The sequence below is a fragment of the Pseudomonas donghuensis genome (assembly GCF_000696345.2).
In the GTDB taxonomy this organism is placed as follows: domain Bacteria; phylum Pseudomonadota; class Gammaproteobacteria; order Pseudomonadales; family Pseudomonadaceae; genus Aquipseudomonas; species Aquipseudomonas donghuensis.
The window spans coordinates 4121061-4346472 of sequence record NZ_CP071706.1 but is presented as its reverse complement, the minus strand read 5'-3'; the positions used below and the strand labels follow the sequence as shown (position 1 = coordinate 4346472).

Annotated in this window: 211 protein-coding genes, 13 tRNA genes and 1 pseudogene (2 of these 225 only partly in view); 139 read left to right on the top strand and 86 right to left on the bottom strand. The window is 61.7% G+C overall.

Annotation, left to right across the window (positions count from 1 at the left end):
* On the top strand, positions 1–481 hold the 3' end of the coding sequence (locus BV82_RS20215; RefSeq protein WP_010224257.1) for a TDT family transporter. 665 nt of this gene lie to the left of the window's left edge; only the last 481 of its 1146 coding nucleotides appear in the window; its start codon lies off the left edge, out of view; it ends in the stop codon at positions 479–481.
* Between the two features lie 79 nt (positions 482–560).
* The gene (locus BV82_RS20210) at positions 561–2441 is read left to right on the top strand and encodes an MFS transporter (protein WP_036996576.1); all 1881 of its coding nucleotides are present in this window, start codon (positions 561–563) and stop codon (positions 2439–2441) included.
* Positions 2442–2456: 15 nt separating this feature from the next.
* On the opposite strand, the gene sugE is transcribed toward BV82_RS20210, so the two are convergent.
* Both sugE and rdgC read right to left on the bottom strand, forming a co-directional pair.
* Positions 2457–2774 (bottom strand): quaternary ammonium compound efflux SMR transporter SugE, encoded by a 318-nt coding sequence (gene sugE / locus BV82_RS20205; RefSeq protein WP_010224254.1) that lies wholly within the window; start codon positions 2772–2774, stop codon positions 2457–2459.
* Positions 2775–2949: 175 nt separating this feature from the next.
* Positions 2950–3870: a recombination-associated protein RdgC gene (rdgC, locus tag BV82_RS20200; protein ID WP_010224252.1), complete on the bottom strand. Its 921-nt coding sequence runs from the start codon at positions 3868–3870 to the stop codon at positions 2950–2952.
* 159 nt (positions 3871–4029) lie between these two features.
* On the opposite strand from rdgC, the gene BV82_RS20195 reads away from it, so the two are divergent.
* From BV82_RS20195 to BV82_RS20185, 3 genes are all read left to right on the top strand, one after another.
* Positions 4030–4105 (top strand) — tRNA-Val (locus BV82_RS20195).
* A gap of 16 nt (positions 4106–4121) precedes the next feature.
* Positions 4122–4198: transfer RNA gene (locus tag BV82_RS20190), tRNA-Asp, on the top strand.
* 157 nt (positions 4199–4355) lie between these two features.
* Complete coding sequence (locus BV82_RS20185) at positions 4356–6047, top strand: molecular chaperone HscC (protein ID WP_026001395.1); 1692 nt, start codon at positions 4356–4358, stop codon at positions 6045–6047.
* Here BV82_RS20185 and BV82_RS20180 read toward each other — a convergent pair.
* The 3 genes from BV82_RS20180 to map form a co-directional block, all read right to left on the bottom strand.
* Positions 6041–8731, bottom strand: a complete 2691-nt coding sequence (locus BV82_RS20180; protein ID WP_036996574.1) for a DUF805 domain-containing protein — start codon at positions 8729–8731, stop codon at positions 6041–6043. The genes BV82_RS20185 and BV82_RS20180 overlap by 7 nt on opposite strands.
* Positions 8728–9426, bottom strand: a complete 699-nt coding sequence (locus BV82_RS20175; protein WP_010224245.1) for a DUF1266 domain-containing protein — start codon at positions 9424–9426, stop codon at positions 8728–8730. Before BV82_RS20175 ends, BV82_RS20180 begins: the two co-directional genes overlap by 4 nt.
* 99 nt (positions 9427–9525) lie before the next feature.
* Entirely contained in the window at positions 9526–10314 is a 789-nt protein-coding gene (map, locus tag BV82_RS20170) for a type I methionyl aminopeptidase (protein WP_010224243.1), read from the bottom strand.
* Positions 10315–10611: 297 nt separating this feature from the next.
* Here map and BV82_RS20165 point away from each other — a divergent pair, with 297 nt between their 5' ends.
* The 4 genes from BV82_RS20165 (at position 10612) to pcaQ (ending at position 18655) form a co-directional block, all read left to right on the top strand.
* Positions 10612–14397, top strand: a complete 3786-nt coding sequence (locus BV82_RS20165) for a bifunctional nitrate reductase/sulfite reductase flavoprotein subunit alpha (RefSeq protein ID WP_036996573.1) — start codon at positions 10612–10614, stop codon at positions 14395–14397.
* Positions 14398–14672: 275 nt separating this feature from the next.
* Positions 14673–17231: a nitrite reductase large subunit NirB gene (gene nirB / locus BV82_RS20160; RefSeq protein WP_036996571.1), complete on the top strand. Its 2559-nt coding sequence runs from the start codon at positions 14673–14675 to the stop codon at positions 17229–17231.
* Positions 17231–17596, top strand: coding sequence for a nitrite reductase small subunit NirD (gene nirD / locus BV82_RS20155; protein WP_010224236.1), 366 nt, complete (start codon positions 17231–17233; stop codon positions 17594–17596). The genes nirB and nirD overlap by 1 nt, the downstream gene beginning before the upstream one ends.
* A gap of 126 nt (positions 17597–17722) precedes the next feature.
* Complete coding sequence (gene pcaQ / locus BV82_RS20150) at positions 17723–18655, top strand: pca operon transcription factor PcaQ (RefSeq protein ID WP_036996570.1); 933 nt, start codon at positions 17723–17725, stop codon at positions 18653–18655.
* On the opposite strand, the gene BV82_RS20145 is transcribed toward pcaQ, so the two are convergent.
* The 11 genes from BV82_RS20145 to BV82_RS20095 form a co-directional block, all read right to left on the bottom strand.
* Positions 18646–19995, bottom strand: coding sequence for a TolC family outer membrane protein (locus tag BV82_RS20145; protein ID WP_036996568.1), 1350 nt, complete (start codon positions 19993–19995; stop codon positions 18646–18648). The two genes, pcaQ and BV82_RS20145, sit on opposite strands and share 10 nt — an antisense overlap.
* Positions 19959–21533 (bottom strand): DHA2 family efflux MFS transporter permease subunit, encoded by a 1575-nt coding sequence (locus BV82_RS20140; RefSeq protein ID WP_036996567.1) that lies wholly within the window; start codon positions 21531–21533, stop codon positions 19959–19961. Before BV82_RS20140 ends, BV82_RS20145 begins: the two co-directional genes overlap by 37 nt.
* The gene (locus BV82_RS20135) at positions 21530–22594 is read right to left on the bottom strand and encodes an HlyD family secretion protein (protein ID WP_010224228.1); all 1065 of its coding nucleotides are present in this window, start codon (positions 22592–22594) and stop codon (positions 21530–21532) included. Before BV82_RS20135 ends, BV82_RS20140 begins: the two co-directional genes overlap by 4 nt.
* Positions 22595–22674: 80 nt before the next feature.
* On the bottom strand, positions 22675–23478 hold the full coding sequence (locus tag BV82_RS20130; RefSeq protein ID WP_010224226.1) for a DUF3050 domain-containing protein: 804 nt from the start codon (positions 23476–23478) through the stop codon (positions 22675–22677).
* Positions 23479–23510: 32 nt separating this feature from the next.
* A complete protein-coding gene (locus BV82_RS20125) occupies positions 23511–24503 on the bottom strand; it encodes a fatty acid desaturase family protein (protein WP_010224225.1) in 993 nt (330 codons plus the stop codon).
* Positions 24504–24513: 10 nt separating this feature from the next.
* The gene (locus BV82_RS20120) at positions 24514–25332 is read right to left on the bottom strand and encodes an SDR family NAD(P)-dependent oxidoreductase (RefSeq protein WP_223253828.1); all 819 of its coding nucleotides are present in this window, start codon (positions 25330–25332) and stop codon (positions 24514–24516) included.
* Positions 25333–25337: 5 nt separating this feature from the next.
* Positions 25338–26483, bottom strand: a complete 1146-nt coding sequence (locus BV82_RS20115; RefSeq protein WP_036996611.1) for an acyl-CoA dehydrogenase family protein — start codon at positions 26481–26483, stop codon at positions 25338–25340.
* Between the two features lie 5 nt (positions 26484–26488).
* A complete protein-coding gene (locus tag BV82_RS20110; RefSeq protein ID WP_036996566.1) occupies positions 26489–26932 on the bottom strand; it encodes a type II toxin-antitoxin system RatA family toxin in 444 nt (147 codons plus the stop codon).
* Positions 26929–28200, bottom strand: coding sequence for an aspartate aminotransferase family protein (locus tag BV82_RS20105; RefSeq protein WP_010224221.1), 1272 nt, complete (start codon positions 28198–28200; stop codon positions 26929–26931). The genes BV82_RS20110 and BV82_RS20105 overlap by 4 nt, the downstream gene beginning before the upstream one ends.
* Positions 28201–29274: an SDR family oxidoreductase gene (locus tag BV82_RS20100; RefSeq protein ID WP_010224220.1), complete on the bottom strand. Its 1074-nt coding sequence runs from the start codon at positions 29272–29274 to the stop codon at positions 28201–28203. It lies immediately after the preceding gene.
* 205 nt (positions 29275–29479) lie between these two features.
* The gene (locus BV82_RS20095; RefSeq protein ID WP_010224218.1) at positions 29480–30211 is read right to left on the bottom strand and encodes a helix-turn-helix domain-containing protein; all 732 of its coding nucleotides are present in this window, start codon (positions 30209–30211) and stop codon (positions 29480–29482) included.
* A gap of 330 nt (positions 30212–30541) precedes the next feature.
* On the opposite strand from BV82_RS20095, the gene BV82_RS20090 reads away from it, so the two are divergent.
* The 4 genes from BV82_RS20090 (at position 30542) to BV82_RS20075 (ending at position 32796) form a co-directional block, all read left to right on the top strand.
* Positions 30542–31270, top strand: a complete 729-nt coding sequence (locus tag BV82_RS20090) for a BamJ family beta-barrel-assembly machinery protein (protein WP_010224217.1) — start codon at positions 30542–30544, stop codon at positions 31268–31270.
* A 280-nt stretch (positions 31271–31550) separates the two neighbouring features.
* Positions 31551–31991 (top strand): YkvA family protein, encoded by a 441-nt coding sequence (locus BV82_RS20085; RefSeq protein ID WP_010224215.1) that lies wholly within the window; start codon positions 31551–31553, stop codon positions 31989–31991.
* Positions 31992–32089: 98 nt separating this feature from the next.
* Positions 32090–32428: a helix-turn-helix domain-containing protein gene (locus BV82_RS20080; RefSeq protein WP_010224213.1), complete on the top strand. Its 339-nt coding sequence runs from the start codon at positions 32090–32092 to the stop codon at positions 32426–32428.
* Positions 32425–32796 (top strand): hypothetical protein, encoded by a 372-nt coding sequence (locus BV82_RS20075; protein WP_010224211.1) that lies wholly within the window; start codon positions 32425–32427, stop codon positions 32794–32796. Before BV82_RS20080 ends, BV82_RS20075 begins: the two co-directional genes overlap by 4 nt.
* Here BV82_RS20075 and BV82_RS20070 read toward each other — a convergent pair.
* Both BV82_RS20070 and BV82_RS20065 read right to left on the bottom strand, forming a co-directional pair.
* Positions 32772–34550, bottom strand: coding sequence for a bifunctional diguanylate cyclase/phosphodiesterase (locus BV82_RS20070; RefSeq protein WP_036996565.1), 1779 nt, complete (start codon positions 34548–34550; stop codon positions 32772–32774). The genes BV82_RS20075 and BV82_RS20070 overlap by 25 nt on opposite strands.
* Positions 34551–34675: 125 nt before the next feature.
* Positions 34676–36763: a carboxy terminal-processing peptidase gene (locus BV82_RS20065; protein WP_010224208.1), complete on the bottom strand. Its 2088-nt coding sequence runs from the start codon at positions 36761–36763 to the stop codon at positions 34676–34678.
* 140 nt (positions 36764–36903) lie between these two features.
* Here BV82_RS20065 and BV82_RS20060 point away from each other — a divergent pair, with 140 nt between their 5' ends.
* The gene (locus BV82_RS20060; RefSeq protein WP_036996564.1) at positions 36904–37866 is read left to right on the top strand and encodes an NAD(P)H-quinone oxidoreductase; all 963 of its coding nucleotides are present in this window, start codon (positions 36904–36906) and stop codon (positions 37864–37866) included.
* 80 nt (positions 37867–37946) lie between these two features.
* On the opposite strand, the gene BV82_RS20055 is transcribed toward BV82_RS20060, so the two are convergent.
* From BV82_RS20055 to BV82_RS20030, 6 genes are all read right to left on the bottom strand, one after another.
* A complete protein-coding gene (locus tag BV82_RS20055; protein WP_036996563.1) occupies positions 37947–38600 on the bottom strand; it encodes an HAD family hydrolase in 654 nt (217 codons plus the stop codon).
* A 25-nt stretch (positions 38601–38625) separates the two neighbouring features.
* Positions 38626–39615 (bottom strand): ABC transporter ATP-binding protein, encoded by a 990-nt coding sequence (locus BV82_RS20050; protein ID WP_010224205.1) that lies wholly within the window; start codon positions 39613–39615, stop codon positions 38626–38628.
* Between the two features lies 1 nt (position 39616).
* Positions 39617–40414: an ABC transporter permease gene (locus BV82_RS20045; RefSeq protein ID WP_010224204.1), complete on the bottom strand. Its 798-nt coding sequence runs from the start codon at positions 40412–40414 to the stop codon at positions 39617–39619.
* Positions 40401–41234: an ABC transporter permease gene (locus BV82_RS20040; protein ID WP_162471133.1), complete on the bottom strand. Its 834-nt coding sequence runs from the start codon at positions 41232–41234 to the stop codon at positions 40401–40403. The genes BV82_RS20045 and BV82_RS20040 overlap by 14 nt, the downstream gene beginning before the upstream one ends.
* Before the next feature lie 5 nt (positions 41235–41239).
* Positions 41240–42046, bottom strand: coding sequence for an alkaline phosphatase family protein (locus BV82_RS20035; RefSeq protein ID WP_010224202.1), 807 nt, complete (start codon positions 42044–42046; stop codon positions 41240–41242).
* 132 nt (positions 42047–42178) lie between these two features.
* Entirely contained in the window at positions 42179–43243 is a 1065-nt protein-coding gene (locus tag BV82_RS20030) for an ABC transporter substrate-binding protein (RefSeq protein ID WP_010224201.1), read from the bottom strand.
* A gap of 293 nt (positions 43244–43536) precedes the next feature.
* Between BV82_RS20030 and phnR the strand changes: the two genes are divergently transcribed.
* Positions 43537–44250 (top strand): phosphonate utilization transcriptional regulator PhnR, encoded by a 714-nt coding sequence (gene phnR / locus BV82_RS20025; protein ID WP_010224200.1) that lies wholly within the window; start codon positions 43537–43539, stop codon positions 44248–44250.
* Here the strand turns inward: phnR and BV82_RS20020 are convergent.
* The 7 genes from BV82_RS20020 to minC form a co-directional block, all read right to left on the bottom strand.
* Entirely contained in the window at positions 44247–46406 is a 2160-nt protein-coding gene (locus tag BV82_RS20020; RefSeq protein WP_010224198.1) for a mechanosensitive ion channel family protein, read from the bottom strand. The genes phnR and BV82_RS20020 overlap by 4 nt on opposite strands.
* Positions 46407–46454: 48 nt before the next feature.
* Positions 46455–46619, bottom strand: a complete 165-nt coding sequence (locus BV82_RS20015) for a hypothetical protein (protein WP_010224196.1) — start codon at positions 46617–46619, stop codon at positions 46455–46457.
* A gap of 162 nt (positions 46620–46781) precedes the next feature.
* Entirely contained in the window at positions 46782–48071 is a 1290-nt protein-coding gene (locus BV82_RS20010; protein WP_010224194.1) for a M18 family aminopeptidase, read from the bottom strand.
* Positions 48072–48192: 121 nt separating this feature from the next.
* Positions 48193–48828 carry an RluA family pseudouridine synthase gene (locus tag BV82_RS20005; protein WP_036996562.1) on the bottom strand — a complete coding sequence of 212 codons (636 nt, stop codon included), beginning with the start codon at positions 48826–48828 and terminating at the stop codon, positions 48193–48195.
* Positions 48829–48936: 108 nt separating this feature from the next.
* Positions 48937–49191 (bottom strand): cell division topological specificity factor MinE, encoded by a 255-nt coding sequence (gene minE / locus BV82_RS20000; protein WP_010224188.1) that lies wholly within the window; start codon positions 49189–49191, stop codon positions 48937–48939.
* Positions 49192–49194: 3 nt separating this feature from the next.
* The gene (minD, locus tag BV82_RS19995; RefSeq protein WP_010224187.1) at positions 49195–50007 is read right to left on the bottom strand and encodes a septum site-determining protein MinD; all 813 of its coding nucleotides are present in this window, start codon (positions 50005–50007) and stop codon (positions 49195–49197) included.
* A 97-nt stretch (positions 50008–50104) separates the two neighbouring features.
* Positions 50105–50854, bottom strand: a complete 750-nt coding sequence (gene minC, locus BV82_RS19990) for a septum site-determining protein MinC (protein ID WP_010224186.1) — start codon at positions 50852–50854, stop codon at positions 50105–50107.
* A gap of 121 nt (positions 50855–50975) precedes the next feature.
* Between minC and BV82_RS19985 the strand changes: the two genes are divergently transcribed.
* The gene (locus BV82_RS19985) at positions 50976–51908 is read left to right on the top strand and encodes a lipid A biosynthesis lauroyl acyltransferase (RefSeq protein ID WP_010224185.1); all 933 of its coding nucleotides are present in this window, start codon (positions 50976–50978) and stop codon (positions 51906–51908) included.
* Between the two features lie 103 nt (positions 51909–52011).
* A complete protein-coding gene (locus BV82_RS19980) occupies positions 52012–53172 on the top strand; it encodes a patatin-like phospholipase family protein (protein ID WP_010224184.1) in 1161 nt (386 codons plus the stop codon).
* Positions 53173–53178: 6 nt separating this feature from the next.
* Here the strand turns inward: BV82_RS19980 and BV82_RS19975 are convergent, their stop codons facing one another.
* Complete coding sequence (locus tag BV82_RS19975) at positions 53179–53937, bottom strand: MlaA family lipoprotein (protein WP_302184141.1); 759 nt, start codon at positions 53935–53937, stop codon at positions 53179–53181.
* A 37-nt stretch (positions 53938–53974) separates the two neighbouring features.
* Entirely contained in the window at positions 53975–55273 is a 1299-nt protein-coding gene (locus BV82_RS19970) for a hypothetical protein (RefSeq protein ID WP_010224181.1), read from the bottom strand.
* 241 nt (positions 55274–55514) lie between these two features.
* Between BV82_RS19970 and BV82_RS19965 the strand changes: the two genes are divergently transcribed.
* Positions 55515–55877, top strand: a complete 363-nt coding sequence (locus tag BV82_RS19965) for a hypothetical protein (RefSeq protein WP_010224179.1) — start codon at positions 55515–55517, stop codon at positions 55875–55877.
* A gap of 91 nt (positions 55878–55968) precedes the next feature.
* On the opposite strand, the gene BV82_RS19960 is transcribed toward BV82_RS19965, so the two are convergent.
* Complete coding sequence (locus BV82_RS19960; RefSeq protein ID WP_036996560.1) at positions 55969–57525, bottom strand: glycoside hydrolase family 17 protein; 1557 nt, start codon at positions 57523–57525, stop codon at positions 55969–55971.
* A gap of 224 nt (positions 57526–57749) precedes the next feature.
* Here BV82_RS19960 and BV82_RS19955 point away from each other — a divergent pair, with 224 nt between their 5' ends.
* The 3 genes from BV82_RS19955 to BV82_RS19945 all read left to right on the top strand — a co-directional run bounded on the left by BV82_RS19955 (position 57750) and on the right by BV82_RS19945 (position 60757).
* A complete protein-coding gene (locus BV82_RS19955; protein WP_010224175.1) occupies positions 57750–58598 on the top strand; it encodes a glycine betaine ABC transporter substrate-binding protein in 849 nt (282 codons plus the stop codon).
* A gap of 192 nt (positions 58599–58790) precedes the next feature.
* Positions 58791–59102, top strand: a complete 312-nt coding sequence (locus BV82_RS19950; RefSeq protein ID WP_010224173.1) for a DUF485 domain-containing protein — start codon at positions 58791–58793, stop codon at positions 59100–59102.
* A complete protein-coding gene (locus BV82_RS19945; RefSeq protein WP_010224171.1) occupies positions 59099–60757 on the top strand; it encodes a cation acetate symporter in 1659 nt (552 codons plus the stop codon). The genes BV82_RS19950 and BV82_RS19945 overlap by 4 nt, the downstream gene beginning before the upstream one ends.
* Positions 60758–60885: 128 nt before the next feature.
* On the opposite strand, the gene BV82_RS19940 is transcribed toward BV82_RS19945, so the two are convergent.
* On the bottom strand, positions 60886–61038 hold the full coding sequence (locus BV82_RS19940; protein WP_010224169.1) for a DUF3309 family protein: 153 nt from the start codon (positions 61036–61038) through the stop codon (positions 60886–60888).
* Between the two features lie 242 nt (positions 61039–61280).
* Here BV82_RS19940 and BV82_RS19935 point away from each other — a divergent pair, with 242 nt between their 5' ends.
* The 3 genes from BV82_RS19935 to csrA all read left to right on the top strand — a co-directional run bounded on the left by BV82_RS19935 (position 61281) and on the right by csrA (position 62806).
* The gene (locus tag BV82_RS19935; protein ID WP_010224167.1) at positions 61281–62096 is read left to right on the top strand and encodes an SDR family oxidoreductase; all 816 of its coding nucleotides are present in this window, start codon (positions 61281–61283) and stop codon (positions 62094–62096) included.
* A gap of 53 nt (positions 62097–62149) precedes the next feature.
* Positions 62150–62482 carry a YnfA family protein gene (locus tag BV82_RS19930; protein ID WP_036996559.1) on the top strand — a complete coding sequence of 111 codons (333 nt, stop codon included), beginning with the start codon at positions 62150–62152 and terminating at the stop codon, positions 62480–62482.
* A 135-nt stretch (positions 62483–62617) separates the two neighbouring features.
* Positions 62618–62806, top strand: coding sequence for a carbon storage regulator CsrA (gene csrA / locus BV82_RS19925; protein WP_010224165.1), 189 nt, complete (start codon positions 62618–62620; stop codon positions 62804–62806).
* Between the two features lies 1 nt (position 62807).
* On the opposite strand, the gene BV82_RS19920 is transcribed toward csrA, so the two are convergent.
* Positions 62808–63035 (bottom strand): YheU family protein, encoded by a 228-nt coding sequence (locus BV82_RS19920; protein WP_010224164.1) that lies wholly within the window; start codon positions 63033–63035, stop codon positions 62808–62810.
* A 131-nt stretch (positions 63036–63166) separates the two neighbouring features.
* Positions 63167–65182: a bifunctional tRNA (5-methylaminomethyl-2-thiouridine)(34)-methyltransferase MnmC2/FAD-dependent 5-carboxymethylaminomethyl-2-thiouridine(34) oxidoreductase MnmC1 gene (gene mnmC / locus BV82_RS19915; protein WP_159389024.1), complete on the bottom strand. Its 2016-nt coding sequence runs from the start codon at positions 65180–65182 to the stop codon at positions 63167–63169.
* 135 nt (positions 65183–65317) lie between these two features.
* Here mnmC and pap point away from each other — a divergent pair, with 135 nt between their 5' ends.
* Both pap and BV82_RS19905 read left to right on the top strand, forming a co-directional pair.
* Positions 65318–66811 (top strand): polyphosphate:AMP phosphotransferase, encoded by a 1494-nt coding sequence (pap, locus tag BV82_RS19910; protein WP_010224162.1) that lies wholly within the window; start codon positions 65318–65320, stop codon positions 66809–66811.
* 209 nt (positions 66812–67020) lie between these two features.
* Positions 67021–67977: a DMT family transporter gene (locus tag BV82_RS19905; RefSeq protein WP_010224161.1), complete on the top strand. Its 957-nt coding sequence runs from the start codon at positions 67021–67023 to the stop codon at positions 67975–67977.
* Between the two features lies 1 nt (position 67978).
* Here BV82_RS19905 and BV82_RS19900 read toward each other — a convergent pair whose 3' ends face one another.
* Positions 67979–69373 carry a class II fumarate hydratase gene (locus BV82_RS19900; protein ID WP_036996558.1) on the bottom strand — a complete coding sequence of 465 codons (1395 nt, stop codon included), beginning with the start codon at positions 69371–69373 and terminating at the stop codon, positions 67979–67981.
* 157 nt (positions 69374–69530) lie between these two features.
* Here BV82_RS19900 and BV82_RS19895 point away from each other — a divergent pair, with 157 nt between their 5' ends.
* The 7 genes from BV82_RS19895 (at position 69531) to BV82_RS19865 (ending at position 77269) form a co-directional block, all read left to right on the top strand.
* Positions 69531–70052: a DUF2059 domain-containing protein gene (locus BV82_RS19895; protein WP_010224157.1), complete on the top strand. Its 522-nt coding sequence runs from the start codon at positions 69531–69533 to the stop codon at positions 70050–70052.
* A 15-nt stretch (positions 70053–70067) separates the two neighbouring features.
* Positions 70068–70367, top strand: coding sequence for a BolA family protein (locus BV82_RS19890; RefSeq protein ID WP_010224156.1), 300 nt, complete (start codon positions 70068–70070; stop codon positions 70365–70367).
* A 109-nt stretch (positions 70368–70476) separates the two neighbouring features.
* The gene (gene trhO / locus BV82_RS19885; RefSeq protein ID WP_010224155.1) at positions 70477–71415 is read left to right on the top strand and encodes an oxygen-dependent tRNA uridine(34) hydroxylase TrhO; all 939 of its coding nucleotides are present in this window, start codon (positions 70477–70479) and stop codon (positions 71413–71415) included.
* A 3-nt stretch (positions 71416–71418) separates the two neighbouring features.
* Complete coding sequence (locus BV82_RS19880; RefSeq protein WP_010224154.1) at positions 71419–72051, top strand: DsbA family protein; 633 nt, start codon at positions 71419–71421, stop codon at positions 72049–72051.
* On the top strand, positions 72044–73876 hold the full coding sequence (locus BV82_RS19875; protein WP_010224153.1) for an ABC transporter ATP-binding protein: 1833 nt from the start codon (positions 72044–72046) through the stop codon (positions 73874–73876). Before BV82_RS19880 ends, BV82_RS19875 begins: the two co-directional genes overlap by 8 nt.
* Before the next feature lie 105 nt (positions 73877–73981).
* Positions 73982–76438: an EAL domain-containing protein gene (locus BV82_RS19870; protein ID WP_036996557.1), complete on the top strand. Its 2457-nt coding sequence runs from the start codon at positions 73982–73984 to the stop codon at positions 76436–76438.
* A gap of 36 nt (positions 76439–76474) precedes the next feature.
* Positions 76475–77269, top strand: coding sequence for an iron-containing redox enzyme family protein (locus BV82_RS19865; protein WP_036996556.1), 795 nt, complete (start codon positions 76475–76477; stop codon positions 77267–77269).
* Positions 77270–77271: 2 nt separating this feature from the next.
* Here the strand turns inward: BV82_RS19865 and BV82_RS19860 are convergent, their stop codons facing one another.
* The 4 genes from BV82_RS19860 to BV82_RS19845 form a co-directional block, all read right to left on the bottom strand.
* Complete coding sequence (locus BV82_RS19860) at positions 77272–78012, bottom strand: YciK family oxidoreductase (protein ID WP_010224149.1); 741 nt, start codon at positions 78010–78012, stop codon at positions 77272–77274.
* Positions 78013–78110: 98 nt separating this feature from the next.
* Positions 78111–78782, bottom strand: coding sequence for an N-acetylmuramic acid 6-phosphate phosphatase MupP (gene mupP / locus BV82_RS19855; protein WP_036996555.1), 672 nt, complete (start codon positions 78780–78782; stop codon positions 78111–78113).
* A 2-nt stretch (positions 78783–78784) separates the two neighbouring features.
* A complete protein-coding gene (gene ubiG / locus BV82_RS19850; protein WP_036996554.1) occupies positions 78785–79483 on the bottom strand; it encodes a bifunctional 2-polyprenyl-6-hydroxyphenol methylase/3-demethylubiquinol 3-O-methyltransferase UbiG in 699 nt (232 codons plus the stop codon).
* 61 nt (positions 79484–79544) lie between these two features.
* Positions 79545–80876, bottom strand: coding sequence for a TRZ/ATZ family hydrolase (locus tag BV82_RS19845; protein WP_036996553.1), 1332 nt, complete (start codon positions 80874–80876; stop codon positions 79545–79547).
* Positions 80877–80984: 108 nt separating this feature from the next.
* On the opposite strand from BV82_RS19845, the gene mtnA reads away from it, so the two are divergent.
* From mtnA to BV82_RS19750, 19 genes are all read left to right on the top strand, one after another.
* Positions 80985–82061 carry an S-methyl-5-thioribose-1-phosphate isomerase gene (mtnA, locus tag BV82_RS19840; RefSeq protein ID WP_010224145.1) on the top strand — a complete coding sequence of 359 codons (1077 nt, stop codon included), beginning with the start codon at positions 80985–80987 and terminating at the stop codon, positions 82059–82061.
* A 278-nt stretch (positions 82062–82339) separates the two neighbouring features.
* On the top strand, positions 82340–84979 hold the full coding sequence (gyrA, locus tag BV82_RS19835; protein ID WP_010224144.1) for a DNA gyrase subunit A: 2640 nt from the start codon (positions 82340–82342) through the stop codon (positions 84977–84979).
* Positions 84980–85080: 101 nt separating this feature from the next.
* Entirely contained in the window at positions 85081–86166 is a 1086-nt protein-coding gene (gene serC / locus BV82_RS19830; protein ID WP_010224142.1) for a 3-phosphoserine/phosphohydroxythreonine transaminase, read from the top strand.
* Entirely contained in the window at positions 86166–87260 is a 1095-nt protein-coding gene (gene pheA / locus BV82_RS19825; RefSeq protein WP_010224140.1) for a prephenate dehydratase, read from the top strand. Before serC ends, pheA begins: the two co-directional genes overlap by 1 nt.
* A gap of 77 nt (positions 87261–87337) precedes the next feature.
* Entirely contained in the window at positions 87338–89545 is a 2208-nt protein-coding gene (locus tag BV82_RS19820) for a bifunctional prephenate dehydrogenase/3-phosphoshikimate 1-carboxyvinyltransferase (RefSeq protein WP_036996610.1), read from the top strand.
* Positions 89542–90228, top strand: coding sequence for a (d)CMP kinase (gene cmk, locus BV82_RS19815; protein WP_036996552.1), 687 nt, complete (start codon positions 89542–89544; stop codon positions 90226–90228). The genes BV82_RS19820 and cmk overlap by 4 nt, the downstream gene beginning before the upstream one ends.
* Before the next feature lie 125 nt (positions 90229–90353).
* Positions 90354–92033 carry a 30S ribosomal protein S1 gene (gene rpsA / locus BV82_RS19810; protein ID WP_010224136.1) on the top strand — a complete coding sequence of 560 codons (1680 nt, stop codon included), beginning with the start codon at positions 90354–90356 and terminating at the stop codon, positions 92031–92033.
* Between the two features lie 245 nt (positions 92034–92278).
* Positions 92279–92596: an integration host factor subunit beta gene (gene ihfB, locus BV82_RS19805; RefSeq protein WP_036996551.1), complete on the top strand. Its 318-nt coding sequence runs from the start codon at positions 92279–92281 to the stop codon at positions 92594–92596.
* Complete coding sequence (locus tag BV82_RS19800) at positions 92589–92837, top strand: lipopolysaccharide assembly protein LapA domain-containing protein (RefSeq protein WP_036996550.1); 249 nt, start codon at positions 92589–92591, stop codon at positions 92835–92837. Before ihfB ends, BV82_RS19800 begins: the two co-directional genes overlap by 8 nt.
* A gap of 576 nt (positions 92838–93413) precedes the next feature.
* Entirely contained in the window at positions 93414–94472 is a 1059-nt protein-coding gene (locus BV82_RS19795; RefSeq protein ID WP_036996549.1) for a Wzz/FepE/Etk N-terminal domain-containing protein, read from the top strand.
* 181 nt (positions 94473–94653) lie between these two features.
* Positions 94654–96012 carry a Wzz/FepE/Etk N-terminal domain-containing protein gene (locus BV82_RS19790; RefSeq protein ID WP_081839703.1) on the top strand — a complete coding sequence of 453 codons (1359 nt, stop codon included), beginning with the start codon at positions 94654–94656 and terminating at the stop codon, positions 96010–96012.
* Positions 96013–96288: 276 nt separating this feature from the next.
* Entirely contained in the window at positions 96289–97362 is a 1074-nt protein-coding gene (gene wecB, locus BV82_RS19785; protein WP_051636808.1) for a non-hydrolyzing UDP-N-acetylglucosamine 2-epimerase, read from the top strand.
* Positions 97363–97379: 17 nt separating this feature from the next.
* Positions 97380–98615 (top strand): oligosaccharide flippase family protein, encoded by a 1236-nt coding sequence (locus tag BV82_RS19780; RefSeq protein ID WP_036996547.1) that lies wholly within the window; start codon positions 97380–97382, stop codon positions 98613–98615.
* Between the two features lie 84 nt (positions 98616–98699).
* Positions 98700–99854 carry a glycosyltransferase gene (locus BV82_RS19775; protein ID WP_081839701.1) on the top strand — a complete coding sequence of 385 codons (1155 nt, stop codon included), beginning with the start codon at positions 98700–98702 and terminating at the stop codon, positions 99852–99854.
* Entirely contained in the window at positions 99851–101038 is a 1188-nt protein-coding gene (locus BV82_RS19770; RefSeq protein ID WP_036996544.1) for an O-antigen ligase family protein, read from the top strand. Before BV82_RS19775 ends, BV82_RS19770 begins: the two co-directional genes overlap by 4 nt.
* Positions 101039–101099: 61 nt before the next feature.
* Positions 101100–102194: an acyltransferase family protein gene (locus BV82_RS19765; RefSeq protein WP_036996542.1), complete on the top strand. Its 1095-nt coding sequence runs from the start codon at positions 101100–101102 to the stop codon at positions 102192–102194.
* Between the two features lie 84 nt (positions 102195–102278).
* On the top strand, positions 102279–103196 hold the full coding sequence (locus BV82_RS19760) for a glycosyltransferase family 2 protein (RefSeq protein WP_036996608.1): 918 nt from the start codon (positions 102279–102281) through the stop codon (positions 103194–103196).
* A gap of 606 nt (positions 103197–103802) precedes the next feature.
* Positions 103803–105182, top strand: coding sequence for an undecaprenyl-phosphate glucose phosphotransferase (locus tag BV82_RS19755; protein WP_036996607.1), 1380 nt, complete (start codon positions 103803–103805; stop codon positions 105180–105182).
* A 26-nt stretch (positions 105183–105208) separates the two neighbouring features.
* Positions 105209–106474 carry an O-antigen ligase family protein gene (locus tag BV82_RS19750; protein ID WP_036996541.1) on the top strand — a complete coding sequence of 422 codons (1266 nt, stop codon included), beginning with the start codon at positions 105209–105211 and terminating at the stop codon, positions 106472–106474.
* Positions 106475–106527: 53 nt separating this feature from the next.
* Here the strand turns inward: BV82_RS19750 and BV82_RS19745 are convergent, their stop codons facing one another.
* Positions 106528–108222 carry an LTA synthase family protein gene (locus BV82_RS19745; RefSeq protein WP_145997612.1) on the bottom strand — a complete coding sequence of 565 codons (1695 nt, stop codon included), beginning with the start codon at positions 108220–108222 and terminating at the stop codon, positions 106528–106530.
* A gap of 154 nt (positions 108223–108376) precedes the next feature.
* Entirely contained in the window at positions 108377–108970 is a 594-nt protein-coding gene (locus BV82_RS19740) for a hypothetical protein (protein WP_036996539.1), read from the bottom strand.
* Positions 108971–109387: 417 nt separating this feature from the next.
* Here BV82_RS19740 and BV82_RS19735 point away from each other — a divergent pair, with 417 nt between their 5' ends.
* Positions 109388–109708 carry a ComEA family DNA-binding protein gene (locus tag BV82_RS19735; RefSeq protein ID WP_036996538.1) on the top strand — a complete coding sequence of 107 codons (321 nt, stop codon included), beginning with the start codon at positions 109388–109390 and terminating at the stop codon, positions 109706–109708.
* Between the two features lie 89 nt (positions 109709–109797).
* Here the strand turns inward: BV82_RS19735 and BV82_RS19730 are convergent, their stop codons facing one another.
* Positions 109798–109965 carry a DUF2897 family protein gene (locus BV82_RS19730; RefSeq protein ID WP_010224101.1) on the bottom strand — a complete coding sequence of 56 codons (168 nt, stop codon included), beginning with the start codon at positions 109963–109965 and terminating at the stop codon, positions 109798–109800.
* A gap of 179 nt (positions 109966–110144) precedes the next feature.
* Here BV82_RS19730 and pyrF point away from each other — a divergent pair, with 179 nt between their 5' ends.
* Entirely contained in the window at positions 110145–110846 is a 702-nt protein-coding gene (pyrF, locus tag BV82_RS19725) for an orotidine-5'-phosphate decarboxylase (RefSeq protein ID WP_010224100.1), read from the top strand.
* Here the strand turns inward: pyrF and BV82_RS19720 are convergent.
* Positions 110836–111840: an NADP-dependent oxidoreductase gene (locus BV82_RS19720; protein WP_036996536.1), complete on the bottom strand. Its 1005-nt coding sequence runs from the start codon at positions 111838–111840 to the stop codon at positions 110836–110838. The genes pyrF and BV82_RS19720 overlap by 11 nt on opposite strands.
* Before the next feature lie 230 nt (positions 111841–112070).
* Here BV82_RS19720 and BV82_RS19715 point away from each other — a divergent pair, with 230 nt between their 5' ends.
* A complete protein-coding gene (locus BV82_RS19715) occupies positions 112071–112832 on the top strand; it encodes an SDR family oxidoreductase (protein ID WP_036996535.1) in 762 nt (253 codons plus the stop codon).
* Here the strand turns inward: BV82_RS19715 and BV82_RS19710 are convergent.
* Positions 112825–113994, bottom strand: a complete 1170-nt coding sequence (locus BV82_RS19710) for an MFS transporter (RefSeq protein WP_010224096.1) — start codon at positions 113992–113994, stop codon at positions 112825–112827. The two genes, BV82_RS19715 and BV82_RS19710, sit on opposite strands and share 8 nt — an antisense overlap.
* Before the next feature lie 112 nt (positions 113995–114106).
* On the opposite strand from BV82_RS19710, the gene BV82_RS19705 reads away from it, so the two are divergent.
* The 3 genes and pseudogenes from BV82_RS19705 (at position 114107) to BV82_RS26785 (ending at position 117560) form a co-directional block, all read left to right on the top strand.
* Entirely contained in the window at positions 114107–115504 is a 1398-nt protein-coding gene (locus BV82_RS19705) for an aminotransferase-like domain-containing protein (RefSeq protein ID WP_036996534.1), read from the top strand.
* Positions 115434–116699 (top strand): annotated as a pseudogene (locus BV82_RS26790) (HAMP domain-containing protein); the annotation flags it as partial. The gene BV82_RS19705 and the pseudogene BV82_RS26790, both read left to right, overlap by 71 nt.
* The gene (locus tag BV82_RS26785; protein ID WP_374045282.1) at positions 116679–117560 is read left to right on the top strand and encodes a methyl-accepting chemotaxis protein; all 882 of its coding nucleotides are present in this window, start codon (positions 116679–116681) and stop codon (positions 117558–117560) included. The pseudogene BV82_RS26790 and the gene BV82_RS26785, both read left to right, overlap by 21 nt.
* Positions 117561–117577: 17 nt before the next feature.
* Here BV82_RS26785 and BV82_RS19695 read toward each other — a convergent pair whose 3' ends face one another.
* Entirely contained in the window at positions 117578–118765 is a 1188-nt protein-coding gene (locus BV82_RS19695) for a benzoate/H(+) symporter BenE family transporter (protein ID WP_010224092.1), read from the bottom strand.
* Between the two features lie 147 nt (positions 118766–118912).
* On the opposite strand from BV82_RS19695, the gene BV82_RS19690 reads away from it, so the two are divergent.
* Positions 118913–119515, top strand: a complete 603-nt coding sequence (locus BV82_RS19690) for a glutathione S-transferase family protein (protein ID WP_010224090.1) — start codon at positions 118913–118915, stop codon at positions 119513–119515.
* Positions 119516–119519: 4 nt separating this feature from the next.
* On the opposite strand, the gene BV82_RS19685 is transcribed toward BV82_RS19690, so the two are convergent.
* From BV82_RS19685 to BV82_RS19665, 5 genes are all read right to left on the bottom strand, one after another.
* Positions 119520–119888, bottom strand: coding sequence for a glutathione S-transferase N-terminal domain-containing protein (locus BV82_RS19685; protein WP_010224089.1), 369 nt, complete (start codon positions 119886–119888; stop codon positions 119520–119522).
* 59 nt (positions 119889–119947) lie between these two features.
* Positions 119948–120493, bottom strand: coding sequence for a GTP cyclohydrolase I FolE (gene folE, locus BV82_RS19680; RefSeq protein WP_010224088.1), 546 nt, complete (start codon positions 120491–120493; stop codon positions 119948–119950).
* A gap of 70 nt (positions 120494–120563) precedes the next feature.
* Complete coding sequence (locus BV82_RS19675; protein WP_010224087.1) at positions 120564–121121, bottom strand: Smr/MutS family protein; 558 nt, start codon at positions 121119–121121, stop codon at positions 120564–120566.
* A gap of 52 nt (positions 121122–121173) precedes the next feature.
* Positions 121174–121494 (bottom strand): hypothetical protein, encoded by a 321-nt coding sequence (locus BV82_RS19670; protein WP_010224086.1) that lies wholly within the window; start codon positions 121492–121494, stop codon positions 121174–121176.
* 76 nt (positions 121495–121570) lie between these two features.
* Positions 121571–122161 (bottom strand): cysteine hydrolase family protein, encoded by a 591-nt coding sequence (locus BV82_RS19665; RefSeq protein WP_010224084.1) that lies wholly within the window; start codon positions 122159–122161, stop codon positions 121571–121573.
* Between the two features lie 189 nt (positions 122162–122350).
* Between BV82_RS19665 and prmB the strand changes: the two genes are divergently transcribed.
* Entirely contained in the window at positions 122351–123259 is a 909-nt protein-coding gene (gene prmB / locus BV82_RS19660) for a 50S ribosomal protein L3 N(5)-glutamine methyltransferase (protein ID WP_010224082.1), read from the top strand.
* 84 nt (positions 123260–123343) lie between these two features.
* On the opposite strand, the gene BV82_RS19655 is transcribed toward prmB, so the two are convergent.
* Together BV82_RS19655 and BV82_RS19650 are read right to left on the bottom strand one after the other, a co-directional pair.
* Positions 123344–124141, bottom strand: coding sequence for a hypothetical protein (locus BV82_RS19655; protein ID WP_010224080.1), 798 nt, complete (start codon positions 124139–124141; stop codon positions 123344–123346).
* Positions 124142–124247: 106 nt separating this feature from the next.
* Positions 124248–125210: an alpha/beta hydrolase gene (locus BV82_RS19650; protein WP_010224078.1), complete on the bottom strand. Its 963-nt coding sequence runs from the start codon at positions 125208–125210 to the stop codon at positions 124248–124250.
* A 133-nt stretch (positions 125211–125343) separates the two neighbouring features.
* Here BV82_RS19650 and aroC point away from each other — a divergent pair, with 133 nt between their 5' ends.
* Genes aroC through BV82_RS19635 form a run of 3 tightly spaced genes read left to right on the top strand, consistent with a single transcriptional unit; the run spans position 125344 to position 128184 of the window.
* Positions 125344–126435, top strand: coding sequence for a chorismate synthase (gene aroC / locus BV82_RS19645; RefSeq protein ID WP_010224075.1), 1092 nt, complete (start codon positions 125344–125346; stop codon positions 126433–126435).
* A gap of 38 nt (positions 126436–126473) precedes the next feature.
* A complete protein-coding gene (locus BV82_RS19640; protein ID WP_036996533.1) occupies positions 126474–127622 on the top strand; it encodes an MFS transporter in 1149 nt (382 codons plus the stop codon).
* 43 nt (positions 127623–127665) lie between these two features.
* Positions 127666–128184, top strand: a complete 519-nt coding sequence (locus BV82_RS19635; protein WP_036996532.1) for a 1,2-dihydroxy-3-keto-5-methylthiopentene dioxygenase — start codon at positions 127666–127668, stop codon at positions 128182–128184.
* A gap of 78 nt (positions 128185–128262) precedes the next feature.
* On the opposite strand, the gene BV82_RS19630 is transcribed toward BV82_RS19635, so the two are convergent.
* Entirely contained in the window at positions 128263–128535 is a 273-nt protein-coding gene (locus BV82_RS19630; RefSeq protein ID WP_010226363.1) for a DUF3509 domain-containing protein, read from the bottom strand.
* A 274-nt stretch (positions 128536–128809) separates the two neighbouring features.
* On the opposite strand from BV82_RS19630, the gene BV82_RS19625 reads away from it, so the two are divergent.
* Together BV82_RS19625 and BV82_RS19620 are read left to right on the top strand one after the other, a co-directional pair.
* Positions 128810–129334 carry an ankyrin repeat domain-containing protein gene (locus tag BV82_RS19625; RefSeq protein WP_036996531.1) on the top strand — a complete coding sequence of 175 codons (525 nt, stop codon included), beginning with the start codon at positions 128810–128812 and terminating at the stop codon, positions 129332–129334.
* A 59-nt stretch (positions 129335–129393) separates the two neighbouring features.
* Entirely contained in the window at positions 129394–129924 is a 531-nt protein-coding gene (locus BV82_RS19620; RefSeq protein ID WP_010226361.1) for a hypothetical protein, read from the top strand.
* On the opposite strand, the gene BV82_RS19615 is transcribed toward BV82_RS19620, so the two are convergent.
* On the bottom strand, positions 129921–130862 hold the full coding sequence (locus BV82_RS19615; RefSeq protein WP_026001503.1) for a ZIP family metal transporter: 942 nt from the start codon (positions 130860–130862) through the stop codon (positions 129921–129923). The genes BV82_RS19620 and BV82_RS19615 overlap by 4 nt on opposite strands.
* Positions 130863–130989: 127 nt before the next feature.
* On the opposite strand from BV82_RS19615, the gene BV82_RS19610 reads away from it, so the two are divergent.
* Positions 130990–131181, top strand: coding sequence for a PLDc N-terminal domain-containing protein (locus BV82_RS19610; protein ID WP_010226359.1), 192 nt, complete (start codon positions 130990–130992; stop codon positions 131179–131181).
* Positions 131182–131224: 43 nt separating this feature from the next.
* Here the strand turns inward: BV82_RS19610 and BV82_RS19605 are convergent, their stop codons facing one another.
* On the bottom strand, positions 131225–131698 hold the full coding sequence (locus tag BV82_RS19605) for a methylated-DNA--[protein]-cysteine S-methyltransferase (protein WP_036996530.1): 474 nt from the start codon (positions 131696–131698) through the stop codon (positions 131225–131227).
* A gap of 185 nt (positions 131699–131883) precedes the next feature.
* Here BV82_RS19605 and BV82_RS19600 point away from each other — a divergent pair, with 185 nt between their 5' ends.
* The 7 genes from BV82_RS19600 (at position 131884) to BV82_RS19570 (ending at position 139628) form a co-directional block, all read left to right on the top strand.
* Positions 131884–133968, top strand: a complete 2085-nt coding sequence (locus BV82_RS19600; protein ID WP_036996529.1) for an LTA synthase family protein — start codon at positions 131884–131886, stop codon at positions 133966–133968.
* A 128-nt stretch (positions 133969–134096) separates the two neighbouring features.
* A complete protein-coding gene (locus BV82_RS19595; RefSeq protein ID WP_036996528.1) occupies positions 134097–135431 on the top strand; it encodes a T6SS immunity protein Tli4 family protein in 1335 nt (444 codons plus the stop codon).
* A gap of 73 nt (positions 135432–135504) precedes the next feature.
* Positions 135505–135741 (top strand): hypothetical protein, encoded by a 237-nt coding sequence (locus tag BV82_RS19590; protein WP_010226352.1) that lies wholly within the window; start codon positions 135505–135507, stop codon positions 135739–135741.
* Between the two features lie 186 nt (positions 135742–135927).
* Positions 135928–136260 carry a ribonuclease E inhibitor RraB gene (locus tag BV82_RS19585; protein WP_010226349.1) on the top strand — a complete coding sequence of 111 codons (333 nt, stop codon included), beginning with the start codon at positions 135928–135930 and terminating at the stop codon, positions 136258–136260.
* A gap of 210 nt (positions 136261–136470) precedes the next feature.
* Positions 136471–137880 (top strand): circularly permuted type 2 ATP-grasp protein, encoded by a 1410-nt coding sequence (locus BV82_RS19580; RefSeq protein ID WP_036996527.1) that lies wholly within the window; start codon positions 136471–136473, stop codon positions 137878–137880.
* Between the two features lie 3 nt (positions 137881–137883).
* The gene (locus BV82_RS19575; RefSeq protein ID WP_010226344.1) at positions 137884–138834 is read left to right on the top strand and encodes an alpha-E domain-containing protein; all 951 of its coding nucleotides are present in this window, start codon (positions 137884–137886) and stop codon (positions 138832–138834) included.
* Positions 138831–139628 carry a transglutaminase family protein gene (locus BV82_RS19570; RefSeq protein WP_010226342.1) on the top strand — a complete coding sequence of 266 codons (798 nt, stop codon included), beginning with the start codon at positions 138831–138833 and terminating at the stop codon, positions 139626–139628. The genes BV82_RS19575 and BV82_RS19570 overlap by 4 nt, the downstream gene beginning before the upstream one ends.
* Before the next feature lie 3 nt (positions 139629–139631).
* Here BV82_RS19570 and BV82_RS19565 read toward each other — a convergent pair whose 3' ends face one another.
* Positions 139632–140432, bottom strand: a complete 801-nt coding sequence (locus BV82_RS19565) for a cytochrome c (RefSeq protein WP_036996526.1) — start codon at positions 140430–140432, stop codon at positions 139632–139634.
* 549 nt (positions 140433–140981) lie between these two features.
* Here BV82_RS19565 and BV82_RS19560 point away from each other — a divergent pair.
* Entirely contained in the window at positions 140982–141710 is a 729-nt protein-coding gene (locus BV82_RS19560; protein ID WP_010226339.1) for an amidotransferase, read from the top strand.
* A 9-nt stretch (positions 141711–141719) separates the two neighbouring features.
* Here BV82_RS19560 and BV82_RS19555 read toward each other — a convergent pair whose 3' ends face one another.
* From BV82_RS19555 to BV82_RS19545, 3 genes are all read right to left on the bottom strand, one after another.
* A complete protein-coding gene (locus BV82_RS19555; protein WP_010226338.1) occupies positions 141720–142691 on the bottom strand; it encodes a magnesium and cobalt transport protein CorA in 972 nt (323 codons plus the stop codon).
* Positions 142692–142756: 65 nt separating this feature from the next.
* Positions 142757–143479 carry a lysophospholipid acyltransferase family protein gene (locus BV82_RS19550; protein WP_036996525.1) on the bottom strand — a complete coding sequence of 241 codons (723 nt, stop codon included), beginning with the start codon at positions 143477–143479 and terminating at the stop codon, positions 142757–142759.
* Positions 143480–143601: 122 nt separating this feature from the next.
* On the bottom strand, positions 143602–144291 hold the full coding sequence (locus BV82_RS19545; RefSeq protein WP_010226334.1) for a crotonase/enoyl-CoA hydratase family protein: 690 nt from the start codon (positions 144289–144291) through the stop codon (positions 143602–143604).
* A 290-nt stretch (positions 144292–144581) separates the two neighbouring features.
* Here BV82_RS19545 and BV82_RS19540 point away from each other — a divergent pair.
* Together BV82_RS19540 and BV82_RS19535 are read left to right on the top strand one after the other, a co-directional pair.
* Positions 144582–144671 (top strand) — tRNA-Ser (locus tag BV82_RS19540).
* 71 nt (positions 144672–144742) lie between these two features.
* Positions 144743–145258, top strand: a complete 516-nt coding sequence (locus BV82_RS19535) for a DUF6630 family protein (protein WP_010226332.1) — start codon at positions 144743–144745, stop codon at positions 145256–145258.
* Between the two features lie 495 nt (positions 145259–145753).
* Here BV82_RS19535 and BV82_RS19530 read toward each other — a convergent pair whose 3' ends face one another.
* On the bottom strand, positions 145754–147910 hold the full coding sequence (locus BV82_RS19530) for a TonB-dependent siderophore receptor (protein WP_036996514.1): 2157 nt from the start codon (positions 147908–147910) through the stop codon (positions 145754–145756).
* Positions 147911–148133: 223 nt separating this feature from the next.
* On the bottom strand, positions 148134–148514 hold the full coding sequence (locus BV82_RS19525) for a hypothetical protein (RefSeq protein WP_010226328.1): 381 nt from the start codon (positions 148512–148514) through the stop codon (positions 148134–148136).
* 460 nt (positions 148515–148974) lie between these two features.
* On the opposite strand from BV82_RS19525, the gene BV82_RS19520 reads away from it, so the two are divergent.
* From BV82_RS19520 to BV82_RS19500, 5 genes are read left to right on the top strand one after another with little or no spacing between them, the layout of a single operon-like run.
* On the top strand, positions 148975–150438 hold the full coding sequence (locus BV82_RS19520) for a serralysin family metalloprotease (protein ID WP_010226325.1): 1464 nt from the start codon (positions 148975–148977) through the stop codon (positions 150436–150438).
* Positions 150439–150495: 57 nt separating this feature from the next.
* Positions 150496–150873: an AprI/Inh family metalloprotease inhibitor gene (locus tag BV82_RS19515; protein ID WP_036996512.1), complete on the top strand. Its 378-nt coding sequence runs from the start codon at positions 150496–150498 to the stop codon at positions 150871–150873.
* A gap of 46 nt (positions 150874–150919) precedes the next feature.
* Complete coding sequence (locus BV82_RS19510) at positions 150920–152662, top strand: type I secretion system permease/ATPase (protein ID WP_036996511.1); 1743 nt, start codon at positions 150920–150922, stop codon at positions 152660–152662.
* Entirely contained in the window at positions 152659–153957 is a 1299-nt protein-coding gene (locus BV82_RS19505; RefSeq protein WP_010226317.1) for an HlyD family type I secretion periplasmic adaptor subunit, read from the top strand. Before BV82_RS19510 ends, BV82_RS19505 begins: the two co-directional genes overlap by 4 nt.
* Positions 153958–153969: 12 nt before the next feature.
* Entirely contained in the window at positions 153970–155310 is a 1341-nt protein-coding gene (locus BV82_RS19500) for a TolC family outer membrane protein (protein WP_374045219.1), read from the top strand.
* Here BV82_RS19500 and BV82_RS19495 read toward each other — a convergent pair.
* On the bottom strand, positions 155307–156500 hold the full coding sequence (locus BV82_RS19495; RefSeq protein ID WP_036996509.1) for an MFS transporter: 1194 nt from the start codon (positions 156498–156500) through the stop codon (positions 155307–155309). The two genes, BV82_RS19500 and BV82_RS19495, sit on opposite strands and share 4 nt — an antisense overlap.
* Positions 156501–156606: 106 nt before the next feature.
* On the opposite strand from BV82_RS19495, the gene BV82_RS19490 reads away from it, so the two are divergent.
* Positions 156607–157494: a LysR family transcriptional regulator gene (locus BV82_RS19490; RefSeq protein WP_010226314.1), complete on the top strand. Its 888-nt coding sequence runs from the start codon at positions 156607–156609 to the stop codon at positions 157492–157494.
* 6 nt (positions 157495–157500) lie between these two features.
* On the opposite strand, the gene BV82_RS19485 is transcribed toward BV82_RS19490, so the two are convergent.
* The gene (locus BV82_RS19485; protein WP_036996507.1) at positions 157501–158250 is read right to left on the bottom strand and encodes a 3-oxoacyl-ACP reductase family protein; all 750 of its coding nucleotides are present in this window, start codon (positions 158248–158250) and stop codon (positions 157501–157503) included.
* Between the two features lie 117 nt (positions 158251–158367).
* Here BV82_RS19485 and BV82_RS19480 point away from each other — a divergent pair, with 117 nt between their 5' ends.
* Positions 158368–159306, top strand: coding sequence for a LysR family transcriptional regulator (locus tag BV82_RS19480; protein ID WP_026001500.1), 939 nt, complete (start codon positions 158368–158370; stop codon positions 159304–159306).
* Between the two features lie 137 nt (positions 159307–159443).
* On the opposite strand, the gene BV82_RS19475 is transcribed toward BV82_RS19480, so the two are convergent.
* Together BV82_RS19475 and BV82_RS19470 are read right to left on the bottom strand one after the other, a co-directional pair.
* Positions 159444–159926 (bottom strand): elongation factor GreAB, encoded by a 483-nt coding sequence (locus tag BV82_RS19475; RefSeq protein WP_010226311.1) that lies wholly within the window; start codon positions 159924–159926, stop codon positions 159444–159446.
* 4 nt (positions 159927–159930) lie between these two features.
* Positions 159931–160317 (bottom strand): hypothetical protein, encoded by a 387-nt coding sequence (locus BV82_RS19470; protein ID WP_010226309.1) that lies wholly within the window; start codon positions 160315–160317, stop codon positions 159931–159933.
* 122 nt (positions 160318–160439) lie between these two features.
* Here BV82_RS19470 and earP point away from each other — a divergent pair, with 122 nt between their 5' ends.
* Together earP and efp are read left to right on the top strand one after the other, a co-directional pair.
* Entirely contained in the window at positions 160440–161573 is a 1134-nt protein-coding gene (gene earP / locus BV82_RS19465; RefSeq protein ID WP_036996506.1) for an elongation factor P maturation arginine rhamnosyltransferase EarP, read from the top strand.
* 48 nt (positions 161574–161621) lie between these two features.
* Positions 161622–162191, top strand: coding sequence for an elongation factor P (gene efp, locus BV82_RS19460; protein ID WP_010226307.1), 570 nt, complete (start codon positions 161622–161624; stop codon positions 162189–162191).
* Between the two features lie 61 nt (positions 162192–162252).
* Here efp and BV82_RS19455 read toward each other — a convergent pair whose 3' ends face one another.
* From BV82_RS19455 to BV82_RS19445, 3 genes are all read right to left on the bottom strand, one after another.
* Positions 162253–162681, bottom strand: a complete 429-nt coding sequence (locus BV82_RS19455) for an organic hydroperoxide resistance protein (protein WP_010226306.1) — start codon at positions 162679–162681, stop codon at positions 162253–162255.
* 126 nt (positions 162682–162807) lie between these two features.
* Positions 162808–163269 (bottom strand): MarR family winged helix-turn-helix transcriptional regulator, encoded by a 462-nt coding sequence (locus tag BV82_RS19450; RefSeq protein WP_010226305.1) that lies wholly within the window; start codon positions 163267–163269, stop codon positions 162808–162810.
* Between the two features lie 56 nt (positions 163270–163325).
* Positions 163326–164282: a LysR family transcriptional regulator gene (locus BV82_RS19445; protein WP_010226304.1), complete on the bottom strand. Its 957-nt coding sequence runs from the start codon at positions 164280–164282 to the stop codon at positions 163326–163328.
* Between the two features lie 109 nt (positions 164283–164391).
* Between BV82_RS19445 and BV82_RS19440 the strand changes: the two genes are divergently transcribed.
* A complete protein-coding gene (locus BV82_RS19440; RefSeq protein WP_010226303.1) occupies positions 164392–165141 on the top strand; it encodes a sulfite exporter TauE/SafE family protein in 750 nt (249 codons plus the stop codon).
* On the opposite strand, the gene BV82_RS19435 is transcribed toward BV82_RS19440, so the two are convergent.
* Positions 165131–165985: a LysR family transcriptional regulator gene (locus BV82_RS19435; protein WP_010226302.1), complete on the bottom strand. Its 855-nt coding sequence runs from the start codon at positions 165983–165985 to the stop codon at positions 165131–165133. The two genes, BV82_RS19440 and BV82_RS19435, sit on opposite strands and share 11 nt — an antisense overlap.
* Before the next feature lie 97 nt (positions 165986–166082).
* On the opposite strand from BV82_RS19435, the gene BV82_RS19430 reads away from it, so the two are divergent.
* Both BV82_RS19430 and BV82_RS19425 read left to right on the top strand, forming a co-directional pair.
* Complete coding sequence (locus tag BV82_RS19430; protein WP_010226301.1) at positions 166083–166313, top strand: DUF1127 domain-containing protein; 231 nt, start codon at positions 166083–166085, stop codon at positions 166311–166313.
* Positions 166314–166371: 58 nt separating this feature from the next.
* Positions 166372–167613 (top strand): winged helix-turn-helix domain-containing protein, encoded by a 1242-nt coding sequence (locus BV82_RS19425; protein WP_036996505.1) that lies wholly within the window; start codon positions 166372–166374, stop codon positions 167611–167613.
* Here the strand turns inward: BV82_RS19425 and BV82_RS19420 are convergent.
* A complete protein-coding gene (locus BV82_RS19420; RefSeq protein WP_036996504.1) occupies positions 167594–168940 on the bottom strand; it encodes a class II 3-deoxy-7-phosphoheptulonate synthase in 1347 nt (448 codons plus the stop codon). The genes BV82_RS19425 and BV82_RS19420 overlap by 20 nt on opposite strands.
* A gap of 129 nt (positions 168941–169069) precedes the next feature.
* Between BV82_RS19420 and BV82_RS19415 the strand changes: the two genes are divergently transcribed.
* On the top strand, positions 169070–169825 hold the full coding sequence (locus BV82_RS19415; RefSeq protein WP_010226296.1) for a spermidine synthase: 756 nt from the start codon (positions 169070–169072) through the stop codon (positions 169823–169825).
* 356 nt (positions 169826–170181) lie between these two features.
* A complete protein-coding gene (locus tag BV82_RS19410; protein ID WP_036996503.1) occupies positions 170182–171843 on the top strand; it encodes a DEAD/DEAH box helicase in 1662 nt (553 codons plus the stop codon).
* Positions 171844–171992: 149 nt separating this feature from the next.
* On the opposite strand, the gene BV82_RS19405 is transcribed toward BV82_RS19410, so the two are convergent.
* Positions 171993–172760 carry a DODA-type extradiol aromatic ring-opening family dioxygenase gene (locus BV82_RS19405; protein ID WP_036996502.1) on the bottom strand — a complete coding sequence of 256 codons (768 nt, stop codon included), beginning with the start codon at positions 172758–172760 and terminating at the stop codon, positions 171993–171995.
* Between the two features lie 104 nt (positions 172761–172864).
* On the opposite strand from BV82_RS19405, the gene BV82_RS19400 reads away from it, so the two are divergent.
* On the top strand, positions 172865–173515 hold the full coding sequence (locus tag BV82_RS19400; protein WP_036996501.1) for a thiopurine S-methyltransferase: 651 nt from the start codon (positions 172865–172867) through the stop codon (positions 173513–173515).
* Positions 173516–173563: 48 nt separating this feature from the next.
* Here the strand turns inward: BV82_RS19400 and htpX are convergent, their stop codons facing one another.
* Together htpX and BV82_RS19390 are read right to left on the bottom strand one after the other, a co-directional pair.
* Positions 173564–174451, bottom strand: coding sequence for a protease HtpX (gene htpX / locus BV82_RS19395; RefSeq protein ID WP_036996500.1), 888 nt, complete (start codon positions 174449–174451; stop codon positions 173564–173566).
* A gap of 225 nt (positions 174452–174676) precedes the next feature.
* On the bottom strand, positions 174677–175888 hold the full coding sequence (locus BV82_RS19390) for a pyridoxal phosphate-dependent aminotransferase (protein WP_010226289.1): 1212 nt from the start codon (positions 175886–175888) through the stop codon (positions 174677–174679).
* A 167-nt stretch (positions 175889–176055) separates the two neighbouring features.
* On the opposite strand from BV82_RS19390, the gene msrB reads away from it, so the two are divergent.
* Entirely contained in the window at positions 176056–176448 is a 393-nt protein-coding gene (gene msrB / locus BV82_RS19385; RefSeq protein WP_036996498.1) for a peptide-methionine (R)-S-oxide reductase MsrB, read from the top strand.
* A 16-nt stretch (positions 176449–176464) separates the two neighbouring features.
* Positions 176465–176950: a glutathione peroxidase gene (locus BV82_RS19380; protein ID WP_036996497.1), complete on the top strand. Its 486-nt coding sequence runs from the start codon at positions 176465–176467 to the stop codon at positions 176948–176950.
* On the opposite strand, the gene BV82_RS19375 is transcribed toward BV82_RS19380, so the two are convergent.
* Positions 176943–179303 carry a response regulator gene (locus tag BV82_RS19375; protein WP_174242302.1) on the bottom strand — a complete coding sequence of 787 codons (2361 nt, stop codon included), beginning with the start codon at positions 179301–179303 and terminating at the stop codon, positions 176943–176945. The genes BV82_RS19380 and BV82_RS19375 overlap by 8 nt on opposite strands.
* A gap of 82 nt (positions 179304–179385) precedes the next feature.
* Here BV82_RS19375 and BV82_RS19370 point away from each other — a divergent pair, with 82 nt between their 5' ends.
* Positions 179386–180276, top strand: coding sequence for an ATP-binding protein (locus BV82_RS19370; RefSeq protein ID WP_010226285.1), 891 nt, complete (start codon positions 179386–179388; stop codon positions 180274–180276).
* Positions 180273–180755: a GAF domain-containing protein gene (locus BV82_RS19365; RefSeq protein ID WP_010226283.1), complete on the top strand. Its 483-nt coding sequence runs from the start codon at positions 180273–180275 to the stop codon at positions 180753–180755. Before BV82_RS19370 ends, BV82_RS19365 begins: the two co-directional genes overlap by 4 nt.
* A 103-nt stretch (positions 180756–180858) precedes the next feature.
* Here the strand turns inward: BV82_RS19365 and BV82_RS19360 are convergent, their stop codons facing one another.
* Positions 180859–181626, bottom strand: a complete 768-nt coding sequence (locus BV82_RS19360) for a hypothetical protein (RefSeq protein WP_010226281.1) — start codon at positions 181624–181626, stop codon at positions 180859–180861.
* Between the two features lie 336 nt (positions 181627–181962).
* Here BV82_RS19360 and BV82_RS19355 point away from each other — a divergent pair.
* The 5 genes from BV82_RS19355 (at position 181963) to BV82_RS19335 (ending at position 182543) form a co-directional block, all read left to right on the top strand.
* Positions 181963–182038: transfer RNA gene (locus BV82_RS19355), tRNA-Glu, on the top strand.
* Positions 182039–182040: 2 nt separating this feature from the next.
* A tRNA-Gly gene (locus tag BV82_RS19350) sits at positions 182041–182116 on the top strand.
* A gap of 103 nt (positions 182117–182219) precedes the next feature.
* Positions 182220–182295, top strand: a tRNA-Glu gene (locus tag BV82_RS19345).
* A gap of 5 nt (positions 182296–182300) precedes the next feature.
* Positions 182301–182376: transfer RNA gene (locus BV82_RS19340), tRNA-Gly, on the top strand.
* 91 nt (positions 182377–182467) lie between these two features.
* Positions 182468–182543: transfer RNA gene (locus BV82_RS19335), tRNA-Gly, on the top strand.
* 103 nt (positions 182544–182646) lie between these two features.
* On the opposite strand, the gene BV82_RS19330 is transcribed toward BV82_RS19335, so the two are convergent.
* Together BV82_RS19330 and BV82_RS19325 are read right to left on the bottom strand one after the other, a co-directional pair.
* Positions 182647–183054, bottom strand: a complete 408-nt coding sequence (locus tag BV82_RS19330; protein WP_010223202.1) for a PA2817 family protein — start codon at positions 183052–183054, stop codon at positions 182647–182649.
* A gap of 68 nt (positions 183055–183122) precedes the next feature.
* Positions 183123–185570, bottom strand: a complete 2448-nt coding sequence (locus tag BV82_RS19325) for an acyl-CoA dehydrogenase (protein ID WP_010223203.1) — start codon at positions 185568–185570, stop codon at positions 183123–183125.
* Positions 185571–185754: 184 nt separating this feature from the next.
* Here BV82_RS19325 and BV82_RS19320 point away from each other — a divergent pair, with 184 nt between their 5' ends.
* From BV82_RS19320 to BV82_RS19310, 3 genes are all read left to right on the top strand, one after another.
* Positions 185755–186378, top strand: coding sequence for a glutathione S-transferase (locus BV82_RS19320; RefSeq protein WP_010223204.1), 624 nt, complete (start codon positions 185755–185757; stop codon positions 186376–186378).
* Between the two features lie 154 nt (positions 186379–186532).
* Positions 186533–187465, top strand: coding sequence for an ABC transporter ATP-binding protein (locus tag BV82_RS19315; RefSeq protein ID WP_010223205.1), 933 nt, complete (start codon positions 186533–186535; stop codon positions 187463–187465).
* A complete protein-coding gene (locus BV82_RS19310) occupies positions 187462–188241 on the top strand; it encodes an ABC transporter permease (protein WP_010223206.1) in 780 nt (259 codons plus the stop codon). The genes BV82_RS19315 and BV82_RS19310 overlap by 4 nt, the downstream gene beginning before the upstream one ends.
* Here BV82_RS19310 and BV82_RS19305 read toward each other — a convergent pair.
* Positions 188209–188751, bottom strand: a complete 543-nt coding sequence (locus tag BV82_RS19305; protein ID WP_010223207.1) for a DUF2062 domain-containing protein — start codon at positions 188749–188751, stop codon at positions 188209–188211. The genes BV82_RS19310 and BV82_RS19305 overlap by 33 nt on opposite strands.
* 143 nt (positions 188752–188894) lie before the next feature.
* Between BV82_RS19305 and BV82_RS19300 the strand changes: the two genes are divergently transcribed.
* The 8 genes from BV82_RS19300 (at position 188895) to murB (ending at position 195725) form a co-directional block, all read left to right on the top strand.
* Positions 188895–191117, top strand: a complete 2223-nt coding sequence (locus BV82_RS19300) for a DNA internalization-related competence protein ComEC/Rec2 (RefSeq protein WP_036996494.1) — start codon at positions 188895–188897, stop codon at positions 191115–191117.
* Between the two features lie 70 nt (positions 191118–191187).
* Positions 191188–191823 carry a MotA/TolQ/ExbB proton channel family protein gene (locus BV82_RS19295; RefSeq protein WP_010223209.1) on the top strand — a complete coding sequence of 212 codons (636 nt, stop codon included), beginning with the start codon at positions 191188–191190 and terminating at the stop codon, positions 191821–191823.
* Complete coding sequence (locus BV82_RS19290; RefSeq protein WP_010223210.1) at positions 191820–192251, top strand: ExbD/TolR family protein; 432 nt, start codon at positions 191820–191822, stop codon at positions 192249–192251. Before BV82_RS19295 ends, BV82_RS19290 begins: the two co-directional genes overlap by 4 nt.
* Positions 192251–193261 (top strand): tetraacyldisaccharide 4'-kinase, encoded by a 1011-nt coding sequence (gene lpxK / locus BV82_RS19285; RefSeq protein ID WP_036996493.1) that lies wholly within the window; start codon positions 192251–192253, stop codon positions 193259–193261. Before BV82_RS19290 ends, lpxK begins: the two co-directional genes overlap by 1 nt.
* A 37-nt stretch (positions 193262–193298) precedes the next feature.
* Entirely contained in the window at positions 193299–193484 is a 186-nt protein-coding gene (locus BV82_RS19280; protein WP_003247142.1) for a Trm112 family protein, read from the top strand.
* Positions 193481–194245 (top strand): 3-deoxy-manno-octulosonate cytidylyltransferase, encoded by a 765-nt coding sequence (gene kdsB, locus BV82_RS19275; protein WP_036996492.1) that lies wholly within the window; start codon positions 193481–193483, stop codon positions 194243–194245. Before BV82_RS19280 ends, kdsB begins: the two co-directional genes overlap by 4 nt.
* Positions 194245–194709 (top strand): low molecular weight protein-tyrosine-phosphatase, encoded by a 465-nt coding sequence (locus BV82_RS19270; RefSeq protein WP_010223213.1) that lies wholly within the window; start codon positions 194245–194247, stop codon positions 194707–194709. Before kdsB ends, BV82_RS19270 begins: the two co-directional genes overlap by 1 nt.
* The gene (murB, locus tag BV82_RS19265; protein WP_010223214.1) at positions 194706–195725 is read left to right on the top strand and encodes a UDP-N-acetylmuramate dehydrogenase; all 1020 of its coding nucleotides are present in this window, start codon (positions 194706–194708) and stop codon (positions 195723–195725) included. Before BV82_RS19270 ends, murB begins: the two co-directional genes overlap by 4 nt.
* 171 nt (positions 195726–195896) lie before the next feature.
* Here the strand turns inward: murB and rne are convergent, their stop codons facing one another.
* Positions 195897–199064 carry a ribonuclease E gene (rne, locus tag BV82_RS19260; RefSeq protein WP_244993526.1) on the bottom strand — a complete coding sequence of 1056 codons (3168 nt, stop codon included), beginning with the start codon at positions 199062–199064 and terminating at the stop codon, positions 195897–195899.
* Between the two features lie 744 nt (positions 199065–199808).
* On the opposite strand from rne, the gene rluC reads away from it, so the two are divergent.
* The 3 genes from rluC to BV82_RS19245 are packed head-to-tail and all read left to right on the top strand — an operon-like array spanning position 199809 to position 202423.
* Positions 199809–200765 carry a 23S rRNA pseudouridine(955/2504/2580) synthase RluC gene (rluC, locus tag BV82_RS19255; RefSeq protein ID WP_010223216.1) on the top strand — a complete coding sequence of 319 codons (957 nt, stop codon included), beginning with the start codon at positions 199809–199811 and terminating at the stop codon, positions 200763–200765.
* Positions 200755–201447: an HAD family hydrolase gene (locus tag BV82_RS19250; RefSeq protein WP_036996489.1), complete on the top strand. Its 693-nt coding sequence runs from the start codon at positions 200755–200757 to the stop codon at positions 201445–201447. The genes rluC and BV82_RS19250 overlap by 11 nt, the downstream gene beginning before the upstream one ends.
* Positions 201440–202423 carry a S49 family peptidase gene (locus BV82_RS19245; RefSeq protein WP_036996488.1) on the top strand — a complete coding sequence of 328 codons (984 nt, stop codon included), beginning with the start codon at positions 201440–201442 and terminating at the stop codon, positions 202421–202423. Before BV82_RS19250 ends, BV82_RS19245 begins: the two co-directional genes overlap by 8 nt.
* 57 nt (positions 202424–202480) lie before the next feature.
* On the opposite strand, the gene BV82_RS19240 is transcribed toward BV82_RS19245, so the two are convergent.
* Positions 202481–203059: a Maf family protein gene (locus BV82_RS19240; protein WP_036996486.1), complete on the bottom strand. Its 579-nt coding sequence runs from the start codon at positions 203057–203059 to the stop codon at positions 202481–202483.
* Positions 203060–203154: 95 nt separating this feature from the next.
* On the opposite strand from BV82_RS19240, the gene BV82_RS19235 reads away from it, so the two are divergent.
* The 12 genes from BV82_RS19235 to BV82_RS19180 all read left to right on the top strand — a co-directional run bounded on the left by BV82_RS19235 (position 203155) and on the right by BV82_RS19180 (position 212920).
* Positions 203155–203682: a YceD family protein gene (locus BV82_RS19235; protein ID WP_010223220.1), complete on the top strand. Its 528-nt coding sequence runs from the start codon at positions 203155–203157 to the stop codon at positions 203680–203682.
* Positions 203683–203695: 13 nt separating this feature from the next.
* Entirely contained in the window at positions 203696–203878 is a 183-nt protein-coding gene (gene rpmF, locus BV82_RS19230; protein ID WP_010223221.1) for a 50S ribosomal protein L32, read from the top strand.
* A gap of 3 nt (positions 203879–203881) precedes the next feature.
* Positions 203882–204892 carry a phosphate acyltransferase PlsX gene (gene plsX / locus BV82_RS19225; RefSeq protein ID WP_081492797.1) on the top strand — a complete coding sequence of 337 codons (1011 nt, stop codon included), beginning with the start codon at positions 203882–203884 and terminating at the stop codon, positions 204890–204892.
* 129 nt (positions 204893–205021) lie between these two features.
* Positions 205022–205960 (top strand): ACP S-malonyltransferase, encoded by a 939-nt coding sequence (gene fabD / locus BV82_RS19220; protein WP_026001331.1) that lies wholly within the window; start codon positions 205022–205024, stop codon positions 205958–205960.
* A gap of 16 nt (positions 205961–205976) precedes the next feature.
* Positions 205977–206717 (top strand): 3-oxoacyl-ACP reductase FabG, encoded by a 741-nt coding sequence (fabG, locus tag BV82_RS19215; protein WP_010223224.1) that lies wholly within the window; start codon positions 205977–205979, stop codon positions 206715–206717.
* A gap of 196 nt (positions 206718–206913) precedes the next feature.
* The gene (gene acpP / locus BV82_RS19210) at positions 206914–207150 is read left to right on the top strand and encodes an acyl carrier protein (protein WP_010223225.1); all 237 of its coding nucleotides are present in this window, start codon (positions 206914–206916) and stop codon (positions 207148–207150) included.
* Between the two features lie 104 nt (positions 207151–207254).
* Positions 207255–208499 (top strand): beta-ketoacyl-ACP synthase II, encoded by a 1245-nt coding sequence (gene fabF, locus BV82_RS19205; protein WP_036996485.1) that lies wholly within the window; start codon positions 207255–207257, stop codon positions 208497–208499.
* Entirely contained in the window at positions 208499–209314 is an 816-nt protein-coding gene (gene pabC / locus BV82_RS19200) for an aminodeoxychorismate lyase (RefSeq protein WP_010223228.1), read from the top strand. The genes fabF and pabC overlap by 1 nt, the downstream gene beginning before the upstream one ends.
* Positions 209315–209317: 3 nt before the next feature.
* On the top strand, positions 209318–210463 hold the full coding sequence (mltG, locus tag BV82_RS19195; RefSeq protein WP_036996484.1) for an endolytic transglycosylase MltG: 1146 nt from the start codon (positions 209318–209320) through the stop codon (positions 210461–210463).
* Between the two features lie 19 nt (positions 210464–210482).
* Positions 210483–211115 carry a dTMP kinase gene (gene tmk, locus BV82_RS19190; protein ID WP_036996483.1) on the top strand — a complete coding sequence of 211 codons (633 nt, stop codon included), beginning with the start codon at positions 210483–210485 and terminating at the stop codon, positions 211113–211115.
* A complete protein-coding gene (locus BV82_RS19185) occupies positions 211108–212094 on the top strand; it encodes a DNA polymerase III subunit delta' (RefSeq protein ID WP_036996482.1) in 987 nt (328 codons plus the stop codon). The genes tmk and BV82_RS19185 overlap by 8 nt, the downstream gene beginning before the upstream one ends.
* A 43-nt stretch (positions 212095–212137) precedes the next feature.
* Positions 212138–212920, top strand: a complete 783-nt coding sequence (locus tag BV82_RS19180) for a TatD family hydrolase (RefSeq protein WP_036996481.1) — start codon at positions 212138–212140, stop codon at positions 212918–212920.
* Positions 212921–213151: 231 nt separating this feature from the next.
* On the opposite strand, the gene BV82_RS19175 is transcribed toward BV82_RS19180, so the two are convergent.
* Positions 213152–214285 carry an aminotransferase class V-fold PLP-dependent enzyme gene (locus BV82_RS19175; protein WP_036996480.1) on the bottom strand — a complete coding sequence of 378 codons (1134 nt, stop codon included), beginning with the start codon at positions 214283–214285 and terminating at the stop codon, positions 213152–213154.
* A 72-nt stretch (positions 214286–214357) separates the two neighbouring features.
* Here BV82_RS19175 and BV82_RS19170 point away from each other — a divergent pair, with 72 nt between their 5' ends.
* The 4 genes from BV82_RS19170 (at position 214358) to BV82_RS19155 (ending at position 217356) form a co-directional block, all read left to right on the top strand.
* Complete coding sequence (locus BV82_RS19170) at positions 214358–214996, top strand: TetR/AcrR family transcriptional regulator (RefSeq protein WP_010223234.1); 639 nt, start codon at positions 214358–214360, stop codon at positions 214994–214996.
* Positions 214997–215123: 127 nt separating this feature from the next.
* On the top strand, positions 215124–216092 hold the full coding sequence (locus BV82_RS19165) for a GTP 3',8-cyclase MoaA (RefSeq protein WP_036996479.1): 969 nt from the start codon (positions 215124–215126) through the stop codon (positions 216090–216092).
* Between the two features lie 66 nt (positions 216093–216158).
* Positions 216159–216764 (top strand): DUF4823 domain-containing protein, encoded by a 606-nt coding sequence (locus BV82_RS19160; RefSeq protein ID WP_036996478.1) that lies wholly within the window; start codon positions 216159–216161, stop codon positions 216762–216764.
* A 10-nt stretch (positions 216765–216774) separates the two neighbouring features.
* Positions 216775–217356: a DUF1285 domain-containing protein gene (locus tag BV82_RS19155; RefSeq protein WP_010223237.1), complete on the top strand. Its 582-nt coding sequence runs from the start codon at positions 216775–216777 to the stop codon at positions 217354–217356.
* A gap of 104 nt (positions 217357–217460) precedes the next feature.
* On the opposite strand, the gene BV82_RS19150 is transcribed toward BV82_RS19155, so the two are convergent.
* Both BV82_RS19150 and BV82_RS19145 read right to left on the bottom strand, forming a co-directional pair.
* Positions 217461–217536: transfer RNA gene (locus tag BV82_RS19150), tRNA-Asn, on the bottom strand.
* Between the two features lie 62 nt (positions 217537–217598).
* Positions 217599–218795, bottom strand: a complete 1197-nt coding sequence (locus BV82_RS19145) for an amino acid aminotransferase (RefSeq protein ID WP_010223238.1) — start codon at positions 218793–218795, stop codon at positions 217599–217601.
* Positions 218796–219103: 308 nt separating this feature from the next.
* Between BV82_RS19145 and uvrB the strand changes: the two genes are divergently transcribed.
* The 9 genes from uvrB to BV82_RS19100 form a co-directional block, all read left to right on the top strand.
* Complete coding sequence (gene uvrB, locus BV82_RS19140; RefSeq protein ID WP_010223239.1) at positions 219104–221119, top strand: excinuclease ABC subunit UvrB; 2016 nt, start codon at positions 219104–219106, stop codon at positions 221117–221119.
* Between the two features lie 87 nt (positions 221120–221206).
* Positions 221207–222688 carry a glutamate--tRNA ligase gene (gene gltX / locus BV82_RS19135; RefSeq protein ID WP_036996477.1) on the top strand — a complete coding sequence of 494 codons (1482 nt, stop codon included), beginning with the start codon at positions 221207–221209 and terminating at the stop codon, positions 222686–222688.
* Positions 222689–223011: 323 nt separating this feature from the next.
* Positions 223012–223087: transfer RNA gene (locus BV82_RS19130), tRNA-Ala, on the top strand.
* A gap of 79 nt (positions 223088–223166) precedes the next feature.
* A tRNA-Glu gene (locus tag BV82_RS19125) sits at positions 223167–223242 on the top strand.
* 53 nt (positions 223243–223295) lie between these two features.
* Positions 223296–223371: transfer RNA gene (locus tag BV82_RS19120), tRNA-Ala, on the top strand.
* Between the two features lie 44 nt (positions 223372–223415).
* A tRNA-Glu gene (locus BV82_RS19115) sits at positions 223416–223491 on the top strand.
* Positions 223492–223671: 180 nt separating this feature from the next.
* Positions 223672–224211, top strand: coding sequence for a TetR/AcrR family transcriptional regulator (locus tag BV82_RS19110; RefSeq protein WP_036996476.1), 540 nt, complete (start codon positions 223672–223674; stop codon positions 224209–224211).
* A gap of 28 nt (positions 224212–224239) precedes the next feature.
* Entirely contained in the window at positions 224240–225073 is an 834-nt protein-coding gene (locus BV82_RS19105) for an alpha/beta fold hydrolase (protein ID WP_036996475.1), read from the top strand.
* Positions 225074–225117: 44 nt separating this feature from the next.
* Positions 225118–225412 carry the 5' portion of an acyl-CoA thioesterase gene (locus BV82_RS19100; protein WP_036996474.1) on the top strand. Its footprint extends 146 nt past the window's final position, so 295 of the gene's 441 nt are visible here — the first part of the coding sequence; its start codon is at positions 225118–225120; its stop codon lies off the right edge, out of view.

Here is a 225412-nt window from a genome sequence, read left to right as displayed (position 1 = left end):
GGCCCTGCACAAGCTGCCGCAGGCCAACATGGCGGCGTCGAGCTGGCTGGCCCTGGGGCCGATCGGTACCGGTGCCCTGGGCATGCTTCTGCTCGGCGCCGATGCCCCGGCGATTTTCGCCGCCAATGGCCTCGGCAGCCTCGGTGAAATCGCCCGTGGCCTGGGCCTGATTGCCGGGATCGTGCTGTGGGGCGCGGGCCTGTGGTGGTTGCTTACCGCAGTGCTGATCACCCTGCGCTACATCCGCCATGGCATGCCGTTCAACCTCGGCTGGTGGGGCTTTACCTTCCCGCTGGGGGTGTACACCCTGGCCACCCTGAAACTGGCGGCCTGGCTGGGCCTGGGTTTCTTCCATGAGCTGGGCATGCTGCTGGTGGTGGCCCTGGCCACACTGTGGCTGCTGGTCACCGCCCTGACCCTGCGCGGCGCCTGGCATGGCGAGCTGTTCGTGTCGCCGTGCATTGCCGGCCTGAACAAGTAGATTGCATTTACCTGGGTGTTTGTGGCTTTGTGCGGCCTGCGCGTATCCAATAACAAAGCCTCACTCAGGTACACGGACGATGAGTCAATCTTCACAATTCAGCCTGCTTGGCAAACGGCGCTTTTTGCCGTTCTTCGTCACCCAGTCGCTGGGTGCGTTCAACGACAACCTGTTCAAGCAGTCGGTCATCCTGCTGTTTCTCTACAAGATCGCCAGCCCCCACGGCCAGGACACTGCCATCTGGGTCAACGCCTGCGCCTTGATGTTCATCCTGCCGTTCTTCCTGTTCTCGGCGCTGGCCGGGCAGTTCGGTGAGAAGTACGCCAAGGACGCGCTGATCCGCGTGATCAAGCTGGCCGAGATCGCGATCATGGCGGTCGGTGCCATTGGCATCATGACCCAGATACCCTTGCTGATGCTCCTGGCGTTGTTCGGCATGGGCACCCACTCGGCCATGTTCGGCCCGGTGAAGTACTCGATCATGCCCCAGGCCCTGCGCGAGGAAGAGCTGGTCGGCGGCAACGGCCTGGTGGAAATGGGCACCTTCCTGGCGATCCTCGCCGGTACTATTTGTGCCGGGGTACTGATGTCCAGCGCCGATTACGGCGTCTGGGCGTCATCGGCGGTGGTGCTGGTGGCGCTGCTGGGCTACCTGGCCAGTCGTGGCATTCCGCGCGCCGCAGCTTCTACGCCGGAGCTGAAAATCAACTGGAACATCGCCAACCAGACCCTGGCCACCCTGCGCATGGGCCTCAAGCAGACGCCTGCGGTGTCGCGCTCGATCGTCGGCAACTCGTGGTTCTGGTTCATTGGCGCGGTATACCTGACGCAAATCCCCGGTTACGCCCAGCAATGGCTGCACGGCGACGAGACCGTGGTGACCCTGATCCTTACCCTGTTCTCGGTGGGCATCGCCGTCGGTTCGCTGTTGTGCGAGCGCATGAGCGGGCACAAGGTGGAAATCGGCCTGGTGCCGTTCGGCTCCTTCGGCCTGAGCCTGTTCGGCCTGCTCTGGTGGTGGCACTCCGGCGAGATCCCGCCGGCGGCCGCGCCGTACGACTGGCTGGCGGTACTGGGCATCGCCCAGGCCTGGTGGGTGCTGGGGTCGATTCTCGGCCTGGGTGTGTTCGGCGGCTTCTATATCGTGCCGCTGTATGCACTGATCCAGTCGCGCACCCCGCAAGACCAGCGTTCGCGGGTGATTGCCGCCAACAACATCCTTAACGCACTGTTCATGGTGGTCTCGGCGATCTTCAGCGTGGTGCTGCTGAGCTTTTTGGAACTGAGCATTCCGCAGCTGTTCCTGGTGGTGTCGCTGCTCAACATCGCGGTGAATTTCTATATCTTCCGCATCGTCCCCGAGTTCACCATGCGTTTCATGATCTGGCTGCTCAGCCATTCCATGTACCGCGTCGAGCACCGTGACCTGCAGCAGATTCCTGATCAGGGCGCAGCACTGTTGGTCTGCAACCACGTGTCGTTCGTCGATGCGTTGCTGATCGGTGGCGCGGTGCGCCGGCCGATTCGCTTTGTCATGTACTACAAGATCTACCGCTTGCCGGTGCTCAACTTCATCTTCCGTACCGCCGGGGCGATTCCGATTGCCGGGCGCAGTGAAGATATCGAGACCTACGAGCGGGCGTTCAAGCAGATTGCCGCTTACCTGGCTGACGGTGAACTGGTGTGCATCTTCCCCGAGGGCAAGCTGACCAGCGACGGTGAAATCGACGAGTTCAAGGGCGGCCTCAGCCGGATCATCGAGCAGACACCGGTGCCAGTGATTCCGATGGCGTTGCAGGGCCTGTGGGGGAGTTTCTTCAGCCGCGATCCGGCCAAGGGCTTCTTTCGCCGCTTGTGGTCGCGGGTGACCCTGGTGGCCGGTTCTGCCGTCCCGGTGGAAGCGGCAGAGCCGGCAATGCTGCGTGAGCGGGTCAGCGCACTGCGCGGCGACTCACTCTGAAGCGGCGGGGCAGGGTCAGCTGGTGCTGACCTTGAGCCCGACCAGGCCGCAGATGATCAGCGCCACGCTGACCAGCCGTACCAGGGCCATGGATTCACCGAACAGGATGATCCCGGCGATCACCGTGCCGACTGCGCCGACGCCGGTCCAGATTGCGTAGGCAGTGCCCAGCGGCAGTTCTTTCATGGCCAGGCCCAGCAGGCCGAGGCTGATGACCATCGCGGCAACGGTCAGTACGGTGGGCAGGGGGCGGGAAAAGCCGTCGGTGTACTTCAGACCGACGGCCCAGCCGACTTCGAACAGGCCGGCGAAAAACAGGATGATCCAGGACATGCAGAGTCTCCATCAAGTGATGGGGCCGTCCCCGGAATGGTCACGCGGTGCGTCGTGAGGCCGTCCTCACAGGGGGCATAAGCTATCAGCTGCAAGCGACAAGCTGCAAGCAAAGGCAGCGCGTGTGGCTGTTGCTCTTTCTTGCAGCTTGAAGCTTGCAGCTTGCAGCTTGAAGTCAGATCCCCTGCGGGATTTCTTCTCCTCCCAACGCCTCGAACAGCGCCGGCAGGAACTCGCCAAAGGTCAGCATCATCAGGGTGAAGCTGGCATCGAGCTGGCCCAGGGCCTCGTCGCCGCCGTCTTCTTCAGCCTGGTCCTGCAGCAGCTCTTCAAAGCGCAGGCGCTTGATGACCATCTTGTCGTCGAGCACGAACGACAGTTTGTCCTGCCAGGCCAGCGACAGTTGCGTCACGACCTTACCGGTGCCCAGGTGCAACTGGATCTCGTCGCTGGTCAGGTCCTGGCGCTTGCAACGGACGATGCCGCCGTCTTCGTGGGTGTCGCGCAGCTCGCACTCATCCAGTACATAGAAGTCAGGCGCGGCCTGCTGGGTCTTGACCCAGTCGGTCATGGTCGCGCTCGGGGCGATCTTCACGGTCACCGGGCGCACCGGCAGCGAGCCGATGACTTCACGCAGGGTCGACAGCAGGTCTTCGGCACGCTTGGCGCTGGCCGAATTGACCAGGATCAGGCCTTGCTTGGGGGCGATGGCGGCGAAGATCATCGAGCGACGAATAAAGGCGCGCGGCAGGAAGGCCTGGATGATCTCGTCCTTGATCTGGTCGCGCTCCTTCTTATAGACCTTGCGCATCTGCTCGGCTTCGATCTCGTCGATCTTCTCCTTGACCGCATCGCGCACCACGCTGCCCGGCAGAATGCGTTCTTCTTTACGTGCGGCGATCAGCAGGAAGTCACCGCTGACATGCACCAGCGGTGCGTCTTCACCTTTGCCGAACGGGGCGATGAAGCCATAAGTGGTCAACTCCTGGCTGGCGCATGGGCGAGCCGGCTTGCTGGCCAGAGCGGTTTCCAGTGCCTCGGGGTCGAACGGGATGTCCTGGGTCAGGCGGTAGGTCAGCAGGTTTTTGAACCACATGGGGTGAATCTCTCCTCAACACATAAGGAGGGCATTATTCTCCGAGCGGGCGCTTCAGGCCAAGTCCGCTAAGTCTTTGGAACGCCTGAAAATTTTTTTTAAAAAAGTACTTGCCAGAGTGTGCGGTGCTCCGTAGAATGCGCGCCACACCGAGACGAAGGGTGATTAGCTCAGCCGGGAGAGCATCTGCCTTACAAGCAGAGGGTCGGCGGTTCGATCCCGTCATCACCCACCACTTCTCAGTGTATCGCGCAGCGGTAGTTCAGTCGGTTAGAATACCGGCCTGTCACGCCGGGGGTCGCGGGTTCGAGTCCCGTCCGCTGCGCCATATTTAGCTTCCAGGGCCCACTGAACACCCGGAAGCCACAAAGAAAGCGACCTTAGGGTCGCTTTTTTTGTTTCTGGAATTCGTCCAGAATCCACCAGTACGCTGGGACGCTACTGTTTTCTCCGTGCCAGCCCCACTTCTGAGCAAGAGATCGAACATGCAGGATGCAAGCACTTCCCCGGCGCCAATGCTGGGTATCGACCTGGGTACCACCAACAGCCTGGTGGCGGTCTGGCAAGATGGCCGGGCACAACTGATTCCCAATGCCCTCGGCGACGTGCTCACTCCTTCGGTGGTCAGCCTCGACGAAGACGGCAGCATCCTGGTCGGCAAGGCTGCGCGCTCGCGCCTGACCACCCACCCGCAACGTACCGCAGCCGCCTTCAAACGCTTCATGGGCAGCGAAAAAAAGATCACGCTCGGTGACCAGACCTTCAGCCCCGAAGAACTGTCGGCGCTGGTGCTCGGCTCGCTCAAGGCCGATGCCGAAGCTTTTCTCGGCTGCCCGATCAGCGAAGCGGTGATTTCCGTGCCGGCTTACTTCAGCGACGAGCAGCGCAAGCGCACCAGCTTTGCCGCCGAGCTTGCCGGGCTGAAAGTCCAGCGCCTGATCAACGAACCGACGGCTGCGGCCATGGCTTACGGCCTGCACGAGCAGAAGTTCGAGCGCACGCTGATCTTCGATCTTGGCGGCGGCACGTTTGACGTCACGGTGCTGGAGTACGCGCTACCGCTGATCGAGGTGCATGCCTCGACCGGCGACAACTTCCTCGGTGGCGAAGACTTTACCGCCGCCTTGCTGCAGGCCTGCCTGCAGGGCTGGCAACTCAAGCCCGCGATGCTTGCACCCCAGGCCCTGGCCAGCCTTGCCGATGCCATCGAGCAGCTCAAGTGCAAACTGGGCGAGGGCGAGCAGCACTTGAGCTGGAACGGTGACGGCGTCAGCCGCCAGTGGTCGCTGGATGAAGCCCGTGCGCAGAAGATCTGGGCGCCTTTGCTGGCGCGGATTCGTGCGCCGATCGAGCAGGCCCTGCGCGATGCGCGCCTGCGCGCCAGTGACCTCGACAGCCTGGTGCTGGTCGGCGGTGCCACGCGCATGCCGGTGATCCAGCAGATGGTCTCGACCCTGTTCGGCCGCCTGCCTTACCGTCACCTCGACCCGGACACCATCGTTGCCCTCGGCGCCGCCACCCAGGCGGCGTGCAAGGCGCGCGATTCGGCGATCGAAGAGCTGATCCTCACCGATGTCTGCCCCTACACCCTGGGTATCGCCGCAGTGGATGGTGAATACCAGAGCGAGATCTTTGCGCCGATCATCGACCGCAATACCGTGATTCCGACTTCACGGATCAAGCCGTTCTATAGCACCCACATTGAACAGAAAATGATCAGCATCCGGGTCTATCAGGGCGAGCGACCGAGTGTCGAGGACAACATCTTTGTCGATTCCTTCAAGGTCCCGCTGACGCCAAACGGCAAGCTCCAGCGCCTGGACGTGCGTTTTAGCTACGACATCAACGGCCTGCTGGAAGTCGATGTCACCTTGCCGGGTACTGGCGAGCAGTTCAGCCACGTGATCGATCGCAGCCCTACCGGGCTGGATGAAGAAGCGCGCCAAGCCAGCCATGCGCGCCTTGCAGGGCTGAAGATCCACCCGCGCGACGCATTGCCCAACCGGACCTTGCTGGCCCGCCTGGAGCGCGCCTGGTCGCAGACCCTGGGCGATGACCGCGACTTGATCGGTGACTGGCTCAAGGAGTTCAGCGCGATCCTGGCCGGCCAGCATTCGACGGAGATCGCCAACGCTCGCCAGCGCCTCATCGAGGCGCTGGACGAACTGCGTTACTGACCGTTGAGCCGCCGCAGGGCGGCTTGCAGGCCACTGTCCAGGCTGTCCTGTGGCTGATGGACGGGCGGCACACCGTAGCGGTTGGGCAGCGGTTCGCCTGGCAGTATCAGCAGCACCAACGGCAAGAAGTGCAGGAACGGGAGCAGCATCGCGAAGATGATCATCGTCGGGATGCCCCGGCCAATATCGTGCAGACGGCGCAGGGTGGCACTGCCGAGCAGGCCGAAGAACAACAGGCCGAAGAAGGCTTGCCCGAGCGAAGTGCTGGCCGTCAGGGTGAGGATCGGCCCGAGCAAGACGCTGCCGACCACCTGTACGCCATAGCCCTTGCGACCCAGGCGGCTGCCCAGTTTCCATAGGTGCGAGGCCGGTACCGGCTGGCTGCCGGTATTGGCCAGCAGCAGACGCTCAGACCACGACAGCAATGCCGTCAGTGCTGCGCGAATGCCGGCGTCCATGCCCGGGTAATCCTTGCCGCGCTGCAGCTCCTTGAGCACCTTGGCCCGCGGTACCCCGGCGCTGCCGTAGCGTGCCAGGTTCTTGAGGGCGTCGAGCATGCTGTAGAACAGCGTGCTGTTGATCAGCTCGTCTTCTTCCAGCACCTTGCGTGGCGGGCGCACCGGTTCGCCCTTGATCAGGCCGCTGCGAAACGGTTCGAACCAGGCATCCGGGCAGGTCAGGGTGGAGATGCGCCGCAGCAGGCTGCCATGCTGCTCGGCGCTCAGGCTCGGGTCGTGATAGAGGATGCCGCACAGCACCATCATGCCCAGCACGTCATCGTCAAACGCGTGCGGGTCGTGCTCCAGGCAGGCATACAGTTGCAGGTTGCTGGGCAGCTTGGCGCTGTCCAGGGCTTGTTGCACGGTGAGCAGGCGCTGGCTGATAAAGTGCTGCAGCGGATCGTTGTCGTCCAGCCAGCCCAGCAGGCCATTGACGTTGCCTTGCTGGCTCTGCAGGCGTAGCAGCAACTGCTGCAACCCGGCGAACGGATGGCCAGGCGCATACGGCAGGCTTGCCAGCAGTTGCGTCGGCACCATCGCCAGCCAACGCTCGGGTTCATCGATCAGGGCGAGCATGAACAGGTTCTGCCGGTGCCAGGTCCACAGGCCGTCATCGGCAGGCGGGCGCGGCAGCTCGATACCGGCCTCGGCCAGTTCCGAAAGCAGCTGCACGCCATAGGGCTCGGGCATCAGGTTGCCCGGCTTGATCAGCTCGGTGAGCTTGGGCAGGGTTGCGGCCGGGTAGCTGCGCACCCGCCGCAGCCAGTCGCGGGCCACCGGCGAGCCGCTGTCTTCGCGCAGCACCTCGGGCAGTTGCGGGTGCGCCGAAGGGCTGTTGATGAAGGCGGTCAGGGCCAGGGCCAGCGGCGACTGGTTGAGCCAGCGCAACTGTTGCTCGGCCTGGTACTTGAAGCCTTCGAGGATCAGGATCTCCAGCGGATCATCGCCCAGCGGTTCGTCCAGGATTTGCCGCAGCAGGCCGCTGTCACCGCGGGTCAGTGCCCAGGCGTGGCGGTACAGGCGCTGCAACTGGCGGTCCGGCTGATCGTCGAGCAGCCAGGCCAGCAGCGGCAGTTCATCTTTGCCGTCCAGGCGCCATTTGACGAAAATCCCGGCGATACCTTCGTGCTCGTTACGCGCGGCTTCGAACAAGCGCGTCACGGTTTCCGGGCGTTGCGACGGGCTGCCCCAGGTCTGCCCTGGATCGTTCAGGTCTTGCGGCCATTCGTATACCGGATCCAGGCGATCCATGGCCAGGATCAGCAGCGGCAGGCGCTGCGGCTGTTGCTTGGCGTACAGGTTCAGCAACCAGCGGGCGGCTTCCGGGTACTGGTGTTCGCGCCACAGGCGGGTCCAGCACTGGCGGGCCAGCTCTACCTGGCCGGTGTCGCTGGCCTGGCAGGCGAGCATATACAGCAGGTCGATATCGTCCGGCGCCTGGCGTTGTTGCTCGGCGATCAAGGCAAAGAAGCAGGTGTTGCCGATGCCGGCCTGGCACAGCTGTGCCAGCAGGCGCTGGATATAGGCCTGGTCATCCGGGAACGGCATGCAGGTGTGCAGGGTGGCGAAGCTCTCGAATTCGAACAGCGGCCGGTTATGGTAGAAGTAATCCAGGTTCCTGGCGAACCACAGGGCTTCGACCTGCGCTTCGGCCGACCAGTGTTTCATCACGCGGGTGTCGAACGGGTCTGGCTCGCTGATACTTTCGAGGAATTCGTCGGCCTGGCGCGGATCCTCCAGACGCAGCACTTCGTTTTCCCAGCCCAGGTGAGTGGCCATCAGCTGCACGCAGGCGTGCGACAACGGGCCGGCCTCCATCAGGTTGTACAAAAGGTGCCAGCTGATCTGTTCCTGGTCACCCAGGCTCAAGCTGCTGAAACCATCGATGAAGGCCTGCCAGGCCGGCGGATCGAAGCGTCGGGTCGGGTCGGCGAGCAGCTTGGCGAAGTCCGCCATGGTCTGTTCGATCAGTGTATTGCGCGCAGGCACCGGATCGTTGTGCTCAAGGTCCTCATCCTGCTCGTCGCGGGCCAGGCGCAGGGCGTGCTCATAGGCCTCGCGCAGGGCCTGGAAACCTTGCGGGTCGGTTTCCGGGTGGTGCTGCGGCAACAACGCGCGGTAAGCGCCGCGGATGACATCGGGATCGTTGGTCGGCTCGATGCCCAGGCGAATCCAGCAGCTCATGACCAGCAATCCTTTGGCAGGGTGTCGGGGCATTCAGGCAGGTTTAGCGGCAGGTCCCAAGGAATGTTGGCGAAAAAGTCCAGGGCGTTTTGGCTCAGGTTCATCATGATGCAACGGTTCCAGTGTTCGCTGCCCTGGCGTTCCAGGTTCTGGGCCAGTTCCTCGTCGCTGCTGCTGGAGCAGTTCCACAGCGCCCTGCCAAACAGGTAACCGGCCAGGTAGCGGTCCCAGTCGTTGTAGTAGTGGCGTGCACGCAGGGCCAGGCGGCCGTGCAGCCAGAGGCTTTCATCGAGGCTGACGTAGCCCTTGCGCAGGCCGGCACGCAGCAGGTAGCTCATGCGCCCGATGTCCCAGGCGCGTACGCCGCCTTGGCCGCAGTCGGCGAGAGTGCGCAGGGCGAATTGGTACTGGATGCGTTGGCGTGGGCTCAACAGCTCAAGCACCTGCTGCCATTCGCTGGGCAGGCAGCGCGCGGCTTGCCAGTAGGCGTCCTTGACCTGCTGGGCGTGGCCAGTGTCGGCCATGGTGAGGATTTTAAGCAGCTCCTGGCGATTGCTGATGCCCCACCACTTTTTCAGGTCGGCCTCGTCTTCCACGTCGGTTTCGAAGTAGGTCGCCGCGGTGTAGCTGGCGCCGTTGAGGGCGACCATGGGCGCGGAAAGGGCGTACAGCCAGTGCTGCTCGATTTCTTCCATGAAAAAGCTCCGGGGCCGGTAGAGGAGTGTGCGGGTGCCGGCCGTAATGGCGCGGATTGTAGAGAGCCGCGCGGTGCGCGGCAAACCGGATTCGCTGCGTTAAGCGCTGGCCAGCATGGCGCGCTCTTCTTCGCGCAGGGTCAGCACTTCAAAACCGTCGGCGGTGACGGCGATGGTGTGTTCCCATTGCGCCGACAGGCTGCGGTCGCGGGTGATCACCGTCCAGCCGTCCTTGAGGGTGCGCACGCCACGTCCGCCCTGGTTGATCATCGGCTCGATGGTGAACACCATGCCGGGCTTGAGCGGCAGGCCGCTGCCCGGGTGGCCGTAGTGCAACACTTCGGGCGCCTCGTGCATCTGCCGGCCGATGCCGTGGCCGCAGTACTCACGCACCACGTTGTAGCCAGCGGCTTCGGCGTGGCGCTGGATGGCGTGGCCGATATCGCCCAGGGTCGCGCCGGGGCGCACATGGCGAATGCCTTGCCAGAGCGCGGCATAGGTGGTGTCGACCAGTCGCCGGGCGGCGGCATCGATCTGTCCCAGGCAGTACATCTTCGACGAGTCGGCAATGTAGCCGCCTTGCTCCAGGGTGATGTCGACGTTGACGATGGAGCCGGCCTTGAGCACCTCGTCGGCGTGCGGCACGCCGTGGCACACCACGTGGTCGACCGAGGTGTTCAGCGAATAGGCAAAGCCGTACTGGCCCTTGCTCGCCGGTCGCGCCTTGAGCACATCGACGATGAACGCCTCGGCCCGGTCGTTGATCTGCAGGGTGCTGACCCCGGGGGCGATGAAATTGTCGAGGTGGGCGAACACCTGGCTCAGCAACTGGCCGGCAGTGCGCATCAGGGCCAGCTGTTCGGCGTTTTTCAGGACCACTTGGCTCATGGGGGAAGGTATTTCGTCTCTTTGAATGTACGCCAATGATACGGCCACGCCTGCTGGCTGTGCCATCCGATGGTGCAAGCGGGCCCAATGCGGTGCAGCCTGGCAGCCGCCGGTGAGTGCCCGAGCCCCGCACAGCAAGGCCTTGCCGATTCTGGCGCGGCCCTTGCTATAGCTTGAACATCCGGCAATCAACGCAGATTGCCCCGTTCACGACAAAGGCGCCGTGTTGCCCCCGCTTGTTGATTCAAGCCGGGGCAGCAGGGCGCCTTTTTGTTTGCGCAATCAGGAGGTAGGCCGATGAGCAGCACCAGCGTGCGCAGCGTGTGCCCGTATTGTGGCGTCGGTTGTGGCATCGTCATGACCGTGGAAGGCGGGCGGGTGACCAAGGTCAGTGGCGACAAACAGCACCCCAGCAACTTTGGCCGCCTGTGCACCAAGGGCCTGACCGCCCATCAACCGCTGCGCGAGTCCGGGCGCATGGAGCACGCCTACTTGCGTGACCAGCGTCAGCGCGACCCGGTGCAGCGCGGCATGCAGACCGCCATCGAACAGGCCGCGCAGCGCCTGCGGGCGATTATTGATGAGCATGGGCCCGACGCCCTGGGGTTCTATGTCTCCGGACAGATGTCGTTGGAGGCCCAGTACCTGATCAACAAACTGGCCAAGGGCTTTGTCCGCAGCCGGCATATCGAGTCCAACTCGCGCCTGTGCATGGCCAGTGCCAGCAGCGGCTACAAACTGTCGCTGGGCGCCGATGGGCCGCCGGGCAGCTACCAGGATTTTGATCGCGCCGAGGTGTTTTTCGTGATTGGCGCGAACATGGCCGATTGTCACCCGATCCTGTTCTTGCGCCTGCTCGACCGGCTCAAGGCCGGCGCGCGGCTGATCGTCGTCGACCCCAGGCACAGCGCCACCGCTGCCAAGGCCGACCTGTTCCTGCAGATCAAGCCAGGCACCGACCTGGCGCTGCTCAATGGCCTGCTTTATCTATTGCGGCAGAACGGCCAGTGCGACGCCGATTTCATCCAGCGCTACACCGAAGGCTGGGAGGCGATGCCGGCCTTTCTCGAGGACTACACACCTGAGCGGGTCGCCGCCATCACCGGGCTGCGCGAAGTCGATATCCGCCAAGCTGCAACGTGGATCGGCCAGGCCCCGGAGTGGATGAGTTGCTGGACCATGGGCCTGAACCAGAGCATCCATGGCACCTGGCAGACCAACGCCCTGTGCAACCTGCACCTGGCCACCGGCGCCATTTGCCGGCCGGGCAGCGGGCCGTTTTCGCTGACCGGCCAGCCCAATGCCATGGGTGGGCGCGAAATGGGTTACATGGGCCCCGGCCTGCCAGGGCAGCGTTCGGCGCTGGTCGCGGCAGATCGTGCCTTCGTCGAGCAGCTCTGGCAGATCCCAGCCGGCAGCCTGCGCAGCGAAGCCGGTGACGGCACGGTGGCGCTGTTCGAAAGCCTGGCGGCCGGGCAGATCAAGGCCTGTTGGATCATCTGCAGCAACCCGGTGGCCAGCGTCGCCAACCGCCAGCAGGTGATCGAAGGCTTGCAGGCGGCGCAGTTGGTGATCACCCAGGATGCCTTCCTCGACACCGAGACCAATCGCTACGCCGATATCCTCCTGCCCGCCGCCTTGTGGGCCGAGGGCGAGGGGGTGATGGTCAACTCCGAGCGCAACCTGACCCTGATGAACCAGGCCGTCGAGGCGCCGGGCGAGAGTTTGCCCGACTGGCAGATCATTGCCCGTATCGCCTGTGCCATGGGCTACGCCGAGGCGTTCAGCTACGCCAATGCCGAGGCGGTGTTCGACGAGCTGCGTCAGGCCTGGAACCCGGCCACCGGCTACGATGTGCGCGGCGTCAGCTATGCCGGCTTGCGTGAGGCAGCGCAGCAGTGGCCGTGTGAACCCGGGCGCGAGCATGATCGCAGCCCGCTGCGCTATCGCAACGACGGTGTCAGCCAGGTCCTGCTGCGTGATGCGCAAGGCCAGGTGCCTGCCATTGCCTTCCCCACCCCCAGCGGCAAGGCACGCTTCTTTGCCCGGCCTTGCCTGCCCAGCGCCGAACGGCCAGACGCTGACTTTCCGCTGGTGCTCAACACCGGCCGGGTCCAGCACCAGTGGCACACCCTGACCAAGACCGGCAAGGTGGCGGCGTTGAACAAGCTCGACCCCGGGCCGTTCGTGGAGATTCATCCGGACGATGCCGAGCGCCTGGGCATCGCTGAAAAGGATCAGGTGCAGATCCGTTCACGCCGCGGGCAGGCGCTGCTGCCGGCACGGATCACCACCCAGGTACTGGCGGGCAACTGCTTTGCGCCGTTTCACTGGAACGACGTCTACGGCGACAACCTGGCGATCAATGCGCTGACCAGCGACGCGGTCGATCCGCTGTCGCTGCAACCGGCCTTCAAGTACTGCGCGGTGGCCCTGAGCCGGGTCGCTGGCGAACGTATCGAGGCCGTCCAGGTCGATCAGCAGCACGCCTCGGTACAGGACAAGCACCTGCTGCTCTGGGCCTCGCAAACCGGCAACGGTCAGGCCCTGGCCGAACAGTGCGCCGAGCGCTTGCGCCAGGTCGGCTTGCCGGTCCAGTTGCGCTGCATGGAAGACGTGGCTGTGGAGCAACTGGACAATCCCGCCAGCCTGCTGCTGATCGCCAGTACCTTTGGCGACGGTGACGCGCCGGACAGCGGCGCGGCGTTCTGGCGTGGCCTGCATGGCGAGCACTCCCAACGCTGCGCCGGTGTGCCCTATGCGGTGCTGGCCCTGGGGGATTCCAGCTATGAACAGTTCTGCGGGTTTGGTCGCAAGCTCGATCAGCGCCTGGCAGAACTGGGGGCTGAGCGCTTGCTGGACAGGGTCGATTGCGAGGGCGATCTCAATGAACCGGCCGGGCAATGGTTGCAGGCGCTGCTGGGCAAACTGGGCTACGGCGAGCTGCTGCTCGAAGCGCCAGTGGCAGCGCCGGCCGCAACCGGCTTCAGCAAAACCAGGCCGCTGGCAACGACCCTGGTCGGCAATCGCCTGCTCAATGGCCCCGGCGCGCTCAAGGAAACCCGCCAACTGGTATTCGACCTGGGCGACAGCGGTTTCACTTATCAGTCCGGTGACGCCCTGGGTGTATGGCCGCGCAACTGCCCGGCGTTGGTCGACGAACTGCTGACCGCCACCCGCTTCGATGGCAGCCGCTGCATCAGCCTCAAGGGCCAGGCCGACATGCCGTTGGCCGAGGCGCTGCTGGAGCACCTGGAGATCGCCCGCATCACGCCGCCATTGCTCGAGGCCTTCGCGGTTGGCAATGAGCAACTGCGCGAGTTGCTTGCACCGCACAACAAGGCTGCGCTCAAGGACTGGCTGTGGGGCAAACAGCTGATCGACCTGGTGCACGCGTGCAAACCCGAGCTGAGCCTGGATAGCTGGTTGGGCCTGCTAAAACCCTTGCAGCCGCGGCTGTACTCGATCAGCTCAAGCCAGAAGCTGCATCCGCATCAGGTGCACCTGACGGTTTCCACCGTCCGTTACGGCCAGCGCAAGGGCGTGTGCTCGACCTACCTGGCCGACCGCAGCGAGCCCGGCCGGGTAGAAATCTTCAGCCAGCCGACCGCGCACTTTCGCCTGCCCAGTGACAGCTCGGCGCCGGTGATCATGGTTGGCCCCGGCACCGGTGTGGCGCCGTTCCGGGCGTTTCTTCAGGAGCGTCAGGCCGAGGGTGCCACAGGCCGCAACTGGCTGCTGTTCGGTGAGCAGCAAGCGGCCACGGACTTCTACTACCGCGACGAGCTGCTGGCCTGGCAGCGGGACGGCCACCTGAGCCGCCTGGACACCGCGTTCTCCCGCGACCAGGCGCAGAAGATCTACGTCCAGCAGCGCATGCTCGAACACGGCGCCGAACTCTGGCGCTGGCTGGAGGAGGGCGGGCACTTGTATGTCTGTGGTGACGCCGAGCGCATGGCCAGGGACGTCGATGCGGCGCTCAAGCAGGCGGTTCATCAGCACGGCGGCATGAGTGTGGAGCGGGCCGAGGCCTATGTCAGCGAACTGAGCCGCGCCAAGCGCTACCTGCGTGACGTCTACTGAGCGCCCCATAAGGGGGAGGGCTGCACCAGCCTGGGTCGATAACGGCCCGGACGGATAGCGTAGAACCCCCGGTTTCAAAGACTTTGGCAGTTGGCACGCTACCTGCTTTTGCTTGCTTACAACGTCCTCGCGGGTCAATGGCGATTCGCAACCGGGACTACATAAAACGACCAGGCAAAGGCGCCTGGAGCTTCGGCTCCAGGCGCCTTTTTTGTTTTTCGGGGTTGGCCCCCAGCAGCAAAGCCACCGTGAATGGCCTTGAGTGAGGATCGGGTATGAATGGGTTTACCAGCATCGAAGCGCGGCAACAGCTGATCATCGTCGGCAACGGCATGGTCGGTCATCACTGCATCGAGCAACTGATCGAACGCGGTGCCCTGGGCCGCTTCCAGGTGCGGGTGTTCGGCGAAGAGCGCCAGCGCGCCTACGACCGTGTGCACCTGTCGGAGTACTTCAGTGGCAGTGATGCCGAGACCCTGGCGCTGGGCGAGGCGGGTTTGTACGCCGGGCACGGCATCCACCTGCACCTGGGTGAGCCGGTCCTGGAGATCGACCGCGAACGCTGCGAAGTGGTCACCCGCACCGGGCGCTACCCTTATGATCAACTGGTCCTGGCCACCGGCTCCTATCCGTTCGTGCCGCCGATTGAAGGCTCGCACGGGGCGGCGCGCCTGGTCTATCGCACCCTCGATGATCTCGATGCCATCCGCGGCGCCGCCAGCAGTGCCCGCCGTGGCGTGGTGGTCGGCGGTGGCCTGCTCGGCCTTGAGGCGGCCAATGCCTTGAAGTCCTTGGGCCTGGAGGCCCACGTGGTGGAGTTCGCCCCGCGCTTGATGCCGGTGCAACTGGATGCCGAAGGCGGCGCGGCCTTGCGTGCGCAGATCGAAGCCCTGGGGGTTGGCGTGCACCTGTCGCGGGCGACCCAGGCCATCGTTGCCGGTGAAGACTATCGCTACCGGATGAACTTCGACGGCGGCGAGTTTCTTGAAACCGACCTGATCGTGTTCTCCGCCGGTATCCGCCCACAGGACGCCCTGGGTCGCAGCAGCGGCCTGGAAATCGCGCCGCGCGGCGGGGTGGTGATCGACAGTGCGTGTCGCAGCAGCGACCCACGGATCTTCGCCATTGGCGAATGTGCCTCATGGAACGGCAGCGTATTCGGCCTGGTCGCGCCGGGCTACAGCATGGCGCGCAATGTCGCGGCGGCCCTGGCCGGTGAAGACGCTGGCAATTTTACCGGTGCCGACATGTCGACCAAGCTCAAACTGCTCGGCGTCGATGTCGGCTCCATCGGCGACGCTCACGGCGCCACGCCGGGCGCACGCAGCTATCGCTTTATCGACGAAGCCGCATCGGCCTATCGCCGGCTGGTGGTCGATGCCAGCGGCAAACAGGTGATCGGCGCGGTGCTGGTCGGCGACAACAGCTACTACGACACCTTGCTGCAATACGTGCAGAACGGCATTGCCCTGCCAGCCGACCCGGCCGGCCTGATCCTGCCGCAGTCGGCCGGCGCGCCGGCACTGGGCGTCGATGCCTTGCCCGCCAGCGCGACCCTCTGCTCCTGCCACAACGTCAGCAAGGGCGCGGTCTGCGCGGCTATCGACAACGGTTGCGGCGACCTCGGCGAGCTCAAGCAGCAGACCAAGGCCTGCACCGGTTGCGGTGGTTGTGCGGCGTTGCTCAAGCAGGTGTTCGAGCATGAACTGATCGCCCGTGGGGTCAGCGTCGACAAGAGCCTCTGCGAGCACTTCGCCTACACCCGCCAGGAGCTGTACGCGCTGGTGCGGGTCGAGGGCATCCTCAGTTTTGACGAGATGCTCGCCAGGCATGGTCGCGGCCATGTCGGCTGCGATATCTGCAAACCCACGATCGGCTCGATTCTCGCCTCGTGCTGGAACCAACCGATCATGGACCCGTCGCTGGTACCACTGCAGGACACCAACGACACCTTCATGGCCAACATGCAGAAGAACGGCACCTACTCGGTGGTGCCGCGGATTCCCGGCGGCGAGATCACCCCCGAGAAGCTGATCGTCATCGGCGAAGTGGCGAAAAAATACGACCTCTATACCAAGATCACCGGCGGCCAGCGCATCGACCTGTTCGGCGCCCAGCTGCATGAATTGCCAGAAATCTGGGCCGAACTGATTGCCGCAGGCTTCGAGACCGGCCACGCCTACGGCAAGTCGACGCGCACAGTGAAGTCCTGCGTGGGCAGTACCTGGTGCCGCTACGGCGTACAGGACAGCGTACAGATGGCCCTGACCCTGGAAGACCGCTACAAGGGCCTGCGTTCGCCGCACAAGCTCAAGTTCGCGGTGTCCGGCTGCACCCGCGAATGTGCCGAGGCACAGAGCAAGGACATCGGCGTGATCGCTACCGAGAAAGGCTGGAACCTGTACATCTGCGGCAACGGCGGCATGCGCCCGCGGCATGCCGAACTGTTCGCCACCGACCTGGACGACGCCAGCCTGATCCGCATCATCGACCGCGTGCTGATGTTCTACATCCGTACCGCCGACAAGCTGCAGCGCACCTCGGTGTGGCGCGAAAGCCTGGAGGGCGGCCTGGACTACCTCAAGCAGGTGATCCTCGACGACAGCCTGGGCCTGGGCGCAGAACTGGAAGCGCAGATGCAGCTGGTGGTCGACCGCTACGAGTGCGAGTGGGCCAATGCCCTCAAAGACCCGGAGAAACTCAAGCGCTTCCGTACCTTCGTCAACGACCAGCGCCCGGACCCGGGTGTGCACTTTGTCCGCGAACGCGGCCAGCGCCGGCCCATCGGCGCCGGCGAACTTCACTTGATCCCGACCACCGAGGAGGTGCTCTGATGAGCCAGACCAACGCTGCGATAACTGTTCAGGCGCAACACTGGCAGGCGGTCTGCAGCCGTACCGACCTGATCGCCCAGTCCGGGGTGGTGGTGTGGTTCGACGGCCGCCAGGTGGCGCTGTTCTACCTGCCCGGGCATGCCACGCCACTGTTTGCCGTGGACAACCGCGACCCCAAGTCAGGGGCCAATGTGATCGGCCGCGGGCTGGTGGGGGAGCTCAAGGGCGAGTTGGTGGTGGCGGCACCGTTGTACAAGCAGCATTTCTGCTTGCGTGACGGGCGTTGCCTGGAGGATCCGCAGCAGGCCTTGCAGGTGTGGCCGGTGCGCATCAGTGGTGAGCAGATAGAGTTGGGGCGCTGCTGATGGCCTCATCGCTGGCAAGCCAGCCCCCACAGTGTCTGGGGTATGCAGTACCTGTGGGAGCCGGTCTTGCCGGCGATCGACCGCAAAGCGGTCGCAGTCTTGCCGGAGCCCCGATAAACTCCCGGGATGAACCTCGACACCCGGATCAAATTCCGCCACTTGCTGTGCTTTCTCGAAATCGCCCGCCAGGGCAGTTTCGCCAAGGCTGCCGACGCCATGGCGATCAGTCAGCCGGCTATCTCCAAGACCCTCAAGGAGCTTGAAGAGCTGCTTGAGACGCGGCTGTTCGAGCGCAGCAAGCAGGGCGTCGAGCTGACCCCGGCCGGGGTGCGTTTCATGCGCTACGCCGGCCCCAGCGTGCAGGCCCTGCGCGAAGGGGTGAGCACCCTGCGCGGTGAAGAGCACGCACCGCCCCAGGTGCGTGTCGGCGTGTTGTCGACGGTTGAAAGCCTGCTGATGCCCGAGGTGCTGTGCCGCCTGCACCAGCGCCATGAGGCCCTGGTGGTCAGCGTTGCCACTGGCCCCAGTGCGCACCTGCTGGGGCAATTGCATGTGGGCGAACTGGACCTGGTGATCGGGCGCATGACCGACAGCCCGCAGATTCAGGGGCTGATGTTCGAGCACCTGTACAGCGAGTCGATGTCGCTGGTGGTGCGCCCAGGTCACCCTTTGCTCGGCCGCCAGCCGATCGAGCGCAACCAGGTCGGGCACTACCCGCTGGTGCTGCCGCTGGCCGGCACGACCATCCGCAAGCATGCCGACAGCCTGTTCGTGCAGTGCGCCATCGAGCAACCGGCGCAACGCCTGGAAACCCTGTCGCCGGCCCTCAGCCGACGTTATGTGCAAGGCAGCGATGCGGTCTGGGTCGCCCCCCGGGATGCGGTGCGCGTTGACCTCAGCCGCGGTGAACTGTGCGAGCTGGACCTGGGCGTCAGTGAACCGGGCGGCTCGGTCGGCATCTGCAGCAACGCCGCCTTGCCCCTGGCGTTGCCTGCGCAATGGTTATGCGAGGTTTTGCGCGAGGTGGCGGCGCAGTACCGCGACGGCCACTACCCTTGAGCGCCCGCTGAGAGCAGGGCGTTGATCTCTTGCAGGCCGGCGTCGCCGAGGCTGCCGCTGGCGGCCAGCAACCTGAGCTGGGCCAGCACGATCGCATAACGCTGCTCGGCCAGTTGCTGTTCGGTCTGGGTCACCTGTTGTTCGGCGTCCAGCACATCGGAACTGATCCGCGCGCCGGCCTCGAAGGCGCGGGTGGTCGAGGTCAGGTTGGTCTGGCTCGAGCGCAGCGCCTGCTGCAGCGCCGTGTACTGGCTGATGCCGCTGGTCAGGGTCAGGTAGGCCTGGCGCGCCATCAGGCCGGCCTCGCGGCGGGCGTCCTCGACTTCATCCAGGGCCACACCGTGCAGGGCGCGGGCTTCGCGGGTGCGGCTGGTGGTGCCGCCACCGGCGTACAATGGCAGGCTGACCTGCACACCGACCACGGTCTGGGTGTACTTTTCTTCCGGCAGGGTGACGTCGTAGAGGCTGCCGCCCACCGAGGCGAAGCGGCCGTGAGCGGCCACCAGGTCGACCGTGGGCAAATGCCCGGCTTGCTGCTTGTCGATTTCCTTTTCTGCCACCAGGCGCTTGATCTGCGCCGCCTGGACCTTGAGGTTGTGCTGTTGCGCCTGCTCGGCCCAGGTGCCGATCAGCGCTGGCTGCGGCCCCTGGAAGCGCACCTGCGGGTCGAGCCGCGCCAGGGCCGCGGGTACACTGCCGGTCAACTGCGCCAGGGTTTCCTGGTGCAATTGCACGGCGTTGTGCGCGGCCATCTGCCGGGCATAGGCCAGGTCGTAGCGGGCCTGGATGCGCTGCACTTCGCTTTCGGTGCCGGAGCCGGCCTGGTAGAAGCGTTCAGCCTTGCTGCGCTGCTCCTGCAGGGTGCGCACCTGCTGGCGGCTGGTGCTGAGCAGGTCTTCGGCCAGCAGCAGGTCAAAGTAGGCGTCGGCGACTCGCAGCATCAGGTCCTGGCGGGCGGCCTGCAGGTTGATTTCCCCGGCCAGCACCAGGGCCTTGCTCTGGTCATGGCCGATCACGTTCTGCCAGCGCAGCAGCGGCTGGATCAGCACCAGTGCGTAGGCATTGGAGTTGTCGCGGTTGCGTGTGGACGCGCCGCTGTCGTCGCGGTCGACCCAGGCGGCGCCCCCTTCAAGTGACAGGTTGGGCAGCAGCAGGGCGCGGCCCTGGGGTTCTTTCTCGTTGCTGGCACGTTGTTGTTCGATGGCCGCGGCGTATTTCATGTCATGGGCCAGGGCTTTTTGATAGAGCTGGTAGAGGTCATCAGCCCGGGCCTGCTGGCTGCTGGCGAGCAGTAGCAGGGCGATCAGGCTTGCGCGGATTCGCGAGAGTTGTTCGAGCACGGCAAGGCTTCCTGTTCGGATTGAGCGATTCGTTTGGGGTTGCGCATCAGCAGGACCATCGGCACACCGATCAGCATTACTGCGCCAAGCAGGCCGAAGAGCATGCTGAAGCCGAGCATCTGTGCCTGTTCACGGGTATTGACCAGGGCCAGCAGGGCTTGCGCCTGGGCCGGATCGCTGGTGCCCAGCGAGAGCACGCGCGGGTCGTAGCGGGCAACATCCCAGCCGCTGGCGATGATGCTCGACTCGGTGACGTGCTCGGATAATTGCCGGTAGCGCGCCCAGGAAAAGCGCGTCAGCAAGGTCGCGGCGATGGCGATGCCGACGCTGCCACCGAGCTGGCGCATGAGGTTGAGCACCCCCGAACCGACCGAGATCAGCTGTGCAGGCAGTTGGCGCATGGCCAGGTTGGTGAGCGGAACGAAAATCATGCCCAGGCCAAGCCCGCGGATGATCAGCGGCCAGTACAGGGTGTCGGGGCTGCTTTGCAGGGTGAACTGGGTGTGCAGGTACATCGCATAGCCGTAGATGAGGATGCCGACGCTGACGAACAGCCGTTCATCGATCTTGTTTTCCTGGGACAGCTTGCCGATCACCAGGGTGCTCACGGCGCTGGCCAGGGCCCCGGGAAAGATCACCATGCCGCTCTGGTAGGCGCTCTGGTCCAGCAGCGTCTGCAGCAGTAACGGCACCATGAACAGCGTGCTGTACAGGCCGAAGCCGACACAAAAGGCACAGACCGAGCCCATGAGGAACTCGCGGTTGCGAAACAGCGCCATATTGACGATCGGCGTGGCCACGCGCTGCTCCCACCAGAAAAACGCCAGCAGGCCGAAGCTGCCCAGCAGCAGGCAGGCGATGGTCAGGTCCGATTCCAGCCAGTCCCAGTGTTCGCCGCGCTCGAGCATGATCTGCAGGCTGCCGACGCCCAGGGCGAGCAGGGCGAAGCCGATGTAGTCGATGCTTTGCGGGCGTTTCTCGTTGATTGAGTCATGCACGCAGAGCCACGACAGAAGGATCGCCACAGCGCCGATCGGCAGGTTGATCAGAAAGATCCAGTGCCAGGAGAATTCATCGATCAGGTAACCGCCCACCGAGGGCCCCAGGGTCGGTCCCATCATTACCCCGACCCCGTACAGGGCCAGGCCAGTGCTGACCTTTTCCTTGGGGAACACGTCGTAGATGATTGCCTGGGAGATACCCAGCAAGCCACCGCCAGCCAGGCCCTGGATAATCCGGAAGGCCACCAGTTGCCAGAGCTCGGTGGACATCGCGCAGCCCAGCGAGGCCAGTACGAACAGGATCGAGGAAACCAGGTAGTAGTTGCGCCGGCCGAACCAGGCCGACAGCCAGCCACTGGCCGGGAGGATTACTACGTTGGCGACGATGTAACCGGTCGAGACCCAGGAGATTTCATCCACCGAGGCGCCGAAGCTGCCCATCAAGCTGGGAATGGCAACGTTGACGATGGTGACGTCGAGCAGCTCCATCATAGAGATCAGGGTGACCGTGAAGGCCACCAGCCAGGGCGATTTCATAGGGTCTGCTCGGCGTCCCGGATGTTCACCTCAACGAACACGCTCATGCCCTGGCTCAACGCATTGCGGTATCGCTCGGGCACCTGGTCGAGTTCGATGCGCGCCTGGATGCGTTGCACTACCTTGGTGAAGTTGCCGGTGGCGTTTTCCTGGGGCAGCAGTGAGAAGCGCGCACCAGTGGCCGGCACCAGGCTTTGCACGACGCCTTCGAAGCGTTCACCGGGGAAGGCATCGACGCTGATCCGGGCCTTTTGTCCGACCCGCACGCGGCCGATGTGGGTTTCCTTGAAATTGGCGATTACCCACAGGTGCTCGGTACTGACCAGGCTCAAGAGCTTTTGCCCGGCGACCACGAATTGCCCGGGCTCGACTTCCTTTTTTGCGATGATGCCGGCCTGGGGCGAGGTCTGGCGGGTGTCCTGCAGCTGGATCCGAGCCAGTTCAAGTTCCGCTTCGGCAGCACCGATGCGGTATTCCTCGACTTTCAGTGCCGCCTTGTTGGCCAGGGTGCCTTCGACGGCGGCGCGGGAGTTACTGCGGGCTGCCTGTAGCTCGTGGTTCAGGGCATTGAAGCGCGCCTGGGCGGCTTCCAGGTCCTGGGTGCTGACTACGCCCTGGCTGGCCAGGCGCCGGGTACGCTGGTAGTCGCTGCGGGCTTGCTCGAGGTTGGCACCGAGCTGGGCGATGGCGGCTTCGGCGGCAAGGCTGCGGGCCGCGGCGCTGCGCACCTGGCTGTCCATCAGGCCGGGCATGCCACCCTGGCCGGCGGCGACCATCAGGCCGAGGTAGTTGGCCTGGGCTTGCTCGACCCGCCGGCGGTACTCGTCCTCGCGTACCTGGTAGAGCAGTTCGCCCTGTTCGACCCGGGCGTTTTCGCGGATCGGAACCTCGACCACGGTTCCGGAGAGTTTGGCACGGATCGGGATGATGACCCCCTCCACCTCGGCATTGTCGGTACTGACGTATTCCCGGGCGTATTGCCAGCGCTGCCAGCCAAGAAACAGCAGGCCACCGATTACCAGTGCACATACCGCCAATTTGCCGTATTTGCTTTTCACCATGTCATACGCTCTTCGTCTGGATTTTTATCGCGCAGGAAGGGCTGTGCACCGGGCCGTAGCCCGGCACGCAGGTGCTGCCCTCAGCCCAGTTCGGCCTGGTACTGGTGTTGTAATTCGGGTGTCGGCAGGCGCTCGGCCAACAGGTGCTGCACGCCGTCCCACAGGCCGATGCGGGCATTGATGGCGCTGCGCGCGCTGTTGACCAACTGGGTTTGCTGGGCCGGTTCGGTGATGATGGCGGCGATGATGCGTTTGGCCGCCGGGCCGTGGTCGTCGCCGTCCATCTCGATGTGGCGTTTGAGGTAGTAGGTCAGCATCGGCACGCTATCCTCGCTGACCGACCAGTTCTCCAGCAGGCGCCCGAACATGTCCGGGATGATGTCTTCGCGACCGAAGAAGAAATACGCCAGGGCTTGCTCCGTGGTGCCGTACAGGGCGACGTCGAGGGTCTGGCTGACGAAGATCTTGGCCGGCAGCGGAATGTCCGGGGCCGCCAGGGCCTGGCCAAGCGGGGCGCCGTTACCGAGCTGGGTGAGGAAGTTGCGAAACGGCGCGGTGTTGGCACCGATTTCTTCCATGGCGTTGACATACAGCTCCATGTGGCTGATGAAGCCGCCACCTGGACGCTCGTCGGTTTCCTCGCCGATGACTATCTCGTTGATCAGGCGGGCGGCGGTGATGTGCTTGGGCGCCAGCCACGGCAGCTCGACGCAGGTCAGGTCACGCTGGATGCGTTTGAGCAGGGTCATGAAGTCCCACACCGCAAAGACGTGGACCTCCATCAGCAAGCGCACGTCATCCAGGGTGGCGATATTGGCGAACAGCGGGTGCTCCAGCAGGGTGCGGCGTTCGTCCTGGATATATTGATCGATCTCGAAAGACATACTCGGCTCCATGAGTGTCATTGTTGGAAGTGTCAGCGGGCGGGTCCGCTGCCCTCGAGCGAAGCGGGTGCCCGCTCGGGTGTTGCCTGCACCTCCCCGCTGTAGGGGAACTGGCTGGAGCAGTACCTGAACGAGCCGATGAAGCTGGGCTCGAGCAAGGCCTGCCGGTCCTGGTACCAGCCACTGGCGAGCAAGCGCCGATGGACCTGGGGGAGCCGCCAGCACGGCACCCGAGGGTACAGATGGTGTTCCAGGTGATAGTTCGAGCCCGCGTGTAGCAGGCTGCACAGCAGCGAAGTGCGCGAACGGGCGATCGGCGTTTCGACGTCGCTGGCGAAGGCATGCTCCTGGTAGGCATTGACGCCGGAAATCAGCAGGGCCAGCAGCAGGCACACCACGAGCGCCGGCAGCAACACTGGCCAGTGGCTGGCCAGGCCAGCCCAGAGGACGATCCAGCCGGCCTGGCACAGCAGGTTGACCCGTGCCAGCAGGCGGATCTGCTGCGCCGGCAATGGCAAGCGGCCCTCGACCCTGGCCCCGGGCAGCGCCAGTTGCACGGTCTGCAGCAAGTAGCGAGCGGTGGCCTGCAAGCGCGAGACAATCATCCGCATCAACGGATGCCGATAGCGGCGAAACAGTCGCCAGTCCGGGTCTTGCGGGCCGTTGCTGTGGCGGTGGTGCTGCCAGTGGTCGACGAAGTAGCCGGTGACACAGAACCCTGTAAGTATCGAACTGCACAGCACGCCTAGCAGGCAACTGAGCAGGCGCTTGTCGCTGAAGTTGAAGTGAAACCCCTCGTGGCCGAGGATGCCCTGCAGGAACATCCCGTACGCCGCCGGTATCAGCAGCGGCAGGGCGCCCAGGGCCCACGCCGGGCCATGTCCGGCAAGGCCCACATAGGCCAGCAGGGGCACGGCGAACAGCAGCAGGGCATAGCCGATGACCAGGGCCGACTCCAGCGCGGACGTCGCGAACAGGCGCCGTTCGAGCTTGAGTTCAGGCTTGTGAAATGCCGGCCGGTGCATGCCTGGCTCCTTACTCGATCAGCTCGGGTTTGAGCGTCAGTTGTCCAGCCTTGGTCAGCGTGCGCAGGCGCAAGGCGATGAAGGCGTCGACCAGGCTCGGCATGCAGCGCGCACTGTACATGGCCACGGTGCCGAGGAAGGTCAGGCCGCGATTGCGCAAACCGCGCTTGAGGCAGGCACGAACCAGGCCGTCGCTGGCAGCGCCGATTTTTTCTTCAAGCGACAGCAGGGTCTTGTCGCCCAGCTTGAAGCTCACCAGGCGCTTGACCGACAGCCCCACCCGCTGGGCGGGCTGGTGGATGGCGGTATCGATGAAACCGGGGTAGACGGTGACCACATCCAGCTCCCCGGGGTACTGCATGCGCAGCACGTCTGAGTAGGCGCTCATGGCCCGCTTGCTGGCGGCATAGGCGGCAACATAGGGGGCGTTGACCAAGGCGAACAGTGACGACACGTTCACCACCTTGCCGCGGCTGCGCAGCAACCCCGGGAGGAAGGCGGCGGTGAGTTGCCAGGGGGCGAGCAGGTTGATTTCCATGGCCCGGCGCACTTCATCGGTAACCCCGGTCTCGCCGCGTTCGAGGGTCAGGGTGCCGGCATTGTTGACCAGGATATCCAGGTCGCCGAATCGTTCCTGGATTGAGTGCACGGCCTCGGCCAGGGCTTGCTGGTCGCACAGGTCGAGCAGGTAGAAGGCATCCAAGTGCAGGCTGGCATCGCTTTCCAGGCGGTCGATACCGATCACCGTCGCGCCCAGGCGCTTGAGCTTGTGGGCGGTCTCCAGGCCCAGCCCACGGGCGACACCGGTGATCACCACGGTCTTGTTCATCAGGTTCACGCTGCAACTCCTTTGGCAATGCTGAATGAGGCGTCCTGCAGGTAGGCGTCGAGATTCTTGCTCATCGCTATCTTGGCTGGCGGATGGAACTGCAGCCCGCGACAACTGAGCATCCACTGCGAGCTGTCGGTGGAGCGGATGAAGTCCAGGCCGCCGAGCATCTGGTGAGCCTGGTCCGAAGTACTGGCCAGCAGTTGCTCTATGCCGTAGCGCACCAGCAGCAGGCGGGCCAGGATCGCCGAGAGGTCGTCGGGGTGGCGCTGGATATCAAGTGCCGCGCCTTCCAGTGCGCTCAGGCACAGTTGCATCTGCGCGGCCAGTTCGACCCGGTGGTGTTCGCTCCAGCGCTGCTGCGCCACCACCGCTTCCACCAGGCCCAGGCAGGCACCGAGGTAAGAGGCGCTGATCAACAGCTCGAACCAGATGAAACCGATGGTCTGGACTTCGCCCAGCTGGGTCTTGAGGCCGGCGGAAAACACCATCTTGTTGTCGACCAGCACCCGGTCCAGGCGCACCTCGACGCTTTCGGCTGCCGCCAGGGCGCTGTTTTGCCAGAACGGCTGGTGGCTGATGCCCGGCGCGCTGGCCGGGATAAGCGCGACCATCAGTTCTTCGCCCGCCGGGCTGATGCGGCTGTAACTGGCGGTCAGCAAGTCCATGGACTTGCCCAGGCTGCAGGGTTTCTTGCTGCCGCTGAGGATTACGCCGGAGGGGGTTTGTTCAGCCTGCATGCCGGCGTCGAGAATGCCACCGCCGGGTACGCCCTCGGCAAAACCCGAGGCCAGCAGCAAGCGCTGGCGGGCAATGGCTGAGAGCAACAGGCCTTCGGCGCCCGCGCCGTTCTGGCCGATGGCGACCAGGCTTGCCACCGAGAACTGGTGCATGGTGCTGGCCACCGCCAGTGACGGCGAGCGTGCGCCCAGGGCGAGTTGTACATGCACGGCCTGGAAGGCGTCGGCGCCCAGTCCACCAGCTTCCTGGTTGATCAGCAGGCCCACCGGACCGTGATGCTTGAACCAGCCAACCACCGGGCTGTCGGCTGCTTCCCGTGCGGCGAAGGGGATTTCGCCAAGCAGGGCATCAAAGCCTGGGGCAAAGTGCTCAAGAATGGCCCGCGAGCGTTGCAGTAAAGCCAGGGTCATGGTCATCAATCCTTGATGTAACTGGCCGGGAACAGGCCGCTGATGATGGCGCGGATGTTTTCCGAGATTGCCTGTTCGGCGACCGGATCGAGCATGTCGGCAAGCATCGGCAAACCGAGGTCGAAGCAGGAATCGAAGGCAATGGTGGCGTCGTTGCCATCGGCCTCTACGTGCCAGGAGCCGGAGAAGTGGTCGATGTCACCGGCGGTCTGGCGGAAGGAGATCTGGCGGTTGCTCGGGTCGAAGGTGTCGTGTTCCTGCCACTTGAGGATGCCGTTGTGAAAGTTCACCTCCCAGTCAGTGAGCGTCACGTTTTCGCTGAGGTTCTTGACGTCGATCTTGCGTACCGACGTGCAGTACTGCGGATAGGCGCTGAAATTGCTGATGGCGGCGTAGACTTCATCGGCGCTTTGACGGGGGATGAAGGCATTCAGGCGGACTTCTTTCATGGGCGGGTACCGGTCGGGAGTGAGGAGGTGAGTGCCACGGCAAAGCCGTCCAGTAGCCATTCGACGTCGGTTTCGCTGTACAGCGCCGGTGGGGTCAGGCGGATGACCCGGTGATCGTTGAGCGAATGGCAGACGATGATGCGTTGGTCGAGCAGGGCCATGACCATGTTGGCGGCGATGGACGCATCGACGAACTCGAAGCCCAGCAGCAGGCCGGCGCAACGCAGTTGTACCTGTTTGGTCCAGCCGTTTTGCTCCAGTAGCTGTTCGAAGCGCCCGCGCAGCAACTCGCCCAGCGCACGGGCTTTCTGTACCAGGCCGTCACGCTGCATCACCTGCAAGGTGGCCTGCACCGCCGCCATGGCCAGCGGGTTGGCACCGAAGGTGGTGGTGTGCATCAGCGGGTTGCGGTTCAGCGGTTCCTGCATCCGCGCCGTGGCGACCATGGCGCTGACCGGCACGCAGCCACCGGACAGGCTTTTGCCGACCAGCATGATGTCGGCCACCACGCCTTCGCGCTCACAGGCCCACCAGTAGCCGGTTCGGCCCAGGCCCGACTGGATTTCGTCGAGGATCAGCACGGCGTCGTGATCGTCACAGAGTTCGCGCACCCGGCGCAGGTAGCCCGGCGGCGGGATCAGCACGCCAGCTTCGGCCTGGATCGGCTCGAGAATCACGCAGGCACGGCAATCGAGGCTGGCCAACTGCTGTTCCAGGGCCTGGGTGTCACCAAAGGGCAGGAAATGGGTGTTGCCCAGCAGGCCGGCGAACGGCTCGCGGTAGGTCGCGCGGCCGGTCACGGCCAGGGCCCCGAGGGTCTTGCCGTGGTAGCCGCCGATGGTTGAAAGGGTTGCCTGGCAGCCGTTCATGCAGGCCAGCTTCAGCGCCGCTTCGGTGGCTTCGGTGCCTGAGCTGCAGAAGTACACATATTGCAGCCCGGGCGGGCAGACCTCGGCCAGTGCCGCCGCAGCGGCGGCCTGATAGGGGTTGAGCAGCAGCTTGCTGGCCATGGCGTGGCTGTGCAGTTGCTCGCTGACCTTGGCCAGCACCTCGGGATGGCCGTGGCCAAGCAGGAACACGCCATAACCGCCGGCATCCAGGTAGCGATTGCCATCGATGTCGTAGATGTACACACCGGCACTGGAGGCTTCGATCTGCAGGTTCATCATTGACGCCAGGCGCGCATAGCCGGCATTCACATGATTGCGGTACTGCTGCTGGATCTTTGCCTTGAGGGCTTCGTTGGGGTTGGCCGTAATGCTGTTCATTCATGCCTCCATGGCAATGGCGGATCGTTGGGGACCCGGCGCCGGCACCTTGAGCATGCGCTGCATGGCCGAGAGCTTGGGCGAGAGCTGGCCGAGGGTGCGGGCCAGTTCCCGCTGCGGGTCGCGGGTATGCATGCGGTGCGCCGGCAGCAATTGCGCCAGGGAGCTGGGCAGCGGCGTACGCAGGCTGGCGTAGCGGCACATCTGCGTGGCCCGGCCCAGTGCGGCACGTACGTTCTCTTCCAGTGCCGGCAGGAATACCGGACGGATCAGCCGGTCGTAGATGTCCGGGTTCATGCAGCGCGGGCGGTCGAAGGGCTTTTGCTGGTTGGCCATCTCCGCGCACATCAGGTCCAGCAGGGTTGTGATGTCCAGGGCATCGGGGCCGTTGGTGAGGTAGTAGTCATCGCCAATCAGGCGCTGGTCCAGGGCGCTCTTGATTGCCGCGGCAGCGACGTCACGGGCGATCAGGTCGACATAGCCGCGTTCCGGGCAGGGGATGATTGGCAGGTAGCCGGACATCATCAGGCCCATGGTCAGGTGAAACCCCTGGAAGTTGGGCATATGCCCGTTCTCGGCATCGCCGATGATGATCGAGGGGCGGAAGATCGACACCGGGATGTCGGCGCTGCGCACCAGTTTTTCGGCCTGGCGCTTGGCGATTTCATAAGGCGTTTGCGGCACCACGCCAGGGTAGTAGTCGCAAGGGTGGGTGAAGGCTGTACTGATGTGGTACAGCGGCGTGCCCGCCTCCTGGACGAAGCTGACAATGTTTTCCGTGCCCTGGTAGTTCACTGAAAAGATCTGCTCGGCCTGGCCGTCGAGGCGGGTGATGGCGGCCGAATGGATCACCCAGTCGACCCTGGCCAGCAACGCCCGGTAATCGCTGTCGCTCAGGCCCAGGTAGGGCTGGCAGATATCCCCGCGCAGCACTTCGACGTTGCTCTGGCGAATCCGGCTTTTGCGCGCCAGGCAGATAATCCGGTAGTCATCACCCAGCTGGTCGATCAAGGTTTCGCCCAGTACACCGGCTCCGCCGGTCAGTAGAACGGTCATCCGTGAATGTTCAGACATGTGCTTACGCTCCTTGCAGACATGAAGTGAATGAAGAGGGTTGGCGCTGAAGGCGACCGGGCAGTCAAAGGGCGGGCACTGTGCCCGTCGCGAAGCGAATTTTTATTGTTTGGCCGCAGGCCCCATTAAACCGGGGCCGCAGCCGAGCCTTCCCGCCACTGATTGGAGATCCCGAGGAGGAGGGCGGGGCAAGGATGGCGGTTTGTCAGGAGAGGGTCTTGAACGATTCGCTTGTCTTGCGCAGTACCAGCGCGGCACGGCTGGGCGACATGCCGATCATGCGCCGCATCATGCGGGTCAGGTGGGCCTGGTCGGAGAATTCGCCGTCGGTGGCCGCCTCGGTGAGGCTGGCGCCGGCGGCCAGGGACTGGCAGGCGCGTTCCAACTTGCGCCAGATGATCCACTGCGACAGCGGCACGCCCATCTGGCTATGGGCGAAGAAGCGCAGGCGCGGGCTGGACAGCCCCACGGCGTTTGCCGCCCGCGATACGGCGCCGGTGCCGCCACAATATTCACGCAACAGCAGCAGGGCATTGGACAGGCGCGGGTCGAAACTGTCATCGGCCACCAGCACCGCATTGAGCGCTGCCATCACCTCTTCGAAGCTGTCGGCCTGGCGAAAACACTCGAGGATTTCGTCACTCGCCAGGACCGTGCCGCTGGCATCGAGCAGCGCATTGAGGGCGCGGCCCAGCGGCGCGTCCGGATAGACATAAAGGAAGGCGACGCGATCGGCATTGGGCCGCGAGCGGTGATTGACGAAGGGCCCGATGATCACCCCGGCACCGCACAGCGTCCGTTCCTTCAGTTCGACGGTGACATCGCTGTGAATACCGATGCACAACTGGATTGCCACGTGGGCATGAGCACTGGTCTGGTCGGTCTTGCCGACATAGCCGAACCAGTAGTCGCCAAAGGTAACCTTGCCATCCCACATCATCTGATTTCCTTTTCGATTGCGCGGGTCCTCTTGAATGAACGAGTAGCCTCATGCCGTAATCTACCCGGTCAGACGCCGATGATAACTGTGTGCCATGGGCTGGTCGATAAAGGTGGTTACAAATGTACTCTGGCAGATTTGTCATATGCTGCTACGCCTGATGAGGTGCAAGCGCAGGCCCGCTCACCCGGTAATATCCTGCTTAGGCTACAGCGGTGAACTTATCCGGCGTTTCTCGCTCTTATCCCGGTAGCCATTGGTCGTGGCCGCCTGATAAGCTCGCGGCTTTACTCGATTGCCCTATTGGCGCATGAACAAGGAAATAGCATGAAACAGCATCGGTTGGCGGCTGCGGTTGCCCTGGTTAGCCTGGTACTGGCGGGTTGCGATTCGCAGACCAGCGTCGAGCTGAAGACCCCGGCACAGAAAGCCTCCTACGGTATTGGCCTGAACATGGGCAAAAGCCTGGCTCAGGAAGGCATGGACGACCTTGATTCGAAAGCTGTCGCTCAAGGTATCGAAGATGCCATCGGCAAGAAAGAACAGAAGATCAAGGACGAAGAGCTGGTTGAAGCCTTCGCCGCCTTGCAAAAGCGCGCTGAAGAGCGCCTGGTCAAGATGAGCGAAGAGTCGGCTGCCGCCGGCAAGAAGTTCCTTGAAGAAAACGCCAAGAAGGCTGGCGTGGTCACCACCGCTTCGGGCTTGCAGTACGAAGTGATCAAGAAGGCCGACGGCGCCCAGCCCAAGCCGACTGACGTGGTTACCGTTCACTACGAAGGCAAGCTGATCGATGGCAAGGTGTTCGACAGCTCCGTCGAGCGCGGCAGCCCGATCGACCTGCCGGTCGGCGGCGTGATCCCGGGTTGGGTCGAAGGCCTGCAACTGATGCACGTGGGCGAGAAGTACAAGCTGTACATCCCGTCGGACCTGGCTTACGGTGCCCAGAGCCCGAGCCCGATGATCCCGGCCAACTCGGTACTGGTGTTCGAGCTGGAACTGCTGGGTATCAAGGACCAGGCCAAGGCTGAAGAGCCTGCCGATCCAGCTGCCGAGTAAGGCCAGCGGATCCCCGCAACGCCCCGTCTCGACGGGGCGTTGTCGTTTCTGGGGTTTACCGAACCCTGGGGGCCGTGCAGGGTCTTAAGCGCTGCACCTGTTGATGGATCAGCGCGCGGCGGGCAAAACGTTTGCGTGATTGAAACAGGTGTGTAAAAAACGCCCGATTTAACCCGGACCCTTGCCGGGCGGGCGCCTTGAGCCTGAAACTGAGCTCTGTTCACAAGGTTATCCACAATTATTGTGGATAACCTTCCTTGGCACTGGCCCTGGAGGCCGTATGAAAGCACCGTGGAACTTCGCCCGATTTCTGCCCCTGGCCGAGCGTCTGCTCAGCCGCGGACGTTTGCCGGCGCTGATTTTTGCCGTGGCGCGCAAAGGCCCACGGCTGGGCAAACTGCGCGAGGACGTGCGCCTGATGCAGGCCCTGTGCCTGGCCTGGTGGCGCGGCGAGTACCGGGCGATCAGCCCCAAGGCGCTGATCACCGTGGTGGCCGGGCTGCTGTACTTTGTCAGCCCGCTGGATGCAATCCCCGACTGGTTGTTGGGCGTCGGCCTGCTCGATGACATCGCCGTACTGGCCTGGGTGATGAAAGCGGTGGCCGATGAACTGGCCGCCTTCAGCGCCTGGCGCAACCGTCAGGCACCGGAAAAACTGCGGGTGGTCGAACGCCTGCCCGACACCCCCGAAGCCCTGCGCCTGGAACAAGAAAAAAGCTGATCACATCACGACCCTGCACACCCTTATTGGCTGGTAATATAATTGGCATAAGGATTATGCCTACCGATTACATATCGTAATCCTACAAGGGGGTTGTAATGGGTATTCAGGTCATCAGCCGAGACGGTCAACCCGAGTACGCGGTTGTTCCCTGGGAGCAGTACCAGGCGCTGCTCAAAGCCGCCGGGCAAGGCGAGCCGGGTGCCGCCGAAAACACACCATCCAACATTACCGACAGCGCCAGCTTGCCGAGTTTCAGTGAGCTGGCGCGTTTGCGTGAGGGCAAGGGCCTGGCGCCGGAGCAGTTGGCACGCAGCGTTGGCATCAGCCCGGTGTACCTGGCGCTGATCGAAAGTGGTGAGCGCCAGCCGGATGCTGCGATTCGCCGCAGCCTGGCCTGGGAACTGGGTGTGGCCGGCTGGAGCGAGCCGTCGTGAGCGTTCGGATCAGCCGCCAGCACTGGGAAGGCCTGCTCGGCGAGCTGGACGTCGCCCGCCGCCAACGCCACCTGCTGACTTACCGTGCCTTGCTTGAGCGCCTGCAATTGCCCAGCCCGGCCATGCAGACCCTGACCGCTGCCCTGGAGCACCTGGCGGCGCTTGATGCCCGCGCCGAGCAGCCACTGCGTAGCTCGCTGGTGATCAGCCAGGGCGCCAGCCGCTTGCCGCGTACCGGGTTTTTCGAGTGCGTCGAGCGCCTGGGGCGTTTCTCCGGCCCCTCCGATGGCATGGCTGCGGCCTCCTGGCATGCTTCGGAAGTGGTGCGGGTGTTCGAGTACAGCTACCCCGAACACGAAGAAGCCTGAGCGGCGGGCGCGGTATCGATCAGGTACAGGCTGTGCCCCGGCACATCCTTGGCCTGATGCTTGGCCTGTGAGGCCAGCTCGGCCAGTTGCCCGGCATCGAGCCCGGCACAGGCCTGTGGGTGCAACTGCACTACGCCGATCGACAGCGACAGCAAGGCGAATTCCTGGCGCCGGCCCTGACGGTCGGTGGCAATGAAGCACCCGGCTTGCAGGTGCTCGGCACGGTAGAAGCGCCGGCACTGTTTGTGAAAATCCTCCAGCAACAGCTGCAAACGCTGTTGCCAATCCTCTGAACCGAGCACCAGCATGAAATCGTCGCCTCCGATGTGGCCGACGAAGTCCCGGCTGGGGTCGACCCGTTCGTTCAGGCACTGAGCCAGGCACAGCAGCACTTCATCGCCGCGAGCGTAGCCGTAGATGTCGTTGAACGGCTTGAAGCTGTCGATATCGACGTAGCAGATCGCCGCAGCGCGCTGCTGTTGCAACAGGCGGGTCAGGCACTGCTGGATCGGCACATTGCCTGGCAGCAGGGTCAACGGGTTGGCGTAACGGGCCTGCTGGATCTTCTGCTCGGTGATCAGCTTGAGCACGTCGATCACCCGTCCCAGGCCCAGGTAACGGCCGTTGTGGGTGATGATGAAATCTTCTTCGATACGCTGGCGGGCGCGGCTGGTGAGCAGGCGGCTGACCTGCTGCAGCGACTGGCCAAGATCCACCGCGAGAAAATCGTCGCTCATCAAGCGGCTGATCGGCTTGCGCGCGAACAGCTCGGTGGCAAACGGCTTGAGCAGGGCATCGGAGAGCGAGTGGCGATGGACGATGCCACAGGGTTGCTGGTGCTGATCGAGTACCGCCAGCGAGTTGAGGTTGGCCTGGCTGCGAAACAGCTCGAGTACCTGCGGGGTTGGCGCGTCGCGGTTCACTGCGGGCTGTTCGATCAGCAGTGCGGCGAGGTTGCCGCTGTCTTCGTGGAGGCTCTGCAGCGCCTGCGTCGGTTGTCCGAGCATGTTCTGCACATCCCGCGCCGCCTGTTCCTGCGGACGGCCCAGCAGGTAGCCCTGGACCAGGTCGATGCCCATCTCGGTCAGTACCTTGAGCTCTTCGGCCAGCTCGATGCCTTCGGCGATCACCTGGGCGCGCGAGGCCCGGGCGATTTGCAGGATCGAGCCGACGAACTCGCGCTTGACCGCATCCAGGTGAATGCCGTCGATGAAATGGCGGTCGATCTTGACGTAGTCCGGGCGCAGCTCCGACCACAGGCGCAGGCTCGAGTAACCGGCGCCCAAGTCGTCGAGGGCGATTGAGAAGCCCATGTCGCGGTAATGGTGCAGGGCATTGAACAGCAGTTGGAAGTCGTCGGTGGGAGTTTGTTCGGTCAGTTCGATCACCACCCGGCTGGGCGGCACGCCAAGCTCGTGAAGCATCTTCAGGGTGCGTCCGGACTGGTACTGCGGCTCGAGCAAGGATTCGGGCGAGACGTTGAGGAACAGCTTGCCCTCGAGGTTCTGCTGGCTGAAGCGCCGGCAGGCGTTTTCCCGGCAGGCCACTTCCAGTTCGGTCAGGCGTCCGGCCTGGCGGGCCACGGCAAACAGGTTGATTGGCGAGTGCAACGGGCTGTTGGATGGGCCGCGGCTGAGGGCTTCGTAGCCAAGGATGCGCCGTTCGGAAAGGCAGACAATGGGTTGGAACAGGCTGTGCAAGCCGCTTTGAGCGAGGATGGTGCTCAACGCGCTGAGCTGTTCGTTGACGGTCATTGTCAGGGCTACCTTGAAAATAAGGGACTGGGCACCTACGGCGCTCAGTCCCTTATTTCACGACAGTCTGATGACTATTTGATGACGCAATGACGCGCAGTCACATTATTTTGCCATCACCGCTTTCACGGGTTGTTTTTCGCCACCGCCGTATTCAGGCCCAGGTAGTCCAGCAGGATTCGTCCGGACTCCGCCAGGTAGGCGTCGTCTTCCGGCTTGGTATCGTCCGGTTCGACCGGCAGGGCGTCTTCGTCTTCCTTTTTCAGTTCCTTGAGTGGCTCTTCGCCCTTGGCCTTGCGGCGGGTGTTTTCCAACGCCAGCTGCTTGCTTTCGATATCGGCGTGCTGGGCACGGCGTTCGGCTTCGTTGAGGCTGACGGTTTTCTCGTTCATCAGCTTCTGGGTCAACGCCAGGCGGTCGCGGATGTAGACGAACTCCGGGTCCTTGGCCGTACGGGTGTCGTGACGGGCCTTGAGCTGGGCCAGGAACGGCTTGAACGGGTCGAGCGCAGGCTTGATCGCCGGGCGGATGGTGTCCCATGGCATGGCTTCGGGCAGGGCGCTTTCGCCGATTTCCTTGGTGTCGATGATCGATGGGTAATCGATGTCCGGCAGCACGCCCTGGTGCTGGGTGCTTTGCCCGGACACCCGGTAGAACTTGGCCAGGGTCAGCTTCAGCTCGCCATGGTTGAGCGGCTGGATGGTTTGCACGGTGCCTTTGCCGAAGGTCTGCCCGCCGAGGATCAGCGCGCGGTGATAGTCCTGCATGGCGCCGGCGAAAATCTCCGATGCCGAGGCTGACAGGCGGTTGACCACCAGTGCCAGCGGGCCTTTGTAGAAGGCGCCGTTGTTTTCGTCTTCGAGCACGTCGACGCGGCCGTCGCTGTTGCGCACCAGCACCGTCGGGCCCTTGTCGATGAACAGGCTGGTCAGTTCGGTGGCTTCCTGCAGCGAGCCGCCGCCGTTGTTGCGCAGGTCGATGACCACGCCGTCGACTTTTTCCTTCTGCAGTTCAGTCAGCAGTTTCTTCACATCGCGAGTGGTGCTCTTGTACTCGGGATCGCCAGCACGGAAGGCCTTGAAGTCCAGGTAGAAGGCCGGGATCTCGATGATGCCGAGCTTGTAGTCGCGCCCATCCTGCTTGAGCTTGAGCACCGATTTTTTCGCTGCCTGCTCTTCGAGTTTCACCGCTTCACGGGTGATCGGCACGATCTTGGTGGTCTGGTCGTTCGGCGCATTGCTGGCCGGGATGATCTCCAGGCGCACCACCGAGCCCTTCGGCCCGCGGATCAGCTTGACCACTTCATCCAGGCGCCAGCCGATCACATCGACCATTTCCTTGTTGCCCTGGGCCACGCCGATGATCTTGTCGGCCGGTGCCACCTGCTTGGTCTTGGCGGCAGGACCGGCCGGTACCAGGCGCACGATCTTGACCTGGTCGTTGTCGCTTTGCAGCACGGCACCGATACCTTCGAGCGACAGGCTCATGTTGATATCGAAGTTTTCCGCGTTGTCGGGCGACAGGTAATTGGTGTGCGGGTCGTAGGACTGGGCGAAGGTGTTGATGTAGGCCTGGAAGATGTCTTCGGCACGGGTCTGGTCCAGACGCGTGAGCTGGTTCTTGTAGCGCTTGGTCAGCAACTCCTGGATCGCCTTGGGTTCTTTGCCGGCGATTTTCAGGCGCAGCACTTCATCCTTGACGCGTTTGCGCCAGAGGTCGTCGAGCTCGGCCTGGTTCTTCATCCACGGCGCGTCCTTGCGGTCGATCAGCAGGGACTCCTTGGTGGTGAAGTCGAAGTTGTCGACGCCCTTGCTCAGCTCGGCCAGGGCGAAGTCCAGGCGCGATTTGACCCGGTCCAGGTAGCGCTTGTAGATGGTGAAGCCGGGGTCGAGATTACCGCTCTTGAGGAAATCGTCGAACTGGGTCTTCCACTTGTCGAACTCGGCGATGTCGCTGGCGGTGAAGTAGCTGCGCGCAGGATCGAGGAGTTTGAGGTAGCTGTCGTAGATGATGACCGAGCGCGCATCGTTGAGCGGCGGCTTGCTGTAGTGGTGGCGCTTGAGCAGCTCGACCACGTTGAGGCTGGCGACCACTTCATCGCGGTCGGGCTGGAGCTTATCCCAGCTGTTGGCGGCCCATGCACTGCCCGCCAATGGCAGACTGCCCAGACCGATCAACAGGGCGAGGGTGGTGCTTGGCAGAAAATGCTTCATGCTGATTCGACGTAGGGACAATTGATCACGCATATTAGGCCGTCTTTGAATTCGCCGGTTCCATGAAAACCGGACGCATAATGCAAAAAGCCCGGGGCTACAGCACCCGGGCTCAGTCATGACTCAACTATGGAGGCACTGTGAAGGCATTGCAAGGCGTTGACGGACATGTGGAGTGGGTTGCGACGACAAGTCCAGCTTGCGATATCGGTCAAGTACGAATTCGCGTGGCCGCAGCCGGCCTCAATCGCGCCGACCTGCTCCAGCGTGCCGGGCTCTACCCGCCACCGCCGGGGGCCAGCGAGTTTCTCGGCCTGGAATGCTCGGGGGTGATCAGCGAAGTGGGCGCAGGCTCCTCCTGGCAGGTCGGCGACCGGGTCTGTGCCTTGCTCGCCGGTGGCGGCATGGCCGAGGAAGTGGTGGTCGACGGCCGTCACGTGCTGCCGGTCCCCGAAGGCCTGAGCCTGCAGGAAGCGGCGGCGATCCCCGAGGTGTACGCCACCGCCTGGCTCAATGTGTTTCAACTGGCCGGGCTCACGCCGGGCGAGAAGGTCTTGCTGCATGCCGGTGCCAGTGGTGTCGGCTCGGCGGCGATCCAGTTGTGCAAGGCCTTTGGCAGCCCGTGCTGGGTCAGCGTCGGCTCGGCCGAGCGCCTGGCTTATTGCCAAGGGCTGGGTGCCAGCGGCGGCGTGGTGCGCAGTGAAGACCTCAACGCGCTGAACGATTTTGCCCCGTTCAACGTGATCCTCGACCCGGTCGGCGCCAACTATGCCGAGCTCAACCTCAAGCTGCTGGCACGGGACGGACGCTGGGTGATCATCGGCTTGATGGGCGGGCGCAAGGCCGAGCTGGACCTGGCGCAGTTGCTGGGCAAGCGCGTGCAGGTAATGGGTTCGACCCTGCGTACGCGGGACGATCAGTTCAAGGCTGACCTGCTCAGCGACCTCGGCCAGCAGGTGTGGCCGCTGTTCGGCGAAGGCCGGCTCAAGCCGCAACTGGCCAAGGCCTTCCCGGTCCAGGATGCAGAAGCGGCGTTTGCCGAGCTTGCCAGCAACCAGGTGTCGGGCAAGCTGGTGCTGGTGATCGACGAGAGTCTGGTGTAGGCCGCCAATCGCTGGCAAGCCCGCTCCCACAGGTCAGGTGTATGCAGTACCTGTGGGAGCTGGCTTGCCAGCGATGCCTTTCATTTCCAGGTATGAATCGGCCACTTGTTCTTCTCGGCATGCTCACGCAACACCGGGTCCGGATTGACCACATGCGGGTAATCCACCTTCAACAGCAACGGCAAGTCGTTGCGTGAATCCGAGTAGAAGCTCGCGCCCTCCAGGTTCTCTTCCTGCTCATCCAGCCATTCCAGCAAGCGGATGATCTTGCCTTCGCGGTAGGTCAGCACGCCAGTGGTCTTGCCGGTATAAACGCCGCGCTCAACCTCCAGCTCAATGCCGAGAATCTCATCGATGCCCAGGCGGTCGGCAATCGGCTTGACCAGGTGGGTGCCGGAGGCGGAGATCACCAGAATCCGGTCGCCGGCCTTGCGGTGGGCGGCAATGGTTTTGCTGGCGTCACTGAAGATGATCGGTTCGATGAAATCTTCCACCCAGGGTTCGACCAGGTGCTCGACCTCTTCCGGGGGGCGGCCAATCAATGGCTCGAGGCTGAAGGCCATGTAGTCCTCCATGGCCAGGTGACCCTTGCCATAGGCGTCCATCAGTGCCTTGTCACGGCGCAAAAAGGATTCGCCATCGACCCAGCCAAGGCGGACCATCTGCTCGCTCCACAGCGACGCGCAGTCACCGTGGATCAGGGTTTCGTCCAGATCGAAAATCGCTAGTGCCATATTCAGAGCAACTCCTGTGCAACCCTCAGGCGACTTCGCAGAGGGCGGTGGGATCGATCGACAAGGCTACCCGCTGGCCATCCGGATGCAGGTCGGCGGACGAGCGGTTGAGCACATCGACCAGCAATTCTACCCCGCGCGCTTCGACACGGTAGCGGATCACGTTGCCAAGCAGGCTATGGCTGCGCACCCGCCCCTCCAGCTCGCCTTCCAGGCCCAGGGCGATGGCCTCCGGGCGGATCGCCAGGCGGCTGCTCACCGGGCGTTGCAGCAGGCGGCTGGCGCTGTCGGCGTCGAGCAGGTTGTAGTTGCCGATGAAGCCGGCGGCAAACACGTCCACCGGTGCGGTATAGAGGGTTTCGGCATCGCCGCTCTGGACGATGCGGCCCTGGTTCATGAGGAAGATGCGGTCGGACAGGGTCAACGCTTCTTCCTGGTCATGGGTGACGAAGATGGTGGTCAGGCCCAGCTCGCGCTGGATGGCGCGGATCTGCTCGCGCAGGTGTTTGCGAATGCGCGCGTCCAGCGCCGACAGCGGCTCGTCGAGCAGCAGCAGGCGCGGGCGGGTGACCAGCGAGCGGGCCAGGGCCACGCGCTGGCACTGGCCGCCGGACAGCTGGTGCGGGTAGCGGCGGGCAAAGTCCTGCAGCTCGACCAGGTGCAGCACTTCGCGGACCCGCGCCTGGCTGTCGTCGCTGTTGACCTTCTGCATGCGCAGGCCGAAGGCGACGTTCTGCTCGACGGTCATGTTGGGGAACAGCGCGTAGCTCTGGAACACCATGCCGATCCCGCGCTTTTGCGGGCTTAGCGGCACCAGGTCGTTGCCATCGAGCAAGATCCGCCCGCTGTCTACGGCGGTCAGCCCGGCGATGCAGCGCAGCAGGGTGGATTTGCCGCAACCGGAAGGGCCGAGCAGGGTGACGAATTCGCCGCGTTCGATCTGGCAGTTGATGTCGTTGAACACCGTGCTGCCGGCATAGCTTTTTTGCAGGTTCTGTACGCTGACAAAGCTCATATCAGGACTTGTCCTTGTTCAGGCGGTTGGCTGCCCAGGTCAGCACCAGCACGAAGAGGAAATAGGAAATCACCAGGGCACTGTTGAAGTGGCCGCTGCTGTTGCGCATGTTGTTGAGGTACACCTGCAGGGTCTCGTAGCGGGTGCCGACCAGCAGGTTGGCGAACACGAACTCGCCGAACAGGAACGAGAACGACAGCAGCAGGGCCACCATCAGGCCCTTGCGCAGGTTCGGCAGCACCACCAGGAAGGCGGCCTGGAAGGTGCTGGCGCCGAGCAACTGGGCAGCGTCCATCAGGTCGCGCAGGTTGATCGCCTGCAGGTTGTTGGTAATCGCCCGGTACATGAACGGCAGGGCCACGGTGAAGTAGCAGCCGATCAGGATCCACGGCGTGCCGACCATGGCCATCGGCCCCGAGCCGTAGAGCTGCAGCAGGCCCACCGACGACACCACCGGCGGCACCGCGAAGGGCAGCAGGATGAGGATGTTCATCAGCGCATCGAGCCGCGGGAAGTGGTAATGCACCACGAACAACAGCGGCAGTATCAGCAGCACCGACAGCAGCAGCGCGCCGACACAGACCAGCAGCGACTGGCCGAAGGCTGCGAGAAAACGCGGGTCGCTCCACAGCGCCAGGTACCACTTGAAGGTCAGGCCGCTGGGCAACAGGCTTGCCGACCAGCTGGTGGCCAGCGAGTAGAGCAGGGTGCCGGCCAGTGGCAGCAGGAGGATGATGAACAGCAGGTAGACCACCAGGCGGTGGTACAGCGACGAGGTGCCCGGTTCAGCGCGCGACATGGTAGCTCCGCTTCAACAGCCATTGATGGACGAAGGTCACCAGGGTCATCAGCCCGACCAGGATGACCGCCAGGGCGCTGGCCAGGTTCGGGTCCAGCGAGATGTCGCCGGCTACCAGCGCGGCGATGCGGATTGGCAGCACGTTGAAGTTGCCGGTGGTCAGCGCATAGACCGTGGCGTAGGCGCCCAGGGCGTTGGCCAGGAGGATCACGAAGGTGCCCAGCAGGGCCGGTGTGAGCACCGGCAGACCGATGTGCCGCCAGTATTGCCAGGCGCCGGCACCGAGCAGCTCGGCCGATTCACGCCAGTCCTCGCGCAGGGCGTCGAAAGCCGGGTAGAGCAGCAGCACGCCAAGGGGGATCTGGAAGTAGGTGTAGAGGATGATCAACCCGCTCTTGGAATAGAGGTTGAAGTCTTCGATGATCCCGGCCTGCTTGAGCAGCATGGTCAGCGCGCCGTTGAAGCCGAGCAGGATGATGAAGGCGAACGCCAGCGGCACGCCGGCGAAGTTGCTGGTCATGTTGGCAAAGGCGTTGACGAAGTCGCGCAGGCGCGAATCGACCCGGCGCAACGAGTAGCTGCCGAGGATGGCGATGAGGATGCCGAACAGGCTCGACCAGAAGCTGATCTGCAGGCTGTGCTGGATCGCCTGGCGGTAGAACTTCGAGTTGAACACCTTGCTGAAATTGTCCAGGCCCCAGCTTGATTCCACCTGCACGCTGTGGAGCATTACCCAGGCCAGCGGGGCGATCTGGAAGATGATGAAAAACACCGCGAAAGGCGCCAGGCAGAGCAGTGCCAGCCATTTGCCGCGCTTGATCGAATTCACTTGAGCAGCTCCCGGCACACCGGTTTGTCGTGGGGCACGCCGAGCAGTTCGCAGAGGGTGCCGCACAGCTCGGTCTGCAGCGGCTTGGCGACCGGGTCGAGGCTGAACGCCTCGCCGAAGACGAACAGCGGTACTTCGCGTTCCTCGGCCAGCAGGCCGTTGTGCGAGCGGTCGTTGTTCATGCCGTGGTCGGCGGTGACCAGCACTTGATAGCCCTCTTCGAGCCAGGTGCGCAGGTAGTCGGCCAGAAGGATGTCGGCGCTGCGTGCGCTGTTGCGGTACTGGCTGCTGTCCAGGCCGTGGCGATGCCCGGCGTCGTCGATGTTCATCGGGTGCACCAGGAGGAAGTTCGGTGCATGACGGCGGCGCAGGTATTCGGCGTCGGCGAACAGGTGCGAATCGGGGTAGTGGTCGGCGTAGTAGAACAGCCCGTGCTGGATCGGCAGCTTGGGCGCGTGGGTGTGGCGGTCGCGCAGCGGGTCGAAGGGCGAGCGGTTGTACAGCTCGCTCATCCAGTGATAGGCCGCCGCTGCCGTGCCCAGGCCGGCTTCGCGGGCGTAGTGGAACACGCTGCGCTGGTTGGACAGGCGGTTGACGTTGTTGTGGACGATGCCGCTGTCGATGGGCGCGACACCGGTGAGGATGCATTCGTACAGCGGGCGCGACAACGACGGTAGCTCGCACTCGACCCGGTACAGCGCTGCGCGGTCAGCTTCGACATAGGCATGCAGATGGCCCATGGCGTGGTGTGCGACCTGATGGTTGAGGCCATCGAGCAGGACCAGGATGACGTTGTGGTTCATAGGGACTCCGAAATTGTGGCTGACCTCATCGCTGGCAAGCCAGCTCCCACAGGCACTGCATACACCGGACCTTGTGGGAGCTGGCTTGCCAGCGATCGGGGCGGCAGGGGCTGCCTGACGCCCCCAAAGGGTTCACTCCATCTCGATGATCACTTGCTCCTGCCACAGCTGTGGCAGCTTCTTGGAGGTCGCTTCCCACGCCGGCGCATCCTTGATCGGCTGCACCGCCTTGTACTGCTCGTTGGGCAGCAGCTTGGCCTGTACCTCCGCCGGCAGTTTCAGGTGCTCGGCACGGATCGGCCGGGCGTGGCCTTCAGCCAGGTTGATCTGCCCGGCATCGCTGAAGATGTACTCGCGGGTCAGCTTGGCGGCGTTGGGGTTTTTCGCGTACTTGTTGATGATCGTGGTGTAGCCGGAGATCACCGAGCCGTCAGACGGGATCAGCACCTCGAAGCGTTTCGGGTCGATCTGCTGGCGGTAGCTCAGGCCGTTGAAGTCCCAGACCACACCGACTTCGATCTCGCCCTTCTCCAGGGTCTGGATGGTCGGGTTGGCCAGCGACAGGCGCTTTTGCTGGGCCAGCTTGGTGAACAGCTGCAGGCCCGGTTCGATGTTCTTCTCGTCGCCCTTGTAGGCAATGGCGGCGGCCAGTACGCCGTTGGCGGCCTGGGCGGCGGTACCGACGTCACCGATGGCGACTTTGTACTTGCCTTTTTCCAGGTCATGCCAGGTTTTCGGCATGTCTTGTTCCTTCACCAACTGCTTGTTGATGATGAAGGCGATGGTGCCGGTGTAGGCCAGGGCCCAGTGGCCGTCTTTATCCTTGGCCCAATCCGGGATCTGCGCCCAGGTGCTTGGCTTGTACGGCTGGGTCACGCCCTTGGTCACGGCGATCGGGCCGAAGGCGGCGCCAACGTCACCGATGTCGGCACTGGCGTTGTCTTTTTCAGCCTCGAACTTGGCCACTTCCTGGGCCGAGCTCATGTCGGTGTCGATGTGCTTGAGGCCGTATTTTTTCGCCAGGTCGTCCCAGGTGCCTTTCCAGTTGGCCCAGGCATCGGGCATGCCTACGCTATTGACCACGCCTTCCTTGCGGGCAGCGTCCTCGAGGGCCTTGAGGTCGGTGTCGGCGGCCATGGCCGTGGTGCACAGAGCAATGCTCGAGCCTAACAGTGACGCCAGAAAAAACTGTTTCATCCGAAGCTCCTTGATGGGGTGCCTTGCAAAACGCGAATGGTGTTGTTGGACGTTGTTGCGGTTCGGTTGGTCTAGGTCAGCAATACCTGAGCCAAGGTAGGCCTGTTGCATGACAATTTGATGTCCAGGCGTGCTGCCGGCCAGGGCTTGGGGCCCTGAAAATCAAGCGTAGACCACCCTGGCTGTCATCTGGCATTCATCTGCAGTGCCTAGGCTTGCACTATTCTCATAGCCCTGAAGGCGCCAAAAGTGGGCGCTGCCGGTGCTGGACTAGTCCAGATAGGTAACCTTTGATGCAGCCACTGCCACCGCGAGCAGTAACAGCCATCTGTCATGCCCTGCAGGAGCAGATCGAGCATGGCCTCCTGTCGCCCGGCTGCAAGCTGCCGGCCGAACGCAAGCTCAGCGAGGTGTTCGACACCACGCGCATCACCCTGCGGGAAGCGCTGGTGCAACTGGAGGCGCGCGGCTTGATTTACCGCGAGGAGCGGCGCGGCTGGTTTGTCGCGCCCGAGCGGCTGACCTACGACCTGATCGAGCGCAGCCATTTTCACGCCATGGTCCGCGACCAGGGCCGCGAAGCGCGCACCGAGCTGTTGTCGGCGCGCCTGCAACCGGCGGCGGCAGCGGTGTGCGCACGGTTGCAACTGGCGCCGCTGTCGAGTGTGATTCAGATCTGCCGGTTACGCCGGATAGATGGCCGTGCGGTGTTGTATGCCGAGCACTACCTGAACCCCGACTACTTCCCGGGGATTCTTGAACACGACCTGAGCCAGTCGCTGACCGAGCTTTATGCGCGTCGCTATGGCATCGAATACGGCCGGGTGCGTTTCGAGATTTTGCCCACCGCCTTGCCGGTGGCGGCGGCCACCGCGCTCAAGGTCTCGGCCGGCAGCCCCGGCCTGCACATCACCCGGGTCAACAGCGACCAGCACGGGCGGCTGATCGACTGTGACCTTGAGTACTGGCGCCATGACGCGATCCGCATCAAGGCCGAAGCCGGTTAGGCCTTGGTGGGGGTTTCGCTGAACGGGGTGCTGGCGTCGGCGGTGATCACCTGCACGCTCAAGCGCGGGGTGGCCAGGTCCAGGCCAGCTTCGTCGAGCTGACGCTTGAGCGCCAGGTTGAAGGCCCGCGACACTTCCCACTGCTTGATCGGCGCGGTCTTGAAGCGGGCACGCAGGATTGCCGAACCCGACTCGAAGCTCTCCACGCCTTGCAGCTCCAGCGGCGACCAGATGTTGCGGCGCATCAGCGGATCGTTGCGCATCTTCTGCCCCACATCGCGGATCAGGGTAATGGCCTGGTCGATGTTCATGCTGTGCGGGATGGCCACGCGGAAGATCGCGTAGCCGAACTCGCGGGAGTAGTTCTTGATGCTTTTGATTTCGCTGAACGGGATGGTGTGGACGATACCGTCGATGTCGCGCAGGCGCACGGTGCGGATGGTCAGACCTTCGACCGTGCCCAGGTGGCCGCCGACATCGACATAGTCGTCGATGGCCAGGGAGTCTTCGATGATGATGAACAGCCCGGTGATCAGGTCGGCAACCAGCGATTGCGCACCAAAACCGATGGCCAGGCCGATGACACCGGCACCAGCCAGCAACGGGGTGACGTTCATGCCCATGTTGGCCAGGGCGACGATCACCGCAATGATGAAAATCGCCACGAACAGCACGTTGCGGATCAGCGGCATCATGGTTTGTGCGCGGGCGTTGGCCAGGCCCTTGCGCGAGCGGGTCAGGGCGTGGTGCACGGCGGTGTCGGAGAGAATCCAGACCAGCCAGGCGGCGATCAAGGTGCCGGCCAGGCCGAACAGGCGCACCGCCACTTCATGGCCTTCGCCTTCGGCAAAGCCGATCAGCGAGAAGCCCCAGACGCGCAGGCCAAGTTCGATGAACACCAGCCAGATGCTCAGGTGCACCAGGGTGTAGCCGAAGCTTTTCAGGCGCTCCGAGTACACCGCCTGGCGGCGGTTGGCCCGTTGCGGCTTGAGTGCGTGGCGGCGGACCAGGCCGTTGATGACCATGCACAGGATCACCAGCACCGTGCACATCAGCGACTGGCGCAGGGCGGTGCTGGTGTCGCCAGCGGAAATAAAGGTGGCGAACAGCGAAATCGCCACCAGCACCAGCGCTGGCAGGTACCAGAAAGTGCCGAGGATTTCGATGGTGTCGCTTAGCGCCCGGCGGGTCAGGCGCCGTGACAGCGGCTGGTTGCGGATCAGGTGGGCAATGGGCCGGCGAAAGCGCAGGATGAACAGCCCGGTGGACAACCCGGCGAGGATGTTGGCCAGGGTCGCCAGGGTGTGCGACAGGTGATCGCCCAGGGCACCGGCCATGCGCGGGTCGTTCATCGCCTCGCCGAAGGCGGCGAAGCTGCCAATCAGCCACAGCGGGCGGAAGGCCTGGTGGCGGAGGATGTGCAAGGCGCGGTGACGGTGCGGGCCGTCGAGCAGGGAGAAGGCGATGACGCAGATCGCCGAGAAGCAGGTGCCCACCACCAGCGCATAGGCCAGGACCATGGCCATCGACTTGCCCAGCGACGAGGGCAGGGCGAAGCTCAGGTACACGGTGATCACCAGCGCCACCAGCCAGGGCCCGAGCTTGCGCAGGGCAAAGCGCACCAGGTCCCAGGTGCGTGGATGTTGCGGCAGTTCTTCGGTGAGGCCAAAGCGCAGGCGCAGCTGGTGGCCGACCCAGTTCAGGGCGTAGGCCAGCAGGCTCCACAGGGCAATGATCGCGGCAAAGCCGAAGAGGATCGGCGGCCATTCGTGCCAGGGCACCAGGCGGGCGTCGAGCTCGATCTGCGCCAGCTCCAGTTCGCGGGTCCAGCGGTTGAACGGGCTGGCCTCGCCACTGAACTGTTTTTCCAGCTCGTTGAAGGTGCTGCCGATCAGGCCCAGCACGCCTTGCTCGGCACTGGGTTGCGCTTGCTTGGTACTGTCGCGCAGTTTTTTCAGGTCGGCCAGCAGCTTGCTGCGTTGCTGGTCGTTCTCCAGGGTCTTGATCACTTCGTCCAGCGACTGGCCCAGGGGCTCCGTGGCTTCGGGCTGGGCCTTGCTGCCGCCGCCGAGCAGGCCCGGCAGGCCGGCGGCGTGCGCTGGCGCTATGAAGAGCAAGGGCAGGAGCAGGAGAACAACGCGGAAAAAGGCAGGCACCGGACAATCAACCTCAAAACGATCAATCGCCCGAGTGTAGTGTATTTGTCAGTTGAGTTTCTCGAGGATCTTCCAGCACATGATGCCGATCATGCCCAGGGTACCGATCCACATCATCAGCACGCCGATATTGCGGTCGCGCAGGTTGAAGCCCACGGTCAGCAGGATCAGGCCGGCGATGACTGGAAGGAACAGGGATTGGAAGGCTGACATGCGGCAAGGTCCTTGTGCTTGAGAGTTATGCCTCAAGCATAGCGGGAATCGCCGGGGTGGGGGTTGATCGGGGTCAGGCTGGTGGGCCTCATCGCTGGCAAGCCCGCTCTCACCGGTTCGGCATGTGGGAGCTGGCTTGCCAGCGATGCAGGCGCCGCGCAGTTACGGCAGGTCGCGGCTGTGATAGAACGCCGTCAGCACCTTGACCAGATGCGCCAGGTCATGGCTGCCGCACAGTTCGCGGATCGAGTGCATGGCGAAGGTCGGCAGGCCGATGTCAACGGTGCGCACGCCCAGATGGCTGGCGGTGATCGGGCCGATGGTCGAGCCGCAACCCATGTCGCTGCGCACCACGAAGCTCTGCACCGGTACTTCCTCGGCCATGCACAGGTGGCGGAAGAAGCCGGCGGTTTCGCTGTTGGTGGCGTAACGCTGGTTGTTGTTGACCTTGATCACCGGGCCGGCATTGAGCTTGGGTCCGTGGTTGCCGTCGTGCTTCTCGGCGTAGTTGGGGTGCACGCCGTGGGCGTTATCGGCCGAGACCAGCAGCGAACGCTGGATCGTGCGGACAAAATCGTCACCGTCGGGCAGCAGGCGGCGCAGGGTCTGTTCGAGCATCGGGCCGTCGGCGCCACAGGCCGAGCAAGAGCCCACCTCTTCGTGGTCGTTACATACCAGCACGCAGGTTTCATCGCTGTCGGCAGTGAGCAGCGCCTGCAGGCCTGCATAGCAGGACAGCAGGTTGTCCAGGCGGGCACCGGCGATGAACTCGCCGTGCAGACCGACCAGGGCGGCGCTCTGGGTGTCGTAGAAACTCAGTTCGTAGTCCAGCACCACATCGGCGTTCAGGCCGTGCTCGCGGGCCAGTTGGTCGGTGAGCAGGGCGCGAAAATCCACGCGCTCGTCACCGGCGACCTGGGCCAGGATCGGCGGCAGTTCGGTCTGCGGGTTGATTGCCCAGCCTTCGTTGGCGGTACGGTTGAGGTGGATCGCCAGGTTCGGGATCACCGCGATCGGCAGCTTGAAGTCGACCAGCTGGCTTTCGACCTTGCCATCACGGCGGAAGGTCACCCGCCCGGCCAGCGACAGGTCGCGGTCGAACCACGGCGCGAGCAGGGCGCCGCCATAGACTTCTACGCCCAGTTGCCAGAAGCCCTGGCGTTGCAGCTCGGGCTGCGGCTTGACCCGCAGGCACGGGCTGTCGGTGTGGGCGCCGACCAGGCGGATACCGTCGAGCAGCGGCGAGTGACGGCCGAGCTTGAAGGCGATGATCGAGGAATCGTTGCGGGTAACGTAGTAGCGACCGCCGGCCACGGTGGCCCAGCTGTCGCGCTCGTCCAGGCGCTGGTAACCGGCGGCATCGAGGCGCTGGGCCAGGGCGGCGGTGGCATGGAACGGCGTAGGGGAAGCCTTGAGGAAGTCGATCAGGCCTTGATTCAGTGCATCGCGCATAGGTCACTCCAGACAGCAGTGGCGGCATTTTAGCGGGTGAGCTGCAAGCTGCAAGCTGCAAGAGGCGGCGCAACTCGATGCAGAGTGACTGCTTGAAGCTTGAAGCTTGCCGCTGGCGCCGTCAGAACGGCGCCGGACACTCGAAGCGCAGCCGCTCCCCGGAAACCGGATGGGTAAAGCTCAGCATGCTCGCGTGCAGGCACAACCGCTCGTGGGCCGCCAGCGCCTCGGGGCAGGCATACAGGCGATCGCCCAGCAGCGGGTGACCGATCGACAGCATGTGCACGCGCAACTGGTGCGAGCGCCCGGTGATCGGCGTCAGCTCGACCCGGCAATGATCGCCACAGCGCTCGACGATACGCCAGAACGTCAGGGCATGCTTGCCTTGCTCATGGTCGACCACGTGGCGCGGCTTGGTCGGCGGGTCGTAGCGCAGCGGCAGGTCGATGCTGCCGCTGTCCAGCTCCGGTTGGCCCCAGCACAAGGCGGTATAGGCTTTTTCGGTTTCACGGTCGTGAAACTGGCGGGACAGTTCGCGGTGACTGTCGGCGTCGCGGGCCAGCAGGATGATCCCCGAGGTTTCCCAGTCCAGGCGATGGACGATCAGGGCATTGGGGTAGCCGTTTTCCTGCAGGCGGGTGATCAGGCAATCCTTGTTGTCTTCGGCCCGGCCCGGCACGGACAGCAGCAGGGTCGGCTTGTTGACCACCAGGATGGCGTCATCTTCATGCAGGATGTGAACGTTGGACAGCGGCATTGCGTGTTCCAAAATAGTTGTGGGAGCGGGCTTGTCCCGCGATGCGATATGACTGACAGATCGCTATCGCGGGGCAAGCCCGCTCCCACAGGGTGCTCGAAAACGCTATCAGCGATCGGGCAGGGTGATGTTGAGTTCCAGGATCGAGCAGCTGCCCTGGTTTTCCAGAGCGACCTGCACATCATCGGAGCCGATGTTGACGTACTTGCGGATCACTTCCACCAGTTCCTTCTGCAGGGCTGGCAGGTAGTCCGGAGTACTGCGCTGACCGCGCTCGTGCGCCACGATGATCTGTAGACGCTCTTTCGCGACCGAGGCGGTGCTTACTTTTTTGCTGGCACGAAAGAAGTCAAAAAGGTTCATTGGTTAGTTGCCTCCAAACAGGCGCTCGAAGAATCCCTTCTTCTTCACATCAAGGAACCGATGTTCCACGTTTTTGCCCAGCAGGCGGTCAACGGTATCGCTATAGGCCTGGCCAGCATCGCTCTGGTCGTCAAGGATCACCGGCACGCCCTGGTTGGATGCCTTGAGCACCGCCTGGGATTCCGGAATCACGCCCAGCAGGGTCACCGAAAGGATTTCCTTGACGTCTTCGACGCCGAGCATTTCGCCCTGGCTGACGCGCTCGGGGTGGTAGCGGGTGATCAGCAGGTGTTCCCTGATCGGGTCTTCGTTGCGTTCGGCGCGGCGCGATTTGCTCGCCAGCAGGCCCAGCATACGGTCCGAGTCACGTACCGAGGAGACTTCCGGGTTGGTCACGACGATCGCTTCGTCAGCGAAGTACATGGCCAGGTGGGCACCTTTCTCGATACCGGCCGGCGAGTCGCAGACCACGTATTCGAAGTCCTCTTTGAGCTGCATCAGGACTTTTTCCACGCCTTCCTGGGTCAGCGCGTCCTTGTCGCGGGTCTGGCTTGCGGCCAGCACGTAGAGGTTTTCAAGGCGCTTGTCCTTGATCAGTGCTTGCTGCAGGTTGGCTTCGCCGTTGACCACGTTGACGAAGTCGTATACCACGCGGCGTTCGCAGCCCATGATCAGGTCGAGGTTACGCAGGCCGACGTCGAAGTCGACAATGACAGTCTTGTGGCCGCGCAATGCGAGGCCGGTACCAATAGCGGCGCTGGTGGTGGTCTTACCCACACCACCCTTGCCGGATGTAACCACGAGAATCTTGGCCAAGGTGTTTCACCCCTAAAGAAAAGGACGTCGAGTCCCAAAAAATACAAAAAACGGCAACATCAAAAAAAGTTGCGCAGAAAATGGCGGCAAGTATCCGTTAAAGACGGGTGATGTTCAACACGTCACCGGACAGGCTGACCTGCACCCCTGCCCCCCACAGCGGATCGCGGCGCAGGTCTTCGGAGACCTTGTATTGCCCGGCGATCGAGACCATCTCGGCGGTCAACTGCTGGCAGAAGATCCGCGCCCGGGTGTTGCCCTTGATCCCGGCCAGTGCCCGCCCACGCATTGCACCGTACACATGGATGTTGCCATCGGCGAGAAGTTCCGCCCCCGGGCTGACCGACGACACCACCACCAGGTCGCCGCCCTGGGCGTAGATCTGCTGGCCGCCGCGTACCGGCGTGGTGATGATCTTGGTCGGGCGGATGCTCGGTTCCGGCGGTGGCGGCGGGGCCGGGGCCGGCTCGGGCTTCTTCACTTCCGGCTCTGGCTCCAGCGGCCGCTCACGGGCGCCGGACGGTGGCAGCACCGGCAGGTCGATGGCGATCGCTGCGGCGATGTCTTCGATTCGGCTGGCACGGATGGCCAGGGTGCGCAGGCCGTGATGGCGGCAGACGCGCATCAGCCCGGGCAGGTCGACTGCGCCTTCGCCGGCCGGGAGCTTGTCCAGGGCCAGCACCAGCGGGGTGTTGCTGAAGAAATTCGGCGCCTGGGCCACCTTGGCCGCCAACTGCCGGTCGAGGCCTTCGAGGTTGTTCCGGGCAAGCTCGAGCACGGTAATGGCGAGCATGCTGCCCTTGAGCTGGAACACGGGGTCTTGGTCTGGCGTTTGGGTTTGGCTCATGGTCTGCATTAGGGCGGCTTGTTACGAAAAAGTGCCCAGACTTATAACGAGAACACCGGTTGGCCGCAACCCGTGCCGAACCGTTGTAGAATGCCCGGCCCTTGTCTTTCCGGAATCTTTAATGGATCGCCCGCGTTTTCGTCGTTACTTTCTGCACCCGCGCTTCTGGCCGCTGTGGCTGGGCCTGGGCCTGCTGTGGCTGATCGTGCAGCTGCCATACCGGGTATTGCTGGTGATCGGCCGTGCCCTGGGGGCGCTGATGTACCGGGTGGCCGGCGAGCGCCGCTACATTGCGGCGCGTAATCTGGAGCTGTGTTTCCCCGAGCTACCGTCCGTCGAACGGCAGCGTCTGCTCAAGGAAAATTTCGCTTCCACCGGCATCGCCTTCTTCGAAATGGCCATGAGCTGGTGGTGGCCAAAGGCCCGGTTGGCGCGCCTGGCGCACATCGAGGGGCTTGAGCACCTGCAGGCCGCCCAGCGTGATGGTCAGGGTGCCATCCTCATGGCCCTGCACTTCACCACCCTGGAGATCGGCGCTGCACTACTGGGCCAGGAGCACACCATCGACGGCATGTACCGCGAACACGGCAACCCGGTGTTTGATTTCATCCAGCGCCGTGGCCGCGAGCGGCACAACCTTGATTCGCTGGCGGTGGAGCGTGAGGACGTGCGCGGCATGCTCAAGCTGCTGCGCGCCGGGCGCGCCATCTGGTACGCACCGGACCAGGACTACGGCGCCAAGCAGAGCCTGTTCGTGCCGCTGTTCGGCATCGAGGCGGCGACCGTCACCGCGACGACCAAGTTTGCCCGGCTGGGCAAGGCGCGGGTGATTCCCTTCACCCAGCAGCGCCTGGCCGATGGCAGCGGTTACAAGCTGGTGATCCATCCGCCGCTCGCAGACTTCCCTGGCGAGACCGAAGAGGTCGATTGCCTGCGCATCAATCAATGGATCGAAGCGGCCCTGCGTGAATGCCCGGAGCAGTACCTGTGGGCGCATCGGCGCTTCAAGTCGCGCCCGCCAGGGGCGCCGAAACTCTACGAAAAACGGCGTTGAGGCTATCGCTGGCAAGCCAGCTCCCACAGGGTCGAGCCAGCCCTGAAGCTGTGGGAGCCGGCCTTGCCGGCGATAGGGGCGACACAATTGGCGGGAGGAACCCATGGCAGCAAAACCGATCACCGGCTTGATCCTCTCCGGCGGCGGCGCCCGCGCCGCCTACCAGGTCGGTGTGCTGGCCGGCATCGCCGACCTGTTGCCGCCGGGTGCGGCCAATCCCTTTCCGGTGATCGTCGGTACCTCGGCCGGCGCCATCAATGCCGTGACCCTGGCCAGCGGCGCGATCCACTTTGCCGACGCCATCCGCCGCCTGACCAGCTTCTGGCAGGGCTTTCGCAGCCATCAGGTGCTGCGCAGCGACTGGCCCGGAGTGATCCGCCAGGCCAGCCGTTTCGTTTGCCACAACCTGCTCGGCCTCGGCACGCCAGTGCCGGTGGCGCTGCTCGACAGCTCCCCCTTGCGCAAGCTGCTCAACCAGCACCTGGACATGAACGGCATCGACCAGGCCATCGAGCGACAGCACCTGCATGCCGTGGCGGTAACCGCCTTCGGTTATGAGTCCGGTCAGGCGGTGACCTTCTACCAGGGCAGAGGTGCTATCGATCCCTGGCTGCGCCACCGGCGGATCGGCCTGCCGACCCGCCTGAGCGTCGAACACTTGCTGGCAAGTTCGGCGATCCCGTTGCTGTTCGCGCCGATCAAGCTTGGCGAGGAGTTCTTCGGCGATGGCGCGGTGCGCCAGTCGGCGCCGATCAGCCCGGCGCTGCACCTGGGCGCCAGCCGGGTGCTGGTGGTCGGGGTCAGCGGCAACCCGCAGCGGCCCACGGCAGGCGACCTGCAACCGCGCATCTTCAGTGGCCAGCAACCGAGCCTGGCACAGATTGGCGGGCACATGCTCAACAGTACGTTCATTGACAGCCTGGAAGACGATATCGAGTTGCTGCAGCGGCTCAATCACCTCAGCCACCTGATGCCGGAACACCTGGAGCGCCGGCGTTTGGGCCTGGCGCCGGTCGAGGTACTGGTGGTTGCGCCCAGCCAGCCCCTGGATGAGATCGCCGCCCGCCACCGGCGTGAATTGCCTGCCGCCTTGCGCCTGTTCCTGCGTGGTCCGGGGGCGACCAAAACCAGCGGGGCGGGGGTACTCAGCTACCTGTTGTTCGAAGCCGGCTACTGCAGCGAACTGATCGAACTCGGGCGCCGTGACGCCTTGGCCAAGCGCCGCGAACTGTGCGCGTTTCTTGGTCTGCCGCCGCTCAGCTGAAGCCGCTTACTCGGCGATCTGCAACTTGCGCGCTTCGGTGTAGACGTAGCGCACCTTCTCGTACTCGAACGGCGAGTTCAGCTGGCCATAACGGAAACTGGTGGTGTAGCGCTTGTCGATGGCGCGCAAGGCCAAGACTTCCGGGTGGTTGCTGCTGACCTCGGCGACATTGAGAAAGTTGATCCAGTTCTCGGCGCTGTAGTCCACCACCAGGCCACCGGTATCGCGCAGGTTCGAGGGGCCGAGGATTGGCAGCATCAGGTATGGGCCGTCTGGCACACCGTAGAAGCCCAGGGTCTGGCCGAAGTCCTCGCTCTGGTGCGGCAGGCCCATCTTGCTGGCCGGGTCCCACAGGCCGGCGACGCCGATGGTGGTGTTGAGCAGCAACCGCGCGGTGATTTCCATCGAGCGCTTGCCCTTGAACTGCAGCAGGCTGTTGAACAGGTTCGGCACATCGCCAACGTTGCTGAAGAAGTTGCTTACGCCACTGCGCACGAAATGCGGGGTGATGTAGCGGTAGCCATTGACCACCGGCAGAAATACCCATTGGTCGAAGCGGTAGTTGAAGTGATAGATGCGCCGGTTCATCGATTCCAGCGGGTCGTAGACGGTCAGCGCCGCCAGGGTCGAGCGTTCGAATTCGCGCTGGTCCAGGCCCGGGTTGAATTTCAGTGCCTTGAGCGGCTCGGTGAAACCATCGCTATCGACGTTATTGGCTTCGATGACGCTGGCGCGCGGCGCGGTTTCTTCAACCGCCTCGGCCATGCCACAGGCCAGCAGCGCGCTAATGATCAATAGGCGTTTAACCACGGAAGAACTCCAGCATGTCGTCGCTGTTGACGCGGTAATTGAGGTTGCCGCAATGGCCGCCATGAGGGTACAGGGTCAAGCGCTCGCCAAAGGCGCTACGCAGGAACCCCAGGTCGCCAGGGCCAAGGATGACGTCGTCGGCGTTATGCATCACGGCGATTTTCGGGCTTTGCTGCAGGTAGTCCTTGAGTGCATAGAGGCTGACCTGGTCGACCAGTTGCAGCAGGCTGCCGCCGTCGGTGCGGGCGCGCCACATGGGGATTACCTGCTCGGTCAGGTAGCAGTCGAAGTCGCATTGCAGGGCCCGCTTGAAGAACGGGGTGAGGCTGCTGCCTTCGGTGATCGGGTACTTGGGCGGGATGATCAGGCCGCGGCGGTTGATCAGGTCGGAGGTAAAGGCGATATCGGCCGCCGAGAAGCGGAACGAGGTCCCGATGACCATCGCCATCTGCTCATTGGACAGGTGCTGGCGTGACTGCTGGAAGTCGTAGAGCAGGGCATCGTTGAGGTCGATGTAGCCCTTCTGCTGGAAATAGCGGGTCAGCTTGTTGAGCACCAGCTCATAGAACGTCGTGCTGTTGTTGACCCCCTTGACCTCGGTCTGCACCAGCTTGTCGAGGTTGCTGATCGAGGTGTAGAGGTTGACCGGCGGGTTTAACAGCAGCACGCGCTTGAAGTTGAAGCTGCGCCGGGTCTCGTCCAGGTGGCTGACGAATGCGGCGTCCAGGGCGCCGAGGCTGTAACCGCTGAGGTAGTACTCGCTGACCGGCAGCCGCGGGTGCTGGGCGCGCACGCCCTGCATCACCCGGTACAGGTCTTCGGCATCCTCCTTGGTCACCCCGGGGGTGGCATAGCGCGAGGCGGCGGTGATGAAGTCGAAGCTGGTCGGCGACGACAGCTGCACCACGTGATAGCCAGCTTTGTAATAGAGCTTCTTCAGGTATTCGTTGATGCTGCTGGAGTAGGGCGCGCCGGTGCCGGCGATCAGAAACATCAGCGGCGCTTCGTGGTCCTGGCGGGCCAGGCGGTACTTGAGCTTTTTGACCGGCCAGAAGTTGTCCGGCAGGGTGAAGGCCCGCTCCGGACGCAGGTTCAGGCTGTAGTCGGACTGGGTGATGTCGTCGTCGCTGGGCAGTTCCGGGCGCAGCTCCGGAGGCGTCGTGGCGATGGTCGCCTCGAACGGGTTGGTCAACGGGTAGCCGTAACTGGCGGCGTCGATGGTTTGTGCCCAAGCGCACGCACTCGAGATAAGGCCGCCCAACAGGGCAGCGAGGCGCAGAGAACGAAGCATGACGGATCCCCAAAAATGCAGCGGCAAAGTGCGTTACGCAGGCTAGGACCATGATGGCCCTGGCAAAGTTGCCTGGCGCTCCGGCATTTATCGTCCCAGATGTTGCCGATGCCCGTTGAGGATACGCAACATTTGGTTCCACTTATCTACAGGACAAAGTAGTTGAGGCTGGCGCTTTTGCCTTGCATAGACGCCTCGGACGATTATGCTGGGCGCCGATTTCACGTTTCTGGAGTGTCGCATGTCCCGTCGTTTACCGCTGATCGCTTTGCTGGTGTTCCTGCCTTTGTGGCTGGCGGCAAGCTATGGGCTGCGCTATGTGCTGATGGAGGACGCCCACTGGCTCGCCACCTGCGCCGATCAGGCACAATTGTGGGGCTGCCAGGCGCGCTCGGTCATGGGGTTGATGATTCACTTCAGGCTGCTGGCCTGGTCGGCCCTGGGCCTGGCGCTGCTGGCCACGCTGGTGCCTGGGCGCGCAGGTTGGCGCCTGGGGGTGGCGGCGCTGGTGTGCGGGATTCCGGCGCTGGTGTTGTATACCGCGAGCATTGCGGTGTTCGCGGTGGTGCTGGCGGGGTTGCGCCTGGTGCGGCGCTCCAGCTGACATTGCGGCGCTGCCATCGCTGGCAAGCCAGCGCCCACAGGGTCTGTTGTGGGAGCTGGCTTGCCAGCGATGGGGTGCGAAGCAGCCCCGGTTACTGCTGAAGCCGAACCCTCAGGCTGCGCCACAACGCCGCCACCATCAGTACGCTCACCCCGGCCCAGACCAGCGCTTGCTGGTTGCTCAGCCCTTCAAGGAACAACTGCGGGGCAATGCCGCCGCCAACGATCAACGCCAGCAAGGCTGCTTCGGCCCGGCGTGCCGGTACCGGCCGCAACAGGTACACGACCGCTGGCAACAACAGTGCCGGGCTCGGGAAACTGCGATAGCGCGGGTCGAACACCAGCGCCAGCATACTCACCGCCGCCGCAAAACCTGCCGCCAGCAACCACCCTCCGGCACGTGCTTCAAGCCAGGCGAAGGCGCGCCCACGCCAACCCTGACGCTGCGACAACGCCAGCGCGCCATGGGCCAGTACCAGCAGGTTGAGGCCCGCCAGCAGGAGCGCCCAGATCCACTCTCCGGCAAATCGGCTATTGATTCGCACCATTTCGCCCCACAGGCCCAGGCTGGCGGCGCCCAGTGCCGCCAGCAACGGCACCAGCAAGGCCGCGCGGGTACCGCGCACACGCCCGGCCAGCAGCAGGGTGGTGGCGAACAGCGCAACACCGACGCCCAGCCACTGCGGCCAGAACGCCAGGTTGCTCACCGGCCCTTCAAGGATGCCCTTGTCCTGGCGATCGGCGTCATACAGGCCCCAATAACCGCCTACGGCGCCTTCGCTGGCACGTTTCCACGGTTGGTCGAAGGCTTCGATCAGGTTGTACTTCCAGCCCTGCTGTTCGGCCATGGCCACGAAGCCACGGATGAAACGCGCTTCGTTGACCCGGCTGGGCAGGGCGGTTTCGCGCTGGCGGCCTTCGCTCGGCCAGCCGGTTTCGCCAATGACGATGTCCTTGGGCGCGAAGCGGTTGCCGAACACCTGGCGAATCTCGCCAACGTGCACCAGGGCATCGTCGATGCTCTTGGGATCATCTTCCCAGTAGGGCAGCAGGTGGATGGTCAGGAAGTCCACCGTCGGGGCGATCTCGGGGTGTTGCAGCCAGAACTCCCAGACATCGGCGTAGGTCACCGGCACGCTGACCTGGCTTTTCACCTGGTTGATCAGCGCCGCCAGTTGCGGGCCGGTGACCTCCTTGCGCAGCAGGGTTTCGTTACCGACGATCACCGCCTTGACCACATCCGGGTTGGCATTGGCCGAGGCGATCAGGGCCTTGACCTCCTTTTGCGAATCCACCGGGTTGGCGTTGATCCAGGCGCCGAGCATCACCTTCAGGCCATGCTTGCGGGCCAGGTCCGGGATCGCCTCAAGCCCGGTCATCGAATAGGTACGGATGCACTCGAAGCGCTGCGCCAGCAAGGCCAGGTCCGCGTCCATGCGCGCCGGGCGCAGCTGGAACGGCTGGTCGAAGGGTGATTGGTCCTTGTCGAATGGCGTGTAGGAGGCGCACTGCAGCTTGTGTGAAGCGCTGGCCGCATCCGGCAGTACCACCGGTTTGCCCAGGCCGTACCACAGGCCCCCCAGGGCAAACAGGCCCAGTAGGCAGGCGAACAGGTAGGGTAAAAGCGGGAAGCGCGCAGTCGAGGACATGGATCGGACCGTCTGGGAACAAAGCCGGCAATAGTACCTGCAAATGGCTCAGGCCAAAGCCTTGGGCGGCAAAGTTAGCCGCGGTGGATGTTGCTTGGTGTAACGATCCACGTTGCTGGCGATGTGATGTCGTTTCTCGTTGCCTTGAGGTCGTTACCAGAGCAGGTCAGCAACCATGCGCGGTTGATGATGCAGCTTCCGTGACGTGACGAGGGGATGCTTGGATGAAAATGCGACGACTCCTGGGGGTGGGCACCGCCCTGGTAATGGCCATTGGCGCGGGGCAAGCGCTGGCCAAGGAAGTGAGCATCGGCTATGTCGATGGCTGGTCCGACAGTGTGGCGACCACTAACGTCGCCGCCGAAGTCATCAGGCAGAAACTCGGCTATGACGTCAAACTGCAGGCCGTGGCCACCGGCATCATGTGGCAGGGGGTGGCTACCGGCAAGCTCGATGCCATGCTCTCGGCCTGGCTGCCGGTAACCCATGGCGAATACTGGACCAAGAACAAGGACAACGTGGTCGACTACGGCCCCAACTTCAAGGATGCCAAGATCGGCCTGATCGTCCCCGAGTACGTCAAGGCCAACTCCCTGGCCGACCTCAAGGCCGATGACAGCTTCAAGAAGAAAATCGTCGGCATCGACGCAGGTTCCGGCGTGATGCTCAAGACCGACCAGGCGATCAAGGACTATGACCTGAGCGGCTACAAACTCCAGGCCAGCTCCGGCGCGGCGATGACCGCAGAGCTGGGCCGCGCCTATGCCAAGCAGCAATCGATCGCGGTGACCGGCTGGGTACCGCACTGGATGTTCGCCAAGTGGAAGCTCAAGTTCCTCGAAGACCCCAAAGGCGTGTATGGCGCTGCTGAAACCGTCAACAGCATCGGCAGCAAGGAACTGGACAAGAAAGCCCCGGAAGTGGCGGCATTCCTGAAAAACTTCCAGTGGCAGTCCAAGGATGAAATCGGCGAGGTCATGCTGGCCATTCAAGAGGGCGCTAAACCCGAGGCCGCAGCCAAGGACTGGGTAGCCAAGCACCCGGAACGCGTAGCACAGTGGACCGGCAAATAATGGCCTAAGGCTTCTATCTGGCACCTTCCAGGGCCGCGGCAGCGAAAACGCTGTCGCGGCCCTTGTCGTTTCAGGCTGTTACCGATTCGGTAAAAGAGTTTTGCATCTAAGACTAAGGTCGTCTGGAGTGCGTCCGAAGGCAGCATAAAGTGGAGTGGGTTCTACCTAATCTGTGCTGCGAGGACAAAAACAATGAACGACAGCATTTATCTCTCGATACAAAACAGCCCGCGGTTCAAGGAGCTGGTTTCAAAACGCGAACGCTTCGCCTGGATTCTCTCGGCGATCATGCTCGGTCTCTATTCCGCCTTCATCCTGTTGATTGCCTATGGCCCGCATGTATTGGGTGCCAAGCTCAGCCCTGACTCGTCGATCACCTGGGGTATTCCCCTCGGCGTCGGTCTGATTGTCTCGGCCTTCATCCTCACGGCCATCTACGTGCGTCGCGCCAACGGCGAGTTCGACGAGATGAACAAGGCGATCCTCAAGGAGGCTCAGCAATGATCCGGCGTCTACTGGCAACCCTGGCCTTCGGCGTTTTTGCACCCGCCGTCTGGGCCGCTGACGCCCTCACCGGCGCGGTGCAGAAACAACCGTTGAACGTGTCGGCGATCGTCATGTTCGTCGCCTTCGTCGGTGCCACCCTGTGCATCACCTACTGGGCATCCAAACGTAACAAGTCCGCCTCTGACTACTACGCCGCCGGCGGGCGCATCACCGGTTTTCAGAACGGTCTGGCGATTGCTGGCGACTACATGTCGGCAGCCTCTTTCCTGGGTATTTCCGCCCTGGTGTTCACCTCTGGCTACGATGGCCTGATCTACTCGATCGGTTTTCTGGTCGGCTGGCCGATCATCCTCTTCCTGATCGCCGAACGCTTGCGTAACCTGGGCAAATACACCTTTGCCGACGTCGCTTCGTACCGCCTTGGGCAGAAGGAAATCCGCACCCTGTCGGCCTCCGGTTCGCTGGTGGTGGTGGCCTTCTACCTGATCGCGCAGATGGTTGGCGCCGGCAAGCTGATCCAGTTGCTGTTCGGCCTCGACTACCATGTCGCGGTGATTCTGGTCGGCATCCTGATGTGCATGTACGTGCTGTTCGGCGGCATGCTCGCGACCACCTGGGTGCAGATCATCAAGGCCGTGTTGCTGCTCTCCGGTGCCAGCTTCATGGCGCTGATGGTGATGAAGCACGTCAACTTCGACTTCAACGCGCTGTTCTCCGAGGCGATCAAGGTTCACCCCAAAGGTGAAGCGATCATGAGCCCCGGTGGCCTGGTCAAAGATCCGATCTCGGCGTTCTCCCTTGGCCTGGCACTGATGTTCGGTACCGCCGGCCTGCCGCACATCCTGATGCGCTTCTTCACCGTCAGCGATGCCAAGGAAGCGCGCAAGAGCGTACTCTACGCCACGGGCTTCATCGGCTACTTCTACATCCTGACCTTCATCATCGGCTTCGGCGCGATCCTGCTGGTCAGCACCAACCCGCAATTCAAGGACGTCGCTGGCGCCCTGATCGGCGGCAACAACATGGCCGCGGTACACCTGGCCAACGCGGTAGGTGGCAGCGTGTTCCTCGGCTTCATCTCGGCAGTGGCCTTCGCCACCATCCTGGCAGTGGTTGCCGGCCTGACCCTGGCCGGTGCTTCGGCGGTGTCCCACGACCTGTATGCCAGCGTGATCAAGAAGGGCAAGGCCAACGAGAAGGATGAAATCCGCGTCTCGAAGATCACCACCATCGCCTTGGGCGTACTGGCGATCGGCCTGGGTATCCTCTTTGAAAGCCAGAACATCGCGTTCATGGTTGGCCTGGCGTTCTCCATCGCTGCCAGCTGTAACTTCCCGGTACTGCTGCTGTCGATGTACTGGAAGAAGCTGACCACCCGTGGCGCCATGATTGGCGGCTGGATGGGCCTGGTCAGTGCGGTGGCGCTGATGGTTCTCGGCCCGACCATCTGGGTGCAGATTCTCGGCCACGAGAAGGCGATCTACCCGTATGAGTACCCTGCGCTGTTCTCGATGCTCATTGCCTTTGCCGGTATCTGGTTCTTCTCGATCACCGACAAGTCCAAGGCCGCCGATGATGAACGAGCGCTGTTCTTCCCGCAGTTCGTGCGCTCGCAGACTGGCCTGGGTGCCAGCGGTGCGGTGTCTCACTAAGTAGGCAAAAGGCAGCCTTTGGCTGCCTTTCCAGCCACAAGCCACAAGCCACAAGCCACAAGCCGCAAGTTGAAGCCGTACGCGTACTGCTTTGACTTGCGGCTTGCCGCTTATGGCTTGCAGCTTTTCTATATCTTGCCGAGCAATAACAGGATCAACAGGATGATCAGCACCGTACCGATGATGCCGGATGGCCCATAGCCCCAACTTCTGGAGTGCGGAAAGACGGGTAAGCCACCGATCAACAGCAGAATCAGGATGATGATAAGTATGGTGCCCATGGCAGTTTCCTTGTTTGGCTTGAGAAGTAGGCGTTACGCTGCAATCCATCTCTTCGGTCATGTGTTTCATGCCCGCCTGTTAATTCCGACTGCTGCCAGTGGCTAAAAGTTTTATCGGTTGTTAACACGCCACTTTCACCGCTGTTTGCCCCGCCCATTCAGCATCCTGATACAGCGTGGGTCGCGGCCTTGCCTTCGCTACACTGGCCTGAACTTTCAAGAACAGTACAAGGCAGCCTGCTATGCAAAAGCGCATGATGATTACCGGTGCCGGCTCGGGGCTTGGGCGCGAAATTGCCTTGCGCTGGGCGCGCGAGGGGTGGCGGTTGGCCCTGGCCGATGTCAACGAGGCCGGCCTCAAGGAAACCCTGGCGCTGGTACGCGAAACTGGCGCTGACGGCTTTGTGCAGCGCTGCGATGTGCGCGACTACAGCCAGTTGACCGCCCTGGCCCAGGCCTGTGAAGAAAAGCTCGGTGGTATCGATGTGATCGTCAACAACGCCGGGGTGGCCTCTGGCGGCTTTTTCGCCGAGCTGTCGCTGGAAGACTGGGACTGGCAGATCGCGATCAACCTGATGGGCGTGGTCAAGGGCTGCAAGGCCTTCCTGCCGCTGCTGGAGCGCAGCAAGGGCACGATCATCAACATCGCTTCGATGGCGGCCTTGATGCAAGGCCCGGCGATGAGCAACTACAACGTTGCCAAGGCTGGTGTGCTGGCCCTGTCGGAAAGCCTGCTGATCGAGCTGCGCCAGCATGAGGTCGCCGTGCATGTGGTGTGCCCGTCGTTCTTCCAGACCAACCTGCTCGACTCGTTCCGCGGTCCGACCCCGGCAATGAAGGCCCAGGTCGGCAAGCTGCTGGAAAGCTCGCCGATCAGCGCCGCCGATATCGCCGACTACATTCACCAGCAAGTGGCCGCCGGCGAGTTCCTGATTCTGCCCCATGAACAGGGCCGTGAAGCCTGGAAGCTCAAGCAGCGCACCCCGCAGCTGCTCTACGATGAAATGGCCAGCATGGCCGAGAAAATGCGCGCCAAGGCCCGACCGTCCCAGGCTTGAGCGTCGGCATCAGGTATTCTTGGCCATCCCTTGAACAGCCTTGAGTACCTGGTGTGATCAATTACCTGTGGTTTTTTCTCGCGGCGGTCTTCGAGATCGCCGGTTGTTATGCCATCTACCTGTGGCTGCGCCTGGGCAAGAGCGCTTGGTGGATTGCCCCGGCCCTGTTCAGCCTGTCCCTGTTCGCCCTGATCCTCACCCGGGTCGAGGCCGCATACGCCGGGCGCGCCTATGCCGCCTATGGCGGTATCTACATCGTCACATCGTTGCTCTGGCTGGCGCTGGTCGAGCGAGCCCGGCCGCTGGGCAGTGACTGGATCGGCGCGCTGCTGTGCGTGCTGGGTGCCAGCATCATCGTGCTCGGACCACGTCTACAGACAGCCTGAAGGGTCAAAAACAACAAGAATCTGTAGGCAAAATCGCCTAGTTAGGTGGGATCTGTCTAATTAGTTGTCAGAGCATTGAAGGCGTCCGGCGCCCCGTGCAGTCTCCGAACTTCCTGATTTGTGGAGGATCGGAGCATGTTGGTAATAGGCCGCGAAATAGGCGAAATCATCGCCATTGACGATCACATCAAGATCAAGGTGTTGTCGGTGGACGGCAATACGGTGCGCTTTGGCATCAGTGCCCCCCGGCACGTCGAGGTGCACCGGGCAGAGATCTACAAGCGCATTGTCGAGCAGTTGGCCAAGCAGGCGGTGGCCGGCTGAATCAATCGAGCAGTTCCCTGGGCACGTCGTGCTTGGCCAGCAGCTGGCATTGCTGGCTGTCGAGATCAAACAGGATGAATGCCTGTTTTTTTGCCAGCGCCTGGCGTACCCGCAGCACGCGGGTTTCCAGCGGCGTGTCGTCACCGTTGTCGGTGCCGTCGCGGGTGACGAAATCCTCGATCAGGCGGGTGAGGGTTTCGGCTTCCAGTTGGTCGTAAGGAATCAGCATGAACAGGACAGGTCTGGCGAAAAGGTACCGCCATGCTACGCGAAACCTGTCCTGGCTGTGTAGGCGCTAATGCTTGTTGCCGACCAGGCTGTCTAATCCGCACATAAGTCCTTAAGACGGAGCCGGGCCGGTCAGCTTTTAGCGTGTGGCTTGCCGCTTGCCGCTGCATTTTTGCTTCTGACCAGATCACGCAACATGAAACGATTCGGGTGGCACGCTTCGGCGACGGCGCGAGGCACTGGCAGCGGCGCGTTGTCGGCCCAGGCGGCGATCAATTCGCCAGAAAGTGGCGCGGTGATCAGCCCGCGCGAGCCATGGCCGCTGTTGATGAACAGGCCTTCGAGCCAGGGGCAGGGGCTGTCGGGGATCTGCCGGGCATCCCGGGCCAGCACGGCGTAAACCTCGTTGAACTGCGCCTGGTCGGCCAGCGGGCCGACAATCGGCAGATAGTCGGGGCTGGTGCAGCGAAACGCGGCGCGGCCCTGCAACGCGTGCGGGTCGAGGTCGTGGGCGCCCAGGCGCTGGGCCAGGTCGCTGGAGATCGCTTCGAGCAAGCCGAGGTTACCGACATGCTCGCCAGTGGTGGGCGTCAGGTCGGTGCTGTGGAAATCGAAGCTGGCGCCGAGGGTGTGCTCGCCATTGCGCGGTGGTGCCACGTAGCCGTCGGCACAGACCACGGTGCTCAAGGCCTGGCTCTGTGCAGTAACCGGCAGGCGGGTGATCTGGCCACGAATCCGCTTGAGCGGCAGCCCGGCGCAAGGCTCGAAGCTATGGATCTCGGCGGCGGTGGCGAGTACCACCAGCGGTGCGCTGGCCAGCAGCTTTTCACTTTCCCAGGCTTGCCACAGGCCGTCGACCTTGCGCAGTTGCAGCACCTGATGATGGGGCAGCAGGGTGATGTTCGGGTGCTGCAACTGGGCCTGGCACAGCGCCGGCGGATGCACCCAGCCGCCTTCGGGGTAGAACAGCCCGCCACTGCCCAGGGCAACCCCGGCCAGCTGCTCGGCCTGCTCGCGGTCCAGGCGTTGCAGCAATTGCGGGTTGAAGGCCTCGGCCAGTTGCTGCTGGCGTTGGTCTTCCTTGGCGTCGAACGCCAGTTGCAGCACCCCGCAGCCATCCCAATCCTGCCCGCGCTGCAGGCGTTCGAGCAGCCGCCTTGTGTAGCCGAAACCGCTGAGGATCAAGCGCGACAAGGCCGTGCCGTGCGCGGATAATTTCAGGTACAGCACCCCTTGCGGGTTGCCCGAGGCTTCCGCCGCCGGCGTTGCATGGCGCTCCAGCACTTTCACCTGCCAACCGCGGGCGGCAAGGCTGGCGGCGCTGGCGCAACCGGCCAGGCCGGCGCCGATCACCAGCGCCTGGCGCGGCCCTGGCAATACCGGCGGGCGAGCAAACCACGGCGCGCTGGCGGGCGGCAGTGGCTGCTCGGCTGGCCGGCCATTGAAGGTCCCGCGCAGGATTTCCCATTTCTTGCCGATGCCGGGAATGCGCTTCATGGTAAAGCCCACGGCGATCAGGCCCCGGCGCACCCAGCCAGTGCTGGTGAAGGTGCCGAGGGTGGCCGTGGGCGATGACAGCCGGCCGATCTGGGCGAACAGTTCCGGGGTCCACATTTGCGGGTTCTTGGCCGGGGCAAAACCGTCGAGGAACCAGGCGTCGACCTGGGCATCGAGCTGCGGCAATTGCTCCAGCACGTCACCGATCATCAAGGTCAGGCGCACCCGGCCCTGCTCGAACACAAACGGCTGGAAGCCTTGGTGCACCGCCACGTATTGAGCCAGCAACTGGCTGCTGAACGGCGCCAGTTGCGGCCACAGAGCCAGGGCGCGGCCGAGGTCGGCGCGGGTCAAGGGGTATTTTTCGACGCTGATGAAATGCAGCCGCGCATCACGCGGGGCGCACTCGGCAAACAGCTGCCAGGCGCAGAAGAAGTTCAAGCCGGTACCGAAGCCGGTTTCACCGATCACCAGGCACTGGCCCGGCTGCAGCGCAGTGAAACGCCGGCGCAGGTCGTTCTGGTCGATGAACACATGACGGGTTTCCTCCAGGCTCTGCTCCTTGGAGAAATAGATGTCATCGTATTGGCGCGAGTGCGGTCGGCCTTGGTCATCCCAGTCGATCTGGGCGTATTGGGTTACTTCGGTCATGTTCGGCTCAGCGTTGGCAAGAGGGCCATTTTAGCTGATCGGTGCCAGGCTGTTTGACCTGCGGCAGGCTTTGTTTTGTACCGACAAAGGTTTTTACAATCCGCTAGTCTTGCTTATCCATGTAGGGAGCCTGGTATGTTCGAATCCGCTGAAATTGGTCACGCCATCGATAAAGACACCTATGAAGCCGAGGTTCCGGCACTGCGTGAAGCGCTGCTGGAAGCCCAGTTCGAACTCAAGCAGCAGGCGCGTTTTCCGGTGCTGGTGCTGATCAACGGCATCGAAGGCGCCGGCAAGGGCGAGACAGTCAAGCTGCTCAACGAATGGATGGACCCGCGCTTGATCGAGGTGCGCACCTTCGACCAGCAGACCGACGAAGAGCTCGCCCGGCCACCGGCCTGGCGCTATTGGCGGGCACTGCCGGCCAAGGGGCGGATGGGCGTGTTTTTTGGCAACTGGTATAGCCAGATGCTTCAGGGGCGGGTGCATGGCCAGTTCAAGGATGCCGTGCTCGACCAGGCCATTCGTGGCGCCGAGCGCTTGGAGGAGATGCTCTGCGATGAAGGCGCGCTGATCTTCAAGTTCTGGTTCCACCTGTCCAAGAAGCAGATGAAGGCCCGGCTCAAGGCGCTCAATGACGACCCGTTGCACAGCTGGCGGATCAGCCCGCTGGACTGGCAGCAGTCGGAGACCTACGACCGTTTCGTGCGCTTTGGTGAGCGGGTGCTGCGGCAAACCAGCCGTGACTACGCGCCCTGGCACGTGATCGAAGGCGTCGATCCGCATTACCGCAGCCTGGCCGTGGGCAAGATTCTGCTCGAAGGGCTGCAGGCGGCGCTCAAGGCCAATCACGCACCGATCCACCAGGCCAACATCGCCCCGCTGGGCGAAAGCATCGACCAGCGGAGCCTGCTTGGCAGCCTCGACCTGAGCCTGCACCTGGACAAGGACGACTACCAGGAGCAGTTGATCACCGAGCAAGCGCGCCTGGCCGGTTTGCTGCGTGACAAACGCATGCGCCGGCATGCGCTGATCGCGGTTTTCGAGGGCAATGATGCGGCGGGCAAGGGCGGTGCCATCCGCCGGGTTGCGGCGGCGCTAGACCCGCGTCAGTACCGCATCATACCGATTGCCGCGCCCACCGAAGAAGAGCGCGATCAGCCTTATTTGTGGCGTTTCTGGCGGCACATTCCGGCGCGCGGCAAGTTCACCGTGTTCGATCGCTCCTGGTATGGCCGGGTGCTGGTCGAGCGGGTCGAAGGCTTTTGCAGCCAGGCTGACTGGATGCGTGCCTATGGCGAGATCAACGACTTTGAAGAGCAACTGAGCAACGCCGGGGTCGTGCTGGTCAAGTTCTGGCTGTCGATCGACGAACAGACCCAGCTCGAGCGCTTCCAGGAACGGGAGCAGATCCCGTTCAAGCGCTTCAAGATCACCGAGGAAGACTGGCGCAACCGCGAAAAATGGGGGCAGTACGCGGAGGCGGTGGGCGACATGGTTGATCGCACCAGCACCGAGATCGCGCCCTGGACCCTGGTTGAGGCCAATGACAAGCGCTGGGCGCGGGTAAAGGTTTTGCGCACCATCAATGAGGCGCTGGAGGCGGCGTTCAAGAAGGACAAGAAATAGGACCTCATCGCCGGCAAGCCAGCTCCCACAGAAAGGGTGCAAACCTGGCCTTGTGGGAGCCGGCCTTGCCGGCGATGGGGCGCGTAGCGGCGCCAGCAGGAACTCAGGGAATGAAGTACTGAATTCTTTTCCACAATCGCGCCTGTCTCCCCATCAGCCCACCCCGTAGAATCCGGTTTCCCCCCACCACAGGGCTATCGAGGCTGGTTATGCATATTTCTTCCGGACGCTGGGTTTACGGTCTGTCCTTGTCGCTACTGACCGCCGTGCTCTGGGGCATCTTGCCGATCAAGCTCAAACAGGTGCTGCAGGTGATGGACCCGATCACCGTGACCTGGTTTCGCCTGCTGGTTTCCGGTGGTCTGCTGCTGGCCTGGCTGGCGGCGAGCAAGCGCCTGCCCTCGTTCGACAACCTCGGGCGCAAGGGCTGGGGCCTGGTGTTGCTGGCCACCTGCGGCCTGGTCGGCAACTATGTCCTGTACCTGGTCGGGCTCAAGTTGCTCAGCCCCGGCACTGCGCAACTGGTGGTGCAGATGGGCCCGGTGCTGTTGCTGGTGGCCAGTGTGTTCCTGTTCAAAGAGCGATTCAGCCTGGGGCAGGGCATGGGCCTGGCGATCCTGCTGGTGGGCTTTGGCCTGTTTTTCAATCAGCGCCTGGATGAGCTGTTGAGCTCCTTGAGTGTCTATACCACCGGCGTGCTGACCATTTTGCTGGCGACCACTATCTGGGTGTTCTATGCCCTGAGCCAGAAGCAACTGCTGACGGTGTGGAATTCACTGCAGGTGATGATGGTGATCTACCTGTGCTGCGCGGCGCTGCTGACGCCCTGGGTGCATCCGCTCGAAGCCCTGCAATTGAGCCCGCTGCAAGGCTGGCTGTTGCTCGCCTGCTGCCTGAACACCCTGGTGGCCTATGGCGCCTTTGCCGAAGCCCTGGCGCACTGGGAAGCCTCCAAGGTCAGCGCGACCCTGGCGATTACGCCGTTGATCACCTTCGTCGCCGTGGCCCTGGCGGCCTGGTTCTGGCCCGACTACGTGCACGCCGAGCAGATCAACACCCTGGGCTACATCGGTGCGCTGGTGGTGGTGCTGGGTTCGGCGCTGACCGCCCTGGGCCCGTCGATCATGGCTGGCTGGCGGGCCAGGCGCGTACGCCTGGCCCGGTGACTCAGCCCTTGTCGCCCGGTTCGAGCATTTTTTCCGGGCGTACCCACTGGTCGAACTGCTCGTTGGTCAGGTAGCCCAGGGTCAGCGCCGCCGCGCGCAGGGTGGTGCCTTCGCTGTAGGCCTTCTTGGCGATTTCCGCCGCCTTGTCGTAGCCGATGTGCGGGTTGAGCGCGGTCACCAGCATCAGCCCGCGCTCCAGGTGCGCGGCCATCTGTTCGGTATCCGGTTCGATACCGGCAATGCAGTGCTGCTGGAAGTTGCTGCAACCGTCAGCCAGCAGGTCGATGGACTGCAGCAGGTTGTGGATGATCACCGGCTTGAACACGTTCAACTGCAAGTGCCCTTGGCTTGCGGCAAAGCCGATCGCGGTGTCATTGCCCAATACCTGGCAGACCAGCATCGACAGGGCCTCGCATTGGGTCGGGTTGACCTTGCCGGGCATGATCGAGCTGCCCGGCTCGTTGGCCGGCAGGCGCACTTCGGCAATGCCGCCGCGCGGGCCGGAGCCGAGCAGGCGCAGGTCGTTGGCCAGCTTCATCAGCGCCACGGCGAGGGTTTTCAGGCCGCCGGCGAGGGTGGTCAACGGTTCATGGCCGGCCAGGGCGGCGAACTTGTTCGGCGCGGTAACAAAAGGCAGGCCGCAAAGGGCGGCAAGCTCGGCGGCAATGGCTTCGGCAAACCCGTGCGGGGCATTCAGGCCGGTGCCCACGGCAGTGCCGCCCTGGGCCAGCTCGCATACCGCTGGCAGCGCCGAGCGAATGGCGCGTTGGGCGTAATCGAGCTGGGCGACATAGGCCGAGAGTTCCTGGCCGAAGGTGATCGGTGTGGCGTCCATCATGTGGGTACGGCCGGTCTTCACCAGATGCTGATGGCGCGCTGCCAGTTCCGCCAGCCCCGACGACAATTCGCCAATCGCTGGCAGCAGCTTGTGCTGCACCGCCTGGGCGGCGGCGATGTGCATGGCGGTGGGGAAGCAGTCGTTGGAGCTCTGCGAACGGTTGACGTGATCGTTGGGGTGGACTGGCGCTTTGCCGCCTCGACCCTTGCCGGCCAGTTCGTTGGCCCGGCCGGCTATCACTTCGTTGACGTTCATGTTGCTCTGGGTGCCACTGCCGGTCTGCCAGACGACGAGTGGAAACTGGTCATCCAACAGGCCGTCGAGCACCTCGTCGGCGGCCTGTTCGATCAGTCGGGCGATGTCCGCCGGAAGGTCTCCGTTGCGGTTGTTGACCCGTGCTGCGGCTTTTTTGATCAGTGCCAGGGCATGCAAGACCGCCAGCGGCATGCGCTCCTTGCCGATGGCAAAATTGATCAGCGAGCGTTGCGTCTGGGCACCCCAGTAGGCCTGGTCAGGAACTTCGACCTGCCCCAGGCTGTCAGTTTCGATACGGCTCATGCTGCGCTCACTCCCTTGTGGTCTGAATTCGCAGTTTAGGTCCTTATTCGACATCGCGGTTCCATCGCGCGTCGATCCACTTGAGCACTGTGCCACTGTCGGCGCAGAATGCTCTACTCTGGGGTACTACCTCCTCTGTCTACTTGAAGGAATTCCGATGACCCGTCTTCGCGCCCTCTGCACTGCTGTAGCGCTGGTCTGCGCCAGCGGCCAGGTGCTTGCAGATACCGCCAGCCACAACGCCAGTGCTGAAAAATTCCTCATGATGGCACATGCCGACAAGCTCGGTACTCCGGTCTACATGCAGGTGCAGCAGATGTTTGCCCAGCGTTTCGAGCAGACCAAGGCACCCGCCTCGAAGAAGTCCGTGCTCGACAGCTACCAGGCCAAAGCCAACGCCGCCCTGGACCAGGCCATTGGCTGGAACAAGCTCAAGCCGGACATGGTCAAGCTCTACACCAGCACCTTCACCGAAAGCGAACTCAAGGACCTGGTAGCGTTCTACCAGTCGCCGCTGGGCAAGAAAGTCCTGGAGAAGATGCCGCAGGTGACTCAGCAATCGGCCCAGCTGACCCAGCAGAAACTGGAAAGCGCGGTACCGGTGGTCAACAAGCTGCTGGCTGACATGACCAATGAACTCGATCCGAACGCCGGCAAGGCCGCGCCGGCCAAGAAGTAACCAGCGGAGCCTGACATGACCATGCAGCAAAAAATCGAGCAGAGCCTGCAGGCGCTGGCACCCCAGCACCTTGAGGTGCTCGATGAAAGCCACATGCACAGCCGTGGGCAGCAGACCCACTACAAGGCGGTGCTGGTGAGCGAGCAGTTCGAAGGCCTGAACAGTGTCAAGCGTCACCAGAAGGTCTACGCCACCCTCGGTGAGCTGATGAGCCAGTTCCATGCCCTGGCACTGCACACCTACACGCCGCAGGAATGGCAGAAAATCGGCGTCGCCCCGGCCTCGCCGACCTGTGCCGGTGGCAGCAAGCACTGATTTCCTCGTCAGGTTTTTGCTAGAATGCTCAACGCGCCGCTTGTCGGCGCGTTTTTATTTGGCATCCGGTCCGCCCTTTGCGAGGGTGACCACCTGGAGAAGTTACTGCATGTCCCAAGCTATCGTCGTCGCGGCGCTGTACAAATTCGTCACCCTGAAAGATTACGTCGAGCTGCGCGAGCCGCTGCTCGAGAGCATGATGGCCAACGGCATCAAGGGCACCTTGTTGCTGGCCGAGGAAGGTATCAACGGCACCGTCTCCGGTACCCGTGAAGGCATCGACGGCCTGCTGGCCTGGCTGCGCAGCGATGCGCGCCTGGTGGATATCGACCACAAGGAATCCTACTGCGACGAACAGCCGTTCTACCGCACCAAGGTCAAGCTCAAGAAAGAGATCGTCACCCTCGGCGTGCCGGGCGTGGACCCGAACTACAAGGTCGGCACCTACGTCGAGCCCCAGGACTGGAACGCGCTGATCAGCGACCCTGAAGTGCTGCTGATCGATACCCGCAACGACTACGAAGTGGCGATCGGCACCTTCGACGGCGCGATCGACCCCAAGACCACCACCTTCCGCGAGTTCCCCGAGTACATCAAGGCCAACTTCGACCCGGCCAAGCACAAGAAAGTGGCGATGTTCTGCACCGGTGGCATCCGCTGCGAGAAAGCCTCCAGCTATATGCTCGGCGAGGGTTTTGAAGAGGTCTATCATCTTAAAGGCGGGATCCTCAAATACCTCGAAGAGGTGCCGCAGGATCAAAGCCGCTGGCAGGGCGACTGCTTCGTGTTCGACAACCGGGTCACCGTGCGTCACGACCTGACCGAGGGCGATTACGACCAGTGCCATGCCTGCCGCACCCCGATCAGCGTGGAAGACCGTGCGTCCGAGCACTACTCGCCAGGCATCAGTTGCCCGCATTGCTGGGACAGCCTGAGCGAAAAGACCCGACGCAGTGCCATTGACCGGCAGAAGCAGATCGAGCTGGCCAAGGCGCGCAATCAGCCTCACCCGATCGGTCACAACTACCGCAAAGCTGCCGAGGCCTGATTGATGTCCGCACGCCTGCTTTATGTGATGGACCCGATGTGCTCCTGGTGCTGGGGCTTTGCCCCTGTCGCCGAGGCCCTGATCGCCCAGGCGCGGGCAGCAGGCGTACCGACCCAGGTAGTGCTGGGTGGCCTGCGTTCCGGCAGCCGGGCGCTGGATGTCTCGACGCGCGGTTACATCCTCGATCACTGGCAGGCGGTGCACGACGCCACCGGGCAGGATTTTCAGTTCGAAGGTGCGCTGCCTGACGGTTTTGTCTACGACACCGAGCCTGCCTGCCGGGCCCTGGTCACCGCGCGCAGCCTTGACCCGCAGCATGTCGGCACGTTGCTCAAGCTGATCCAGCAAGCGTTCTACCTGCGTGGCGAAGACGTCACCCGCGCGCCTTTGCTGGTGGAGCTGGCCGAGCAGGCCGGTTACGAGCGCGCAGCCTTTGCCGAGGCCTTTACCAGCGCCGAACAACGCTCGGCCACGGCGGCGGACTTCACCTGGGTCCAGGACCTGGGCATCGCCGGCTTCCCGACCCTGCTGGCCGAACGCAATGGCCAGCTGGCTTTGCTGACCAACGGCTACCAGACCCTCGAATCCCTCGAACCGCTGCTCGGCCGCTGGCTGAAGCAGGCCGCCTGTGCTTGACCTGCCGGGTTCACCCGACCCGGTACCAGGGCCAGGCCCTGTGCATGCTGATCGCTTGAGCTGGGCAGAAATCCGCCGCCTGGCCCTGCGGCATAAAAAAGCCCTGTGGATCGCCAATGGCGTGGCCGTGCTGGCAGCGCTGTGCAGTGTGCCGATCCCCTTGCTGCTGCCGTTGCTGGTCGATGAAGTGCTGCTGGGGCATGGCGATGCCGCGCTGAAGTGGATGAACCAGTTCCTCCCCGGCAACTGGCAGGTTGCCGCCGGCTACATCGGCCTGATGCTGCTGTTCACCCTGACCCTGCGTTGCGCCGCCTTGGCCTTCAATGTGGTGCAGGCCAAGCTGTTTGCGGGCCTGGCCAAGGACATCGTCTACCGCTTGCGCATTCGTCTGATCGAGCGCCTCAAGCGCATCTCCCTCAGCGAATACGAGAGCCTGGGCAGCGGTACCGTGACCACCCACCTGGTCACCGACCTCGATACCCTCGACAAGTTTGTCGGCGAAACCCTCAGTCGCTTCCTGGTGGCCATGCTGACCCTGACCGGCACCGCCGCCATCCTGATGTGGATGCACTGGAAGCTGGCGCTGCTGATTCTGTTGTTCAACCCGTTGGTGATCTTTGCCACGGTGCAGTTGGGCAAGCGGGTCAAGCACCTGAAAAAACTGGAGAACGACAGTACCTCGCGCTTCACCCAGGCACTGACCGAAACCCTCGACGCGATCCAGGAAATCCGCGCCAGCAACCGTCAGGGCTATTTCCTCGGCCGCCTTGGCCTGCGCGCCCAGGAGGTACGCAACTACGCTGTCGCCTCGCAATGGAAAAGCGATGCCAGCGGACGTGCCAGCGGCTTGCTGTTCCAGTTCGGTATCGATATTTTCCGCGCCGCGGCGATGCTCACGGTGCTGTTCTCCGATTTGTCGATCGGGCAGATGCTGGCGGTGTTCAGCTACCTGTGGTTCATGATCGGCCCGGTCGAGCAACTGCTGAACCTGCAGTACGCCTATTACGCCGCCGGTGGCGCCCTGAGCCGGCTCAACGAACTGCTGGCGCGTGCCGACGAGCCGCAGTATCCCGGTGGCGTAGACCCGTTCAAGGGGCGCGACACCGTTGGCATCGAAGTGCAGGGGTTGCGCTTTGCCTACAACGACGAGCCGGTGCTCGATCAGCTCAACCTGTCGATCGCCCCGGGCGAGAAGGTCGCGATCGTTGGTGCCAGCGGCGGCGGCAAGAGCACCTTGGTGCAATTGCTGCTGGGCCTGTACAGCGCCCAGGCCGGGACCATCCGCTTTGGTGGCTCGACCCTGCAGGAAATCGGCCTGGAAACCCTGCGTGAGCATGTGGCGGTGGTGCTGCAGCACCCGTCACTGTTCAACGACACGGTGCGCGCCAACCTGACCATGGGGCGCGACTGCAGCGATGATGCCTGCTGGCAGGCGCTGAACATCGCCCAGCTCGACACCACCATTGCCGCCTTGCCGCAAGGCCTGGACAGCGTGGTTGGCCGCTCTGGCGTGCGCTTGTCCGGCGGCCAGCGCCAGCGCCTGGCGATTGCGCGGATGGTGCTGGCCGAGCCCAAGGTGGTGATCCTCGACGAGGCCACCTCGGCCCTGGATGCGGCCACCGAATACAACCTGCACCAGGCCCTGACTCGTTTTCTCAGTGCCCGCACCACCCTGATCATTGCCCACCGCCTCTCGGCGGTGAAGCAGGCCGACCGGGTGCTGGTGTTCGACGGCGGCCATGTCGCCGAGGACGGCGATCACCAGCAATTGATCGCCGAAGGTGGCTTGTACGCCAAGCTGTACGGCCATTTGCAACAGAGTTAGGGCAAATTGCTGTGCATGTGAGAAAAGCTCTCCAGTATTAATAGCAAATAGCCTAGGCTGTGCTTTTGTAGGTGAGATTCATCCGGCTCTGTTGCAAGGGACCTCATGAAGCGAAAACGGACTCTCGAAGCGCCAAAGTTGTTGGGCATTATCTGGCCATTTGTTGCTGTTGTACTGTTTCAGGCCTTGCTCGGGAGCATCAGCCTGTACGCGCTGTCGGCAGTGCGTGGTTATGTGGCGGGCGAGAGCTTGTGGTCCAAGGGCCAGAAAGACGCTATCTATTACCTCAACCTGTACGCTGACAGCCGCGACGAGGCGGTTTTCAAAAAGTATCGCAAGGCGATTGCCGTGCCCCAGGGTGGCCATGACCTGCGCGTAGCCCTCGACCTGCCGAGCCCGGATATCGACGCCGCGCGCCGTGGCATTCTCCAGGGCGGCAACCATCCCGACGACGTGTCCAGTGTGATCTGGCTGTACCTGAACTTTCACCAGGTCAGCTATATGCAGGAGGCCATCGAGCTGTGGGCGGTCGGTGACGGATTCCTGCGCCAGCTGGATGAAGTCGCCGAGCAGATGCACAACGGTTTTCGTTCAGGCCAGGCCGATGCCCGTAGGGTCGCGGGCTGGAAGGCGCAGATTGCTGCGATCAACGATGCCGTGACCCCGGCCGCGCGGGCTTTCAGCGACGCCCTGGGCGAAGGCTCGCGAATGTTGCTGCGGGTATTGCTGGTCACCAACCTTGCGACCGCACTGTTCCTGATTGCCCTGGCCTGGATGCGCTCGAGCAAGCTGCTGGCCCAGCGCCAGGCCTTTGCCAATGCCCTGGAAGTGGAGAAGGAGCGGGCGCAGATCACCCTCGAATCCATCGGCGATGGCGTCATCACCACCGATGTCGAAGGCTGTATCGCCTACATGAATCCCGCGGCCGAACAGCTGACCCACTGGCATGCGGCCCAGGCCCAGGGTTTGCCCCTGGCGGCGCTGTTCAGCCTGCTGGACGAGAATGCCGAAAAAGACAGCCTGACCCTGGTCGAGCGCGTACTTGAGGGCGGGCTCAAGGGCGGCAGCGAACACACCAAACTGATCCAGCGTCTGGACGGCAGCACTGTGTCGGTCACCCTGGTGGGCGCGCCGATCATGGCTGAAGGCAAGGTCAGTGGCATCGTCCTGGTGCTTCACGACATGACCCAGGAGCGTCAGTACATCGCCAACCTGTCCTGGCAGGCGACCCACGATGCCCTGACGGGCCTGGCCAATCGCCGCGAGTTCGAATACCGCCTGGAACTGGCGCTCAATGCGCTGGCACGCAAACCGGCGCGCCACTCCTTGATGTTTCTTGACCTGGACCAGTTCAAGCTGGTCAACGATACCTGTGGCCATGCTGCCGGGGACGAGCTGCTGCGCCATATCTGCGCCGTGTTGCAGGCCGGGCTGCGCGAAGGCGATACCCTGGCGCGGCTGGGTGGCGACGAGTTCGGCATCCTGCTGGAGAACTGCCCCCAGGAGCAGGCTGAACGCATTGCCGAGAGCTTGCGCCAGGCGGTGCAGAGCCTGCACTTCGTGTGGAAGGGGCGGCCATTCATGACCACCGTGAGCCTGGGGCTGGTGCATATCGCCCAAGGGCCGGCCACCCTGGAAGCCTCGCTGCGGGCAGCCGACATGGCGTGCTACATGGCCAAGGAAAAGGGCCGCAACCGCGTGCAGGTGTACCACGCCGACGACAGTGAGCTGTCCATGCGTTTTGGCGAGATGGCCTGGATCCAGCGCCTGCACGTGGCCCTGGAAGAGAACCGCTTCTGCCTCTATGCCCAGGAAATTGCCGCCCTGGGGTCCCATGAAGGCGTCGGGCATATCGAGATCCTCCTGCGCCTGCACGACGAGAGCGGCCGCATCATCCTCCCTGACAGCTTCATTCCCGCCGCCGAGCGCTATGGCCTGATGACCGCGCTGGACCGTTGGGTGGTGCGCAGTGTGTTCAAGGTCATCCGCCAATGCCTGGACGAGCAACGTGACGGCCCATTGGCCATGTGCGCGATCAACCTGTCGGGCAGCAGTATCGGTGACGACAAGTTTCTTGAGTACCTGCAGCGGCTGTTTGCCGAGTTCGCCATTCCGCCGCACATGATTTGTTTCGAAATCACTGAAACCAGCGCAATCGCCAACCTGGGCAGTGCCATCCGCTTTATCAACGAGCTCAAGGGGCTAGGTTGCCGGTTCTCGCTGGATGACTTCTGCGCCGGTATGTCGTCGTTCGCCTATTTGAAGCATTTGCCTGTAGACTTCCTGAAAATCGACGGAAGTTTTGTCAAGGACATGCTCGATGACCCGATCAACCGGGCCATGGTCGAGGTGATCAACCACATCGGTCACGTGATGGGTAAACGCACCATCGCCGAGTTTGTCGAAACCCCGTTGATCGAGCAGGCCCTGCAGGAGATTGGCGTCGACTACGCCCAGGGATACCTGATCGAGCGGCCACAGGTGTTCACCTGTGACAGCTTGCAGCGCAAACGGATTGCTGCAAGGCCCCTGCTGTTCAAGGCGCCGGGGACCTTTCGCTGAGATCCACCGAAAATCACAAGGAACAAGGAGCTGACAGTGATTGACGCGTTTATTCGTACTGGTCCATTGATGGACCCCAGCAGTTACCCGTTTTGGGCCCAGCAGTTGATCAAGGACTGCAGCGAGAGCAAGCGTCGGGTGGTGGAGCACGAGCTTTATCAACGTATGCGTGATGGTCGCCTCAGTGGCCGGACCATGCGTCAGTACCTGATTGGCGGCTGGCCGGTGGTCGAACAGTTCTCCCTGTACATGGCCAAGAACCTCACCAAGACCCAGTACGCCCGCCACCCCGGCGAAGACATGGCGCGGCGCTGGCTGATGCGCAACATCCGCGTCGAACTCAACCATGCCGATTACTGGCTGTTCTGGGCCCAGGCCCATGGCGTCAGCCTCGAAGACCTGCAGGCGCAGCAAGTCCCCAGCGAACTCAATGCCCTCAGCGACTGGTGCTGGCACACGTGTGCGACCGATTCGCTGGTGGTTGCCATTGCCGCTACCAACTACGCCATCGAAGGTGCAACCGGTGAGTGGTCGGCGCTGGTTTGCTCGACTGGCGTCTACGCCCAGGGTTTCCCGGAGGAAGGCCGCAAGCGCGCCATGAAATGGCTGAAGATGCACGCCCAGTACGACGACGCACATCCGTGGGAAGCCCTGGAGATCGTCTGCACCCTGGCCGGCAACAACCCGTCGGTGGCGCTGCAAACCGAACTGCGCCGGGCCGTCTGCAAGAGCTACGACTACATGTTCCTGTTCCTTGAGCGCTGCATGCAGCACGAGCAGGAACAGCGCCAGCAGCCCGCCCGGGCGCGGGCGGAGCTGGCCGAGGGCTGAGCTTACTGGGCGTTGAAGGCCTGGCCGTTGATGCCAGTGCTGTCCGGGCCCATCAGGTACAGGTAGACCGGCATGATCTGCTCTGGCAGCGGATTGTTTTCCGGGGTTTCCGCAGGGTAGGCCTGGGCGCGCATGCTGGTACGGGTGGCGCCCGGGTTGACACTGTTGGCACGCACCGGCGCCACCCCTTCAAGCTCGTCGGCGAGGGTCTGCATCAGGCCCTCGGTGGCGAACTTCGACACCCCATAGGCACCCCAGTAGGCTCGGCCTTTGCGCCCGACGCTGCTGGAGGTGAAGATCACCGAGCCATCCGCCGACAGCTTGAGCAGCGGCAGCAGGGTGCTGGTGAGCATGAACATGGCATTGACGTTGACCTGCATCACGCGCATGAAGTTGTCGCCCGAGAGCTGCTCCAGCGGCGTGCGCGGGCCGATGATCGAGGCATTGTGCAGCAGGCCGTCGATATGGCCGAACTCGGCTTCGATCATCGCTGCCAGCTCGTCGTACTGGTGCGGCAGGGCGGTTTCCAGGTTGAACGGAATGACCGCGGGTTTCGGGTGGCCAGCCGCTTCGATCTCATCGTAGACCTGGCTCAGGTTGGCTTCGGTCTTGCCCAGCAGCAAGACGGTGGCGCCATGGGCGGCGTAGCTCTTGGCCGCGGCCGCACCGATGCCGCGACCGGCGCCGGTGACCAGAATGGTCCGGCCTTTGAGCAGGTCGGGGCGGGCAGAGTAATCGAACATGGGGTTACCTCTAGATAGGTGATGGCTTCATCGCTGGCAAGCCAGCTCCCACAAGGTTGGTGGTGACCTGTGGGAGCCGGCCTTGCCGGTACGAAGGTTCAGCAGCCGCAAAGCGCGTTATCGAGCACTTTGCGCAGCTCCAGCGGATGATCGACCACCACATCCGCGCCCCAGTTGTTGGGGTTGTCATCTGGATGAATGTAGCCGTAGCGCACCGCCGCAGTGCGGGTGCCGGCATCGCGGCCCGACTCGATGTCACGCAGGTCGTCGCCGACGAACAGCACGCTGGCCGGGTCCAGGTTGAGGGTCTTGCAAGCGAGGATCAGCGGCTCGGGGTCCGGCTTGCTGTTCTTCACGTGGTCCGGGCAGATCAGCAGCGCCGACCGTTCGCTCAGGCCCAGTTGCTGCATGATCGGCTCGGCGAAGCGCACCGGCTTGTTGGTGACCACGCCCCAGATCAGGTTGCCTTTCTCGATGTCGGCCAGCAGTTCGGCCATGCCGTCGTAAAGCTTGCTGTGCACCGCGCAACCCTGCTGGTAACGCTCGAGGAACTCCAGGCGCAGGGCCTCGAAACCTTCGGCTTCAGGGTCGAGGTCGAAGGTCACCGACACCATGGCCTTGGCGCCGCCCGAGACCACGTCGCGGATTTTCTTGTCGTCGATGGGCGGCAGGCCGCGCTCGGCGAGCATGGCCTGGCAGATGGCGATGAAGTCCGGCGCCGTGTCGAGCAGGGTGCCGTCCATGTCGAAAAGTACCGCTCGCAAACGCATGCTTATTCCTCGCGCAGGGTCTGGATCATGTAGTTGACGTCAACGTCGTTGGCCAGCTTGTAGTGCTTGGTCAGCGGGTTGTAGGTCAGGCCGATGATGTCCTTGACGGTCAGGCCGGCATCGCGGCTCCAGGCGCCAAGCTCGGACGGGCGGATGAATTTCTTGAAGTCGTGGGTGCCGCGCGGCAGCAGCTTCATGATGTATTCGGCGCCGATGATGGCGAACAGGTAGGCCTTGGGGTTGCGGTTGATGGTCGAGAAGAACACCTGGCCGCCGGGCTTGACCATGCGGAAGCAGGCGCGAATCACCGAGGACGGGTCCGGCACGTGCTCGAGCATCTCAAGGCAGGTAACCACGTCGAACTGCTCGGGCATTTCTTCGGCCAGGGCTTCGGCGGTGATCTGCCGGTACTCGACGTTGACCCCGGACTCGAGCTGGTGCAGCTGGGCCACGGCCAGCGGCGCTTCGCCCATGTCGATACCGGTGACGGTGGCGCCGCGCAGGGCCATGGCCTCGCTGAGGATGCCACCGCCGCAGCCGACGTCGAGGACTTTCTTGCCGGCCAGCTTGACCCGCTCGTCGATCCAGTTGACCCGCAGCGGGTTGATGTCGTGCAGCGGCTTGAACTCGCTCTCGCGGTCCCACCAGCGGTGGGCCAGGGCTTCGAACTTGGCGATTTCGGCGTGGTCGACGTTGCTCATGGAACAGTCCTCTGAATCTTGGATAATTTGCTCTTGCCCGCCAGCACTGGCTGCCGGGCGCTTATTCGTTGCGCTCGCCGATCCGCTGGCCCCAGGCGCAGGCGGTGGCGTGCAGGGCCTGTTCGTCCAGGCGGGTCAGGCGCCGGTCGTCAAGCAGTGGCTTGCCGGCAACCCAGACGTGCTTCACGCAGTCCCGGCCGCTGGCGTAGATCAGTTGCGAAACCGGGTCATACACCGGTTGCTGGGCCAGCCCCGAGAGGTCAAAGGCGACCAGGTCGGCGGCCTTGCCCAGCTCCAGCGAACCGGTAATCGCCTCCAGGCCCAGGGCCCGGGCGCCATTGAGGGTGGCCATGCGCAGCGCCCGGTGGGCGTCCAGGGCGCTGGCCGAACCGGCCACGGCCTTGGCCAGCAGTGCCGCGGTACGGGTTTCGCCGAGCAGGTCGAGGTCGTTGTTGCTGGCCGCGCCATCCGTGCCGACGGCAACGTTGACGCCAGCCTGCCACAAGCGCTCGACCGGGCAGAAGCCGCTGGCCAGCTTGAGGTTGGACTCCGGGCAGTGCACCACACTGGTGTTGCTTTCTACCAGCAGGGCCAGATCCTCGTCGCTGACCTGGGTCATGTGAACCGCCTGCAGGCGCGGGCCGAGCAGGCCGAGACGGGCCAGTCGAGCCAGCGGGCGCTCGCCACGGGTCTGCAGCGATTGCTCGACCTCGAAGGCGGTTTCATGGATGTGCATGTGGATCGGCGCGTCCAGCTCTTCGGCAATGACGCGGATCTTTTCCAGGTTGTCGTCGCTCACCGTGTACGGCGCATGCGGGCCCAGCGCTACACTGATGCGTGGGTGGTGGCGCAGGTCGCCGAACAGCTCGATGCCCAACTGCAGGGCTTCGTCGGTGCTGCGCGCGCCGGGGATGGGGAAGTCCAGCAGGGGCACGGCGATCTGCGCGCGAATGCCGCTGAGGTGCACGCGCTCGCTGGCGATCTTGGGGTAGAAGTACATGTCGCTGAAGCAGGTGATACCGCCTTTGACCTGCTCGGCAATGGCCAGGTCGGTGCCGTCACGCACGAACGCTTCATCGACCCAGCGCCCTTCGGCCGGCCAGATGTGCTCTTCGAGCCAGGTCATCAGCGGCAGATCGTCGGCCAGGCCGCGAAACAGGGTCATCGCCGCGTGGCCGTGGGCGTTGATCAGTCCGGGGCTGAGCAGGCAGCCCGGCAATTCGCGGGTTTCGCTGGCAATAAACGCCTGGGCCTGGCTGCGCGGGCCGATGAACACGATCTGCCCATCGCGGATGCCCAGGCCGTGATCCTTCAATACCACCCCGGCAGGTTCGACCGGCACCAGCCAGGTAGGCAGGAGCAGCAGGTCGAGCGGCGTAGCGGGTTTGGGCATGACAGGTTTCCCTGGGCGACTGGAAGTGAGGGCGAAGTATACCCGAGCGTCCGCGCCTGGGGCTCGCTATAATCGTCCGCTTTTGATGTCCGAATGATGGGGTGAGGCATGCGCGATCGACTAATGGCTGCAGAGAAGGTGAAAGCCATCGATTGGCGGGATGGCACCCTTTATCTGCTCGACCAGCGCGCGCTGCCGGGCGCGCAGGTCTGGCTGGCCTGCGGCGATGCCGCTGCGGTGGCCGAAGCCATTCGCTCGATGGCGGTGCGCGGCGCTCCGGCCATCGGCATCAGTGCCGCCTACGGCCTGGCCATGGCGATTCGCCAGCGCCTGGCCGCTGGTGGTGATTGGGAAATGGCCCTGGAAGAGGACTTCGAGCTGCTGGTGCATGCCCGGCCAACCGCCGCCAACCTGTTCTGGGCCCTGAACCGCATGCGTGAACGCCTGCTGCGGCTCAAGCCGGGCGATGACGTACTGGCCATCATGGAGGCCGAAGCCATGGCCATCCACGACAGCGACCGCGAAGCCAACCTGACCATGGCCCAGCTGGGCGTGGAACTGATCCGCAAGCACCAGGGCAACGAGCAGACCATCCTTACCCACGGCAATACGGGTGCTCTGGCCACCGGTGGTTTCGGCACGGCCCTTGGGGTGGTGCGCGCCGCGTACCTGGAGGGCATGATCGAGCGTGTCTATGTCGGTGAAACCCGCCCGTGGCTACAGGGTTCGCGCCTGAGTGCCTGGGAGCTGGCAGGCGAGGGCATCCCGGCAACCATCACCGCCGATTCCGCCGCCGCCCACCTGATGAAAACCAAGGGCATTACCTGGGTGATCGTCGGCGCCGACCGCATCACCGCCAATGGCGATGTGGCGAGCAAGATCGGCACCTATCAGCTGGCGGTCAACGCCATGCACCATGGCGTGCGTTTCATGGTCGTGGCGCCCAGTTCGAGCATCGACATGAATCTTGAGAGCGGCGATGACATCCTCCTCGAAGAGCGCAGCGCCAGCGAGTTGCTGGAACTTGGCGGCGAGCCGCTGGGCGCCACTTTCGAGGCGTTCAACCCGGTGTTCGACGTGACCCCGGCCGACCTGATCGACGTGATCATCACCGAAAAAGGCATTGTCGAGCGCCCGGATACGGTGAAGATGGCGCAACTGATGTGCCGCAAGCGTTTGCATTGAGTCTTTGCCCTCGTCTGCGGCCTGCTGTAGCGGCTAACGGGCGTTATCGACGAGCAGTAGGGTAGTAGTGCCGCAGGCTACTCCCACCCTCTGGGCGATTGTGGTAACATCCGACGGTTTCCAAGGCCGCCCTGCGGGGCTGTCTTTACTGCGCAGATCCATGGCATAACTCGTTGATTTGTCGTAAGTCGTTGCAAGGAGTCACTTTGCAGCGGCGAGCTTCGTTCGTCCCATATGGATGTGACGAGGTTTCACCAGAAAAAGGAATCAGGCTTCTCATGGGCGAACTGGCCAAAGAAATCCTCCCGGTCAATATCGAAGACGAACTGAGACAGTCCTACCTCGACTACGCGATGAGCGTCATTGTCGGGCGTGCACTGCCCGATGCGCGTGATGGCTTGAAGCCCGTGCATCGCCGCGTTCTGTATGCGATGAGCGAACTGGGTAACGACTGGAACAAACCGTACAAGAAATCCGCCCGTGTGGTCGGTGACGTGATCGGTAAGTACCACCCGCATGGTGATACCGCCGTTTACGACACCATCGTACGTATGGCCCAGCCGTTCTCGTTGCGTTACCTGCTGGTCGACGGCCAGGGTAACTTCGGTTCGGTCGACGGCGACAACGCCGCCGCCATGCGATACACCGAAGTGCGCATGACCAAGCTGGCCCACGAACTGCTGGCCGACCTGCACAAGGAAACGGTCGACTGGGTACCCAACTACGATGGTACCGAGCAGATCCCGGCGGTCATGCCGACCAAGATCCCCAACCTGCTGGTCAACGGTTCCAGCGGTATCGCCGTGGGTATGGCGACCAACATTCCGCCGCACAACCTCGGTGAAGTCATCGACGGTTGCCTGGCGCTGATCGACAACGCCGACATCACCGTCGATGAACTGATGCAGTTCATCCCCGGCCCCGACTTCCCGACCGCGGCGATCATCAACGGCCGCCAGGGCATCATCGAGGCCTACCGCACCGGCCGTGGCCGCATCTACATGCGCGCCCGCTCGATGGTCGAAGACATCGACAAGGTCGGTGGCCGCCAGCAGATCGTCGTCACCGAGCTGCCGTACCAGTTGAACAAGGCGCGTCTGATCGAGAAGATCGCCGAGCTGGTAAAAGAGAAAAAACTCGAAGGCATCACCGAGCTGCGCGACGAGTCCGACAAGGACGGTATGCGCATTGTCATCGAGCTGCGTCGTGGCGAAGTGCCGGAGGTGATCCTCAACAACCTCTACGCCCAGACCCAGCTGCAGAGCGTCTTCGGCATCAACGTGGTGGCGCTGATCGACGGCCGTCCGCGGGTGCTGAACCTCAAGGAGCTGCTCGAGGCCTTCGTTCGCCACCGCCGCGAAGTGGTCACCCGCCGTACCGTGTTCGAACTGCGCAAGGCGCGCGAACGCGGGCATATCCTTGAAGGCCAGGCGGTTGCCCTGTCCAACATCGACCCGGTGATCGCCCTGATCAAGGCTTCGCCGACGCCGTCCGAGGCCAAGGAAGCGCTGATCAGCACGCCGTGGGAATCCAGCGCCGTGCAGGTGATGGTCGAGCGCGCTGGCGCCGACTCCTGCCGCCCGGAAAACCTTGACCCGCAGTTCGGTCTGCGTGATGGCAAGTACTTCCTGTCGCCGGAACAGGCCCAGGCCATTCTGGACCTGCGCCTGCACCGCCTGACCGGCCTTGAGCACGAGAAGCTGCTGGCCGAGTACCAGGAGATCCTCAACCAGATCGGCGAGCTGATCCGCATCCTCAACAGCGCCGAGCGCCTGATGGAAGTGATCCGCGAAGAGCTGGAGCTGATCCGTGCCGAATACGGCGACGTGCGCCGCACCGAGATCCTCGATGCGCGCCTGGACCTGACCCTGGGCGACATGATTCCGGAAGAAGACCGGGTCGTGACCATCTCCCATGGTGGCTACGCCAAGACCCAGCCGCTGGCCGCCTACCAGGCCCAGCGTCGCGGTGGTAAAGGCAAGTCGGCTACCGGCGTCAAGGACGAGGACTACATCTCGCACCTGTTGGTCGCCAACAGCCACACCACCCTGCTGCTGTTCTCCAGCAAGGGCAAGGTGTACTGGCTCAAGACCTATGAAATTCCCGAGGCCTCCCGTGCCGCGCGCGGTCGACCGCTGGTCAACCTGCTGCCGCTGGACGAGGGCGAGTACATTTCGACCATGTTGCCGGTCGAGGAGTACACCGAAGGTCACTTCATCTTCATGGCTACCGCCAACGGCACCGTGAAGAAGACCCCGCTGGAGTCCTTCAGCCGTCAGCGCAGCGTTGGCCTGATCGCTCTGGAGCTGGACGAAGGCGATGTGCTGATTTCCGCGGCCATCACCGATGGCGAGCGTGAGGTCATGCTGTTCTCCGACGCCGGCAAGGTCACCCGCTTCAAGGAGTCCGACGTTCGCGCCATGGGCCGTACCGCCCGCGGTGTGCGTGGCATGCGCCTGGCCGAAGGGCAGAAGCTGATCTCCATGATCATCCCGGAAGAAGGCAGCCAGATCCTCACCGCTTCCGAGCGTGGTTACGGCAAGCGGACCGAAATCGGCGAGTTCCCCGAGTACAAGCGTGGCGGTCAGGGCGTTATCGCCATGGTCAGCAACGAGCGTAACGGCCGCCTGGTCGGTGCGGTGCAGGTGCAGGACGGTGAGGAAATCATGCTGATTTCCGACCAGGGCACCCTGGTCCGTACCCGTGTCGGCGAAGTCTCCAGCCTGGGCCGTAACACCCAGGGTGTGACCCTCATCAAGCTGGCCAGCGACGAGACCCTGGTGGGTCTGGAGCGGGTCCAGGAGCCGTCCGAAGAGGAAGGTGACGAGGACTTCGACGCCGAGGTGGAGGGCGCTGACGTGGACGCCGATGCGGCGCCACAGGCCGACGCTGCCGACGAAGAGGCACAGCCGGAATAATCAAGTAGTAGCGTAACCCTGGTGGGGGAGGTCGCGGCAGTCGGGCACAGCTCGCTGCCCGACCGGCTCCTGCGGACATCAAGAGCAGAGCGAGAGTGGATGTGAGCAAACGAGCCTTTAACTTCTGCGCAGGCCCTGCTGCGCTTCCCGACGCTGTTCTGCAGCGCGCCCAGGCTGAAATGCTGGACTGGCGTGGCAAAGGCCTGTCCGTGATGGAAATGAGTCACCGTAGCGATGACTACGTGGCCATTGCCGAGAAGGCCGAGCAGGATCTGCGCGACCTGATGTCCATTCCCACCAATTACAAGGTCCTGTTCCTGCAGGGCGGTGCGAGCCAGCAGTTCGCCGAGATCCCGCTCAACCTGCTGCCCGAAGAGGGGACCGCCGACTATATCGAAACCGGTATCTGGTCGAAAAAAGCCATCGAAGAGGCTCGCCGCTACGGCAACATCAACGTTGCTGCCAGCGCCAAGCCTTACGACTACCTGGCCATCCCTGGCCAGAACGAGTGGGAGCTGAGCAAGAATGCCGCCTACGTGCACTACGCCTCGAACGAGACCATCGGTGGTCTGGAGTTCGACTGGGTGCCGCAGACCGGTGATGTGCCGCTGGTGGTCGACATGTCCTCGGACATCCTTTCGCGTCCGGTCGATGTCTCCAACTTCGGCCTGATCTACGCCGGCGCCCAGAAGAACATCGGCCCGAGCGGCCTGGTGGTGGTGATCGTCCGCGAAGACCTGCTCGGCCGCGCCCGCAGCAGCTGCCCGACCATGCTCGACTACAAGGTCGCGGCCGACAACGGCTCTATGTACAACACCCCGGCGACCTATTCCTGGTACCTTTCCGGGCTGGTCTTCGAGTGGCTGAAAGAGCAAGGCGGCGTCGAGGCCATGGAGCAGCGCAACCGGGCCAAGAAGGACCGCCTGTACGGCTTCATCGACAGCAGCGAGTTCTACACCAACCCGATCAGCGTCAATGCCCGTTCGTGGATGAACGTGCCGTTCCGCCTGGCTGACGAGCGCCTGGACAAGGCGTTCCTCGCTGGCGCCGACGCTCGCGGCCTGCTCAACCTCAAGGGGCACCGCTCGGTCGGCGGCATGCGCGCCTCGATCTACAACGCCCTGGGTCTGGATGCCGTTGAAGCGCTGGTTGCCTACATGGAAGAATTCGAGAAGGAGCATGGATGATGTCTGAGCAGGAACTCAAAGCGCTGCGGGTGCGCATTGACAGTCTCGATGAGAAGATCCTCGAGCTGATCAGTGACCGTGCCCGTTGCGCGCAGGAAGTGGCGCGGGTCAAGACTGCGACCTTGGCCGAAGGCGAGACCCCGGTATTCTATCGCCCCGAGCGTGAAGCCCAGGTGCTCAAGCGCGTGATGCAGCGTAACCAGGGGCCGCTGGGCAACGAAGAGATGGCGCGTTTGTTCCGCGAAATCATGTCGTCGTGCCTGGCCCTGGAACAGCCGCTCAAGGTGGCCTACCTGGGCCCTGAGGGGACCTTTACCCAGGCGGCGGCGCTGAAGCATTTCGGCCATGCGGTGATCAGCAAGCCGATGGCGGCCATCGACGAAGTGTTCCGCGAAGTGGCGGCCGGTGCCGTCAACTTTGGCGTGGTGCCGGTGGAAAACTCCACCGAAGGTGCGGTCAACCACACCCTCGACAGCTTCCTTGAGCACGATATGGTGATCTGCGGCGAAGTCGAGCTGCGTATTCACCACCACCTGCTGGTGGGCGAGAACACCAAGACCGACAGCATCAGCCGTATCTACTCCCACGCCCAGTCGCTGGCCCAGTGCCGCAAGTGGCTGGACGCTCACTACCCGAATGTCGAGCGCGTCGCGGTGTCGAGCAACGCCGAAGCGGCCAAGCGGGTCAAGGGCGAGTGGAACTCGGCGGCGATCGCCGGCGACATGGCGGCTGACCTGTACGGCCTGACCCGTCTGGCCGAGAAGATCGAAGACCGTCCGGACAACTCCACGCGCTTCCTGATGATCGGTAACCAGGAAGTGCCGCCGACCGGCGATGACAAGACCTCGATTATCGTTTCCATGAGCAACAAGCCGGGCGCCTTGCACGAGTTGCTGGTGCCGTTCCATGAGAACGGCATCGACCTGACTCGTATCGAGACTCGTCCTTCGCGCAGCGGTAAATGGACCTACGTATTCTTCATCGATTTCGTCGGCCACCACCGCGACCCGCTGATCAAAGCCGTGCTGGAGCAGATCAGCCAGGAAGCCGTGGCCCTGAAGGTATTGGGTTCCTACCCCAAAGCGGTACTCTGAAGCGATGAGTGGCGTACATGCAGTCTTGAACAGGGTCCAGCTCCGTGGTTGAAGTCGTGGTAAACAAGCCTGAGCCGATCATCGGTCGGCTGGTGGTGGTCGGGTTGGGCCTGATTGGCGGGTCCTTCGCCAAGGGCTTGCGTGAAAGCGGCCTGTGCCGCGAAGTGGTCGGTGTCGATCTGGATCCGCAGTCGCGCAAGCTGGCGGTGGAGCTGGGCGTGGTCGACCGCTGTGAGGACGACCTTGCCGTCGCCTGCGTCGGCGCTGATGTCATCCAGCTTGCCGTGCCGATCCTGGCCATGGAAAAACTCCTCGCCCGCCTGGCTCGGCTTGATCTGGGGCAGGCGGTGCTGACCGACGTCGGCAGCGCCAAGGGCAATGTCGTGCGCGCAGCTCGCGAGGCCCTTGGCGGGCATTTGCCGCGCTTCGTGCCCGGGCATCCGATTGCCGGCTCCGAGCAGAGCGGGGTGGAGGCTTCCAATGCTGCTCTGTTCCGCCGCCACAAAGTCATTCTCACGCCGCTGGCCGAAACCGATCCTGCTGCCCTGGCGCTGGTCGACCGGCTTTGGCGTGCGCTGGAGGCCGATGTCGAGCATATGCAGGTCGAGCGCCATGATGAAGTCCTGGCGGCAACCAGTCATCTGCCGCACCTGCTGGCCTTCGGCCTGGTCGATTCCCTGGCCAAGCGCAATGAAAACCTCGATATCTTCCGTTACGCTGCCGGAGGTTTCCGCGATTTCACGAGAATCGCCGGAAGCGACCCGGTCATGTGGCACGACATTTTCCTCGCCAACCGCGAGGCTGTCCTGCGCACGCTGGATACATTTCGCAGCGATCTCGACGCCTTGCGCGACGCGGTCGATGCAGGGGATGGGCATCAGTTGCTGGGCGTCTTCACCCGCGCCCGTGTTGCCCGCGAGCATTTCAGTAAAATCCTGGCCCGACGGGCCTATGTGGACGCTATGAACTCCAACGACCTGATTTTCCTGGCAAATCCTGGTGGCCGCGTATCTGGCCGTATTCGTGTACCAGGTGACAAATCGATTTCCCATCGCTCGATCATGCTCGGCTCCCTGGCTGAAGGCACCACTGAAGTGGAAGGCTTCCTCGAGGGTGAAGATGCCCTGGCGACCTTGCAGGCCTTCCGCGACATGGGGGTGGTCATCGAAGGCCCGCACCATGGCCGGGTAACCATCCACGGCGTCGGCCTCAACGGCCTGAAGCCGCCACCGGGCCCGATCTACCTGGGCAACTCCGGCACCTCGATGCGTCTGCTGTCGGGCCTGCTGGCCGCACAGCCGTTCGATACCGTATTGACTGGCGATGCCTCGTTGTCCAAGCGGCCAATGAACCGCGTGGCCAACCCGCTGCGGGAAATGGGCGCAGTAATCGAAACCGCCGCCGAAGGTCGTCCGCCGATGACCATCCGCGGCGGCCACGCGCTCAAGGCCTTGACCTACACCCTGCCGATGGCCAGTGCCCAGGTCAAATCCTGCCTGCTGCTGGCCGGTCTGTATGCCGAAGGCAAGACCACTGTCACCGAGCCTGCGCCGACCCGTGACCACACCGAGCGCATGCTCCGTGGTTTTGGCTACAGCGTTAAGGTCGACGGCCCTACGGCTTCGCTGGAGTCGGGCGGCAAGCTCAGCGCCACGCATATCGAAGTGCCGGCCGACATTTCCTCGGCGGCCTTCTTCCTCGTGGCGGCGTCGATCGCCGAAGGCTCCGAGCTGCTGCTCGAGCACGTTGGCATCAACCCGACCCGTACCGGCGTCATCGACATCCTGCGCCTGATGGGCGGCGACATTAGCCTGGAAAACCAGCGTGAAGTCGGCGGTGAACCGGTGGCTGACTTGCGCGTGCGGGGGGCTAAACTCAAGGGTATCGAGATCCCCGAGCACCTGGTGCCACTGGCTATCGACGAGTTCCCGGTGCTGTTCGTCGCCGCGGCCTGTGCCGAAGGCCGTACCGTGCTGCGCGGCGCCGAAGAGCTGCGGGTCAAGGAGTCCGACCGCATCCAGGTCATGGCCGACGGCCTGCTGGCCCTGGGCGTGAAGTGCGAGCCGACGCCGGACGGCATCATCATCGATGGCGGCGTTATTGGCGGTGGTGAAGTTCATGGTCATGGCGACCATCGCATCTCCATGGCCTTCAGTGTTGCCTCGTTGCGCGCCACGGCGCCAATCCGCATCCATGACTGCGCCAACGTCGCGACCTCGTTCCCGAACTTCCTCGCCCTGTGCGCCGAAGTCGGCATTCGCGTGGCAGAAGAGGGCAAGTCGTGAATTCCAACGCACCGGTCATCACCATCGACGGGCCGAGTGGTTCGGGCAAGGGTACCGTTGCCGGCCTGCTGGCCCGTGAGCTGGGTTGGCGCCTGCTGGATTCCGGCGCGCTGTACCGGTTGCTGGCCTTTGCCGCCAACAACCACGGCGTCGACCTGACCAATGAAGAGCTGTTGGTCAAGATCGCTGCGCACCTGGATGTGCAGTTCATTGCTGCCGAGCCGGGCAAGCTGCAGCAGATCATTCTCGAGGGCGAGGATGTCAGTCATGTCATTCGCACCGAAACCGTCGGTGCCGGTGCCTCGATGGTCGCCTCGCTGCCGGCGGTGCGCGAGGCCTTGTTGCAACGTCAGCGGGCATTCCAGGAAGCCCCGGGGCTGATTGCCGATGGTCGCGACATGGGCACCGTGGTGTTTCCGGATGCACCGCTCAAGGTGTTTCTGACCGCCAGCGCCGAGGAACGTGCTCGCCGCCGTTACTTGCAGTTGAAGGCAAAAGGCGAAGATGTTAGTCTGTCAAGTCTGCTAGAAGAGATCCGTGCGCGTGATGAGCGTGACACCCAGCGCGCAGTGGCCCCGCTCAAACCGGCGGCCGATGCGATCCAGCTGGATTCCACGGAGTTGTCCATCGAGCAGGTGTTGCAACGCATCAAGAGCGAGATCGCCCTGCGCGATATCGCCTGATGGCCAGGAGAGCAGGCAGGGGCACCAGTCAACGTCCTGCCGGCTTTCCTTTATATGAACGAAACCCACATTGTCTGGAATGTGGCTGATGGGCGTTTGTCCCGCCCGAATCTACAGGAATTAAAATGAGCGAAAGCTTTGCAGAACTCTTTGAAGAAAGCCTGAAAACCCTCAATCTTCAGCCGGGTGCGATCATCACCGGTATCGTTGTCGACATCGACGGCGACTGGGTTACCGTACACGCTGGCCTGAAGTCCGAGGGCGTCATCCCGCTCGAGCAGTTCTACAACGAAGCTGGCGAGCTGACCATCAAGGTCGGTGACGAAGTTCACGTTGCGCTGGACGCGGTCGAAGACGGCTTTGGCGAAACCAAACTGTCCCGTGAAAAAGCCAAGCGCGCCGAGTGCTGGATTGTTCTGGAAGCAGCTTTCGCCGCCGAAGAAGTGGTCAAGGGCGTTATCAACGGTAAGGTTAAAGGCGGCTTCACTGTCGACGTTAACGGTATCCGTGCGTTCCTGCCTGGTTCCCTGGTTGATGTCCGCCCAGTGCGCGACACCACCCACCTGGAAGGCAAAGAGCTGGAATTCAAGGTCATCAAGCTGGACCAGAAGCGCAACAACGTTGTCGTTTCCCGTCGCAGCGTCCTGGAAGCCGAGAACAGCGCCGAGCGGGAAGCTCTGCTGGAATCCCTGCAGGAAGGCCAGCAAGTCAAAGGTATCGTCAAGAACCTCACCGACTACGGCGCATTCGTTGACCTGGGTGGCGTTGATGGCCTGCTGCACATCACCGACATGGCTTGGAAGCGTATCAAGCACCCATCGGAAATCGTCAACGTTGGCGACGAGATTGATGTCAAGGTTCTGAAGTACGATCGCGAGCGTAACCGTGTATCCCTGGGTCTGAAGCAACTGGGTGAAGACCCATGGGTTGCTATCAAGGCTCGTTACCCAGAAAGCACCCGCGTCATGGCGCGTGTTACCAACCTGACCGACTACGGCTGCTTCGCAGAGCTGGAAGAAGGCGTGGAAGGCCTGGTACACGTTTCCGAAATGGACTGGACCAACAAGAACATCCATCCTTCGAAAGTCGTACAAGTCGGCGACGAAGTGGAAGTCATGGTTCTGGACATCGACGAAGAGCGTCGTCGTATCTCCCTGGGCATCAAACAGTGCAAGTCCAACCCATGGGAAGACTTCTCTGGCCAGTTCAACAAGGGCGACAAGATCTCCGGCACCATCAAGTCGATCACCGATTTCGGTATCTTCATTGGTCTGGACGGCGGCATCGACGGCCTGGTTCACCTGTCGGACATCTCCTGGAACGAAGTCGGCGAAGAAGCCGTGCGTCGCTTCAAGAAGGGCGACGAGCTGGACACCGTCATCCTGTCTGTTGACCCAGAGCGCGAGCGCATCTCCCTGGGTATCAAGCAGCTGGAAAGCGATCCGTTCTCCGAGTACGTTGCTGCCAACGACAAGGGTGCAATCGTTAAGGGTGTTGTAAAAGAAGTTGACGCCAAAGGCGCCATCATCACCCTGGCCGACGACATCGAAGCCACTCTGAAAGCTTCCGAAATCAGCCGTGACCGCGTTGAAGACGCGCGTAACGTCCTGAAGGAAGGCGAAGAGATCGAAGCGAAGATCATCAGCGTTGACCGCAAATCGCGCGTCATCCAGCTGTCGATCAAGTCGAAAGACGACGCTGAAGAGAAAGAGGCTATCCAAAGCCTGAAAGAAGCTGCTCCTTCGGAAGCTGCTGACACCACCATGGCTGCGCTGCTGCGTCAGGCAATGGCCAAACAGAACTAAGTTCTGTTGGTGTTAAAAAAGGGCGACTTCGGTCGCCCTTTTTTGTGCCTGCGATTCCTCCCGCGCGCTGAAACCCTTGTGCCAGTGAGCTCCGGTGAAATTGGCGGCAAACCGCCATCATCTATTGTGCCAAGGCGTATTTCTTCAAATTCCGATTAAGTCAAGAACCGCCCTGTTCAAATCCCTCAGGTCATGCTAAAAACAACGAAGCAATGATCTAGCTGCTTGATAAAGAAGGGAAAAATATGACGAAGTCGGAGCTGATCGAACGTATTGTCACCCATCAAGGGCTGCTCTCATCCAAGGATGTCGAGCTGGCCATCAAGACTATGCTTGAGCAAATGTCCCAGTGCCTGGCCACTGGCGACCGCATCGAAATTCGCGGCTTCGGCAGCTTCTCCCTGCACTATCGCGCCCCCCGCGTAGGCCGCAACCCGAAAACCGGGCAGTCCGTCAGCCTGGACGGCAAGTTTGTGCCACACTTCAAGCCGGGGAAGGAGCTGCGGGATCGGGTGAATGAGGAGGAGGGGGTTGGCGAGCGTGAAGGAGAGGCTCGTGCGTAAATTAAGCCGTTTGATGATTGCCGTACTGCTGGCGGCGCTTGTTTTGATTACTGTTACGTTCATCCTAGAAAATCAGCAGGAAGTGACGCTATCTTTTGCCAGCTATTCTCTTCCATCGTTGCCTGTGTCGGCATTGCTGGTGGTTGCGCTTGTGGCGGGTCTGTCAGTGGGGCCTTTGTTGGTGATGATGACTGCTTGGCGCACTCGCGGCCCCCGTAAGAAGCCGCTCTCGGGTGCGTGATCCTGTTGCCAGTTCGTGCCTTGCAGCTCTGTGTTCTTGGTGGTTGGGTATTGCCGGTCCTGGCGTTGAAGTAGGGCTTTGAGTGGGTTTCAGCCTTGAGCCCTTGAACTTTGCCGAGTGTCAGTGGTCTCACCATTGAGTGCAGGGTGTGGCAAAACAATACCGGAGTTTTGACCAGTTTAGCCTTTCGGTGTAAGAAAATTCTGATTCTGCTTCTCGGACTAGATCAAGCAGCTATTGTTCTCTATTCTGCAGATGTCTGGCGTCCGTCGTTAATGCGAGCGCAGGCGCAGTCAAGTTACCTTTGTGAGAGTAGCGCCGCCGTCAGGTGCTGTCTGAGTCTTGCGCAAGGGGAGGGGCTTGGTCGGGAGGGCTTTAGCGCTATTCCTCGCACTTGTTTCCAATATTCAGCTAAGCTTGGGTGAGTTAAATTTGGTAGTACCCTGTTGAGTTTGGGAAGACAGTTGAGGTGGGGTAAAAACCATCCCCCTCATGTATTTGATTCGTTGCTGCGTATACTGAGAACTGAATGCCGGCAGTACTTGATGAGACAGATCTAAGGAAAAAAGACAATAAATGACCCGTGATCAAGAGCGTTTGGTACAAAGTAATGAAATCGATTTGGTTGACTTGATTCAGGGGCTGTGGCGGCGCAAGCTTTTGATGTTCGGCACCGCACTAGTGGTTTTTCTCGCTGCGGTCGTTTATGTGCTATTCGCCTCTCCGGTTTATCAAGCAAAGGTTTTTGTCCAGCCCCCTACTCAGAATGACATTGCCTATCTTAATTATGGGCGTGGCAGTGATGCCGGCTTAGAGTTGTTTTCTGTCAAGGATGTCTACGAGGTTTTCCTAAGGCATCTGCAGTCTGAATCCTTGCGTCGAAGCTTCTTCCAGACGGTGTATCTGCCTACGTTGCCAGAAACTCAGCGTAAAGGCTCTCAAGATGAGCTGTACGCCCGTTTTGGCAAGTTGCTGTCTGTGAGTCTTGAGAACAAGGATGCACCAGCGCGCTTTGCGATCACTGCCAATCTGCTTAGCCCGCAACAGGCAGTGGATTGGGTGGCTAGTTACGCGCAACTGGCCGGAGATCGGGCCAAGCAGGAGGTGTTGAAGAATGCAAAAAGCGATGCGTTGGTGAAAGCAAACAACTTGCAGAGACAGATCTCGGCAGCGCGTGAAAGCACTCGTAAGCAGCGCGAAGACGAAATTGTTCAGCTCAAGGAAGCCCTTCTGATTGCGAAGTCCATTGGCTTGGAAAAGCCTCCAATAATTTCTGACAGCCTATCGACAGAGGTTTCTGCGAAAATGGACGGTTCGTTGATCTACATGCGAGGGAGCAAAGCTCTGGAAGCTGAGATCAGAAACCTGCAGGATCGCCAGTCGGATGATCCATTCATTGCGAACCTCAGGGTGCAACAGTCTTCGTTGTCGTTCTACAACGATTTAAGCATTGATCCTGCGTTGGTGGCGGTCTATAGGCAGGATGGCGTCGTCGAATTGCCCGATCAGCCTGTCCGTCCGAAAAAGCTGTTGATTGTCTTGCTTGGGCTGGTGCTTGGCCTGATTTTGGGCGGAATTGTAGCGCTGATCCATTACCTGTACGCACAGGCCACGCATCATAAGCGCCAAAACTGAACCGGTGGCAATGGATATGGGGGCGTGGGTGATTTGAGGCTGGTTCATCGTTTCGGAAAATGTCACAATCCGTTTTTCGTCGTCTGACGACAGGGATTGTTGGGACCGTAGTCGGTAGCGATGGCGGCGTGACTTGGTCTGTCGTGGGCGAGCGCTTAACCCAACCGACAGGCTTTTTGGTGTGACCAACATTTCTCGCGTACCTCATGTTGTTGCCCACGATGAAACTGACCTAATCGCAATGATCCAGTCCATTTGGCGGCAAAAAAAGCTAATTGCCTCAGCCGCTTTGCTTGTCGGCGTCATTGCTGGGGCGTATGCATTTATTACTACGCCAGAATACGAGGTGGGCACAGTCCTGCGGCCTGCCGCGCTCAATGACCTGGATGCTTTGAATCGCTCGGAAGTCTACTCCTTGCCACCAGGGAGCGCTCTGGTGCGGGTAGGGGCGGCGCTGGACTCCTACGACACCCGACTTAATTATTTCCGCGCGAACCCTGAGTTGTTCTCGGCATTTGGTCGTCCAGACCAAACGCCTGAACAAGTTTTCGCAGAGTTTAACCGCAGCTCTCTAAAGCTGGTTCAACCCGATCCTAATAAAGCTGATTTGCTGAGTTCTTTCATTGGGCTGCAACTGCGTTACCCAAAAGGGGTTAAGGGTGAAGAGATTCTTAATGGTTTTGTTCAGTATGCCATTGAGAACGAGCGCAAACAAATTGCCGACGACCTTAAGGTTATCATCGGCAACCGACTGGCCGAAGTAGATGCCAAGTTGGCCGCTGCGCGTGCTGCGTATGAATCAAGTAAAGACAGTAAAATTGCTGTCTTGCTGGAGGGTGATAATCTCAAACGGGCAAAATTGGTTGATGAGCTTAAAGCACTTCGAGTGCAGCTCAAAATTCAGCGTGATGATCGTGTTGCCCAGCTCGATGAGGCGATTAGCATTGCTCATTCTCTAGGGTTGAAGAAACCTTCGTCACCGTCTTCAATGGCCAACGAGAGCCCATCGACCGGCAGTGTCATCCGGACCGAAGTAAATAACCAGCAATTCCCGCTGTATTTTATGGGGGCCGATGCGCTTGAAGCAGAACGGCGCGTGCTTCGCCAGCGTACCTCCGATGATTTCTCTGACCCACGTGTCGCACAAATTCGCAAAGAATTGCTGCTGTTGGCTACCAACCGTGAGGTTGAGGTACTGAAGCAGCGAGAGAATGAAGATGTGTTTCTTAAAGGTATTGAGTCACTGCGGGCTGAGCGTGTCCGCTTGACGAATATTGGTACTGATATGCAACACCTCAGTTTGGTCAATATTGACCAGAGGGCCATTGAGCCTACAAGCCCAATCAGGCCGAACAAGGCTTTGCTCATCGCGTTGGGGCTGTTTATCGGTGGTTTGTTGGGTGTCATGGTTGCCATTTTCCGTCATTTCATGGTGCTACGACGCATGCGAGAGCGCTCTTCTGCCCCTCAAGCGTTGTCTCAGGTGATTGTGAATGAGCCGAGCCAGAGCATTAAGGGGCCTACCAGTAATGTGCTGTGAGAGTTTTTGACCAATTCTCTGGATTAGTTGAATCGGTATTTTCGCTCTTGGCGGGCGTTATGATTGCTCCAGGGCATCGGGCCAGAGCCTGGTGCTCATCGGTGTGGGTAGGGGCAAGAAGCGATGCCGATTCAACCCAAAGCACCTACTCCATCTGTTTGGACAAACGCGATTTACGCCATCTGTTTTCTGTAGAATGGCAGCATCACACTGATTGAAGGAGTGCTTTGAGTGAAAACGCTTTGTATTTTTGGTACGCGTCCAGAAGCCATCAAAATGGCTCCGCTGGCACTCGCGCTGGCGGCGGATGAGCGTTTTGACGCAAAGGTATGTGTTACCGGCCAGCATCGGGAGATGCTCGATCAGGTAATGGGGTTGTTCGCCATTACGCCAGATTATGACTTGAATATCATGAAGCCGGGTCAGGACCTGAGCGATGTGACAACGGCGATACTGCAAGGCCTGAAAAGTGTGCTTTCCGAGTTTCGCCCGGATGTAGTATTGGTGCATGGCGACACCGCGACTACTTTCGCCGCAAGCTTGGCTGCATATTATCAGCAAATTCCGATTGCGCATGTCGAGGCGGGATTACGCACCGGGAATATATATTCTCCTTGGCCAGAAGAAGCCAATCGTAAATTGACCGGTGTACTTGCCAATTTGCATTTTGCTCCGACAGAGACCTCTCGGGATAACTTGCTGAGGGAAGCGGTTCCTGCAGATAAGGTTATTGTAACTGGCAACACAGTTATTGATGCCCTGCTGGATGTGGTAGAGCGCCTTGGCCAAGACGCTGATTTGCGCGCCAAAGCAGCGGCGCCTTCGGAGTTTCTGGACCCGTCTCGAAAACTGATCCTGGTGACAGGGCACCGCCGTGAGAGCTTCGGTGAGGGGTTCGAGCGAATCTGCAAGGCACTTATTGACGTGGCTCAGCAATATCCGGATATTGATATCGTCTATCCTGTGCACCTTAATCCGAATGTACGTGAGCCCGTCAATCGTCTGCTGACCGGAATTGACAACATTCACTTGATTGCCCCACTGGACTATTTGCCTTTCGTCTATTTGATGAGTCGCTCCCATATCATTTTGACTGACTCGGGAGGTATTCAGGAAGAGGCTCCGTCCTTGGGCAAACCTGTTCTGGTCATGCGGGATACAACTGAACGTCCCGAGGCGGTGGCTGCTGGAACTGTCAAGTTGGTAGGGACAAACAATGAAAATATCGTGCGTGAATTAAGCCTTTTGTTGAGCGATCAGTCGTACTACGAAGCGATGAGCCGTGCCCATAACCCGTACGGGGATGGTGCAGCCTGTGCTCGCATATGCGAAGCGCTTTTGACTCTTTAAGTAGTTTGGAGCGTCGTATGCAGGAGTACCGTCGTGGTGCAGTGAACGCCTTGTATCTGATTTTAGTACAGGGCGCTAACTATGTTGTTCCTTTGGCTGTGATGTTTCATTTTATGAAAGAGCTGGGGATCGCGGGGTTTGGGCAGTATGCGTTCTGGTATTCTGTCATGTTATACGTACAGACCTTTGTGGATTACGGTTTTTCATTTTCAGGGACGCGTGACATCGCTGCGTCAGACGGTAGCTCTGCAAAAATTTCAGCTATTTTTTCTCAGGTGACAGTAGCAAAACTATTACTGTCCGCCTGCGTGTTGACGTTGGCGCTAACCTACTACTTTTTCATGGCGGATAGCGCTCAACCTGTTTTAGTGGTTGCTGCAACCGGCATGCTTACTGCGCTCATTCCGAATTGGTATTTTCAGGGTATCCAGCAGCTGCGAGAAATTTCCCTTTTCAACGTACTGGGGCGAGTGGTTTTTCTGGTCCTAGCGTTTTCGTTGATCGACAGTACGTCGCAGGTGAGTGATATTTTTCTGCTGCATTTTGTCGCAGTTTTCCCTCCATTGATTTTCGGTTATTGGTTTATATATAAGCGGATACGCTGGTCTTTGATGATTTCCAAACAGGACCTGGCAAAACAATATTCTGCCGGCTGGCATATATTTTCCACTACCATGCTGTCGATGCTTCTAAGTAATGGTGGGGTGTTTTGGTTAGGGCTCTCAACCAGTCCCGCTATTGTGGGCATTTACGCCGCCGTCGAACGCGTAGTAAAAGCTATTGTCGGATTGTTCATTCCGATTAGCCAGGCGTTCTATCCGTTAAATAGCAGGATGTTTTCCCAGTCCTTTGAAAAAGGCCTAAGAAGCGTAGGGGTTACTGGGGTGGCAATGTTGTCACTGTGCGCTATGGCTATTGCAGTCTTTTATTTTTCCAGTTCTATCTGGTTTGAGATATTCAAGATTCCTGCTGAGGGAACGGCTTACTTGGGGGTACTACTAACGTGGGTATTTTTTAGTGTCTTCAACAATGTCGCGGGTATACAGACGCTCAGCGCGTCAGGTGCCGCTGCACGTTATGCATACAGTTTTAATATTGCCGCAGTCATATTTGTTTTGGTTATTTATCTTCAGATGTCCACCGATGCTGGGAAGGTGGTTGCTCAGGCACTTCTGACATCAGAGATCGCTTTGTCAGTTCTCCTTGTACTGAATATCCTGCATATTATTGTGGTTAAGCGACGTTGTGCCTGAAGGTTCCACTGATCAGGTGTTGGCCTTGCCGTTTGCGCGACCTGTTGCATAAGCAGTGGGGGATTCTAGAGTGGGTTGTGGATTATGAATGTTGATACTGTTGGTGCGAAAAGAAAAGCTTACATTTTTAGAGGCTTGCCTCTGATCGCCGATTCGCGCACTCTGAGAAACGGAGCTTTCTTTTCCAACGTAACCTACTGTACGTGGGAGAAAAAAGAGCGTAGTGCGGCGGGGGATAAAAAAGTCGTCACGTTTCCACTGGCAAAAGATGGTGGCTGGATGGCGCTTAAATACCCTATGTATCTCCTTTACCTCTTCTTTTTTTCGCTCTTCAAGGTTGGCAGAAAAGATACCTGTGTGTGCATGGATCTGGATACATTCGTGCCGGTTTGGATGGGGAGTTTTTTTAAAGGGGCGACATTGATTTTTGATGTCGTAGATCCTGCATCGCAAGCTCGATTCAAAAAAATTCCGTGCCCTAAGCTCATTGATCGTATTGAGTTTTTCTTTATTAATCGGGCCAGTCTGGCGGTATTTCCCCATGAAAGCAGGCTGCGTTACTATCACGACCTATTAGGTGCTGATACCACTGGCGTGAGAGGCTTTGTTATTGAAAATATGCCGTCCTTTGCAAAGGACGAAAAGTGCAGCTCTAATTCGGTGAAAGAAGAAAAGCAGCCGCGTGTACTGACAGTTGGTTATTTTGGTACCTTGGATGCAAGCCGTGGGCTTGATTTGATAGTAGAGTTGGTGAGTGCTAATGCCGACCGGGTAAAACTGTTAGTGGCAGGGGATGGGCCGTTGAAGGGGTATATTGAAGAGCAGGCGCAGCGCTTTTCAAATATTGCCTACGTCGGACGTTACACAGGGGATCAGCTGGAAGGGCTGTATGAGCAAGTTGATTTTTCATGGATGTACTATGATCCCGATATTTTTTTGCATAAATACGCAGCGCCTAATAAGTTCTATGAACATCTGTGCTTTCAGGTGCCGGTTATTACAAATGTGGTGATACCTCAGGCTGGGTTTGTATTTGAAAACAATACCGGCGTGGTTATTGATCAGGATGGGCAAAACTTTATTAGTGGCGGGAAAATAGCAGCTGAGTTCCTGCTAAGCCTTGAGCAGTTTGTACCCGGCCCGGTGCTGCACAACTATTGGCAGACTACCTGCGTTGATTACTACGCTGCTATCGCCAAGCAGTTTCCAGCGATAGCGAATGAGGGTAGTGGTCGATGAATTATTCCCTGTTCTTCGCGCTTCTCTTCATATGCTCGAGGGGCTTAGCGGAATATTTTCTTCCAAAATCGCTTTCTTACCTGGTGTCATTGGGTGGCTTTGTTTTCTTTGTCATATGCTTTTATGCCAGTTGTCGGCCGGTGCTGGTGCTTCGGCCCGCAGTCATTATCATATCGATAGCTTTTATCATTAGCTCGATATCGTCGTTACTGTTTACGTTGGCAGATGGAGCGGACACCGCTTATGGTTTTTATTTGGCTTACCCCGTGGCCATCTCGTTCTTTTTTCTGATGTTCTATTCCATTAAGGTAACCTCTGTCGACCTCAGGGGGGTTGAGCGTGCGGTATCAGCATTAGTTCTTGTTCTTTTTGTGACGGCTACATTACAAGAATTTAAAATTATTGATCTTCCCGGGGCAACCCCAGCCTATGGTTTACCCGTCGACCTGGCTAGGCCCTCATCATTGACAGGGAGCTATCTGCATTACCCTTTGATCATGGTAATGCTGGGGGTTTTTTTACAGGCGGTCAATCAACGGGTGACCTTTGTATCCTTGCTTGCGTTTTCAAGCGTGTTTCTCGCGTTCTCGCGTTCGGGGATGATGCTGGTTTTCGCACATTTCTCGTTTTTTATCGTTTATAACATCCTGACTAATGGCTTTCGGTTCAGTTTGAAAGGTCTGTTAGTATTTTACTTTTCATTATTGACTGGCTTAGTAGCGCTACTGGCGTCAGGGTTCCTCGAGCTGTTCGTTGAAAGGATTTCTTCATCGTTCGATCAGCAGGGCGTGGGTAATGACGATAGAATTGAAGCTTGGCGTCATGGTCTCGAAGTGTTCTCTAGCGGCGATTGGTGGTTTGGGAATAATTTCGGTATCGCGACCAACTTAACAGCCAATCTGGTGGGGGCCGATTCTTATGTCGTTGAGTCTGCAGTTCTGCAGAACCTGATCAATTTTGGTATTGTGGGATCAATTATTTTTTTCTGTTTTTTTGGCTATATGTATTTTTTCTCGAAAGAACGAATTTTCAGATTTTTCCTTCTAGCCTTCCTTTTTCAGTCCCTGGTGTACCAGTCAACCGAAGTTTTGCCTTTCATTTTGGGTGTGCTTTTTCTGAGGTCGCTTGATCTCCTGCACCCAGCCAAACTCAGCCCGTTGAGTGAGTCTAGGAGGTTGAGTTGACCATGATTGAGGAGATTATAAAAATGCCCTTTGATTTCGAGCATCCCTGGGTGGTGGCTACGTGCGTCTAGGTGAATTGCTGGGAAGAAATGCGAATAATCTGGATGTTTTTCGCATGGTTGCAGCTTGTATGGTTATCTACGGGCATGCGTATGCTATCGCTCCTCAGGCGGGGTATTCCGACTGGGTTGAGCGACTATTAGGCTATGACTATTCAGGCTTACTTGCGGTAAAGATTTTCTTCTTTATCAGCGGGCTGGTGGTGACGAATAGCCTTTTATCCCGACGGGACGCCATCGCTTTTGTGTGTTCGCGGTTTTTTCGGATTTGGCCGGCATTTATGTTGGTTGTGGTAGTCAGCGCGTTGGTGATCGGCCCGATTTACTCCAGCTTGTCCCTGGTTGAATATTTTTCAAGTCGTCAGTTCAAAGTGATTGACTATGTGACCTCCAATTTTCTGATGGATATAAGGTACTATTTACCTGGGGTGTTTTTCGAATTGCCTTACGAGGCTGCAGTTAATGGTTCGCTGTGGACGCTCTACTATGAGGTAGGCGCTTATCTTGGGCTGTTATTAATGTTTCTGCTCGGAATCTTCAGGGATAAATTCCTGGCTACGCTTGCGCTAGTGTTTTTGTTGGTAAGTCAGCACTTTGTCAATGCAGACGCCATGCATCCAATTTTCCATCAGCCGATACTCGTCCAATGCTTTGCATTCGGTGCGTTATTGGCTTTGTATAAAGACTCCTTCGAGTTGCATTCAGGTGTTGTCTTCTTTTGCTGGATAGTATTTTACGCGTGTGCAGCGTCGGCATTCTCCAAGTACCTTCTGTACATCGCTATATTTTTGACCATTTTGTACCTGTCTGGCACGAAGCTGTTGTTGGCGATTAAGCCTAAGACTGACGTCTCCTACGGCATTTACTTGTGGGGCTTTCCGGTCCAGCAAATGCTGGCGTATCATTTTCTTGATTGGGGGGTCCGTTTCAATCAGGTCGCGGCGATTGTGGTGTGCATCGGCCTTGGTTATCTCTCTTGGTATCTAGTTGAAGAGCGCTCTATTGCTTTCGGAGGAAGGGTTGCAAAAAATCTGAAGGCTCGTGTCGATCGACTTGTAAGTCGTCTATCACTGAAGTGGAAATCACAGTCCGCCTGAAGGCGGTTTAAAGTGTTGGGTGTAAACGAAATTTTCTTATTTTGGTGCTGAATTGTGATTTCATATTTTGACGAAAAGATCGGGTTGCGAGTGGCATGTATTGTACCGACCTACAATGGTCGTGAAGATTTTGCTCGTTTGCTGAAGTCGATACGTAGCCAACAGGGCAGCTTTGATCTTTTCGTTGTTGACTCCAGTTCCAGTGATGGTACACAGGAGTTGGCCAAGGCTGAACTTGAAAACGTCACGGTCATTCCGGGAATCGAGTTTAATCACGGTGGCACCCGACAGATGATGGTGGCCAACAATCCAGGCTACGATGTTTATGTTTTTCTCACTCAAGATGCCTACCTTGAAGACCCTCAGGCACTTGCAAATCTTGTGGCACCTTTCGTAGATGAGCAGATTGCCGCTGTTTGTGGTAAGCAGCTACCTCACTTGAACGCTGACCTGCTTTCACAGCATGCCCGCCATTTCAACTACCCCAACGACTCAAAAGTTAAATCGCTGGCGGATGCCGCAGTCTTAGGGATCAAAACGCCTTTCATGTCGAACTCCTTTTCGGCTTATCGAGGAAGTGTGTTGTTGAGTGTTGGTGGTTTTCCACAACACGTCATCCTTTCTGAAGATATGTATGTTGCCGCAAAAATGCTACAAGCCGGTTGGAAGGTTGCTTATAGCGGCAGTGCGGTATGTCGACACTCCCATAATTATAGTTTGAAAGAAGAGTTCTGTCGGTACTTCGATCAAGGGGTTTTTCATGCGCGTGAGGCGTGGATTCGCGAAACGTTTGGTGGTGCAGGGGGCGAAGGGTTGCGGTATGTGAAGTCAGAACTAAAGTTCCTGGGTGTTCGACGTGTATATCTGTGGCCTGGCGCAATGCTACGCAATGCGCTCAAACTGGTTGCCTATAAGCTGGGGCAAAAGGAAAAGAGCCTGCCTATTGAGTTGAAGAAAAAGCTCAGCATGCACAAGCGCTATTGGCAGGGGCCTTTTGCATAAATTGTCCCGGCGCTGCTCTGTATCGACGGCCTCTTCAGTGAACGGCCATCGACGGGGCTCGGCCAAGACCTATCGATTCGTTCGGTTCTGAAGGTTGACTGGCGGGTAGAGATAACAGATATCCGCTTCGCCAGTTGGCCTTTCCCTCGCTTGCGCACTCGCAGACTCGTCCTCGTGTGGTGCCACTGTGTACTAGCTGCTCATCTACCCCTGCTCAACCCGCGTTATGTGGGCTACACAATTTTTAGCTGCATGGGTTCCCCTGACTAAATGCATGCCTGCGTTTTGGCAGGGCGTAGGCATGGATGAAGCCTCTGAATTGGGTCATAATGGTTCAGTGTGCAGCGTTTGGCGTAATTCAGTGCGGCGCGCATCCAGTCGTGGAAGCCGGTAGCTTGGGGGAGCGAGTTCGACGGCCCCCAGTTCTTGGTTCGGCGAATGGAGGCATTGACGTTTCGCACTGGACTAGGAGCGGTAAGTCGGTACCTATTATTATTAGGAAATAGTTTTAGGTGCTCGTGTTCAGACGTAATGAGGGTGATCGTCTGATAACGTAGCGCTCCGTTTAAAATTATGATTGCTAAAAGTTGGGGCCTATTCAAAGACATGCAAGTCAACCATCGATATCAACCAACATTTGCTGAGCGTTATCCAGTACCGTTTTTCGTCGCTTTGATGGACATGATTATAGTCCTTATGTCAGGCTTGTGCGCTTATTACTATCGCTTTGAGCACTTTGACATGACCGGTCGTTATAATACGGCGACGATGCTAACCGCTATTATTGTTGTTGTTTGTTTGGCGTCTGGCGGGGTGTACGGTTCTCAGCGCGGGCAATCGCTCTGGCATCAACTGGGAATGTTGATTGTCTGTTGGCTGGCTGCAGCGGGAGTGCTTTTGTCCTTGACCTTTTTTCTAAAGGTTTCGGGTAATTACTCTCGTATATGGTTTACTGTGATGCTGTTCCTGGGTGGAACATTCTGTTTGTTGTTGCGGTTATCGGTATTTTTTATACTGCGCCGTGTGCGTGGCGCTGGACGAAACCTGAAGAGTATATTGCTGGTTGATTCGGGAGGGGAGTCCGCAAGTCAGTTAAACAACGGCCGGGCCTTGGAGGGAGATGGCTTTTGCGTTGCTCAGAGTTTAGCGTTCAGCCAGGAAGAGGACTGGATGGAGCGTCTGGTCGCTAAAGTTGACGAACTGGGGGTGCATGAGGTTTGGCTGTGTCTGCCCTTGAGTGAAGGCGGTGTTATACGTTCGATACTTTACGCATTGCGTCACCATACAGTCGCCGTGCGTTTTATTCCTGAGTGGGGCGATATCCGCCTGCTCAATCATAAGGTCAGCCATATCGCCGGCTTGTACTCGTTGGACTTGAGCTGCAGCCCAATGGACGGTCCGGCGCGTGTAGTGAAGCGTATTGAGGATCTGCTGATCGGAGGAATAATCAGTCTGATGATTCTTCCTGTTTGCATGGTAATTGCCTTGAGTATTCGTTTGTCGTCTCCGGGGCCAATTCTGTTCAAACAGTATCGCACTGGTATTAACGGCAAGAGTTTCAAAGTCTATAAGTTTCGCTCAATGGTCGTTCACAGTGAGGGTGGCGTGACTCAGGCTTCTCGTAATGATGCGCGGGTTACTAAGGTCGGAGCGTTCCTCCGTCGCACCAGCCTTGACGAGCTACCTCAGTTTTTCAACGTACTGCAAGGACGTATGTCAATTGTTGGACCCCGTCCCCATGCATTGGCACATAACGAATATTATAAAGAGCTCGTGGAGTCATATATGCAGCGCCACAAGGTCAAGCCTGGGATTACGGGTTGGGCTCAAGTCAGTGGCTACCGTGGAGAAACTGATACATTGGAGAAAATGCAAAAACGTGTTGAGTACGATTTGTGGTACATCGATAACTGGTCATTGTGGATTGACTTGAAGATTATTTTTCTGACGATCTTCAAAGGGTTCATTAATAAAAACGCATTTTGACTTCAGTTTAACGGTAATGGATAGCTATGAAAGGCATGATGCGCTGGTGGAGTAATAGCACCGAAAGGCTCAAGTGGCCCCGTCTGTTGGTTTGGATGCTGGCGATTGGGCTATTTATCCAGATCAGTGGCAAAGTGTGGATAGAGTCCGGAAGTGCTAGAAATGCTCAGATCTATATCTGGCTTCTCTTACCTGCACTGATCTTCTTGGTGCATGGGTTTTGCGTTCGGGGTATAGAACTTCCAACGTGGCATTACTTACCATGGGCAGCCTTTCTTTTTTGGGTCGGCCTTAGCACAGTATGGGCAGAGGGTGCGGAGACTGGTGCTTTCTCGCTGGCTAAGCGAGGATTGTTAATCGCGCTTTATCTTGTGGCGATCTACTGGTTAATGCTTCGCGACCAGGTTTTTTTGAGGCGCGCGCTGCTGGCCGGGATTTTCGTGGTTGCAATGGGGGCATTAGCCAGTCTGATATATCAGTTTGGCGTTCTCGATCGACCGCTAGCTTATCGAGCCTACCGAATTGACCGATTGGGTATCGGAGATTTTGCCAACTATGGTTGGCCTGTAGCCGCAGGGATATTTCATGGTGCGTTAGCCGTTTGGGCGCTGGGACTGGCGTTGGAGCAAGGGGGCAAGCTTAGGCAGGTTATTATCTGGCTTGGCATTTTTAGTATTCTGGCCCTTTACGTGCTCCTCACATACACACGAGGTGCCTGGTTTGCGCTAGCGGGTGCCAGCATTCTTGTTGTTTTTTTGCAGAAGTCGAAGCTGGGATGGTTTTTATTGCTAGCCGGCTTTGCATTAGTGCTGCTTCTGGTGGTGATATTCTCGTCAGAGTTGGTTGTCGAGATTGAGCAGAGGCAGCTTTCCGGGCGCGGGCCGATTTGGGAGTATTACTTTGAAGTCATGTCCGGTCATTGGATATTCGGACAGGGTCTTGGGACACCGTTTGAGTTTCGGTGGGAAAACGGTGTAACTGTTTCACCCCATGCACACAGTCTCTATTTACAGCAGGTGTATGACAGCGGCATCATTTCACTTTTGCTACTGGGCACAGGCGTGGTTGCCATTTTTCATAAAGTCTGGCGTATGCGAAATAATGTCTGGGTCCGCCTTGCGCTGCCCGCCCTGGTATTTGCACTCATTGCCTTGCTTACGGATGTTGAGAGAATATTTACGCGCCCCGGTGATTACTGGACATTATTCTGGTTGCCCATTGGCATTTTGCTCGCTATTAACAGTCGTGCTGAAGGCGATAGCGATTCTACTCAGTACACACCGGCACGCTGAAAGTAAACCTCCTCAAGGATGAGGAGGTTTCGTCTGAGCCGGGCTGCCTCGTGTTATTTCAGGATAGATAAAGAGTAGAGCCAGTCTGGGTAGAGTGAAACGATCGCTTTGTACCCCATGTTCGCTTCGTTAGTACAAATAGAATGTTCGTTCGCGAAGTTGTATGCCGGCACGCCCGAGTTGATAAAGTCAGTGTCCAGTATTTGCGATAAACAGAAGAATGGTTTCCCGTTCGATTGCTCAACAAATTGGTTGACGCGTCCTGCGTCTTTACCTAGTACGTATACGGGTACGTCACCGCGAATTTCAGGGGCTGAGTTAGCGGAGAAAGTGAACTCCCCATTCGTCTCGCCAACCGTGTCGAAGTGATCCTTGGGCAGTATTCCTTCCTTGTAGAAAAACGTGTTCAGTGCTGGTTTATGATCACCGACGACCATAATCAAAGCATTATTGTCGTATGCCTTGACTTTTTCTGCGAACGCGGCAACCCGCTGAATTGCTGTGGATAACTTGCTTAAATAGTAACCTTGGCCATAATCATTGATGAACGGGTACGGGCCGTGAGTAGACACGGTGGTCAAAAACATAAAATTTGATTGGTTTTTTTTCAACTCAGAGAGTGCATGGTCAAATAGAATTTCGTCATCCGCCCAATTAATGGTTACCGCTTGGCCCATGTCCTCCAGGCCGACGAATTTATCGAAACCAAACTTAGGCGAAACAATGTCTCTCTTCCAGAATTGTTTACCATGGTTGTGTTCTTCAGTCGTATTATACCCTGCAGCTTTTAGGTAACGAGGTAACGTATGCGCAGAGTTTGAAATAAGCGACGCGTACTCTTGGTAAATAACACCACTGAGTGATCCGGTTGACGGTAATCCAGTAAGCAGCTCGAATGTGGCGTTTACGGTGGCGCCTCCATACACGGGGGAGACAGAGCGTGTTTCTATGAATCCGGCGTTAACCAACGGTAGGAAGGCTGACTTGAAGTGCTGTTCATCATGCCAGCATGCTTCGCATAAGATAAAAATTATATTTTGCGGACGGTTGTTGTCAGCGACTGCGTGACCTTGCAACGATGCAAATGCACTGGCTTGTGCCTCGGTGGCCTCGGTGGGGATCGTTCTTCGGCTAGTATGTATCAAGTGTAACGGCAGGCCATTTCGCTCAATGTTTACTGGCCAATCCCACGAGATATAGTAAACTCCTAACTTTTTACTTAGCTTGTCTGCCTGTACGGCAAAAGACTGGCTAATGAGATCGCTGTACGAACATAAGGCAATCGGGGCGATGATCACGCACGCCGTTAGGTTTAACGCAATACCTCGCTTTGAAAGCATATTATAGGGATTGATTCGCAACGCTAGAGTACACAGCACAGATGCTGCCAGTAAAATACCTACGTGCTGAAGGGTCAGGTAGTGCCAAATGACTGATGCATTTGCCGTCGAAGAGATATCACTCCATGACAGCGGATCGTTTGTCAGGGCCAACTTCATGTTGTTGACCAGGGACAGTACCACCAAGGTTGTTGAAATTAGCGCCGTCGTCAGCAAAGGAGGGAAGGCGAAGCGTGCGAGCAAATAGAAGAGCGCGACGGGTGTCAAGGAAACCAGCAGGGGAAGTAACCTCAGGCTTCCATCGGCATAGAGTGTGAAGTTTTGCAAGTATATTGAAAGTAGAACTTGTGTCCCCAAAAGTATAAGAATGCAAAGTGTTTCTATTATAATTTTTGCCGCTGCTTTCACGATCGACCTTTCCCCTGTGAGACGAGGTCGCGAATTATACTGAATGTCGTGAGGTGGTAAAGCAGAATTTGTTGATATTTAAGCCATTCGAAAATGGCTTGTCACGGCGTTAGGCTGGAGCGCCTTCAGCAGGGTTGGAAACGTAGGTGCTGGATCATAATGTAGAGCGCTTTTCAGCTGGTATGGTTTCACTGCTTTCTGTTGCAGATTCAGGGGCGTAATTGTTGTTGATGACGATAATTGAGTATGTGTTGATGTCATCGTTGTTTCGTTGGAGTTTCATGGAGACATGCTGGCCGCTCCAGATCAGCACTTCGCTTACGAACGAATAACCCGATTTTGACTCGAGACGGCTTAGTTCCCAGGTCGTCGGATCGCCGTAGGTTGTTGTGAGTGTTTCGCTCAGGTTTCTGATGGTTTCTGCGTTGCCTGAAATAATTAAGCGCTGGATTTTTCCATTGTTTAGCTGGACTGTCGTATTACTTTTTTTTCCCCCAAAGGGAATCTCGCCTTGCAGCAAGTAAGTATTATCGTGCTCAGTCAGTTCCCGGCACAGACTAGCGACAGATTGTTGCGCAGCTTTCGCTGCGCACTCGGGGATGTCCTTGAGAAAATCGCCCTTCAAATTCAAACCAATGAAGCTCTCTGGTTCGAGACGCCAAGAACTCCCGTGTTGCGCGTCTTGCGTTGCCCAAGCTGTCGGTATGGTCAGAAATCCGCTGATAATAACTAGGGCCAAAGCCTTCATGGCTGTCTCTCCGTCTTGAGAATGCGAGCGATTCTATCACTTGGATGTGGGAAAACGCTGTTTTCTCGCAGGAAAACGGCCTGGCAAATGTAGGAGATTTTCATGCTTTTGAGGGGTTTCCGACGAAAGGCGTCACCCATGCCATGAAACCGCCTAGGCGGCGCCGGGGACGTTCGAGAGAGATGGAGTAGATGTCCGACTCGGTACGATTGCTTACAGTTGGAAACGCTGTGGGAGGGGGACGTCGCCCGGAGTGAAGCGCCCGTTTTTATTGGGTACGAGGCTCATGCGCGCCTCATGTTTAATTTGGTAAATATTCCACTGAGCTACTTAGTTTGACTCTGAAGCGAGACGTTCTAGGTTTCAGTGGCAGCCACGGAAAAGCTGCCTTAATCAATTTCCCAAGGAGTTTCATCAATGCGCAATACGGTCCTGCTCTATCTCCTGCTTTCCCTATTTGCCAGTGCCTCTTTACCCGTGAATGCTGCAACACAACCCATGGCAGAATCACCGCCGACTGCTGTCATAGAGCGACAGGCAGGCCTGGTGAATCTGAACCAAGCGGACGTAATGACGTTGCAATCAAAGCTCACCGGAATTGGAAGGAGCAAGGCTGAAGCTATTGTCGCTTACCGCAGCGAACATGGTGCCTTTGAGACAGTAGATGAATTGCTGGAGATCAAAGGTATAGGTAAAGCTTTGCTGGATCGCAACCGCGATAAGCTCACCGTCAAATAGCATCCGCTGATGTGAAAAGCCGGTCAGCGACCGGCTTTTTCGTTGAAAGAGGCGTCGTGGATTGCAGAATGTCGAGCGAAGGTGGCGTTTTAACGATCCTGCGCATCCTTGGCATCCATTTCAGCATTTCGCTCATGCACGCGCTTAAGCTGTTCCTCGGTCAAAGGCAGCTTTTTCGCGGTATCGCGCAGCAGCATCAGGCCACCGACGATGGAGCCGATTGCGAGGACCAGAATCAACCAGGCATACCAGGGCATGTAGTTCTCCTTTTAAACAGCGAATGACGCTGCCTCATTAAATTGGAGCAAACACATCATTCATTGGTTCAATTATAGGGGCTGGGGCGGGACGCGGTCATTTCGCGATCATCGGCCCCCCACAGGCCGCCGCTTCGTTTACAATGCGCGCCGTTCAAGACTTGCCAAGAGACCAGCCCATGTCCGCCTGCCAGACGCCCATCATCGTCGCCCTGGATTTCCCTACCCGTGACGCCGCCCTGAAGCTGGCCGATCAGCTTGATCCCGCCCTGTGCCGGGTCAAGGTCGGCAAGGAGCTGTTCACCAGCAGCGCGTCGGGCATCGTCGAATCCCTGGTCGAGAAGGGCTTCGAAGTGTTCCTCGACCTGAAATTCCATGATATCCCCAACACCACCGCCATGGCCGTCAAGGCCGCGGCGGAGATGGGCGTGTGGATGGTCAACGTGCACTGCTCCGGTGGCCTGCGCATGATGGCAGCCTGCCGTGAGGTGCTGGCCCAGCGCAGCGGCCCGCAGCCGCTGCTGATCGGCGTGACCGTGCTGACCAGCATGGAGCGTGAGGATCTGGCCGGTATCGGCCTGGACATCGAGCCGCAAGAACAGGTGCTGCGTCTGGCGGCCCTGGCCGAGAAGGCTGGTATGGACGGGCTGGTGTGCTCGGCCCTGGAAGCTCCGGCACTGAAGGCTGCGCACCCGTCTCTGCAACTGGTGACCCCGGGTATTCGCCCGGCCGGCAGCGCCCAGGACGACCAGCGTCGCATCCTGACCCCGCGCCAGGCCCTGGATGCCGGCTCCGATTACCTGGTGATCGGTCGCCCGATCAGCCAGGCCGCCGATCCTGCCCAGGCACTGGCGGCCGTGGTCGCTGAAATCAGGGCTTAAGCACCAGCTTGCCGAAGTTTTCCCCGCTAAACAGCTTCAACAGTGTTTCGGGGAAGGTTTCCAGCCCTTCGACCACGTCTTCCTTGCTCTTCACCTTGCCGGTTGCCAGCCAGCCGGCAATTTCCTGCGCTGCCTTGCCATAGTTGGCAGCATGGTCCATCACCACGAAGCCTTCCATGCGCGCACGGTTGACCAGCAGTGACAGGTAGTTGGTCGGGCCTTTGACCGCTTGCTTGTTGTTGTACTGGCTGATGGCGCCGCAAATGACCACGCGTGCCTTTAAGTTCAGGCGGCTGAGCACGGCATCGAGAATGTCGCCACCAACGTTGTCGAAATAGACATCGACGCCTTTCGGGCATTCGCGCTTGAGGCCTTCGAGGACATCTTCGGCCTTGTAGTCGATGACGCCGTCAAAGCCCAGTTCACTCTTGAGGTACTGGCATTTCTCGGCGCCGCCGGCGATCCCCACCACGCGACAACCCTTGAGCTTGGCAATCTGCCCGGCAATGCTGCCGACGGCGCCGGCAGCGCCGGAGATCACCACGGTTTCTCCTGCTTTGGGCGCACCGACTTCGAGCAGGGCGAAGTAGGCGGTCATGCCGGTCATGCCCAGGGCCGACAGATAACGCGGCAGCGGCGCCAGTTTCGGGTCGATCTTGTAGAAGCCCTGGGGCTCGCCGACAAAATAGTCCTGGATGCCCAGCGCGCCGTTGACGTGATCACCGACGGCGAAGCCCGGGTGTTTGGATGCAATCACTTCGCCGACGCCCAGCGCGCGCATCACCTGGCCCAGGGCTACCGGTGGGATGTATGACTTGCCTTCGTTCATCCAGCCGCGCATGGCCGGGTCCAGGGACAGGTAGAGGTTCTTCACCAGCACCTGGCCTTCAGCCGGTTGAGCCACTGGCACTTGTTCGTATGTGAAGTCGTCGCGGGTGACAGCGCCGATCGGGCGTTTGGCGAGGAGGAAGCGGCGGTTGCTCTGGGCAGTCATGGCAAGGCTCTCGTTTGAAGGGCAATGTTTGTTGATAGACCCAGATCGGCCAACCGGCAAGGTTTACCCGCCTGGCGAATACACTGCAATCCACTGAGCTGATTGAGCAGGGCAAAGACAATCACCCACGCCGATAGTGCTTCAACCGGCGTCCTGATGATGCTGCCCAACGCTGCTGATCGCTGCCTAGACTCCTCAGCACTGACCTTACTTTGTTGCGGGAGCTAGCGATGAGCATGAGTTTTTCCGGCCAGGTTGCCCTGGTCACCGGTGGTGCTGCGGGGATTGGCCGGGCGACGGCACTGGCGTTTGCCGCCGAAGGGTTGAAGGTAGTGGTGGCCGACCTGGATCAGGCTGGCGGCGACGGCACGGTCGAGTTGATCCGCAGTAGCGGCGGCGAGGCCTTGTTCGTCAGTTGCAACGTCACTCGCGAGGCGGATGTGCGGCAACTGATGGCGCGCACCGTGGAGGCGTATGGGCGCCTGGACTACGCCCTCAACAACGCCGGCATCGAGATCGAGCAGGGTCGCCTGGCCGAAGGCAGCGAAGCGGAGTTCGATGCGATCATGGGTGTCAACGTCAAGGGCGTGTGGCTGTGCATGAAGTACCAGTTGCCGTTGATGCTGGCCCAAGGGGGTGGCGCTATCGTCAATACGGCGTCGGTGGCGGGGCTGGGGGCGGCGCCGAAGATGAGCATCTACAGCGCCTCCAAGCATGCGGTGATCGGCTTGAGCAAGTCGGCGGCCATCGAATACGCCAAGAAAAAAATCCGCGTCAACGCCGTGTGCCCGGCGGTGATCGACACCGACATGTTCCGCCGCGCCTATGAGGCTGACCCGCGCAAGGCCGAGTTCGCCGCCGCCATGCACCCGGTTGGGCGCATCGGCAAGGTCGAGGAAATCGCCAGTGCGGTGCTTTACCTGTGCAGCGACGGCGCCGCGTTCACCACCGGCCAGGCCCTGGCGGTCGATGGTGGTGCCACGGCTATTTGACTGCCGTCAGCATTGGCTCGGCGAGCGCCTTGTGGCTGCGTGCCAGGGCCAGGCCGACCAGCAGGCAACCGGCCAGCAGCACCAGGCCGAACACCAGCAGGGCGGTGCCCGGCCCGAGGCGGTCGACCAGCAACCCGGTGAGGATTACCGGCAGGCTGAAGCCCATGTAGGCCAGAAGGAAGAAACCTGCGCTGGCACGGGTTTTTTCCTCGCCTGCCAGGCTGTTCACTGCTGACAGGCCGCCAAGGTAAACAAAGCCATAACAAGCGCTGCTGGCGGCGATGGTGCCCAGCAGCACGGCGGCCAGCGCGCCGCCGTCCGCCCCCCAGGCTAGCAGTGCATAGCTGCAAGGCAGTATCACCAGGCCAATGGCCGTGGCCCGCACTGGCGCCAGGCGCTTGGCCAGCGGCTGGAACAGCAGCCCGCAACTGATCACGCAAAAGGTCGAGAACCCTGACCAGTTGGCCAGGCCATGCTGTTTGAGGATCGACGGCAGCAAGGCGATCACCAGGCCGACACAGGCCCAGGCCAGCAGGATTGCTAGGCCGTAGGGCAAGCTGCCGGCAGGGTAGTAGGGCAAGCGCAACAGGGCGGCGGGATTGTCCAGGCGCCGGTCGGGCAACTGCCATACCGCCAGCATCGCCAGGCAGGCCAGCGCCAGGTGCAGGTAGAAGCTGCCAGGTGTCAGGCTTGGGCCGCTGAGCAGGAACAGGCTGGTCAGCGCCGCGCCGAGGCCAAAGCCCAGCGAGGTGCTGGCGGTGACCCAGGTGGCAGCATGGCGGTTGTCGCCAGCGTGCATCAGTTCGCTCATGTAGGCGGTGCCGGTGGCCGACGCCAGTGCGGTGCCGATACCGAGCAGCAGGCGTGCCAGGCCCAGGGTTTCCAAGCCAGGGGCCAGCAGCATCAGCAGGGTGGCAAGCATCGACAAGGCCAGGGCGACGAGGATCAACGGACGGCGCCCGACCCGGTCGGCCAGGCCGCCGAGCAACAGCAGCACCGGTATCACCCCCAGCACATAGCCGGAGAACGCCATGGCCGTGGCCCCGGCACCATAACCGGAAAGCTCGGCATAGGTGGTGTACAACGGTGCCTGCAGATTGACCGCGAAGGTGATCAGGCACAGGGCAAAAGCCAGTAGGGCGGGGTGGCGCTGGGTGGGCATGGTCGGCTCCTTGTCGAGGGGCTGACTATCCGGCGCCCGGCAGGGCGTCACAAGGCACACTGGCGAGGGTTTTGTGATTAACTGTTCGGACAAAATCCACGAACACTTTGCCATGCACCTCAACCTTGATCGTCACTCCGCCATCCCGCTGGTACAGCAATTGACTGGGCAGCTGCAGGCCTGGATCGAAGGCCAGCGCCTACGCCCCGGTAGCCGCTTGCCGTCGATACGTCAGTTGGCCCGGGAGCAGGGCGTCAGCCAGTCCTGCGTGATCGAAGCCTACGACCGGCTGGTGGCGGCGGGCTGGCTGGAGGCGCGCCATGGCGCCGGATTTTTTGTTGCCGAACAGCGGCTCAAGATGCCTCTGGTTGATCAGCCGATCCGCGACGAGGCATTTGACAGCCGATGGCAGCAGTTCACTGACGATCCGGCTGAGCTGCTCAAGCTCTGCTGTGGCTGGGTGCCTTCCAACTGGCGCGCCACCGAGGCGATTGCCCAGGCGGTGCGTCAGGTCAGCCGTGGCGCGCTTGAAGACTTGATCGACTATTGCCCGCCGTTGGGCCTGGCCAGCCTGCGCGCGCAGTTGCACAAGGGCCTGGAGCAGATCGGCATCCAGGCCGCGCCTGAGCAGATCCTCACCACCCAGGGCGCCAGCCACGCCCTCGACCTGCTGGTGCGCACACTGCTCAAGCCCGGCGACAAGGTGCTGGTAGAAAGCCCGGGTTACTACAACCTGTACAGCCTCCTGCGCCAGCATCAGGTGGACATGCTCCACGTGCCGCGTACCCCTCAGGGCCCTGATCTGCATGTGCTGGAAGACCTGCTCAAACGGCACCGCCCGCGTTGCCTGTACATCAACAGCCTGTACCAGAACCCCACCGGCAGCAGCCTGTCGCCCAAGGTTGCTTATCGCTTGCTGGAACTGGCCCGTGAACATGACGTGTTGATCATCGAGGATGACATCTACGCGGATTTTCAGGACGGTGCGGTCACGCGTCTGGCAACCCTGGATGCCGAGCAGCGGGTGATTTACCTGGCCAGTTTCTCCAAGACCCTGAGCAGTTCGCTGCGGGTTGGCTATCTGGTGGCCAGGCCTGATCTGGTCGCTCGCCTGGCTGAATTGAAAATGGTCAGTGGCCTGGGCACTTCACGCTTTACCGAGCAGGTCGTGGCGCAGATGCTGGGCAACGGTAGTTACCGAAAGAGCATCGCCCGCTTGCGCGTGCGCCTGGCCCAGCATATGGCCAAGGCCCTGGGGCAATTGGAAGCCAATGGCTGGGAAGTGTTCACGGAGCCGTACGGCGGCATGTTCGTCTGGGCCCGCTGCCCGGGGCGGGATTTCGCTGAGCTGAACCGTGAGGCGCAGGCCTGTTCGGTGCTGCTGGCGCCGGGCAGTGCTTTCGATCCGCAGGGCGCTGCTTGCGACTGGTTACGGATCAATGTCGCCTATGCGCAGGACCAGCGCGCGCAGGCGTTCTTCCAACGTGCCGGGCGACCTCGGCTGTCCTGAAAACGACGCGACTGTAGCTTTTTGCCATTATTCCGACGCCGGGATCTTGTGCCGCTGGCCGCGCCATTGCCACTCTTCACCCTTGATGCATTTGCGGGTATCGGGGGGAAGTGCGATGAGTTCGGCCAAGCGTGGTTTTTTCGCCAACCTGGGCATGGCCCGCAAGCTTGGGTTGGGGTTTGCCCTGGTGTTGCTGTTGACTGCGGTGGTGGCTGCGGCGGGGGTCGCCGCGCTGCACAGCGTCGGGCAACGTTTCGATGGCTTGAAGCAGATGGCGGCGCTCAATACCGCACTGCTCGACACCCGTTTGCAGGAGCAGGCATTCGCCCTGCGCTCCGATCCCAAGGCGGTAGAGGCTGTGCATCAACGTGTCGAAGCGCTGCAGGAGCAAGCGCGGGCGCTGGTGCAACTGGCCGGCGTCGAGCAGGCGCTGAGCGACTACCGCCAGGCCTTCGACCAGTTCGTCGAGCTGACCCAGGCCAAGGAGCTGGCACTGGACATGGCCAGCTGGTCGGTCTCCAGCGTTGCCAACAACCTCGATGTGCTGCAGTCCGGGCTGGCCGATGACGGTACTTACACCCTCAAGGACACCCAGGGCCAGCAGGGCGCCGAGTTCGTCGAGCAGGCCGGGCAGGTGGCCCAGGTCGCGCGCCTGATGCTGCAGGCCATGGATGAGGCGCGGGTGCGCCTGGAGCAGAACCGCAAGGGCGCCGAAGACGCGCGCCAGGGTCGCATTGAACAGACCGAACAGGCTGCTGCCCTGGTCGAGCAGTTGAAGGCCGCCGTGACCGATGCCGGTTATCAGACCGTGCTTGGCGAAGTCGGCACGCATATCGTCAGTTTCAGTGAAAAGCTCGCCGAATACACCGACCTGCTCGGCCGCGAGCAGCAGCTCAAGCAGCAATTGCAGGCACGTGCCGAGCAGGTCACCGGCCAGGTCGATCAAGCCTATCTCGCTGAAGACCGGGCCATGCAAAGTGAGTTGAAGAACAACGCCATACTGATCCTTGCGGCCTCGCTGCTGGCACTGCTGGTGGGCGTGCTGGCGGCCTGGTTGATCACCCGTGCGGTGGTCGGGCCGCTGCGCCAGGTAATGGGCCGTGCCCAGCAGATTGCCGCCGGCGACCTGCGCGGTGATATCGGTGTCGACCGCCAGGATGAGGTCGGGCAGTTGATGCTGGCCATGCAGCAGATGGGCACGGGCTTGAGCGCAATCGTCAGCGGCCTGCAAAACGGTATCGAACAACTGGCCAGCAACGCCCAGTCGCTGTCGGCGGTCACTGAACAGACCAATCGCGAGGTCAACAGCCAGAAGGATGAGACCGAGCAGGTGGCCACTGCCATGCAGCAGATGACCGCCACCGTGCATGATGTCGCACGCAACGCCGAAGAGGCTGCCCAGGCGGCGCAAACGGCGGATGACAAGGTGGAAAGCGGTCAACAGGTGGTACGCCAGAGCATGCAGCGTATCGAACAGTTGGCAACTTCCGCCGAGTCAGCCAGCCAGAGCATCGAGACTCTCAGCAGCGAAGTGCAGAACATCGGCCAGGTACTTGAAGTGATCAAGAGCGTCGCCGAACAGACCAACCTGCTGGCGCTCAATGCCGCCATCGAGGCCGCGCGGGCGGGTGAGCAGGGGCGTGGTTTTGCCGTGGTCGCCGACGAGGTGCGGGCGCTGGCCCGGCGCACCCAGCAATCAACCGAGGAAATCGAGCGCCTGGTCAGCAGCTTGCGCAGTGGTGCCCAGGCCTCGGTGGCGCAGATCCAGGGCAGTGCCGAGTTGGTCAAGTTGGCCGTCAGCGATGCCCTGCACACGGAAAGCGCCCTGGGCAGCATTGCCGCGGCGGTGTCGTTGATCCAGCAGATGAACCAGCAGATTGCCGCGGCGGCGCAGCAGCAAAGTTCGGTGGCCGAAGAGATCAACCGCAGCGTCACCCAGATCCGCAGCAGCGCCGATCAGTCGGCGCTGGCCATGCAGGGCAACGCCAGCTCAAGTATCGAGCTGGCGCAGTTGGGCAATGACTTGAAGGGGATGGTCGGGCATTTTCGCCTGTAGGAGCGGCGTCCCTACGACTATTTACGCCAGTTGAGAATCATCAAGGTCAGCACCCCGGCAACAATCCCCCAGAACGCCGAACCGATCGAGAACAGGGTAAAGCCGGACGCTGTGACCATGAAGGTGATCAGTGCAGCTTCGCGCTCCCTGGCCTCGTTCATCGCCACGGTCAGGCCGTTCATGATCGAGCCGAACAGCGCCAGGGCGGCAATCGACAGCACCAGCTCCTTGGGCAGGGCCGCGAACAGCGCCGCCAGGGTGGCGCCGAAAACCCCGGCGATGCCGTAGAAAATCCCGCACCAGACCGCTGCGGTGTAACGCTTGTTCGGGTCTTCGTGGGCATGCGGCCCGGTGCAGATCGCCGCACTGATGGCCGCCAGGTTGACGCCGTGGGAGCCGAACGGGGCCAGCACCAGCGAGGCCAGGCCGGTTACCGTGATCAGCGGCGAGGCCGGTACCTGGTAGCCGTCAGCACGCAGCACGGCGACACCGGGCATGTTCTGCGAGGTCATGGCTACCACGAACAATGGAATGCCGATGCTGATGGTGGCGGCCAGGGAGAAGCTTGGCGTGGTCCACACCGGCGTGGCCACTTCCAGGCTGAAACCGCTGAAGTCGAGCAGGCCCATGGCTGCGGACAACACAGTACCGACCACCAGCGCCGCCAGCACCGAGTAGCGCGGCGACACGCGCTTGATCAGCAGGTAGCTGAAAAACATGCCCAGCACCAATGCGGTCCGATGCTGGGCGGCAATGAAAATCTCGCTACCGATCTTGAACAGGATCCCCGCCAGCAACGCCGAGGCCAGCGACGCCGGAATGCGCTTGACCAGGCGCTCGAAGCTACCGGTCATCCCACAGATCACCACCAGCACTGCGCAGGTGATGTAGGCACCAATCGCTTCGCCATAGCTGACCCCACCCAGGCTGGTGATCAGCAGCGCCGCGCCGGGCGTCGACCAGGCGACGGTGATCGGCGTGCGATAACGTAGCGACAGGCCGATGCTGCACACTGCCATGCCGATCGACAGCGCCCAGATCCACGAAGAAATTTGCCCGGTGGTCAAACCGGCTGCTTGACCGGCCTGGAACATCAGCACCAGGGAGCTGGTGTAACCGGTGAGCATGGCAATGAAACCGGCCACTAGCGCGGACGGCGAGGAGTCGGCCAAAGGGCGCAATTGCGCGGACGTGGCATCGGGCATCGGGGCATTCCTTGTGCTGGATGTAAGCAGGTATTTCAGACTACCGCGCACACTGTTGATCTTTGCCATACAGCAGGCATTGCAATTAGCCGTACAGTCGCCAACTATGGGCGCGGGTACGATTGAGCCTTACGAAGAGGGGGAGTGATGTACAAGGTTTACGGCGACTACCAGTCGGGCAACTGCTACAAGATCAAGCTGATGTTGCACCTGCTCGACCTGCCTTACGAATGGCATTCGGTGGATATCCTCAAGGGCGAGACGGAAACCCCGGCGTTCCTGACCATGAACCCCAACGGCAAGGTGCCGGTGCTGGAGCTCGAAGATGGCACCTACCTGTGGGAGTCCAACGCGATTCTCAACTTCCTGGCCGATGGCAGCGAGTTCCTGCCCACCGAACCGCGTTTACGCACCCAGGTGTTGCAATGGCAGTTCTTCGAACAGTACAGCCATGAGCCGTACATCGCCGTGGCGCGCTTCATCCAGTTCTACCTGGGGCTGCCGCAAGACCGGCTGGAGGAATACAAGACCCTGCACAAGGGCGGCTACAAGGCCCTGCGGGTGATGGAGAAGCAACTGCAGCTGACGCCATACCTGGTGGGCGATAACTATTCGATCGCCGATGTCGCGCTGTACGCCTACACCCATGTCGCCCATCAGGGCGGGTTCGACCTTAATGAGTACCCGGGCATCCAGGCATGGCTGGAACGTGTGGCCAGCCATCCCCGTCACGTGACCATGCTCGGTTGAGCGATCAGGCGGCAAAACGCTTGTTGAGGTAGTCGATGATCACCTTGGATTCATACATCCAGGTGGTCTTGCCGTCTTCCTCGATACGCAGGCACGGTACCTTGATCTTGCCGCCTTCGGCGAGCAGGGTCTGGCGATCCTGTTCGTTGTTCTTGGCGTCGCGCAGCGCAACCGGCACATTCAGGCGGTGCAGGGTGCGGCGGGTTTTCACGCAGAATGGGCAAGCGTGGAACTGGTACAGGCTCAGGCCCTCGGCCTGTTGCTCGACCCGGGCCTGGGCGGCCGGGTCGCGCTTGAGTTTGGCCGGGCGGCTGATCCAGTCACCGAACACAATCAATTGGCCGAGGCCCACACGCAGTGCTTTGACGATCATGGCAACTCCTGAGAATAAAAAAAGCCGACCACGAAAGGTCGGCTTGCAGTCTGGTTCGCTTACTTGATCAGGCTGAGAAACTCGCTGCGGGTCGCGGCGTTTTCACGGAACTCGCCGAGCATCACCGAAGTGATCATGGTCGAGTTCTGTTTTTCCACACCGCGCATCATCATGCACATGTGCTTGGCCTCGATGACCACCGCCACGCCCAGGGCGCCGGTGACCTTCTGGATCGCTTCGGCGATCTGGCGGCTGAGGTTTTCCTGGATCTGCAGGCGACGTGCGTACATGTCGACGATCCGCGCCACCTTCGACAGCCCCAGGACTTTGCCGTCAGGGATGTAGGCAACGTGGGCCTTGCCGATGAACGGCAGCATGTGGTGCTCGCACAGCGAGTACAGCTCGATGTCCTTGACCAGGACCATCTCGCTGTTATCGGAGCTGAACAGGGCGCCGTTGGTCACTTCTTCCAGGGTTTGCTCATAACCGCGGCAAAGGTACTGCATGGCCTTCGCTGCCCGTTTGGGCGTGTCGAGCAGGCCCTCGCGGGAGATATCCTCGCCAAGCTGGCCAAGGATCGCGGTGTAGTTCTGTTCCAGGGACATGGATCTACCTGTGGGATTTTATCGCAAACGCGAAGGGTACGGCGGCGGCGGCGGCGCTGCAAGTACGGCGTTACTCGTCGCGGCCTTCGAGCATGGTTCGCTTGAGCATGACATACACCGCGCCAGTACCGCCATGGCGGGCCTGGCACGAGGTAAAACCAAGGACTTGCGGGTGCTGGCGCAGCCAGGTGTTGACGTGGCTCTTGATCATCGGCCGCTTGCCATCCAGGCGTACCGCCTTGCCATGGGTGACGCGCACGCAGCGCACTTCGAAACGGGTCGCTTCGGCGAGGAAGGCCCAGAGGGTTTCCCGCGCCTTTTCGACATTCATGCCATGCAGGTCAAGGCTGCCTTCGAAGCCGATCTGGCCAAGCTTGAGCTTGCGCATCTGGCTTTCCTGGACGCCGTCACGGCTCCAGTGCAGGTCGTCTTCAGGGCCGACATCAATGACGAACTGGTCCGACAGGCCATCGACCACGGTCTGGTCGCTGCGCACTGTCGCGGCCTGGCGCAGGCCCGCCAGTTTCTTGCGGTCGGCCTTGGGTTTACCGACTTCGGCGCGATCATGCGTGATCGGCTTGACACCGCGCATCTCGCTTTTGAACAGGGAAAAATCGTCGTCTTGCATGTAAGCCTCCGCCTGGGCGGCGTAGTTTACGCGACTCCCCCACGGCGTGCAGTCAATCGTGTTTTTTCATCAGGTGCGGTGACAGGTTGAGCTCGCGGCTGCGCCGCAGGCGCAAACGGCTGCGGCGCCAGAACCACACGCCCAGGTACAGCAGCAACAGGCCAAGGCCGAGCAAGACGCTGGCACCGGCCGGGTTGGCATTGAGCTCGCCCAGGGCAGCGGGGCGGCCCAGCAGGCTGGCGGCGCCGGCCATGGCCAGGAGCACGCCAGCGGTTGCCAGCAACGCCGAGAACGCCGCCGCAAAGCGCATGCCCCAGTTGCGGGGCGTGCGTGGGCGTAAGCGCTTGGCATCGAAACCATCGGATATTTTCATTCCGATTTCCTCTATGGATATCCGGCGTTGGACCGAAAAGCCCTGAGGTGGTTCCGCCCGGCTGCCGGGCGGTCGCTCAGATCAGGCTGGTGGTCGGCGCTACACAGGCAAAGTTGTCGGCCATGATCGCCATCTCGCTCTGCTGAATCTGCGCCGCCGGGATCACGCCATCCTTGAAGGGCAGGTCGCGGGTGGCGCAAGCATCTTCGATCAGGGTGCAGCGGTAGCCGTAATCCTTGGCCCGGCGCACGGTGGTGCTGACGCTGGAGTGGCTCATGAAGCCGCAGACGATCAGGTCCAGGTGGCCGTATTTCTGCAGGGTTTCATGCAGGGTGGTGTTCTTGAAGGCATTGGGCATGCGTTTTTCGATGATCACCTCATCGCCCTGCGGCTCAAGGCCCGGGATGAACTCACCGCGCGGGCCCTGCGGGTCGAACATGCCGCCGACGGTACCCAGGTGACGCACGTGGATGATCGGGCGCCCGGCCTTGCGGGCCGCCTCGAGCATTTTAGCGATGTTGGCCACGGCAGCATCCATGCCCGAGAGCGCCAGGGGACCGCTGAGGTACTCCTTTTGCGCATCGATAATCACCAGGCTGGCATTGTTCAGCTTGGCCGGCGGATAGCCGCGACCGCTGAGGTGGAACATCGTCGTTGGAACAGACATCAAGGGCTCCTTTGGATAGGGCTTTTACCCTATTGTCCCCTGCCTGAGCACTTATGTGAATCGCTTCGCGTACAACCAGCGTCGTTAGTGGCCTGCAGCCAGCTTGGCGATATCCTTACAGGGTGTTTTTGCCGATCATTTCTGCTGCCGGGCTGTTAGAATCGCAGGTCGTCTTTCAAGGAGTCTGTTGTGATCACTTCTCGCTTGCGCACCCTGCGCGATCATATCCGTTGGGCCGTCAGCCGTTTCCACGAGCAGGGCCTGTTTTTCGGTCATGGCGCCGACAACGCCTGGGATGAAGCGCGGCTGCTGGTGCTGGGGTCGGTGCATCTGCCCTGGGAAGTCGCCGACGCCTATCTGGACTGTCAGCTGGAAGACGACGAACTGGTCAATCTCCAGCGCCTGCTCAAGCGCCGCATCGAAGACCGCGTACCCACCGCCTACCTGCTCGGTGAGGCCTGGTTCTGTGGTTTGTCGTTCATCGTTGACGAGCGCGTGCTGATTCCGCGCTCACCCATTGGCGAGCTGATCGAAAAACGTTTCGAACCGTGGCTGGCCAGCGAGCCTGCGCGCATCCTCGACCTGTGCACCGGCTCTGGCTGCATCGGCATCGTCAGCGCCGAAGTGTTCCCGGACGCTGAAGTGGTGCTGGCCGACCTGTCCTTCGAGGCACTGGAGGTGGCGAACCAGAACATCGAGCGTCATGGCCTGGAAGAGCGCGTCTATACCGTGCAGGGCGATGGCTTCGGCGGTCTGCCGGGGCAGCGCTTCGACCTGATCCTGTCCAATCCGCCGTATGTCGATGCCGAAGACTTTGCCGACATGCCCGAGGAATATCATCACGAACCGGAACTGGGCCTGGCCTGCGGCAATGACGGCCTGGACCTGGTGCGGCGGATGCTGGCCGAAGCGGCTGATCACCTGACCGAGAAGGGGTTGCTGATCGTCGAGGTTGGCAACAGCCAGGTGCATGTCGAGGCGCTGTATCCGCAAGTGGATTTCGCCTGGCTGGAGTTCGAGCGGGGTGGGCACGGGGTGTTCATGCTCACGGCGCAGCAGTGCCGGCAGCATCAGGAGTTGTTTGCTTCGAAGGTGTAAGGCTTCAGGTTTGCAGTGCATCCATCGCTGGCAAGCCAGCTCCCACAATTGCCCTTGTGGGAGCTGGCGTGCCAGCGAGGCTTTTTAGCGGTGAGTCGCAATCCAGATCAACAACCCCGCCTGAAACACCGCAAAGGCCACCAGGCAGGTGATGGTAAAGCGCAGCCCGCTGTCTTCACGGCGGTACTTGCTGACCCGCTCGTCACGCTCGCGCAATTGCGCTTCTTTTTCCTGCAGGCTCTGCTCGGCCTGTTGCAGCATCTGCGCAGCATCGAGTATCTCCACCCGCTGCACCTTGTCACTGTTCCAGCCGCCCTTGAGTTCACCGACCTGCACATCGACAAAGCGTCCCTTCAGGTGCTGGGCATCAGCGTACTCGACCTCCAGGCCATGACTGCGCAGCACATGGTCACGGCGCAGACGGGTGTCTTCGTTGAGGGCGTCCTTGTTCGGCAGGGCCGCGCCTTCGACCCGATAGTGCGGCCACTTGCGTTGCGCCCAGGTCACCGCCTGGTTCATCAGAAAACGCCCCAGGCCGCGGTTCAGCGGCTCGATCTGCAGGCCGGAGTCAGGGCTGAAGGTCACGCGTTTTTCTTCGTGGTCGACCCATACATCCAGGTGGTTCTGTTCCTTGCGCACCTTCTGCGCCGGCAGCTGGATAGCCATGCGTAGCAGGCTGGTCTGTTTGTTGTGGCGTTCGGCATAGCCGTACTGGACGAAGCGCAGCGGCCGCGCACCGCTGTTGCGGTCGGTCGGCAGCGGCGCCAGGCGCAGCATCTGGAAGTGTTCGGGGGCAACATCGGCCCAGGGCAGGGGCGCAACTTCCGCTGCTGCCTGTTCGGCAGTCGTCTCGGCGGTGTCCTGGGGGGCGGCTTCGGTCATCACGGCAATCCTCATGTGCGCAGCAGGCTGGTCGCATTGACGAAGCCAGCACCACTTTATCGGCAGGACTGGCCCGGACTGGAGGCGTAATTTCTGCGATTGGGCCTCAGCTGGCGGGCAACCGCTGAATGAAGTCGACAACGCGCTTGCCCAGTTCGGCCGCTTGCGGCAGTTGCGGATCAAGATAACTGTCGCGTTGCTGGCTGATTTGCTCCGGTGCGATGCGCAGCATGTGGTTCATGCCCTTGATCAAGGCAAGCTCGGCATCCGGCTTGGCGGCCTTGAGGATCTCGGCGTTGTCGACATTGACCTGGAAGTCATGGGTGCCCTGGATGATCAGCGCCGGTACCTTGACTTTGGCAAAGGCCTCGGCCGGGTCCTGGCGGAACAGCGAAATCAGGTAGGGCTGCACGCTGGGGCGCAGTACATCCTGCAGGGGCAGGGGCACGCGAGAGGAGGTCTTGCCGTTTTTCAGGCGATCAAGGATATCGCCGGCACTGGCCATGTAGCGCCCGGGCACCCGCTCAAATATCTGTGCGCGCAGCGCCTTGTCGATCGGCCAGCCACTGCCGGCAATGCTGATCACGGCGCTGGCGCCGCTTTGCTCGGCGGCAAGGCTGGCGATCAACGCACCTTCACTGTGGCCAAGCAGAATCAGGCGGCCGAAACGTGGGTCGGATTTGATCTTCTGGCTCCAGGCCACGGCATCGGCGACATAGCGCTCTACCGTCAGGTCGCGCTCGTCCGGGGTGGCCGCGAGGCTGGCCGCGACGCCGCGCTTGTCGTAGCGCACGCTGGCGATATTGTTTTTCGCCAGGGTCAGGGCCAGTTGCTTGAGGTTGTCCGTGTTGCCGCCGTAGGGGTTGTTGCCATCGCGGTCGGTGGGCCCGGAGCCGGCAATGATCAGCACCACCGGTGGTGGCTGCTCGGTACGCGGCAACAGCAGGCTACCGTGCAGCACGCCGCTGCCGGTATCGAGGCTGACCGGGCGCTGGAACACGGTGGGAGCGGCAGCCTGGACCAGGCCGCTGAACAGCAGGGTGAGTACCGCAACAATACGCAACATCATCAGGCCACTATCGAGAGAGTGCGGTTTGGACCGGGCCGGGCGCAGAAGGTTCGCCGTCAGGGATGAACTGAATGGTTAGCCTGCGTATACTGGCGCTCTTGTTCAAATCTGGCTGATTCGCGGAGCGTCCTGCATGTCCGGCAATACCTACGGCAAGCTGTTCACTGTCACCACCGCTGGCGAAAGCCATGGCCCGGCGTTGGTCGCCATTGTCGATGGCTGCCCGCCAGGCCTGGAGATTTCCCTGGCCGACCTGCAGCACGACCTGGACCGGCGCAAGCCCGGCACCAGCCGCCACACCACCCAGCGCCAGGAAGCCGACGAAGTCGAAATCCTCTCGGGAGTGTTCGAAGGCCGCACCACCGGCTGCTCCATTGGCCTGTTGATCCGCAACACCGACCAGAAGTCCAAGGACTACTCGGCGATCAAGGACCTGTTCCGCCCGGCCCACGCCGACTACACCTACCACCACAAGTACGGTGAGCGTGATTACCGTGGCGGCGGCCGCAGCTCGGCGCGGGAAACCGCCATGCGCGTGGCCGCCGGTGCCATCGCCAAGAAGTACCTGGCCACCCAGGGCATCCGCATCCGCGGCTACATGAGCCAGCTCGGGCCGATTGAAATCCCCTTCAAGACCTGGGATTCGGTAGAGCAGAACGCCTTCTTCAGCCCGGACCCGGACAAAGTCCCGGAGCTCGAGGCCTATATGGACCAGCTGCGCCGCGACCAGGATTCGGTCGGGGCGAAAATCACCGTGGTCGCTGAAGGCGTCATGCCCGGCCTGGGCGAGCCGATCTTCGATCGCCTGGATGCCGAGCTTGCCCACGCGCTGATGAGTATCAACGCGGTCAAGGGCGTGGAAATCGGCGCAGGTTTTGCCAGCGTCGCCCAGCGCGGTACCGAGCACCGTGACGAGCTGACCCCGGAAGGCTTCCTCAGCAACAACGCCGGCGGCATTCTTGGCGGTATTTCCTCCGGTCAGCCGATCGTTGCCCACCTGGCCCTCAAGCCGACCTCGAGCATCACCACCCCTGGCCGCTCCATCGACGTCGATGGCAACCCGGTTGAGGTGATCACCAAGGGCCGTCATGACCCGTGCGTGGGTATCCGTGCCACACCGATTGCCGAGGCCATGATGGCCATCGTGCTGATGGACCACCTGCTGCGCCACCGCGGGCAGAACGCCGACGTGCGCGTGAAGACGCCGGTGCTGGGCCAACTGTAATGCTGGCGCCTGCCAATCGCGCCGCGGCTCGCTGAGCCGTGGCGCCGATTCCCTACTGGCGGCTGTCCAGTTTCTACCTCTTTTACTTCGCCTTGCTCGGCTCGACAGCGCCGTTTCTGGCGTTGTATTTCGATCACCTGGGTTTTTCCAGTGCGCGCATCGGCGAGCTGGTGGCCATCCCCATGCTGATGCGCTGCGTGGCCCCCAACCTGTGGGGCTGGCTGGGCGACCGCAGTGGCCAGCGCTTGCTGATCGTGCGCCTGGGCGCCTTGTCGACCCTGGCGACCTTTTCGTTGATCTTCTTCGGCAAAAGCTACGCCTGGCTGGCGCTGGTGATGGCCCTGCATGCGTTCTTCTGGCATGCGGTACTGCCACAGTTCGAGGTCATCACCCTGGCCCACCTGCAAGGGCAGACCGCACGCTACAGCCAGATCCGTCTGTGGGGCTCGATCGGCTTCATCCTCACCGTGGTCGGCCTTGGCCGATTGTTCGACTGGCTTAGCCTGGATATCTACCCGGTTGCCTTGGTGGTCGTCATGGCCGGTATCGTCGTGGCCAGCCTCTGGGTGCCCAATGCCCAGCCGCCGGGGCAGAATGAGCGTGCGGCCGGCGGCGGTTTTCTCAGGCAACTGGCAAGCCCGGGTGTTGCCGCGTTTTACCTGTGCGTGGCACTCATGCAGCTTAGCCATGGCCCGTACTACACCTTCCTGACCCTGCACCTTGAGCACCTGGGTTACAGTCGCGGCACCATCGGCATGCTCTGGGCCCTGGGGGTGGTGGCCGAGGTGCTGATGTTCCTGGCCATGAGCTGGATCCTGGCGCAGGTCTCGCTGCGCCGGGTGCTGCTGGCCAGTTTTGCCCTGGCGGCCGTGCGCTGGGTGTTGCTGGGCAACTTTGCCGAGCACCTGGGCGTACTGCTGCTTGCCCAGGTCCTGCACGCAGCCACCTTCGGCAGTTTTCACGCGGCCGCCATCGCTTTCGTGCAACGCAGTTTCGGCGCCCGCCAGCAAGGCCAGGGCCAGGCGCTGTATGCAGCGCTCGCCGGCACGGGCGGCGCCTTGGGCGCCTTGTGTTCGGGGTACAGCTGGAACCTGCTGGGGCCGGCTACCACCTTTAGTATTGCCAGCGTCGCGGCCCTGGCCGCAGCCGTTATCATTGCACTTCGAATGAAAGAGGACAGGGCATGAGCCTTGGCCGTGAACCATTGGCCGGTAGTAAGGAGTTGCCCTGATGAGCAGCCTGACCGTGTATCACCAGTCCACCCCGGATATTCCCAACAAAGTCTTGACTCATCTTGAAGACATTGCCGCGACCCTGGCCGAGCAGGGCGTGCGTTTCGAGCGTTGGCAGGCCGCCGCGGCCATTCAGGCGGGGGCCAGCGATCAGGATGTGATCGGCGCTTATCAAGCCAGTATCGACGCGCTGAAGGCCGAGAAGGGCTATGCCGGTGTCGAGGTAACCCGCGAAGCGGACGCCCGCTTGCTTGCCGAGCATACCTGCGACGAAGATCAACTGCGCTTTTTCGCCGCCGGGCGCGGGCTGTTCAGCCTGCGGATCGAGGATTACATCTATGCGGTGTTGTGCGAGAAGGGCGACCTGATCGGCGTGCCGGCGGGGGTTCGGCATTGGCTCGATCTGGGCGAGGAGCCGCGGTTTGTGGCGATCCGGGTGTTTAACCAGGTACAGGGTTCGGTTGCCAACTTTACTGGCGACAAGATCGCTGCAGACTTTCCTCGGCTTGATGACTGAGTGATCGCCATCGCGGGGCAAGCCAGCTCCTACACAGACTTGTAGGAGCTGGCTTGCCCCGCGATGCGATCTCCATGCTTACCGATAAGTCGGCAAGGCAAACCGCTGCTGGCTCTGCAAATTTGAAATCACTGGCAACTCACTGGCCTGCCCGGCCAGGTCGCGGCGAATCGCACTGATCGCCCACGACAGCTGTTCGGCGCTGTGCAGTTGGGCATAAGAAATCGAGCGCTGGGTCTGGGTGCCGTCCGCTGCCCGCAGGGTCAGCAGAATTCCACCGTCGGGGCGCGCCTGAGTGGTGACGTCGTAGGCGGAGAATACCGAGGCGAATTTTTCCTGGATGAGGTCCATATCAGCTCCTGACTGTTAGTGGCAGACATGGAGTGACTGGTGCAGTGACTGTGCCAGCTTTTCTTTGAGATAAAATCGTTATAAATCAATAAGTTATAATTTATGTCGAAGAGCGCTATCGTGCACTCTGCACGGTCGTGCATTTTGCACAGTGCATTTTGCAGTGCTGCCCTGGCCAATAGATTTCTTCTGTCATGGCCATGAGTTATCCACCGTTGACCCGGCGTGCTCGCTGACAAAGACTTGGGCCTTTCCGATAGCCAGGAGGTTCCCCATGTCTGACCAACGTAGCCCCACGCCGATGAACGATGACGAGGCGGCAGCGTTCGCCGAAGAAGTGTTCGACCGGGCGCGCAAGGGCGACGCGGTGATGCTCGGGCGCTTGCTGGAAAATGGCCTGCCGGTGAACCTGCGCAATGGCAATGGCGATACCTTGCTGATGCTTGCCAGCTATCACGGACATCTGCAGGCCGTTACAGTGCTGCTCGAGCACGGTGCCGACCCGCAGATTGCCAATGACAAGGGCCAATTGCCCATCGCCGGCGCCGCTTTCAAGGGCAACCTGGAGATGGTCCAGTTGCTGGTGGATAAAGGCGCCGAGGTCGATGGGACGTCTGCCGATGGGCGTACGGCGCTGATGATGGCGGCGATGTTCAACCGCACGGTCATCGTCGATTACCTGCTGGGCAAGGGCGCTAACCCGCGCCACCGTGACGCCCGTGGCAGCGATGCCCTGGGCGCGGCGCAAACCATGGGTGCCCCTGAGACCAGCGAGCAGTTGCTCAAGCTGCTCGGCTAACCCCCCGGGGCCTTTTGCGGCTATCCTTGGCGACTTTTTTACCGTCGCAGGGCCCCCACATGAAATCCCAACTGGTCGAACTCATCGGCAAAATCAGCGCTGGCTGCATGCGCGAGGAAGACATCGCGCGCATCGCCGACGAAGCCGCCCAGGCCTATGCCGACCCGCAGGCGTTCCTCGCCGCCAACCCGGACATCAACTACGACGACAGCTTCCCGATCCCGCTGGGTGAATGGATTGTGGTCGGCAGCCTGCCCGATACCGTGCTGTTCCAGGCCGATACCTACCAGGACCTGTTTGCCCAGATCGTCGACTCCTTCGACAAGAGCGTGCCGTTCAACCTCAAGCCCAAGCAGTTGGCCAAGGTCGAGCCGCTGACCGCGCTCAACCGCATCCAGGTGCAGATGGGCGCGATGAACAAGGAAGCAGGCGGCTACGTGCTGATGAACTTCAGCCAGTTGCTCGATGACGAGCTGCAGATGGTGCTGGTCGGCAACGACGAGCTGCCACGGGTGCTGGAACTGTGCGCCGAGGTCGGCATTGCCGCAGCGCCGGCTCTGGAAGCGCTACGGGTTGCCGTGCACGTTTAACCGAGGGCGGTATCGAGGAACATCATCACCGCAAAGCCGCCCATCAGGCCCAGGGTTGCCGAGGTCTGGTGGCCGTTGCGGTGGGTTTCCGGGATCACTTCGTGGGACACCACGAAGATCATCGCCCCGGCCGCCAGGCCCATGCTCACCGGGTAGGCGATAGCAAAACCGCTGGAGATGCCCAGACCGATCACGGCACCCAAGGGTTCCATCAGGCCCGAGCCGATCGCCACCAATGCCGCCTTGAAGGTCGAAAGGCCGGTTGCGCGCAGCGCCAGGGCCACGGCCAGGCCTTCGGGAATGTCCTGGATGGCGATGGCGCTGGTCAGCGGCAGGCCGACATTGAGGTCGCCGTTGGCAAAACTGACGCCGATGGCCATGCCCTCGGGCAGGTTGTGCAGGGTGATCGCCAGCACGAACAGCCACACCCGGTTGATCCGCTCGGCCTGTGGGCCGCAGGGGCCGGTGCTCTCGTGTTCGTGCGGGGTAAAACGGTCGAGACCGAGCATCAGCAGCACGCCCAGGCCCATGCCGACGACCACCGTCAATGCCGCGTAAGGGCCATTGCCGGTGATCCCACGGGCCGCGTCGAGGCCGGGCAGAATCAGCGAGAACGAGCTGGCAGCGAGCATCATGCCGGCGGCAAAGCCGAGCATGACATCCTGCGTTCGCGCGCTGATCTCGCGCAGCACCACGGCCATGACCGCACCCAGGGCGGTAGCGGCAAAGCCGGCAAGGCCACCGAGCATGGCCATGTGCAGGTTTTGCTGGTGCTCGCCTTGCACAGCGTTCCAGGCACTGGCGACCAGCAGGCCGAGCACCGCCAGCAGGCTCAAACCCAAGCCTGCGCTGAGCCACGGGCTGCTTTGTGCCTGTTGTATCCAGGCGCTCCATAGTGGCGCGGGGGCAGGGCTGCTGTGGCTGTGGGCGGGTGGCATAGGGACCTCTGGCTGCAATTCAATGAACCGAGTGTAACCAGCGCTGCTGGGCTGCGGCGAACGATTCGCCTCTATCGGGCTGATAGCCAGCTATCCTGAGGGCAGGCGTGATCATGGGAGCAATACCATGGGGTCTACCTTCAATAGCGTGGTTGGGCTGATCATTCTGGCCCTGGACATCTGGGCGATCATCAATGTGATCAAGAGCGGTGTCAGTGGCGGCGTCAAGATTCTCTGGGTGCTGCTGATTCTGCTGTTGCCTGTGCTGGGCCTGATCATCTGGGCGATCGCCGGGCCGCGGGGCAATGTGCGGCTATAGTCCGCTATCGCGGGGCAAGCCGGCTCCTGCCCCGCGATAATTTTCAGATCAACCAGGTCCCCTCCAGTTCCAGCAAGATCTGCTTGCGCTCGATCCCCCCGGCAAACCCGGTGAGGGTGCCATTGCTGCCGATCACCCGATGGCAGGGCACAATGATCGCGATCGGGTTGGCGCCATTGGCGGTGCCCACTGCCCGCACCGATTTCGGCTTGCCAATGGCCTGGGCAAGCTCGCCGTAGCTGCAGGTGGTGCCATAGGGAATGCGCTGCAGGGCCTGCCACACCTGGCGCTGGAATGGCGTGCCGTGGGCCGCCAGGCGCACTTCGAAATGTTCGCGCTTACGGGCAAAGTACTCGTCGAGCTGGCGTGCCACATCGTCCAGCTGGCGAGTGGCCGGCTGCCAGTCTTCGGCCAGTTCCCAGGGCTGGGCGGCATCCATGTGCAGCATGCGCAGGCCCTGTTCATCCCCTGCCAGTAGCAGCGGGCCAAGCGGGCTTGGGAGGTAGCGATAAAACATGGCGTAATGATCTCGATGCGGATAACACTGATTCTATTACGAAATTTTCACAATCGATTGCCGACAATTTGCTCGCGCAATTATCCAATCGCCGAATGGCCGTGCAACGTGCTCGCGTTTAGGGCACATTTGCCGATTCGTTTTACCGCCTTCCTCGAACCTGAACCCTAGGGATCTTCCAATTCATGGCTACCACGGACGCCTTGAGTCAACAGCGGGCTGCGTCGCGCCCGTTGCAACCGACGCTGAAATCGCACCTGGCCTACACCCTGCTGTGCGGTCTGGTGATCATGCTGATGCTCAGTCTGGTCCGCCTGGCCCTGCTGGCCTACAACAACGACATGATCGGCGACACGCCGATGTCGACTGTAGCCGAGGGCTTCTTCAACGGTCTGCGTTTCGACCTGCGGGTCGTGGTGTACCTGAGCATCCCGCTGCTGCTGGCCATCCTCAGTGCCCGGGCCATGGCCGCACGCGGCCTGTTCCGTGCCTGGCTGACCATCGCCTCGAGCATCGTCATGTTCCTCGGCCTGATGGAGATGGATTTCTATCGCGAGTTCCACCAACGCCTCAACGGCCTGGTGTTCCAGTACGTCAAGGAAGACCCGAAAACCGTGCTGAGCATGCTCTGGTACGGCTTCCCGGTAGTGCGCTACCTGCTGGCCTGGGCCTTTGGCACCTGGCTGCTGAGCCTGCTGTTCAAGGGCATCGACCGCCTTACCCGGCCCGATGGCGTGTATGAAAGCCAGGTCGCTGGCAAGCGTAGCGTAGCACCTTGGTATGTGCGCGGCGTGGTGTTCTTCATGGTCTTGCTGGTGGCGGTCATCGCTGCTCGCGGCACCCTGCGCCAGGGCCCGCCAATGCGTTGGGGCGACGCTTTCACCACCGACTCGAACTTCGTCAACCAGTTGGGCCTGAACGGCACCCTGACCCTGATCGATGCAGCCAAGAGCCGTTTCGGCGAGGACCGCGCCAACATCTGGAAGTCGACCATCGAGCAGGGCCTGGCTACCCAGGCCGTGCGTGACATGCTGCTGACCGCCAACGACAAGCTGGTCGATGCCGACAGCGCCGCGGTGCGCCGTGACTTCACCCCGCCAGCGGACAACACCCTGCCGATCAAGAACGTCGTGGTGATCCTCATGGAGAGCTTCGCCGGTCATTCGGTAGGCGCCCTGGGCAGCCCGAACAACATCACCCCGTACTTCGACAAACTGGCGAAAGAGGGCGTGCTGTTCGACCGCTTCTTCTCCAACGGCACCCACACCCACCAGGGCATGTTCGCCACCATGGCCTGCTACCCGAACCTGCCGGGCTTCGAGTACCTGATGCAGACCCCGGAAGGCGGCCACAAGCTGTCGGGCCTGCCGGCGCTGCTCAGTGCCCGTGACTACGACGACGTCTACGTCTACAACGGCGACTTTGCCTGGGACAACCAGTCCGGGTTCTTCGGCAACCAGGGCATGACCACCTTCATCGGCCGTAACGACTTCGTCAATCCGGTGTTCTCCGACCCGACCTGGGGCGTGTCCGACCAGGACATGTTCGACCGCGGTAACGAAGAGCTGGCCAAGCACGATGGCAAGAAGCCGATCTACGCGCTGCTGCAGACCCTGTCCAACCACACGCCGTATGCACTGCCCAAGGATTTGCCGGTCGAGAAGGTCACAGGCCAGGGCCGCCTGGACGAGCACCTGACCGCCATGCGCTACTCCGACTGGGCCTTGGGCCAGTTCTTCGAGAAGGCGCGCAAGGAGCCTTACTTCAAGCAAACCCTGTTCGTCATCGTCGGCGACCATGGCTTCGGCAACCACCAGCAGGTCACCGAGATGGACCTGGGGCGCTTCAACGTGCCGCTGCTGCTGATCGCCCCGGGTATCCAGGACAAGTTCGGTGCGCTCAACCACACCGTGGGTACCCAGATCGACATCGTGCCGACCATCATGGGCCGCCTGGGCGGCGAAACCCGTCACCAGTGCTGGGGCCGTGACCTGCTTAACCTGCCGGCCGGTGATCCGGGCATTGGCATGATCAAGCCGTCGGGAAGCGAGCAGATCGTTGGCCTGATCAAGGGTGACCGGATCCTGATCGAGTCCAAGGACATGTCGCCACGCATGTACCGCTATGAGCTCGGTGCCAACTTCAAGGCTGAGCTGATCGAAGCCCCGGACCAGAAGGACCTGACCCACAAGCTCGAGTCGTTCATCCAGACGGCGACCAAGAGCTTGCTGGACAACACCGCTGGTGTAGTGCACGGCACCCCGGAATAACGTCGTTGCTAGCGCTGTAAACAGGACCCCGGCTTGCCGGGGTCTTGGCTTTCTGGGCCATGGGTGCTCAAATCGCGCGCTTGAGGAAGCGGGGGCTGCAACGGCGCCCATCAAAAAAGGATTTTTACGTGCGCGTGTTCGTGTTGTTTGCCTGCCTGTGCCATTCACTGTTGGCGGTGGCCGATGTTGCACCGGCGGATTACCAGACGCCCCCCGGCTGGCGTACCGAATGCATGGGCCGGGTGCAGTTCGATGTGCCCAAGGACATTGCCTGGCACACCTCCAGTGGCTACTGGCAGTACTACAATTTCGAGCTCCCCGACCCCACGATCACCCCTGGGGACAAGCAGATTGCCTACGGCGAAGGGTTGACTGGCGAGCTGCCCTTTCTGGTCGACATCGAGGTCAGCCCGTTGACCACCCGTGCACTCTACGAACAGATCCGCTATGTGCAGAGCCTCACCCGTGGCCCGGCGCAGGAGCGGGTGGTGAAGGCGCAGATGGAGGCGCTGGATGCCGCCATCTCTGCGAGCCGTGGCGATGAAACGCGCTACAGGGCACTGAGTGATCAGTACTACGACTTGCGTGAAAAGCTCCAGCGCATAGGCTATGTGAATTCGCAACTGGTAGTGCTTGACGACATGATCAAGCAATTTACTGCCGAGGGGCGGTCGGTGGCGAAGCTGCAGGTCGAGCGTGATGCCTTCTTCGAGGAGCAGGCGCAATGGCCGACCGATGTAGAGTACGAGCATGAGCGCTTTATCGAGCTGGGTGTGCCGGACGCCTCTGCAAACTGGTATGAAGGCAATCTGACTGCCTACCTGTGGCGCGATCAACGCATCTACCGATTCAAATTCTACAGTGGCGCCAATACCGCGACAGACACCGCGGCGCTGGCCCGGCTGGAGCCCAGGGCGCGCGCTGTGCTGGCCGCGTTCCGCATCCGCAAGCAATACGAAATTCCCCAGGACAACGGCTTCTGTGTGCCCTTCGGCTTCATCGCCGACGATGGCACACCGCGCCATGCCATCACCCTGGGCTTCAACCCCGCAGACAACCCGAACCTGTTGCACCGCCTGAGCATGAGCAGTGACAGCGACAAGGCCGTCGAGATGGTGCCGATGCTGCTGGATCGACTGATCGCCAATCCGTTTCCGCTGCAGATCAGCGTCGATAAGTTCGGGCCCTCAAGCGTGCGGATCGGGGCCGCCAAGGGCCGGTTCGGCGGCGCACGCTTTCGCGTCTATGAGCCTGACAGTCTCAAGCCGGCGGCCACTGAAACGTTCAGGATGGTCGCTGGCGCCTTGAGCTCCGGCTACCAGCCCACCGTGGTACTGGGAGTGACCGATGAACACTCCGAGCCGCCGCTGCAGTTCGAGCCCTCCAGGGACGAGTTTCTGCGCACGCTGCAAAGCATACGTGCGCTGCCGGGCGGCCATCGCTTTGAGCCGCAAGTCGACTGAACAACCACCCCGCGGCGAGGTCAACGGTAGGTAGGCCAGATTCACCCTGAACATCGGTACAGAGGAGCGTCCAATGAAAGACTGGGTCATTACTTTTGTTGATCAGAAGGGCGAACGTACCTCGCTGCCTTTCACCGCAGAGCTTGAGCCGAGCATCGAAGAGGCTGCGCGGCTGATTCGTACCCATCTGTTTCCGGTCCTGGGCGAACTGGACCTCAATGATTTCCAGGACCGCGAACCCTCGCCGACCGCCAAATGGCTCAAAGAGCAGAACGGCGTGGAGATCACTGCCATCACTGAAGCACCCTGAGCCCGTTGGCTGGCACGCCCGGCAATCAGGCGCTACGCTGCAGACAAGGTCGGGCGATTGTTTCTGATTGTCCGGGCTTGCCGATCCACGTCACGCAACAGCTCGAATTGCCCCCGCACGTCTTGTGTGGCGGGCAGGTGCGTTTTGCACTGAAAGTCTATCCATCGGTAATGAGGAGGACGATTCATGAGCAGCCAATACGAGGACATCAGCAGCACGGTCTTGCGTCGGATGAAAGAAGGGGGGTTCAACTTCGCCCAGATTCATCCCATCGAGTTTTATGCGGTATTTCCGGACGAGGCACGGGCGCGGCGAGCGGCAGGAAAGTTTCGCGGCGAATCACTCAGTGCCCAGGTACATGAGCGCGATGATGGCGCCTGGCACCTGGAGCTGAGCAAGGTGATGTTTGCAACCTATGGCGGTATCGGCGAATTCGAACAGGATTTCGAAGCGGTCATCGCGCCATTGGGCGGTGAGATTGAAGGCTGGGGAGTCAAGCAGGAGCGTCAACTGGCTTGAATCCAGGGCCCGGCGAGGGCGGCTGTTGCCGCCCGGTACGGGCTGATCAGCGCTTCGCAATGAAGCGTTGCTGCCAACGCAACCGGAACGCTTGCACAGATCTGGTGCGATCGTCCTTTTGTCAAAGTACAAGCTATTGAAAAACAAGGAATTATGCCGCTGGCACGGGGCTTGCGATGGCTCGGGTGCACGGGTGACAAGGAGTTCGGCATGATCCGCACCTTTTATGACGAAATGTACGCCGCTGACGGTCTGGTCCGTCCGCATTACCGGGCGTTCGCCCGCTGGCTGGCCGAAACCCCGCCGGAGCTGCTGGCCCAGCGTCGACGTGAAGCCGACCTGCTGTTCCACCGCGCCGGCATCACCTTCACCCTCTATGGCGACGAGCAGGGCACCGAGCGGCTGATTCCCTTCGATACGATTCCGCGCAGTATTCCCGCCAGTGAATGGCGGGTGGTGGAGCGGGGCTGCATTCAGCGGGTCAAGGCGTTGAACCTGTTTCTGGCTGACCTGTACCACGACCAGCGCATCATTCGCGCCGGGATCATCCCGGCCGAGCAGGTCCTGGCCAACGACCAGTACCAACTGGCGATGCAAGGCCTGGACCTGCACCGCGACCTCTATTCGCACATTTGCGGGGTCGACCTGGTGCGCGACAGCGACGGCAGCTACTACGTGCTCGAAGACAACCTGCGCACTCCCAGCGGCGTCAGCTACATGCTCGAAGACCGCAAGATGATGATGCGCCTGTTTCCCGAGCTGTTCGCCGCCCAGCGCATCGCCCCCATCGATCATTACCCTAACCTGTTGCTCGATACCCTCAAGAGCTCAAGCCCGCTGGATAACCCCAGCGTGGTGGTGCTGACGCCCGGGCGTTTCAATAGTGCGTTCTTCGAACACGCCTTCCTCGCCCGCGAGATGGGCGTCGAACTGGTCGAGGGCGCCGACCTGTTCGTGCGTGACGAGCGGGTGTTCATGCGTACCACCGACGGCCCCAAGGCGGTGGATGTGATCTACCGGCGCCTGGACGATGCCTTCCTCGACCCCCTGGCGTTCAATCCCGATTCGATGCTCGGCGTGCCCGGGCTGCTGGCCGCCTATCGCTGCGGCAACGTGGTGCTGGCCAATGCGATTGGCACCGGCGTTGCCGACGACAAGTCGATCTACCCCTATGTCACCGACATGATCCGTTTTTACCTCGATGAGGAGCCGATCCTGAAGAACGTGCCGACCTGGCAGTGCCGCAAGCCTGAAGAGCTTTCCCACGTGCTTGCGCATTTGCCGGAGCTGGTGGTCAAGGAAACCCAGGGCTCCGGTGGCTACGGCATGCTGGTCGGGCCGGCAGCGACCCGCGCCGAGATCGAGGCGTTTGCCGCACGGATCAAGGCCCGGCCGGCGGCCTACATCGCCCAGCCAACGCTGTCGCTGTCGACTTGCCCGACCTTTGTCGACAACGGCATTGCCCCGCGGCATATCGACTTGCGGCCTTTCGTGCTGTCCGGGCGCGAGACCCGGGTGGTGCCTGGCGGCCTGACCCGGGTTGCCCTGCGTGAAGGCTCACTGGTGGTCAATTCGTCCCAGGGCGGCGGTACCAAGGACACCTGGGTGGTCGAGGATTAAGCCATGTTGAGTAGAACTGCCTCCGATTTGTACTGGATGTCACGTTACCTGGAGCGCGCGGAAAACCTCGCGCGGATGCTTGATGTCAGTTATTCGCTGTCGCTGATGCCGCAGGATGGCCGCGGTGACGGCCTGGATGAAATGGCCATGCCGCTGTTGATCACCGGTACTCTCGACGATTACCTGGAGCGCCACGGCCAGTTGCATGCCGAGCGCCTGCTGCACTTCTTTGCCCTGGACCCGGAAAACCCGGCAAGCATTTACAGTTGCCTCGGCGCGGCGCGGGCCAGTGCCCATGCGGTTCGTGGGCGGATCACCGCCGACATGTGGGAAAACATCAACGCCACCTGGCTGGAGATTCGTGGCATCGCCGAGCAGGGCCTGGGGCGCTACGGCATGAGCCGTTTCTGCGAGTGGATCAAGGAGCGCTCGCACCTGTTCCGTGGTGCTACCTACGGCACCATCATGCGCAACGACGCCTTTCGCTTCATTCGCCTGGGCACCTTCATCGAGCGCGCCGACAACACCCTGCGCCTGCTCGATGCCCGCTACGAGATGCTCGGCGACGAGGCCGAGGCGGTCAGCGACAGCTCGGCGCGCGGCTATTACCAATGGAGCGCCTTGCTGCGCGCGCTGTCGTCATTCGAGGCCTACACCGAAATCTACCGTGACGCCCCGGCTGCCCGCCATGTCGCCGAGCTGCTGCTGTTGCGCGCCGATGTACCGCGCTCGCTGCGAGCCTGCACCGAAGAGATCGACCAGATCCTCGCCAGCCTGCCCGGTGGCAACGGCCGCCCGGCCCAGCGCCTGGCCGCCGAGGTGGACGCACGCCTGCGCTACACCTCGATCGATGAAATCCTTGCCGAGGGCCTGCACCCCTGGTTGACCCATTACATTCCGCTGGTGCGTGAACTGGGCAATGCCATTCACAGTGCCTACCTGGAGGCTGTATGAGACTGACCATTAGCCACGAAACCGCCTACCACTACGAAGAGCTGGTGCGCTCGAGCATCCAGTACCTGCGCTTGACCCCGCACGACAGCGAACGCCAGCAGGTGCTCAGCTGGCAGCTGGACCTGCCGCGGCCGGTGCGGGCGCAACTGGACCCGTTCGGCAACATCCTGCATGTGCTGAGCCTGGAGGAGCCGCATGCGGACCTGGTCATCGGCGCCCGCGGCCTGGTCGACATCGATGAAAGCCGTGAAACCGAGCACGAGCTGCAATCACCGCTGCCGTTCCTGCGCTTCACCCGCCTCACCGAAGCGGATGATGCGTTGCGCGCCTTCGCCAGCCAGCAATGCCGCAAGCGGCGTGACCGCTCGGCGTTGATCGAGCTGATGAACGCCCTGAACCAGCGCATGGCCTACCGGCCGGGCAGCACCGCCGTCGACACCAGCGCGGCTCAGGCGTTTGCCGGTGGGGCCGGGGTTTGCCAGGACCATACCCATGCCTTCCTGGCGTGCGCGCGCAGCCTGGGCGTGCCGGCGCGCTACGTGTCCGGGTACCTGTTCGACAGCGACAGCCAGCAGATGGCCAGCCACGCCTGGGCCGAAGCCTGGCTTGAGGATGCCTGGTACAGCTTCGATGTCACCAACCAATTGGCCCGGCCCGAACGGCACCTGAAGCTGGCCGTGGGCCTGGACTACCTGGATGCCTGCCCGGTACGCGGCATGCGCCGGGGTGGCGGTTTCGAGCAGATGCACGCCAAGGTGCTGGTGACTCCGGCCCTCAACGCCCAGCAGCAGTGAGCTTCAGGGTTTGCGCGTGACCATGTGGCGCAGGTACGCAAGCAGTGCGTCCAGCTCACTGTCGTTGATGACCGTTTCGGTAAACCCGGGCATTTTCGCCTGGGGCCATTGGCGCAGGCTTTGCGGGTCGCGGATATAGCGCCGCAGATAGTCGGCCTGGAAGTATTCGGTGGGGTTGTGCGGCAGGTTCAGGTCCGGGCCGAACTGGGCGTCACCGGCAGCGTTGAGGCGATGACACGCCAGGCAGTTTTTCTGGAACACGGCAAAGCCTTGGTTGATCGGATCATCGGCGGCCAACCCCGGTGCCGGGCGCATGGCTGGGAACCGCTCGGCCACCGTCGCCAGACGGCGAATGCTGGCGACCTGGAACGGCCACTGCTCCGGGCTGATGCGCCCGGCTTGCGGGTCGGTCCAGACCAGATAGAAAGGCCCGGCGCTGGTTTTGCCTTTGGCCAGGGGTGGCCAGGGCTTGGCCGGGTCTTCAATGGCTAGCCAGGCTCGGGCAGGGCCGTCCTTGAGCAAAGGCGCAGCCGGCATCTCGGCAGCAAAACCATCCAGGGCTACGGCCTGCAGGTGATCATCAGCCCGTACGCCCTGCAGGAGCGCAGCCAGCGGCACCGCGCGGTAGTGCATGGTTTTCTTGTAGGAAACATCGTTGTCGATCTGGATGTCCTGCACCAGCGGGTGTTTGAGCAGCTCGGCGCTCTGCCAAGGGCGACTGCCATTACCCAGGTCCAGGGTCAGTTGTGCCGCCTGCAAGGGCAGGCAGAGCAGGGCAATGAGCAAGGTAAAGCACTGGCGCATGGGCACTCTCCAACCATCAGGGTCGGCAGATTACCTGCACACAAGCGGCTTGTGCCAGGCACAAACCCAGGGAAGAGGGCATGTCGCTCAGCCGAACAGGCGCGAAAGGTTCGGCAGGATCAACAGCAGCGTAGTGGCGAAGAGGATGAGCCCGGCTTGACGTACTTTGTGTTGTTTGAACATGGCTGACCGCCTTTTTGTTGTTATTCCTGAGTGCCCAGAGGCTTCCTTGTCATCGATCTGGCGAACATCATTTAACGCTGTGAAACCATTAAGACGCGAACTGTTGCTAATGGGTATACAGCTAACCTTAGGGTCAACGTCACCCGTGTTTTAGAACGCTTTAATCTGTACTTAAGCAGTTATGTGCAGTTTTTGCTATGAGGCCTTTGGCCATCCATCAGCATTCCCCTTGCTAGACACTTGCGTGCCTTTAGTGAGTGGATCCACAGATCGTGACCGTTCGTCCGAGCATCATACTTGCCTGCGCGCCTTATTCGGGGCAGGCTTTACGGGGCAATCCCGCCTTTGTCGTTCAGGACTATTTATATGTCGCTACGCATCTGCATCCTGGAAACCGACGTCCTGCGACCCGAGCTGGTCGAGCAGTATCAGGGCTACGGACGGATGTTCGAGCAGCTGTTCTCCCGCCAGCCAATCGCCGCCGAGTTTCGCGTCTACAACGTGTTGAACGACGAGTATCCCGATGAAGACCAGGTGTTCGATGCCTACCTGGTCACTGGCAGCAAGGCCGACTCGTTCGGTGATGATCCGTGGATTCAGAAGCTCAAGGCGTTCCTGCTGGACCGCTACCAGCGTGGCGACAAATTGCTTGGTGTGTGTTTCGGTCATCAGTTGCTGGCGCTACTGCTGGGTGGCAAGAGCGAGCGCGCGCACCAGGGCTGGGGGGTGGGTACCCACCGCTATGTGATGAACGCCAAGGCGCCGTGGATCAGCCCGCAGGTCGAAGAACTGACCTTGCTGATCAGCCATCAGGACCAGGTCACGCGCCTGCCGGAAAACGCCACGGTGATTGCCTCCAGCGATTTCTGCCCGAACGCGGCCTACCACATCGGCGATCAGGTGCTGTGCTTCCAGGGCCACCCGGAGTTCATCCACGACTATTCGCGGGCGCTGCTTGAGTTGCGCCAGGACAGCCTCGGCCAGGAGGTGTACCACAAGGGTATCGACAGCCTGGTGCATGAGCATCACGGCAGTACGGTGGCCGAATGGATGATGCGTTTTGTCGCGCACAAACCTCAGGGCAGCTCGAACTGAGGCCTGCCGTTACAGCCAGCCGGAGCGCTTGAAGCTGGCATACAACGCCGTGCAGCCCACGGCGATCCCGCCCAGCACGGCAAAGTAGCCGTAGTGCCAGCTCAGTTCCGGCATGTTCTGAAAGTTCATCCCGTAAATCCCCGCCACTGCGGTGGGGAACGCCAGGATCGCCGCCCAGGCGGCAAACTTGCGCTGCACGATGCTCTGGCGCGAGGACTCCAGCAGCATGCCGATTTCGATGGTCTGGCTGGCGATATCGCGAATCCCGGCCAGGTCTTCCATCTGCCGGGTGACGTGGATCTGCACATCGCGAAAATACGGGCGCATGTTCTTGTCGATAAAGGGGAAGGTCAGGCGCTGCAGTTCTTCGCTGACTTCGACCATTGGCGCCACGTAGCGGCGCAGGCGCAGGATGTCGCGGCGCAGGCTGTGGATGCGCTGGATGTCTTCTTCCTTGAGCGAGCCGCTGAGCACGCTGCGCTCCAGTTCCTCGATCTCGCCATGAATGGCTTCGCTGACCGGCTGGTAGTTTTCGGTCACGAAGTCGAGCAGGGCGTAGAGCACGAAGTCCTCGCCGTGCTCCAGCAGCAGCGGGCGGGCCTCACAGCGCTGGCGCACCAGGGCGTAGGACTTCGAATGACCGTTGCGCGCAGTGATGATGTAGCCATTGCCGGCGAAGATATGCGTCTCGATGAACTCCAGCTTGCCTTCATGGCGCACAGGCGAGTACGTGACGATGAACAGGGCGTCACCGAAGGTTTCCAGCTTGGGCCGGCTGTGTTTTTCCAGTGCGTCTTCGATGGCCAGCTCATGCAGGTTGAACTGGCGCTGCAGATTGGCCAGCTCCTGGGCATCGGGCTCTTCCAGGCCAATCCAGACAAAATGCCCGGGCTTGCTCGCCCATTGGCTGCCTTCGTCCAGGCTGATGTTGGTGACCTTCCTGCCGGCGCTGTACACCGCCGCTGCAACGACTCGACCCATGGTTGTCCGCTTCTTCTGTTAACCGTGCCAGTAGCTTGGTCTGACTGGCACAATTCGGCAACTGTTCACGCCAGGGCCAGCTCGCCTTCCATGCGATCGATACAGTGCTGCATCTGCACGCGGCATTGCTCGGCCAGCGCCGGTACATCCTGCTGGGTCAGGCCACTGGTAGCGATGGGGGGCAGTGAGCGGATGATCACCTTGCTGCGGCGCCAGCCGTTGAGGCTCAAGCGGCAGGCATAGCGGCTGACGCATACGGGTACGATCGGCACGCCGGCTTCTACGGCCATGTGAAAGGCACCTTTCTTGAAGGTGATCAGGTGCTCGCCGGCATTGCGCGTGCCTTCGGGGAACACCCAGATCGAGGTGTTGTCTTCGCTCAGGGTGCGGGTGGTGGTCTGGATTGCCCGGCGCGCCTGGTAGGCATTGCCGCGATCGACCAGCACGTTGCCGCCCAGCCAGAACAACTGGCCGAACAGGGGAATCCACTTCAGGCTCTTCTTGCCGATGCACACGGTGCGCCGCGGCACCACATGACCCAGCACGAACAGGTCGTAGTTGGACTGGTGGTTGGCGATGATCACGCAGCCCGGCGGCTGATCGAACAGCGGGCCGACCTCGGCCTTGATCTCAAGGCGCATCAGCCAGGTGGCAGGCAGCCCATAAAGGCGTGCACAGATTCGGCTGTTGTCCGGGTTGAACGGTCGGCACAGGCCAACCAGCACACCGAGAACACCGGCCAGGAGAAAATGCAGCCCCAACAGGAACATGCGGATAATAAAAAGCATCGTACGACTCACACCAGGCAAACGCGGCGCAGTGTACGGGTGTGCACTTCTATCGGCAAACGCTCATTGGCGCGGGGCAGGCCCGATTGCGCGAATAATCGCAATCAGGCCTTGGTAGGGGGTCAGCCCAGGTGTTCCTGGTCGCGGATGATCGCGTCGTCGAGGATCTCGAACAGTGCTTTGCGCACCTTGAGCTTGGTGTGCTTGTGGGCGTTCATGTTGATCTTCTTCAACTGGCGGGCTGCCGTCAGCGCAGCTTCCTGCAGCTGTTCGACCGGCACTACCTTGTCGAGGAAGCCGGCGTCAACGGCGCTGGCCGGGTCGAACATCTCGGCGTTGATCACCGACCGGTGGAACGCCGAGCGGCGCAGGCGATCCCGGGCCAGTTCGATACCGGCGTGGTGCATGGTCATGCCGATCTGCACTTCATTAAGGCCGATGCTGAACGGGCCTTCGACACCGATGCGGTAGTCGGCCGAGAGCAGCAGGAAGGCGCCTTTGGCCACCGCGTGGCCCGGGCAGGCAACGATGATCGGAAACGGGTGCGAGAGCATGCGCCGGGCCAGGGTGGAGCCGGCGGTCACCAGGCTGACGGCCTCTTTGGGGCCGGCGGTCATGACTTTCAGGTCGTAGCCGCCGGAGAGAATGCCTGGCTGGCCGGTGATGATTACCACCGCGCGGTCTTGCACGGCCTGGTCGAGGGCGGCATTGAACGCCTTGATGACGTCAGGCGAGATGGCGTTGACCTTGCCGTTGTTCAGGGTCAGGGTCGCAATGCCGTCTTCGAGGTGGTAGGTAATCAGCTCACTCATCACAGGGTTCCTTAAGGGGGAGTGGGGCAGACGTTACTCAGGCAAGTGCCCGAGGTAAAGCGCTGTGACTGACTGACCGGTCAGCGTCCCGGCCCACGTGCTTGTCCTGACGGGAGCGCGGTAAACCGGGCTGCCGAAGCACGCCAGAGAATGGCGGCTTTGCCCTGTGTGCCGTGTTTTTTCGATTAAATGGCTTAAGCACATGAATATTCTGAAAAAAACCTTTGCCATTAGAACCTCTTTCGACTACATTAGCGCGCCTCGACAGGCTGAACTGCTTGGCGAGAACCGGTGAAGTGTCCGAGTGGCTGAAGGAGCACGCCTGGAAAGTGTGTATACAGGAAACTGTATCAAGGGTTCGAATCCCTTCTTCACCGCCACATCTAGAAAAGCCCCCGACCTGAACAAGGCCGGGGGCTTTTTGTTTTGCCCATGAAAAAGGATGTTTCAGATGCTCAAAGAATGTTTTACCAAGGCCCAGATCCTTGCCGCTGAACAATTGCTGACCCTGATCAGTCCGTCGGCGGCAATGGCCAGCCAGCATGTCCAGGCCCTGCGCGAGGTCGAGCTGGATGAAGACGACGTCGAGGAATTCGAGGACGATCCGCAGCAACTGATGTATATCGTCAAGGATGTGGCTGACTGGGAGTCGGTGTTCTTCGTCGACTGGAAAGACACCGAGTCGTTTGTACAGAGCGTGCAACAGCTGGCCGAGGCGCGGGATGCCGAAGTCACTTTCGGTGTCGAAGACGCGGAGGATGAAGACTTCCTCGACGACACCACGGTGCCCGAGCTGATGGTCACGGCCCACGACGAACTGCACAAGCAGGGCCTGGTGCTGTGGAACTGGTCCACCGACAGTGACTGCTACAGTGGCTTCATCACCACCAGGGACGTGGCGGCGCAGCTGGTTGCGTTGGGCGAGGTGTTGGAAGTGGAAATTCGCGAGGGTAGCGAGCCGTTCTGACGGCGGTGCTTGGTGGGAGCTGGCTTGCCAGCGATGGGGCCAGTGCAGTCAGCACATCAGGTGTTGCCTGGATTACGACCGCTTCGCGCAGCTCCCACAGGTCCGGCGGCGCACGCAGATTCATTGTGGGAGCTGGCTTGCCAGCGATGAGGCCCGTGCAGTCAGCACATCAGGTGCTGCCTGGATTACGACCGCTTCGCGCAGCTCCCACAGGTCCGGCGGCGTACGCAGATTCATTGTGGGAGCTGGCTTGCCAGCGATGGGGCCCGTGCAGTCAGCACATCAGGTGCTGCCTGGATTACGACCGCTTCGCGCAGCTCCCACAGGTCCGGCGGCGCACGCAGATTCATTGTGGGAGCTGGCTTGCCAGCGATGAGGCCCGTGCAGTCAGCACATCAGGTGCTGCCTGGATTACGACCGCTTCGCGCAGCTCCCACAGAGTCGGCGGCGTACACAGATTCATTGTGGGAGCTGGCTTGACCCGCGATGAGGCCCTCAGAAACTCACAGAAGCCGAAACCCGTGCGGTGCGCGGCGCACCCTGAAACAGATAACCATCCCCCAGGTACTCCCCGGCATCGCGCCAGTAGCGTTTGTCGAAGACGTTATCCACCATCAGCCGCAGTACTGTGTCGTAGCCGCCAACCTTGGTGCTGTAGCGGCTCCCCAGATCGAACACCGCATAGCTGCCGACTTCCACCGTACCGGCCTGATTGGCGTACTTGCTGGCGCTGTAGCGCGCGCCGCCGAGCACGGCCAGGCCCGGGATTGGCAGGCTGTAGTCAGCCTGCACCGCGGCACGCAAGTTCGGTACGTTCAGCGCCTGATGGTCTTCGTAGTCAGCCGTGCCGCTGTTCTTGACCCGCGCGCGAATCGCCGCGGCACTGGCATTGATCTGCAAGTTGGAAGTCAGCCAGCCGCTGGCGCCCAGCTCCAGGCCGATGTTCTTCTGCTGGCCTTGCTGCACATAGGTGAAATGTCCGGCGCCATCAGGTTGCGAATACTGATAGGCCTGGCGCAGCTGGAACAGCGCTGCGCTCAGGCTCAGGCGTTGCCAGTCGCGCTTGATGCCGAGCTCGATCTGCTGCGAGGTGGTCGGGGCGAGGATGTCCTGGTTGTTCTGGGCAAACCATGGCGCCGCGCTGCCTGCTGAAAGGCCTTTGCTGAAGCTGGTGTACAGCGAGATATCAGCACGTGGTTTGTAGATCAGCGCTGCGTTGGGCAGCAGCTCGTACTGGCGGGTATGGCGGCGATCGTTGCCGGCTTCATCGAAGGCTCTTTCGTCCAGGCGCACCACGCGAGCGCCCAGTTGGGTCTGCCACTGCTCGTTGAAAGTGATCCGGTCACTGACAAAAACACCGTATTGACGGCTGTCCAGGCGCCGTTCGGAGTGCCCTGGCGAGCCATCGAACGGCTCCAGTGCAGGGGTTGGCTGGTAGATGTTGCCGCTACCGATGAACTGGTTGAAGGTTGGCCGCTGATCGAGGGTGCGCCGCTGTGCGCTGCTGCCGACCGTCAACTCATGGCCCAGCCCGGCCAGCTCGAAACGCCCGTTCAGCAGCGCTTGGGCTTCGTCGATACGGCGTGTGTCGTCCGGGCTGCGGAAATCATAGATGTCGTAGTCGCCTTGCGGGCTGAAATAGTTCGGTACGCTGGATTCGGCGCAACTGGGCGCGCCATAGCAGCCCCAGGCAAACGAACTGTAGTCATCGATCACCACCTTGCTGCGCGAGGCGCTGAGGCTGCCCGTCCAGTTGTCACTGAAGCGATACTCGAAGCGCCCGCCAAGGTTCAGCGAATCGATTGTCACCGGGTTGGCCCAGTGCTGATAGGCCAGGCGGTCATGCGGGTCGATACCGTGGGGCAGGCTGTTGCCGCCCAGTAGCTGATAACCCGGCACCGAGCGCTGTTCGCGCTGCTGGTATTCGGCGTCCAGTTGCAGCACCGCGTCGGGGTTGATTTGCCAGTCGAAGGCCAGGGAGGCGAAGTCGCGCTTGCCGTCGGCATGGTCGACGTAGGAGCGGATATCTTCATGGGCCAGGTTGGTGCGCAGGCCGAACTGGCGCTCGCTGCCGAACCAGCCGCCCAGGTCGGTGGCGATGTAGCGTTCACCCTGCTCGTTGCTCGACACTGTCACCGAACGCACATCTTGCGCTCGCTTGGTCACGTAATTGATCAGCCCGCCGGGTTCCGACACGCCGCTCTGCAAGCCCGACAGGCCCTTGAGCAACTCGACCTGCTGTTTGTTCTCCAGGGCCACGTTCTGCTCGCCGGCGATGGTCTGGCCGTTGATCCTGTAACTGCTGGCGGCATTGAGCTCAAAACCGCGCACGTTGAAGTTTTCGTAGTAGCCGATCGGGGCATAGCTTTCACCCACCGAAGCATCGCTTTGCAGGACTTCGCTGAGTGTGCGCACCTGACGATCAGCCAGCAGTTGCTCGCTGAACACCGCAATCGACGCCGGGGTGTCCAGCAATGGTGCCGGCTGGAAGCCGCCGACGGCCGCTTCGCGGGCCTGATAGCCCTCGCTGTAGGCCTCGGACACCTGCACCGGGGCCAAGGTAATGCTGTCCTGAGCCAGGCTGTGCGTGGCTGGCAGGGCCAGGCTCAGGCCGAGCAGGCGCAAGGGCAGGCGAGGGCGGGGCAGGGTCATGCAGGAGCTCCTTGACGGCGAACGCGGACGCGCCGTTATTGATCGGCTGCAGTCCGAAAGGGTTTTTTGCCCAGTAGGTAGAGGGGCGTGGGCCCAGGCATTGATAGCCTGCCGGTATTGCGCCGGGCAGGCGGGGACGCAATCTTAGCAGGGGCAACCGGCGGGCGGCGCCCCTGTTTTCAATCGGCTGCTACTGCCATGAACGAGCGGGCGTCGCGCGGCTTCAACCGTTTGCTGCGGTCTGGGAATGGCGCCGCCAATTACCGTCGATTTTCGACCAGGTTTTCTTGTCGGTGATGGCCATCAGCTTGCGACCATCCTTGAAGGTTGCGAGGAAGGTCACCTCCTCTTCCTTGCCGCCTAACCACAGGCCGGCGATCAGGCCAACCGGGCCGGCCACCAGGGCGCCGGCCACACCCCAGCCAAGGGCACTGCTCAGGCTGCGGCTGGACTCCTGATTGGCAACGACCAGGTCGGTAATGCGGGTAAGGGCGATTTTCTCGCCGGGTGAAGGGCTACGGGCGGTCTTGAGTGTGAGCGATCCATTGCGGTACTCGCCTTCACCTTGCAAGAAATCGCCGGATTGAACCGTGAGTCTTGTCATAGTGGCGTCCAGGTTGAAAGGGCTATTGACCAATCCCTACTCAGCGCCAGCGCACGGCACAAGTCAATGGTCAGGCGACGGAGGGTACTCCCCTAGTTGTCACAAAAAAGTAAAGGTTCAGGGCCCACGAGTTATAACGGCATGTCGCATTCTTATAATTAAAGTTCGGATTCGCAACTAAAGCCTCCTGCTCGGTTTTCGTCTGTCGCTCGCTTTTTTAGTGGAGTCGATATATCGCCGTTTGCGCAAATTGATGTCGCTAAGCTAAATCGAGGGTTTTAAAATTGTAGGACAATAAACAACTTGGGTTAATGAAAATTGGCGTCAAAAAAAGCTGGACAGTTCAATTCCTGGTGTGTCAGTTTTTCCCCGCCTCATTCAGGCGAGTGATAGGACGATCTCGCCGCGGGAGCGTCCTGTCGGACAACAACTGCTTTTTTGTAAACAAGGAAGTGTCTGTATGTCGAAAGTCAAAGAAAGCGCTATTGTTTCAGCTGGCTCTGTATTGCAACCGCACGGTGCAAGTTCCGCTTACAGCCTGATCAATAGTTTCGGCCATCAATATGATCGCGGCGGCAGTGCGACAGTGAATGGCAAACCTTCGTTCTCGGTCGACCAGGCCGCTACCCAGTTGCTGCGTGACGGCGCTGCCTGGAAAGACCTGAACAAGGACGGCACCATCAACCTGACCTATACCTTCCTGACCAAGGCGCCTGCTGGCTTCGACAGTCAGGAACTGGGCTCGTTCAGCGCCTTTTCCGCCCAGCAGAAGGCTCAGGCCAAACTGTCCATGCAGTCCTGGGCAGACGTGGCCAAGGTCACCTTCAAGGAGGCCGCGACAGGTGGCGACGGTCACATGACCTTCGGCAACTACAGCGATGGCAGCAGCGGCGGTGCGGCATTTGCCTACCTGCCATTTGACCGGCCAGGCTCGCACAAGGGTGAATCCTGGTACCTGATCAACAGCCAGTACCAGGCCAACGTCAACCCGGAAAACGGCAACTACGGGCGTCAGACCCTGACCCACGAAATCGGCCACGTGCTGGGCTTGTCTCACCCGGGCGACTACAACGCCGGGGAAGGCTACCCGACCTACGCCGATGCTTCCTACGGTCAGGACACCCGTGGCTACAGCGTCATGAGCTATTGGGGCGAGAGCAACACCAACCAGAACTTCACCAAGGGCGGCGTGCAGGTGTACTCCTCGGCACCGCTGATGGATGACATCGCGGCAATCCAGAAGCTGTATGGCGCCAACTACGCGACCCGCTCCGGCGACACCGTGTACGGCTTCAACTCCACCGCTGACCGCGACTTCTACTCGGCCACCTCGGCCTCGTCGAAAGTCGTCTTTTCGGTGTGGGACGGCGGCGGCAACGACACCCTGGACTTCTCCGGTTTTACCCAAAACCAGAAGATCAACCTCAATGACGCGTCGTTCTCTGATGTCGGCGGCATGATTGGCAATATTTCCATTGCCAAGGGTGCCATCGTCGAGAATGCCATCGGCGGCTCGGGCAACGACCTGCTGATCGGCAACGCCGTGGCCAACGAGCTCAAGGGTGGTGCCGGCAACGACATCATCTACGGCGGCGGCGGTGGCGACAAACTCTGGGGTGGTGCCGGTTCCGACACCTTCATCTTCGCTGCCAGCAGCGATTCGACCCCGAGCAATCCTGACCGGATCATGGATTTTGTCAGCGGTCAGGACAAGATCGACCTGTCGGCCATCTCGGCCTTTGCCGTCAACAAGCTGCCACTGCAGTTCGTTGATGCCTTCACCGGTCATGCCGGCGAGGCGGTACTGAGCTTCGATCAGGCCAGCAACCTCGGTAGCCTGTCGATCGACATCACCGGCAACAGCCTGTCTGATTTCCTGGTGACCACCGTAGGTCAGGCAGTCGCCACGGATATCGTGGTCTGACAACAGCCTGGAAGGGCGGCGCGCAAGCGCCGCTTCTTCTGAGAGGATTACAGGCAGATGATGGCTCTCAAGCGAATGATCGCGCTCGGCGCGGTTCCCCTGATGTTGATGACCGAGGTCGGTATGGCAAGCAGCCTGCTACTCCCCACTCCCGCACAACTGGCCGGTGACTGGACGCTTTACCCCGAAGCCGATCGGGCTGCAGGTTGCGAGCTGTACCTGGATGTAACGCAAACCTTGCGCGGTGATCTGCAATGCGTAGAAGTGCTGATAGGCAAGCGCCCCAGCGGCTGGTTGCCAACCCCCGATACCCTGGCCTTGCTGGATGGCAGCGGCAGCGCATTGGTGCACTTCAACCGTTATAAGCCCGGTATGTTCAAGTGGACTTCCGCGTCCGGCGAGACACTGTTGTTGGAACGTAAGAGTAAAGAATAAAACCTTGTAGGCGATTGCCGATTTTTCAGGGATAGAAAGGCGGACAATGAACAGGCCGACTCATAAAGCCGGTGCGCCCTTGTGGGCAGCACTGGCCGATCACAAGTCCACGCTTCTGAGTGTGGGTTGTTTTACCGCGTTGATTAACCTACTCATGCTGGTGCCCTCGATTTATATGCTGCAAGTGTATGATCGGGTACTGTCTTCGCAAAACGAAACAACCCTGTGGATGTTGACGTTGATGGTGGTCGGCTTCTTTGTGTTTATTGGTGCACTGGAAGCGATCCGCAGTTTCATTGTTATTCGGGTCGGCAACCAACTGGAACAGGGCTTTAACCTGAATGTCTATCGGGCGGCCTTTGAGCGTAACTTGCGCCGGGGGGACGGACAGGCAGGGCAATCGCTCAATGACCTGACGCAGGTGAGGCAATTTGTCACCGGTCCCGCGTTGTTCGCTTTCTTCGATGCCCCCTGGTTTCCGATTTACCAGGCGGTGATCTTTCTGTTCAACGTCTGGCTGGGTGTCATGGCCTGCGCTGGTGCGTTGTTGCTGATTGCCCTGGCAATCCTCAACGAACGCCTGACCCACAAGCCGCTGGTTGAAGCCAGCGGTTTCCAGCAGCAGTCCACGCACCTGGCCAGCAGCCAGTTGCAAAACGCCGAGAGCATCCAGGCCATGGGCATGCTCGCAGCGTTGCGCCAGCGCTGGTTCGCCTTGCATTCGCGTTTTCTGACCTTGCAGAACCAGGCCAGTGATACCTCGGCGGTGATCACCGCGATCAGCAAGTCGCTGCGCCTGTGCCTGCAGTCGCTGGTGCTGGGGCTGGGCGCCTTGCTGGTGATCGAGGGGCAGATGACCGCGGGCATGATGATCGCCGGGTCCATCCTCATGGGCCGGGTGCTCAGCCCCATCGATCAGTTGATTGCCGTGTGGAAGCAGTGGAGCGGGGCGCATATGGCCTATCAGCGTCTGGACGGCCTGCTGCGCGAGTTTCCCGAGCCGCCGGCACCGATGGCCTTGCCTGCGCCAAGCGGGCGCCTGAGCTTCGAGCAGGTCAGTGCCGGGCCGCCAGGCAAGCGCGTGGCAACCCTGCAGCAGATCAGCTTCAACCTGAGTGCCGGTGAAGTGCTCGGGGTACTGGGTACCTCCGGCTCGGGCAAGTCGACCCTGGCCAAGGTGCTGGTCGGCGTCTGGCCGACGCTGGCCGGTACCGTGCGCCTGGACGGCGCCGACCTGCACCGTTGGGATCGCGAGGCCCTGGGCCCGCACATCGGTTACCTGCCACAGAACATCGAACTGCTGCGCGGCAGCATTGCCGAGAACATTGCCCGCTTTGCCGAACTGGACGGCCACAAGGTGGTCGAGGCGGCGCGTCAAGCCGGTGTGCACGAGCTGATTTTGCGCTTGCCGCAAGGCTACGACACCCGCCTGGGCGAAGACGGCGGCGATCTTTCCGGCGGGCAGAAGCAGCGCATCGCCCTGGCTCGTGCCCTGTACGGTGGGCCGAGCCTGATCGTGCTCGACGAACCCAATTCCAACCTCGACACCAGTGGCGAGGCGGCGCTGGCCACCGCCATTGCGCAAATGAAAGCCCAGGGCCGCACCGTGGTGCTGGTTACCCATCGCTCGGCCGCGCTGGCCCAGGCCGACAAGCTGCTGGTACTCAGCGAGGGCCGGATGCAGGCATTTGGGCCGGCGCATGACGTCATGCAGGCCCTGAGCCGGGCCCAGGAGCAGGCTCAGCGCCAACCGGCCAATGCCGCATTGGCAACCGGAGGTGGCGCATGAGCCAGGTCGATAAAAGCCGCAGTGCACGCTTTTATGTACGCCTCGGGTGGTTGCTGACCCTGGTCGGCTTTGGCGGTTTTATCGCCTGGGCAACCCTGGCGCCGCTTGATCAGGGCATTGCCGTGCAAGGCACGGTGGTGGTCTCGGGCAAGCGCAAGGCGGTGCAGTCCCTGGCCGGCGGCGTGGTCAGCCGCATCCTGGTCAGTGAAGGCCAACGGGTTAAGCAGGGGCAGCCACTGTTTCGCTTGGACCAGACCCAGGTCCAGGCTGACGTGCAGTCGCTGCAGGCCCAGTACCGGGTGGCATGGGCCAGCCTGGCACGCTGGCAGAGCGAGCGCGACAACCTCGGCGAAGTCGTCTTCCCGGCAGAACTCAGCGCCGACCCCGACCCGCAGTTGAGCCTGGTGCTTGAAAGCCAGCGGCAGTTGTTCAGCAGCCGCCGCGACGCCCAGGCCCGCGAGCAGGCCGGGCTGACCGCCAGTATCGACGGTGCGGTCGCCCAGTTGGCAGGCATGCGCCGCGCCCGTGGCGACCTGCAGGCCCAGGCCGATTCACTGCGCGAACAACTGGAGAACCTCAAGCCGTTGGCCAGCCAGGGCTATATCCCGCGCAACCGCTTGCTGGAGTATCAGCGTCAGTTGTCCCAGGTCCAGCGCGACCTGGCGCAGAACAACGGCGACAGTGCGCGGTTGGAGCAGGGCATCGTCGAGTCGCGGCTGAACCTGCAACAGCGTCGTGAGGAGTATCAGAAGGAAGTGCGTAGCCAACTGGCGGAAGCGCAGTTGAAAAGCGTCACCCTGGAGCAGCAACTGACCTCGGCCGGTTTCGACTTGCAGCACAGCGAAATTCTCGCCCCGGCCGATGGCATCGCGGTCAACCTGGGCGTGCATACCGAAGGTGCGGTGGTGCGTGCCGGAGAAACCCTGCTGGAGGTGGTGCCCCAGGGCACTGCCCTCGAGGTCGAAGGGCGCTTGCCGGTCAACCTTGTGGATAAAGTCGCGGTACAGCTGCCTGTGGATATCCTTTTCACGGCCTTTAACCAGAGCAGCACGCCGCGGGTAGCGGGCGAGGTGGCGCTGATTTCCGCCGACCAGTTGCTCGATGACAAGACCGGCCAGCCGTACTACGTGCTACGCAGCACGGTCAGCGAACAGGCACTGGCGCGCCTTGACGGCCTGGTGATCAAACCGGGAATGCCGGCCGAACTGTTCGTGCGCACCGGCGAGCGCTCGATGCTCAATTACCTGTTCAAACCCCTGCTCGATCGGGCAGGCACTGCGTTGACCGAACAATAAGGAAGCCTGTGCATGAAAAGCTTGATGACCGGGCTGCTGGCGGCGTTCGCCCTGACAACAGGGGCGGGCGCGCAGGCCATGGGGCCGTTTCAGGTGTATGAGCAGGCGCTGCGCAAGGACCCGGTGTTCCTTGGCGCGCTCAAGGCCCGCGAAGCCGGGCAGGAAAACCGCGCCATTGGCCGCGCCGGTTTGCTGCCGAACCTGTCGTACAACTACAACAAGGGCCGCAACGATTCCAAGGCCCGCTACCTGGGCGACTCGCGGCGCGAGGATGAAGACCGTCACTACAACAGCTATGGCTCGAGCTTCATCCTCCAGCAGCCCTTGCTCGACTACGAAGCCTACGCCAGCTACCGCAAGGGCGTGGCCCAGGCGCTGTTCGCCGACGAGGCGTTTCGCGACAAGAGCCAGGAGTTGCTGGTGCGGGTAATGACCAGCTATACCCAGGCGCTGTTTGCGCAAGACCAGATCAGCATCAGCGTAGCCAGCAAGCAGGCGTATCAACAGCAGTTCCAGCAGAACCAGCAACTGTTCCAGCAGGGCGAGGGTACCCGTACCGATATTCTCGAAGCCCAGGCCCGCTTTGAGCTGGCCGACGCCGAGGAGATCCAGGCGCGCAACGATCAGGACGCCGCCTTGCGTGAGCTGGGGGCATTGATCGGCGAACCCTCGGCACGCATCGACGAACTGGCGCCGCTCAACGACGGCTTTGCCTTGCTGGCGCTGCAACCGGCGACCTATGAGGCCTGGCATGAGCTGGCGCTGGCCAATAACCCGCAACTGGCATCCCAGCGCCAGGCCCTGGAGGTGGCCGAATACGAAGTGGAACGCAACCGTGCCGGGCACCTGCCCAAAGTCACCGCCTACGCTACATCGCGGCAAATGCAGTCTGACAGTGGCAACACCTACAACCAGCGCTACGACACCAACACCATCGGCATCGAAGTCAGCCTGCCGTTGTTTGCCGGTGGCGGGGTGTCGGCGGCCACCCGTCAGGCCAGCCGCAACCTGGAGCAGGCCGAATACGAACTGGACGGCAACACCCGGGCAACCCTGATCGAGTTGCGCCGCCAGTACAACGCCTGCCAGTCGGGCGTCAGCCGCCTGCGCGCCTATCAGCGGGCGCTGACCTCGGCCGAGGCGTTGGTACAGTCGACCCGCCAGAGCGTGCTGGGGGGGGAGCGGGTCAACCTCGATGTGCTCAATGCCGAGCAGCAGTTGGCGACCACCCGCCGCGACCTGGCCCAGGCCCGCTACGACTACCTGCTGGCCTGGGTCAAGCTGCATTACTACGCCGGGACCCTGCGCGAAGAGCACCTGGCCCGGGTCGATGAGGCCTTTGTACGCCGTTAGGCGGTACGCAGGCGCACGGCGCGCTGGCGTTCGGCCAGGCCCCAGACCAGCAAGGCCAGGGCGCCGATGCTCAGACCGGCGATGACAATACCGTCCCAGCCGTAGCGCTGGAACAGTTGCGTACCGAGCAGCGAGCCGAGTGCACCGCCGATGAAGTAGCAGGTGATGTAGCCGGCATTCAGGCGGTTGCGGGCTTCCGGGCGCAGGGCAATCACGGCATTCTGGTTGCTCACGTGCACCAGTTGAACCGCCAGGTCGAGCAACAGCACACCGAGCAACAGTGCCGCCAGCGACGACTGTGCATAGGCCAGCGGCACCCATGAGAGCAGCAAGGCCAGCAAGCCTACCGTGGTGCCCAGCGGGCCTTTGCCACGGTCGGCCAGGCGCCCGGCCCAGTTGGCCGACAGGGCACCGGCGGCACCAGCCAGGCCGAACAGTCCGATCACGGCGTCAGAGAAATGGTAGGGCTCGGCCGACAAGAGAAACGCCAGCGGGGTCCAGAACAGGGCAAACAAACTAAACGACAACAGGCCCAGCAACGAGCGCAAGCGCAGGATCGGCTCGTCAACGAACAGGCGGAACACCGAGCCGAGCAGCGCTGGATAGCTGAGCCCGGCGTGCTGATGACGCTCGGGCAGGGCGCGGAACAAGGCGATCGCCGACAGCCCCATCAACGCCGCAGCCAGCAGGTAGATGCTGCGCCAGCTGCCCAGTTCGGCCATGAAGCCGGCGGCGGTGCGCGCCAGCAGGATGCCCAGCAGCAACCCGCTCATCAGCGTGCCGACGACTCGCCCGCGCTGCGCTGGATCACTGAGGCCGGCGGCCATCGGCACCAGCACCTGAGCGACTACCGAGAACAGGCCGGTGAGGGTGGTGCCGATCAGCAGCCATGCCAGGCTGGGCGAAAAGGCGCTGATCAGCAGGCCCAGGGTGCTGATGGCGATCATGCTGACGATCAGTTTGCGCTGTTCGAACAGGTCGCCCAGAGGGGCCAGCAACAACAGGCCGGCGCCGTAGCTCAGCTGTGCGGCGATGACGATGGCCCCGGCGCTGGCGGTGGTCAGGCCGAAGTGTTCGGCGATGCTATGCAGCAAGGGTTGGGCGTAATAGTTGCTGGCGACGGCAAGGCCCGTGGCGGTCGCCATCAGCAGAATCAGGCCGCGGCTCAGGGTGTGGCTGGAAGAGGTCATGGACCGTCTCGATCAGTGGCAGTTGGGAAGTGACAGTATCGGAAATACGCTAGCATGACGCCAATGTATCGTTTTCATTCTATCCATCTTGAAAATAGATCAATCCATGAACCTCAAGCAGATTGAATATGCCCTGGCGGTGGTCGACACCGGTAGCTTTACCCGTGCCGCCGAGCGCTGCCATGTGGTGCAGTCGGCCTTGAGCCACCAGATTGCCAGGCTGGAAGAAACCCTCGGCGTCAGCCTGTTCGAGCGTAGCTCGCGGCGCGTGCGCCTGACGCCGGCGGGCGAAGCCTTCGTGCAGAGTGCCCGGCCAGCGCTGGAAGCCACCCGGCGGATTGCCGAAGATGTCGCCGCGGCCTGTGGCGAAGTACGCGGGCAATTGTCCATCGGCGAGATCACCTCGCTGACCGAACTTGACCTGGTCGATCTGCTGGCCGATTTTCATGCTCAGCACCCGTTGGTGGATATCCGCTGGCTGATGGCCAAGAGCGAGTTGCTCATTGCCGATGTGCGCGAACGGCGCCTGGACGTGGGCTTTATCGGGGTTTGGCCGGGCGAGCGGCTGGACGGCGTCGAGTACCGCCTGCTGGCCGAAGAGGAACTGGTGGCGGTCATGGCCGTCGAGCATCCCTTGGCGGGTGCCGCGCGCTTGTCTCTGGTTGATCTCCAGGCCCAGCCACTGGTGGATTTTCCGGCCGGTAGCGGCGCCCGCCGGCAAACCGACGAGGCCTTTGCCGCCGCCGGCGTGCGTCATCGGGTGCAGTTCGAGGTGACCAATATCCGCCTGGTGGAGAAGTTTGCCAAACGCGGCCTTGCCATCGGCCTGGTGCCGGCGCGAATTGCCAACAGCTTCAACGGCGTGATGTCGGTGGCAATCGAGGATGCGCCGGTGCGTCACGTGTATGCGATCTGGTCGATGCACCCGACCCCGGCCGCCAGGGCCTTTGCCCAGCTGATTGAACAGCGCCTGGCGGTCAGGGATGGCCATTGACCCGCCTCAGGCCGCGAAGCCGCCGTCGATGCTCAGGCTGGCACCGGTAATGTAGGCTGCCTCGGGGCCGGCCAGGTAGGCGACGAAGCTGGCAATCTCGTCGACATGACCGTAGCGACCCACGGCCATCAAGCCCATCAGGCTTTCGGCGAATTCGCCTTGGGCCGGGTTCATGTCGGTGTCCACCGGGCCCGGCTGGACATTGTTGATGGTGATGCCCAGCGGCCCGAGGTCACGGGCCAGGCCGCGAGTCAGGCCGACCAACGCCGATTTGCTCATGGCATAAGGGCCGCCACCGGCGAAGGGCATGCGTTCGGCATTGGTGCTGCCGATGTTGATGATCCGCCCGCCCTGGCCCATGTGCCGGACGGCCGCTTGCGTGGCCACGAAGACGCTGCGCACGTTCACCGCCAGGGTGCGGTCGAAGTCCTCCAGGCTGAAGTCCGCAAGCGGCCCCACCGCCAGAACCCCGGCATTGTTGACCAGAATATCCAGGCGACCGAACGCTTCAACAGTGCTTTGCACCGCCTGCTGCACAGCGCTGGCATCGGCACTGTCGGCCTTGATGGCCAGGGCCTTGCCGCCGGCGGCGATGATGCTCTGTTGCAGGGCGTCGGCCTGGGCCGTGGCGTTGGCATAGGTGAAGGCGACACTGGCGCCTTCGGCGGCCAGGTGTTTGACGATGGCGGCGCCGATACCGCGCGAACCGCCCTGGATCAGGGCTACTTTGCCGTGGAGGCTGGATTGGGTCGACATGCTGTGCTCCCGAAAGAACAAGGCTGGATGCCTTGGATGGGGCTCAGTATCGGCCGCTGATTACCCTGTCGGTAGCCAGTAATCGCTATAGTCTGTGTAAACCAGAAGTATGGAATCATCGGTATGGAATCCTTCAGCAGCATCGAGTGTTTTGTCCGCAGCGCCGAAGTCGGCAGCTTTGCCGAAGCGGCGCGGCGCCTGAGCCTGACCCCGGCGGCGGTGGGCAAGAACGTCGCCCGGCTGGAGGCGCGCCTGGGCGTGCGCTTGTTTCAGCGCAGTACCCGGCGCTTGACCCTGACCGAGGCCGGGCAGCGCTTTCTCGGCGAGGTGGCGGCGAGTTTTCAGACCATCCAGTACGCCGTGGCTAACCTGGCCAGTGCCGAAGGGCAACCGGCCGGCACCCTGAAGGTGAGCATGGGCACGGTGTTCGGCCGCCTGTACATCGTGCCGCTGCTGGCCGAGTTCCTGCGGCGCTATCCGGCAATCAGCCCTGACTGGCATTTCGATAACCGTCAGGTCGACCTGATTGGCCAGGGCTTTGATGCGGCCATTGGCGGTGGCTTCGACCTGCCCCAGGGCGTGGTGGCGCGCAAGCTGACCCCGGCGCACCGGATTCTGGTGGCGGCGCCGACGTACTTGCAGCAGCATCCGCCCATTACCCAGCCCGCCGATTTGCACGCGCTGGACGGCATCCTCATTCGTTCTCCGCAGACCGGGCGGGTACGTTCCTGGCCGTTGACCAGCCGCGAGCGGGAGCAGAGCCCTTTGAGCTTGCGTTTGCGCATGACCATGAGTGACTCGGAGGCAGCCTGTGCGGCGGCGGAGCAGGGCCTGGGCGTGGCGCTGGTGAGCATGCCGTTCGCCGTGCCGTACCTGCAGGCTGGCCGGCTGCTGCGGGTGTTGCCGGACTGGTATGTGGACGACGGCAATATCTCGCTGTACTACACCGAGCACAAATTGCTACCGGGCAAGACCCGGGCGTTTGTCGATTTTGTCATCGAGCAGTTTGCCCGGCAGGGGTTGGCGCAGCGGTTTGATGCGTTGGGTGCTTTATGAGGGGGGGCTGCTGTGCAGCCCATCGCCGGCAAGGCCGGCTCCCACAGTAAGGGCTCCTGCAGACCCCACACTGGATCAGGGCACGCCGAACCTGTGGGAGCTGGCCTTGCCAGCGATGGAAGGCGCAGCCTTCCTGATCACAGAACCTTGAGGATGGAGTAATTCTGGGGTACGCCGCCGAGCACCAGGCTCACCTCATCCTCTTCAACCTTGCCGATCAAACGTTGCCCCAGTGGCGAGCGCGGGGTGATCACCGTGACCAGTTGCGCCCCCTGGCCAATCTTCAGCCCGGCGCCTTCGGGCCCTAGAAACAGCTGCTGGCAAGTGCCGTTTTCGGCCTCGAGGGTCACCAGGTTGCTGACCTGGATCCCGCGTTGCGGGTCATAGTCGCGCAGCAACAATTGCTGGTACGCCGCCCGCGCCTGGCGGATTTCCTCCATGCGCCGGGCTTGCCCGGTGGCCAGGTACGACGCTTCCAGGCCCAGGGTGTCGTACTTGTTCTCGGCGATGTTCTCTTCGGCGGTGGCCGCTTCATAGGCGGTTTGCGCGGCGCGCTGGGCGACATCCAGATCAAAGCTCAGGGTATCGATGATGCGTTGCAGCAGGTCGGCTTTGGTCATGGGCTCAGTTGCAGAATTCAAGAACGAGGGCACGGCTTTTTTCGGTCGGCGCGGTGCGGTTCTGTTGCAGCCAGAACTGGCATTTGGGGTTGGACAGATTGCGCAGGCTGCCTTGCGCCTGCTCTTCGGCCTGCTGTACTTGTTGGTTGCGCAGGATCTGTTTGTATTGCTCGAACATCTGCTTTTGCGAGTCGGCTGTCTCCGGCGACGCCGGCGCCGTGGCTGGCGGCGCCAGCACCTGGCCGATCGGCTGCACCGTCGCTGGCAGCAGGCGCCCGGCCAGCCACAGGCTCAGGGCAATAGCCACAGCGCCAAGCCACAGGCCTAGCGCAATGCACAGGATCAGTTGCAGGGGTTTTAGGGTGATCTTCAATTCGCGAGGGCGGGGCATGATGGCCTCCTGGCCAGGACACGGGTTGCCATTGTCGCACGGTGCAACGGATTTTTTTCGTGCCACGCTTTTGTCAGTGATGATTTACCCGGACAATCGGCGCTTTTTCCAAGGGGCCAGCGATGAAAGCGCGGTGGGACATCTTCTGTTGTGTCGTCGATAACTACGGCGACATCGGCGTGACCTGGCGCCTGGCCCGGCAACTGGTGGCCGAGCAGGGCCTGGCGGTGCGCCTGTGGGTGGATGACCTGAAGGCGTTCGTGCGTATCTGCCCCGAAGCCCAGGCCGACGTCGCCCAGCAATGGCAGCAGGGCGTGGATGTGCGCCAATGGCCTTCCGATTGGCAGGACACTTCGGTAGCTGATGTGGTGATTGGCGCTTTCGCCTGTCAGCTACCGCCTGCCTATGTGCAGGCCATGCTCGAACAACCCCGTGCGCCATTGTGGTTGAACCTGGACTACCTCAGCGCTGAAGACTGGGTCGAAGGTTGCCATGGCTTGCCGTCGCCCCAGGCCAATGGCTTGCGCAAGGTGTTTTTCTTCCCAGGCTTTACCGCCAAGACCGGCGGCTTGCTGCGTGAGGCGAGCTTGCTGCCACGTCGCCAGGCGTTTGAGCAGGACCCGGCCGCACGCAAGGCGTTTCTGCAGGGGCTAGGTGTAACGCCAGAACGCAATGCCCGGCTGATTTCGCTGTTCGCCTACGAAAACCCCGGCGTCGCCAGCTGGCTGGATGCCCTGGCTGCCGACTGCCGCGCCAATCACCTGCTGGTGCCCGAAGGCCGGGTGCTGGGCGACGTTCAGGCCTGGCTCGGCGAGCAGGCGCTGAGCGTAGGCAGCATTGCCCGGCGCGGTGCCTTGACCGTGCAGATCCTGCCTTTCGTCAGCCAGGACGATTACGACCGGCTGCTCTGGTGCTGCGATTTCAACGCGGTGCGTGGCGAAGATTCGTTCGTCCGCGCGCAATGGGCCGCACGGCCGCTGCTCTGGCATATCTATGTGCAGGAAGAGTATGCCCACTGGGAAAAACTCGAAGCGTTTCTCGATCTGTACATCCAGGGATTGTCCGCGCCCGCCGGGGCCGCGCTGGTACAATTGTGGCGTGCCTGGAACATGGACAACGACATGGGCCAGGCCTGGCAACAGGTGCTGGCGCACTGGGACGAGCTGGAGCAGCACGCCCGCCGCTGGAGCGCGGTGCAAGCCGCTCAGCCGGACCTTGCCACGGCGCTGGTACAGTTTTACCGAAATTGGCTATGATATGCGGCCTCGATTTTTGTAAATCCATCCAAATTCGGATATCTCGCAATGAAAACTGGTAAAGAGCTGAAACCCGGTACCGTACTGCGGATCGACAACGACCCGTGGCTGGTTCAGAAAACTGAATTCACCAAGTCGGGCCGTAACAGCGCGATCATGAAGACCAAGCTGAAGAACCTGCTGACCGGCTACAAGACCGAGACCGTTTACGGTGCGGACGACAAGCTGGACGACGTGATCCTGGATCGCAAAGAAGCGACCCTGTCGTTCATCAGCGGTGACTCGTTCACCTTCATGGACACCACCGACTACACCATGTACGAACTGAACGCCGAAGACATCGAGGCCGTTCTGCCGTACATCGAAGAAGGCATGGAAGACGTCTGCGAAGCCGTATTCTTCGAAGGCCGCCTGGTATCGGTAGAACTGCCGACCACCATCAGCCGTCAGGTTGTCTACACCGAGAACGCTGCTCGCGGCGACACCTCGGGCAAGGTCATGAAACCTGCCAAGCTGAAAAACGGCACTGAAATCAGCGTTGCTGACTTCATCCAGATCGACGAGTGGATCGATATCGACACCCGCGACAACAGCTTCAAGGGCCGTTCCAAGAAGTAATTCTTGCGCCCATGAAAAACCCGGCCTTGGCCGGGTTTTTTTATGCCTGGTGTTTTATCGCTCAGACAGTGACATGCAAGCGTACATCGACGTTGCCACGGGTGGCATTGGAGTACGGGCAAACCTGGTGGGCAGCTTCAACCAGTTGCTCTGCCTCAGCCTGTTCCAGCCCCGGCAGGTCGATGTTCAGGTCGATATCCAGACCGAAGCCACCCGGAATCTGGCCAATACCAACCTTGGCAGTGATCGAGCTCTCGGCTGGCAGGGCCTTTTTCTGCTGGCCGGCAACGAACTTCAGGGCGCCGATAAAGCAGGCCGAGTAGCCGGCGGCAAACAGTTGCTCGGGGTTGGTGCCGTCGCCACCTGCGCCGCCCAGTTCTTTGGGGGTGCTCAGCTTGACTTCCAGCTTGCCGTCGCTGGAGCGCGAACTGCCGTCGCGGCCACCGGTGGATTTGGCTTGGGCAATGTACAGCGGAGTGACCTTTTGCATGATGAGCCTCGCTTGTGAGTTGCGCCGCGGCGCTGAGTGGGTACGGGAATTAAGTTATCGCGCAATTATTTAGTGCGCAAGATAATTTTCGGCTGACCTACCAACGGTCATTTCTCAGCATAGCGCTCAGAGGTTTTTTTGCAGGTTGGCGCGCAGTTCCAGCAAATCGGCCTGCAGCTGTTGCAGGCGTTCGAGGTTCTCGCCGCTGGCGGCCAGAATGCAGTGGGGCACGTCTTTGGCCCGGGCTTGCAGGGCTCGGCCCTGATCGCTCAGTTGCACCAGCACCACCCGTTCATCTTCGCGGCTGCGGCTGCGCTTGAGCAGGCCTTCGGCTTCCAGGCGTTTGAGCAACGGTGTCAGAGAACCCGGATCGGTCAGCAGGCGCTGGCTGATCTCTCCGACGGTCAAACCGTCCTGTTCCCACAGCACCAGCATTGCCAGGTACTGTGGATAAGTCAGCCCGAGTTTGTGCAGCAGCGGTTTGTAGACCTTGGTCATCAGCAACGAAGTCGAGTGCAGGGCAAAGCACACCTGGTTGTCCAGGAGCAGTTCGTCGCAAGGAACAGGCGCTTTAGGGTCGGCGTTCATGCACATCCTTCAATGGGTTGGGTCCTTTAAATTTAGCACGCAGGTCATTAGCGCACTTACTGCCAGCGCAGCTCGCTTTGCAGCGCCAGGTCCCACGGCGGGATCGGGCTGAAGCGGTGCTTGAGGAATTCGAGCAGCAAACGGCTGCGAGAGTTCGTTTCATGTTCCAGGCGCAGGGCATAGATGCCGCTGCTTTCGGCGCTGGGCAGGCCGTTGTCACAGAATAGCGGCAGCAATTCGCCACGCAGCAGGTATTCGCTGATCAGCCAGGTGGGCAGGTGGGCAATGCCCAGGCCTGCCAGGGCGCCGAACAACAGGGTTTCGGCGTTGTTGGCACTCATGCGCATGCGGGTGGGGCGATACAGGCGCATCTGCCCCTCGACCGCGAAGCGCCAGGCGAAGGGCGGGGCCAGGCCGTCCCAGTCCAGGCCGTGGTGTTCGGGTAATTCAGCGGGGCTGGCGGGAATGCCGCGCTGGGCCAGGTAAGCGGGGCTGGCGCAGGCAATGCGGACCATGTAGGCCAGCGGTGTGGCCACCAGGCGGGTATCGGCCAGGGGCCCTGCGCGCAGCACCAGGTCGACTTCGCCCAGGTGCGAGCCGTGCAGGTCGACGAAGCTGTCGATCAGGCGCAGTTGCACATCCAGCCCCGGATAGGCCACCAGAAAGTCGGCGATGGCCGGGGCCAGGTGGCGGCGGCCAAAGGCGGCCGGGGCGTCGATGCGGATCAGGCCTTCCGGGGCGTTGCTCAGCGATACCGCTTCAGCGCGGGCCAGGCGCAGCTCTTCGACAATCCTGCGGGCGCGTTCGGCAAAGGCATTACCCGCCGGGGTCGGCCGTACCGCATGGGTGCTGCGCACGAACAGGCGGCTGCCGACCGCGTTTTCCAGGGTGTCGATACGCCGCGCCACCGCCGAAGGCGTCAACGGATGGCGCCGGGCGGTGGCGGAGAAGCTGCCGGTTTCCAGTACATCAAGAAACAGGCTGAGTTGTTCGGTCAGGGCATCGGGGTTCATGCTGAAGTCTGCTTTTGCGTAAATAGCATAGCCATTGTGCGTTGCTGTGCGTTTCCCCGCTAGCACCAGCTCGGTAGCATGCACCGATTGGTATTTCAGAGAGACGGCAATGATCGAGTGGGCGATGTACATAGCGCTGGGCGCGGCACTGGGCACGGTGGGCGGGTTGTTCGGCATCGGTGGCGGGCTGATCGCGATTCCGGCGCTGGGGGTGTTGTTCGGCCTCGACCAGCAACTGGCCCAAGGCACCGCGCTGGTGATGGTGGTACCGAATGTGTTGCTGGCGCTGTGGCGGTATCACCAGCGAAATCGCATCGAACTCAAACATGCCTTGCCGCTGGCCGCGACCAGCTTTGTTTTCGCCTGGCTCGGTTCGATCTGGGCGGTGGGTGTGGATGCCCAGGCCATGCGCTTTGGCTTTGTGCTGTTCTTGGTGGCGCTGGCCGCCTGGAACCTGGCGCGGATGTTCATGCGTACGGCGCAGCCGTCCAGCGAGCTGCGCCAGCCCTGGCCGTGGCTGGGCGTGCTGGGCAGCGGCGCCGGGGTGCTGGGCGGCTTGTTCGGGGTCGGTGGGGCAGTGGTGGCGACCCCGGTGCTGACCAGCGTGTTCGGCACCACCCAGGTGGTTGCTCAGGGGTTGTCACTGGCCCTGGCAGCCCCCAGTACTGCCGTCACCTTGCTGACTTACGGCGTGCATCAGCATGTGCAGTGGAGCATGGGCATCCCGCTGGCTATCGGTGGCCTGCTGAGCATCAGCTGGGGTGTGAAACTGGCTCACGCCCTGCCGGAAAGAGTCCTGCGTTCACTGTTTTGTGGGTTTCTGGTGCTCTGTGCGGTGATGCTGGCCTTCAAGATCTGAAGCCTTCGATGATGTAGTCGGCCAGGCAGTCGGTCATTTCCGACTGCGTGGTGCGATTGCGCAGCAGCATGATGCTGGCGGTGGGCAAGGGTGGCAGGCCTTCGGCTTCGCCAATGATCTGCAGGTCGCTGGTGATCAGGCTCTGCAACTGCGCGGTGACCGCGAGGCCGGCACTGACCACGGCCATGATCGCCGCGGTGCTAGCGCTGGTGTAGGCGATCCGGTACTCCTTCTCGATGGCATCCAGGGCATTGCAGGCCCAGGTCCGGCAATAGCAATCGCAGTTGAACATCGCCAGCGGCAGAGGGTTGTGCTCATGCGGGCAGAAGCCCCGGGCTTGCACCCACACTGCGCGCTCGCGGCGCAGCAACTGGCCGATTTCGTTGCCCGGTTCGCGGGTGATGATGGTCAGGTCCAGGTCCTGGCGTTGCATCAACTGCCGCGAGCTTTCGCAGTGCACTTCGACCTGAACCAACGGGTAGGCCTGGGCGAAACTGGACAGGATGCCCGGCAAAAAGCGCATGGCGTAGTCGTCCGGCGTACCTATGCGCACCACCCCGACCATGTGCGGCATGCGCAGGGTATTGAACACCTCGCCGTGCAGCTTGAGGATGCGCCGGGCGTAGCCGAGCAGCACCTGGCCCTCGGCAGTCAGGCGCACCTGGCGGCCATCGCGCTCGAACAGCTGGCGCTGGATGATGTCCTCCTCCAGGCGCTTCATCTGCATGCTCACCGCCGACTGGGTACGATTGACCACTTCGCCAGCACGGGTGAAGCCGCCGTGTTCGGCAATGGCGACGAAGGTGCGCAGCACGTCGGAATCGATACTCTGGTACTGGGACAAGGCATCAATCTCCTAGATGTATTACATAAGAAACATTCGTTGGATTGATCTTATGCCGGGTCTGACACTGTCGTCATCCCAACAGGAGGGTAAGACGATGAAAGGTCAGAAATCGCTTGTTCTGCAGTACTCAACGTCCCAGCACAGCTGGTTTTACCAGCTCACCCACGTCGCGGCCCAACGGCTGATGCGTTGGCGCCAACTGCACCGCGAGCGCCGCGAACTGGCGCGCCTGAGCGATGCGGCACTGGACGATATCGGTCTTAGTCGGGCGGATATCCTGCGCGAGGTGGAGCGGCCATTCTGGGAGGATCCACTGAAAAAATGAGTCGCATCATCGAGGTGCCACGACTAGTGTAAGTGGGCTTGTTCACAAGGAGCCGGGCATGCCCACCACACAGTCCCTTTCCCTGGCCCAGGCGCGCCGCCTGGCGCTGTCGGCACAAGGCTTCAACACTCGCCAGACAAGCGCGTCGATGGGGGCCGCGCAGCTGCAGCGGATGATCGAACGCCTGGGGGTGGTGCAGATCGACTCGGTCAATGCCCTGGTACGCTCCCACTACCTTCCGCTGTTTTCCCGTCTTGGCAGTTATCCACAGGCGCTGCTTGATCAACTGGCCTGGGGCCGCAACCGTCAACGCAAACTCTTCGAGTACTGGGGTCATGAGGCCTCGCTGCTGCCGCTCTCGCTGTACCCGTTGCTGCGCTGGCGCATGGACCGTGCGCGTCAGGGCCAGGGCATCTATCAACAGCTGGCGCGCTTTGGCCGCGAGCAGCAAGCGACCATCGCCCGGGTGCTGGCGGCGGTGACCGAACAGGGCGCTCTGGGCGCGGGCAGCCTGTCGACCCGCCAGGAGCGTGCCGGCCCGTGGTGGGACTGGAGCGCTGAAAAGCACGCGCTGGAGTGGCTGTTTGCCGCGGGATTGGTCAATGTCGCCGGTAGGCGCGGTTTCGAGCGCCTGTACGATTTACCCGAGCGGGTGCTGCCGGCGGCATTGCTTGAGCAACCGCCAATGAATGAGGCCGACGCGCAACGCGGACTGTTACTGCATGCCGCGGGTGCGTTGGGGGTGGCTGCCGAGAAGGACCTGCGAGACTACTTTCGCCTGGCCCCCGGCGATAGCCGCGCACGGCTGGCCGAGTTGGTCGAGGAGGGAGCATTGCAGGCCTGTGCGGTGCAGGGCTGGACGCAAGCGGCATACTGCCTGGGTTCGCCACGGGTGCCGCGCAAGGTGAGCAGCAGCGCCTTGCTTTCGCCCTTTGACTCGCTGGTCTGGGAGCGGGAGCGCACCGAGCGTCTGTTTGATTTCCGCTACCGGTTGGAGATCTACACGCCTGCGCACAAGCGGGTGTATGGCTATTACGTGCTGCCGTTCCTGCACAACGAACGCATTGCCGCACGGGTCGACCTGCGTGCCGAGCGCGCTAACGATTGCCTGACGGTACACGCGGTGCATGAAGAACAGGCGGGGCTGGATGAGGCGGGCATGCAGGCCCTGGCTGAAAGCCTGCAGCGCATGGCCGCCTGGCTGGGCCTGGCCGAGGTGCAGTTGAACTGCCCGCGTGCCAGTGCCGCACGCTTGCGCGAGGCGCTGGCACGCAGTGACCTCAGCGACGTACCTGCTTGAGGGTTTCGGCAATCAGGAAGGCCAGCTCCAGTGACTGATCGGCGTTCATCCGCGGGTCGCAATGGGTGTGGTAGCGGTCGGAGAGGGCGTCTTCGGTGATTGGCCGGGCGCCGCCGATGCACTCGGTGACGTTCTGCCCGGTCATTTCGATATGAATCCCCCCGGCATGGCTGCCTTCGGCCTGATGGACCTGGAAGAACTGCTTGACCTCGCTGAGGATCTGGGCGAAATCGCGGGTCTTGTAACCGCTGCTGGCCTTGATGGTGTTGGCGTGCATCGGGTCGCAGCTCCACAGCACCTGGCGCCCTTCGCGCTCGACGTTGCGGATCAGGGCCGGCAGATGTTCGCCGACCTTGTTCGCCCCCATGCGCACGATCAGGTTGAGGCGGCCGGGGTCGTTGTCCGGGTTGAGCACGTCGATCAGGCGAATCAGCTCTTCGCTGTTCATGCTCGGGCCGACCTTGACCCCGATCGGGTTGTTCACCCCGCGCAGGAACTCGACATGGGCGCCATCGAGCTGGCGGGTGCGGTCGCCGATCCAGAGCATGTGCGCCGAGCAGTCGTAATAGTCGTTGGTCAGGCTGTCGCGACGGACGAAGGCTTCTTCATAGTTCAGCAGCAGCGCTTCGTGGGCGGTGAAGAAGCTGGTTTCGCGCAACTGCGGCGAGCTGTCCAGGCCGCAGGCGCGCATGAAGGCCAGGGTTTCGTCGATGCGGTCAGCCAGCTGGCTGTACTTTTCTGCCAGCGCCGAGTTGGCGATGAAGTCCAGGTTCCACTTGTGTACCTGATGCAGGTCGGCGAAACCGCCCTGGGCAAAGGCGCGCAGCAGATTGAGGCTGGCAGTGGACTGGTGGTAGGCCTGCAGCAGGCGCTCCGGGTCCGGGATCCGGCTCTTTTCATCGAAGCCGATGCCGTTGACGATGTCGCCGCGGTAGGCCGGCAGGGTGACGCCGTCAATGGTTTCATCGCCTGCCGAGCGCGGCTTGGCGAACTGCCCGGCCATGCGCCCGACCTTGACCACCGGGCAACCGGCGGCAAAGGTCATGACAATGGCCATTTGCAGCAGCACCGTGAAGGTGTCACGAATCTTGGCTGCCGAGAACTCGGCGAAACTCTCGGCGCAATCGCCGCCTTGCAGCAGGAACGCGCGGCCCTGGGTGACCTCGGCGAACTGACGGCGCAGTTCCCGGGCCTCGCCGGCAAAGACCAGCGGCGGGTAGCTGGCCAGGGTCTGCTCGACCTTGAGCAGGTGCGCGGCATCGGGGTAGCTCGGTTGTTGCTGGATCGGCAGGGCGCGCCAGCTGTCAGGACTCCAGGGGTGGTTCATCACGGGCTCGATCTGGTCGGAAAAGGGCTGTCTGCCATGTTAACAGGTGCCACGTACCTTGTTGCACTGGCGCCATTGACGGACAATGGCGGTTTTTGCTTGGTACAGCGGCGCCTGCCGGGAGACAGCATGACAGAGGAACGGGTAGAGCGGCTGCTGGCCCAGGTCCACGATCAGTACGGCACCATCAGTGTGCTGGAAGTCGATGACTATCGCTTTCTCGAATTTGGCGAGGCGATCGAGCAGAGCTGTGTGTTCACCGCCGACCCGAGCTGGCTGGAGTACGACTACACCCGGGCCATGCTGATTGGCGCGCTGGCCCACCCCGAACCCGAGAGCGCGCTGTTTCTGGGCCTGGGGGCCGGTACCCTGACCCAGGCGTGCCTCAAGTTCCTGCCGCTGGAAGACGTCGAAGCCATCGAACTGCGCCCGGATGTGCCGCGCCTGGCCATCGAGTACATGGGCCTGGATGATGATCCGCGCCTTTATATCCGCATTGGCGATGCGATGGAGCTGCTGGAAACCGCCGAGTCCGCTGACTTGATTTTCGTCGACCTGTACACCGATCATGGCCCGGGTGTTGCGCACCTGGCCTGGCGTTTTCTGGAGGATTGCCAGCAGCGTCTGAATCCCGGTGGCTGGCTGGTGATCAACCAATGGGCCAGCGATGACGGCAAGCCGTTGGGCGCTGCGTTGTTGCGCGGGCTCTACCATCGTCATTACTGGGAACTGCCGGTCAAGGAGGGTAACGTCATCCTCATGGTGCCGGCTGACCTTGAGCAGCAGCTCGATCTGCCCGGCCTCACCGCCAGGGCCGAGGCGCTGGCGCCACAACTGGGCTACTCGTTGCAACCGCTGATCGGCGCGATCCGCCCGGCGTCCTGAGGCGCGTCACTGGGTCACTGGCGGAAAATCGATTCAGCCGCCGGTGCGGTTATCTTCCCGGGCCCGCCTTGGCGTGGCCTGGCGCTGGCGTGGTTGATTAAAAAAAACTCCCGTGAATTGCGAATTCAGGTATAGTACGCGCCGGTCTTTCACCGGACCTCGTTTAAGGTAGTGCAATTCCCCGAAGCCAGCTTCGGCTGCGCGTCCGCCCCGCGGACTCTCCTTGACGTTCCTTTTTTTCTTCAATCGTTTTCGCAAATCCCCGCCGACAAAGCTGCCAGGGTGACCTTCGGGTCTTACAAGGCATGTGCAGCTTTGGAGCATGGGTCTTTGCGGATGCACTTAGAGGCAGACCCATGACCCAGGAAACCGGCGGCTTCGCCGCTCTCGAACTTCATCCGAGCATTGTTGCTGCAGTGCTGGCTACCGGCTACGAAGAGCCGTCCGCCATTCAGCAGCAATCGATCCCGATTATTCTCGCTGGTCACGACATGATCGGTCAGGCGCAGACCGGTACCGGTAAAACCGCTGCCTTCGCTCTGCCAATCCTGCACCGCATCGACCCGAGCAAGCGCGAGCCGCAAGCCCTGATCCTGGCGCCAACCCGTGAGTTGGCGCTGCAAGTAGCCACCGCTTTCGAAACCTACGCCAAGCAGATGCCGGGCGTAACCGTGGTGGCCGTGTACGGTGGTGCCCCGATGGGCCCACAACTGAAAGCTATCCGTAACGGCGCGCAAATCGTCGTTGCTACCCCGGGCCGTCTGTGCGACCACCTGCGTCGCGACGAGAAGGTCCTGGCGACCGTCAACCACCTGGTGCTCGACGAAGCCGACGAAATGCTCAAGCTGGGCTTCATGGATGACCTCGAAGTGATCTTCAAGGCCATGCCGGAAAGCCGTCAGACCGTGCTGTTCTCGGCCACCCTGCCTGCTTCGATCCGTGCCATCGCCGAGCGCCACCTGCGCGAGCCGAAGCACGTCAAGATCCAGAGCAAGACCCAGACCGTCACCGCCATTGAACAAGCCCACCTGATGGTCCACGCCGACCAGAAGGTTTCCGCTGTCCTGCGCCTGCTGGAAGTGGAAGAGTTCGACGCGCTGATCGCCTTCGTGCGGACCAAGCAAGCCACCCTGGACCTGGCCAGCGCCCTGGAAGCCAAAGGCTACAAAGCCGCTGCGCTGAACGGTGACATTGCCCAGAACCAGCGTGAGCGCGTGATCGACTCGCTCAAGGATGGCCGTCTGGACATCGTCGTCGCCACCGACGTCGCTGCCCGTGGCCTGGACGTACCGCGCATCACTCACGTGTTCAACGTCGACATGCCGTATGACCCTGAGTCCTACGTTCACCGTATCGGCCGTACCGGCCGTGCGGGTCGTGAAGGCCGTGCGCTGCTGCTGGTTACCCCGCGCGAGCGTCGCATGCTGCAGGTGATCGAGCGTGTGACCGGTCAGAAAGTTGCCGAAGTTCGCCTGCCGAACGCTCAGGCCGTTCTCGATGCCCGCATCAAGAAGCTGACCAACAGCTTGGCGCCGTTGGTTGCCGATGCTGAGTCGACCCACGGTGATCTGCTTGATCGCCTGACTGCCGACATCGGTTGCAGCCCACGTGCCCTGGCCGCTGCCCTGCTGCGCAAGGCTACCAACGGTCAGGCCCTGACCCTGGAAGCCGTCGAGAAAGAGCAGCCGCTGGTTCCGACCTACACCCCGCGTGAGCGCACTGGCGATCGTCCAGAGCGTGGCGAGCGTGAGCGTCGTGCACCGATGCCGCTGGGCGAAGGTCGTGCTCGCTGCCGTACCGCGCTGGGCGCGCGTGACGGTATCGCCGCCAAGAACCTGCTGGGCGCCATCCTCAACGAAGGCGGCCTGGCCCGCGAAGCCATCGGCCGCATCCAGGTGCGCGACAGCTTCAGCCTGGTCGAGCTGCCGGAAGAAGGCCTGGAGCGTCTGCTGACCAAGCTCAAGGACACTCGTGTTGCCGGCAAGCAGCTGAAGCTGCGCCGTTACCGCGAAGACTGATCCGCGAGCGATAAAAAAATCCCCGACTGGTTCGGGGATTTTTTTTGCCTGTGCCAAGCTGTGGCGCTGTCCGTGGGAGCAACTGTCTGTAGTGGGAGCGTGCATCTACCCTGTGGGAGCCGGTCTTGCCAGCGATCAAGCGCGCAGGATCAGTCGAACCGGTAGATATCCATCCCCAGCGCCCCGAGCGTAAACCCCTGGTGGGCAATCCCGAAGCGCCCACCTGCACCCCGGGCGAAGTACAGCGGCAACAAGTGCTCATCGCTCGGATGGTTGCGCACTGCAAACGGCGCCCGCTGGCGGTAGTCATGCAGGGCAGGGGTGTCGTCGGCTGCCAGCTTGTCGATCATCCAGTCACGAAATGCCAGGGCCCAGGGCTCGACGCTGTCCGGGCCGGCCTGCCAATCCAGTTCGCGCAGGTTGTGGGTAATGCTGCCTGAGCCGATCAGCAGGATGCCTTCTTCGCGCAGCCCGGACAGCGCTTTGCCCATCCGTTCCTGCAGTTGTGGGCCCAGCTGGCTGGGTAGTGAAACCTGTACCACGGGAATGTCGGCGGCCGGGTACATCAGCGACAAGGGTACCCAGGCGCCATGATCGAACGGTCGCTTGGGGTCCAGGCGGGCCGGCAGGCCGGCATCGCACAGCAGGTGTTTGAGGCGTTCGGCCAGCGCCGGCTCGCCGGGCGCGGGGTATTGCACGGCAAACAGGGCGGCGGGAAAACCGCCGAAGTCATGCCAGGTCTCGGGGTGGGGATGGCTGGATACCCACAGCTCGCGGCTCTCCCAGTGCGCGGAGACCACCACGATGGCCTTGGGTCGCGCTAGTTGCCTTGCCAGGCGCTGCAGGGCCGGGCCGCTGGCGCCTGGCTCGAGGGCGAGCATCGGCGAGCCATGAGAAATAAACAGGCTGGGCAGCATGGGGAGCGTCCTGAAGGTTAAGATGGGGCTATCTTCAGGCAGATCATTGATCTAATTCCAATATAAGTTTTTGCATAATCTGATCGAATAATTCGAGGTATGCCATGCAGGCAGAGTTCTGGCACAAGCGCTGGGCAGACAACCAGATCGGCTTTCATCAGGGGCAGGTCAACAGCTATCTGCAACAATATTGGCCGGCCCTGGGCCTGGCGTCCGGCAGCAAGGTGCTGGTGCCCCTGTGCGGCAAAAGCCTGGACCTGGCCTGGCTGGCCGGGCAGGGCCATCGGGTGCTCGGCATCGAGCTTTCCCAGCGTGCCGTGGAGGACTTTTTCAGCGAGCAGCAGTTACAGCCTGAGGTCGCTCAGCAAGGTGTGTTCACGACCTATCGCAGCGGTAATCTGGAGCTTTGGTGCGGAGATTTCTTTGCCCTGAATGCTGACGATATCGCTGACTGCAGTGCGCTGTATGACCGAGCGGCGCTGATCGCCTTGCCGCCGGCGTTGCGCGAGCGCTATGCGGCGCTGCTCAGCGGGTGCCTGGCGCAAGGTTGCCAGGGGCTGTTGATCACCATGGATTACGACCAGGCCCTGCTGCCGGGGCCGCCCTTTGCCGTGGTCGATGCAGAGGTGCAGCAGTTGTTTGCTGACTGGCAGCCTCTTGAGCTGGAGGCGCGGGACATTCTCGTCGAAAGCCCCAAGTTCGTTCAGGCCGCAGTGCCGCAGCTGTCCGAGCGGGTGTACCGCCTGCAGCGCTGAAATGCAAAAGGGCGACCGAAGTCGCCCTTTTTTGTTACCGGTGTCCGATCAGCCGCGACGGCGCAGGGCTTCGATACGGTCTTCCAGCGGCGGGTGGCTCATCAGCAGGCCAGCCAGGCCCTGCTTGAGGCCGCCATTGATGCCGAAGGCATTGAGGGTGTCGGGCATGTGCACCGGCACGCCTTGTTCCGAGCGCAGGCGCTGCAGGGCGCCGATCATTGCGTTGGTGCCGGCCAGGCGGGCACCGGCTTCGTCGGCGCGGAACTCGCGTTTGCGCGAGAACCACATGACGATGATGCTGGCCAGAATGCCCAGTACCAGTTCGGCGACGATGGTTGCAATGTAGTAGGCAATGCCCTGGCCTTCTTCGTTCTTGAAAATCACCTTGTCGACGAAGTTGCCGATGATGCGGGCAAAGAACATCACGAAGGTGTTGACCACGCCTTGCACCAGGGCCAGGGTGACCATGTCGCCGTTGGCCACGTGGCCGATTTCGTGGGCCAGTACGGCGCGCACTTCATCGGGCGAAAAACGCTCGAGCAGGCCCTGGCTGACCGCTACCAGGGCATCGTTGCGGTTCCAGCCGGTGGCGAAGGCGTTGGCCTCGTAAGCCGGGAAGATACCGACTTCCGGCATCTTGATGCCGGCTTCGCGGGACAGCTCCTCGACGGTCTGCAGCAGCCATTGTTCGTGGCGGGTGCGCGGTTGGCTGATGATCTGGGTGCCGGTGCTCATCTTCGCCATCCACTTGGAGATGAACAGCGAGATCAGCGAGCCGGCAAAGCCGAATACCGCGCAGAAAATCAGCAGCTGGTCGAGTTTGAGGTCAACCCCGTTGGCCGCCATGAACCCGTTGAAGCCAAACAGGCTCAGGGTAATGCTGGCAATCAGCACAACCGCGAGGTTGGTGGCCACAAACAGTAAGATGCGCATCATGGTTGTTACGTTCTCCTGACGGATAAAAGTGTCACGTATGCGGGGTATATAAGGTGCGCGCTGCGGTGATTCAACCGGGCGACTATTTCAAACTGTGTACTTGCCTGTATTACAGACGAATTCCAGCAACCCGCACGCCAGAGCGGCGGGTGATATCAGTGCTGAAAACTCGGTGTGTAAGGTCTGCGCCGCTAATGGCGCAGACGATTCCATATCAACGGTAGGTTACTGCTGATATGTCTTCAGGAAGTTTCCGATACGGCCAATGGCCTGCTCCAGGTCGTCGACCCGGGGCAGGGTCACCACGCGGAAGTGGTCCGGCCACGGCCAGTTGAAGGCTGTCCCCTGAACGATCAGCAGTTTCTCCGAGAGCAGCAGGTCGAGGACGAATTTCTCGTCGTTGTGGATCGGGCAGACCTTCGGATCGATGCGCGGGAACGCATACAGCGCGCCCATCGGCTTGACGCAACTGACCCCGGGAATGCTGTTGAGCAGCTCCCAGGTACGGTTGCGCTGCTCGAGCAGGCGGCCTTGCGGCAGCACCAGGTCGTTGATGCTCTGGTAGCCACCGAGGGCGGTCTGGATCGCGTGCTGGCTCGGCACGTTGGCGCACAGGCGCATGTTGGCCAGCATGTCGATGCCTTCGATGTAGCTCTGGGCGTGATGCTTGGGCCCGGAGATGGCCAGCCAGCCGGAACGGAAACCCGCCACCCGGTAGGACTTGGACAGGCCGTTGAAGGTCAGGCAAAGCAGGTCCGGCGCCAGCGAGGCGGTGCTGATGTGCACGGCTTCGTCGTAGAGGATCTTGTCGTAGATCTCGTCGGAGAACACCACCAGGTTGTGCTGGCGGGCCAGTTCGAGCATACCCAGCAGTAGCTCGCGCGAGTACACCGCGCCGGTCGGGTTGTTCGGGTTGATGATCACCAGGGCCTTGGTGTTGGAGGTGATCTTGGCCTTGATGTCGTCCAGGTCCGGGAACCAGTCGGCCTGCTCGTCGCACAGGTAGTGCACCGGGTTGCCGCCGGCCAGGCTTACCGCGGCGGTCCACAGCGGATAGTCCGGAGCCGGGATCAGCACTTCGTCGCCATTGTTGAGCAGCGCCTGCATCGACATCACGATCAGTTCGGAGACGCCGTTGCCCAGATAGATGTCTTCAATGCCGACACCTTCTACCTGCTTTTGCTGGTAGTACTGCATGACCGCCTTGCGCGCGCTGAACAGGCCTTTGGAGTCGCTGTAGCCCTGGGCGGTCGGCAGGTTGCGGATCACGTCCTGGAGGATCTCGTCCGGCGCCTCGAAACCAAAGGGTGCCGGGTTGCCGATGTTCAGCTTGAGGATGCGATGGCCTTCCTCTTCCAGGCGTTTGGCGTGCTTGAGCACCGGGCCGCGAATGTCGTAGCAGACATTGGCGAGCTTGTTCGATTTGCTGACCTGCATGATGTGATCCCGATTAGAAAAGATCGCCGCGCAATGCGCTGTGAAAACGTTTGATATGCGTGTGACGCGGGTGCCAGACTGATGTCTGATGAGGCGCAATAATATACGTGCCGCCCGCCCTGTGGAAAAGCCATGGCGCGGGGTTTTTGGACAGATGAGGCCTGATGATGGAAAAACTCGAGAAAACCCTCGAAGAATGGCGCGCCATGCTCGACCCCGAGCAGTACAACGTGTGCCGCCTGAAGGGCACCGAGCGGCCGTTCAGCGGCAAGTACAATGGCACCAAGACCGACGGCGTCTACCATTGCATCTGCTGCAGCGAAGCGCTGTTCGATTCGAAAGCCAAATTTGACTCCGGATGCGGCTGGCCCAGTTTTTACGAGCCGATTGCCGACAGCGCGATGATCGAGATTCGCGACACCTCCCACGGTATGATCCGCACCGAGGTGACCTGCGCCAAGTGTGACGCCCACCTGGGGCACGTGTTCCCTGACGGCCCGCCGCCGACCGGGCTACGCTATTGCATCAACTCGGTCTGCCTGGACCTGGTGCCCCGCTGATAAAAGGAGAAAGGTCATGGCCGACGCAATGCTGAAGATCCCCTGCATTACCCTCACCGGTGAGCAAAAAGCCCTGGCCGATTACCCCGCCAAGGCGCTACTGGTGGTCAACACCGCCAGCCAGTGCGGTTTTACTCCGCAGTACAAAGGCCTGGAGCAGCTCTGGCAGCGTTATCGCGAACAGGGGCTGGTGGTGCTGGGCTTTCCCTGCAATCAGTTCGGCAAGCAGGAACCCGGTGATGCGCAGGAGATCGCGCAGTTCTGCGAGCTCAACTTCGGTGTCAGCTTCCCGTTGTTTCGCAAGATCGAGGTCAACGGCAGCGGTGCCCATCCGTTGTTCGTCGAGTTGAAAAAGCGCGCGCCCGGTTTGTTCGGCTTGCAAGGGATCAAGTGGAACTTCACCAAGTTCCTGATTGATCCGGCCACCGGCAAGGTCAGCCGCTATGCGCCAAGCACCAAGCCGGACGCCTTGACCGGCTCGATCGAAAAGCTGCTCAGGTAGCCTTCAGCGGCACCCAGTGATCGATCAGCGCCAGCAGTTCTTCGCGGCGAAACGGTTTGGCCAGGTAATCACTCATCCCCGCTGCCCGGCAACGTTCGCGTTCCTCGGGCATGGCGTTGGCGGTCAGGGCGACGATCGGCAGGTCTGGCCAGCGTCCGCTCTGGCGGATGCGCCGGCTGGCTTCGTAGCCGTCCATCACTGGCATGTTGCAGTCCATCAGCACCAGGTCGAATGGTGCCTGTTCCAGCTGTTCCAGGGCTTCGGCGCCATGGGCGGCAACGCTGACCTCGCAGCCGAGCTTGGCCAGCATGCCCTTGGCCACCAATTGATTCACCGGGTTGTCCTCGACCAGCAGGATGCGCGCGCGCCGTTCACTGTGCTGGGCGCCGTCCAATGGGGACTGGTTGATGTTGTCGGTGCCATGCAGGGTGCGCCGCAGCGTCTGATACAGGGCATTGCGCGCCAGCGGTCGCGCCTGCTGCTGCAACGGCGCCAGGTGTGCGGCCTGTTCACCGGGCAGGAAGTTGCCATAGGCGGTCACCAGCAGAATCGGCGCGCTGATCTGCGGGCGCAGGCTGAACAGGCAGTCCAGGTCGTCGGTGATCAGCAGATCTGGCTGTGCCTGCCCAAGTTGCGTCGGATGATCGTAGCGCTGGTAGTCCAGGCCCCAGCCGGGCAGCAGGGTGAGCAACAGTTCGGCCAGGCCGCTGCTGGCATTACTGATTGCGGCAACGCTACCCTGCAACGGTTGTGCAGGGACTGCCGGGGTGTGGCTGGGCAAGGGCAATTCGGCGCTGAACTGGCTACCGAAACCGGCTTCGGAGCTGATGCTCAGGCGCCCCTGCATGGCTTCGCAGAGGTTGTTGGTGAGCGCCAGCCCCAGGCCGGTACCGCCGTACTGGCGTGTGATTCCGGCACCGGCCTGGGTGAAGGGCTGGAAGATCCGCACCTGGGCTTCACTGGGGATGCCGATGCCGGTATCGCAGACGTCCAGGCGAATACCGCCGGGGTAGCTGGTCAGGCGCACATCGACACGGCCGAAGCGGGTGAATTTCAAGGCATTGGACAGCAGGTTGCTGACGATCTGCCGCACCCGGGTTGGGTCGCCGAGTACCATCGAGGGAAACAGCGGATCGATCAGGCAGGTCAGCTCGACACTCGGTGCGGCGTTCTGCGACAGCAGATTGGCGGTGTCTTCGACCAGGGCGCCGAGGTCGAAGGGGATGCGCTCGAGTTCAAGCTGCCCGGCGTCGAACTTGGACAGGTCGAGAATATCGTTGAGCAGCTCGACCAGCACTTTTCCCGAGTCGTGGGCGATCGACAGCTGTTGACGTTGCTCGGCATTGAGCGGGCTGTCCAGGGACAGGGCGATCATGCCCAGCAGGCCATTGAGCGGCGTGCGAATTTCGTGGCTCATGTTGGCCAGGAAGGCCGCGCGGGCCTGAGCCATGTCCAGGGCGCGGCGCCGGGCGACTTCGAGCTCTTCATTGGACTGGCTCAGACGGGTGTTGCTGGCCTTGAGCTCATTGGTGCGCGCCGAGACGATGTTCTCCAGTTCGTTGAGGTAATCGGTCAGGCGGTTTTCGGCGTTGCGCCGTTGCTGGATCTCGGTGGCCATGCTGACGAACTGCTGGTTGGCGACCTTGACCAGCACGCCGATCTCGTCGAGTTCATGGCCCGGTGGGAACGACAGCTTGGACTGCGACGGATTGCGTGAGTCGCTGTTGCTCAAGGCCCTGATCACCCGTACCAGCGGTTGGGTCAGCATGATGTAGAACAGGCCGAGAAGAATGCCGGTCAGAATCAGGCTGCGGATGAAACCGTTGAGCAAGGTGACTTCGGCACGCTTGAGAAAGCGGCTGCCGAAGGCAAAAGTGTCGACGTCCAGGAACAGCGTGCCCAGGGACTCGTCGGGCATATGGCTGAGAAACAGCCGGTCCTGGAACTGGCGTGACTCACTGAAGAGGAAATCGCTGATCAGCCGGTAGCTGCTTTCCTGGCGTGGGCGCTGAACATCGGCGAGTACGGTGTCGTTGTTGTCGATCAGCCAGGCGCGGGTGATCGCCGGCGATTGCAGCAAGCCGCGGGTCAGCTCCTGGGCCAGCTCGGCATCGATGTTGTACGCGATGCGCGAGGCCGGGTTATGGCTGATTTCCAGCAGCGACAGCATCTCGCGGTTGATAGAGGCGTCTTCACTGGCATAATCGATACCGATCTGGATGAGACTGAGCAATGTACCCAGGATGAAGCCGACCAGGACCGTCAGCCGGGCTTGCTTGTAGGACAGGCGATTGGTGAACTTGATATCCATGAGTCCCGAGCCAGTTTCACATTCCGTGCGCTGCGCAAGCATAGCCGATCAGTCCCGGCTGCTGGCACGCCCTGTCACACATTCAGCTATGCCTTTGTCCTTGCAACTGTCTTGAGGAAATCTTGTGGACTCTCGTTTGAATGCTTTTCTGGAACGTGCAGAAACCGTGCTTGCCCGCCTTGAGCCCTTGTTGCCGGCGGTGCGTGCGAACATCGACTGGTCGCAATGCCTGGCTGCGCGCTGGCAGCGTGATGGCCGTAGCGGCTACCTGTTGCCGCTGGAGGTCAGCCTCGACATGCGCCTGTCCGACCTGATCGGTGTCGATCAGCAGCGCGAGCAACTGGGGCGCAACACCCGCCAGTTTCTTGATGGCATGCCTGCCAACCATGCACTGCTCTGGGGTTCGCGCGGTACCGGCAAGTCATCGCTGGTGCGAGCGTTGCTGGCCGAGCATGCCGAGGCCGGCCTGCGCCTGATCGAAATCGAGCGTGATCACCTGGCCGACTTGCCGCGGGTGGTTGAGCAACTGCAGAAACTGCCGCAACGCTTCGTGCTGTTCTGCGATGACCTGTCGTTCGAAGCCGGGGAGGGCGATTACCGGGTGCTCAAGAGCGTGCTCGATGGCTCGCTGGAGCAGGCCCCGGATAACGTGCTGCTGTACGCTACCTCGAACCGCCGCCACCTGGTGCCGGAGAAACAGAGCGACAACGAAAACTGGAAGATGGTCGACGGCGAGCTGCACCCCAACGAGGCGGTGGAAGACAAGATTGCCCTGTCTGACCGCTTCGGCCTGTGGCTGTCGTTTTACCCCTTCACCCAGGAGCACTTCCTCAACGTGGTCGAACACTGGATCGGCCAGCTGGCCCGGCGCGCGGAGCTGGTCTGGAGCCGCGATGAGGAGCTGGACATTCTCGCTGTACGCTGGGCGACCGGCCGCGGCAACCGTAACGGCCGATGCGCCTACCAGTTCGCCCGCTATTGGGTCGGGCTGAAACTGTTGGAGCAAAAACCATGATCGACCTCAACGCTACCGGCGCTGGCCTCGAAGGCTACGGCCTGCTGGCGGCCCAGCTGGAAGCCCTGTTTGCCGATGAGCGTGACTTCATTGCCAACGCCGCGCAGTTTTCGGCGTTCCTCTATAGCCAGGTCGATGACTTGAACTGGGCTGGCTTCTACCTCAATCGCAACGAGCAACTGGTGCTCGGGCCGTTTCAGGGGCAGGTGGCCTGTGTGCGTATTCCCTTCGGTCGCGGTGTATGCGGTGCGGCCGCGGCCAGCCGGGAAACCCAGCGGGTCGAAGACGTGCACGCATTTCCCGGGCACATTGCCTGTGACAGTGCATCGAACAGTGAGCTGGTGATTCCGCTGGTCAAGGACGGGCGCTTGATTGGCGTGCTGGACCTGGACAGCCCTAAGCTGGCGCGCTTCAGTGAGGTGGATCAGGCGGGGCTGGAGCGCTTGGCGGGGATCTTTCTGCGTTTGACTGATTGCTGACGAGCGCTTTGCACTCGATCGCCGGCAAGGCCGGCTCCCACAAGGTTCGGTGTATACAGGACCTGTGGGAGCCGGCCTTGCCGGCGATCGGGTCAACCAGAACTCAGTCGTAGATGACTTTCTTCTTCCAGTCTTCGGTGGTGTCGGTTTTCAGGCCTTCGGTCAAGGCGTTGGTTTCGTCCGCGGCCGGTTCCAGCTGGCTCAGCACCTGAGCGTTGGCGCGGGCCAACAGCTTCTCCATGTACTCGAGCTGCTCGCGGTAAACCGCCGGGTCCGGCTGCTTGCGCAAGTACTGCACGCCGCGCTCGAACGCCAGGCGTGCATGCCCTGGCTGGTTTTGCTGCAGCGCCTGCTGGCCGAGGTTGTTGAAGAACTCGATGTGCAGCAGTACCAGGATATGGCGGATTTCCTTGACCCAGTACTTGGCCTCGTTGGTCGGCAGGAAGCCTTCCTGAGCAGCACGGGTAATCTGGTTATGCATGCCTTCGAGCAGGAAGCGGACATCCTTGGCCCGGGCTTCGGTTTGAATCGGCATCGGCGGATTGTTCACCGGCAGCGCCTCACCCTTGGCGATCAGCCCTTCAAGCTCGGCAATCCGCGCCCGGATGTCGCGGCTGTGTTTGTCCAGGGCCAGTCGGCGCTGGTTGAGGTTGAGTTCCAGGCGGGTCAGTAGCAACTTGAGTGCCGGGGTCATCAACTGGCCAGGAAAGGTTTCGGTGATTTCGCCACAACGGCGCAAACGTTCGGCCAGCTCGATCTTCAGCCGGGCACGCTCGAGCTTGTTGTTCTCGACCACGTTGTTCAGGTAGCCGATCACGATCAATAACGCGATCCCCGCTACTATAAGCAGGGTGATCAGAAGTGGTGTCACCGTTAACGCCTCATACAGGATGATTTACTGTTTGAGTGTAGTGGCTAAGCTTTTAGCCGGATAGAGCTGTTTGGCAGTTGCCTGGGGGGTAGTTGATGGCCTTTTGCTTTCAACCTGCCGTGGCTGCTGGGCCGAAGGCGGGTAGGGCGTCAGAAAAAAAACGTCAAGCGTAAGGCGCGCGATGGCCTGGCAGAAGGCTGCAAAGCTTCGCGAAGTCATTGATTTAAATAAATTTATACAGAGGGGTTGACGGCTTATCAAAGCATCCCTAGAATGCGCGCCACTTGCAGCGTAAAGCACACAGCGAAACGCGGCAGGGAGTGAATGTTGTAGTGTGTCCCCTTCGTCTAGTGGCCTAGGACACCGCCCTTTCACGGCGGTAACAGGGGTTCGAGTCCCCTAGGGGACGCCAATGCGGGAATAGCTCAGTTGGTAGAGCACGACCTTGCCAAGGTCGGGGTCGCGAGTTCGAGTCTCGTTTCCCGCTCCAGTTTACAAAGGCTTTGCTTAACGGCAGGGCTTGTAAAAACCCAGCGTCAGATCTTAACGGTTTGAGTTGGTAACTGAAGCATGCATTGCATGTTTCGGGCGTCGTCCCCTTCGTCTAGTGGCCTAGGACACCGCCCTTTCACGGCGGTAACAGGGGTTCGAGTCCCCTAGGGGACGCCATTTTTGCGGGAATAGCTCAGTTGGTAGAGCACGACCTTGCCAAGGTCGGGGTCGCGAGTTCGAGTCTCGTTTCCCGCTCCAAATATGGTGCTCCAGCGTTTGATAACGCTGTAGTGATGGAACAAGGGCATCAGCGCTTGTTCTTGCCGGTTTGCCGGTCGCTACAAAATTTGCGGGAATAGCTCAGTTGGTAGAGCACGACCTTGCCAAGGTCGGGGTCGCGAGTTCGAGTCTCGTTTCCCGCTCCAAATAAAGAAACGCCGTTCATTTGAACGGCGTTTTTTTTCGTCTCGGTTTTAACCGCCACCTGCAGACGGCAGGACTGTTGTCAGCCCTGCGCGCCTGTAGCGCTTAATGCTTGCTGTCGTCGTCCGACATGCTCAGCAGCTGTTTTTCCTGATTCCAGTCGAAGGGCTCGTCATTCTGCTCGGCTTCGAAGCGGCGCTCTTCCAGTTCCTGGTACATGTCCAGCTCGTTCTCCGGCATGAAGTGCAGGCAGTCGCCGCCAAAGAACCACAGCAGGTCGCGCGGGACCAGGTGAGCGATTTGCGGGTAGCGCTGGATGACCTGGCAGATGATGTCCTGGCCAAGATAGGTGCTTTCCGGGTCGACCGGCAGTTGCAGCATCAGCTCGTCGAAGCGCTCCAGAAACAGCGCGTGGCTTTCTTCCGGTACCTGCTCGGCTTCGCCCAAGGCAACCAGGATGGTGCGCAGGTGGGTGAGCAGGGCGAGATGATATTCCAGGCGATCGGTAGCCATGCTGGCAATCCTCTTGAGCAAAAACGGGCGCGGGAGTATACGGCGCCCGGCGCCCGATGTCCCGGCTCTTAGCGAATCTTGCCGTCGGCCGGTAGCAGTTCCTCCTTGTTGAAGGCGTCCACATCGATCACCCGGCGGCGTGCCGTTTCAGCGGCATGCAGGCTTTGCGCCTCAACGGCTTGCAGCACGCCGGCATGCAGGGCAGCATCGATTACCGATTCGCCCGGGGCGGCGGCGACCTGGCCGCTCTTGAGTGCCTGCTGCAGCTTTTTGCGCAGCGGCTCGCTTGCGCTGAGTTGCTCGTAGGCCTGTTGCAGGGCCGCAACCGGGTCACCCTCCGCTTGCGGTCGGTAGCAACCGGCAAGCAGCTCTTCCAGGGCCGGGTCGCCCTTGGCGCGGCCAATCAGTTCGGCGATCTCGGCGTCCAGTTCATCGCTTGGCCCGCTGTGGCGGCGCCCGAACGGGAACACCACCAGGCGCAGGGCGCAACCGAGCAAGCGATTGGGGAAGTTGTCGAGCAGCCGGTCCAGGGCTTTTTCGGCTTGGCCGAGGCTTTCTTCCATGGCCCAGCGCAATAGCGGTTGCAGGTGCTCGGGCGAGTTCAGGTCGTGGTAACGCTTGAGTGCAGCCGAGCCCAGGTACAGGTGGCTGAGCACATCGCCCAGGCGCGCCGACAGACGTTCGCGGCGTTTGAGTTCGCCGCCGAGCAGCATCATGCACAGGTCCGCGAGCAGGGCGAAGGCCGCCGCCTGACGGTTGAGGGCGCGGAAGTAACCCTGGCTCAAGGCATCGCCCGGGACTTTCTCGAAGTGACCCAGGCCCAGGCCGAGGACCAGGGTGCTGGCGGCGTTGCCCACGGCAAAGCCGATGTGCTGCATGAGCAGTTGGTCGAACTCCTTGAGTGCCTGGTCGTGGTCTTCGCGGCCGGCCAAAGCCATTTCCTTGAGCACGAACGGATGGCAGCGAATCGCGCCCTGGCCGAAGATCATCAGGTTGCGCGAGAGGATGTTGGCACCCTCGACGGTAATAAAGATCGGCACGCCTTGCCAGTTGCGCCCCAGGTAGTTGTTCGGGCCCATGATGATGCCCTTGCCGCCATGCACATCCATGGCGTGCTGGATGCACTCACGGCCGCGCTCGGTGAGGTGGTACTTGAGGATCGCCGAGAGCACCGAGGGTTTCTCGCCCAGGTCCACGGCCTTGGCGGTGAGCAGGCGCGCGCTGTCCATCAGGAAGGCGTTGCCGCCGATGCGCGCGAGGGATTCCTGGATACCTTCGAAGGCCGCCAGTGGCACATTGAACTGCTCACGGATACGCGCATATTGGCCGGTGACCAGGCTGGTGTATTTGGCCGCGCCCGTGCCCACTGCCGGCAGGGAGATCGAGCGGCCCACCGACAGGCAGTTCATCAGCATCATCCAGCCCTTGCCGAGCATGTCCTGGCCGCCGATGAGGAAGTCCAGCGGCACGAACACATCCTTGCCGCTGTTGGGGCCGTTCATGAACGCCGCGCCCAACGGCAGGTGGCGCTTGCCGATCTCGACGCCAGGGATGTCGGTGGGGATCAGTGCCAGGCTGATGCCCAGTTCTTCCTTGTCGCCCAGCAGGTGTTCGGGGTCGTAGGCCTTGAAGGCAAGACCCAGCAGGGTGGCGACAGGGCCGAGGGTGATGTAGCGCTTTTCCCAGTTGAGGCGCAGGCCGATGACTTCCTCGCCTTGCCACTGGCCTTTGCAGATGACGCCGGTATCGGGCATGGCGCCAGCATCGGAGCCGGCCAGCGGACCGGTGAGGGCGAAGCAGGGGATCTCGTCACCACGGGCCAGGCGCGGCAGGTAGTGATTGCGCTGCTGGTCGGTACCATAGTGCAGTAGCAGTTCGGCCGGGCCGAGGGAGTTGGGCACCATGACTGTCGAGGCGAGGTCGCCGCTGCGGGTCGCCAGCTTCATCGCCACCTGCGAGTGGGCATAGGCCGAGAAACCCTTGCCGCCGTACTCCTTGGGGATGATCAAGGCGAAGAAGCCATGGCGCTTGATGTGCTCCCAGGCGGCGGGCGGCAGGTCCAGGTCCTGGCCGATCTGCCAGTCGCTGACCATGGCGCAGAGTGCTTCGGTGGGGCCATCGATAAAGGCCTGTTCTTCTTCGGTGAGTTCGGCCTTGGAATAGCCGAGCAGGGTGTTCCAGTCCGGGCGGCCGCTGAACAATTCGCCGTCCCACCACACGGTGCCGGCGTCGATGGCTTCGCGTTCAGTCTGCGACATCGGCGGCAGGGTACGCTGGAACCAGCCGAACAACGGTGCGCTGAGCACGTTGCGGCGCAGGTCGGGGAGCAGCAGCGGGGCGGCCACGGCGGCCAGCAACAGCCAGAAGATCGTCAGCAACCAGACCGGTGAATGGCTGAAAATGCCCATCGCCAGCAGGTACAGGGCGACGATGCCCAATGCTGGCAAGGCGGCAATGCGACGGTGGGCCAGGTAAGCCACGCCGATCACCAGGACCACTAACCACAACAGCAACATAGGAAGTTCCTCCGTGAAACATCAGGGCATTTCGCCATCCATCGAAGCTTAGACCGCATCGGCTAAACGGCTTGTCTGAACAGTGACAGGACATGACCTCAGGAGTTCGCCTGAATGCCAGATGATTGCCAGCGTGATCGCCTGGAGTAGACTGGGCGACCCGTCAAACCAATAGGGATATGTCATGCTCAAGATCTGGGGTAGGAAGAACTCGACCAATGTCAGGAAAGCACTGTGGTGTGCCGAAGAGCTTGGCCTTGAGTATGAGTCGATAAATGCCGGGGGCGCCTTCGGCCTGGTCAATGACCCGCAATACCGGGCATTGAACCCCAACGGCCTGGTGCCGATGATCGAAGACGACGGCCTGGTGCTTTGGGAGTCCAATGCCATCGTTCGCTACCTGTGCGCGCAATACGGTAGCGCGTCGGGCTGGTATGAGACGGACGCGCGCAAGCGCGCCGAGGCGGACAAGTGGATGGACTGGGTCACCTCGTCGCTCGCCACGCCGTTTCGCCCCTTGTTCTGGGGCATGGTGCGCACGCCTGAAGAGCAGCGGGATTGGCTGGCAATCAACGCCGCGCACAAGACCTGCGCGCAGCTGCTTTCGATTGCAGATCAGGCCTTGGCCAATTCGCCGTATCTGTCCGGCGATACCCTGGGCATGGGCGACATTCCGCTGGGCTGTTTTGCGTATGCCTGGTTCGAGATGCCTATCGAGCGTCCCGAAATGCGTCACCTGCGCGCCTGGTATGAACGCTTGCGGGAGCGCCCGGCGTACCAGGCGGCAGTGATGACCGCACTGACCTGATCACTGTTGATCGGGCAACTACGGTCAATCTGATAGTTATTATCGATACACATGACTGTACTTGTCCGGTCTGCACAAGCACCATGGTCATATTCACTGCGGCCGGCCTTGCCCGGCCGCGTCTAGAACCTTCCACACTGGTACGCGACCCGCTATGAGTTCTGCTCTGTCCATAAGGCAGCTAACCAAAACCTACGGCAACGGTTTCCAGGCCCTCAAGGGTATTGACCTGGATGTCGCCGAAGGTGACTTCTTCGCCTTGCTCGGCCCCAATGGCGCCGGTAAATCCACCACCATCGGCATCCTTTCGACCCTGGTCAACAAGACCAGCGGCAGCGTGAATATTTTCGGTCACGACCTTGATCGTCAACCCGCCGCGCTCAAGCGTTGCATTGGCGTGGTGCCGCAGGAATTCAACTTCAACCAGTTCGAAAAGACCTTTGACATCGTCGTGACCCAGGCCGGTTACTACGGCATTCCGGCCAAGGTGGCCAAGGAGCGTGCCGAGCAGTACCTGACCCAGCTCGGCCTGTGGGACAAGCGCAATGCACCGTCGCGTGCGCTGTCCGGCGGCATGAAGCGCCGGTTGATGATCGCCCGCGCCCTGATTCACGAGCCGCGCCTGTTGATCCTCGACGAGCCCACCGCGGGCGTCGACATCGAGCTGCGCCGTTCGATGTGGAGCTTCCTTACCGAGCTCAACCAGAAAGGCATCACCATCATCCTCACCACCCATTACCTGGAAGAGGCTGAACAGTTGTGCCGCCACATCGGCATCATCGACCACGGCACCATCGTCGAGAACACCAGCATGCGTGCCTTGCTGAGCAAACTGCATGTCGAGACCTTCCTGCTCGACCTCAAGCAGGACTTGCCCCAGGCGCCACACCTGGTCGGTTATCCGTGCCGTCTGATCACCCCGCACACCCTGGAAGTGCAAGTGGACAAGGAAGTGGGCATCACCGCGCTGTTCGGCCAGCTGGCGCTGCAGAACATCGAGGTGCAGAGCCTGCGCAACAAGACCAATCGTCTCGAGGAGCTGTTCGTGTCCCTGGTTGAGAAAAACCTGGCAAAGGTGGCGGTATGAGTTCGGAACTGAGCGCCAACCTGGTCGCCCTCAATACCATCGTCTACCGCGAAGTACGCCGCTTCACCCGGATCTGGCCGCAGACCTTGCTGCCTCCGGCAATCACCATGGTTCTGTATTTCGTGATCTTCGGTAACCTGATTGGCCGGCAAATTGGCGACATGGGCGGTTTCACCTACATGGAGTACATCGTCCCGGGGCTGATCATGATGTCGGTGATCACCAACTCCTACGGCAACGTGGTGTCGAGCTTTTTCGGCAGTAAATTCCAGCGCTCGATCGAGGAGCTGATGGTGTCGCCGGTGTCGCCGCACACCATCCTCGTCGGCTACACCCTGGGCGGTGTATTGCGCGGCCTGGCGGTGGGGGTGATCGTCACGTTGCTGTCGTTGTTCTTCACCGACCTGCAGGTGCACCACCTGGGCGTGACCATTGTCGTGGTGCTGCTGACGGCGACGATCTTCTCGTTGCTGGGCTTCATCAATGCGGTGTTCGCACGCAACTTCGATGATATCTCGATCATCCCGACCTTCGTGCTGACGCCGCTGACCTACCTGGGCGGGGTGTTCTACTCGATTACCCTGCTGCCGCCGTTCTGGCAGACCGTGTCGATGGCCAACCCGGTGCTGCACATGGTCAACTCGTTCCGCTATGGCATTCTCGGCGTGTCGGATATCCGTATCGGCGTGGCCATCAGCTTCATGCTGGTCGCCACTGCGGTGCTGTATGTCGGTTGTACGCGCCTATTGGTCAGCGGGCGAGGAATGCGTACCTGATTGCTTGACCTTGCGCCGGCGCCACTGCCGGCCTACCCACCAGCGCCAGTAGAGCATGGTCAGGCAGTAGGCGAGGGCGCCGAGCAACACGCCACACACCACTGAACCGAGCAGGAACGGCTGCCACAAGGTCGACAGCTGGTCGGTGATCCATTCGAAGGTCAGTTCTTCGGGCAGGCTGCGTGGCGGAATCTGCATCAGCCAGGCGCCCATCTGGTAGGTGCAGAAGAACACCGGCGGCATGGTGATCGGGTTGGTCAGCCACACCAGGCTGACCGCGATCGGCAGGTTGCCGCGCACCATGATCGCCAGGCTGGCGGCCAGTAGCATCTGCATCGGAACCGGGATAAAGGCGGCGAACAGACCGACGGCCATGGCCCGCGCAACCGAATGCCGGTTGAGGTGCCAGAGGTTGGGGTCGTGCAACAGCCGGCCGAGAAAGCGTAAGGATTTGTGTTCCCTGATGCTGGTCGGATCGGGCATGTAGCGTTTGAAGAGACGACGCGGCATGTGGGGTCTCGGCAATCTGAAGGGTGCCAGTATGCACGGATTCTAAAAGTGCCTTATTCAGACTTTGTGACAATTATTTAGCGAGCGCTTGCCGTCACTGATCTAAGCCTCAGGAGGTGGTTCACTTCTGGAGCTTCAACCTTATGCGCACAGGGATGTTGGCGCTTGCGCTCGGGCTGATCAGTCTCGGGTTTCTACCGGCTTTGCCGTCTGTCTGGGGACTTGTCCTGCTGACAGTTGTCGGACTTTCCTGCTTGCCTTCGCGGCTCTGGCCAATCGGGTTGTTTCTGTTGGGGTTGAGCTGGGCCTGTGTCTCGGCGCAATCGGCGCTGGACCAGCGTCTGGCGGCAGAACTCGATGGCCGTACCTTGTGGATTGAAGGCCGGGTCACAGGCTTGCCGGAGCAGGGCGCGCGCTCGGTGCGCTTCGAGCTGAGCGCTGCCCACTCTCGCCGTGCGCAATTGCCCCGGCGAATACAGCTCAGCTGGTTTGGCGGGCCAGCGGTCAACAGCGGTGAGTTTTGGCGATTGGCCGTCAGCCTCAAACGCCCCTCCGGTTTGCTCAATCCTCATGGTCCCGATCAGGAAGCGAGCCTGTTGGCCCGGCGTATCGGTGCCATCGGCAGCGTCAAGGCCGGCGAGCGCCTGGCACCGGCGACAGCGGCCTGGCGCGATCACCTGCGCCAGCGCTTGTTGGCTGTGGATGCCCAAGGCCGGGAGGCGGCGCTGGCCGCGCTGGTACTGGGTGATGGCGGCGGGTTGGCGCGCGAAGACTGGCAGGCGTTGCAGGCAACCGGTACGGTGCACTTGCTGGTGATCTCTGGCCAGCATGTGGGGCTGCTGGCCGGGTTGGTGTATGCCTTGATTGCCGGGCTGGCGCGCCTTGGCTGGTGGCCGCCAAGGCTGCCCTGGTTGCCTTGTGCCTGTGCGCTGGCACTTGCCGCCGCACTGGTCTACGGCGTGTTGGCCGGTTTTCAGGTGCCGGTGCAGCGTGCCTGCGTGATGCTGGCCATGGTGCTGCTCTGGCGCCTGCGTTTTCGCCATCTGGGCGTTGGCTTGCCGCTGTTGCTGGCGCTGAACGCGGTGTTGCTGTGGGAGCCGCTGGCCAGCTTGCAGCCGGGCTTCTGGTTATCGTTCGTGGCCGTGGCGATTCTGATCTTTACCTTCAGCGGCCGCCTTGGCGCCTGGAACCCGTGGCTGGCCTGGGGTCGCGCCCAGTGGTTGATCGCCATCGGCTTGTTGCCGGTGTTGCTCGCGCAAGGTTTGCCGGTGAGCTTGACGGCACCGCTGATCAACCTGCTGGCGGTGCCGTGGATCAGCCTTGCGGTGTTGCCGGCGGCGTTGCTCGGCACCCTGTTGCTGGCGGTGCCGTATCTGGGGGAGGGGCTGTTGTGGCTGGCCGGTGGCTTGCTCGACGGTTTGTTCCGGATGTTGGCAGAAGCCGCTGTCTGGCGCCCAGCCTGGCTGCCTGCGGCACTGCCTTTCTGGAGCTGGTTGCTGGTGTGCCTGGGGGCGTTCCTGCTGCTGTTGCCGCGCGGCTTGCCGATGCGCGCCCTCGGCTGGCCTTTGTTGCTGCTGGCGGCATTTGCGCCACGGGAGCGCGTGCCCGAGGGCCAGGTGGAAGTCTGGCAACTGGATGTCGGCCAGGGGCTGGCGTTCATCTTGCGCACCCGTCACCACGCCATGCTCTATGACGCGGGCCCGGCCATGGGCGATTTCGATTTGGGCGAGCGGGTGGTGCTACCCAGCTTGCACAAGCTGGGCGTGCGCCAGCTCGACCTGATGCTGCTCAGCCACGCCGATGCCGACCACGCCGGCGGCGCTCGCGCCGTTCAGCGCGGTTTGCCGGTACTACGGGTGCTCAGTGGCGAAGCGTCGGCCTTGCCTGCTGTGCTACAAGCGCAATCTTGCGGTAGCGGCGAGCGTTGGCAGTGGGACGGGGTCAATTTTTCCCTCTGGCAATGGCATGACGCCGGTGATAGCAACCAGGATTCCTGTGTGTTGCTGGTCGAGGCGCAAGGCGAGAAGCTGCTGCTCACCGGTGATCTCGATGCCCGTGGCGAGCGGGCCTGGGTGCGGGATTGGCAGGCGGGCCAGGTCGATTGGCTGCAGTCGCCCCATCACGGCAGCCGCAGTTCCTCCAGTGAGGCGCTGTTGAGCGCAACCGCCCCGCGTGGCGTGCTGATCTCCCGGGGGCGCTACAACGCCTTCGGTCATCCTCACCCCGAGGTCATGGCGCGCTATCGGACGCACGGTATCCAGGCTTACGACAATGTCGAACACGGTGCGCTGCGCCTGCGCCTGGGGGCGTTCGGCGAGCCTGAAGGGCTGCGCGCCCAGCGGCGTTTCTGGCGTGAGCCGAGATGACGACCTTCGGCAGATGAGCCCCCTGGGGTCCTATGGTAAAGTGGCGGACTTTTTCGAGGGGATGCTTACTGTGTGGGAATTGGTCAAGTCCGGTGGCTGGATGATGCTGCCGATCATTCTGAGCTCCATCGCTGCCATGGCGATCGTCGCCGAGCGTCTCTGGACCCTGCGCGCCAGCCGGGTCACGCCACCGCATCTGCTGGGCCAGGTGTGGATGTGGATCAAGGACAAGCAGCTCACCAGTGACAAACTCAAGGCCCTGCGTGCCGATTCGCCACTGGGCGAGATCCTCGCTGCGGGCCTGGCCAACTCGCGCCATGGCCGCGAGATCATGAAGGAATGCATCGAAGAGGCCGCCGGCCGGGTCATTCATGAGCTGGAGCGCTACATCAATGCCCTGGGCACCATCGCCGCCATGGCGCCGCTGCTCGGCCTGCTCGGCACCGTGCTGGGCATGATCGATATCTTCAGTGCCTTCATGGGCACCGGCATGACCACCAACGCGGCGGTGTTGGCCGGTGGTATCTCCAAGGCGCTGATCACCACGGCGGCCGGCCTGATGGTTGGTATCCCGGCGGTGTTCTTCCACCGTTTCCTGCAGCGGCGCATCGATGAGCTGGTGGTCGGCATGGAGCAGGAGGCGATCAAGCTGGTCGAAGTGGTGCAGGGCGACCGTGATGTCGACCTGGCCGAGGGCAAGGCGTGAAATTCCGGCGCAAGCCACGGGAGACCGTGGACATCAACCTGGCCTCGCTGATCGATGTGGTGTTCATCCTGCTGCTGTTCTTCGTGGTCACCACCACCTTCACCCGCGAAACCCAGTTGCGCGTCGAGCTGCCGGAATCGGTCAGCGGCGCGCCGGCACCGGATTCCGAGCTCAAGCAGCTGGACATCACCATCAGCGCCGATGGCGTCTACTCGGTGAACAACCATCTGTTGCCCAAGAGCGACCTGGCGACCCTGACCGAAGCCCTGCAGCAGGAATCCGCAGGTGACACCAAACTGCCGTTGTCGATCAGCGCCGACGGCAAGACCCCGCATCAGGCGGTGGTGACTGCCATGGATGCGGCCGGCAAGCTCGGTTTCAGCCAGTTGCGCATGACCACGGTCGAGGCGGCTCAGGGGACGCCCTGATGGCAATTGCCGATCGCCTGCTCGATGCCTGGTACGCCGGGCATCCTGCCCTGGCCCTGCTGCGTCCGCTTGAAGCCCTGTATCGCCGCGTGGTGCTGGGCAAGCGCGCGCGCTTTCTCAGTGGTGAAAGCCAGCGTTACCGCGCGCCGGTACCGGTGATTGTGGTGGGCAACATCACCGTCGGCGGAACCGGCAAGACCCCGATGATTCTCTGGTTGATCGAGCATTGCCGTCAGCGCGGCCTGCGCGTCGGCGTGGTCAGCCGCGGTTATGGTGCCAAGCCACCGCAGTTGCCTTGGCGCGTGCGTGCCGAGCAGGGCGCGGCCGAGGCGGGCGATGAGCCTTTGCTGATCGTCCAGCGCAGCGGCGTGCCGCTGATGATCGACCCGGACCGCTCGCGCGCCGTACAGGCGTTGCTGGCCAGCGAGACGCTGGACCTGATCCTTTGTGACGATGGCATGCAGCACTACCGCCTGGCGCGCGATCTGGAGCTGGTGCTGATCGATGCCGCCCGCGGCCTGGGTAATCGCCGCTGCCTGCCAGCCGGCCCCTTGCGCGAGCCGGTGGAGCGCCTGCAGGAAGTAGACGCGGTGCTTTACAATGGCGCCACGGCCGACCGGGAAGACGGTTTTGCCTTTGCCCTGCAGCCTACCGCGCTGGTCAACCTGCGCAGCGGCGAGCGTCACCGTCTCGACTATTTCCCTCCTGGCCAGGCCCTGCATGCGGTGGCCGGCATTGGCAACCCGCAACGTTTCTTCAACACCCTGCAGGGGCTAAACTGGCAGCCTGTGCCACACCCTTTTGCCGATCATGCCGAGTACAGCGGCCAGGCCCTGAGCTTCACGCCTGCGTTGCCTGTGGTCATGACCGAGAAGGACGCGGTCAAATGCCGCGCCTTTGCTGCTGACGACTGGTGGTACCTTGCGGTCGATGCTGTGCCTTCGCCGGGCTTCCAGGCCTGGATCGATGCCCAGCTCGCTCGCTTGCTGCCCGAGTCGCAGCCTTCCTGATTCGTTTCTTTTCCGGCCATTGGCCCGAGGAATTTCCATGGACACCAAACTGCTCGATATTCTTGCCTGCCCGATCACCAAAGGCCCACTCAAGCTCAGCGCCGACAAGACCGAGCTGATCAGCAAGGGCGCCGGTCTTGCCTACCCGATCCGCGATGGCATCCCGGTAATGCTTGAAAGCGAAGCGCGCACCCTGACCGATGATGAGCGTCTGGACAAATGAGCCTGGCCTTTACCGTTGTGATTCCGGCGCGGCTCCGGTCGACCCGCTTGCCGGGCAAGCCGTTGCTGACGATTGCCGGCAAGCCGATGATCCAGCATGTCTGGGAACAGGCGTGCAAAAGCAGCGCCAGCCGCGTGGTGATCGCTACCGATGACGCGGGTATTTTCAAAGCCTGTGAGGCCTTCGGCGCCGAAGTGCTGATGACCCGCGAAGACCATGACTCCGGTACCGACCGCCTGGCCGAAGTGGCTGCCAAGCTGGGCCTGGCCGCCGATGCCATCGTGGTCAATGTTCAGGGCGACGAGCCGCTGATCCCGCCGGTGATCATTGATCAGGTGGCGGCCAACCTGGCGGCCCATCCTGAAGCGGGCATCGCCACCCTGGCCGAACCGATCAGCGACATCGAAGCGCTGTTCAACCCCAATGCGGTCAAGGTGGTCAGCGATTGCAACGGTCTGGCCCTGACCTTCAGCCGTGCCCCGTTGCCGTGGGCGCGTGATGCCTTTGCCCACAGTCGTGAGCAAATGCCGCAAGACGTGCCGTACCGCCGTCACATCGGCATGTACGCCTACCGCGCTGGCTTCCTGCAGGATTTCGTCGCCTGGGGCCCGTGCTGGCTGGAGAGGACCGAAGCGCTGGAGCAGTTGCGCGCGCTCTGGCATGGCGTGCGTATTCACGTCGCCGATGCCATCGATGCGCCGCCCGTGGGCGTCGACACCCCTGAAGACCTGGAGCGCGTGCGGCGCTTGCTGGAGGCCTGATGCGGGTACTGTTCGTGTGCCTGGGCAATATCTGCCGTTCACCCACCGCCGAAGGCGTGTTGCGTCACCAGTTACAGGCTGAGGGCCTGGGCGAATTGATCGAGGTGGCTTCGGCCGGTACCGGTGACTGGCATGTCGGCAAGCAACCCGATACCCGTACCTGTCGTACCGCCCGCATACGTGGCTATGACTTGTCGCAGCAGCGTGCGCAACAGGTCAAGGCCGCGCACTTCAATGAATGCGACCTGATCCTGGCCATGGACAAGAGCAATCTTGGCCATCTGCGGGCAATGCAGCCTGCCGGGTCAAAAGCCGAGCTGGACTTGTTCCTGCGTCGCTATGACGGTGCGCTGGATGAGGTGCCGGATCCTTACTACGGCGCCGAAGAGGATTTCGAGCAGGTCCTGGACCTGATCGAAGTCGCCTGTCGCCGATTGGTCATCGAACTCAAGGGCCGTCTATGAGCGGGCAGTGGCAGCAACACGTATCGCTCAAGCCGTACAACACCTTCGGCATTGACGTGAAGGCCCGCTATTTCACTGAAGTCCATAGCGACGATGAGGTGCGCCAGGCCTTGGCCCGGGCGAGTGAGCAGGGCGTACCGGTGCTGGTGGTCGGCGGTGGCAGCAACCTGCTGCTGACTGGCGATATCCAGGCGTTGGTTATGCGCATGGCCAGTCGTGGCCTGCGCATCCTGTCTGACGACGGTGAGCGGGTAGTGGTCGAGGCCGAAGCCGGTGAGCCCTGGCATCCGTTCGTGCAGTGGAGCCTGGCCCAGGGCCTGGCCGGGCTGGAAAACCTCAGCCTGATCCCGGGCACGGTCGGCGCCGCGCCGATGCAGAACATTGGTGCCTATGGCGTCGAGATCAAGGATGTGTTCGCCGGGCTCACCGCGCTGGATCGCGAGACTGGCGAGTTGCGCGATTTCAGCCTGGAAGAATGCGCCTTTGCCTACCGTGACAGCCTGTTCAAGCGTCATCCGGGCCGCTGGTTGATTCTGCGGGTGCGCTTTGCCTTGAGTCGGGTTATGCACGCGCACCTGGAGTACGGTCCGGTGCGGCAGCGCCTGAGCGAGCAGGGCGTCAGTCAGCCGACTGCGCAGAATGTCAGCGATGCGATCTGCAGCATTCGCCGCGAGAAGCTGCCCGACCCGCTCGAACTGGGCAATGCCGGGAGCTTCTTCAAGAACCCGGTGGTGGCTGCGGTGCTGGCCGAAAAGATCCGCTTGCAGTACCCGGGGCTGGTGGCTTATCCACAGGCTGATGGTCAGTTCAAACTGGCTGCGGGCTGGTTGATCGAGCAGGCTGGCTGGAAGGGGCATCGCGAAGGCGATGCCGGGGTGCACCGCTTGCAGTCGCTGGTGTTGGTCAACTATGGCCAGGCTAGCGGTGTGCAGTTGCATCAACTGGCGCAGAAAATCCAGGCCGACATCCTTGAGCGTTTCGGGGTCGAGCTGGAAATGGAGCCGAATCTGTACTGATTTGTGCTGTCCTTGTGGAAGCTGGCGTTGCCAGCGATCGAGCCCGAAGGGGTCGTAGGCTGTGCTGGCCCTATTGCCGGCAAAGCCGGCTGCCACAGGTGATCCGCTTTCCTACAGGCAATAAAAAAGCCCCGCCAGTTACCTGGCGGGGCTTTTTTTCAGCCTGGATAATCAGACGAGCGGTTTGTGCTCTTCTGTGGTTTCCAGTTTCTCCTCGACCACTTCTTCAGCCGGTGCAGCAGGCGCCTCTTCAGCGACCACGGCAGCGCTGGCTTCGGCAGCGGCCGCTGCAGCGGCGGCTGCGGCAGCTTCGGCTTCACGCTTGCGACGGCGTACTTCACGTGGATCGTTCGGGGCGCGACCACTGCTGGTCAGGGCGCTGGCCGGTGCTTCAACAGCAGGTGCCGGCGCTTCGACCGGTGCTGGCTCGACAACGGGCGCAGGCGCTTCGACTGCTTCGGCAACGACTACCGGTTCAGCCACAACCGGTGCCTGCACTGCAGGCTCTGGCTCGACTGCAGCAACCGGCTCGACCGCTTCAACTGGTGCAGGCACGGATGCTTCGACCACTGGAGCGATGCTGGCTTCGATGGCCTGCGGCGCTTCGACCGGGGCAGTGAACGCTTGTTCGACAACCGGTGCGGCAGCGACTTCAGCAGCCTGGACGGTTTCAACCACTTCGGCGACTTCAGTGACTTCAACCACTGGCTGGGCAGCTTCGACAGCGACGGTTTCGCTGGCAGCGACTTCAACAACGGCCTGCTCTTCGACAGCAGCAGTAGCGCGTTCGGCCTGCTGGTTGGCTTCGGCTTCGGCAGCGGCGCTGATGTTGCTGGTGGCAACAGCGGCGGTCACGGCCAGGCCGGCGGCCAGTTCAGCGCCCAGCTCGGTGGCTTGAGGCTGCTCTTCGCTGCCTTCTTCCGAGCCTTCTACCAGGTTGCCGTTGGCATCGCGTTGACGCTCGCGACGGTTGCTGCGACGACGCTGGCCACGGGAGCGGCGGCGAGGGCGTTCGCCTTCGGTGCCTTCCTGGTTGTCATCTTGCAGCAGCTCTTCGTTCGGCAGTTGTTCATCAGCCGCTTCTGCAGCCTGTTCGGCTGGGCGAGGCTGACGCTCTTCACGCGGCGGACGCGGTTGACGCTCTTCACGTGGTGCGCGCTCTTCACGCGGAGCACGTTCTTCACGCGGAGCGCGCTCTTCACGTGGGGCGCGTTCTTCGCGTGGTGCACGTTCTTCACGAGGCTGACGCTCTTCACGCGGGGCACGCTCAGGGCGCTCTTCGCGTACGGCCGGGGCGACGGCGTCCAGTGGCTCGCGCAGTTCGCGGACCGGACGCTCCTCGCGGGAGCGGCGTTCTTCACGTGGTGCGCGTGGTTGGCGCTCTTCACGCGGCTGGCGTGGTGCGCGCTCTTCACGGGCAGGGGCTTCTTCGCGAGCTTCGCGAGCTTCGCGTGGCTGACGCTCCTCACGCGGGGCGCGCTCGGCACGCTCTTCACGCGGCTTGCGCTCTTCGTCGCGGCGGCCGTTGCGGTTGCGGCTCTGCTGACGACCGTTGCGACGCTCTTCGTTGCGCTGCGGGCGTTCGCTGGCAGGTTTCTCGGCAACTGCAGGTGCGGCGGCAGGTTCGTCCTTGCCGGCGAACAGACTGACCAGCGACTTCACCAGTCCTTTGAACAGGCTTGGTTCAGGTGCGTGCACCGGGGCAGCCACTGGCGCGGCAGCTTCGGTCGGCACCGGGGCGTTGGCGCGGGCCGGGGCAGTCTTGACCGCGGCTTCCTGGCGTACCAGGGTGCGGGTGGCGGCAGCCGGTTGGACTTCTTCGGTCTCGGCGGCAGCGATTTCGTAGCTGGACTGGCCGCTCAGGGCTTCCGGGCTGTCGTCGCGCAGGCGCTGGACTTCGAAATGCGGGGTTTCCAGGTGATCGTTCGGCAGGATGACGATACGGGCCCGGGTGCGCAGCTCGATCTTGGTGATCGAATTGCGTTTTTCGTTGAGCAGGAAGGCGGCAACCGGAATCGGCACTTGGGCGCGGACTTCGGCGGTGCGGTCTTTCAGGGCTTCTTCTTCGATCAGGCGCAGGATTGCCAGCGACAGCGATTCGACGTCACGGATGATGCCGGTACCGCTGCAGCGTGGGCAGACGATGCCGCTGCTTTCGCCGAGCGAAGGGCGCAGGCGCTGACGGGACATTTCCAGCAGGCCGAAGCGCGAGATGCGGCCAACCTGTACGCGGGCACGGTCGGCTTCCAGGCATTCGCGGACTTTTTCTTCCACGGCGCGCTGGTTCTTGGCTGGGGTCATGTCGATGAAGTCGATCACGATCAGGCCGCCGATGTCGCGCAGGCGCAGCTGGCGGGCGATTTCCTCAGCCGCTTCCAGGTTGGTCTGCAGGGCGGTTTCCTCGATGTCGCTGCCTTTGGTGGCGCGCGCCGAGTTGATGTCGATGGAGACCAGGGCTTCAGTCGGGTCGATGACGATCGAGCCGCCGGACGGCAGGTCGACGACGCGCTGGAAGGCGGTCTCGATCTGGCTTTCGATCTGGAAGCGGTTGAACAGCGGCACGCTGTCTTCGTACAGCTTGATCTTGCTGGCGTACTGCGGCATCACCTGGCGAATGAAGGTCAGGGCTTCTTCCTGGGCGTCGATGCTGTCGATCAGTACTTCGCCGATGTCCTGGCGCAGGTAGTCGCGGATCGCGCGGATGATGACGTTGCTTTCCTGGTAGATCAGGAATGGCGCGGCGCGGTCCTGGGACGCTTCCTTGATCGCGGTCCACAGCTGCAGCAGGTAGTCGAGGTCCCATTGCATTTCTTCGCTGCTGCGGCCAAGGCCGGCAGTGCGCACGATCAGGCCCATGTCGGCAGGGGCGACCAGGCCGTTGAGGGCTTCGCGCAGTTCGTTGCGCTCTTCGCCTTCGATGCGGCGGGAGATGCCACCGGCACGCGGGTTGTTCGGCATCAGTACCAGGTAGCGACCGGCCAGGCTGATGAAGGTGGTCAGGGCCGCGCCCTTGTTGCCGCGCTCTTCTTTCTCGACCTGGACGATGACTTCCTGGCCTTCGCTGAGCACTTCCTTGATGTTCACCCGGCCTTCGGGCGACTTCTTGAAGTATTCGCGGGAGATTTCCTTCAGCGGCAGAAAGCCGTGACGCTCGGAGCCGAAGTCGACGAAAGCGGCTTCCAGGCTGGGTTCGATCCGGGTGATCCGGCCTTTGTAGATGTTGGCCTTCTTCTGCTCACGCGCGCCGGACTCGATGTCCAGGTCGTAGAGACGTTGGCCGTCCACCAGAGCTACACGCAACTCTTCGGGTTGAGTCGCGTTAATCAGCATTCTTTTCATGTAATACCGTCGGTTTCCGGGCTGCCGGAAACGGCGTTCGGCACACACGACTTCTCACGGTCTGTGTCAGGTGCGCAAGGGGTGGCGGGCCACCCCCGTGTCCAGCAACTTTCGAGTCCGACTGGTCACCCAGTACTGCCGAAGTCGCGACGACGCGTCCTGCTTGCTGTGGTGTCAAATGCACTCAGTCAGGAGGAGGAATCAGCCTTCGGCCGTGGACGCCCGTGGGGCATCTTGATCAAGACCGGGTCCGGTCGCCTGGCCAATAGGCCGGTGGACTGGACGCAGTGCTACACGGTCCGACGGTTGTGCATCTCCACCCTACACGTATCCCTGATAATTCGGGTGCTGCCGCGCGCTGAATCCGCAACGGGTTGCATTTTCGCCAGCTCCATACGGGAGCCCGCGCCTTTTATGTCCAAGGCTGGTATTTCCGAAGCCGTCGCCATGACTGCGTGAAATTGACGGCACTGACAGAGTGGCAGCGAAAAAAACGTGGGGGAGGGTGAAATACCGCTCTTGTAGTTTTTTATCGGTCTTCTCTGCACGGCGCTGGTGGCGATTCCAGGCATTTCTGTAAACTGGCGAAAGCCCCGTCGGACGGCCTCGCGTCCTCGAGAATTGCGTCGGTCAGGGCCGGCTGTAAGCCGTGAGTCCGCTGGCCAGCCGCTTTTGGCGGCGTTCGCGACTATAGCAGCAATCATTAAGTGCTTCAAATCCATAAAAAATTGTTATGATTGGCAAATGACGACTAATGCCCCTCCGACCTCCGGCGTCCAGCTGATCGAGGTCGCGCCGGAACTTGCCGGCCAACGAATCGATAATTTCCTCATCACTGCACTCAAGGGTGTTCCCAAGACCTTGATTTACCGCATTTTGCGCAAAGGCGAAGTGCGTGTGAACAAGGGCCGGATCAAGCCCGAGTACAAGTTGCAGGCCGGTGACATCGTGCGCGTGCCGCCCGTTCGTCTGCCCGAACGTGACGAACCGGTGCCGGTGGCCCAGGGTTTGCTTCAGCGCCTTGAAGCGGCGATTGTCTACGAAGACAAGGCTCTGATTGTGCTCAACAAACCGGCCGGTATTGCCGTGCACGGTGGTAGTGGCCTGAATTTCGGTGTGATCGAAGCCTTTCGTCAGATGCGTCCCGACGCCAAGGAGCTGGAGCTGGTCCACCGCCTCGATCGCGATACCTCTGGCCTGTTGATGATTGCCAAGAAGCGCAGCATGTTGCGTCACCTGCACGCCGCCCTGCGTGGCGATGGCGTCGACAAGCGCTACATGGCGCTGGTTCGCGGTCACTGGGCCACCGCCAAGAAGCAGGTCAATGCGCCCTTGCTCAAGAGCAACCTGCGCTCCGGCGAGCGCATGGTCGAGGTCAATGACGAGGGCAAGGAGGCGCTGACGATCTTCCGTGTGCTGCGCCGTTTCGGCGAGTTCGCCACGATCGTCGAGGCGCGGCCGATCACTGGGCGTACCCACCAGATTCGCGTGCATGCCCTGCATGCCGGGCATTGCATTGCCGGCGACAGCAAGTATGGCGATGAAGATTTCACCCGCGAGATTCGCGACCTTGGTGGCAAGCGCCTGTTCCTGCATGCCTACGCCCTGACCGTGCCGTTGCCCGATGGCGGCGAGCTCAAGCTTGAGGCGCCGGTGGATGAAATGTGGGCCAAGACCGTGGAGCGCCTGAGTGCAGCGTGATTACGATCTGCTGATCTTCGACTGGGACGGCACCCTGGCCGACTCCATCGGTCGCATCGTCGAGGCCATGCACCTGGCCGCCGGTCGCGCGGGCTATGCCGCCTGCGATGATGAGGCGGTCAAGGGTATAATTGGCCTGGCGTTGCCAGAAGCCATCAGTGTGTTGTATCCGCGGCTCGATGCGGGGCAGGTGGCACAGTTTCGCCAGCACTATGCTGACGTGTACATGGCCCTGGATGACCAGCCTTCGCCGCTGTTCGAAGGTGTGGTGGAGTCGCTGGAGGCGTTCCGTGCCGAGGGCTATCGCCTGGCGGTGGCCACCGGCAAGGCGCGTCGCGGTCTCGATCGTGTGCTGCGCGCCAATGGCTGGGAGGGCTACTTCGACATCACCCGGGCGGCCGACGAGAGTCGCGGCAAACCGCACCCGCAGATGCTCGAGGAGATCCTTGCTCATTGCCAGGTCGAACCGCAGCGAGCGTTGATGGTTGGAGATTCATCATTCGACCTGTTGATGGCCAGCAATGCTGGCATGCATTCGGTAGCGGTTGGTTACGGCGCCATGTCGCTGGAGGCCTTGAGTGCCTTTGGGCCGCAGCTGTGTATTGATCATTTTTCTCAGTTGCAGGCCTGGCTTAGCCAATCGCCTGTGGCAGCAGATTCCAGGGTAGGTGAGCATGACTGACGAGTGGAAGGCGCCCAGCGCCGAAGACAACGAAGAGCGCAAGAGCTGGAAGCTGCTGGAGAAAACCCTCCTGGCTGGTGTTCAGGAGCAGCGTCGGGCGCGGCGCTGGGGGATTTTCTTCAAGCTGATGGGCTTTGTGTACCTGTTCGGCATCCTTGCCTTGTTCACGCCTTTGATGGACATGGACAAAGCGGCCTCGCGCAGCGTCAGCCACACCGCGCTGGTCGAAGTGCGCGGCTTGATTGCCGATCAGGAGTCCGCCAGCGCTGACAACGTCGTCGGTGGCTTGCGCGAGGCGTTCAAGGATCCGAAAACCAAGGCGGTGGTCCTGCGCATCAATAGTCCGGGTGGCAGCCCGGTGCAGTCAGGGTACATCTACGACGAAATTCGCCGCCTGCGCGCAGAGCACCCAGCCATCAAGCTGTATGCGGTAATCAGTGACCTGGGCGCTTCCGGTGCCTACTACATTGCCAGTGCCGCTGATCAGATCTATGCCGACAAGGCCAGCCTGGTTGGCTCCATCGGTGTGACGGCGGCCGGCTACGGCTTTGTCGGCACCATGGAGAAGCTCGGTGTCGAGCGTCGTACCTACACCGCTGGCGAGCACAAGGCCTTCCTTGATCCGTTCCAGCCGCAAAAGCCTGAAGAGACGGCGTTCTGGCAGGGCGTGCTGGAAACCACGCACAAGCAGTTCATCGCCAGTGTCAAGCAGGGTCGCGGCGAGCGCCTCAAGGACAAGGAGCATCCTGAGCTGTTCAGTGGCCTGATCTGGTCGGGTGAGCAGGCGCTGGCCCTGGGGCTGGTGGATGGTCTGGGCAGTGCCGGTTACGTGGCGCGTGAAGTGGTAGGGGAGAAGGAGCTGGTCGACTTCACTGTCGAAGAGTCGCCGTTCGATCGCTTCTCCAAGCGCCTGGGTGCCAGTGTTGCCGAGCGCCTGGCCATGTGGATGGGCTTTCAGGGGCCATCGCTGCGCTGATTGTATTGCCTGATGAAAAGCCGGCCCTTGGAGGCCGGCTTTTTTGTGCTCGCGGTATCAGGGCAAGCTCACGCCTTCAGCCAGCAGCATATCCACCAGGCGAATCAGCGGCAGGCCGATCAGGCTGGTGGCATCCACCCCGTGGGTGCTCTGGAACAGGCTCACGCCCAGGCCTTCGGCCTTGAAGCTGCCGGCGCAGTCGTAGGGCTGTTCGGCGCGCAGGTAGCGTTCGATGCGCTTCAGGTCCAGCTCGCGCATGTTTACCGTGAAGGGTACGCAGTCGACCTGGCAGTGGCCGGTAGTGCTGTTGAGCAGCGCCAGGCCGGTGAGAAAGCTCACATGATTGCCGCTGGCGGCCAGCAGCTGCTCGCAGGCGCGCTCGAAGGTGTGTGGTTTGCCGAGGATCTGCTCGCCCAGCACTGCCACCTGGTCAGAGCCGATGATCAGGTGCCCGGGATGGCTGTCGGCCAGGGCCAGGGCTTTTTCCCGGGCCAGGCGCTTGACCAGGTCAAGGGCGGGTTCCTCGGGCAGGCGCTGTTCGTCGATATCCGGGGCGGCGCAGCTGAAAGGCAGGCGCAGGCGCTCGAGCAGTTCGCGCCGGTAAGGTGAGCTGGAAGCCAGTAATAAAGGCAGCATGATAGACTCCTGGGCAGGTGAAACGATTCTAACATGCTGAACGGAGCCGAATTTCCTTTGACAGGGGCGGGGGTCATCCCTAGAATGCTGCGCCTATGTTGAATGACCCGATTCCACCTCACGTTGACCCGCGCAAATTGGCCGATCGTGGTGTTTCCCTCGAAGGAACACTGCAGCTCGCCGATTTGGAGAGACTCTGCGACCCGCTTTCCGACACTGTCGGTACGGTGCAGGCTAAATTCGATTTTGAGCGCGACGAGCAGAAGGCTGTGGTTATCCACACCGACCTGAGCGTCGAGGTCAAGATGGTTTGCCAGCGTTGTCTTGAGCTGGTCACCCTGCCGATCCACAGCGAATGTACTTACGCCGTGGTGAAGGAGGGTGCGAATACCCAGTCGTTGCCGAAAGGTTATGACGTGCTGGAACTGGGCGAAGATCCTTTGGATCTGCAGGCCTTGGTCGAGGAAGAGCTTCTGCTCGCCTTGCCTATCGTGCCTGCTCATCATCCGGAAGAATGCCAGCAGCCGGCGGGCGCCGATGAGCCCGAACCGAGCAAGGACGAGGTAACACGGTCCAACCCGTTCAGTGTATTGGCGCAGTTAAAGCGTGACCCAAACGTTTAGGAGTTAATCAATTATGGCTGTTCAGCAGAACAAAAAATCCCGCTCTGCCCGTGACATGCGCCGTTCGCACGACGCCCTCTCGGAAAACGCTCTGTCCGTAGAGAAAACCACTGGTGAAGTGCACCTGCGTCACCACGTATCGCCAGAAGGCGTATACCGTGGTCGTAAAGTGATCGACAAGGGCGCTGACGAGTAATCCTTGTCCGCTCAGATCATCGCGATTGACGCAATGGGCGGGGACTTCGGTCCCCGCAGCATTGTTCAGGCAAGTATTGCTTGCCTGTCGGCTACCCCCTCGCTGCACCTGACCCTCGTCGGTCAACCCTCCCTCCTTGAAGATCTAGTCGCTGGCCAGTCGGCAGCGGATCGCGCGCGCCTGCAGATCGTGGCCGCCAGCGAGGTGATCGGCATGGATGAGCGGCCGTCCCAGGCGTTGCGCGGCAAGCCCGATTCGTCCATGCGCGTGGCCCTGGAACTATTGCGTGATGGCAAGGTTCAAGCCTGCGTGAGTGCCGGCAACACCGGTGCGCTGATGGCGCTGTCGCGCTATGTATTGAAAACCCTGCCCGGCATCGACCGCCCGGCCATGGTTGCCGCCATTCCCACCCAGACCGGTTATTGCCAGTTGCTCGACCTGGGCGCCAATGTCGACTGCAGCGCGGAAAACCTCTACCAGTTCGCCGTGATGGGCTCGGTGGCCGCCCAGGCCCTGGGGATTTCCCGGCCGCGTGTGGCCTTGCTCAACGTCGGTACCGAAGACATCAAGGGCAACCAGCAGGTCAAGCTTGCCGCGAACTTGCTGCAGAACGCCCGTGGGCTGAACTACATCGGCTTTGTCGAAGGTGACGGGTTGTACCGTGGCGAAGCGGATGTGGTGGTGTGCGACGGCTTTGTCGGCAATATCCTGCTCAAGTCCAGTGAAGGCCTGGCGACCATGATCGGTTCGCGCATCGAGGCCCTGTTCAAGGGCGGGTTCGGTGCGCGCCTGGCCGGTGCCGTGGCCATGCCGCTGCTGCGCCGCCTACAGGCTGACCTGGCGCCGGCGCGACATAATGGCGCAAGCTTCCTTGGCCTGCAGGGCATCGTCATCAAAAGTCATGGCTCTGCCGGTGTACAGGGCTTTCAGAGCGCCATCCAGCGCGCGCTGATCGAGATCCAGGAGAACCTGCCGCAACGCTTGCACGGCCGCTTGGAAGACCTGTTGCTTTAGGTATATGCCTCAGGAAGTGGTTAAATGTGACCGCTTGGTCCTCGTTACCATCCAACTCTTCAGTTTCTTGTGCTCAGCCTGGTGCTGGGCGCTTTATTTCCGACGACAAGATCACTAGGGGCTTGTTCAATGTCTGCATCCCTCGCATTCGTCTTTCCCGGTCAAGGTTCGCAGTCCCTCGGCATGCTTGCCGAGTTGGGTGCCCAGTATCCGCTGGTCATTGATACCTTCCGTGAGGCCTCCGAGGCTCTGGGCTATGACCTCTGGGCGTTGACCCAGGCCGGTCCGGAAGAGCAACTCAACCAAACCGACAAAACCCAGCCGGCCATTCTCACTGCCTCGATCGCCTTGTGGCGCTTGTGGCTGGCAGAGGGCGGTGCGCGTCCGGCGTTCGTTTCCGGTCACAGCCTGGGCGAATACAGCGCCCTGGTCGCCGCTGGCAGCCTGAGCCTGGGTGACGCTGTGAGGCTGGTCAAGCGTCGCGGCGAACTCATGCAGGAGGCCGTGCCGGCCGGGCAGGGCGCCATGGCGGCGATTCTCGGCCTGGACGATGCTGTCGTCGTGGGTATCTGCGCAGAAGCTGCCCAGGGCGAAGTGGTCAGTGCGGTGAACTTCAACTCGCCAGGTCAGGTAGTCATCGCCGGTGCCAAGGCCGCCGTTGAGCGTGCCATGGAAGCCTGTAAGGCTGCTGGCGCCAAGCGCGCACTGCCACTGCCGGTCAGCGTGCCGTCGCACTGCGAGCTGATGCGCCCGGCTGCCGAGCGCTTTGCCGAATCGGTCAATGCCATCGACTGGCAGGCCCCGCAGATCCCGGTGGTGCAGAACGTCAGCGCTGCCGTTGCGGCTGATCTCGATACCCTCAAGCGCGACCTGCTGGAGCAGCTGTACAAGCCGGTCCGCTGGGTCGAGTGCGTGCAGACCCTGGCTGCCAAAGGCGCGGTAAACCTGGTCGAGTGCGGCCCGGGCAAGGTTCTGGCCGGCCTGAACAAGCGCTGCGCCGACGGCGTCAACACCTCTAACCTCAATACCCCGGATGCTTTCGCCGCGACGCTCGCGGCGCAGGCCTGATTTAGGAGAAGCTTGCATGAGCCTGCAAGGTAAAGTTGCCCTGGTTACCGGCGCCAGCCGTGGTATCGGCCAGGCTATCGCCCTGGAACTGGGCCGTCTGGGCGCTACCGTGATCGGTACCGCCACCTCCGCTTCGGGCGCCGAGCGTATCGCCGCGACCCTCAAGGAACACGGCATCACCGGTACCGGCCTTGAGCTGAACGTGACCAGCGACGAGTCGGTCACCGCTACCCTGGCCAAGATCCAGGAACAGTTCGGTGCGCCGACCATTCTGGTCAACAACGCCGGTATCACTCGTGACAACCTCATGCTGCGCATGAAGGACGACGAGTGGTTCGACGTCATCGACACCAACCTGAACAGCCTCTACCGTCTGTCCAAGGGCGTGCTGCGCGGCATGACCAAGGCACGCTGGGGTCGTATCATCAGCATCGGCTCGGTGGTCGGTGCCATGGGTAACGTCGGCCAGGTCAACTACGCCGCCGCCAAGGCCGGTCTGGAAGGTTTCAGTCGCGCCCTGGCGCGTGAAGTCGGCTCCCGTGCGATCACCGTCAACTCGGTGACCCCGGGCTTCATCGACACCGACATGACCCGCGAGCTGCCTGAAGCTCAGCGTGAAGCGCTGCAGATCCAGATCCCCCTGGGGCGTCTGGGCCAGGCTCAGGAAATTGCCAATGTGGTAGCTTTCCTGGCCTCTGAAGGTGCAGGCTATGTGACCGGCGCGACCATCCCGGTCAACGGCGGCATGTACATGTAAAATCGGATGTGACGGATTGCTTCAAAAAAATGTCATACGAGCTGTCTAAAATCCGTTATAAAGCTGCAACCAGATTCTAGTCGGTTGGCAGGTGTGGTCTTGCAAGGCGTGTTGCGCTTGAAAAGCAGACGTCTTTCTATACACTTACACACCGGCCAGCTGCCTGACATATGTCCATTAGGAGTGAAAACAAGGTATGAGCACCATCGAAGAACGCGTCAAGAAAATCGTCGCCGAGCAACTGGGCGTTAAAGAAGAAGAAGTGAAGAACGAATCTTCCTTCGTCGAAGATCTGGGTGCCGATTCCCTTGACACCGTTGAGCTGGTGATGGCTCTGGAAGAGGAATTCGAGACTGAAATCCCTGACGAAGAAGCCGAGAAGATCACTACTGTTCAAGCTGCTATCGACTACGTCAACAGCCACCAGGCTTAAGACGTTGTAGTCGTCGCTTCTTGTCATGGAAAAACCGCACTGCCTTTGCCGGCGTGCGGTTTTTTCTTTACAAGAGATGTAGTCAATTGAATAAGGAGAGTGCTGTGTCGCGTAGACGCGTCGTGGTCACCGGTATGGGTATGCTGTCGCCACTGGGTACGGATGTGCCGAGCAGTTGGCAGGGCATTCTGGCTGGCCGCAGTGGCATAGGTCTGATCGAGCATACTGACCTGTCTGCCTACTCCACCCGTTTTGGCGGCTCGGTAAAGGGCTTTGAAGTCGAGCAGTACCTGTCGGTCAAGGAAGCCCGCAAGCTCGATCTGTTCATTCAGTACGGCCTGGCTGCCGGTTTTCAGGCGGTGCGTAATGCCGGCCTGGAAGTAACCGATGCCAACCGCGAGCGCATTGGCGTGGCCATGGGCTCGGGTATCGGTGGCCTGACCAATATCGAAGAAACCAGCCGGACCTTGCATGACCAGGGCCCGCGGCGTATTTCGCCATTCTTCGTACCGGGTTCGATCATCAACATGATTTCCGGTTTCCTGTCGATCCACTTGGGGGTACAGGGGCCTAACTACGCTATTTCCACTGCGTGCACCACGGGTACCCATTGTATCGGCATGGCCGCGCGCAACATCGCCTTCGGTGAAGCCGACGTGATGATTGCCGGCGGTGCGGAGATGGCCGCCTGTGGTCTGGGTATGGGCGGTTTCGGTGCGTCGCGGGCGCTGTCGACCCGCAATGACGACCCGACCCGTGCCAGCCGTCCGTGGGACAAGGGGCGTGACGGTTTCGTGCTCGCCGACGGTGCCGGTGCGCTGGTGCTCGAAGAGCTCGAGCACGCCAAGGCGCGCGGCGCAACCATCTATGCCGAGCTGGTTGGTTTCGGCATGAGCGGTGACGCCTACCACATGACCTCGCCGCCAGAAGACGGCAGCGGGGCTGCGCGCTGCATGGCCAACGCCCTGCGCGATGCCGGCCTGAATGCCAGCGACGTTGATTACATCAACGCCCACGGTACCTCGACGCCAGCCGGCGACCTGGCTGAAGCGTCGGCGATCAAGTCGGTGTTCGGCGAGCACGCCTACACGCTGGCGGTCAGCTCGACCAAGTCGATGACCGGTCACCTGCTCGGCGCTGCCGGTGCAGTCGAGGCGATCTTCAGCGTGCTGTCGATCAACAGCCAGGTGGCGCCGCCGACCATCAACCTGGATGAGCCGAGCGAAGGCTGCGACCTCGATTTCGTGCCGCACCAGGCACGCAACATGCCGATCGAGGTGGTGCTGTCCAACTCCTTCGGGTTTGGCGGTACCAACGGCTCGCTGGTGTTCCGCCGGTTCGCCGGCTGATGCACAGCTGGGTCGACGGCCAGCCGGCAGATGCACTGACGGTGCAGAGCCGGGGGCTGGCCTACGGCGATGGTCTGTTCGAGACCATTGCCGTGCGGGCCGGTCGGCCGTCACTGCTCGAGTATCACCTCGATCGCCTGGCGCTGGGTTGCCAGCGGCTGGCGATTTGCGCTGATCACGGCCTGATTCGCGACGAGATATGCCGTTATGCCAGCCTGCTGGGTGACGGCGTGCTCAAGCTTATTGTTACCCGTGGCGACAGTCAGCGCGGCTATGCGCCGGCCGCTGGCGTGGCGCCACGGCGTATTCTCCAGGGCAACCCCTTGCCCGGTTATCCCACGCAGCATGCCGAGCAGGGTGTTCGCTTGTTCGACTGCCAGACGCGCCTGGCCGAGCAACCGCTGCTGGCGGGTTTGAAGCACCTCAATCGCCTCGAGCAAGTATTGGCTCGCGCCGAATGGCAGGACGCCACGTACGCTGAAGGTTTGATGCGCGATGTTTCCGGGCGCATTATCGAAGGGGTGTATAGCAACCTGTTCCTGGTGCGTGACGGCCAGCTGCTGACCGCCGACCTGAGCCGCTGCGGTGTGGCCGGGGTGATGCGCGCAGCCTTGCTCGATCACGCCAGGGCAGTTGGAATCCCCCTGCGAATAACCGACCTGAGCCTGCGGGACCTGCAGCAGGCCGACGAAGTCTTCGTCTGCAACAGCGTCTACGGCATCTGGCCGGTACAGGCTTTTACATCGCTGAACTGGCCGCCGGGGCCGCTCACCCGTAAACTGCAGGCCATTGCCCGTACGCTACTGGATGCCTGATTTGTGAGACGTAAATTCTTGGTGCTGCTGGAGACCGGGTTGATCCTGGCCGGCCTGATGTTGGGGTATTCGGCCTGGAAGGTGAATTCGGCGCTGGAGCAGCCCCTGCACGTGTCTCAGGAGCGGTTGCTCGACGTGCCCACCGGTACCACCCCCAATCGTATGTTCTACCGCATGGAGAGCGACGGTGTGCTGGAAGATGCCTTCTGGCTGCGCCTGTACTGGCGCTTCAACATGGCTGGCGTGCCGCTGCACACCGGCGAATACCGCATGACCCCGGGCATGAGTGTGCGCGATCTGTTCGAGGTCTGGCGCCGCGGTGATGTGGTGCAGTACACCCTGACCCTGGTAGAAGGCTGGAATTTCCGCCAGGTGCGCGCGGCGCTGGCCAAGCACGAGAAGATCAAGAAGACCCTCGACGGCCTGAGCGACGCCGAGGTCATGGACAAGCTCGGCCACCCAGGCGTGTTCCCGGAAGGCCGCTTCTTTCCTGATACCTACCGCTTCGTGCGGGGCATGACCGACGTCGAGTTCCTTCAGCAAGCCTATGCGCGCCTGGAAGAGGTGCTGGCCAAGGAATGGGCGGAACGCTCCAGCGACGTGCCGTATCGCGACCCGTACCAGGCGCTGATCATGGCCTCGCTGGTCGAGAAAGAGACCGGCGTGCCTCAGGAACGCGGGCAGATTGCCGGGGTGTTCGTGCGGCGCATGCGCATCGGCATGCTGCTGCAGACCGACCCAACAGTGATCTACGGCATGGGCGAGCGCTACAACGGCAAGATTACCCGTGCCGACCTGCGCGAGCCGACGCCGTATAACACCTACACCAACGCCGGTTTGCCGCCGACGCCGATTGCCATGGTCGGCCGTGAAGCCATTCATGCCGCATTGAACCCGACCCCGGGCAGCAGCTTGTATTTCGTCGCTCGTGGTGATGGCAGTCATGTGTTCTCCGATGACCTGGATGCGCACAATTCGGCGGTGCGCGAATACCAGATCAAGCGCCGCGCCGACTACCGTTCGAGCCCGGCCCCTATTACCGAACCCGAACCCGAGGCCCAGCCGCAGGCGCCGCAAACCCCGGACGTCAGCCCTGCGTCGGCGCCCGAGCAAGCGGCGCCGGCCAGCGAAGCGGCCTCTTCGCAATGAACAACTGTAAGGACTGCCTGTGAGCGGCTTGTTTATCACCCTGGAAGGTCCCGAAGGCGCGGGCAAGAGCACCAACCGCGAGTACCTCGCCGAACACCTGCGCGCCCAGGGCCTGGATGTCGTGCTGACCCGCGAACCGGGCGGCACGCCGCTCGCCGAGCGGATCCGCGAGCTGCTGCTGGCGCCCAGCGACGAAAAAATGGACGCCGACACCGAATTGTTGCTGGTGTTTGCCGCCCGTGCCCAGCACCTGGCCGAAGTGATTCGCCCGGCCCTGGCCCGCGGCGCGGTGGTGCTGTGTGACCGTTTTACTGATGCCACTTACGCCTACCAGGGCGGTGGCCGCGGCCTGTCGTTGGCGCGCATCGCCACCCTGGAGAATTTCGTCCAGGGCGATTTGCGTCCGGACCTGACCCTGGTGTTCGACCTGCCGGTGGAAATCGGCCTGTCCCGCGCAGCCGCCCGCGGCCGCCTGGACCGTTTCGAGCAGGAAGGCCAGGCCTTCTTCGAAGCGGTACGTCAGGCCTACCTGGCCCGCGCCCAGGCTGCGCCGCAGCAATACCGGCTGATCGATGCCGCGCTGCCGCTGGCACAGGTACAGCAGTCTCTGGACGCCTTGCTGCCGCAGATCCTGGAGCGTTGCCGTGGCTGAGGCCTTCCCTTGGCAGCAGGCCTTGTGGCAGCAACTGGCCGGGCGTACCCAGCATGCCCATGCCTACCTGCTGCATGGCCCGCAGGGCATCGGCAAGCGCGCCCTGGCCGAACGCCTGATGGCCCTGTTGCTGTGCCAGCGTCCAGAAGGGCTGCAGGCTTGCGGGCAATGCAAGTCGTGCCTGTTGCTCGCAGCAGGTAGCCATCCGGACAACTACGTGCTGGAGCCGGAAGAGGCCGACAAGCCGATCAAGGTCGATCAGGTTCGCGACCTGGTGTCCTTCGTGGTGCAGACCGCGCAGTTGGGTGGGCGCAAGGTGGTGTTGATCGAGCCGGTCGAGGCGATGAACGTCAACGCCGCCAACGCCTTGCTCAAAAGCCTCGAAGAGCCCTCGGGCAATACCGTGTTGCTCTTGGTCAGCCATCAGCCCAGCCGCTTGCTGGCGACCATCAAGAGCCGCTGCCAGCAGCAGGCCTGCCCGCTGCCGAGTCGGCAGCAAAGCCTGGCCTGGCTCGAGCAGGCCTTGCCCGACTGCGACGAGCAGGAGCGCCTGGAACTGCTCAGCCTGGCGGCCGGTTCGCCGTTGGCGGCGGTCAGCCTGCAGGCCCAGGGTGTGCGCGAGCAGCGCGCGCTGGTGGTCGATGGGGTGAAGAAGCTGCTCAAGCAGCAGCAATCGCCCAGCCAGCTGGCCGAAGCCTGGAATGCCATTCCTTTGTTGCAACTGTTTGACTGGTTCTGTGACTGGTCCAACCTGGTCCTGCGTTATCAGTTGACCCAGGACGAGGAGGGGTTAGGCTTGGGCGATATGCGCAAGGTGGTTCAGTACCTGGCGCAGAAGAGCAGCCAGGGCAAGGTCCTGGAGATCCAGGACTGGATTCTGGCCCAGCGCCAGAAGGTCCTGGGCAAGGCCAACCTCAATCGGGTGCTGTTGCTCGAGGCGCTGCTGGCGTCCTGGGCGATGTTGCCGGGCCAGCGTTGAGCTGCGCCGTCCCTTCATTACTTTTCAGCGTTGTCATGTGCCCATGCTTGTAGATTCCCATTGCCACCTCGACCGTCTAGACCTTACCGCCCACCAGGGCTCCCTGGATGCGGCGCTTGATGCTGCCCGCGCGCGTGGCGTCGGGCACTTTCTGTGCATCGGCGTCAGCGCCGACAACGCCCAGGCGGTCAAGGACCTCAGCGAGCGCTACAGCGATGTCGACTGTTCAGTGGGTATCCACCCGCTGGACCTCACCCCTGACGGTGCGCCGGCGCTGGACTGGTTGCTCAAGGAGCTTGAGCACCCGCACGTGGTGGCCATCGGTGAAACCGGCCTGGACTATCACTACGAACCGGAAGCGGCCCAGGTGCAGCAGGACTCGTTCCGCCTGCACCTGGAGGCGGCGAAGGTCACGGGCAAGCCGGTGGTCATCCATACCCGCGCGGCGCGTGCCGATACCCTGGCACTGCTGCGCGAAGCAGATTTGCCGCAGGCCGGCGTGCTGCACTGCTTCACCGAAGACTGGGATATGGCCAGGGCGGCGCTGGACCTGGGCTATTACATCTCGTTGTCGGGCATTGTCACCTTCCGCAATGCCGATGCACTGCGCGACGTGGCGCGGCAAGTACCGGCCGATCGCCTGCTGGTCGAGACCGATTCGCCGTACCTGGCACCCATTCCCTATCGCGGTAAAGCCAACCTGCCGCAATACGTACGGGAAGTGGCGGAGTTCGTGGCGATGGTACGCGGCGAGGGCTATGAGCAATTGGCCGAGCAGACCACCGCGAACTTCAAGCGGCTGTTTCCGTTGGCGCGGGTAAGCTGAGTTCGCCTGCTGAAAAACAGGCAAAAAAAACCCGGGTTCTGGGGGGTGAATCCGGGTTAAGACCATTAGGAGTAAAACAAAGGTACGCGGTCCCTGAGCACCTTTATCGACGCGCCACTTGGGGGGATGCGCCGCGTCAACACCTGAAGTATTGGTCAGGATTGGCGCGCCGCCAGCATCAGCTGCTCGTTTTTTAAACAGATTTGGAATACGGCTGCGGCTGCTGAGCACTCATCGCTCTGCAATCTGCCGCACAATCGCCAGAGTTTCTTCGATTATCTGCTTAGGTGTGTAGAAGTGCGGGGAAAATCGAACGCCCGGGCCTCGTGGGATGCATATCACCTGTTGCTGCTTGAGCTGCTGATAGACCTGCAGGTTTTCAACCCCTTCAATGCTGAAGGACACAATCCCTGAGCGGCGCGCCGGGTCTTGCGGGTTGTGCAGCGTTACCCCGGGTATTGCGGCCAGGCCCTCATTGAGCCACTGCACCCGTTCCTGCAGCTCGGCTGCCACGCGATCCATTCCCACGTCTTCGAGCAACGACAGGCTGGCTTCCAGTGCCGCGGCCCCGAGCATGTTCGGGCTGCCACATTCAAAGCGCCGGGCGCTGTGGGCCGGTTGCCATTCACTGCGGGTGTAGTCGCCCATGTGCTCGAGCATGTGCCAGCCGTACTCGCTGAGCTTGAGCAGCGGGCGCACCTCGGCGCGGCAATAGAACACCCCCAGGCCTTCCGGACCGAGCAGCCATTTATGGCCATCCGCCATGGCGAAGTCGCATTGATAGGCCTGGACGTCGAAGGGCAGGGCGCCCAATTGCTGGATGGCGTCGATGCAGAACAGCACTTCGCGATCACGGCAGCCTTGGCCCAGGCGCGGCAGGTCCAGGCGCAGGCCGCTGGCGAACTGCACGGCGCTGATCGCCAGCAGGCGTACCTTGGGGCCGCAGGCAGCCAGTAAGGCGCCTTCCGGGTCGCTGCCCTTGAGGCTGACCTGAATGACGCTGACGCCTTTGTCGGCCAGGGCCTCCCAAACGATCCGGTTGGAAGGGAACTCTTCGTCGCTGATGACGATCTGGTCGCCGGCCTGCCAGTCGATGCCGAAGGCGACGAAAGACAATGCCTCGGAGGTGTTCTTGACCAAGGCAATGTCATCCGTCGACGGTGCGTTCGTCAGGCGCATCAGGCGTTCACGTAGACGCTGCTCCATGGCTAGCCAGTCCGGATAGTCCCTTGCGCCGAGCAAAACGTTCTCGTTGGCGAAGCGCGAAACCGCCTGGCTGGCGCGTTTCGGCCAGGGTGCCACGGCAGCATGGTTCAGATAGCGAAGGCCCGGGGCCTGTTCAAACTCATCAAGAAACATAGACATGGTTGGATGATCCGTGCATTTTGGCGCAAGTTAGGCATAATAACCGGCTTCGATTTTGATCCAGTCCTTCTTATGCAGAAAGAACCTCGTAAGGTCCGTGAGTTTCGTCGCCGTGAGCAAGAAATTCTCGATACCGCGCTCAAGCTGTTTCTCGAACAGGGTGAAGACAGTGTCACCGTCGAGATGATCGCTGATGCCGTCGGTATCGGCAAAGGCACGATCTACAAGCACTTCAAATCCAAGGCGGAGATCTACCTGCGCCTGATGCTCGACTACGAGCGCGATTTGAACGAACTGCTGCACTCTGCCGACGTCGACCGCGACAAGGAAGCCCTGTCGCGCGCCTACTTCGAATTCCGCATGCGTGATCCGCAGCGCTACCGCCTGTTCGACCGCCTCGAAGAGAAGGTGGTCAAGGGTAACCAGGTGCCGGAGATGGTCGGGGAGCTGCACAAGATCCGCGCCTCCAACTTCGACCGCCTGACCCTGCTGATCAAGGGCCGCATCAGCGAAGGCAAGCTCGAAGACGTGCCGCCGTACTTCCATTACTGCGCTGCCTGGGCACTGGTGCATGGGGCGGTGGCGCTCTATCACTCGCCGTTCTGGAGCAATGTGCTGGAAGATCAGGAAGGCTTCTTCCAGTTCCTCATGGACATCGGCGTGCGCATGGGCAACAAGCGCAAGCGCGACCCGGATAGCACCGGTAGCTGAGACATTCAGCCAAACCATGGCGCTACTGGGATTGGGTGGCGAGGAATATACTCAGGTATGAGGCTTGCAAAAACCTGATTTTTGAGTCAGGTTTTGCAGGCCCGATTCACCCATGCCGGAGTCACCCATGATCGTCGACCGCCAAGGCAGGCGTTTTCGCAATTTGCGTGTCAGTCTGACGGCTGCCTGCAACTACGCCTGTACCTATTGTGTGCCGGACGGCAAGCGTCTGGTCGCGGCCCAGGACGAGCTCTCGGCCGAGGCCATGGCCCGTGGCGTGGCTTACCTGGTGGAGGCTGCCGGCATCGAGCGGGTGCGCGTCACTGGTGGCGAGCCGCTGGTCAGCCCCAAGCTTGAAACCTTCCTCGCTTCAATCGCCACCCTCGGCCTGGATGAAATCAGCCTGACCACCAATGGTCAGTTGCTGACGCGCAAGCTGCCCTTGCTGCGCGCGGCGGGTATCCGTCGTCTTAACGTTTCCCTCGATACTCTTGACCCGGACGCCTTCCGGCGCATTGCCCGTGGCGGCGACCTGGCCACCGTGCTGGACGGCATGAGCCAGGCCAGCGCCGCGGGCATGAAGATCAAGGTCAACATGGTGCCGCTGCGCGGGCAGAACTTCGACCAGGTCCTGCCGCTGCTGGAGTATTGCCTGGCCCACGGCTACGAGCTGCGCTTCATCGAGCTGATGCGCATGGGGCACCTGGCTCGCGACAGCAATGCCTTTTTGCAGCAGTTCGTCAGCCTCGAGCACCTGTTGCAATTGATTGGCGGGCAGTACGAGTACCTGCAGGCCAATGCGCCGGTGGATGCCACCGCCTTGCGCTATCAGATCCCGGGGCAGGGCTACTTCGGCATTATCGCCAACGAGAGCGTACCGTTCTGCCGCACCTGCTCGCGCTTGCGCCTGTCGTCCACCGGGTGGTTGCACGGTTGCCTGTCGTCGAGCAACCGTCACTATATCGGCGATCTGCTCGACAAGCCGCGCCATCAGGCCTTGCCGGCGCTGCAGGGCTTGCTGGTCAAAGCCCTTGGCGACAAGCAGTCGGTGGCGTTTTCCGGCGGCGCGACGGTGATGAAGATCATTGGCGGCTAAGACTGGCGCAAAAGCTGCATCTGCCAGCCGTTCGCCGGTTTTCCGTCACCGGCCACTGGAGGATAGATGCGTAGCCTGGTTTTGCTGCTGGCGCTGACGGCGCTGGGCGGCTGCATGAATGTCAGCGATATGGGCGAGGGCGCCCGATATCACATGAGCGATGCCGGTCTGCTCGATCACAGCGACACCCGTCGTTCGCTGTCGGTGCGCCTGCAGCCTGATTCATTCATTTACATTGGCCAGGGTGCCTTCGTGCCGCCGGGCAAGGGCCCGTATCCGCGCCCTAACGTGGTGGCCGAAGAGGCCTTCAAGGGTTTTATCGAGTACTTCCCCCTGGTTCGCCGCGCCCCGGCGCCGTTGGGCCTGGAGCAGGCGCTGATCGAGGCGCGTGAAGTCGGCGCCCATTACCTGCTGTACACCCGCTTTGCCCGCACCGATGATCGCATCGGCAATGGCGATGAGTGGTACGACGAACAGGCGGTTGACCGCCTGGGCATCGATACCGGGGTGGTGCAACTGATGCTGATCGAAACCAGCACCCGTTACCTGATCGACACCGCGCAGATCAAAAGCCGCGGCGGTTTGCTGACGTTCCATGACAACAAGCCGGAAGATTTGCTCAGGTCCCCGCTTGAGGATTACGCTCGCAGCCTGTTAGGCATGAGTCGTTGAGGAGAGGGTGATGCAAGATACCGGCAAGGCCAGTGATCTGCTGGCGCAGATCCCCAAGGCAGAAAAAGGCCTGCCGCCCGTGCATCTGTGGAACCCGGATTTTTGCGGCGACATCGACATGCGCATCGCCCGCGATGGCACCTGGTACTACCTGGGTACGCCAATCGGGCGAAAACCGATGGTGCGGCTGTTCTCGACCATCATTCGCCGCGACGGTGACGACTACTTCCTGGTGACGCCGGTGGAGAAGGTCGGTATCAAGGTCGATGACGCGCCCTTTGTCGCTGTCAGCCTTGAAGTGCAGGGCGAAGGCGAGCAGCAGCTGCTGCGTTTTACCAGCAATGTCGACGACCAGGTCGAGGCTGGCCCCGAGCATCCGCTACGCTTTGAGATCGATGCGCAAACCCAGGAGCCTTCGCCGTATGTGCACATGCGCAGCAACCTCGAAGCGCTGATCCACCGCAACGTCTTCTACCAGTTGGTCGAGCTGGCGGTGCCGCGGCAGATTGATGGCCAGCAGTGGCTGGGTGTCTGGAGTGGTGGCCGCTTCTACCCCATTGGCCAGGTTGCCGGTATGGAGCCTGGTGGATGAGCCGCTGCCGGTGACCGAGCCCTATAGCCAGTAGCGAAACTTCTGTTCGGGCAGAAACGAAAAAACCTCCAGTGCTCAGGGCAACTGGAGGTTTTTCAGGTGTTTGGCTCCGCGACCAGGACTCGAACCTGGGACCCAATGATTAACAGTCATTTGCTCTACCGACTGAGCTATCGCGGAATCTGTGGCGTATCTTACTGATTGCTAAGGGGAAGTCAAGCCTCCCCCGTGCATTTCAGTAATTACAGAACCTCAACGATCGCCTTGGTCACCACATGGATGTTGCTTTGGTTGAGCGAGGCGACACAGATGCGGCCGGTATCCAGCGCATAGATACCGAATTCGTTCTTCAGGCGGGCGACCTGCTCAACGGTGAGGCCCGAGTAGGAGAACATGCCGCACTGGCGACCGACGAAGCTGAAGTCCTGCTTGGCGCCGTACTGGGCCAGCAGCTCGACCATCTGCTTGCGCATGCCGTGGATGCGCAGGCGCATCTCGGCCAGCTCGTCTTCCCACATCGTGCGCAGCTCTGGGCTGTTGAGCACGGTGGCGACGATGGTGGCGCCATGGGTTGGCGGGTTGGAATAGTTGGTGCGGATCACGCGCTTGACCTGCGACAGCACGCGAGTGGCCTCTTCCTTGGACTCGGTGACGATCGACAGTGCGCCAACGCGTTCGCCGTACAGCGAGAAGGACTTGGAGAACGAGCTGGAAACGAAGAAGTTCAGGCCCGACTCGGCGAACAGGCGTACGGCGGCGGCGTCTTCGCTGATGCCGTCGCCAAAGCCCTGGTAGGCCATGTCGAGGAACGGCACGTGGCCTTTGGCCTTGATTACTTCGAGGACGTTTTTCCAGTCTTGCGGGGTCAGGTCGACACCGGTCGGGTTGTGGCAGCAGGCGTGCAGCACAATGATCGAGCCGGACGGCAGGGCGTTGAGGTCTTCGAGCATGCCGCTGCGGTTGACGTCGTGGGTGGCGGCGTCGTAGTAGCGGTAGTTCTGCACCGGGAAACCGGCGGTTTCAAACAGCGCGCGGTGGTTTTCCCAGCTCGGGTCGCTGATGGCGACGACGGCGTTCGGCGACAGTTGCTTGAGGAAGTCGGCGCCGATCTTCAGGGCGCCGGTACCGCCGACGGCCTGGGTGGTGATCACGCGACCGGCGCTCAACAGCGGCGACTCGGCACCGAACAGCAGCTTCTGCACGGCCTGGTCATAAGCGACGATACCGTCGATCGGCAGGTAACCGCGGGAAGCGTGCTGGGCAGCGCGCTGGGTTTCGGCTTCGATCACTGCGCGCAGCAGTGGGATACGCCCTTCTTCGTTGCAGTAAACACCCACACCCAGGTTGACCTTGTTGCTACGGGTATCGGCGTTGAAAGCTTCGTTGAGGCCCAGAATGGGGTCGCGTGGTGCCAGCTCGACAGCGGAAAACAGGCTCATTATTACCTTGGCTCTGAATGGAGAGTGGAAGAGATCGCACGCTCCAGTCGCTTGCACTAGAGCGGTGCACAAACGGGGAGTCAGTATAGTGATACCGGCTGGTCACGGCGACAGTCTGTCGCAGCTTTTCCTGCTGTTTGGCCGAATATTTTTCGACCGTTAGTCGATTTCACCGGTCCATCGTCAGAAATGCCCGCAACACTGAGTTGAAACTGGCGCTCGGGGCCCTAAATTCGGTATAACTACTGTCTATAAATACAGTTGCCCGCGCCAGCGATGAAACCATCGCGATCACACAGAGGTTTGTCATGTCCGAGTTCCAGCTCGTCACCCGTTTCCAGCCGGCCGGCGACCAGCCCGAGGCCATTCGCCTGATGGTCGAAGGAATCGAGGCGGGCCTTGCGCACCAGACCCTGCTCGGGGTGACCGGCTCGGGCAAGACCTTCAGCATCGCCAACGTGATCGCCCAGGTGCAGCGCCCGACCCTGGTGCTGGCGCCGAACAAGACCCTGGCAGCGCAGCTGTACGGCGAGTTCAAGGCGTTCTTCCCGAACAACGCCGTGGAGTATTTCGTTTCCTATTACGACTACTACCAGCCTGAAGCCTACGTGCCGTCCTCCGACACCTTCATCGAGAAGGACGCCTCGATCAACGACCATATCGAGCAGATGCGCCTGTCGGCGACCAAGGCGCTGCTGGAGCGGCGCGATGCGATCATCGTCACCACCGTTTCCTGCATCTATGGCCTGGGCAGCCCGGAAACCTACCTGAAGATGGTCCTGCACGTGGATCGCGGCGACAAGCTCGACCAGCGCGCGCTGCTGCGCCGCCTGGCCGACCTGCAGTACACCCGCAACGAGATGGACTTTGCCCGCGCCACTTTCCGCGTGCGCGGTGATGTGATCGACATCTTCCCGGCCGAATCGGACCTGGAAGCCATCCGCATCGAGCTGTTCGATGACGAAGTGGAAAACATCGCCGCCTTCGATCCGCTGACCGGCGAGGTGATCCGCAAGCTGCCGCGCTTCACCTTCTACCCCAAGAGCCACTACGTGACCCCGCGCGAGACGCTGCTGGAGGCGGTGGACGGTATCAAGGTGGAACTGGCCCAGCGCCTTGAGTACCTGCACAAGGCCAACAAGCTGGTCGAAGCCCAGCGCCTGGAGCAGCGCACCCGTTTCGACCTGGAGATGATCCTCGAACTGGGGTACTGCAACGGCATCGAAAACTACTCGCGTTACCTGTCCGGGCGTCCGGCCGGGGCGCCGCCACCGACCCTTTACGACTACCTGCCGGACGACGCCCTGCTGGTGATCGACGAATCCCACGTCAGCGTTCCGCAAGTCGGGGCCATGTACAAGGGCGACCGCTCGCGCAAGGAAACCCTGGTCGAGTACGGTTTTCGCCTGCCTTCGGCGCTGGACAACCGGCCGATGCGTTTCGATGAATGGGAGGCGGTCAGCCCGCAGACCATCTTTGTCTCGGCGACCCCGGGCAACTACGAAGCCGAACATGCCGGCCGCGTGGTTGAGCAGGTAGTGCGCCCGACCGGCCTGGTCGACCCGCAGGTTGAGGTGCGCCCGGCCACCACCCAGGTCGACGATCTGCTCTCGGAGATTCGCAAGCGCGTGGCGGTGGAAGAGCGGGTGCTGGTGACCACCCTGACCAAGCGCATGGCCGAAGACCTCACCGACTACCTGGCCGACCACGACGTGCGCGTGCGCTACCTGCACTCGGACATCGACACCGTCGAGCGGGTCGAGATCATCCGCGACCTGCGCCTGGGCACCTTCGATGTGCTGGTGGGCATCAACCTGCTGCGTGAAGGCCTGGACATGCCCGAGGTGTCGCTGGTGGCGATCCTCGATGCCGACAAGGAAGGCTTCCTGCGTTCCGAGCGTTCGCTGATCCAGACCATCGGCCGCGCCGCGCGTAACCTCAATGGTCGCGCGATCCTCTATGCCGACAACATGACCGGCTCCATGCAGCGGGCGATTGGCGAGACCGAGCGGCGCCGCGACAAACAGATTGCCTTCAACGCCGCCAATGGCATCGTGCCCAAGGGCGTGGTCAAGGACATCACCGACATCATGGAAGGCGCCAACGTGCCCGGCTCGCGCAGCAAGAAGCGCAAGGGCATGGCCAAGGCGGCAGAGGAGAGCGCCCGTTACGAAGCCGAGCTGCGCTCACCGGGCGAGATCGCCAAGCGCATCAAGCAGCTGGAAGAGAAGATGTACCAGCTGGCGCGCGACCTGGAGTTCGAGGCGGCGGCGCAACTGCGCGACGAAATTACCGCGTTGCGCGAGCGCATGATCACGGCGTGAGGGCGACGATCGCGCCCATTGCTGGAGCCCGATGCCCGCTCCCTGTTAACATCCCGCCTTTGTTTCATCTCTAGTTCGAGACTGTCCATGACCACCGTTCGCACGCGTATCGCGCCATCGCCTACTGGCGATCCCCACGTCGGCACCGCTTACATTGCCCTGTTCAACTACTGCTTTGCCAAGCAGCACGGCGGCGAGTTCATCCTGCGTATCGAAGATACCGACCAGTTGCGTTCGACCCGCGAGTCGGAACAGCAGATCTTCGACGCCCTGCGCTGGCTCGGCATCGAGTGGAGCGAAGGTCCGGACGTCGGCGGCCCGCACGGCCCTTACCGGCAGAGCGAGCGCGGCGATATCTACAAGCAGTATGCCCAGCAGCTGGTTGACCTTGGTCACGCCTTCCCGTGCTTCTGCACCGCCGAAGAGCTCGACCAGATGCGCGCCGAGCAGATGGCCCGCGGCGAAACCCCGCGCTACGACGGCCGCGCCTTGCTGCTGTCGGCAGAAGAAGTGCAGCGCCGCCTGGCCGCTGGCGAGCCGCACGTGATCCGCATGAAAGTGCCGAGCGAAGGCGTCTGCGTGGTCCCGGACATGCTCCGTGGCGACGTCGAGATTCCGTGGGATCGCATGGACATGCAGGTACTGATGAAAACCGACGGCCTGCCTACCTACTTCCTGGCCAACGTCGTCGATGACCACCTGATGGGCATCACCCACGTGCTGCGCGGCGAAGAGTGGCTGCCGTCGGCGCCCAAGCTGATCAAGCTGTACGAGTACTTCGGCTGGGACCAACCGGCCCTGTGCTACATGCCGCTGCTGCGTAACCCGGACAAGAGCAAGCTGTCCAAGCGCAAGAACCCGACCTCGGTGACCTTCTACGAGCGCATGGGCTTCATGCCTGAAGCCATGCTCAACTACCTGGGCCGCATGGGCTGGTCGATGCCGGACGAGCGCGAGAAGTTCTCCCTGGCCGAGATGGTCGAGCACTTCGACTTGTCGCGCGTCTCCCTCGGCGGGCCGATTTTCGACATCGAGAAGCTGTCGTGGCTCAACGGCCAGTGGCTGCGTGACCTGCCGGTGGAAGAGTTCGCCGCGCGCCTGCAGAAGTGGGCGTTCAATCGCGACTACATGATGCAGATCGCACCGCACGTGCAGGGCAGGGTAGAGACCTTCAGCCAGGTTGTGCCATTGGGCGGCTTCTTCTTCGAAGGTGGCCTCAAGCTCGATGCCAAGCTGTTCGAGAGCAAGAAACTCTCGGCCGACCAGGTACGCCAGGTCATCCAGCTGATCCTGTGGAAGCTCGAAAGCCTGCGCCAGTGGGAAAAAGACCGTATCACCGGCTGCATCCAGGCGGTTGTCGACGCCCTGGAACTGAAGCTGCGTGACGCCATGCCGCTGATGTTTGCCGCGATCACCGGCCAGGCCAGTTCTGTCTCGGTGCTCGATGCCATGGAAATCCTTGGCCCGGACCTGACCCGCTACCGCCTGCGCCAGGCCCTGGACCTGCTTGGTGGTGTGTCGAAGAAAGAAAACAAAGAGTGGGAAAAGCTCTTGGGCACCATCGCCTGATTGCTTTTCAGGGCTGCTTTGCAGCCCATCGCTGGCAAGCCAGCTCCCACGGGGGAGCTTTGTGGGAGCTGGCTTGCCAGCGATGAGGCCAGGATGGCGGGTAGGGAATTAGCTGTAGTAGAGCGGTTGCACCCCAGTAAATACGGGGTGTTTCCCGGTTTCGGGCGGTAAGTGTTTGTTATCTCGGAAATTTTTTTTGAATTTTGTTGAAAATATATTTGACAGGTTCGCCATCCGATCTTAATATGCGCCCCGTCCACAGCGATGAACGAAACGAAACGCGAAGCACCCAGCCAAGCGATTCAAGTTCAAAGCGACATTGTGGGGCTATAGCTCAGCTGGGAGAGCGCCTGCATGGCATGCAGGAGGTCAGCGGTTCGATCCCGCTTAGCTCCACCAAATTCCGATTCGTAGTCAGCTAGACTGACTGCGAAATCAACCGGGTTCCAGCGACCAGGTTGGTAAGGTAAGAAGGTTCGTCCCCTTCGTCTAGTGGCCTAGGACACCGCCCTTTCACGGCGGTAACAGGGGTTCGAGTCCCCTAGGGGACGCCAGTTTCACACAAGCAACGTCGAAAGAAGTTGCTGGGCCGCGAGGCTAAAAATCTGGGGCTATAGCTCAGCTGGGAGAGCGCCTGCATGGCATGCAGGAGGTCAGCGGTTCGATCCCGCTTAGCTCCACCAATTTTGCCAGGATTCGTGAAAACGGGTCTGCACGAAGGTTACAAGTCCCCTTCGTCTAGTGGCCTAGGACACCGCCCTTTCACGGCGGTAACAGGGGTTCGAGTCCCCTAGGGGACGCCATTTTACCCACTTTGTGGGATTTCAAGGCTCATTCGATTATTGAATGAGCCTTTTGTTTTTGCCTCGAAAAAAACTTTCCCCCCAACCCTCTCTTGCCTGACGCGACAAGCGGCAGCACTTTCTGCTTGCGGAAAAATATTATGAGAATAATATTCTAGCCATAATATTTTGGAGGCGAGCATGAACGACAAAAAGGCGAAAACCCGCGAACGGATTCTCGATGCAGCCTGCAGTGCGCTGATTCAGCACGGCCCGGCCGAGCCCAGCGTCAATCAGGTAATGGGTGCTGCCGGCTTGACTGTCGGAGGCTTTTACGCCCATTTCGACAGCAAGGACGCGCTGATGCTCGAAGCCTTTCGCCAGTTGCTGGGCGAGCGTCGGGCGCTACTCGCCGAAGTCGACCCGAACATGAGTGGCGAGGAGCGCCGTGCCCTGGTCGCCGCCTTTTATCTTTCTCGCAAGCACCGCGACGCCACCGAGCGCGCCTGCCCGCTGCCCACCTCGCTGGGCGAAATGGCGCGCCTGCCGGAGGCCTTCCGGGCGGTGCTGTCCGAGCACATCGAATTGATGATGGCCAATCTTGCCGACAGCCCTGAGGAGGCCGACAAGGTCCTGGCCGACATGGCCCTGATGATCGGTGGCCTGGCCCTGGCCCGCGCTTTGGGCACTGGCGAGCTGTCTGACCGCATCCTGCGTGCCGCCAAGTCGGCGGTTGTCTGAACCACGCGCTATCCACCGGAGCAAAGCGATGAATACCTTGAGCTGGATTCGTAGCGTCAACGGCACCCTTGGGCACATTGCGCCGGAGCATGTCGCGCGCAAGATGCGCCGGGCCTTCATGACCCCGCGCAACCTGCCGCCACGGGAATGGGAGCTGCCACTGCTGGCCCGTGCCGAGCGCATCACCTTGCGCTTCGGGCTTTCTGCGCTGCGCTGGGGCCAGGGCCCGACAGTGCTGTTGATGCACGGTTGGGAAGGGCGCCCAACCCAGTTCGCACGCTTGATCGACACCCTGGTCGAGGCTGGCTATACCGCCGTGGCGCTGGAAGGCCCGGCGCATGGCCGTTCGCCGGGTAGCGAAGCCAATGTGGTGCTGTTTGCCCGGGCCTTGCTTGAGGCCGCCGCCGAACTGCCGGCGCTGCAGGCGGTGATCGGCCACTCCATGGGCGGTGCCAGCATGCTCCTGGCCCTGCAGTGGGGCCTGCGCGCCGAAGTGGCGGTGAGCATCGCCGCGCCAGCCCAGTTGCTTGGCGTGGTCCGTGGCTTTGCGCGGCACCTGGGCATGCCGGCACGGGCGCGGGCGGCGTTTATCCGCCAGATCGAGCGTGATGTCGGTGTGCAAATTGCCCGCCTTGATGTCAGTGGCTACCAATTGGAGCTGCCTGGCTTGATCGTGCATGCCGAGGATGACCCGCTGGTACCGGTCAAGGAGTCCGACGCCATTCACCGGGCCTGGTTCGACAGCCGCCTGCTGCGCCTGCCTGACGGCGGCCATCAGCGCGTGCTGGCTGACCCGCAACTGGTCGAGGGGGTGCTGGCGTTGCTGCAGCGCAGCAGTTCACCGGCGCGGCAATCGGCCTGAGCATCCGGTACACTCTGCCCGTTCACCACGGACCTGGAGCGGGCATGAGTTGGGATCTGGCAACACCGTTCATCATCGACCTGCGGGTCGCTGCCGACGACATCGACGGCCTCGGCCACGCCAACAACGCAGTCTACGTCACTTGGCTTGAGCGTTGCGCCTGGCGCCACTCCCAGCGCCTGGGGCTGGACCTGGCCGAGTACCGGCGCCTGGACCGGGCCATGGCCGTGGTCCGCCACGAAATCGACTACCTTGCCGCCGCCTATGAAGACGACGAGTTGCAACTGGCAACCTGGATCGTCGACTGGGACCAACGGCTGAAAATGACCCGGCGCTTCC

Bases quoted from the DNA above. Each gene is read 5' to 3' on its own strand.
- BV82_RS20210 (WP_036996576.1), top strand. From the start codon at position 561: ATGAGTCAATCTTCACAATTCAGCCTGCTTGGCAAACGGCGCTTTTTG.
- sugE (WP_010224254.1), bottom strand. From the start codon at position 2,774: ATGTCCTGGATCATCCTGTTTTTCGCCGGCCTGTTCGAAGTCGGCTGG.
- rdgC (WP_010224252.1), bottom strand. From the start codon at position 3,870: ATGTGGTTCAAAAACCTGCTGACCTACCGCCTGACCCAGGACATCCCG.
- BV82_RS20185 (WP_026001395.1), top strand. From the start codon at position 4,356: ATGCAGGATGCAAGCACTTCCCCGGCGCCAATGCTGGGTATCGACCTG.
- BV82_RS20180 (WP_036996574.1), bottom strand. From the start codon at position 8,731: ATGAGCTGCTGGATTCGCCTGGGCATCGAGCCGACCAACGATCCCGAT.
- BV82_RS20175 (WP_010224245.1), bottom strand. From the start codon at position 9,426: ATGGAAGAAATCGAGCAGCACTGGCTGTACGCCCTTTCCGCGCCCATG.
- map (WP_010224243.1), bottom strand. From the start codon at position 10,314: ATGAGCCAAGTGGTCCTGAAAAACGCCGAACAGCTGGCCCTGATGCGC.
- BV82_RS20165 (WP_036996573.1), top strand. From the start codon at position 10,612: ATGAGCAGCACCAGCGTGCGCAGCGTGTGCCCGTATTGTGGCGTCGGT.
- nirB (WP_036996571.1), top strand. From the start codon at position 14,673: ATGAATGGGTTTACCAGCATCGAAGCGCGGCAACAGCTGATCATCGTC.
- nirD (WP_010224236.1), top strand. From the start codon at position 17,231: ATGAGCCAGACCAACGCTGCGATAACTGTTCAGGCGCAACACTGGCAG.
- pcaQ (WP_036996570.1), top strand. From the start codon at position 17,723: ATGAACCTCGACACCCGGATCAAATTCCGCCACTTGCTGTGCTTTCTC.
- BV82_RS20140 (WP_036996567.1), bottom strand. From the start codon at position 21,533: ATGAAATCGCCCTGGCTGGTGGCCTTCACGGTCACCCTGATCTCTATG.
- BV82_RS20135 (WP_010224228.1), bottom strand. From the start codon at position 22,594: ATGGTGAAAAGCAAATACGGCAAATTGGCGGTATGTGCACTGGTAATC.
- BV82_RS20130 (WP_010224226.1), bottom strand. From the start codon at position 23,478: ATGTCTTTCGAGATCGATCAATATATCCAGGACGAACGCCGCACCCTG.
- BV82_RS20125 (WP_010224225.1), bottom strand. From the start codon at position 24,503: ATGCACCGGCCGGCATTTCACAAGCCTGAACTCAAGCTCGAACGGCGC.
- BV82_RS20120 (WP_223253828.1), bottom strand. From the start codon at position 25,332: ATGAACAAGACCGTGGTGATCACCGGTGTCGCCCGTGGGCTGGGCCTG.
- BV82_RS20115 (WP_036996611.1), bottom strand. From the start codon at position 26,483: ATGACCCTGGCTTTACTGCAACGCTCGCGGGCCATTCTTGAGCACTTT.
- BV82_RS20110 (WP_036996566.1), bottom strand. From the start codon at position 26,932: ATGAAAGAAGTCCGCCTGAATGCCTTCATCCCCCGTCAAAGCGCCGAT.
- BV82_RS20105 (WP_010224221.1), bottom strand. From the start codon at position 28,200: ATGAACAGCATTACGGCCAACCCCAACGAAGCCCTCAAGGCAAAGATC.
- BV82_RS20100 (WP_010224220.1), bottom strand. From the start codon at position 29,274: ATGTCTGAACATTCACGGATGACCGTTCTACTGACCGGCGGAGCCGGT.
- BV82_RS20095 (WP_010224218.1), bottom strand. From the start codon at position 30,211: ATGTGGGATGGCAAGGTTACCTTTGGCGACTACTGGTTCGGCTATGTC.
- BV82_RS20090 (WP_010224217.1), top strand. From the start codon at position 30,542: ATGAAACAGCATCGGTTGGCGGCTGCGGTTGCCCTGGTTAGCCTGGTA.
- BV82_RS20085 (WP_010224215.1), top strand. From the start codon at position 31,551: ATGAAAGCACCGTGGAACTTCGCCCGATTTCTGCCCCTGGCCGAGCGT.
- BV82_RS20080 (WP_010224213.1), top strand. From the start codon at position 32,090: ATGGGTATTCAGGTCATCAGCCGAGACGGTCAACCCGAGTACGCGGTT.
- BV82_RS20070 (WP_036996565.1), bottom strand. From the start codon at position 34,550: ATGACCGTCAACGAACAGCTCAGCGCGTTGAGCACCATCCTCGCTCAA.
- BV82_RS20065 (WP_010224208.1), bottom strand. From the start codon at position 36,763: ATGAAGCATTTTCTGCCAAGCACCACCCTCGCCCTGTTGATCGGTCTG.
- BV82_RS20055 (WP_036996563.1), bottom strand. From the start codon at position 38,600: ATGGCACTAGCGATTTTCGATCTGGACGAAACCCTGATCCACGGTGAC.
- BV82_RS20050 (WP_010224205.1), bottom strand. From the start codon at position 39,615: ATGAGCTTTGTCAGCGTACAGAACCTGCAAAAAAGCTATGCCGGCAGC.
- BV82_RS20045 (WP_010224204.1), bottom strand. From the start codon at position 40,414: ATGTCGCGCGCTGAACCGGGCACCTCGTCGCTGTACCACCGCCTGGTG.
- BV82_RS20035 (WP_010224202.1), bottom strand. From the start codon at position 42,046: ATGAACCACAACGTCATCCTGGTCCTGCTCGATGGCCTCAACCATCAG.
- BV82_RS20030 (WP_010224201.1), bottom strand. From the start codon at position 43,243: ATGAAACAGTTTTTTCTGGCGTCACTGTTAGGCTCGAGCATTGCTCTG.
- phnR (WP_010224200.1), top strand. From the start codon at position 43,537: ATGCAGCCACTGCCACCGCGAGCAGTAACAGCCATCTGTCATGCCCTG.
- BV82_RS20015 (WP_010224196.1), bottom strand. From the start codon at position 46,619: ATGTCAGCCTTCCAATCCCTGTTCCTTCCAGTCATCGCCGGCCTGATC.
- BV82_RS20010 (WP_010224194.1), bottom strand. From the start codon at position 48,071: ATGCGCGATGCACTGAATCAAGGCCTGATCGACTTCCTCAAGGCTTCC.
- BV82_RS20005 (WP_036996562.1), bottom strand. From the start codon at position 48,828: ATGCCGCTGTCCAACGTTCACATCCTGCATGAAGATGACGCCATCCTG.
- minE (WP_010224188.1), bottom strand. From the start codon at position 49,191: ATGAACCTTTTTGACTTCTTTCGTGCCAGCAAAAAAGTAAGCACCGCC.
- minC (WP_010224186.1), bottom strand. From the start codon at position 50,854: ATGAGCCAAACCCAAACGCCAGACCAAGACCCCGTGTTCCAGCTCAAG.
- BV82_RS19985 (WP_010224185.1), top strand. From the start codon at position 50,976: ATGGATCGCCCGCGTTTTCGTCGTTACTTTCTGCACCCGCGCTTCTGG.
- BV82_RS19980 (WP_010224184.1), top strand. From the start codon at position 52,012: ATGGCAGCAAAACCGATCACCGGCTTGATCCTCTCCGGCGGCGGCGCC.
- BV82_RS19975 (WP_302184141.1), bottom strand. From the start codon at position 53,937: ATGGCCGAGGCGGTTGAAGAAACCGCGCCGCGCGCCAGCGTCATCGAA.
- BV82_RS19970 (WP_010224181.1), bottom strand. From the start codon at position 55,273: ATGCTTCGTTCTCTGCGCCTCGCTGCCCTGTTGGGCGGCCTTATCTCG.
- BV82_RS19965 (WP_010224179.1), top strand. From the start codon at position 55,515: ATGTCCCGTCGTTTACCGCTGATCGCTTTGCTGGTGTTCCTGCCTTTG.
- BV82_RS19960 (WP_036996560.1), bottom strand. From the start codon at position 57,525: ATGTCCTCGACTGCGCGCTTCCCGCTTTTACCCTACCTGTTCGCCTGC.
- BV82_RS19955 (WP_010224175.1), top strand. From the start codon at position 57,750: ATGAAAATGCGACGACTCCTGGGGGTGGGCACCGCCCTGGTAATGGCC.
- BV82_RS19950 (WP_010224173.1), top strand. From the start codon at position 58,791: ATGAACGACAGCATTTATCTCTCGATACAAAACAGCCCGCGGTTCAAG.
- BV82_RS19945 (WP_010224171.1), top strand. From the start codon at position 59,099: ATGATCCGGCGTCTACTGGCAACCCTGGCCTTCGGCGTTTTTGCACCC.
- BV82_RS19940 (WP_010224169.1), bottom strand. From the start codon at position 61,038: ATGGGCACCATACTTATCATCATCCTGATTCTGCTGTTGATCGGTGGC.
- BV82_RS19935 (WP_010224167.1), top strand. From the start codon at position 61,281: ATGCAAAAGCGCATGATGATTACCGGTGCCGGCTCGGGGCTTGGGCGC.
- csrA (WP_010224165.1), top strand. From the start codon at position 62,618: ATGTTGGTAATAGGCCGCGAAATAGGCGAAATCATCGCCATTGACGAT.
- BV82_RS19920 (WP_010224164.1), bottom strand. From the start codon at position 63,035: ATGCTGATTCCTTACGACCAACTGGAAGCCGAAACCCTCACCCGCCTG.
- mnmC (WP_159389024.1), bottom strand. From the start codon at position 65,182: ATGACCGAAGTAACCCAATACGCCCAGATCGACTGGGATGACCAAGGC.
- pap (WP_010224162.1), top strand. From the start codon at position 65,318: ATGTTCGAATCCGCTGAAATTGGTCACGCCATCGATAAAGACACCTAT.
- BV82_RS19905 (WP_010224161.1), top strand. From the start codon at position 67,021: ATGCATATTTCTTCCGGACGCTGGGTTTACGGTCTGTCCTTGTCGCTA.
- BV82_RS19900 (WP_036996558.1), bottom strand. From the start codon at position 69,373: ATGAGCCGTATCGAAACTGACAGCCTGGGGCAGGTCGAAGTTCCTGAC.
- BV82_RS19895 (WP_010224157.1), top strand. From the start codon at position 69,531: ATGACCCGTCTTCGCGCCCTCTGCACTGCTGTAGCGCTGGTCTGCGCC.
- BV82_RS19890 (WP_010224156.1), top strand. From the start codon at position 70,068: ATGACCATGCAGCAAAAAATCGAGCAGAGCCTGCAGGCGCTGGCACCC.
- trhO (WP_010224155.1), top strand. From the start codon at position 70,477: ATGTCCCAAGCTATCGTCGTCGCGGCGCTGTACAAATTCGTCACCCTG.
- BV82_RS19880 (WP_010224154.1), top strand. From the start codon at position 71,419: ATGTCCGCACGCCTGCTTTATGTGATGGACCCGATGTGCTCCTGGTGC.
- BV82_RS19870 (WP_036996557.1), top strand. From the start codon at position 73,982: ATGAAGCGAAAACGGACTCTCGAAGCGCCAAAGTTGTTGGGCATTATC.
- BV82_RS19860 (WP_010224149.1), bottom strand. From the start codon at position 78,012: ATGTTCGATTACTCTGCCCGCCCCGACCTGCTCAAAGGCCGGACCATT.
- mupP (WP_036996555.1), bottom strand. From the start codon at position 78,782: ATGCGTTTGCGAGCGGTACTTTTCGACATGGACGGCACCCTGCTCGAC.
- ubiG (WP_036996554.1), bottom strand. From the start codon at position 79,483: ATGAGCAACGTCGACCACGCCGAAATCGCCAAGTTCGAAGCCCTGGCC.
- BV82_RS19845 (WP_036996553.1), bottom strand. From the start codon at position 80,876: ATGCCCAAACCCGCTACGCCGCTCGACCTGCTGCTCCTGCCTACCTGG.
- mtnA (WP_010224145.1), top strand. From the start codon at position 80,985: ATGCGCGATCGACTAATGGCTGCAGAGAAGGTGAAAGCCATCGATTGG.
- gyrA (WP_010224144.1), top strand. From the start codon at position 82,340: ATGGGCGAACTGGCCAAAGAAATCCTCCCGGTCAATATCGAAGACGAA.
- pheA (WP_010224140.1), top strand. From the start codon at position 86,166: ATGTCTGAGCAGGAACTCAAAGCGCTGCGGGTGCGCATTGACAGTCTC.
- rpsA (WP_010224136.1), top strand. From the start codon at position 90,354: ATGAGCGAAAGCTTTGCAGAACTCTTTGAAGAAAGCCTGAAAACCCTC.
- ihfB (WP_036996551.1), top strand. From the start codon at position 92,279: ATGACGAAGTCGGAGCTGATCGAACGTATTGTCACCCATCAAGGGCTG.
- BV82_RS19795 (WP_036996549.1), top strand. From the start codon at position 93,414: ATGACCCGTGATCAAGAGCGTTTGGTACAAAGTAATGAAATCGATTTG.
- wecB (WP_051636808.1), top strand. From the start codon at position 96,289: ATGGCTCCGCTGGCACTCGCGCTGGCGGCGGATGAGCGTTTTGACGCA.
- BV82_RS19780 (WP_036996547.1), top strand. From the start codon at position 97,380: ATGCAGGAGTACCGTCGTGGTGCAGTGAACGCCTTGTATCTGATTTTA.
- BV82_RS19775 (WP_081839701.1), top strand. From the start codon at position 98,700: ATGAATGTTGATACTGTTGGTGCGAAAAGAAAAGCTTACATTTTTAGA.
- BV82_RS19770 (WP_036996544.1), top strand. From the start codon at position 99,851: ATGAATTATTCCCTGTTCTTCGCGCTTCTCTTCATATGCTCGAGGGGC.
- BV82_RS19755 (WP_036996607.1), top strand. From the start codon at position 103,803: ATGCAAGTCAACCATCGATATCAACCAACATTTGCTGAGCGTTATCCA.
- BV82_RS19750 (WP_036996541.1), top strand. From the start codon at position 105,209: ATGAAAGGCATGATGCGCTGGTGGAGTAATAGCACCGAAAGGCTCAAG.
- BV82_RS19740 (WP_036996539.1), bottom strand. From the start codon at position 108,970: ATGAAGGCTTTGGCCCTAGTTATTATCAGCGGATTTCTGACCATACCG.
- BV82_RS19735 (WP_036996538.1), top strand. From the start codon at position 109,388: ATGCGCAATACGGTCCTGCTCTATCTCCTGCTTTCCCTATTTGCCAGT.
- BV82_RS19730 (WP_010224101.1), bottom strand. From the start codon at position 109,965: ATGCCCTGGTATGCCTGGTTGATTCTGGTCCTCGCAATCGGCTCCATC.
- pyrF (WP_010224100.1), top strand. From the start codon at position 110,145: ATGTCCGCCTGCCAGACGCCCATCATCGTCGCCCTGGATTTCCCTACC.
- BV82_RS19720 (WP_036996536.1), bottom strand. From the start codon at position 111,840: ATGACTGCCCAGAGCAACCGCCGCTTCCTCCTCGCCAAACGCCCGATC.
- BV82_RS19715 (WP_036996535.1), top strand. From the start codon at position 112,071: ATGAGCATGAGTTTTTCCGGCCAGGTTGCCCTGGTCACCGGTGGTGCT.
- BV82_RS19710 (WP_010224096.1), bottom strand. From the start codon at position 113,994: ATGCCCACCCAGCGCCACCCCGCCCTACTGGCTTTTGCCCTGTGCCTG.
- BV82_RS19705 (WP_036996534.1), top strand. From the start codon at position 114,107: ATGCACCTCAACCTTGATCGTCACTCCGCCATCCCGCTGGTACAGCAA.
- BV82_RS26785 (WP_374045282.1), top strand. From the start codon at position 116,679: ATGCTGGCCATGCAGCAGATGGGCACGGGCTTGAGCGCAATCGTCAGC.
- BV82_RS19695 (WP_010224092.1), bottom strand. From the start codon at position 118,765: ATGCCCGATGCCACGTCCGCGCAATTGCGCCCTTTGGCCGACTCCTCG.
- BV82_RS19690 (WP_010224090.1), top strand. From the start codon at position 118,913: ATGTACAAGGTTTACGGCGACTACCAGTCGGGCAACTGCTACAAGATC.
- BV82_RS19685 (WP_010224089.1), bottom strand. From the start codon at position 119,888: ATGATCGTCAAAGCACTGCGTGTGGGCCTCGGCCAATTGATTGTGTTC.
- folE (WP_010224088.1), bottom strand. From the start codon at position 120,493: ATGTCCCTGGAACAGAACTACACCGCGATCCTTGGCCAGCTTGGCGAG.
- BV82_RS19675 (WP_010224087.1), bottom strand. From the start codon at position 121,121: ATGCAAGACGACGATTTTTCCCTGTTCAAAAGCGAGATGCGCGGTGTC.
- BV82_RS19670 (WP_010224086.1), bottom strand. From the start codon at position 121,494: ATGAAAATATCCGATGGTTTCGATGCCAAGCGCTTACGCCCACGCACG.
- BV82_RS19665 (WP_010224084.1), bottom strand. From the start codon at position 122,161: ATGTCTGTTCCAACGACGATGTTCCACCTCAGCGGTCGCGGCTATCCG.
- BV82_RS19655 (WP_010224080.1), bottom strand. From the start codon at position 124,141: ATGACCGAAGCCGCCCCCCAGGACACCGCCGAGACGACTGCCGAACAG.
- BV82_RS19650 (WP_010224078.1), bottom strand. From the start codon at position 125,210: ATGATGTTGCGTATTGTTGCGGTACTCACCCTGCTGTTCAGCGGCCTG.
- aroC (WP_010224075.1), top strand. From the start codon at position 125,344: ATGTCCGGCAATACCTACGGCAAGCTGTTCACTGTCACCACCGCTGGC.
- BV82_RS19635 (WP_036996532.1), top strand. From the start codon at position 127,666: ATGAGCAGCCTGACCGTGTATCACCAGTCCACCCCGGATATTCCCAAC.
- BV82_RS19630 (WP_010226363.1), bottom strand. From the start codon at position 128,535: ATGGACCTCATCCAGGAAAAATTCGCCTCGGTATTCTCCGCCTACGAC.
- BV82_RS19625 (WP_036996531.1), top strand. From the start codon at position 128,810: ATGTCTGACCAACGTAGCCCCACGCCGATGAACGATGACGAGGCGGCA.
- BV82_RS19620 (WP_010226361.1), top strand. From the start codon at position 129,394: ATGAAATCCCAACTGGTCGAACTCATCGGCAAAATCAGCGCTGGCTGC.
- BV82_RS19615 (WP_026001503.1), bottom strand. From the start codon at position 130,862: ATGCCACCCGCCCACAGCCACAGCAGCCCTGCCCCCGCGCCACTATGG.
- BV82_RS19610 (WP_010226359.1), top strand. From the start codon at position 130,990: ATGGGGTCTACCTTCAATAGCGTGGTTGGGCTGATCATTCTGGCCCTG.
- BV82_RS19605 (WP_036996530.1), bottom strand. From the start codon at position 131,698: ATGTTTTATCGCTACCTCCCAAGCCCGCTTGGCCCGCTGCTACTGGCA.
- BV82_RS19600 (WP_036996529.1), top strand. From the start codon at position 131,884: ATGGCTACCACGGACGCCTTGAGTCAACAGCGGGCTGCGTCGCGCCCG.
- BV82_RS19590 (WP_010226352.1), top strand. From the start codon at position 135,505: ATGAAAGACTGGGTCATTACTTTTGTTGATCAGAAGGGCGAACGTACC.
- BV82_RS19585 (WP_010226349.1), top strand. From the start codon at position 135,928: ATGAGCAGCCAATACGAGGACATCAGCAGCACGGTCTTGCGTCGGATG.
- BV82_RS19580 (WP_036996527.1), top strand. From the start codon at position 136,471: ATGATCCGCACCTTTTATGACGAAATGTACGCCGCTGACGGTCTGGTC.
- BV82_RS19575 (WP_010226344.1), top strand. From the start codon at position 137,884: ATGTTGAGTAGAACTGCCTCCGATTTGTACTGGATGTCACGTTACCTG.
- BV82_RS19570 (WP_010226342.1), top strand. From the start codon at position 138,831: ATGAGACTGACCATTAGCCACGAAACCGCCTACCACTACGAAGAGCTG.
- BV82_RS19565 (WP_036996526.1), bottom strand. From the start codon at position 140,432: ATGCGCCAGTGCTTTACCTTGCTCATTGCCCTGCTCTGCCTGCCCTTG.
- BV82_RS19560 (WP_010226339.1), top strand. From the start codon at position 140,982: ATGTCGCTACGCATCTGCATCCTGGAAACCGACGTCCTGCGACCCGAG.
- BV82_RS19555 (WP_010226338.1), bottom strand. From the start codon at position 142,691: ATGGGTCGAGTCGTTGCAGCGGCGGTGTACAGCGCCGGCAGGAAGGTC.
- BV82_RS19550 (WP_036996525.1), bottom strand. From the start codon at position 143,479: ATGCTTTTTATTATCCGCATGTTCCTGTTGGGGCTGCATTTTCTCCTG.
- BV82_RS19545 (WP_010226334.1), bottom strand. From the start codon at position 144,291: ATGAGTGAGCTGATTACCTACCACCTCGAAGACGGCATTGCGACCCTG.
- BV82_RS19535 (WP_010226332.1), top strand. From the start codon at position 144,743: ATGCTCAAAGAATGTTTTACCAAGGCCCAGATCCTTGCCGCTGAACAA.
- BV82_RS19530 (WP_036996514.1), bottom strand. From the start codon at position 147,910: ATGACCCTGCCCCGCCCTCGCCTGCCCTTGCGCCTGCTCGGCCTGAGC.
- BV82_RS19525 (WP_010226328.1), bottom strand. From the start codon at position 148,514: ATGACAAGACTCACGGTTCAATCCGGCGATTTCTTGCAAGGTGAAGGC.
- BV82_RS19520 (WP_010226325.1), top strand. From the start codon at position 148,975: ATGTCGAAAGTCAAAGAAAGCGCTATTGTTTCAGCTGGCTCTGTATTG.
- BV82_RS19515 (WP_036996512.1), top strand. From the start codon at position 150,496: ATGATGGCTCTCAAGCGAATGATCGCGCTCGGCGCGGTTCCCCTGATG.
- BV82_RS19510 (WP_036996511.1), top strand. From the start codon at position 150,920: ATGAACAGGCCGACTCATAAAGCCGGTGCGCCCTTGTGGGCAGCACTG.
- BV82_RS19505 (WP_010226317.1), top strand. From the start codon at position 152,659: ATGAGCCAGGTCGATAAAAGCCGCAGTGCACGCTTTTATGTACGCCTC.
- BV82_RS19500 (WP_374045219.1), top strand. From the start codon at position 153,970: ATGAAAAGCTTGATGACCGGGCTGCTGGCGGCGTTCGCCCTGACAACA.
- BV82_RS19495 (WP_036996509.1), bottom strand. From the start codon at position 156,500: ATGACCTCTTCCAGCCACACCCTGAGCCGCGGCCTGATTCTGCTGATG.
- BV82_RS19490 (WP_010226314.1), top strand. From the start codon at position 156,607: ATGAACCTCAAGCAGATTGAATATGCCCTGGCGGTGGTCGACACCGGT.
- BV82_RS19485 (WP_036996507.1), bottom strand. From the start codon at position 158,250: ATGTCGACCCAATCCAGCCTCCACGGCAAAGTAGCCCTGATCCAGGGC.
- BV82_RS19475 (WP_010226311.1), bottom strand. From the start codon at position 159,926: ATGACCAAAGCCGACCTGCTGCAACGCATCATCGATACCCTGAGCTTT.
- BV82_RS19470 (WP_010226309.1), bottom strand. From the start codon at position 160,317: ATGCCCCGCCCTCGCGAATTGAAGATCACCCTAAAACCCCTGCAACTG.
- earP (WP_036996506.1), top strand. From the start codon at position 160,440: ATGAAAGCGCGGTGGGACATCTTCTGTTGTGTCGTCGATAACTACGGC.
- efp (WP_010226307.1), top strand. From the start codon at position 161,622: ATGAAAACTGGTAAAGAGCTGAAACCCGGTACCGTACTGCGGATCGAC.
- BV82_RS19455 (WP_010226306.1), bottom strand. From the start codon at position 162,681: ATGCAAAAGGTCACTCCGCTGTACATTGCCCAAGCCAAATCCACCGGT.
- BV82_RS19450 (WP_010226305.1), bottom strand. From the start codon at position 163,269: ATGAACGCCGACCCTAAAGCGCCTGTTCCTTGCGACGAACTGCTCCTG.
- BV82_RS19445 (WP_010226304.1), bottom strand. From the start codon at position 164,282: ATGAACCCCGATGCCCTGACCGAACAACTCAGCCTGTTTCTTGATGTA.
- BV82_RS19440 (WP_010226303.1), top strand. From the start codon at position 164,392: ATGATCGAGTGGGCGATGTACATAGCGCTGGGCGCGGCACTGGGCACG.
- BV82_RS19430 (WP_010226301.1), top strand. From the start codon at position 166,083: ATGAAAGGTCAGAAATCGCTTGTTCTGCAGTACTCAACGTCCCAGCAC.
- BV82_RS19425 (WP_036996505.1), top strand. From the start codon at position 166,372: ATGCCCACCACACAGTCCCTTTCCCTGGCCCAGGCGCGCCGCCTGGCG.
- BV82_RS19420 (WP_036996504.1), bottom strand. From the start codon at position 168,940: ATGAACCACCCCTGGAGTCCTGACAGCTGGCGCGCCCTGCCGATCCAG.
- BV82_RS19415 (WP_010226296.1), top strand. From the start codon at position 169,070: ATGACAGAGGAACGGGTAGAGCGGCTGCTGGCCCAGGTCCACGATCAG.
- BV82_RS19410 (WP_036996503.1), top strand. From the start codon at position 170,182: ATGACCCAGGAAACCGGCGGCTTCGCCGCTCTCGAACTTCATCCGAGC.
- BV82_RS19405 (WP_036996502.1), bottom strand. From the start codon at position 172,760: ATGCTGCCCAGCCTGTTTATTTCTCATGGCTCGCCGATGCTCGCCCTC.
- BV82_RS19400 (WP_036996501.1), top strand. From the start codon at position 172,865: ATGCAGGCAGAGTTCTGGCACAAGCGCTGGGCAGACAACCAGATCGGC.
- htpX (WP_036996500.1), bottom strand. From the start codon at position 174,451: ATGATGCGCATCTTACTGTTTGTGGCCACCAACCTCGCGGTTGTGCTG.
- BV82_RS19390 (WP_010226289.1), bottom strand. From the start codon at position 175,888: ATGCAGGTCAGCAAATCGAACAAGCTCGCCAATGTCTGCTACGACATT.
- msrB (WP_036996498.1), top strand. From the start codon at position 176,056: ATGGAAAAACTCGAGAAAACCCTCGAAGAATGGCGCGCCATGCTCGAC.
- BV82_RS19380 (WP_036996497.1), top strand. From the start codon at position 176,465: ATGGCCGACGCAATGCTGAAGATCCCCTGCATTACCCTCACCGGTGAG.
- BV82_RS19375 (WP_174242302.1), bottom strand. From the start codon at position 179,303: ATGCTTGCGCAGCGCACGGAATGTGAAACTGGCTCGGGACTCATGGAT.
- BV82_RS19365 (WP_010226283.1), top strand. From the start codon at position 180,273: ATGATCGACCTCAACGCTACCGGCGCTGGCCTCGAAGGCTACGGCCTG.
- BV82_RS19330 (WP_010223202.1), bottom strand. From the start codon at position 183,054: ATGGCTACCGATCGCCTGGAATATCATCTCGCCCTGCTCACCCACCTG.
- BV82_RS19325 (WP_010223203.1), bottom strand. From the start codon at position 185,570: ATGTTGCTGTTGTGGTTAGTGGTCCTGGTGATCGGCGTGGCTTACCTG.
- BV82_RS19320 (WP_010223204.1), top strand. From the start codon at position 185,755: ATGCTCAAGATCTGGGGTAGGAAGAACTCGACCAATGTCAGGAAAGCA.
- BV82_RS19315 (WP_010223205.1), top strand. From the start codon at position 186,533: ATGAGTTCTGCTCTGTCCATAAGGCAGCTAACCAAAACCTACGGCAAC.
- BV82_RS19310 (WP_010223206.1), top strand. From the start codon at position 187,462: ATGAGTTCGGAACTGAGCGCCAACCTGGTCGCCCTCAATACCATCGTC.
- BV82_RS19305 (WP_010223207.1), bottom strand. From the start codon at position 188,751: ATGCCGCGTCGTCTCTTCAAACGCTACATGCCCGATCCGACCAGCATC.
- BV82_RS19300 (WP_036996494.1), top strand. From the start codon at position 188,895: ATGCGCACAGGGATGTTGGCGCTTGCGCTCGGGCTGATCAGTCTCGGG.
- lpxK (WP_036996493.1), top strand. From the start codon at position 192,251: ATGGCAATTGCCGATCGCCTGCTCGATGCCTGGTACGCCGGGCATCCT.
- BV82_RS19280 (WP_003247142.1), top strand. From the start codon at position 193,299: ATGGACACCAAACTGCTCGATATTCTTGCCTGCCCGATCACCAAAGGC.
- kdsB (WP_036996492.1), top strand. From the start codon at position 193,481: ATGAGCCTGGCCTTTACCGTTGTGATTCCGGCGCGGCTCCGGTCGACC.
- BV82_RS19270 (WP_010223213.1), top strand. From the start codon at position 194,245: ATGCGGGTACTGTTCGTGTGCCTGGGCAATATCTGCCGTTCACCCACC.
- murB (WP_010223214.1), top strand. From the start codon at position 194,706: ATGAGCGGGCAGTGGCAGCAACACGTATCGCTCAAGCCGTACAACACC.
- rne (WP_244993526.1), bottom strand. From the start codon at position 199,064: ATGAAAAGAATGCTGATTAACGCGACTCAACCCGAAGAGTTGCGTGTA.
- rluC (WP_010223216.1), top strand. From the start codon at position 199,809: ATGACGACTAATGCCCCTCCGACCTCCGGCGTCCAGCTGATCGAGGTC.
- BV82_RS19245 (WP_036996488.1), top strand. From the start codon at position 201,440: ATGACTGACGAGTGGAAGGCGCCCAGCGCCGAAGACAACGAAGAGCGC.
- BV82_RS19240 (WP_036996486.1), bottom strand. From the start codon at position 203,059: ATGCTGCCTTTATTACTGGCTTCCAGCTCACCTTACCGGCGCGAACTG.
- BV82_RS19235 (WP_010223220.1), top strand. From the start codon at position 203,155: ATGTTGAATGACCCGATTCCACCTCACGTTGACCCGCGCAAATTGGCC.
- rpmF (WP_010223221.1), top strand. From the start codon at position 203,696: ATGGCTGTTCAGCAGAACAAAAAATCCCGCTCTGCCCGTGACATGCGC.
- fabD (WP_026001331.1), top strand. From the start codon at position 205,022: ATGTCTGCATCCCTCGCATTCGTCTTTCCCGGTCAAGGTTCGCAGTCC.
- fabG (WP_010223224.1), top strand. From the start codon at position 205,977: ATGAGCCTGCAAGGTAAAGTTGCCCTGGTTACCGGCGCCAGCCGTGGT.
- acpP (WP_010223225.1), top strand. From the start codon at position 206,914: ATGAGCACCATCGAAGAACGCGTCAAGAAAATCGTCGCCGAGCAACTG.
- pabC (WP_010223228.1), top strand. From the start codon at position 208,499: ATGCACAGCTGGGTCGACGGCCAGCCGGCAGATGCACTGACGGTGCAG.
- BV82_RS19180 (WP_036996481.1), top strand. From the start codon at position 212,138: ATGCTTGTAGATTCCCATTGCCACCTCGACCGTCTAGACCTTACCGCC.
- BV82_RS19175 (WP_036996480.1), bottom strand. From the start codon at position 214,285: ATGTCTATGTTTCTTGATGAGTTTGAACAGGCCCCGGGCCTTCGCTAT.
- BV82_RS19170 (WP_010223234.1), top strand. From the start codon at position 214,358: ATGCAGAAAGAACCTCGTAAGGTCCGTGAGTTTCGTCGCCGTGAGCAA.
- BV82_RS19165 (WP_036996479.1), top strand. From the start codon at position 215,124: ATGATCGTCGACCGCCAAGGCAGGCGTTTTCGCAATTTGCGTGTCAGT.
- BV82_RS19160 (WP_036996478.1), top strand. From the start codon at position 216,159: ATGCGTAGCCTGGTTTTGCTGCTGGCGCTGACGGCGCTGGGCGGCTGC.
- BV82_RS19155 (WP_010223237.1), top strand. From the start codon at position 216,775: ATGCAAGATACCGGCAAGGCCAGTGATCTGCTGGCGCAGATCCCCAAG.
- BV82_RS19145 (WP_010223238.1), bottom strand. From the start codon at position 218,795: ATGAGCCTGTTTTCCGCTGTCGAGCTGGCACCACGCGACCCCATTCTG.
- uvrB (WP_010223239.1), top strand. From the start codon at position 219,104: ATGTCCGAGTTCCAGCTCGTCACCCGTTTCCAGCCGGCCGGCGACCAG.
- gltX (WP_036996477.1), top strand. From the start codon at position 221,207: ATGACCACCGTTCGCACGCGTATCGCGCCATCGCCTACTGGCGATCCC.
- BV82_RS19110 (WP_036996476.1), top strand. From the start codon at position 223,672: ATGAACGACAAAAAGGCGAAAACCCGCGAACGGATTCTCGATGCAGCC.
- BV82_RS19105 (WP_036996475.1), top strand. From the start codon at position 224,240: ATGAATACCTTGAGCTGGATTCGTAGCGTCAACGGCACCCTTGGGCAC.